A 230686-nucleotide genomic window follows, 5' to 3' on the forward strand; every position below is an offset into this window, starting at 1 on the left:
CGAACATGGAGATGGCGCCCTGGGTGACCGAGTCCGGGGTCACGGTTTTCTCGCCATTCCAGGCGGACACGGATTACTTCGCGGCGGACAAGACATTCATGCTGAATTTCCGCGTGGCCGATTTGGCCGCGATGATCGCGCAACTGAAGTCTGCGGATATCGAGGTCAGCCACGAGAGCGAGATGGCGGGTATCGGTCGCTTCGCCCGTATCCACGACCTCGAAGGAAACGCGATCGAGCTATGGGAACCCGCCTCGTGAGATTCGGGATTACACCGGTTGCGGACCCTGGAAGGGGCGGCCCGTGGGATTGGATCCCTTGACGATCACGCCTTTCTTCTGTCGTTGCCGCGGAAGGGGTATTCCGAGGTTTGGACCAGGGCGACGTATTCCCGAGGCGTCAGCCAGCCCCACGCCATCGCGTGGAATCCAGGCGGCTACTTGAACAACGCCATGAACCGTATTGCCGTTTACGTGGAGTAAGCACTTTCCCTCGCCACGGTTTTTGTTTCCGAATAACGCTTTATAGTATCCTAATAACCCGAAAGGGGTTGGTGAAACGCTAAGTTGTTATTGATAACGTATCATAATTGATACACTTTAGATACGATATCTGCATGTTGCGTGTAGTTTTCTATAGGACTGAAAGTAGACGTGAACCGGTCCGGGATTGGTTGGCGACTTTAACCAGAGAGGATAAGAAGGCTATAGGCGCAGATATCAAGACAGTTCAGTTTGGCTGGCCATTGGGTATGCCACTAGTACGCAGACTGTATCGTGGGGTTTGGGAAGTGAGGTCTGTGCTTCAAGGACGTAAAGCGCGAGTGCTGTTCACAGTTCAAGCCAGCTCTGTCGTTTGTTGCACGGGTCATCAAGTAAGAACGTAAGATACCCTATCAGGACCTGCAACTCGCCAAAACGCGAGCGGCTAAGCTGGGAGATTCGCCAGAATGACTTCTGTTAACAAACACGTCGGAAGCGACTACGATGACTATCTGAAGGAAGAAGGACTGACTCAAGAGGTAGAACGAGTCGCGATAAAGCGAGTGGTTGCTTATCAGGTGGGGCAATACATGTTGAATCAGGGACTGACCAAGACGGAAATGGCCCGGAGAATGCGTACGAGTCGCGCCTCACTGGATCGCCTACTGGATCCGGAAAACAGTTCGGCCACGTTGCAGACCCTCGAACGGGCGGCCCGTGCGCTGGGGAGACGTTTGCATATCGCGCTGGTCTGACCCTGATCCCTACCGACTACACGTTATCCACTGCCGGTCGAGGCAGATTCGCCCAGTGGTCCGTGGGATCAGATCCCTTGACGATCACGCCTTCCTTGTTCCAGTTGAGTTCGGCGCGGACCGAGGCGGCGCAGAATCTAAGCGTCAGGCCGCAGCGACGGCGGTCCGACGAGTTTAAGCCCGAACCATGCAGCAGCAGGTCGCTGTGCAGCGAGATCTCTCCCGCCTTGAGTTCGATGTCCACCTCGGTGCCGTACATCCCGACTTCCTTCACCGTCTGGTTGAGCACGTTGTTCTCGGCTTCTTCGCTCATGTGATAGGTCAGGTGCCCGTAGTGGTGCGATCCGGCTACGAAACGCATGCAGGCGTTGCCCGTGTCCGCGTCGTCGATGGCCAGCCAGGCGGTGACCGTCTTTGACGGCGAGAGGGGCCAGAAGCTGGCGTCCTGGTGCCAGTTTACGATCTTGCCGTCCCCGGGGAGCTTACAGAAGAAGTGGGCGCCCCATCCGACCACGTCATCCCCAAGCAGGTCGCTGATGTAGGCGACGATACGCGGCTCGTTCATGATATCGTGCACCATGCCCGATTTCAGGTGGGCAGAAATGATGGAGTAGTTGTGGTCGCCCCGCGCCATGACCTGCTCGATCATGCCGTCGAATTCGTCCCGGATGGCGCCGATTTCTTCGTTCGAGTATATCCTGAAGGGCTTCAGGTAGCCCTGTTCGTTGAAGGTATCGATCTGTGCGCCCGTCAGCACGGCCGGATGGTCGTTGCGGACCGGATGGTACCGGAGGTCGCGGGACATGCGGAACAGGTCTTCCGGGGTCGGCATCTGCTTGAAACGGGTGTCCTGCAGGGTCGTCTGCGCCATGGGACCGCTCCTTGTGGTGGCCGTCGGCCGGGATGTAAAGGCCTCAGCGCTTGTTTTTCGTTCTTAAAATGACGTTCTCGGTTTCCATTGCCCAGGTTTCGTTGTAGACCAGGGGCCGCGGCCTGCGCGGCGGATAGTCCGGCGGAGGATTCTCAGGGTCGTTCAGTTCCAGGCGGTCACGCCCCCGGGGCGCTTCGTACCAGTGCTTCTCCCGCTCCGCCGCCTCGATCTCCCTGCGGAGGATGAACTCCGCGTGATCGAAACCGGAGACGGCCGCGTCGGCCAGGAACACGCGATGCACCTCGCTGCCGTCCCAGGTGGCCAGGTCCGGAAGGACCACTGGGCCCGTGCAGACCTGGAACTCGGCGTCTTCCTCGTTAATATTGATCAGATCCACGGGAAACTCAAGGGTTACCTTTACATTACGGTCCGGTTCGAGGTAAGTGATCTTTCCATTCATGAGATCCCGGCTGATCGTCGCGTTCACGACGGCGCGCGCACTGGTCAGCGTGTCATCGGAACCGTAGTGCCTGATGTCGATATCGTGGCCCTGGAACTGCTCCTCCAGCGGGGTTCCCCCGGTTTCGGCGGGCTCGGTGCTTGGTCTCCTCGATATGGGGATGCTCAGACTCCGGCTGAAGGCCATGCGCCATTCGTCGCTGGGAATCTGGAAGAGGTTACGCCGTGCGATCGTATATTCCGTGCGGCAGGGCGCACCAAGGTACAGATCGGTCTTGTGTCCCGATTCGAGGTCTTCCACGGTACAGGCCGCCTCCAGATGGAACCGCACCTGGTAGGCCTGTCCCGGTATCCCGACGAACCCACCGGTGTACTTGTAGACCGGATCGGGTTTCCAGGGCCGGGATCTCCAGTGGAAGGAGGAGCGGTGGAAAGCGATCATGGGTGTGGATTCATTGGCGTTGGCGTACCGGGTCAACCAGACCTGAAACGGGTGTCTCGGGCATGTTCCGATCCCATGCGGCATTGTCCCATAATGACGCATTCGACCCACGCAGGCAATACAAAACTGATGCCTCGCCGGATGGTCCGCGACCGTGATTTCTGTTGCGAGCGAAGGGTGGGAACGCTACATTGAATGTACGTTTCAAGTGGTTAAAGACGAAGCGCAGACCCGGTGAATAACGGCGCGCACCCGCGATAAACAACGACGTGCAGGCCCGGTAAAAACGCCGCGCGGTTCCGGCACAAAACGGGCGCAGTCATCGTACACAACGGTCCACGGACTGGATATGACGCAGGATTCCTCACGCTCGGAGTATGAAATTGACCTGGATCGCGTAGAGTCTTTGGAATGGCTCGAATCGCTGGACTACGTACTCCAGCATTCCGGCCCGGGCAGAGTGCGCCAGCTGATCGCCCAGCTCCAGGCGCACGCCCGCGGCAAGGGCGTCCGGTTACCCTTCGCCGAGAACACGCCTTACATCAATACTATCCCTCCCGACCAGCAGCCGCCCTATCCCGGCAGCGACGAACTCGAGCACCGGATCCGCAACATCATCCGGTGGAACGCCATGGCCATGGTGGTCCGCGCCAACACGGCCGACAAGTCCCTCGGCGGCCACATCGCCACGTACGCCTCGGTCTGCAACCTCTACGAGGTGGGCTTCAACCACTTCTTCCGCGGGCCGGGCGAGGGTTATGACGGCGACCAGATCTTCTTCCAGCCGCACTCTTCGCCGGGTGTATACGCCCGGGCCTATATCGAGGGGCGGTTCAATGAGCAGCACCTGGACAACTTCCGCCGCGAGTTGCGTCCGGGCGGCGGGCTATCGTCCTACCCCCATCCCTGGCTCATGCCCGATTTCTGGATCTTCCCCACGGCCTCAATGGGCCTGAGCGCCATCATGTCCATCTACCAGGCCCGGTTCAACCGGTACCTGGAAGACCGCGGTCTCAAGCAGGGCAACGGCTGCAAGGTCTGGGCGTTTCTCGGCGACGGGGAAACCGACGAGCCCGAGGCCCTCGGCGCCATCACCCTGGCGGCGCGCGAGAAGCTCGACAACCTGATATTCGTGGTCAACTGCAACCTGCAGCGGCTGGACGGCCCGGTGCGGGGCAACGGGAAGATCATACAGGAACTCGAAGCCGCCTTCCACGGGGCCGGATGGAACGTCATCAAGGTCATCTGGGGCAGCGGATGGGATCCGTTGCTTGCCCATGACGACGAAGGGCTGCTCGTGAAGCGCATGGGCGAGATCGTCGACGGCCAGTACCAGAAGTACACCGTTTCGGACGGCAAGTACCAGCGGGACCATTTCTTCGGTGTGCATCCCAAACTCATGGAGATGTCCAGGCTGCTCACCGACGAGCACGTGCGGACCATCATCCGTGGCGGCCACGACCAGGAGAAGATCTACGCGGCGTACAAGGCGGCGGTGGAACATCCGGGCGCGCCGACCGTCATCCTGGCCAAGACGATCAAGGGATACGGCCTGGGCGAGTGGGGCGAGGGCAAGAACACGGCCCACCAGCAGAAGATGATCGACGAGGACGGACTGCGTCACCTGCGCACCGAACTGGGCATCCCCCTTTCCGACGACGAGGTCCGCGAAGCACCCTATTTCAGGCCGTCGGCGGACAGCGCCGAAATGGAGTACATCCGGGAGCGGCGGGAGAGTCTCGGTGGCTACATTCCCCGGCGCAACGTCGTGAATCCCGGCCTGCCCGCCGCGCCGCCGGACGAGGTGTTCGACGAATTCAAGGCGGGGACGGACGGACGCGAGGTCTCGACGACCATGGTGTTCACACGGATGCTGTCGCGCCTGCTGCGCGAACCCGAAATCGGCAAGCTGATCGTCCCCATCGTGCCCGACGAGGCCCGGACCTTCGGCATGGAGGCCCTGTTCCGCCAGTGCGGCATCTATTCCCATGCCGGCCAGCTCTACGAACCGGTGGACATCGACACGCTCCTCTACTACAAGGAGGCGCAGGACGGCCAGATCCTCGAGGAAGGCATCACGGAGGCGGGCTCCCTGTCCTCCTTCGTGGCCGCCGGGACGGCCTATTCGACCCACGGCGTCAATACGATCCCCTTCTTCATCTTCTATTCCATGTTCGGACTGCAGCGCGTTGGCGACCTGATCTGGGCCGCCGCGGAAATGCGAACGCGGGGCTTCCTGCTGGGCGGCACGGCGGGACGGACGACGCTGAACGGCGAGGGACTCCAGCACCAGGACGGCCAGAGCCACCTGCTGGCGGACCCGGTCCCCAACCTGCGTACCTACGATCCGGCTTACGCATACGAACTGGCGACCATCATCAAGGACGGCATACGGCGCATGTACGTCGACCAGGAAGACCTGTTCTACTACATTACCGTGCAGAACGAGAACTACGCCATGCCGTCCATGCCGGAAGGGGTGGAAGAAGGCATCCTGAAGGGCATGTACCGCCTCAGTTCGCTGAACGGAGGCTCGGCAAAGGCCCACCTGTTCGGAAGCGGTTCCATCATCAACGAATCGCTGAAGGCCCAGGAGATGCTGGCCGAAGATTTCGGCGTGGAAGCGGACGTCTGGAGCGTGACGAGCTACAAGCAGCTGCGTCGCGACGCCATGGAGACCGAGCGCTGGAACCTGCTGCACCCGTCGGAAGCGCCCAGGGTGCCGTATGTTACCGCATGTCTCGAGGATACCGGAGGCGTATACGTCATGGCCTCCGACTATGTCAGGACGCTGCCGGATACCATCGCACGCTGGGTACCGGGCCCCGTGGTCTCGCTGGGGACGGACGGTTTCGGGCGGAGCGACAGCCGGCCGGCGCTGCGGAACTTCTTCGAAATGGACGCCCGCTTCATCACCCTTGGAACCCTCAACGCCCTCGCCCGGAAAGGCGACCTCTCCCCCGAGGTCCCGGAGCGGGCCATGCGCAAGCTGGAAATCGACCCGGAAAAGGCCAACCCCCTGGACGTGTGATCAGGCGTACAGTGCGTTGCTGAAAGCACGGCGGTATTGCCGCGTGGTGGGGTGATCCTCGCCGAGCATGCCAAAAATGGCGACACAGCTCCTCCTGGCCCCGTCGTCGTCATAGGACCGGTTCTTCTCCAGCACCTCGATGAAGCGCTGCAGGGCAAGGTCGAATTCCTCCCGCCTCAGATGCTCGATCGCCTGGACATAGACGGGCCGGACCGGGGCGTCCTCGAGACGCTCGGGCGTGTCCAGGTGAAGGTAGAGTTCCGCGATGGTCCGCAGTACGACCGCCGAGTCGTGGTATTCCGTGCCCGGTTCGATGGTAAGTAAAAGCTCCAGGCTGCGGCCGGGATCATCATCCAGCCAGGTGCGCGCCAGGCAGACCGCCGCCTGCTCGTTGTCCGGCTCGGCCGCCAGGACGTCCTCCAGCATCTCGCGGGACGCATCCCGGGCGCCGGTTTCGAGCAGCCGGAGCGCCTCTTCCAGCTGCTTCGCGCGTGGACTGGGCAGGGCTTTTCTGAGCCACTGTTCGATCATGGGCTCCGGCAGCGCGCCGGTAAACTCGTCCCGGACTTCGCCGTCGACAAACATCTTCACGTTCGGAATCCCCTGTATCCCGTATTGCCGGGCGATGTCCGTGTGTGTTTCCGTGTTGACCTTCACGAGTTTCCACCGGTCCCGGTGGCGTTCGGCGAGGGATTCAATTACGGGGCCGAGCATCTTGCAGGGCCCGCACCATTCCGCCCAGAAATCGACCAGCACGGGGACCGTGTGGCTCTGTTCGACCACTTCTTTGTTGAAGTCCGAAACTTCGTAACTCATTGCCGTTCCTTACCGGTCTGCGGCGCGCGTGGTAGAGAGCCGCTGGTTGACACGTATGCTGACTGGGGTTATCTTTCTTTGCGGATCATCCGGGTGAATCAGGCTTTCAATCGTCGTCGCCGAAGAGTCTGCGGTGGAAGTCGATCACGATGTCGGCCATGTTCTCCCACGACGTGAGGGACGTGTTGAAAACCGCGTGGTACAGCGTCGGATCCGTCCAGTCGCGATGGTAGTTGTGCTGCAGGTACAGCGACCGCTGCCGGTCCTTTTCCTTGATGAGTTCGGCGGCACGGTCCCGCGCGAGGTTCATCTCGTCCATGATAACGTCGACCCGGTAATCGAATGGCGCGACGAACAGGGTGTGGAAGACGTCCTTGCGGTCCGCCAGGATGCACTGGCACCCGCGCCCAACGATGATGATGTGCTGCCTGTCGGCCAGCGAACGGATGGTATCCCGGAGGATCTGGAGGTATTCGTCCCGGTCCAGGAAGGTGTTCTTCAGGGAGGTAGGATCCTTCGTCCCCTCGTCGTCGCCCGGCACGTAGGGCCAGATGAGGGGCGGGTATTCCGGGGAAAGTGAGTAGACGGTCGATGGCGTGAACAGTTCGCCGAGAAAGCGTCGTATGGGCGATTCGCCCACTTCGTCCAGCTGCTCGACGACATCCTCCGAAACGCCCGCGGCATGGGCGGTTTCGGCGATGAGTTCCTTGTCCACGCAATCATAACCGAGGCGGTCGGCGACGATCCTCGCAACGTCCCTCCCACCGCTGCCGTATTCCCTGGCAACCGTAATGATGCTCATGATGGACTCCTTGTTGCATTCAGCCGTCGAAGGAGACGAGGTAACCGTTTGAAAGTGCCGCGCCATGCCCCGTCATGATCCGTTGGACGCGACTGCGGACTTCCTGAGTTCGAAGGGGTTCGCGGCCGCCCGCTTCGGCATGATTCTGGGTACCGGATTCGGGTCGTGCGTCCGGGCGGTCGAAAAGAAATCCGTTGTTCCCTACGGTTCCATCCCCCATTTTCCAATATCGACCGTTAAAGGCCACGAAGGCAACCTGGTCTTCGGCGCCCTGGGCGATGCATCCGTGATTTTGATGCAGGGACGGATCCACCTGTACGAGGGTTACGACGCGAGGCAGATCGCCTATCCTCTCGAGGTAATGCGCCGGTTCGACGTCGAGGTTCTGCTCGTGACCAATGCCGCCGGCGGACTGAATCCCCGGTACGAGGTGGGAGACCTCATGATCGTTCGGCAACATATCCATCCCATCGGCGGTAAACTGATGGGAGACTTGACGTCGGATACGGACGGCGAACCCTGTTACAGTGCGTCTTTGAGGGATTCGCTTCTACAGATCAGTATACAAAGAAACCAGCACGTCCAACAGGGAATTCTGGCTTGGATGCCCGGACCTTCCTTCGAGACCCGCGCCGAAATCGCCCTGCTGAAAACACTGGGTGCGGACGCGGTGACCATGTCGACCGTCCCGGAAGCACTGGCGGCCCGGCGACTCGGCATGAGGACCGTGGCCGTATCGTGCATATCCAATGTTTGGACGGGTCAAGCAGGTGAAACCGTCGACGCGGACGACGTGGTGACGACGGTTGAATCGGCGGCAGAGCGATGCTCCGAACTGTTCCGTGGCTTTTTACTCCAGATGGCAACCCGCGTTTAGGTTGGTTTTGGTACCTCAGCGTTAAGCGAGCGAACTATGGCCTGGTTTGAGAGACGACAGCGGGGACTGAGCCCGCAGAAGCGCAAGGAAATCCCGAAGGGGTTGTGGGTCAAGTGCGACAAGTGCGACGCCATGCTGTACAAGGCTGAGCTCGAACGGGACTTCAACGTATGCGCACATTGCGGGTACCATTTCAAGATCGGCCACCAGGGGTACATCTCCCTGATCATGGACCCGGACTCCTTCACGGAGACCGACACGGATCTGCGCACCGTCGACCCGCTCGAGTTCAAGGAGAAGGAAAACTACCCGGACTACATGAAGCGGTATCAGAAGCGGACCGGCATGATGGAGGCCGTGGTATCGGGCACGGGACGCATCGAGGAAAGGCTCGTTTCCCTGTCCATACACGACGGGGCCTTCCTGGCCGGGAGCATGGGTTCCGTGGTCGGCGAAAAGGTAACGCGGTCGATCCGGCGGTCCCTCGACCTGGAGATTCCGCTGCTCGTGGTCGCCACGTCGGGCGGCGCGCGCATGCAGGAAGGCATCCTATCTCTCATGCAGATGGCGAAGACTTCCCTCTGGCTGAACCGTTTATCGGAGGAGAAGATCCCCTTTGTCGTCGTGATCACGAATCCGACCATGGCCGGCGTGATGGCGAGTTATGCTTCGCTGGGAGATTTCACCCTGGCCGAGCCGGGCGCCATGATGGGTTTCGCCGGCGGAAGAGTGATCGAACAGACGATAGGTTCGAGCCTGCCGGAGGGATTTCAGACCGCGGAGTTCTTTCTGACCAAGGGGTTTGTCGACCAGGTCGTGCCCAGGACCGGGTTGCGGGAGACCCTGTCCACGATCCTGAGCTATTTCCCCGACCGGGAGAAGAAGGAAGATTCGGAATCGGAAGTGCCGTGATGCGCACGCGCACGTAGGAATGGCACCGTGAAAGGCCTGCCGCCCGGCCGTTACGATTCCAGCATGAGCTTGTTAAGCGAATCTTCCGGGACGACCGGGTAGTCCCCGCTGAAGCAGGCCGTGCAGTAGCCCACCCCGGGCTTTCCATACTCCTTGCCCGTCTTCACCATGCCTTCGATGGACAGGTAGCCCAGGCTGTCCGCCCCGAGATACTGCCGGATCTCCTCCACCCGGGTCTGCGAGGCGATGAGTTCGCCCCGGCTCTGCATGTCGATCCCGTAGTAGCAGGGATGGCGGATGGGAGGACTGCTGATCCGCACGTGCACCTCGGACGCGCCCGCGCCGCGGATCAGCCTGACCAGCTGATTGAGGGTCGTGCCCCTTACGATGGAATCGTCCACGAGGACCACGCGCCGGTTCCGCAGCACGCCCTGGACCGGATTGTACTTCAGTCTCACCGTGAATTCGCGCATCGACTGGTCCGGATCGATGAAGGACCGCCCCACGTAGTGGTTCCGTATCAGGCCGATTTCGAACCGGATTCCCGATTGCTCCGAGTAGCCCAGCGCGGCGGTCGTGGCCGAATCCGGCACGGCGATGACGATATCGGCGTCCACCGGGTGTTCTTCCGCCAGCTGGCGGCCGAACCTTCGGCGGAACTTGTCGCTGTTTTCTCCGAATACCTTGCTGTCGGGCCGGGCGAAATAGATGTACTCGAAGATGCAGGCGGCCGGTTTCGCCTCTTCGAAGGGGAAGAAGGACCGCATGCCCTGTTCGTCGATGACGACCATCTCGCCGGGTTTCACTTCACGGACGTATTCCGCTTTCATGATGTCGAAGGCGCAGGTTTCCGACGCGAGCACGTGGGCATCGCCCAGGCGTCCCAGGCACAGGGGCCTGAAACCGCGGGGATCCCGGACGCCGATCAGCTGCGAATCGGACAGGAACACGATGGAATAGGCGCCTTCGACCTGGCGCAGGGCGTCGGCGATCATGCCGGGCAGGTCGGGTTCGTTCGATCGCGCGATGAGGTGGAGAACGACCTCGCTGTCCGACGAGGTGCGGAAGATGGAACCGGTCTCTTCCATCGACAGGTGCAGCGCGCCCGTGTTGGTGAAATTGCCGTTGTGGGCGGTGGCCAACTGTCCGCGCTTGAAGTTGACCATGAAGGGCTGCGCGTTGTCGACGTTGGACGTGCCGGTGGTGGAATACCGGTTGTGGCCGATGGCCATATGGCCGTCGAGATCGTTCACCCGCTCGCCATGGTCGTAGGCTTCGCTGACCAGGCCCATGGCCCGGTGGGATGCGATGTGATGGCCGTCTGAGACCGCCATACCGGAGCTTTCCTGACCGCGGTGCTGGAGGGCATACAAACCCAGAAAAGTCAGCCGGGCGGCTGCGGGGTCGCCATAAACGCCGAAGACACCGCACTCCTCGCGAATTTCATCGTCTTCCCACATGGCCTTGCCCCGATTGTATGTGGATGAAGCCCACCGACATTATACGCGCCGAAGCTGGAAATGTCCACCGCATTTTTGCACAAATGAAGCACTTCGCAAAGGGGCCATTTCCGTTGACACTCCGGGGGCCGCCGCCTACATTGCACGAGGCTTTAAATCTTTGTTTCGACCCATATTTAAAGGAGAATCGATCCGTGGAACGAACGCTTGTTCTCATCAAGCCGGATGCCGTGCAGCGCGGAATGATCGGCCTCATCGCCGGCCGTTTCGAAAGCAAGGGACTCAAGGTCGCCGGTCTCAAGATGATGCAGCTGACCGACGGGATCCTGGACGAACACTACGCACACCTGTCCGACAAGCCCTTCTTCCCCCGAATCAAGTCCTTCATGCAGGAAACGCCGGTCGTGGCGCTGTGCCTGGAAGGCGTCGACGCCGTGGACGTCGTGCGGGGCCTGTGCGGCGTGACCAACGCCAGGCAGGCCGCCCCCGGGACGATACGCGGCGATCTCGGCATGAGCGTACAGTGCAACCTGGTGCACGCTTCCGATTCCCTGGAAACGGCGCGGGACGAAGTGCCCCGCTTTTTTTCAGACGATGAACTGTTTAACTACGCGAAGGCGGAAGACGCCGTCGTCTACGCCAGCGACGAACGTTAGGCGCCTTTACTCCGGTCAGGCATGGACATACTCACCGGTACCATCGAGCGCATCACCTACCAGAGCGAGGAGACCGGCTACACGGTCGCGCGGCTGCGCGCCGAACCGGACGCCTGCAGAACCACCGAAAACCTGGCGCGCGCGGCCACGCGGGACGGCCTGCTGACCGTAACGGGCGAACTGGCGAAGATCGCGCCGGGCGAGCGCGTCGAAGTCTCCGGATTCTGGGTAACCCACAAGCAGTACGGCAAGCAGTTCAAGATCGTCGAATCTAAATCGATCCAACCGACGACCACGGACGGGATTCGAAAGTACCTGGGATCGGGCCTCATCAAGGGACTGGGCCCGGCCAAGGCCGCCATGATCGTCGATCACTTCGGCGAGGACACCCTCGCGGTGATCGAGAATACGCCCGGCCGGCTGTCCGAGGTGAAGGGCATCGCGAAGAAGACCATCGACGTCATCCGATCCAGCTGGGAGGAACAGAAGCACATCCAGGAGGTCATGCAGTTCCTGCTCGGTCACGACGTGAGCATGGCCTACGCGGTGAAGATCTACAAGGCCTACGGCAACGAGGCCATCCGGCAGGTCACGGAGAATCCGTACCGCCTGTCCACGGACATCTGGGGCATCGGTTTCAAGACCGCCGACAAGATCGCCATGAACCTGGGGGTGGATCCCGGCGCTCCCGCCCGGGTCGAGGCCGGCATCCGGTACGTCCTTGAGGCGCAGGCCGACGACGGTCACGTATTCGTGCCCCTGGAAACCCTAACCGAAGAAAGCGCCGCCGTGCTCGAGGTCGACGCCGAAGCCATTCCGGCCGGTATCGGAGCCCTGGTCCGGGCCGAGGTCGTCCTTCGCAACGAAGACCGTGTCTATCTCCAGCCCCTTTACTACGCCGAGCAGGGCATCGCGCGGCACATCGCACGCCTGGTCGACCATCCCCGCACGCCGCCGCCCCCCGAACGAATCGACGAACACATCCTGCACATCGAGAGGGAACGCGGCATCGTCTTCAACGCGGAACAGCGCGAGGCGATACACACCTCGGCATCCCGGAGCGTCCTGGCGGTTACCGGCGGTCCGGGGACCGGCAAGACCACCTGCGTGCAGGGCATCGTCTACCTGTTCAACCGCGTGGGAGCGAAGGTGCTGCTGGCCGCGCCGACGGGCCGCGCCGCGAAGCGGCTGTCCGAGGTGACCGGCGCCGAGGCGAAGACGATCCACCGGCTGCTCGAGTTCAACCCGGGGCTCATGGAGTTCGGCCGCGACCAGGACAACCGGCTGGAAGCCGACCTGGTCATCCTCGACGAGTCCTCCATGGTGGATACGGTCCTGATGAACGCCGTGCTGCGGGCCGTGAAGACCTCGGCCCGCTTCATCATGGTGGGCGATGTCGACCAGTTGCCTTCCGTGGGAGCGGGCAACGTCCTCCGGGACATGATCGACGCCGGCCGTCTCCCGGTGGTCCGCCTGACCGAGATCTTCCGCCAGGCCCGGGAAAGCAGCATCGTGATGAACGCCCACCGGGTGAACCGGGGCGAAATGCCGGACACGAAGAACAGGAACCAGGGTGATTTCTTCTTCATCAACGAACCCGATCCTTCCGCCGGCGCGGAACAGATCACCGAGCTGTTGACGGACCGCCTACCGCGCAAGTATGGACTCGATCCCTTCAACGACATCCAGGTGCTCACCCCCATGTACCGCGGCGACATCGGCGTGGACCAGCTCAACCAGAAGCTCCAGCAGGTGCTGAACCCGTCGGGCGCCTCGTTGAAGCGGGGCGACCGGGAACTGCGCGTGGGCGACAAGGTGCTGCAGACGCGGAACAATTACGGGAAAATGACCTTCAACGGCGATATCGGACGCATCACGCACATCGATCCGGACGACCAGGCCGTGGACATCTCATTCCAGGAATCCGTCCGATACGACTACGGCGAACTGGACGAACTGGTCCTGGCCTATGCCATCAGCGTACACAAGAGCCAGGGTTCCGAGTACCCCGCCATCATCCTGCCGCTCTACAGCACCCACTACATCATGCTGCAGCGGAACCTGCTGTATACCGCACTGACCCGGGCCAGGGCGCTGGCCGTCCTCGTCGGCACGCCCAAGGCCCTCGCCATCGCGGTGAAGAACAACCGGGTCGTCGAGCGTTATACGGGGCTGCGGGATGCGCTGGGCGAATTGATCGGCGACCGGACGGGAAGCCTACCGGGTTTTCAAGGCCTTTCGCCGTGAGGTTCGGCCACGAAATACAACTTGACAGGTGTAGGAGGCGTCCTATCTTGTCAGACTTGTTATCCGAGCATGCGGTAACTGGTGTATCCCCCACAATCAGCGTCGATGTGAATACATTGTATCTACTTGGCGTACAATATGTTGCGTGATTTAACGGCAGTACCGCTTCAGGAGGCCCGCGTTGTCCGTCCGTGAAGAGGAACAGAGGGAAGACAGTCCGGAGCAGTACCAGAATCCGGATACCGCTTTGTTCGGCGAAGCGGACGAACCCTACCTGCCGGGATTCAACCTGAAGACGATCTGGGCCTGCCTGTTCGTCGGGTTCATCATGCTGCCGGGATCGATCTACCTCAGCCTGGTGACGGGCGGGCAGACCGGCGCGGCGGACTGGGTCACCGTCATCCTGTTCCTCGAGATCGCTAAGCGGTCCCTCGTCAAGATGACCCGGCAGGAAATCATGATCCTGTACTGGGCCGCGGCCGGGCTGGCCGCCGCGGGGAACGCCATGAACACGGGCATCACCGGCGGTCCCTTCGCCCATCTGATCTGGGAGCAGTACTACAAGCAGTCCCCGGAAGCCACGGGCATCGCCACGCTGATCCCCACCTGGGTCGTTCCGACGCTCGATTCCACCGCGATGGCAAGCCGGACCTTCTTCCACATGGACTGGTTCGTCCCCGTCCTCGTCCTCACCGCGGTGACGCTACTCTTTGCCGTCAATTCCTACTCGATGGGGTACATCCTCTTCCGGGTCACCAACGACGTGGAACGGCTGACCTTCCCCCTGGCGCGGGTGCACGCGGGCGGGGCCACGGCGCTGGCCGAGACGTCCCAGAACCGGGAGGGCTGGCGATGGCGGGCGTTCAGCATCGGATCCGTGATCGGCGTATCGTGGGGACTCCTGTACGTGATGATTCCCATCCTGTCCAGCACCTTCCTGGTCACGCCCATCACCATATTGCCCATTCCCTTCATCGATTTCACCACCAGTCTCCGAGAAGTGCTGCCAGCGACTATGGTGGGCATCGGCACCGATCTCGGCACGCTCCTTGCCGGGTTCGTCCTGCCCTACTGGGTCGTGATCGGTACATTCGTGTCGTCGGCTGCAATCGCGCTGGTCGCCAATCCGCTCCTCTACCACAACGGCATCCTGACCACCTGGGAGCCCGGGATGTCGCTCATCCCAACGCAGATATCCAACAACATCGATTTCTGGCTCAGCTTCACCATCGGCGCCTCCCTCGTCATCGGCATCGTGGGTTTCACTGCGACCATCCGGGCCATTCTGAAATCCAACCGGGAGCGGCGGGAAGATCCCAACCGTGAAACGCAGGTGCAGCCGACGCCGAAGGGCCGGGGCGACCTGCCGATCTGGCTAGTATTCATCTTCTGGTTCGTCAGCACGACGGGCTTCGTGGTCATCCTCTACATCCTGATCCCCGATTTTCCGTGGTGGATCAGCGTCATCTTCGGATTCCTCTGGTCGCCGGTGTTTTCCTACATCGGGGCCCGGATGATCGGCATCACGGGTTCACCCTACGGCACCTCCTTCCCCTTCGTCAAGGAAGCTTCGTTCCTGCTGTCCGGTTACCGGGGCGTCGACGTGTGGTTCGCGCCGATACCGATCTTCGAGCACGGGAAGGTGGCCGAGACTTTCAAGCAGCTCGACCTCACCAAGACTACCTTCGGCAGCGTGGTCAAGCTGACCGCGGTGACCACCATCCTGATGTTCGTCTGCAGTTTCATCTTCTACTCGCTCGTATGGAAGCTCAACCCGATCCCCTCCTCGGCCTATCCCTACGTGCAGAAGATGTGGCCCCTGAACGCGGCCATGCGGACCATCTGGGTGAAGTCCACCCTGCCCGGCGGCATCACGTTCATCTTCGATATCATCAAGATCGAGTACATCATCGCCGGCCTGGGCATCACGGGAGGGCTCTTCGGCCTGATCACGCTGGTGGGCGGCTCGCCCCTCTTCTTCTACGGCCTGGTCGGCGGCATGGCCATGCCGCTCTGGCAGACCCTGCCCACCTTCTTCGGCGCGATCCTGGGGCGCTACTACTTCACCAAGCGCTTCGGCGAAGAGAAATGGATGTCCTACGTGCCCATTGTGCTGGCCGGCTACGGGGCCGGCATTGGACTCATAGGCATGATCGCCATCGCCATCGCGCTGATCTCCAAGGCGATTTCGCAGATCGTGTATTGAGGTATCCGGTACAGGTCGAGGCAGGTAACAGCAGATTCCGATGTTCTGGCCGGTTGGCGCCTAGTGGTAGGCCCGCAGCGGCTCCACCGCGTCGGCCACGCGGTCGGCGATGTCCCGCGGCACCCTAGGATTGAAGGGGCCGCCCTCGCCCGCCTCAACGTCCTCCCAGCCCCCGATGATCATCGCTTCCACCACCGCCGAGTAGTTGTACTGCCGGCCGTTCATGAACCGCAGGTGCTCGAGGTCTGCAATGAGGGCTTCTACATCGGCCGAGGCCGCGTAGTCGTCCCGGCGCTGGGCGTTGTTGATCTCGTCGGCCGAGCGGGCGGCGACGATGGCCGTGCCCGAGGTGTGCCCCCGGGCGCCCAGTTCGGCAGCCCGGGTGCTCCGGTCTCCGATCCCCCACATGACGATGCCGTCGTCGCCGATGCCTTCGATGAGCGGGGCGACTTCTTCTTCGCTCGTACCCACCTTGACGCCGACCATGTGCGGAGAGTCCTTGACCAGCCGGATGATCGGGTTCACGTAGTCCGCGGACCGCATGTACAGCAGGAAGCGGGTGCCGCAATCCGTTCCGAGCCGCTCGGCGAAGGCCATGTAGTCGACGTAGACCGCCTCGTGGTCGGCCACGCCGGTGAGCGGCATGATGAGGTAGATGTCCGGCGGACGGGGAAGGGCCGACTGCCTGCGAACGAGCTCCTCGGCCTGGGAAAGGGGATTCGGCACGATGCCGGACATCAGGAACCCGCCTTCTCCCATCTCATCCCCGGTCGCCTCGATGACCCGCATCTGGTCCTCGAAGGAGAAATGATGGATCAGGCTCGTGCCCGCGATCCCGATCACGCGCTTCCGGTTGCCGTCGAGATGGTTGTTCTCCATCAGGTACCGGATGTTTCTTCGGTGACCGCATAAGTCGATAGCGCCGCCGCGGAAGGGTACGATGGGAATCGCGGTGACGGAATCGAGCGTGTCGTACAGGGCTTCGGATTGCATGGATCAGGTTCCTTTCGTTTTGTGGTGGTGGATCCAGCGGCCGAGGATTCAGCGGTCGTGACGCCAGCCGGCCGTGTAATCTGCAGTCGTGGAACTGGTGTGTAGAGATCCTGTGGCCGCGCAACGCGTGGTCGTGGATCAGGCCGCCGCCGGGTCGACGCGGTTATCTTCCACGACGCCGGGTTCAAGGCACAGGCCGAGGCCCGGGCGCCCGGGGACATCGATCCGGCCGTCTACAACCCGCTCCGCGGGCGAAACGAGCCCTTCGCGCCAGGGCACCTGTCCCCAGGCGTATTCGAGGATGAGGAATCCCGGATGGGAGGCCATGATCTGTACGTGGGCCGCAACCGTAACCGGACCGAAGGGGCCGTGCGGCGCAGTCAACTGCCCCCTGCTTTCGGCGATGGAAGCGATTTTCTTGAGTTCGCCGATGCCGCCCGCGATGGTGACGTCGGGCATGAGGACATCCATGGCTTCGGCATCGAAGAGGGGCCAGCATCCCTCGATGAGCATGGCCCGTTCCCCGCCGGCGATACGCCACCCGGTTTCCTTTCTGATCTGCCGGTAGCCTTCCAGGTCCCGTTCTCCCACCGGCTCCTCAAGCCAGTACAGTTCGACCCCGCGCAGTCCATCCACGATCCGCCGGGTTTCCTCCAGCGTGAAACGGCCGTAGCAGTCGAGGAGCAGGTCGATATCCGGCCCGATGGCCTCACGCACGGCGTGCACGCACTCCAGTCCGTGGTCGATCAGCTTGTTGCCTGCGACGAATCGGCCGTCGAAGGGCGCGATTTTCACCGCGGTGTGTCCGTCCGCGACGGCGCCCGTGGCCTGTCGGACGAAGTCTTCCGGCGTGCCCTCCAGCGCGGCACGCGTGACGTTGGCGTAAACGGGGATGCTGTCGCGGCACTTGCCCCCGAGCAGGGTGTGTACCGGGACGTCCAGTGACTTCCCGAGAATATCCCAAAGGCCCTGTTCGAATGCGCACAGGGCGTGCACGGCGGGCCGGTCCTCTGGAGGGGGCTTCAGGCTCGCGGTCAGTTGTTCGATCCGTCGGGGGTCCTTCCCGACGACCTCGCGTTCGATTTCCCGCAGCGCGGCCAGGACCGCTTGCCTCGGCGCCGAGGGATTGAGCTCACCTAATCCGTCCACGCCATCGTCGGTCCGGACGTGTACGAACACCCAGTGGTGCTGTCCGTTCACGTCCACTGCGTCGAGATCGATGCCGGTTATGCGCATAGCGCGTGCCTTACGGTTTTTCCGGGGATTCGAGGCGGTCCGCCGCTAACCGTCGATACCCGCCGCGACCCGCCGCGACCCGCTGCGGCCCGCTGCTACCCCATGAGCACCAGATGATAACCGGTCTCAGGGGCTGTACACGGTGGACTGGTTGTACGGAATGATGAGGGGTTCCGGACCGCCTTCCGGCAGATGGGAAGCCCATTCTTGCGGATCGTAGTCCCGCGCGACGAAACAGGCGTAATGGGCGGGCACGGCGGTCTTCAGACCGAGGGAGACCGCGATGCGGGCTGATCCTGCGAAGAAGGGGAATTCGCCCTCGTCCGGATGATTGGTCAGAAACCCGATCTGCGGCCGCAGGTCCCGTACCGGTGCGAGCAAGGATTCGTGGTCGGCGAAGGTATTAACCGGGTCGCCCGAGACATATACACGGACCGGTCCGATTTCGACGACGTAACCCAGGTGCTGCACGTCGGGCGGCGCGATGTCGTCTTCGGGAAGGCCTTCCGGCGGCTTGGCCCACACCGTGTGCGCCTTTGCACGGCCCATTTCGGCGGTGTCACCGGCCGTGACGACCGTCATGTTCCCGGCGTCAAGGCCCGCTTCCTTCAGCGCGTCTATGCTCTCGACCGGTCCCACGTAGCGGACCTGCGGACAGGCGGCCGCCAGGCGTTCCAGGGATTCGAGGCAGGTGTGATCGCCGTGGTTGTGGGTCAGGAGCACGAAGTCGGTAATCAGGGTCCCTTCGTCCAGGGGCGGCCGGGCATGGACGAAGCGGTCCGCGGGTCGTTCACGGGGGTAATAGGGATCGACCTGGATCACCGTGCCGTCCGGATGCTTCAGTCCGAAAGAGCTTTGTCCGAACCAGTGTATGCCTACGCTTCCGGCGGGTACTTGCAGGTCTTCGAAGGGGTGCATGCGGGAGGTCCTTTCTGCGCACAACCGCTCAAAATGTACTTTCATCATGGGCTTGCAGACACCGGAAAACTTAGTGTTTCGGCATGGTCGTGTCAAGCGGGGCAGGATGGTCCGGGCCGTACCGCACGCGCTCCGCGATACGTTACGATACGTCTGGATTTCGAGTCGCCCGCCCTGCCCTGATTTGCCTTGCTCCGACCTGGTGGGTCCTGTAGACTGAACGGACCATGCTGCTATCCCGATTGTTCAAGAAAATCGAGTCGGTTGTCGTCCCCGTTTCATCACAGGAACGGATGATCGAAGAGCAGATCCGTGGACGCGGTCTCGACGACCCCCGGGTGATCGAGGCCATGCTCGCCGTACCGAGGCACCGGTTCATTCCCGAAGCGTACCGGTCGCACGCCTACGAAGACTGCGCCGTGTCGCTCGACCTGGGACAGACCGTGTCCCAGCCCTACATCGTGGGGCTCATGACCCGACTGCTCGATGTGAGTACATCGGACCGGATCCTCGAAATCGGCACGGGATCGGGCTACCAGACGGCGATCCTGGCCCGGATCGCGCGGTCCGTATTCACGGTGGAACGGTTGTCCGTCCTCGGCCGGCGTGCCCGGGAGACCCTGGAGTCCCTGGGTTACGACAACATCCATTACCGGATCGGTGACGGCTACGAGGGGTGGCCCGAGCATGCGCCCTTCGACGGGATCATGGTGACGGCTGCGCCCGGTGAGCTCCCCGACACGCTGTTTCGACAGTTGAAGGACAGGGGGAAAATGGTCATCCCAATCGGCGAAGAGCTTTATTCCGTGACGCGGTCGGGTGATGAGGCGGTCAAGCTACACCACGGCGGCGTGCGGTTCGTGCCCATGGTGGAGGATGGGGGGTAGTTTTGTTTCAGCAACAGACAGATCGGCTTCAATGTCCACGATTTGTATAGTTGGGCTGACTCCAGCAGGCTACCAGCATACTCCAAAGACACAATCAAACAGGCTCCGGTTCGAACACGAATTCCGGCACTACTACCTCCCATGTGTCGCACTTCATGACTTCACGGAAATTGGGATCAGATGCCTCGCGGCTCCAGGACACGATCGCAAATACAGACGCAGAACAGCACGCTGCCCCGCCTGGGGGCTCGAACGTCCTGGCAAGACGCCCAACCACCATTCCTTCCTGGTCGAGAAGTTCCCAGGTTCCTTGCTCGGTGATCCTCGTTGTAAGTGGATCGCCGTGCGACAGGGCGGAGATTGCACGGTGCACTGAGTGGTTAGGTTGGAATCGTCCTACAAACCCCAGGTTTATTTCACGTAGACTGGGTCGCCGGTATTGACGTGCGAGTTCACGGGTAGGATTCTGTGCACCGTCCTGTGATCGGTAAAGTATCGATCCATTGTTCGGAAAGTAAAAAGGCAGTGAACGCAAATCTTCGGTGTATACTGGGGATTCCGGTTCCTGAACGAGATTTCGTTGCCCGGGATGACCCACTGAGGAAGGTCCTTGAAAACGCACGGTTGCAAGGGTCTGTTTGGCACGGGTCATGGACACATAAAAGAGTCTGCGAGGTGCATCTCGATCTTCATCTCTACCGACTTTGTCCCAACCTCCGTCAAGCACCACTACGTGTTCAAACTCCAGACCTTTTGCACGGTGTGCCGTAAGCAGTAAAAGCCCATGTTGTCGCCGGCGGGCATCACGTCCCCATTCCGCCAGCCACTCCATGAAATGATCCAAAGGCACTTCCCCAACGCCTGATTCCAACTCGAAATCATCCAGCGCTGATTGCATCAAATCCTTCCAAGGTCCCGTGGGCACGGTCTCCAAGCAGTAATAAAGGTCTGTATTATTCACCGCCCGGATTTCTCGGTGACGCAGCTGGTCGGTAAACATTCGTGTCTCGCGCAGGTGCCAGAAACTCGGGATTTCCTCATTTCCTAAATGCACCGGGATTCCTGAGACCTCGCTGAGCGCCCTAACGGGATCCAGGTATTTCCACTCGCGAGCGATTACCGCACATTCGGACCAATTCCAGTCTGGAGAGAGCGATTCAAGACGCTTCAGTTCTTTGATAGCGACTTGGGCTTGTGATATCGGATCGCGTCTGGCATGCAGAATCTGAACCCGGCCTTTAGAGACCGGATCGAGTGAACCCCACTTTCCGCCTTCGGGGTTTTTTGCACGGGCACGGTCAATACGGATAGGATGTTGCGACTTCAGCCTGTTACGGGCTGAATCGATAATGGTATTTGCTGTAGTAATGATATGGCCGGTGGAACGATAGTTTTCGACAAGAAACATCGGTTTGGGACCGTAATCCTCCTCGAATCGACGGATGAATTCCACAGAAGCGCCGTTGAAGGTATAAATGTTCTGATCATCGTCACCGACGGCAAAGAGGGTGAGTTTGCGGTCCTCATCCTCAAGGGTTCGTCCTGCTAATGCCGATATCAACTCGTATTGATCTTCGCCTATGTCTTGATACTCATCTACCAGAATCCATCGGAAACCCGCGAGAAGACGGTCTCGTTGATCGTCCGCTTCTTCCTCTTCAAGACCCTCCCCATGCAGCAAAGCAACCGCCTGGCGCAGAACTTTCCGGAATTCGGCATCGTCGAGCGTCTTCCTTTCTCGCTCCCGAAAGCTGACGCCTACGATTCGCATGGCGAGCGCATGACAGGTTAACACAGTAATCCCGCGAGCGTCGTCACCAATCAGTTCCTTCAAGCGTCGACGTATATCAATGGCAGCGTGTCGATTATACGCCAAAGCAAGAATCCCTCGTGGATTCTCACGTCTCACACGTACGAGGTAGGCGATGCGATGCACAAGTACGCGTGTCTTACCCGATCCGGGACCGGCAAGAACCAGCATATTCATCTGTTCGTGGTCATCTGCGACGATTCTTTGCTGGATCGGGTTTTTCAAGCTTTCGACGATGGCCCGCCACGATTCCGGCGTGGTCTCCCGGGCAGTTTCTTTTTCGCGATCGGGCAACCACCGCTTTATGAAATCCTCTTGTTTCAGACTGAAGTAGTCCATGGCAAGTCGCAGTGCATCGGCAATGTCCTCAAGTCCGCGCTGCGCGAATTCAGCCATCACATGGATCTGACGTACCTGTCCCTTGTAGTGCTGATCGAGCGGTTCAAAGTCTACTTTGGCAAAACCCCTTCTGTCTTCTGCCAGTTTGATTGTCATAGCGGGACGGAATACCGCGAGGCCCTTGTGTAGGCGAATGACTTCCTGCTCATGCATCCAGAGGAGCGCGCGGTCCAGGAGCTTCTCCGGCTTTTTACTTTCAAGAAAAAGGTCGGACGTAATAGCGGCCAATAGCTTGCCCAGCGTAGTTTCGACGAGTAGATCAGTGCCTTGTCTGCCGGGTGGAAGACCAGAAAGCAGACTATCCAGGAGACTCTTTGCCCCATTTCTCCTTCGTGATGCAAGCTCCTCCAAGTCCGACCAGGAGCGTCTTAACGTTACCTGCACGGTATCCATGTTCGTACGTCTTACCCCGAGGCTTCCAGCGTCGCCGCCTTCGCCGCGCCCGTCAAAGGCGATACTGCGTAGTATGCGCCAGATAAGTTCAGGTAGCGGGTTTTCAACATCTTTGGCTCTAAGTAAATCTGATGCAACACGCAAATGTAGCGGCCATCTTTCTCCGACACTGATATCTGGAGCTATTTCACGCATCAGTGAAATCAGATTGGTTTCCAACTCGGCAGCCTCATTGAACCGTTTCTGCGATGATCTGACTACACCTGAGTGAACAAAGGCTGTGAGTGCCGTATCGTTGCTTGCTATGCCTACCCGTTCCAAATCGTACATTGCACCTCGAACGGCTTCGGCACTCAATCCGGAGATACCCATGAGTTCGTCGGTAGATATGCCATCATCCGGATCCGCATCAATCAGTGTTTCGGCGATGCTGAGCAGTCTCTTACGATAGTCTTCGGCTATATTCATTTTCGATAGCCGACTCTGTGCTTCATCCACAGAATCTACCCTCAACGACGAAGGAAAGACCTGCACTCTATTCTCTTCTCGTGTCAGCAAGATCGCCTCTTCAAGCCAAGACACGGCTGTTCGTACACGGGTATCATCCGTAGTAGAGTCTCTTTCGAATACCTTCTCATCATCCTCGCCAAGTATTTCGCCGGGTGTGGCCACGACTTCGCCATTCAATCGCTTCTTACGATCCAGGTTACGAAGTGACCTGAGAACGCCATGGATTTCCTGCCGAGTAAGCCTTGACCGAGCCGACATTCCGAATTGCCGTTCGATGTCTTCAGGTGAATACAATAACACGCAAAGCGCTAACTGACGGTCACGTCCGGCACGTCCCGCTTCTTGCAGGTAATTCTCCAACGACCCTGGAATGTCCGCATGGATTACCAGGCGGACGTCCGACTTGTCAATTCCCATGCCGAATGCATTCGTCGCGGTAACGACACGCAATTCACCATCGATAAAGCGATGCTGCACGTCCTTCTTGGTATCCGGAGGTAACCCGGCATGAAAGAAATCAGCCCTTATTTCCTTGTCCTGAAGAAACTCCGCAATCTCTTCGGTCTGACGTCGCGACGCGCAATAAATAATGGCGCCACCAGGCGTTTCTACAGGCAGGTACGTCGTCAAAATGTGAAGAATGTGTGCGAACTTCTCCCCGCCCGTTGTCGGAATTACCGTGAATTCCAGATTCGTGCGATGAGTGCCGCCGTCAAAAACCTCCAATTCGATACCGAGTTCTTCCTTGAAATGTTGGTTGATGTCCGCCACTACATCGGGTTTGGCTGTTGCGGTCAAGCACATTACTGGGGGTATCGACTGATTTCCGGCTCTTTCGCGAATGAATCGACCCACGTAACGGTAGTCTGGCCGGAAGTCGTGTCCCCACTTTGAGAGGCAGTGGGCTTCATCCAATACCCAGCCACCGATCTCACGCTGATCGATCACGCGTCGGACCGCAGTGCTACGCAGTTGCTCTGGTGAGATGAGCAGGATTCCTGCATCGCCAAGACGAACGCGATCAAGCGCATCTTTCCGTTCCGGCAGGCTCAACAGTCCGTTAACGGCTACACACGAACCGACACCTTGTGCCTCCAGTCCCGACACCTGGTCTTCCATGAGTGCGACTAAGGGTGAGATCACAACCGTTAAGGCGCCGGTTTTGTCATAACGAGACAATGCGGGTAGCTGATAGCAGAGAGATTTGCCCGTTCCGGTGGGTAGAATACCCAACAAGTGCCGGCGTGACATCGCTTCTTCAATGATGACCTGTTGCATGGGACGACCATCATCGTTCTTTGGATCTGGGCGATATTCGTCAAAACCGAACCATCGTTTGAGTTCTTCTCGAGGATCGTGTCTTTCGGCGCACCAGTCACAGTCCGATTTTCCGCAGGGCGTGTCCCTGAGTAACCGTACATATTCACCAGATTGCGGAAACTGGTGTCGAACCCAGGGTGGCATAACCGAATTGCCTCCCGACACGGACAACCAGGCCAATGCATACGCAAGGGACCATCCATCGGAATGTTTCTGGTTCAGAACCCTTTGACCTTGGTTCGCGCATGCGTTTCCGTCTAGTTGGTTTCGGATCGCATCAGTCGCGGTCGCACGGTTTGGCCGTTCCGCTCCGCGTATATCAGTGAATACATGCTCGAAACCCTTACCATTGGGTTCCATTGAAGTCAGATAATGCCAGGCAACAAGCAATTCGGGGGATGCCTTCCGGAACTCGTTGTTTTGGTTACTGAAGACTTCCAAAACAAGCCGGGCGTCCAGTTCGGGGTCATTTATTCGACCTCGTTTGAGTTGGCCGTCTTGATAGTGTTTGACGAGGTGGTGATAGGGATTGCGGGGAAAGGCGAGAGGGTTAAGCCACAAAGTATCTACCGCCGGTAAACTCAATACTGCGAGATCCGGCTTTGCAGCCCGGAGATGAGGAAGATCGAAATCTATCAGATTATGTCCGAGCAGGAAATCTGCAGTTACAGCAAACTCGTCAAGCATCGCCAAAGCCGCACCAAAATCGCCACGGTCGAAGATCAGAGGTTGATCGACACCTGGTCGTACAGCTGCAAATGCACGAATACGGCCGTTTTGCTTGTTTACTTCGAGGTCAAGAGAGAGACAGCGAGGGAGTAAGGTGGAGTCCATATCCGATGCGATGTGCAAGAGTTCAACTCAGGCGGCGCCCAGCACCTCGCGGGCGGCCTGCGTGGTCTCGCGGACCTGGTTGAGAGTCCCCAGTCCGAACATCGAGGCTGCTACGCCCATCTCGTTGAAGACATACTCGAACGCCTTGTGTCCGAGGTAGCGGCCGCCGGCCATCGGCTTGATGGCGATGACGGGCCTGGTGGCCCGCCGGATGGCGTCGATGGCCACGTCTCGGGTGGGGAACATGAAGGTGCCCGGGGCGTTTACCGTGGTCAGGTAGCCGTCGACCGGAATATCCTCGGCCTCGAGCAGCGGCAGGGTGACCCCGGCGTGGTGGACGCTCGTGATTACGGTACTGAACCGTTCACGCAGGAAGCCCAGGTACTCGCGGATCAGGTCGAAGCGCCCGGACATGGCGAGCAGGTCGATTTCAGCCCCCGGATCGGCCACGAGAATGTCGCACCCGGCGAAGAAGCCCAGGTACTGTTCCAGGACGCCGTAGTCGATCTCGAACCGGGCGGCGTCCGCTTCCGTGTACGGCGGCACGGACTCCGGCGTGACGATGCCGTCGAAGGTGTCGCCCAGGTTGTAGCGTATGATGTCGTCGCGGTGGAAATGATCGCGGAAGGCCTGGCCGGCAAGAGCTTCGTTGCGGCCGTAGAATGTCGAGTGGGCTCGATCGGAATAGGAGACGATCTCGCCGTCCAGCGTCACCGGGATCAGGATATAGGCCACCATGCCCAATCTGATGCCGGTCTGTTGCTCGGTTTCCCAGATGGCCTGCAGGTGCAGCCGATCGAGCCTCGGCAGCATGTGGTCCACCTGGACGGCCGTGATGCCGCCTTCCTCGACGGCGTAGCGTAACACGTCGGTCACGGACTGGACGCGGCTGAAGGCGCGGTAATTCTCCGCGTCCCGCGCCTTGTTCTGGTAAGAACAACCGTCGTAGGGATGGATGCCCATGATCAGCCGAGGCACCTCGGCCTGGCCGATCCGTGTCGTGGGTACGCCGCAGCCTTCCAGGTAGGTTTTCATCGCTTCCGAGTCCCGGACTTCGGGTTTGATCCCACAAACATCGGTTGATGCTTCATTACAAGAACATTTCAAGGTCTGGCCAATATACACCTTCAATTACCAGGTATGCAAGCCCCGGCCGTCACACCGCACAAGTTCCCGGAATCCCGCCGCAACTTGTCATGTTTTTAAACCATGTCCCGCCTTGACCTTCGCCGTCTTTTGGTATATATACTTGCAGTCCCGCCGATATGTCCTTCCCCGGCGGCACCGCACGCGTAAATGCAGTGAAGCGGCAAGACACCGTGAAGCGGCAAGACACCGTGAAGCGGCAAGACTTGTGCAGCATTCGAATTTGTTCAACCGGAGCAACGCCATGATGGCGACCATCGAGAAAATCGCGGAAGTCGAGGCAATGGTGGGCGAGGGGCCGGTCTGGGACCCGGACAGCAGAACGCTCATCTGGACCGACATCCGGACCGGCCGGTTCTTCACCTATGACCCGGCCACGAATCAGAACCGACAGGTGCACGACGGTTTCAACGTCGGCGGGTTCGCCTTCAACGAATTCGGAGGTCTTGTAGCCTGCATCTGGGACGGGGTCGTGCTATGGAAGTCGGACGACGAGTGGGTGCGCGTTTTCGACGAGACCCATGAAGGAGAACCGCTGCGCTTCAACGACGTGACGGCCGACCCCGGCGGGCGAATGTTCGCCGGCTCCCTGATCGACGGCGGCCTGGGCAAGCTGTACCGTTTCGACCCGGACGGCAGCGTGGAAGTCATCGAAGAGGGGATCGGGTGCAGCAACGGCATGGGATACTCGCCGGACGAATCGATCATGTACTACACCGATTCCGCCGTGCGGACGATCTATGCTTACGACTACGACCGGGCGACCGGTTCCGTGTCCAACCGGCGCGATTTCGTCAAGCTGCCCGACACCGCGGGGGTTCCGGACGGGATGACGGTGGATGCCGAGGGATTCGTCTGGACGGCCGTCTGGTTCGATGGATGCATCGTCCGGTTCGACCCCGACGGCGTGGAAGAGCGGCGCATCGCGCTGCCGGCGATCCAGACTTCGAGCGTCATTTTCGGCGGTACGGACCTCACGGACATCTACGTGACGACCGCCGGGACCTCGCTGGAACCCGGCTCTCCCCTGGATCCGAAGGACTACGACTGGCAGGCATACGGAAAACATTACCGCGGTGGCGGATTGTTCCGCGTGCGGCAGGACATTCAGGGAAAACCCGAATACAAGGCCCGTTTTCCGTGGCCGGACAGCTCCTGATAGACAGAACCTGACTGGAGGAATGCGTGGCCTTCGATGTCGTCATTCGCGGTGGTGAGGTAATCGATGGTACTGGCAGGACCGACCGCTACCACGCGGACGTGGGAATACAGAACGGACGCGTGGCGGGGATCGGCGACCTGTCGGATGCCGAAACCGCCCGAACGATCGACGCCGTCGGCCATGTCGTCTGCCCCGGATTCATCGACGTCCACGTTCACTCCGAGAATTCCCTGCTGGGTGGCCGGGACCAGATGGGCGGCCTCCGTCAGGGCGTGACGACCCATTTACTGGCGCCGGACGGCTTCGGCTGGGCCGGCCTGTCGTCCGAAGAGGCCCTGCCCCTTTGGCATTACACGCAGTTCGCCTACGGAGAGCCCCTGGAGCCGGTCGACTGGCCCACCATCGAGTCCTACCTGGACCTCTTCCCGGGCCGCTCACCCGCCAACGTGTATCCCCAGGTGCCGCACTGCGCCGTGCGGGTCAAGGCCATGGGCTGGGACCCCGGGGCGCCCACGCCGGACCAGTTGAAGGTCATGGAAGCGGAGACCCGCGCCTGGATGGAAGCCGGCGCCGGCTGTCTCTGCCTGGGACTGGACTACCAACCCAGCGCCAACGCGCCCTTCGAGGAGCTGGTAGCCCTCTGCAAAGTGGCCCTGGAGTACGACGGGATCTACGCCGCCCACCTGAGGTACCAGATCCTGGGGCGGGAACGGGCCTGGCAGGAGATCATCGACCTGCACCGGACCAGCGGCATCCCCGTGCACGTGTCTCACGAGCGTGTCGACGGCATGACGGGTCCGATCCTGGAACAGGCCGTGAAGGACGGGGTGGACATCACCTTCGAATCCTATCTCTACCCGGCCGGCATGACCCACATCACTATGCAACTGCCCATGTGGGTGCAGTCGGGCAGTCCCGATGAAGTGCTCGAGCGAATGCGCCAGCCGGATACCCGCCGGAAGGCCCTGGAGCATCTGAAATCGACGAACCTGGCGGACCGCCAGTATATCGGCTATACGCGTTCCGGCAGATTCGCGGGGATGACCCTCGGTGAGGCCGCGAGGAGCGTGAACAAGTCCAACAAGGAATTCGCCTACGACCTCGTGCTCGATGAAGACGGCATCCAGGCCTTCGTCATGTTCTGGCCGGTGCCGGAGGCGGAAGTCGACGCCGTGCTGAACCGGACGGCGCCCCATCCCCTCATGATGGTCGCCAGCGACGGCGTCTATGACTGTACCCATCCCCATCCCCGGGGAATGGGGTGTTTCGCGCAGATGCTCCGTAAATTCGTTCGGGAGCGCGGCCTGCTGTCCCTGGAAGAGGCCGTCTACAAGATGAGCGGCTTTCCGGCGGAACGTTACCGGCTGAAGGACCGGGGCGTGCTGCGTGAAGGTGCTCCCGCGGACGTGGTCGTCTTCGATCCTCAGACCGTGGTCGACCGGGCTACCTTCGAAGCGCCGATTCAGCCCCCCGACGGCATTCCCCACGTCTTGGTCAACGGTATTCCGGTCATCGAAAACCACGAGCCCACGGCGCACCGCCCGGGCCAGGTCCTGCGCAGAGGATAGGAAGGGACGCATTGTAGACACATGGATTGGGATCTGGCTGCTTACTTTCCCGCTTTCGACGGTCCGGAGATGCGCCGTTTCAAGGTCGGCCTCCGGGACGACCTGGACGTTTTGCTGGCCGATGCCTCGGGCACGGCGGATTTGAACCCTGGTAACCTGGAAGCGTGGGAGCGCATTGTCCTGTCCTTCGAAGACGCCGTCACCCGGTTGCGGCACCTGGGCTCCTACGTTTCCTGCATAACCTCCGCGGACGCGAACAATGAGGATTACGCCGCGGAGGAAGGGGCATTGAGCCTGCTGGACGCCCGGATGTCCAAGATCCTCGTAGAACTTCAGCGGGGGTTCAAGACCCCTTCGGATGAGGTTTTTGAAGAGTTCACCTCCCGCCCCGCCCTCCGGGACGCACGGTACCGCATTACCCGGATCAGGGACCAGTCCAGGCATACCATGTCCACGGAGGAAGAACACCTGGCGTCGGACCTGGGCGTGGACGGGATCGAGGCCTGGGGACGGCTGTACGACAGGATCTCGGGCAAGCTGACTTTCGAGATGGCCTATCCGGACGGCCGGCGGGAGCAGGTGCCCATGTCGCAGCGCCGCGCCCTGATGGAACACCCGGACCGCCGCGTGCGCCGTGCCGCCTTTGAGGGAGGCAACAAGGCCTGGTCGTCGATCGAGACCGTGCCGGCCGCCGCGTTGAATGCCATCGGAGGCACGAGGCTGACCCTGTACCGCCATCGCGGCATGGATCATTACCTGGACAAGGCCCTCTTCCAGGCGGCGATCTCGCGCGAAACGCTGGAGGCCATGTTCGAGGCGGTGTTCGCGAAAATCGACTTAGCCCGCGGCATCCTGGCGTACAAGGCGCGTCTCATGGGCGGCGATACGCTCGGATGGTACGATCTCTCGGCACCCCTGACCGTGGAGCACCAGGACGAACCTTCCTGGGAAGACGCCAGGGCACTGGTGCATCGCGCTTTCGCGGCCGGATATCCCGCCCTGGCGGACTATACGAACGAGACCTTCGAGCAAAAATGGATCGACTGGTCGCCCCGGCCGGGCAAGCGTCCCGGCGCCTTCTGCACGGGTTCTCCCCTGACCAAAGAGTCCCGTGTATACATGACTTATAACGACAACATGGGTGACGTGCTAACCCTAGCCCACGAACTGGGGCACGCCTTTCACGGCCATCTTATGCGGGGGGAACGCACGCTGAATCGCGCCTACCCCATGACCCTGGCCGAATCCGCTTCCACCTTCGGCGAGATGCTGCTCATGCGGGGCCTGCTGGATGAACCGGGCGTAAGCGCCGAAACCAGGGCCTTTCTGCTGAACCTGGAGGCCAGCGACGGCGCGACCTACCTGATGGACATCCCGGTGCGCTTCGAATTCGAAAAGGCCTTCCACGAAGAACGGGCGGAGGGCGAAGTCGGCGTGAGCAGGCTGAAGGAACTGATGGTCGATACCCAGCGCCGCGTGCTTGGCGACGTGCTGGACCCCGAGGGCGGCGATCCCTATTTCTGGGCGTCCAAGCTCCATTTCTACATCACGGACACCACGTTCTACAATTTCCCCTATACCTTCGGCTACCTGCTCAGCCGGGGCCTATTCGCCCAGTACGAGAAGGAAGGTCCGGACTTCCTGCCGAGATACGAGCAGTACCTGAAGCTTACAGGCAGCGATACGGCGGAAAACGTGGTGCGGCAAACCGTCGGCCTCGAACTCACGGACCCCGGTTTCTGGTCGGATGCCATAAGGGGGTTGGAAGGCGTGCTGGAACTGCTCAAAGCAAGCGTGGACGAAAGCCGGGTCGTGCTGAACTAGCCGGCGTAGAGAGGGACTGGTCGAGCTTCCCGTGGACCAGGTCCAGTGGGCCGGCCCCGGCGGCCAGCCACGGCAGCTAGCCACGGCAAGGAGAGGGTCATGACCGTGATCGAGGGGGAGCGCAACCGTTTCCACGGCGTGGAAGTCGACTCGGACGCCCTGCCGGACAAGCCGGACGGATTCAGGGAGCGCCTGGACCTTACAATCAGGGAGTGGAAGGCAGAGGAACTCCAGGTCGCCTGGTTCAAAGTCCCCCTGGACCGCGCCTTTCTCATTCCCGCACTGGTGGACGCGGGAAGTGTGTTCCATCACAGTACCACCGAATATCTCATGCTGACGCTCAGACTGGTGGAGGACGCCTTCGTACCGCTCTACGCGACCCATTACATCGGCGCCGGTGGCGTGGTGATCAACGAGAAGAATGAACTGCTCGTGGTCTGTGAGCGATTTCGCGGGGGCCGTGCGCCGTACTACAAGCTGCCCGGCGGCGCACTGCAGCCGGAGGAGCATCTGGCCGAGGGCGTCGTCCGGGAGGTATTCGAAGAAACGGGCGTGCCGACCCGCTTCGACGGGCTGGTCTGCTTCCGGCATTGGCACGGCTACCGGTACGACAAGTCGGACATCTACTTCGTCTGCCGGCTGAAGCCGCTCCACCAGATCATCGAGATGCAGGCCACGGAGATCGAAGAGTGTTTCTGGATGCCCGTGGAGACCTACATGGGTTCGGAGAACGTCAGCCAGTTCAACAAGCTCATCGTCAAGGCCGCCGTGGAGAGCGAGGGCCTGAAGGAAACCTGGGTCGACGGCTACGGCGATCCGGAACGGTACGAGTTCTTCATGCCGGAGTAAATGGTAGCATAAATTCCGCTATCCCAGGGAGTTAACCTACATCAACGAGGACCAACCTATGGCCAAGACCCGCAGGCGACGCAAGAAGCGTCCCAATATCTTACTGTTGGGCGTGGATTCCCTTCTGGCCGATCACATGAGCTGTTACGGCTATCATCGACGGACCACGCCCCACATCGACCGGTTCGCCGAGGGCGGCGCGCTTTTCGAGAAGACGTACAGCGCCCATATCCCCACGACCAGCGCCTACGCGTCCATGCTGACCGGACTGGACGCCTTCGGCACCCAGGTCGTAGCCCTGCGGCACAAGGGCGGACTGCGGGAGGACGTGCAGACGCTGCCCGAGATCCTGCGGGAGCAGGGATACGCGACTACCAGCGTGGGTTTTGCCGGGAACCCGTCGTCCCGTGGCTTCGACAAGTACCTAGAGTATCCGAGCTGGGGCAGCTGGAACGAGGGGCGCAGTCCAAAGGCGCAGAATCTGAACGACGTAGCGATCCCGGAGCTGGACCGGCTCGCCAAAAGACGCGGACCGTTCTTCCTCTTTCTCCGCCACATGGACCCTCACGCGCCGTACCTGCCGCCGGAGCCCTACGAGCGTATGTTCTATCACGGAAACGAGTGCGACCCGGAGAACCGATCCATGGATCCGGTCATGGCGTTCAAGCCGTTCTGTGATTTCTTCGCATCGTGGATGCCGCCGGGCATCACCGACAAGGATTATGTGATCGCCCAGTACGACGGCGCCGTGGCGTACATGGACGCCTGCATCCAGACGATCTTCAACGCGCTCGAGGCCCATGGCATCATGGACGAGACGATCGTGATCCTCAACGGCGACCACGGCGAGACGCTCTACGACCACGAATGCTGGTTCGATCACCACGGTCTCTACGACGTGACGCTCCACGTCCCGCTCATCATTCGTTATCCGGGCAGAATCCCCGCGGGAAGCCGTATCGCCGGATACAACCAGCACAAGGACCTCGTCCCCACCATTATGGATCTGGCCGAACTAGACACGGAGATCGATTTCGACGGGGACAGCCTGATGTCGCTGGTCGACGGCACGAAATCCTCCTTCGACAGCGAGTTCTACATCACGGAGTGCACGTGGATGCGGAAGCAAGGCTGGCGCACGCCGCAGTGGAAACTGATGGTGGCCCTGGAGCCGGACTTCCACTTCAAGCCCCAGGTCGAGCTGTACAACCTCGTGGAGGATCCGGACGAGAACCACAACGTGGCCGAGGAACTGCCGGAGGTGGTTGACCTGCTCAAGCGGCGGATGAACGGCTGGATCCGGAAGCGCGTGCGGGAGACCGGAACGCCCAATCCCATGCTCACCCAGGGAGACTGGCACGGGCACGAGGGAATCGGCGCATTCAAGACATCGCAGCAGGCCTACGACACGATGCACATCGGCGACCCCGACCAGGCCGCCAGCCTGCAGGCGCGCAGCAGGTGATGGGAGCGGGTTCGAGTGGGTCGGAAGCCTTCCGCTCGTGCGAATGGGTCTGTGGATTGATTGAAACTGGTCCGCGGCCGGTGGATGGGTTATATTTTAAGTGATTGAAATATAATAATTAACACGCAGGATACCTGATACGTAGTTTGCATAAAGGAGCGACTGAAGATGGGGCTGAATATCGCGGTGGTGGGCATGGGCGGCATAGGCAACAACCATGCCCGGAACTACCAGGCACATGAAGCGTGCACGATCGTGGCCGTTTGCGATGCCATCAGGGACAAGGCCGATGAGGCGGCGCAGACCTACGGTTGCCAGGCGTTCTATAGCGTCGGCGACCTGCTGAACAGCGGGCTGAAGGTGGACGCGGCCAGCGTATGTACGGCCGGCGTGGAGAACGGCGGGGATCATTACGCGCCGACGATGGAACTGCTGGGCGGCGGCATCCCCGTACTGGGCGAGAAGCCCATATCCAACGAGATCCCGAAGGCCCGGGAGATGGTCGCGCTGGCGCGGGAACGGGGCATTCGCTACGGGATCAACCTCAACCACCGCTTCACGCCCGCCGCGCTGCGGGCGAAAGAATGGGTCGAGGCCGGCCGGTTGGGCGAGCTGAACATCATCAACATGACGATGTGGATCAACAACCCCAACGAAAGCTCGCCTCATTTCCACATGCGGGCGCTCCATCCCCACTCCATCGACGTGATGCGTTATTTCTGCGGCGACGTGGAGAAGGTGCAGGCCTTCTTCAAGAAGGGTTGGGGCCGGAAGATCTGGTCCAACGTACAGGTCAACATGCTGTTCGAAAACGGCATCGTCGGCCACCTGACCGGGAGCTACGACGCCGGCGGTAGCTATGGCCTGGAGACCTGCGAGGTCGTGGGATCGGACGCCCGGTTTGTCATACGCGAGGCCTGCGAGGGACTGGAGTTCTATCCCCGGCATTCCAGGGAGGTGGAATCCTATCAGTACCCGGGCGGCATGATGGGTTTTTCAGAGACCTTCGGCTCGCGGATTTCCCGCTGGATCGAGCAGAATCTCGATGAGGCGGCGCCGGAGGAAATCGACGCCAAAGCCGAGGACGCCCTGCGTGCCCAGTTGATCATCGAGGCCGCCATCGAATCATGGGACACCGATACCGTCGTGACTGTACAGTACTGAAGGTACAATACTAACGGTACGATACTGACAAGGAGTGGACATGAAACTTGGCGCCAACTCGGTCCTGTTCGGCGGCTACGACATGGAGACGGCCTTCAAGTACCTGGCCATGGCCGGGTACGACGGCATAGAAGTGTCGGCCATCGGCGGAATGAGCGAGCATCTCGTCCTGTCGGACTGGCGGGCCATCGCGCCGGAAATTCAGCGCCTGTCCGACGAATACGGCCTGGAACTGCTGGCCATGGAGCAGCCGTCTCAGGATGAAGAGACCATGGAGTCTGCGTTCCGGGCCGCGGCCGAGACCGGCATTCCCATCATCAACTGCGGGCCCGGTGGCACGTCCGGAGACGAGGAAAGCCTCCAGACGACCATCGATTCCCTGGGCAGGCTGGCGGACCGGGCGGGAACCTACGGGGTTACGCTCTGCGTCAAGGCCCACGTGGGCGCGAGTATATACGACACGCCGACGACGCTGCGGGCCATGGAAGCCATATCGTCTCCGGCCTTCGGGATCGACATGGATCCTTCCCATATCCACCGCGCCGACGAGAACCCCGTGGACGCCATCAAGGCCGTGCTTCCCCGCGTCCGCCACGTGCACATCCGTGACTGCAAGGGCCGCCAGGCCGGGCCCGGCGCGCCGGAGGACCAGGCAAACGGCAGGGGGGATATCGACCTGGTCGGGTATATCCGCGCGCTGCACGAGGGCGGCTACGACGGTCCGGTCAACCTAGAAGTCATCGGGGCAAAAGAGTATTCGCTGGAACAGTGCTGCGTCGTCGCGGCGGAGACGCGGGGTCACATGCAGGCGTGTCTGCAGGCCTGCGGGGCGCGGTAAGGGGATAGGGCGGAGCGCGGTAGGGCGGTAAAACGGTAGAAAAACCGGAGAGGCACACCATGAAAATCACCAAGCTCGAGACCTTCCTGGTCAAACCCCGCTGGCTCTTTCTCAAGATGCATACCGACGAGGGGCTGGTGGGACTCGGCGAGCCCATCCTGGAGGGCCGGGCGAAGACCTGCGCCCAGGCCGTGGCCGAGCTGGAACCGTACCTGGTCGGCAAGGACCCGACCCGGGTGGTCCACCACTGGCAGGCCATGTACCGCCACGCCTTCTACCGGGGCGGCCCCATCCTGACCAGCGCGCTCAGCGGTGTCGAGCAGGCGCTGTGGGACCTGTCGGGCAAGGCGCTGGGCGTGCCGGTGTACAAGCTGCTGGGCGGTCCGACGCGGGACCGGATCCGGCTGTACAAGGGCGGCGGCGACCCGGACACCATCGGGGACTGGATCGCGCAGGGCTTCACCTGTTTCAAGACGGGACCGTATGCGGAGCGCCCGTCCCGGATCATCGAGAACAAGGCCTTCATCGACACGGCCGCCAACCACTTCGCCCGGCTGCGGGAAGCCGCCGGACCGGAAATCGACCTGGCCATCGACTTCCACGGCGCGGTCAGTCCCCAGACGGCCAAGCTGCTCATCAAGGAACTCGAACCCTACCAGCCCTTCTTCGTGGAAGAGCCCGTCCAGTGTCAGAACGTCGACGTGCTCGCCGAGATCGCCCGGAGCACCCACCTGCCCATCGCCACGGGAGAGCGCGTCTTCACCAAATGGGGATTCCGCGAGATCCTGGAGAAGCAGGCCGCGTCCATTCTGCAACCGGACCTGTGCCACGCCGGCGGCATCTTCGAAGTACGGCTCATCGCGGGCATGGCCGAGGCCTACTACGGCGGGATCGCGCCTCACAATCCCCTCGGACCGATTTCACTGGCCGCCTGCCTGCAGCTGGACGCCTCGATCCCCAATTTCGTCGCCCAGGAGCACACCACACTGGGCGAGGGATACCTGAAGAAGCCCTTCGTCTTCAAGGATGGTTTCGTTGATCTGCCCACGGAGCCCGGGCTCGGGATCGAGCTGGACGACGACGCCCTGGAGGACAAGATCGACCACGACTGGCGGAACGGCGAGAGCTACCTGGCCGACGACGGTTCCGTGGTGGACTGGTAGGACCAGGACGGGTAGAGGGCACGGACCAGCCCGCAGCCGTGCTCTAGAGGGCGCGAACCAACCGCAAACCGCTTTCTATGGCCGCTAGCGGGTCGGGGAGCTCGGGGTTCATTTCCAGGCTGACCGGGCCGTCGTATCCGATTTGGCCGAGGGTGGCCAGGGTTCGCTTCAGCACGTCCCGGGTGAGCACCCCGTCGTACAGGGCCCAGTGCAGATCGGACACGCCGTCGTTGTCGTCGAGGTGGAAGTAGCCCAGCCGGTCACCGGCCGCCGCGACGCTGTCGGCAGGATCTTCCTTCGAAATCTGTGCGTGACCGATGTCGAACAGCAGGTACAGGTTGTCGTGTCCCAGCCTCTCGATGTAGTCGAGGGTGTCCCGCACCGTCGCCAGGGCCTTTCCCGGAAAATGCTCGATGCACAGTTTGATGCCGTACCCGGCCGCGATGCCGGCGAGTCCGTTCACGGACGCACCGTACCGGCGCAGCGACTCCGCGTCGCCGGCTTCCCCGGGCAACAGGTAGGCCCTCCGGATGCCGGTCTCGTGGGCGTATTCGAGGGCACGCCGGGTATGTTCCATGGCCGTGTCCCTCGCGCCGCCGTCGGCCGCGTCGAGCGCCGCGCCCTCCGGCATGCCGAAACCCGTCGCCATGCATGTGGGCATGAGCTCCAGGTCCGAGATCAGGCGGCGGGACTCGGCGGACCTGAAGTCGAAGGGGCGGTGATCGATGTGGCGCAGTCCCGCCTGCGCGATCGCGGTCAACACGTCCGCTTCCGGTCCCTCCAAAGCCCAGGTGCAGCAGGAAATCGTCATCTTGCGGTCTCCCCTTGCTCATACATCTCGTGATTGAACCGCTGCCCGAGCCGCAGCATGCCCGTTTCCGGGTCGCGGGGCCCGGTGTCGAAGGGATCGCCGGTCTCCGCCATCCATCGCTGTAGCCGAGCCTCACATTCGTCCTGAATCTCCCGAAAATCTGGATCGCCGGCCAGGTTCTTCAGTTCAAAGGGATCGTTCTTCCGGTCGAAGAGCAGCGTGTCCCGTTGATTGTTGTGCCAACGCGCGTAGACCCATCGGTCCGTCCGGATCCCGCGCCAGAAGCCGACCCATTCGCCCCGGTGCGGCCAGCCGGGTCCCAGGATCTGCAGATAGACCGAATCGCTGCGCGGTCCCGGCGTCCCCGTCAGCACGTGCGCCTGATCCGTGCCCTGCACGCCGTCGGGCACCGGCACGCCGGCCATGCCCAGCAGCGTAGGCATCATATCCACGCTGCTCACCAGGGCGTCGCTCCTCGTCCCGGGCGCGATCCGGCCCGGCTGCCGGGCGATGAAGGGAACATGGATCGATTCCTCGTAGGGCGTCGCCTTCGAGGCCCGGAAGGATGGGTGCATCCAGCGGTCCATGGGCTTTCCGTAGCCGTGGCTGCTGAGGTGGTCACCGTGGTCCGAGGTGAAGACCACCAGGGTGTCGTTTCGGATACCCAGCCGTTCCAGCGCGTCGTCCAGCCGGCCGAACTGGTGGTCCAAGGCGGTCACGTTGCCGTAGTAGTGGGCGATCTCCCGCCGGGCGAAGGCGGCGAACTGTTCCGGGACGTTGGGCGGCAGATCCACCTGCTCCGGGTCGTAGCGGTCGAACTCGGCCGGATACGCGTCGTAGGGCCAGTGGGGCGGTCCCCAGCTCAGCACGAGGGCGAAGGGCCGGCCGGCATGTACCCTTGCATGTTCCTCCATGAACCGTATCGCCAGCGAAGTCTCCGTCTCCGGCGCCCACCCCGCCATGTCGATGGGACCCTGTTCGTTCTCATGGTAGGAAACGTCGTAGTAATCGTGATTGCAGTCGTAGGCGGCCATGTAATCGAAGCCGTAGCGGCCGTCCTCGCCAAAGGGGCCGTAGCCCAGGTGCCACTTGCCGATGTAAGCCGTGCGGTAGCCATGATCTCCGAGCACGGCCGGCAGAAAGTCCTGGTCACGGCGAAGGAGGTACTCGTTGTCCATGACGCCGTTGACGTGTGAATACCGACCGGTCATGAGCTGGCCGCGGTAGGGGGAGCAGATGGGGCAACTCGAAAGCACCTGGTCCAGCACCACGCCTTCGGACGCGAGCCGGTCCAGGTTCGGCGTCCGCACGACGGGGTTGCCGCTGGTACCCATGGCGGAGTACCGGTGCTGATCGTCGAATACGAAGAGGATGTTGGGGCGGGACATTATGGTCTCGGCCGGATCTGCAGGGTCTCGGCCGGATCTACGACCCGTCCAGCGCCTTGCGCATATCGTCGCCTTCGCGCCGCCAGTAGCCGTGCAGCACGTGCACGTCCGTGCCGATGCAGAAGTGGCGCACGCCGAGATCGAGGTAGTACCGGGCCTCGTCCGCGGTGTTGATTTCCGCGCGGGGGTTCCGGCCCGCGGCCAGGGACTTGTCGATGACCACGCGCTCGACGGATTTGACCGCTTCTCGCTGGCCGATCTTGCCCACGTTCACGGAATAGTCGGCCGGTCCCCACTGGATCATGTCGATCCCGTCGATTGCAAGGATCTCGTCGAGGTGGTCCACCGCGGGTCCCTTTTCGATCATGACCGCCACGACGATCTCGTCCAGGGCGTCCACGTAGTCCTGTCCGCCGCCGTATCCCATGTAGGAGAACCGCCGCGTCGCAACGCCGTAGGTACCCCGGGATTCCGGCGTATCCGGGCGTACGATGTCCACGCAGGCGCGGAACTCGTCCGGGGTCCGGCAGTCGGCGAAGAGCACGCTCTGGAATCCGGAACCGATGGCCCGCTGCGCGAGGAAACCCCGCGGTTCCTGGTCGACCTTGATCATCAGTCCGAGGTCGTGCAGTTCGGCGGCGCGGCCCAGGTTGTCCAGATCATGGAGGTCGTAGGGTCCGTATTCACCCACGAATTCGACGTAGTCGTACCGGCCGGTGTGCCCCACGAGTTCGACCACGGAGGGCCAGACTGTATGGATGTGGGTAGCCAGGGAAGGACGGCCCTCGTTCAGGATGCTCCTGAGTTTGTTCGGTCGCATTTTCTCGTTTGCCTTTCCGGGTTCCGGGCCGCATTACGACCCGTTCGGCTTTGCAGATTCGAAAGCCGTCATGGCCTGGTCCGCCCATTCGATATGCATCTGGACCATGGAGATTTCCCGTTGCAGTGAAAGGGCGAAATGGCGAGAGCTTTCGGCCTGCGTCCTGGTCTGTGATTTGAGGATGCTGGCGTAGGTCCTGGCCTTGCGCCTGAAATCCTGGAGGAATCGCAGCGTTTCCTGGTCGCTTGCGATGTCTTCCATGAACCGAAACCTGAGCATCAACTCGGAGAGGTTGTCCCTCAGATCGGATACGGCGAGCCGCTTGTGCAACCACGCGCTTAAGGCCTTTTTGCCCTTCTCGGTCAGGTGGAACACTTCCCTCGGCTTCAGCCGGGAGCGGTGGATGACCTCGCTGTCGATAAAACCGTTCTTCTTCAGCAGCTGGAGCGCCGGGTAGATCGAACCTGGGCTGCTGCTGAAGTGGGCCATGGGCGTCGATTCCATCTCCAGGCGGACGTCGTAGCCCGACCGGGGAAGCTGGTTCAGCAGTCCCAGCAGTACGTATCCGAGCAGGGTGGGGGAATAGGGTCTGGCCATCGGGCAGTTTGCGTAATATGGAAAGAATTAGTACGAACCGTTCTAAACGAGTATACGATCACCGTCCATCGTTGCCAAACACAAAATGTCCGTCAGGCGCAAATGCTGAAAATGCTGCGGATCGTTTGGGGATCTGATGTCCGTGATTCAAGCTTTCCAGCGCAACGTTGCAGGCGTAACGATGGCGCTTCGCAAAGGCTTCGCTACGGAGCGTCCGCGGTCTGCTGTTGCCGCCAGACCTCGAATTCGGCCGTCATTTCGGGGGTCCATTCACGGTCGATCTCGCCGGGCGTGTAGGTGCCTTCGCGAAGCTGCTGGTGGCCCCAGGCGTCCCGCATCCTGGTTTCTTCCGATTCGATGACGACCTGTTCCGCCAGGTGCGGCGGTATGAAGATGACCCCTTCCCGCGTGCCGAGCACGACGTCCCCGGGTACGCAGGTGGCCTCGAGCCCGATCCGGACCGGCACGTTGATGCCGAGGAGGGTTACGTCGGCGATGGCCGTGGGATCGACCCCGCGGATGTAGGAGACCATGGGGATTTCGTAGAGCCTTTGCAGGTCCCGGATTCCTCCGTCGATGACCATGCCCGTTCCGGTCTTGGCATAGATGGAATTTCCGAGATTATCGCCGGCGAAGGTCCCGAACTTGACCTTTCCGAAGAGGTCGATGACGATCACGTCTTTGGGTTCGAGCGTATCGATTACCCAGGAGTTCTGGCCGCCTATGCAGCCATGTTCCGCGCCGTCGGCCTGGACCGCCGTTTCCAGGTCGGGCCGGGTGGGCACGTAGACCCCGGTCACCGCGCGGCCGACGAGGGTACGATCGGGATGGAGGATCTGCCAGTCCCCCGCGAACTGGTAGTTGTATCCCTTTCCTCCGATGACGCCCCATGCTTCCTCGATGGTTACCTTCTCCATCCGTTTCAGAATGCCGTCGGGCACGACGGGGCGCCCGTCCGGACCCCGTTCGCCGTCCCACTGCGAGGTGACGGCTCGCGTGAATTCCGGACTGTTCAAACCGATCATGTAAGGCTCCTGTCTCCTTGTCGCTTGCGGGGTATGTCGACTGCGCCGTTTCCGAACGACGGCACGGGCACCCTACCTGGTCTGGGGACCCAGCGTCTTCAGATCGATGAAGGGCATGGCCTGTCCGATGACCTGGGGAAAATGGCCGTCCCATTTCTCGATCGCACGGAGTTGAAGCAGGGTCGGCGTGATCGTGGCGCGCTGCAACCGTTGGGACTCGGCCTCAGCCTGGGCGGATGCTATTTTCTGCTCGGCTTCAATGCGAATTCGCTCCAGGTCGCGCTGGGCCTTCAGGGCCTGCTGCTCGGCCATCTGCTTGGCTTCGATCGCCGTGTTGAAGTTGTTGGAAAAAGCAAAGTCGACTATGTTGAACTCGTCCACGATCATGTTGAAGTTCAGGAGTCGTTGCGTGAGGGAGGCCTTGATCTCATCCTTGACGTCCGCGCGGCGCGTAATCAATTCCTCCGCGGTGTACTGTGCGGACACCGCCTTGACGGCTTCCTGGACAGCGGGATCGATGACGCGTTCCTTGTAGAATATGCCGATTTCCTGGTAGACCGTGTTCACCCGACCAGGATCTACATGGTAGTTCAACGCGATCGTGGACGAAACCGTCTGCAGGTCCTTGGTAGAAGCCGTGGCGGCGGTCTCCGCCTTCTTGATCTTCACGTCGACGGGAATCACGTCCTCGATAAAGGGCGTCTTGAATCTGATTCCTTCGTCGAGGATCCGGTCCTGTATGCCGCCAACCTTGCTGAATACCACCCCGCGTTCGCCGGCGCCGATCACCGCGTAAGAATTGTACAGCACCAGCAGCACGACGATACCGATGGCGATTTTCAGATACGGGATATTGCTGCCGGGAAGTTGCTCCCGGATATCATACTCAGACATTTCTACTCCTCCTTCTACTTGGTGGACCGGCTCGACTGGCCGGACTGACCGGACTGGCCGGATGGGCCCAACCGGCCGGAATACGCGTTGACGTGATGCTCACGCGTTGATGTGAATCAACACTTTCAGGGAATCCTGTGCGGCGGCGGTGACCTCCATGCCCCGCCGAGTCTCAGATAAAGGAAAGCGGTGTGTAACGACCTGGTCGGAAGTTACCACACCGGCCTCGATAAGGTCCAGCGCCATGCGGGTATCGTGAGGCCCGCAGGAATAACTGCATACGATCGATACGTCATTAAAGTACAGGTCATAGGGCCGGAAGGCAAGCACATCCTCCTCTGGCGAGGACATGAAGAGGAGCACGATCCCGCCCTTGCCCACGCAGGCCAGTCCGGTCTCCATCGCCGCGATGCTGCCGGGACCGACGATCACCGTGTCGGCCATCACGCCACCCGTAAGTTCGCGTACCGCCTCCGCCGTTACGTGCTCCCGCACGTCCACCACGTGGTCCATGCCGAGTTCGAGCGCCTTGTTCAGCCGGTAGGGCACCCGGTCGGTCCCGATAACCGTCCTGGCGCCGTAGTGCCGGGCAACGATACCGTTCAGGACGCCCATGAAGCCCAGTCCGATGACGAGCACGATGTCCCCCGGGCGGACACGGGCGCGTTCCACCGCCTTGACCGAGCAGGCTACGGGCTCGATCAGCGCGCCGTCGTCGAAGGAAACCGATTCGGGCAGGACCAGGGTGTCGTAGCGGAGGTTGATCTCTGGGACCCGCACGTATTCGGCCGCGCCTCCCGGGTCGAGCTGCGTTTTCTTCCAGGTGGCGCACATGGTGAAGTTGCCGCGACGGCAGTGGCGGCACCGGAAACAGGGCGCGTGGTGGTGAATGAATACGCGGTCCCCCACGGAGAGCCCTTCGACCTCGTCGCCCACGGCCTCCACGACTCCGGTCGGCTCGTGCCCGATGACGATGGGCGCCTTTCGCCGGATGTACCAGGGTGTGACGTCCCCACTGCAGATCCCGCAACTGCGCATCTTCACCAGGGCGTCACGCGCCGTGATGGCAGGCGTGTCCATCTCCTCGATCCGGATATCGTCGATATCGTAGACTTTAGCGGCTTTCATGGACGGTACCCCCGCCGGGATCAGGGTATGATCGCGTACTTCAGCGTATCCTTGCCGCGGAAGGTCCTGAAGGTCTCCGGCACTTCCTCCAGCGTGCGGTCTCCCGTAATCAGGGGCGTAACGTCGAGCCGCCCTTCCGCGAGCAGATCGTAGGCGCTCCGGACCGCCTCGGGCGTGAAATGAAAGATACCCTTGAGCGTGATCTGGTCGTAGTGAAGCCGGGCCGTATCGTACGTGACCTTCGTGCCTGCCGGGCATCCACCGAAGAGGATGACGCATCCGCCCCTGCTGACCATGGTTACGGCTTCTTCCCAGACCGCGGGTAATCCCGTGCATTCGAATACGGTGGGCGAACCGTGGCCCCCGGTGGCGTCCAACACGGCTTCCGTGGCGCGCTCGTCGTCGCTGTCGATGACGAGGTCCGCCCCCACCGCCTTCGCCGTTTCAAGCCGGTATGCGTGTCGCCCCGTAACGATGACCTGGCCGACCCCCATTTCCTTCAGCACCATGACATGCAGCAACCCGATAGCACCGGCGCCGATCACGACCGCGGTTTCCGGACACGTCGCCAGCGCCTGGCTGATACCATAGGTCACGCAGGACAGGGGTTCCAGCATGGCGGCCTCGCGATAGTCCAGTTCATCGGGCTTGGGGTACATGTTCACGTCGACCACCGTACCGGGAACCCTAAGGTACTCGGCGTATGCGCCCAGTGCCATCGTCTTCGTCAGGTGCGGGCAAAGGTTCTGAAGCGATCTGCCGCAGTAGACGCACTTTCCACAGGGCGCCGTATGTACCGACATGACGGGCTGCCCGATGGCGTATCGGTCCACCTTATTCCCTTTGTCGAAAACCACCCCCGAGAACTCGTGGCCGAACAGGGTCGGCGGCGGCATGAGGTGATGGCCCCGCCGGTATGCCTTGAGATCGGTCCCGCAGGTCAGGGCGGATTCCACCCGCACGACCACGTCGGTCGGTCCCGCGACCGGCAAATCGACATCGTCGCGGGTTTCGATCCTTCCCGGTTCAACCAGCACACATGCGCGCATTAGGGTAAAGTATCCGTAGCTCTGTGGGTATGTTCGCCCTGAACGTAAACGCCTATCAGGTAAGACGTAATGACTGCGAAACAAGTTTCACGAACGCCTATTATACGTCCTTGACGAAGCAAGCGCAAGGACAGGCGGCTGGCACGAATCAAAACGGAATTCCGGGGTGATTTGTATTGACACTCCACGGACCGCCCGGTATCGTTTTCCCATGCTCATCTTCGACGGCGACTATCCCATGGCATACGGCGGCGTGGAGCTCAACAGGGACCTTACGCTTCCGCTGGACGATGTACGTGCGGCTGATGGAGACTCGGGCAACATAGCCTTCGCGTGCCTGCCCGAGATGCGGCGGGGCCGGGTGGCGGCTGCGCTCATGAAGTTCTGCGTACGTCGGAAACGGGAGAACAGCATACTGTCCGGTCTCCGCGGGAGCGCGGCGGTGTATGGGGCGGCCCGCGGCCAGGTGGCCTACTACCATATGCTGGCGGAACAGGGGGAAGGCGTCGTACTCACGCACGGGGAAGCCCTGGCCGGCCATGTGGAAGTATGGGAGAAGGCGGAGGATACCCGCAGCCTGCCCGTGGGATTCATCCTCGGCATGGAAGGCGCCGATCCCATCCTCCGGCCGGACCAGGTACACGAATGGTTCGAATACGGCGTCCGCGTGGTAAGCCTGACCCACTACGGCCCGAGCACCTACGCCCATGGCACGGGTTCGGTGGGCGGCCTGTTCGCGCCTGCGGGAGACCTGCTGCGGGAGATGTCCGACTGCGGCATGTTGCTCGACCTCACTCACATCTCGGACGAGAGTTTCTTCGAGGCCGTGGATCGGTATGAGGGACCGGTGCTGGCCAGCCATCAGAACTGCCGCGCCCTCGTGCCCGGCCAGCGCCAATTCTCCGACGAGCAACTCCGGATCGTCATCGAACGGGGCGGCGTCATCGGCGCGTCCATGGATACCTGGATGCTCTGTCCGTGGTATACCCTCGACTGGGCGAACACCGGGGGATTCAACCGCCGGGACCACTACCGGCGCGAGGACATAACGCTGAACCACGTGGCCGATCATATCGATCACGTGTGCCAGCTTGCCGGCAATGCCGGCCATGCGGCGATCGGCGGCGATACCGACGGGCAGGGCGGCATAGACGGCGCGCCTTGCGAAGTCGACTCCATCGCGGATTACCAGTTGCTGGCCCCCATGCTTGAAGACCGGGGCTACGCCCGGGAGGATATCGAGAAGATCATGTACCGGAACTGGGTGCGATTCTATACGGACCACCTGCCGAAGACGTGTTGACGTTGAAGAAGTATTGACGTTTAAGACGAGGTTCCCGCAATGGACACACACATCCGAAACACGAGGCGTCACGGACTCATGCTGCCCGTGCAGCGTCGAGAACCCTTGCCGCGGGCGCTTCACGGCTGCATGCTGCTGGCCTTGGCGATCCTGTGCCTGAGCGGCTGCGCCGGCGACGAAAACGGCTCCCGGACCGACAGCCAGACCAGGTTCAATTCCATAGGCCGCCAGCTGCCGGACGACGCGGCCCCGCCGGAACAGCAACGGTTCCGATACATGTTCCGCGAGCCTTCCACGCTGGACATCAGCGTGGCGGCCTACGAAGCCGACGGCACGTACTTCGCCTTCGAGCGGCTGGTGCTGCTGGACGAGAACAACGAGCTGGTGCCTGCCGCGGCGGACCGTTGGGAGTCTTCAGAGGACGGCCGGACATGGACCTTCCATCTACGGGAAGGCGCGCGGTGGAGCGATGGCCGGGACGTAACGGCCCACGACTTCGAATATTCCTTCCGCCGCATGCTGGATCCGGCCAGCGGGAACATCTACGCCTTTCTCTACTACGTGATCAGGAACGGGCGGGCCTTCAACCAGGGTGAACTGACGGACGTGGAGCAGGTGGGCATCCGCGCGGTGGACGAGCTGACCTTCCAGATCGAGACCGAGGGACCCTGCCCCTACCTGCCCTATATCGTTTCCTTCATCACGTCGTCGCCCGTGCCGCGGTGGCAGGTGGAGCGTTTCGGCGCGGAATGGACGGAACCGGAACACTGCGTGTCAAACTTCACCTACCGGCTGGCGGAGTGGAACACGGGTTCCGACATGAAGTTCACGCTGGATCCGAACTACAACGGTCCGCACAAGGCGCTGCTCGAGGAGATCATTGTCAAGTTCATCGGCGCGCAGCGTCCGGGCACCCTGCCCTATGAGAACGGTGAAATAGACGCCTACCGGCTGGACCCCATCGACTACGAACGGGTGCGTCAGGACGAAAGGCTCGCGCAGGAGATTCACCGGATGCCGGAGTTCACCACGTGGTACCTGTTCTTTCAGACCCGGCAGCCGCCCTTCGACGACGCCCGGGTAAGGCAGGCCATCGCCCGTGCGATCGACCGGTCTACGCTCAGCACGACCGTCCTCAACGACCTCGCCATCCCGGCGTACTCCATGCTCCCGCCCGGCTTCCCGGGGTATTCGGCGGAGCAGTTCAAGGCGTTCCAGTCATTCGATCCCGACGAAGCCCGGCGGCTGATGGCGGAAGCCGGCTATCCGGAAGGCCGGGGCTTCCCCCGCACGGAACTATGGCTGCGGGTGGCCGACACGGGCATCAACCGAATCGCGGGCGAAGCGGTGCAGGCAATGCTCCGCGAGACGCTGGGCATCGAACTGGAAATCAGGTACCAGCAGCGCAACGTCTTCAACGAGAACCTGTTCCAGTGGCAGATCCCCATGGGCATGCTGGTCTTCGTCTACGACTACCCCGACCCATCCAACATGCTCGGTCTCCTCTGGCGGTCCCAGCCCAGGGGCTATGCCCGCCACGACTGGCTGCAAGCGGAGTTCGACGACCTGCTCGACCGGGCCAATACTCATATGGATCCCGCGGTCCGTTACGACCTGTATGCCCGGGCCGAGCGCATCATGGCGGAGGAGGCGGGCGCCGTCTTTCTCTTCCATCCGGTGATCACGGAGTTGCGAAAACCCTATCTCCGGGGCGTCAAGCAGGACCGTGAAGGCCGCGTGGTGCCGATCATATCGATACAGACCGTGAACTTTACGGAAATGTACATCGCGCGCGACTGATTCTCCCAGGCCGTCCGCCACCTTGCCCCCGTTTCCCCTATGAACAAGACCGACGTACTGATCATCGGAGGCGGCGCGGTGGGGATATGCGCCGCGTACTACCTGCGTGATGCGGGGTACGAGGTCACCCTGGTGGACCGCGGGGAGATCGGGTCCGGCGCTTCCCACGGCAACATGGGCCTGGTCGTACCCAGCCACAGCGTGCCGCTCGCGGCGCCGGGCGTCGTGTCCCAGGGCCTGAAGTGGATGTTCAAGCCGGACAGCCCCTTTTACATCAAGCCGCGGCTGGATCCGTCGCTGATCCGATGGCTATGGGCCTTCTGGAAGGCAAGCAGTGAAGACCGCATGCGCACGGCCATTCCACTGATCCGGGACATGAGCCTGCGCAGCCTTTCGCTTTTCGATGAGTTAAATGGTCTGGACGGGGTGGATTTCGACTATCATCAGCGGGGCGTGTTGGCCGTGTATCGTACGCGGGAGGGTGTGGAGGAAGGGGAGGAGGAACGGCATCTCCTCGCTTCCTACGGACTGGAGATCGACACGCTTTCCCCGGACGGACTGGCCGAGGCGCTACCGGGGCTGGAGCTGAATGCGTTGGGCGGCCTGCACTTCAGGCAGGACGCCCATTTGACGCCGGTCAAGTTTGTGCGGTCATTGGCGGACCACGTAGAGCGGCTCGGCGTGACGGTGCTTACCCAGGCGGAAGTTAAGGGTTTCACGAATGAAAAAGGACGCATCGCGGTTACCCACACGACCAGGGGTGATATCGCGGCGGGAGAGGTGGTGCTCACGGCGGGTTCCTGGTCCGCCGCACTCGGTCAACTCGCCGGAGTTCCGTTGCCCATCCAGCCGGCAAAGGGTTACAGCGTTACCCTGAGGCGGCCGTCCGGCTGGCCGGAAATGCCCTTCATGCTGTCGGAGTCCCGGGTGGCCGTTACGCCCATGGGCGACACGCTGCGTATCGGAGGCACCCTGGAGCTGGCCGGCATGGATCATTCCATAAACCACCGGCGCGTTTCCGCCATTCTGAACGCCGTACCCAGATATCTGCCGTCTTTCGATATCGACTCCCATGAGATCCTGGAGACCTGGTGCGGGCTGCGTCCCTGCACGCCAGACGGACTGCCCTTTCTGGGCCGGGTCCCGGACGTCCGCAACCTGGTCGTGGCGGCCGGCCACGCCATGATCGGGGTATCCCTCGGTCCGGTGACCGGGAAGGTGGTCCGTCAGATCGTAGCCGGCGGACGGGCCGAAAACGACATCGACCTTGATCTCGATCTACTCGCGGTGGACCGTTTCGCCGCCTGAGTACGCCGCTAAAGTACGCCGATTCAGCACGCCGATTCAGCACGCCGATTCAGCACGCCGCTCAGGTGAATATGCGCGATTCAAAGCCCGCGGGCACCTCGTCCGACCATCCTTTTACGACCAGGCCCCATGCCACGCTTGTACGGCTTTCCTTCCCCGTACTGCTCTCGCTCATCGCGGAACCGCTTACCGGGCTCGTGGACACCGCCTTCATCAAGCGGCTGGGCGCGGAGTCGCTGGCCGCCCTCGGGGTCGGCGCCGTGTCGCTTTCCGGACTCTTCTGGATCTTCAACTTCCTCGGGATCAGCACCCAGACCGAAGTCGCCCAGGCCGAAGGCGACAACGACCGGGCCCGGTCTGTTTCCATGAGCAGCCTGGGCATCATCATGAGCACCGTCTTCGGGCTGCTGATCATCGTCCTCGGCGTTCCACTCACCTCGTACCTCGCCACGCTGCTCGGCGCGTCGGGTGCGATCCACGATGGGGCCGTGGACTACATCTTCTGGCGCTGGCTCGGCGCCCCCGCCATCCTGATCACGCTGACGGCCTGCGGTGCCCTGCGGGGCCTCCAGGATATGCGCTCGCCGCTCTGGATCGCCCTCGGCATCAACGGCATAAACATTGTGCTCGATCCGATCCTCATTTTCGGCGCGGGCCCCGTACCCGCCCTGGGAATCGCCGGCGCGGCGGTAGCCAGCGTCGTCGCGTACTGGATCGGCGCGGTCTGGTCGATCTGGATCGTCAGGCGGAAGCTGGGCTGGTCCTTCCAGGTAAATCTCGGCGCGGTCCGCCGGCTGATGCGCGTCGGCGCCGATCTCTTCATACGCACCGGCGTATTGAACCTGTTTCTCCTCCTGACGACCCGGGAGGCCACGCACGGAGGCGCCGACATCGGGGCCGCCCACCAGGCGATCAGGCAGGTCTGGATGTTCGGCACCTTCGTGCTGGACGCCCTCGCCGTCACGGGACAGAGCCTGGTGGCCTACTTCCTCGGCGGCGACCGGATCCGAAGCGCCCGGAAGGTAGCTCGCATCGTGTGCCACTGGAGCGTGTGGTCGGGTTGCCTGCTGGGCCTCGTCCTGTGGCTGGGGAGCGGGGTCATCATTGATCTGCTCGTACCCGCGACCGCAGTCGCCTATTTCCATTCGGCCTGGATCATCGCCGTCGTCGTACAGCCGGTGAACGCCCTGGCCTTCGCCACCGACGGGCTGCACTGGGGCTCGGGGGACTACCGGTACCTGAGGAACGCCGTGGTCCTCGCCACCGGCACGGGTGCGGCCGGATTGCTCGCCGGTCCGCACGCCCTGGACTGGATCTGGTTGATGACCGGAGTCTGGATCGGCGTCCGGGCGACCCTGGGCGTGGTGAGGATCTGGCCGGGGGTGGGGAACAGCCCGTACAGGGTGATGGAGTGAGGGGGAGGACGGTTACAACTTCAGATCTTCTTCGAATCCAGGATTGAGTTAAACACACTGTCGAAGGTTTTAACATCGCCGATACCTCGACGTTGGCAACTTGCCCAGTGGCATAGATCCCGTGCCTGAAGCATTGGAAACCGTTCGTGCATATGGCCGGCGAGTTTTACGTCTTCCTCCTCTAATGGCCAAACTTCTATTTCCAAATCTGCTATAAGTCTAACCGCTGCCTCGAATGTCGAAAGGCGATTCTCGGTGAGATATACGTGCAGTAATTCCTGCATTACTTCAGCGGAAGTGCATAGTTGATCTCGATTGAGGACGGACGTGCGTAAGAACTCCGTTGCCTGCGCTTGAAGGGAATGCTCCTTTCCAACCGCATACATGAATACGTTGGTGTCGACAAAGATCATGTATTCGTGATCCCGCGTCCTTTCGACTGTTCGATGATTTCACGTTGCTCCTCCCAATCGGGTTCCTTTTCGGGACCAGGAAGATCGCCACAACTGTGAAAGAAATCGTCCAGTTTTGCCAGTTTCTCGACGACCTCATCCTCGGAGAGAATGAAGTTTTTCCGCTGGGTATGGAGTTCCTGAAGCCAGGTATCTAATTGACCGTGGCGTTCCCGCCTTTTTTTGTCGAAGAATCCGTCCGCGCTTCTGATCTTGTTAAACAGCGTGTATGCCATTCCTGCAATGCTCGCGAGATAGTAGTATTCTTGACCTTCAATGTTGGAAATAGGGTACTCAGTTCCCTTTACGGCATACCGCCTGAAGTTTGTGCCGATCGCTATATCGAACCTTCGCTCGTCTTCGCTTGAGGCTTCTCCGAATATCCCTTCCAGCCAGTTGTTTTCCAGCATCGAATCCAATGAACCTTCCTCGTTCTCCGGCTTGTCACCATATGGAATAACGACGCAACGTTCGATTTCAAGATCGTACTCCCAGGCGTTTATGAGTAGTGTCTGAAGGTTATGTCCAAAGTGCTCTTTATCTTTGAGATCTATCGGTAACAATCTCTCGTCCTTGAAGAGCATGTACGCCTTGAGGCCGAGTTCAATGCCATGAAGGAAATTGTAGGCCGTTGATCGATGAGATTCAGGCAACTGAAGGCCGAATGCTCCCTTCCAGTCGCGCGCCAGTTCGTTGCGTCCTATCCTGACGAAATCCTTGCCAAACTCAAAAAACTTCCTATGGCCAATCCACTGTTCGCCAACAGAAACATGGGTGAACGAGTCTTCCCGCTGACGGTCAATGTACACACTTTGTTTCAGGTATTCGCGTGCCTCGTCCCGGACCAACATTTTCCGTTGGCCGGTGCTGTCATATAGGTAGAATCGCCCGTTTGGATCGCGTTCGATTTTCCTGTCTTCTGGTATGTCGAAACGGTGCCGTCTAAGATTCACGAAGTGACTACCTCATTGGTTTTCTTTACAGACGTACAGAACCTGCTGTTTATAAAATATCAACTTAATCTTAGCATTCGTCAATACCAAATCTGATCGAATTCGCGGAAATTCTGACGACACTGAATCACGCTTCGACATGAATTCGACGTAACGTTGGTCCATCCATTCATCCCCACGGAAACGCTAACGTCGGCTGGTTCGCAAATCGTTCCATGGAGATCTCGAGGCGGGCCCCGGAGCCGGGCGCGAGCCGCAGTCTGAGATAGTCGCCGGCCACTTCCACGGTCCGTCCGTCCGCTTCCGCGGCCTTGCTTTCCACCGAAACCGATTTCAATGCGTGTTCCCGGTAGGCGCCGCCCTGGATGATGATATCCGCAGGATCTACCGGGTTGAGGTTGACCAGCGTTACCGCCGACCTCGTATCGGCGACCGTGTCGACCAGCGCCGCAACGTCTTCCGGCAGCCCGGGTCTGCGCCTTCCGGGATCGAAGTACCGGAACATGCAGTGGACCGCCTGGGCCCGCTTCGGGGCTGGACCGCCCATGGTCAGCTGAAACAGTGCGCTCGGCATCGCGGGGTTGAAACCGTTGGTGTTGTCGGACAGGCGCGTGTCCGGCGTCAAGGGGTCGGTGCGGACCGACTCCACCTTCTGCCGGACCGACGCCAGGTCGGCCTGCAATGCCTCTTCCGGATATGCGGGGTTATCACCGGCCACGTACCGCACCCAAGCGTCATCGGCACAGCGCGCCCGCGCTTCCTTGGTCATCGACCAGTACCAGGTCTCCATCGCACCGACGTTATAGGGTCCGGGGGTAAAGTTGTACCAGCCGTCGTCCCCATACTTGTTGGGGTACACCATCCGGCCGTCTTCTTCCCGCCCGTTCTCGTTAATCAGATCGATCATCTCGCTCCATGGCGCCGCATAGGACCGGTCACCGGTCAGCAGCAGCGCGTGACTGAAGCCCGACAGGCCCAGGTGGATCGTGTCGCGGTGCACGGTCCGGCCGTCCTGCGGGGCGACGGTCGTGAATCCCCAACCGTAACACCCGCCGTACCACTTTCCGTCACAGGCGCCGCCGATGGTGCCGTCCAGCCCGATATTGGTGGGGATGATGCCGCCATTGGCCCGTATACGTTCCACCCAGGCGTCCACGTATTCCAGGATCCAGTCCCGGTACTTGCCCTCGCCCGTCAGCGCAAAGGCATTGAAGGCCAGTCCCGTCGCGAGCATGTTGGAGGGATGGTCGCCGATCACGTCGGTGTAATCCTTGAAATGGGCGAGCATCTCCTGGTAGTTGCGTTCGCCGTGGGCCAGGACGAAGCGCCCCTCCTCGATGGGATCGCCCGTCCAGTCCAGGGCCGTGGCCTTGCGTAGCATGGGCCCGCGGCTGCCGTTGAACAGGCTGCGGATGATCCGGTGTTCCGGGTCGTAGTTCCGCGCACCGGGATCCTCATCCATGTAGAACCCGGACCACAGGCGCACCCGGCGTTCGAATTCCTCGGCGTCCGGGTCGCAGAGACCCAGGTCACCGAAGACCGACATGCTCTCGCCGTTGTGCAGCCAGTCGAACATCACCGGGAACTCCTTGTAGTACATCCCGTCCCGGCAGAAGGGTACGTCGACCGTCTTCGCCTCGGTGTACTGCTTGATGTGTCCATCCTGCGCGAGGTTGCTCATGGCCAGCAGTTCCTCCGGTCCGCCCATCATGTAGAGGACCGGCCAGCCGGTCAGGTTCTCGATGGCATCATCGGGCCCGTCGTCGCCGCCCCAGCGCGGCACGCAGCGCATGTAGCCCTGCTCGTCGAAGTAACGACTGTAGAAGTATTCGCAGGCGCGGGCCTGTGCCTTCATGGACTCCTTTTGCAGGAGTGCCCAGGCCGGTGGTGGCATCGGGGTGGTGATGGATAACGAAGTCATTTATCTGGATGGTCTCCGGGTTCCCTGAATGTGTGACTATGAACGTCTCGTAATCCACAGCCGCATCGATTTAAACACTGAATGAGCTACTCCGGTCGTGACAGTCACACAACTTTATGTGGCCTGATGGCTCGCAAAGCTGAAGCTGCCGTACGTTTCGCTTGTGCCAGCTCGTATTGAACCTGCAGGTTCATCCAACTCTGCGCGTCTGTATTGAAGTACTTGGCGAGTCGCAAAGCGGTTTCAGCCGAAATCCCCCGGCGGCCGCGTACAATCTCGTTTATTCTGGCTGGCGTTACGCCGACGGCCTTCGCCAAAGCGTTAGAAGACAATCCAAAGGGTTCCATGAAGTCGTTTTTCAATACTTCACCGGGATGCACGGGATTCAATTGAGCCATGGAAGGTCTTTCCTTTCAGTGGTAATCAACAATCTCCACATCATAAGCGTTACCTTTATCGAATCTGAAACACAGACGCCACTGATCATTGATCCGTATACTATACTGTCCTTGACGGTCACCCGTTAGGGCTTCAAGACGATTACCCGGCGGAACCTTCAGAAAACAAATTGTCGCGGCAGCATCCAACTGGGCAAGTTTACGCTGGGCAACTCGTTCAATTGCGACAAATCTACGCACACGGTATCCCGCCGCAAGTTTCTCCGTGTCCCTGCATCGATACGTCCTGATCATACTCGAAGTTATATCGAATATCGATAAACGGCAAGCAGTTTGTCCTTTAACTCAGTTGATCCCTGGGTCACGCCGCCTTGGCCTGCCGCATCCAAAAGCTGCCGTGCACCAGAGATTCCTCGTACTTCAACGCCCGGCCGATTCGCTTCTTGTCGCGGAGACGTAAATCGGTACCGAGGCCGACACCGGGAGCCTCCTGGGAGTCCATGGATGCAAAGCGACGAATCACCCACAGCGCTATATCGGCCGATGGAGGACCGGTATGGACGGGATGCTCCATCAGGTGGGATTTGATGAGCGCGCTCCAGTGTTCCGCCAGCAGATGCCGTGCGCCGAAGATCTCCACGGCCGTAATCCACCGACCCTGGGATACCGCGATCCCGCACTGCCCCGGCAACGGTCCAAGCTTGCTGAGTTCCCGGGCCGCCGCGGCCCGTTCCTTGTCGCGACGAAAGATCTGCCGATGACTTTCCATCGCGGCCGATGTGCTGGATTGTGCCTGATGGGATTGTAGTTCATCCGCGATCTCGGACCAGACCCTCCCCTGGTCGCTGGCGTGGGTTTGCTCCCGTTGAATCGAGTCGTACACGCCCTCCTGGATCACCCTGCGAATCCGCGGAGAGGCATTCACCTCATCGCGCTCGTACGACTGGGCCTGTCCCCACCGCCCTTGCTCCAGACACGATACGGGCATGGTTCGTTCAGCTCGTGCCGGAACCAGTACGGAGGCGTTTACGGCGCGGTTCTGCTTGCCTCCCAGAAAGTGCTCTCCGTCAATGATCAGAATCGGCGTGTCGGTCGGGTTGACGGCCAGCAGGGATCCTACTGCCGCGTCTTCAAGCTCCCGAACAACGATCCCGGAGGAGGTTCCGGTCGTTATCTCCGGAGGATGGTTCGACGGCAGGTAGACGGGAAAAAACGAAACGCCCAGTCTGGTAATGGGTGCGCCGATTGCCGCGGTCGAAAGGTGCTGAATCATCGAGATGCCTCCTGTAATGTGCCTCCTGTAATGTGCCTTCTGTAACGGGCCTTCTGATGCTCCTTCGAATGCTCCTGCGATCCAGTTTCCCGGATGCTGGTTGGCTGGTCCCAGGTACCCATGCCATCCGATGTGCGAAACTTAGTCCATGATACATAAATGTTCAGTAGTCTACAATATAATCCAATGGAGGCCGACAGGCCGCACCGATGCGCAGTATCGGATGGCGTGTGGGATGATCCCAGAGCCAATAGGCCTTGACACCGCGCCTTGGTGCGTGGATAATCTCCGCACTGATTCACTGCCAGACGGTCGCTTTTCGATCCTGACTCCATTTCCTGATGTTTCCCCCGAAAGGATCCGGCATGCGCAAGAGCAAGGTCCTCTCCAAGCTACGCTCCTCCGGTTTCGTCCGGATGGCCGGTCTCGGCCACTATCTGCCCTTCTACATTCGCTATGCAGCCCACTTCAAATACGACGGCCTCTGGTTCGACCTGGAACACAGGGCGATGGATGCCCGGGAGGTCCAGTCCATTCTGGCCATGTGCAAGCAGCACGACATCGACTGCATGGTGCGCCCGCCGACCCTGGAAAGGACCCGGCTGTACCGGTACCTGGAAGACGGCGCCACGGGCTTCATGATCCCTTTCATGTCGACTGCGGACGTCGCGCGCCACGTCGTCGACTGCACGAAGTTCCCTCCCCTGGGCAACCGGGGCATCGACGGCGCCGGCCTCGATGGTGATTTCGGTATCGAGGTGTGGAAAGAGGGCACGACCTATTTCGAGGACGCCAACCGGGAGACCTTCATCGTCGGTCAGATCGAGACCGTGGAAGGGCTGCGCAACGTGGACGCCATCGCGGCCGTGGAGGGCATAGACGTGGTCTTCATCGGTCCCGCCGACCTGACGCACCGCCTGGAGACCGACCCCAATGTCAACTGGACGCTGGACGATGCCATTTCCCGGGTATCGGACGCGGCCGAACGGAACGGCAAGGCCTGGGGCATCACGGCGGGCAACCCCGAACTGGTCGCCCACTACCGCGGCCTGGGCGCCAGTCTCGTGCCATGGGGCGGCGATTTTAACCTGATGGGCGTGTTGGAGCAGTGCAGCAAGGATTTGGACGGGATACCGGGCGCCTGATTTGGACTATCATTGGACGCAGGTGACTGCCCGTGCCCCCTTCGCACCACGCGACGGGGCCGGCGCATTGGTTTTCGACGACGCCATGTGGTTGATCGGCGGCTGGAATCCGCGCGACAAGCTGCATTACCCCAGGGTCTGCAGCAATGATGTCTGGCGGTCCACCGACGGGCGGGACTGGTCGCAAGTAAAACCCAACACCTACCTCGACGAATCCTTCGATACGAAGCGGGACTGGGCGGGCAGGCACACGGGCGGATACGCCGTGCACGACGGCAGCATGTGGCTGATCGGCGGCGACGCCAACCAGGGGTATCACCAGGGCGATGTCTGGTCGTCGGCCAACGGCCGGGACTGGCACTGCGTGCTCGAAGAAGCCCCCTGGGCGCCCCGCGTGCTGCACGGCGCGGTGGCCTGGATGGGCAGACTCTGGGTATGGGGCGGACAGACCATACCCGGCTTCGCCGGTGGGAAGGACCGTTTCTACGATGACGTGTGGGTTTCGGAGGACGGGAAGGACTGGTCAAGGCTCGAGCCGAACAAGCCCCGGTGGTTACCCCGCGGCATGGTCGGCGGAAGCGTCGTGCATCGAGGTCGTTTCTGGGTCCTCGGCGGCGGTACGTACGAAACCCCGGACACGCCTGATCGGACGTTTCACAATGATGTGTGGAGTACCTCCGACGGCGTTCTCTGGGCGTGCCACAACCGTAACGCGCCCTGGACACCCCGGCAGTATCATGGGACCGCCGTGTTCGACGACCGGATGTGGGTGTTGGCGGGCTGGAACGGCGTTAACCTGAATGACGTCTGGTACTCGTCCGACGGCGCAGTCTGGTTCGAAGTACTGGATACGCCCTGGCCGGCCCGGCACGCGGCCAGTGTCTTCGTGTACCGCGATGCGCTCTGGGTCGTCGCAGGCAGTCACATGGCGTCGGACGTGTGGAGACTGGAACGGCTATGACGACACAGACCCCGGTGCCTTTCCTGACACCGGAAGAGAAGTGGCATTTCGAGCTGCAGGGCTACCTGCTGCTGCCTGGCGTCGTTCCGGACGCCGACCTGTCCGAGATGCGTCCGGTCCTGGACGGCTGGCTGGCCGCGGACGAAAAGGACATTCCCGCTCCACTCAAGCGGGGACGCCAGGAGCCGAACAAGACCCACATCGGCCACATCCACTACGGCCACGAGGTGTTCCAGCGGCTCAACATGAACCCGGAGATCATCCGCGTGGTAGCCGGGTTGACCTGGGGTTGTCCCCGTCTGATGCACTGCGTGTTCACCCACATGGTCAAGGGTCCGGAAGAACTGCGCTTTCATCGGGATGACGACGGAGTCAAGGTCACCCACGGATTCCGCAATCCGAACAACGATTTCCAGGTGGCGGACGGCGAGATCTACTGCAGCCACCTGGCCACATGGGTCGCCCTGGCCGACGTTCCTCCAGGCACGGGATTCTGCCTGGTGCCGGGCAGCCATAAGTCCACGATTCCCGAGCCGGAAGGTCTACCCGTCGAGCACGACCCTCCGACTTCGATCACGATCCCCATGAAGGCGGGAGACGTGATCGTCTTTTCCACCCGCCTGTTGCACAACGCCAGTCCGTGGACCCGGGACTATCCCCGCCTGAACATCTTCCAGCGGTACGTCTTCAGTTGGTTCTTCGATCTGCCCCACCTGTATCCGCTGGAGGAGCACCGCGAGAAACTCTCGGACGATATGTACGAGTTGGAGAAAATGACCCGCGACGAGAAACAGGTCGTCAAGCGGGTACGGGAAATGCTGGCAAGCGCGTAGAAGCGGTTGCGTAGACGCGGGCGCGTGGACGCGGGCGCGATCACTCCTCCTGTCCGCCTACGCCTCGTGCACGATCGTATTCACCCGATGCGCCTCGATGTAGTCCCGATCGATCTCGGCGCCCAGACCCGGACCCTGGGGGACGGGAACGCATCCGTGTTCATCGATGTTCTCGAGCTCATCGGTGAATTCGGGCGCGTAAACGTGCGGCTTGGTCTTCTTAATCCCGGGATGTACGAGCCCCAGTTCGTAGTAGTTGCTGTTCCGGACGGATGCCATGATATGGCGGTGGGCGAGGCCGCCGCCGTGGAGCTCCATGTCCAGCCCGAGTCCCTCGGCCGCGTGGGCGATCTTCATTACGCCGGTGATGCCGCCGTCCTCGTAGACCCCGGACCGCACGAAGTCCGTTCCCCCGTTCACGACGAAATCGACGTGCTGCTCCAGGCCGAAGATATGCTCGGTCTGCAGGATCGGCGTGGTGATGTGTTCCCGCAGCTTCTTGTGGCCGAATATGGACACGCCGCCGTCCTTGTAGGGATCCTCCAACCAGAAGAATCCGGCTTCGTCGCAGGCTCGTCCTACCTTGAGCGCGTCCGCCCAGGTATTGTATTCGCAGGCGGGATCGATCATGAGGTCCATGCCATCTCCCACGCGCTTTCCCGTGACTTTCACGTTGGCGACCTCGCGCTCGATGGGGGCGTTGCCCCAGCCGTGGATCTTGAAGGCGCGGTATCCCAGGTCCCGGCACTGTTCGGCGAAGTCCGCGAAGGCCTCGGGCGTGTGCAGTCCGCCGTTTTCGTCGCCGTGGTACGTGCTCGCGTAAGCCGGAAGGGAAGTCCTGTAACCGCCCAGCAACTGGTAGACGGGCGCGTTGTAGTACTTGCCTGCGAAGTCCCAAAGCGCCACATCCACCGCGCCGATCTGGGTGCGGTCGGTGTGCCGCAGCCCGCGCTTCAGATCATTGTAGGTCTTCTCCCGTTCGAAAGGATTGCTGCCCAGCAGGTACTGGACCGCCGGTCCCGACGGCGAGGGACCGCCCAGGTACTCGCCGACGATTCCCAGGTTGGTGTGTATCCGTAACAGGCCACCGCCGAGTTTGCGCGTGGCGCCTTGCTCGTACACCAGGTTGAATCCATTATAGTCCACGCCCATGTTATCGACGGTGTATTGAAAAACAACGGTTTCGATTTTGGTAATTTCCGGGGTCATAGCCGGTTGCCTCCCTCGAGATGGGTCACTGGGTCGGACAAAGGTTTCGGGAATGGTTTCATCGGGCCGAATTCTGGTTTCATCCTTCTTTTCATTCAGTCTTCTTTCATCCAGTGCGTTTTTTGGTCAGGTCCGGTCCTCCATTATTCTTTAATACGAAACGTACTATCGATTTATCACCGAACGATCCCTGCTTTCACTTTTCCGCGCTTTCGGCTCTTCTATTTCCTTCTTCAGTCCTTTTGCCCTTCTTTCCGTCCTTTCCATCCGGATTTACTTTTTCATCTGTCGCATCCGAGTTCGATCTGATATTGAACGTAACATTATTAATAAATATATAACTAATTATTATAGTACTAATCGTATTAAATCAATACGACGTAATTAAAACTACGGACATCGTTGATGAGATACCCACAGATTTGAAGTTCACCTCACCTTGCTGATGTCCCGGATGGCCCCGTAGGGCACCCCGGTGATATCCACCATTTCCTGGGCCCGGCGCTCCGTCTCCGCGACGTCTTCTTTAACGTCCTCCGGATAATACACCTGGCCGGCCCGCACGGTAAGGTGCGGCGTGATCATGCTGCCGCCGGTTTCCTCCCTTCCGTGGGCGTCGGTAAAGATAAAATGCCCCTCTTCGACGCTAAAAACGGCGATGTCGGCAACGCTTCCCTCCTTCAATGTTCCGATTTCATCCGATCGGTCCAGCACACGTGCGGGATTGATGGTCGTCTGTCGCACGATCTCCTCGAAATCCAGCCCCATGTTCAGCAGTTTCGACGCGGTTTCGGGCAGGCTGTGTACTGGGGACTTCAGGCTGTAGACGTGAAGGTCCGTGCTGATCACGTCGGACAGGAAACCCAGTTCGACCGCCCGTTTCGCGATCCCGTAGTGAAAACTCCCGGCGCCGTGGCCCAGGTCGAAAAACACGCCGCGCTTTCTTGCTTCGTATACTTCCGGAATCACCCGGTCTTCGTCGCCGAGGATATGATCTCCCTTTCCCTGGTAGCAGTGGGTCACTATATCGCCGGGACGAAGCAACTCCAGAATATCCGGCAGAGCGACACCCTTGTCAATATGGACCATGACCCGGGTGTCCACCATTTCGGCCGCTTCGATGGCCCGACGGAGCGGTTCCACGCCGTGGCTTCCCACCTGGAAGGCCCCCTGACGGACCTTGACGCCCACGCAGTGTTCCGGCCACATGGAAATGACCCGGGCCGTGTGTTCGGGATCGGCGTTCTTGATGTCCTCCATCTCGCCGCGCATGGAATTCAGCAGCCCGATGCTGCTGATATGAACGAAGGTGAGCACTTCGGTCCGGGACGGTTCGATGATGTACTCGAGAAAGCCGCGCAGGTTCGTCCATCCCGGGCTCCCGGCATCTACGATGGTCGTTACGCCGGTGGCCAGACATAGGGCGTCGGCCTTGATACCGAAGGTCGTGGCGCCGGCGTAAACATGGGCGTGCAGGTCGATCCAGCCGGGCGTTAGAAACTTGCCCGATACGTCGATGGTCGTACGCGCGCCGTCTTCAATGCGATCGGAAATCGCGGCGATTCTGCCGTTAGTGATCCCTACGTCGCCTCTTCCGTTCTTCTGTTGGGAGGGATCGACAATCGTCGCGCCCGACAGCACCAGGTCGAAAGCCATGGAAAACCTCCGGAATCGGTTCCATTCGGACGTCGCAGTCCTGATTCCCTTCTGCACCCTAGTTGTTGACATTTGAAAAGTATAATCATATCGTTTTCTCGCATCAATGGACTTAACCCCAATGAAATTAACCCAGTCCAGCCACCTGAAGGATTTGCGCCATGGCGAGCGGTCTGACCGACCACCAGAAAAACCGGTATCTCGAAGACGGCTTCCTGCCCATCGAAGGGCTGTTCGACCCCGCTTCGCTCGATCCCTTGATCGCGGAATTGAACGAGGTCGTCGATGCATGGGCGGAGCGGTACCACGCGGAAGGGAGGCTGCCGGAACGGTTTGCGGACGAACCCTTCGAACGGAGACTTTACCGGATCCATGAGGCCATGGACGGCCAGTGCGGGGAATTGCTCGAAGCCGTGCTGGGAAAACGGAAGACCGCGGGCATGTTTCTCGTCATGACCCTGCCCGAGATCCTGGACGTGGTCGAATCCCTCATCGGTTCGGAGATCCTCGTCCACCCCCAGTTCAACTCCCGGGCCAAGCTTCCGGACAGGACTTCCGTCGTGGACTGGCACCAGGACATCGGGTTCCTGGATCCGGACGTGATGCAGACCTTCATGGTCAATTTCTGGCTGCCGCTGGTGGATACGGACGAACATAACGGCTGTCTGGAGGCCATCCGCGGCAGTCACCGCAGCGAACGGCTCCCGTTCGAGGATTCACCCGAGAACATCGTTCCCGGCGCCTTGCCCGCCGGCGAGCGGGTATCCTGTCCCATTCCCAGGGGCGGCGTGCTCCTGCTACAGCACACCACGGTGCACCGTTCCGCGCCGAATTACTCGGATCACATACGATGGAGCCTGGATATCCGGTACAGCGACTGGCGAAAGCCCACGGGAAGGGACGATGTCCCGGGATTTATCGCCCGCAGCCGGTCGCATCCCGAGAAGGTCGCCACCGGGCACGAGGCCTGGCAGCGGCTGTTCGAACTGGACTGATTTATGGTTGAACTGTCTGGCAGGTCTCCCTCACTCTCACTCCCGTTCTCACACGAAGAATCACGCGTGCGCCCCCGGTTGGCACGATGATCGGCTCCCGGTCGCCAGGAAGGATGGTCCTACGCTGGTGCTCGCGGCTTTGCGCACCCGTATTCGCCCTGCCCGTTGACCTCTTCAGGATCCTGGCGGGTCTCCTGAGTTGCGCGTATTTTACAGCCGCCTTATTCGAGACGAACGACATCAGCGGACCCGGCGGACTGGTCGACCACCGGCTATCGCTGGAGCTTTTCCCCTATACGAAATGGAGCCTGCTACAGGGGGAAATACCGACGGGCCTGTTGAAAGCCGTCTTCCTTGGCGCCGTCGCTGTTTCCGCCGCACTCACAGCGGGTTACCGTCCGACCCTCTGTGCCGCGGTGCTGTACTTGGTAGCAGTGTCGACGTATCGGTTGAATTTCCTCGTACTCTACGTCGATGATGCCATATTCCACTGGACCCTGTTGTGGTTGATCCTGCTGCCGACGGGGCGCACGTTGACATGGCGCGCGTGGCGGCGCGACGGCAAGGCGGCCATGGACCGCTGGCGAAGTCGTACCGTGCCGGGACTGGTCGTTCGCTGCTTCCTGGTCAATCTGGCCCTGGTTTACGCCTTTTCAGGGCTCTGGAAACTGACCAGCCCCATGTGGCGGGATGGATCGGCGCTCTATGTCATTCTCAAGCTGCCTATCGCATGGGCGCCACAACTGTGGGACGCGGGGTCCCTGCCCTGGCTGAAGATCGCCGGTTACGTAGCCCTGGTAACGGAACCTATGGTCGTGCTGTTGCTCGTGCTTTCGCCGGGAAGGCCGTTCAAGTGGATAATCGTGGCCTTGGTCACCATCTTTCACGCGGGCATCATCGCCACATTGAAGATCCCTTTCGCCAATCTTGCCTGCCTGGCCGGCGTGGTGTTCTGGTGCCGCCACGAGATCATGACCGCCGCGGGCGTGCGCGCGCCGCCCGGAGACAGGGAGAGTGTCACGTGGCAGGGCAAGGGGAGCGTCACTTGGCGCAGCGGGACGGCCGTGGCGGTCACTTGCATCCTTGGCTTGCAGGCCGTCCTGGACTTCGCCAAACCGCAGTGGCGTTACGACGACTGGGAGGTGGGCAGGCCCGTCCAGGCGCAAGGGGGATGGGTGGACGGTCTTCACCGCGCCGTGTACGGGGCGTTGTGGGTCGGCGGGCTGGCACAGAGCTACCGGTTGCTCGACTGGGTCGACAGCCGCAACTATACGCTTGATTATCGGGTCAGGGAACGTAGGCCTGACGGAAGCTGGAACGAAATAGATCAGGAAACCCTCTTCCCCACTACCATGCGGAGCATTTTGCTTCAATCCTACCTCCATGGCGTCGTATGGCGTAAGTTTCCCCCGGCGAAGGAAGCCGAGCTTCGGACCGGATTGAGACAGAGGTTTGCGGACAGGTATTGTCGTGGGCGGCCCGATGAGGACCTCCTGGTCGAAGTGGACGTGCGGATCGGACGCGTTACCGCCGGTGACCCACCACTGCGACGACAAGGCTACGGCCGGTTGATGTCCTTTACCTGCCGGGCAGGCGTGGCAGTCTTTCAGGAGCCCGAATAATGTGCGGACTCGTCGCCGTTATGGCCCGTGGAGGCGCCTGGACTCGCGATGCCCTCGAGCGTGCCACCGATACACTCGCGCATCGCGGTCCGGACGGCAGGGGTACGTGGGTAAACCCCCACGGGAAGGTGGGACTGGGACATACCCGGTTGAGCGTGATCGGCCTGGAAAACGGCGTACAGCCTATCTGCAGCGAAGACGGCCGTCTGCACCTGTCGGCAAACGGCGAGTTCTATGGTTTCGAGCCGATTCGGCGAGACCTCGAAAACCGGGGCCATGTATTCGCCACGGGTTCCGACAGCGAAATCGCCCTTCACCTCTACGAGGAACGGGGTCGTTCGTGCGTCGAATCCCTCCGCGGAGAATTCGCATTCGTCCTCTGGGATGAAAACCTGCAGACGCTCTGGGCGGTCCGTGACCGATTCGGCATCAAGCCCCTGTATTACGCGGAAGCCGATGGGGTGCTGTACCTGGCCTCCGAAGTCAAGGCGCTGCTGGCCGCGGGAGTGCACGCTGCCTGGGACGAGGAGACAGTCTTCCAGCAGATCTTCGCCTGTTTCGACACGGAGCGGACTCTCTTCCGGGGCGTCCGGCAGGTACCACCCGGGCACGGCCTGGTCGCGCGGGAGGGAGAACTGCGCATCGAGCGCTACTGGGACGTGGAGTATCCCCGCGGCGCGTCGGTATCCGATTGGGATCCCGCCACTTGCGTCGACCAGGTCCGTTATCGCCTGGAGGAGTCGATTCGCCTTCGCATGCGCGCGGACGTGCCGGTGGGGTGTCTCTTGAGCGGTGGGCTGGACTCGTCGGCATTGCTGGGAATGGCCGCGCGGCATTCATCAAGGCCGAAAGCCTTTTCCATCTCCTTCGACCACGCGGCCTACGACGAAGAACCCGTGGCCCGCCGCACGGCACGGCACCTTGGTGTAGAGTTCGAGACCGTACCCGTTTCACAGGGAGACTGCGCCGATCATTTTTCCGATGCGGTGTGGCACGCGGAGGCTATTCAGGCAAACGCCCACGGCGTGGCGCGTTACCTTCTGAGTCGTGCGGTACGCCGGTCCGGTTACAAGACCGTCCTGGCAGGCGAAGGCGCCGATGAACTGTTCGCCGGCTACGAATTCTGCCGGCCCGCATTGGACCTTGGTCCGCGTCGAGGAGTGATCGACTGGTTGCGAATCGGCCTGGCGCTGATCGGGGCTCAGAGCCCCGCCGAACGGAAGGTGGCCGGGACTTCTGCGTGGCTGGTACGTGTAAGCCGCATACTGGGATTATCCAGCGAGGTTCTGGATTCCCTGGCGGGCAAACTGGACATTCTGAATGGTCTGCTGACCAAAGATTTTAGTGAACGCATCGCAAAACGCGACCCCTACTGGATCTTTTTCGATCAATTCGACTATCGTAAACAACTTGCCGGACGCGAACCCGTGAAGCAGGTGCTCTACCTGTGGTTGAAATCCCTGTTTGTCGGTTACAACCTTGCGGCAGAACGCGCGGACATGGCCCACGGGCTCGAAGTGCGCCTGCCGTACCTGGATCACTTGTTTTTCGAATTCGGAAGCCGTATACCTTCCAGGTTGCTGGCTCGGGACGGACAGCCCAAGTTTCCGCTACGCGAAGCGGCAAGACCGATCCTGACCGAGGAGGTGTATCGTGGGGGAAAGAACCCGTTCCTGGCGCCACCATCCACGTTGCAGCCCGAAAACAGGCTCTTCGAGATGTGCCGTGACACGCTTCGGGGGCCCGGTATGCGGGATCTGCCCTTCTTCGATACCGGCCGAGTGACCCGCCTGCTTGACCGTCTTCCGGGGATGGATGACGGAAGAAGAGCCGCGCTGGATCCGCTGATTATGGCGCTGACCTCACTTTGCGTTTTGCAGGAGCGATACGATATGTGATCCTGCGGACCATCATGCGGCCGTGGTGGTTCAGTCGCTGATCGGCTGACTGAGGCCACCCGTCCGGCATTCAAGTAAACCCGTGAGCAATCGGTTGTTTTGTGCTTTAGACTTTCGCGTATTTTACTTCACGTGGTGGATTCACCTGTCTCTCGATAGCGGACCATTCCAATCGCTGAATGAACAAAGACTCCAGTAACCACCAGTCCGGCGTTCGATACGAAGCGGACGAAAGACCTCCGTTTCTCCTGGCCATCGGACTCGGTCTCCAGTTCGCCCTGCTCACCGTTGGCAGCGTGTTTCTGAAAGTCGCCATCGTGAGCCGCGCCGGAGGCGCCGGCGAGGACTATCTGGTATGGGCGGTATTCGCCGCTGCCATCATCACCGGAACGACCACGATCATCCAGGTTTTGCGCGTCGGGCGCGTCGGAGCAGGCTACGTGCTCCTGATGGGCACGTCGGGCAGTTTCATCGCGATCTGCATTTCGGCCCTGCTGGAGGGCGGGCCCGCGCTGATGGCAACCCTCATCATCGTCTCGTCGCTCTTCCAGTTCCTGCTTTCCGCCCGTCTTTCGCTGCTTCGCCGGATCCTGACGCCGGTCGTCACCGGTACGGTCATCATGTTGATCCCAGTCTCGATCACGCCCGTCGTCTTCAGGATGCTGGGCGATGTTCCCGAAGGGTTCCCGGAGTCGTCCGCACCCTTTATGGTGCTCGCTACCCTGTTGGTCACCATAGTCATCGCTTTGAAGGCGAAGTCGTCGCTGAGGCTATGGGCGCCCGTGATCGGCATGGTCACGGGTTCCATCGTCGGCGGATACTATGGCCTGTACGACACGGAGCGCGTGATCGCCGCGCCCTGGCTCGGACTGCCGGACGGCCACTGGCCGGGTATCGATCTCTCCTTCGGCACCGCGTTCTGGGCGCTGGTGCCCGCTTTCCTGTTCGTAACGCTGGTGGATGCCGTGGATACCATCGGCGACTCGGTCGCGATCCAGCGCATATCGTGGCGCCGTCCCCGGGCCGTGGACTACCGGGCGGTGCAGGGCGCCCTGGCCGCGGACGGCACGGGCAACATCCTTTCCGGCCTGCTGGGCACGATTCCCAACACCACCTACTCCTCGAGCATCGCGGTGACGGAATTGACCGGCGTAGCCTCCCGCATGGTCGGGGTGGTCGTGGGGGCAATCTACATCCTCGTCGCGTTTGTGCCGAAGGTCCCGGCGGTGGTCCTCGCCATACCGAACCCGGTCGTCGGCAGTTTCCTGCTCGTGCTGCTGGCCATCCTCTTCCTCATCGGCATGAAGCTGGTCGTGCAGGATGGGATCGACTACCGAAAGGGACTGGTCGTCGGGGTTGGCTTCTGGATTGGCGTGGGTTTTCAGAACGACGCGATCTATCCGGCGCTGGTTGCCGATTTCGCCGGTGGATTCCTGCGGAACGGGATGACTTCGGGCGGACTGGCGGCGATCCTCATGACGCTGTTTCTGGAACTGGCCGCTCCCCGCCGGTACCGGATGGAGGCCGCCTTCGATCTCGCGGCACTGTCGAAGATCCGGGCTTTTCTGGAAGCATTCGCCATCCGGCAGGGCTGGGCCAAGGAGACGACGGACCGGCTCGTGGCGGCCAGCGAGGAAACGCTGTTGACGCTGAATCCACGGGAAAGCGAGACCGGCCAGCGCCGGCGGCTGCTCCTGGTCGTCCGCCAGGAGGACGAAAGAGCGATCCTGGAATTTGTCGCGGCCACCGGCGAAGGCAACCTCCAGGACAGGATCGAGCTGCTCGGCGACGCACGGGCTGTGGAAACGCCGGAGGAAATGGAGGTGTCGCTGCGCCTCCTGAGGCACTTCGCTTCTTCGGTCCGCCATCAGCAGTACCACGACACGGATATCATCACCCTCCAGGTCGAAGTCCGGCAGTCGGATCCCGCCGCATGACGTCAATAACGGACCGGTCGGTACGCCCGGTGTACGCCACCGGTGTACGCCTTCGGTGTACGCCTTCGGTGTACGCGGGATGTATCTACAATGGAATGCCTTGACTCGCTGGTGCGTGCCTTTATTTTCCTAACCCTGTGAGCATTTTCAAGACCCCGTCGACAAACCGTTTCCAGTTCCTGCCGTAACCAGGCTGTAGCACTGGATCTCAACAGGACCCTGCATGAACACGGACGCTTCAGCCCGCCAGTCAAGCGTACGCTATGAAGCGGACGAACGTCCACCGCTTCTTCTGACCATAGGTCTCGGACTCCAGATCGCCCTGCTTACGGTCGGTGGCGTGGTCCTGACCGTGGCCATCGTGAGCCGGGCCGGCGGCGCGAGCGAATCCTTCCTGACCTGGGGGGTGTTCGCCGCGGCGGCGATCAGCGGAACGACCACGATCATTCAGGCCATTCGAGTCGGCCGCATCGGCGCGGGCTACGTACTCATGATGGGTACGTCAGGCAGCTTTATCGCGGTCTGCATCGGGGCGCTCGCGCAAGGCGGTCCCGCGCTGATGGCGACGCTCATCATCATCTCCTCGCTGTTCCAGTTCCTGCTGTCCGCCCGCCTATCCCTGCTGCGCAGGATACTGACGCCGGCGGTCTCCGGGACGGTCATCATGCTGATTTCGGTCACGGTGATGCCCATCGCGTTCAACATGCTGAACAGGGTACCGGAAGGCATGCCGTCCACGTCCGCGGCGGTCACGGCCCTGGCCACCGTGCTGGTCACCCTCGGCATCGCGTTGAAGGCGAAGTCGTCGCTGCGCCTCTGGGCGCCCGTGATCGGCGTCGCCGTGGGGTCCATCGTGGGCGGATACTTCGGTCTGTACGATGCCGGCAGGGTAGCCGCCGCTTCCTGGCTGGGGCTTCCGGACGGGAGTTGGCCGGGCATCGATATCTCTTTCGGTCCCGCCTTCTGGGCGCTGCTTCCCGCCTTCATGTTCGTAACGCTGGTCGGCGCCGTGGAAACGATCGGCGACTCGGTCGCGATCCAGCGCGTTTCGTGGCGCAGGCCCCGCGCGGTGGATTACCGGGCCGTGCAGGGCGCCGTGGCCGCGGACGGCCTGGGCAACCTCCTGTCCGGTCTCATGGGTACGGTGCCCAATACGACCTATTCCTCGAGCATCGCGGTGACCGAGTTGACCGGCGTGGCTTCCCGCATGGTCGGGGTGGTCGTGGGACTGGCTTTTGTCCTGGTCGCGTTTATCCCGAAGTTCCTGGCGGTCGTTCTCGCCATTCCGGATCCCGTTGCCGGCGGCTTTCTGATCGTGCTGCTTGCCATGCTGTTCGTCATCGGCATGAAGTTGGTCTTGCAGGATGGGATAGACTACCGGAAGGGGCTGGTCGTAGGCGTGGGTTTCTGGATCGGCGTCGGTTTTCAGAATGACGCGATCTTTCCCGCGCTGGTCTCCGACTTCGCGGGCGGACTCCTGCGGAACGGCATGACGGCTGGCGGACTGACGGCCATACTCATGACGATTTTTCTGGAAATCACTTCCCCGCGCCGTCACCGGATGGAGTCGGACTTCGATCTTGCGGCGCTGCCGAAGATCCGTGCGTTTCTCGAAGGATTCGCCCGCCGCCAGGGCTGGGACAAGGGGACGGCGGACCGGCTTATGGCTGCGAGTGAAGAAACGCTGTTGGCACTGATTCCTCAGGACGGTGAGCACAGCCAGCCCCGGCGGCTGCTCCTGGTCGCGCACCGGGAGGGCGAAAGCGCGGTCCTCGAACTGGTCGCGGCGACCGGCGAGGGAAACCTGCAGGACAGGATCGAATTGCTCGGTGACGAAAGAGCCGTGGAGACGCCGGAGGAACTGGAAATATCACTCCGTCTCTTGAGACACTACGCTTCGTCGGTGCACCACCAGCAATACCACGATACCGATATCGTCACTCTTCAGGTGGACGTGCGCCCGCCCACGCCACGATAACCTCGGGTTCAGTGGACTTGAACGGACTGTCTTTCGAAGAACGGCAGTGTGTGGAAGCGTAGTGGTACTGGAGCGCCCTTCGGCGGCGATCGGACGTATTCGGCGGCGTGTAGTGGTAGGTCTCGCTGTGGAACACGAGGGCGTCCCCTGACTTCATGACACAGGCCACCGCGTCGTCCGCGGTGGGCGCCGAAGACAGTCCGTAATCGTCCTCCACCCCCCCGTGTTCTCCGATCCCCGCACGATGCGACCTCGGAATGACGTGCATGCATCCGTTCGCCACGTCGGCGTCGTCGAGGGCGATCCAGAATCCGAAAACATCGTTGGGTTCCAGTCGGAAGTATGCGTTGTCCTGGTGCCAGACCTTCTGGCCGCCGAACCGGGGCGGTTTCATCAGCAGCATGCTCTGAAACAGGGAAACGTCCGGTCCGATCAGTTCGAGCGCCATACCCACCATTCTGGGATGGAAGGCCAGGGCGTGGAAAAGCTCGCTGTGGCGGGTCATCCGGAACAGCTTCCTCACGCCCAGCTCCCTGGATTCGGGCGTAACCGCTCCGCGGCGTACGGCCGGCTCGATCTGCACCAGTTCCTCCGGGACGTCCGGATACCGGTCCACGATCGCCGTGATCTCGCGCCGGATGGATTCGACTTCGTCCGGGGACAGGAAGGCTTCGGCGATGAAGTAGCCGTCCCGGTCGAAGGTCGATTTCTGCGCTGCTGACAACAGCGTTTCGGCGGTCATGTCTCAGTCCTTCCAGTTGAAGACGACGCCCATCATGTTCTTTTCACGCCTGAATATCATCTCGTAGGCTTCGTTGATCTGACCGTAGTGCATCCGGTGGGTAATCAGGCGCTTCGGTTCCAGCTTGCCCTCGCGCATCAGGTCCAGCGTGAAGCGGCACATGGCGGACCAGTCCCTTCGGTCGCCCCGTTCGGGGGGGAACAGGTAGCCTGCCCGCCCGTTGACCGCGATCAGCGAAATCCCCTTGGCATAGAACCATTCCATGTCCAGGGGATTGAAATCGAGCGGCGGTTCGCCCCGGCCGGGCAGGGCTACGATGCTGACCCGCCCGTTGTCGCGCACGATCTGGCAGGAAGTCCGCAGCGCGGGCCAGGGATTGGCCGTGAGTATGACCAGGTCGACGCCCTCGCCGTGGGTGAAGTCGTCCAGCTTGGCCGCGAGATCGGGATCGTCGTGCATAAAGGTCGCGTCCGCGCCCATGCGCTCGGCCATTTCCATGCGCACCGGGCTGTTCGCGATACCGATCGTCCGCGCGCCGAGGCAGGGTCCGAGCCCTACGGCGCCGAGTCCGAGGACGCCCAGTCCCACGACCGCCACGTTCTCGCCGGGCTGGAACTGCGACTTGTAGTAGCACAGGGCGCTGAGTGTGTACAGGTGGCCGTATACCGCGTCCTCGTCATGTACGCCGTTGGGAACCTTGACGAGCATTTCATCGTCCTTCGCGATGAACTCGGACTGGTGTGGGTACCGGGAGATGACCCGGTCGCCCACGGCAAAATCCTCGACCGCGTCTCCCACGCCGCGTACCACGCCCAGGTTGCTGTCCCCGACCCAGCGCGGAAAATCCGGTGCTCCGGGCACCTGCTCCGCGCCTTCGTAGTTGCCCCGGTCCGTCCCGATCTTTAGCGCCGATATGACGGTCTCGACCCAGAGGTCGTGAGGGCCCAGGTTTTCCGTATCCAGGACATGATCTTCGATGCGGAGGTCTCTTGGGCCGTAGAGCATGGCGATTTTCATGGAATGTGCTCCAATCAGGCCGACAGGGCGGAAAGGCAGCGGTCGTAGACATCGAATCGCTCGCCTTCCGTCTCCTCGGGGTCCACCAGCTTGAGCCAGAGGGCGCTGCCGGGCTTTGCCGAGCTGTAGGACCGGTGGCTGCCGATCACGGAGGGATCCTCGCCGTGCCAGGCGATTTCCCCCTCCTGCATGTAGATGAACTCTCCGCGATAGCGGTCCACGATGTCCTTCCTGTGATCGCGGTAGAACAGACCCTGTTCACAGGCCGTGCGCCGCAGCGTATGGATCAGTTCGGGCGCTTCATCGGGATCCGAGTCGAAGTGCGCCACCGGGGTCTGGACGTCGCATTCGAAATCTATTTCGTCCAGGTCGACCGTTCCGAAACCCCGCTGGGCGGCCACCAGGAGGTGATTACGGTCCCTCCGGAACGGCGGCTGTGGCCAGTCGGAGGCCGGATCGTGTCCCATCAGGTAGGCGCCGCAGGCATCTGTGGCCGTGATCTGGTCGCCGGCGATCAGCACGTCGCCCACGCGCCCTTCACCGCCCCATTCTCGTCCTTTCTGTCCCACGAGTCCGTCGATGACGTTCAGGCAGGGATTCGTGATCATGGCCAGGTCGGGCAGGACGTAGGACAGGCGAATGGCGTGGTGGAAATACGTTCGGACCCGCCCGCCGGGAGGAACGATGGGCGGTAGCCCGAAGAGATTCTTCATGCACAGCGTGATGCCCATGAACGAGTGATTCTTCATCTTCGCCACGGAAATGACTTCGTCCGCGTCCTCGAAGACGCCGCTCAGGATATACCGGTCGAACATGTTCCCGCCGCCCGGCACCTCGTACACCGACCAGGGCGGCCGGTTCGAGTCGTCGTACCTGACGTCGAACTCTCGTAGATGGTGGACGTAATTGAACTCGTCGGGCGTCAGCTTGTCCGTGGCGTAAGGATTGGTGTCCGTGGCGTAGATCTCCGCATCGGTTTGTTCCCGGAGCAATTGCAGCACGGCCCTGCAGACCGCGTCGTCCACCAGTTCCTGCCGGCGCCCCTTGAACCGGACGACGTTGTCCATGGGTTTCATCATGTTGAACTTGATGACGATCTTCCGGGCTTTCTCGATGCGCGCCCAGGACTCCGCAAGCGGTTCGGTGATGCGCTTGAGGGTTTCGTAGACGCCTTCGTAGGGCGTCCGATGGTCGCAGGACGCCGCGCGAACGGTGTATGGCTTCTCCGGCATATCACGGTCTCCAGACGTTGCGGAATGCGAGGGGATACATTTCAAGGTGCAATATACATCCACCGGAATCGGCGACAAGGGTAAAGCCCGGCGCGGCCCGGCACGCCCGATACAGCCCGGCGAGGCCGGTGGATCCTGCTTACGGCATGGACGAAGGCAGTCAAAATGAAAGGCGCGGGCATTTTGGGTTGTATATTTAAAGTCGATGCGGCATATTGAAGACCCCTTTGTCCTGTGATTCCCTCTCGGGGAAACCGAACCGCCATCGGAAACGCGGTGCGTCCGCGGAAGATGTCCCGGCCTAGCCCGGCCTTGCCCGGCCTTGCCCGGCCATGCTGACCGGGCACCGCGGCCAACAGGAAGGTGAACACGGATTTGAACGCGCTTCGAAAATTCGTACGGTTCGTGGACGGGTTGAACGAACGGGTCGGGTCGGTCGTTTCCTGGTTTACGACGTTGCTCGTCCTGACCGTCTGTATCGACGTGTTTACCCGGTATTTCCTGCGCAGTAGCAGCGTGGCGGTGCAGGAACTGGAGTGGCACTTCTTCGCGGTGATCTTCCTGCTCGCCTCTGCGTGGGCCCTAAAGCACAACAAGCATGTCCGCGTGGACGTGCTCTACATGAACTTCAAGCCCCGAAACCAGGCCCTGGTCAATCTCATCGGCAGCCTGCTGTTTCTGCTTCCCTTCGCGGTGATCGCGATCTGGAGCTCCCAGAATTTCGTCCTGAATTCCTTCCGGATCGGCGAGGTTTCGCCGGATCCCGGCGGGCTGCCCGCCCGTTACATCCTGAAGGCCATGATCCCCCTCGGGTTTTCGCTCATACTCCTCCAGGGACTGGCCCTGGCGGCACGCTCCCTGGACCGGTTCATCCACGGAGGAGAAGATCCCATGGGCGAAGAGGACGAGTCGCCTCCGAGAGGGCTTTCGGCCAGGGAGGAGGACGCGGTTTGACCGAAGCGATGCCCCTCATCCTTTTCCTGGTCCTCTTCCTGCTGCTCCTGATGGGGTACCCGGTCGCCTTCACCCTGGGCGGCGTGTCCGTACTCCTCGGGCTGATGACCTTCGGCGCGGATTTCTTCAACCTGCTGCCCCTGCGCATCTGGGGCGTCATGACGAACTACGTCCTGCTCGCCGTGCCCCTGTTCGTCTACATGGGCGTCATGCTGGAGAAATCGGGTCTGGCCGAGGACATGCTGGAGACCATGGCCCTGCTCTTCGGCCGGCTACGGGGCGGGCTCGCCGTGGCGGTGGTGATCGTGGGGGCCTTGCTGGGCGCTTCCACCGGCATCGTGGGGGCAACGGTCGTGACCATGGGCCTGCTCAGCTTGCCCACCATGCTCAGGAGGGGCTACAGCCCCCAGGTGGCCACGGGCACGATCGCCGCGTCGGGGACGCTCGGGCAGATCATACCGCCCAGCGTGGTGCTCGTGCTGCTCGGGAGCATACTCAACGTGTCGGTCGGCGACATGTTCATCGGCGCGGTCATACCGGGCGCGATTCTCGTGGGCATGTACCTCGTGTGGCTTGCCATCGTGGCCGTGATCAAACCGGACGAGGCGCCGGCCATGCCAGCCGATGAACTGGCCGCCTTCCGGGAAAGCGGCATGTTCAGGAAGATCATCCGGGCCTTCCTGCTTCCCCTGGGCCTGATGACCGTCGTGCTGGGCTCCATCTTCGCGGGCATCACCTCGCCGACGGAAGCGGCGGCCGTGGGTGCGCTGGGCGCGACCCTGCTCACCGTATTCCAGGGCAAGTTTTCCTATGAAACGCTGAAGGAGGTCATGAAGGAGTGCACGCACATCACGTGCATGGTCTTCTTCGTGCTGGTAGGCGCCGAGGCCTTCGGTCTGGTGTTCCGGGGCATGAAGGGCGACGCGTACATGACCAGCCTGATCATGGACGCCAACCTGAGTACCTACGCCTTCCTGGCCCTGGTCCTGGTCATGATCTTCATCGCCGGCTTCTTCATAGATTTCATCCAGATCACCTACATCATCGTACCGGTCGTAACGCCCATCTTCATCGCCTTCGGCGTCGATCTGCTGTGGCTCGGCATCCTGATCGCGGTGAACCTGCAGACCTCCTTCCTCACGCCCCCCTTCGGGTTCTCCCTGTTCTACCTCAAAGGGGTCGCTCCGCCCGAAGTGCAGACCCGGCATATCTACAAGGGTATTCTGCCCTTTATCGTGATCCAGCTCATCTGCCTGGGGTGCCTGGTCTACGCTCCGATGCTTGCGACCTGGCTGCCGGGCCTGCGCTAGACCCCAAACCTTCGCCAGGACCCGGGCCTTCACCAGGACCCGGGCCTTCACTAGCCGTTAATAACCGATCGCGCAACCGTCTTTTCGGGGCTCCGACGCGCCGTGGAGCATGCCGTATTCCGGGTCGATGCGGATCGCCTGGTAGCCGCCGTATCCGTGGGCAGACCGGGATATCCGGTGGCCCATCTCCTCCAGACGCCGGAAGGCATCTTCGCCGATGCCTTCTTCCACGTTGAGCCGGCCTCCTCCGGCCTCCATGGGCGCACCCGTGGGTTCGGCCGAACCGAAGTGCTGGAACCGCGGCGCGTCGCCCGCCTCCTGTACGTCCATGCCGAAATCGATCATGCTGCAAAGCACCTGGACGTGTCCCTGCGGCTGCATCGCACCGCCCATCAGGCCGAATGTGAGCCAGGGATTCCCGTCCCGGGTCACCATGGCGGGGATGATGGTGTGGAAGGGCCGCTTGTGGGGCGCCAGGGCGTTGCGGTGCGAGGGATCCAGCGAGAAGAGCTGCCCCCGGTTCTGGATGGGAAATCCCGTGCCCTCCGGCACGATGCCCGATCCGAAACCCCGGAAGATGCTCTGGATGAACGAAACGACGTTGCGGTCCCGGTCGACGACGGTCATGTAGGCCGTGTCCCCGTGCTGCAGGATGGGATCGCCGGCCGGGACGTCGACTGCCGCCCTGCGGGGATCGATGCGTGCGCGCTGCCGGTCGGCGTAGTCCCTGGACAGTAGCGCTTCCACGGGTACCTCCGCGAAGGCGGGATCGGCGTAGAACACGGCGCGGTCGGCGTAGGCGAGTTTCTTGGCTTCGATCTGCAGGTGCAGCGTTTCCGCCGACAGGCACCCTGTTTCGGCGAGGTCGTAGCCTTCCAGGATGTTCAGCATCTGCAGGGCGGCGATGCCCTGCCCGCTCGGGGGCAGTTCCCAGACCGTGTGGCCCCGGTAGTCGACGCTGACGGGATCGTCCCAGGTCGACCCGTGGTCCCGGAAATCCTCAGGGCTGAACAGCCCGCCGACGTCCCGGGAACAGGCCACGACGGCCTCGGCGATTTCGCCTTCGTAGAACGCGTCGCGACCGCCCTCGGCCAGGATGCGGTAGGATCGGGCCAGGTCCGGGTTCCGGAACACCGCGCCGGGTTCGGGCGCTTTCCCTCCGGGCAGGTAGACGCGGACGGACTCGGGCCACGGCCTCAGCAGCGGTATGGATCCCGCCCAGTCCCTCGCGATGATGTCCGAAACGGGGAACCCATTCTCCGCGTAGTAGATAGCAGGTTCCAGCACCTGCCTCACGGACATGGTGCCGAAGCGGTCGAGGAGGCAGGTCCAGCCGTCCACGCAGCCGGGTACGGACCAGTTCAGCGGACCGATACCGGGCACGTATTCGTGGCCCAGCCCGGTGTAATAGTCGATCGTCGCCGCGTAGGGCGCTCTTCCGCTCGCGTTGAGACCGGTCAGCCCGCCGCTTTCGGCCTCCCGGACGATGGCGAACAGGTCGCCGCCGATACCGCAGGACATGGGTTCCACCACGCCGAGTACCGCGTTGACGGCGATGGCGGCGTCAATGGCGTTACCGCCGGATTTGAGGATCTCGATGCCGGCCTGCGCGGCCAGCGGCTGGCTCGTGGCCACCATGCCCCGGGGCGCCATGACGACCGAGCGCCGCGAGCCTCGATAGGTATGGGGATCGTATCTCATGGTCTTCAATGGCTCCGTTCGTAACTCATCCGCTCGAAATTCCTCCGCGTAAGTGGGTCTCGGCGTTGTGCCGGGGCGCGTATCCAATCTCTTCCTTCGGCGTCTGTATGTCGAAAATGTTGTACGTGTTGTCCGAAATGACGAAATAGTGCCGCGCGGGAGGCAGCGTGCCGGCGAGATGGGCCGTATAAGCGGCATGGACCATGGCCGCCGCATCCTGCTGGTGACACCAGACGGCGAAATACCCGGGCTCCTCCGTGATGGGCGTGTTGACGGGGTTCACGCCGCCCCAGCGCGTGGCCACCGCGCCGCAGCCCCGTACTGCCGCCCGTTCCACCCAGGCCTCGACATAGGCCTTCTCGTGGCCGTAGTCGTTGATCGGGCAGGCGGGCAGGTGCGCGGAGATCGGATCAGGCCATTCCCGGATCGAATCAAACTTTCGTTCCGCGATCAACGCGTACGCGCCCGATTCGAAAAAGTGATAGGCGTCGTCCACCGCGTGCACGGAACTCGAACCCACGATCATCGGCCGGTGGTCCGGAGGGCCCGGTCCGTCCGGTCCGCCCGGTCCGCCCGGACTACCCAGGTCCAGCACCGATTCGAACACCAGGTCCGTCATCGCGTTCATGGCGGCGAGATCGCCCTGACGGGCCAGGTAGACGACGAGATCGAACCCGGGGAGCATGGCCCGGAATCGATCCGGTTCTTCGACGATGTTCAAATCGACGAAGCGTCCCTGGGCGCGACCCTCGGCCCGGTCGGGCGCCCCGGGCAGGTCGATGCAACAGAAGCGGTATCTCCCGTCCATCCCCGGCAGGTACGTCCGGAGTCCGGACCCGATCGTCCCCCTGCCCCCGATGAGCAGCGTGTTAAATGCCATGCGGCTTCCCTTCAGTAGGCTTCCAGATAAAGCGATTTGATTTCGTCTGCCGTGGGCACGCGCGGATTGTTCTGCGGGCTCCCCGAAGCGAGGGCGTCGTCGGCCATCTTGTCCAGCGCCCCGGTCAGGGCCGCTTTCGAGATTCCGCAGTCCCTCAATCCGGGTATTTCGACTGTATCGTTGAGTTTTCGCAAGCCATCGATGAGCAGATCGCAGGCGCGGCACGCATCGTCCCCTTCCCCCGCCCAGCCGAGCTTCCGGGCCAGTACCGCGTATCGTTCAGGCGCCGCCGGCGCGCTGAACCGGGTGACCGCCGGCAGCAACACGGAATTGCTGAGGCCGTGGGGTAGATGGAAGACCGCGCCCAGGGGCCTGCTCATGCCGTGCACGAGGCAGACGGAGCTGTTGGAGAAGGCCATGCCGCCCAGTGAAGCGGCTTCCATCATGCCGCCTCGGGCTTCGTGGTCGCCGGGATGCTTCCAGGCCCGTACCAGGTGCCTGCCGACGAGGTCCACGCAGGAAAGGGCGAGGGCGTCCGTCATCGTGACGTTCTTGCGCGATACATAGGCCTCGATACCGTGGGTCAGCGTGTCCACGCCGACGTTGGCCGTCAGCGGACGGGGCATGGACAGGGTCAGCGTGTAGTCGACGAAGGCCGCCGCGGGCAGCAGATGGGCATCCAGGATCATCATCTTCACGTTGCGCCGCGTATCCGTGATGACCGTCACCCGGGTCATTTCGCTACCCGTTCCGGCCGTCGTGGGAACGGCGAACAGCGGCACGCCGGGCCGGGGAATCCGGTGATAGCCCGCGTATGCGGACAGGGGTCCGTCGTTGGCGGCCATGACCGCGATGGCTTTCCCCGCGTCTATGCTGCTGCCGCCGCCGACCGCAATGACGACTTCGCAGCCGTTTTCGTTGAGCAGGGCGAGCCCTTCCTCGACGTTCACGTCCGTGGGCTCGGGGGTCACGCCGCCGTAGACGCAGGCTTCTATGCCCGCCTGGCGGCATCGGTCCACCATGCGGGCGGGCAGGCCCTGTTCGACGAGGTAGGGATCGGAGACCACCAGCACGTTTTTCAGTCCGGCGCGGACGGCCTGGGGGGCCGCTTCGTCGAATGCGCCCGCACCACTGAAGATGATCGGAGGGATATTGATCTGCACGGGACCGTTCACCGTCAGGTAACTCCCTTGATGACGGCGCTGTACTGCCGGAATGAACCGGACTGCACGACCTCGCGCAGCGCGTGTACGGCCGTGTGCAGTTCTTCGTAGGTCGTGTAAAGCGGAGCGATGCCCAGCCTGATGTTGTCGGGCATGCGGAAATCGGAAATCACCTGTCTTTCCTCCCGGATCGCCTGGTCGATGCGATATCCTTCGGCATGGCCGAAGGAGACGTGCGACCCCCGGCGTGCGCCGTTCCGGGGTGAATTCAGCGTGAATCCGAGGGGCGCCAGTTCAGACGCCCAGAGGGCGACCAGGTATTCGGACTGGCTCAGCGACTTGGCGCGCGCGGGCTCCACGCCGGCTTCGAGCGCGAGATCCACGCCGGGTTCGATCATGGCCAGGGAGAGGACGGACGGCGTGCCCGTCAAATAACGGTCGATGCCGGTCGCCGGTTCGAATTCGGTATCGAAATAGAACTGTTTCCGGTGGCCGAACCAGCCTGAAATCGGATTGTCCAGCCTGGCCTGCAGGTCTTCGCGGACGTAAAGGAACGCCGGAGCCCCGGGCCCGCCGTTCAGGTACTTGTACGTGGAACCCACCGCCAGTTCGATGCCCAGGTCGTGGCAAGCCATGGGTACGACGCCGGCGGAGTGACTCAGGTCCCACAGGATCATCGCGTCCCGGCCGTGGGCGATCCCGGTGATCCGCGCCATGTCGTACAAGTAACTGGACTTGTACATGACGTGGGAGAGGAGCACCAGGGCGGTGTCGCCGTCGATGGCCCGGTCGAGGGCCTCCTCGGACACGGCAAAGCCGTTGTCCACGGGGAGTACGACCAGTTCGTACGCGGGATCGAGCAGATCCGCCACGGCCTTCAGGATATAGATGTCGGACGGGAAGTTCACGCTGTCGGTTACGATGCGGCGCCGCCCGGGCCGCTCCTTCAACGCACCGGCAATCAGCTTGAAGAGGTTGACCGACGTCGAGTCGGCGATGATCACCTCGTCGGGCCGGGCGCCGATCAGGCCGGCCAGCTTGCCGCCGATACGCCTCGAAAGCCCCATCCATTCGTCATTCCAGGCCCGTATGAGCCGGTTCCCCCACTGATGACGGATCAACCGGTCCATCAGGGGGATGGCGTCCCTTGGAACCCGCCCGAGGGAATTGCCGTCCAGGTATATCAGTCCGGGATCGTCGATCAGAAAGCGATCCCGGAACCCGCCCAGGTCATCGCGGCGGTCCAGTTCTCGCGCGTACTCGAGCGACGGGTCGAAATCCAAACACCTACCTCCACGGGCCGTGGTGTCGCGGGAATGCGGCTGAATGGTTGGCGGAAAAGGAAAAACCGGAATGTATACGGAGGGGGAGGCCGGGACAAGTGGAATGTCAACGCCCTGTCGCGCGGCCCGTGCTCATCGGCTGGCCCGCCTGGTCATGCTCATCGGCTGGCCCGCCTGGCCCGTTCGTCCTGCTCCAGGGATCGCGGCTGGGTGTCGAAGATGTTCAGATCGACGAAGGCCATCGCCCGGGCCAGCGTTTCGCGACTGCGCACCAGCAGGGATTGTGTATACGGGGTGTCTTCGGCGCAGAAACCCGTCGCGGCGAGATCGACGGCATCCGCCAGATAAAGCGCTCGTTCGCAGTGAAACTGCTGCGAAACGACGATGACGCGGTCCAGTCCGAACACCTTCTTCGCCCTGAAGACGGAGTCCAGGGTCCGCACGCCGGCATAGTCGAGCATGATGAAGTCTTCCGGCACACCCAGTTCGACCAGGTCCCGCTGCATGGTTGTGGTCTCGTCATAGTATTGTGTGGAAGCGTCCCCGCTGACGAGAATGGCCCTGACCCGTCCGGCGTGAAACAACTCGGCCGCGGCCTCGATGCGCGCGCGGTAGTACTGGTTGACGTGCCCCTCGGCGTACTTGGAAGTGCCCAGTACGAGTCCCACCTGGCATTCGGGCGTTTCCTCGGCCAGGTAGTACAGACGGGCGGATGCGTTGCGGGTAATGGCGAAGTCGTTCAACAGGGCTGCGAAGAGACCGGTCATGGCGAGCGCCGTAAGGACCTTGGTCCATACCGGCAGATGGCGAAATGCAGGTTGGTTTCGCATTGAAACTGGCGATTTCTGGGGAATTGGATCTTTGAGAGAAGAATGACTGGGGTTATACTGTCATACTATCTGGCACGGTCAATGTCGTCAAGCGATAAACCTGGTTTTTGTGTTATTTCGATGTAAAGCGTTGTGTTTTGTCTATTGATGCCGGAGTGATTCCAACATGCTTAAACGAATACCCGTCTTGCTACTCCCCGTGATCCGGCTGCTTCCTGTGATCTGGCTGCTTCCTATGATCTGGCTGCTCCCCGTCGCCGCGGCGGACAGCGGGCAGGACGTGGCGGGCGAAGGGGCGCCGATGACCGTGCTGTTCTATGGCAACAGCCTTACGGCGGGGTTCGGGGTCGATCCCGACAAGGCGTTTCCGCAACTCGTGCAAATGAAGATCGACGGGCTCGGCTGGCCGTTCAAGGTGATCAACGGCGGTGTGGGCGGGGAGACCACGGCGGGCGGCCTGAGCCGTATCGACTGGGTGCTGCAGAACCGTCCGGACGTGTTCATCCTCGAACTCGGCGGGAACGACGGGCTTCGGGGCGTCGACCCCCGCGTCACCCGCCGGAACCTGCGGGCCATCATCCGGCGCGTCCGGGAACGGTATCCAGAGACGAAGATCATTCTCGCCGGCATGCAGGCCCCGCCCAATATGGGCCAGCGCTTTGTGTCCGAGTTCAGGGAGATCTACCTGGAGCTGGCGGAATCGGAGCGTGTCTCGCTGATCCCCTTCATTCTCGAAGGCGTCGGCGGCATACCGGAACTGAATCAGCCGGATGGCATCCATCCGACCGCGGAAGGGCACGCGATCATGGCCGAGCTGGTCTGGAAGGCGCTCGAGCCGGTTCTGAAGAAACTTCTGCCCTGATCCGCCGGATCGTCTAGATTTCCGCCCGAAGCACTTCCAGCGGGGACTGGCGGTAGATGCCGGCGCTGGCGGCCATGCCCACCAGGATGGTGATCGACGCGATCCCACCGACCACGGCCAGCACGGGGATGTAGGCCGGCACGTAGGAGATGTTGAATACGAAGACGGCCAGGATCCACGTAGCGGCAAAGGCCAGCACGACCCCAGTCAATGCGCCGATTGCGCCGAGGAACAGGTACTCGATCGTCATGATCTTCAGAATCTGGTTCCGGGAGCCGCCGAGGGTCTTCAGGAGTACGCTTTCCTGCATCCGCTGGTAACGGCTGTTGGTCACGACGCCTACCAGGACGATGACGCCGGTGAATACGCTGAACAGCGCCATGAAACGGACGATTAGGGAGACCTTGCCGAGGATGTCATTGAGGGTGTTCAGGATGAGGCTCAGGTCGATCAAGGAAACGTTGGGAAACCGGCTCACCGTTTCCCGCTGAAAGCGCGCCGAGACCTGCGGATCGTCGATCCGGGTCACGACCACGTGGAACTGGGGCGCCTCTTCCAGGACGCCCTCCGGGAAGACCATGAAGAAGTTGGGCTGCATCCGCTGCCAGTCGACGGCGCGCACGCTCCCAACGGTGGTCTTCACCGGCACGCCCTGCACGTCGAACACGACCTCGTCGCCGATACTCAGCCCCAGGCGGTCGGCGATGCCTTTTTCCACGGATACGAGGACGGAGTCCCCATCGGCGTCGGCGCGGGGTTGCAGCGACCCTTCCAGGAGCGTTTCCGCGTCCTCCAGGTGGGCCCGGTAGGTCGAACGGTATTCCCGGCGCAACGGCCAGCGCGATACCCTTTCCGTCGTATCCGCCATCACCTCCGCGATCGTCCGCCCTTTCAGGCCCGCCAGCCGCATGCTTACCACCGGCGTCTGCTGCATGACCGGCAGTCCGTTTTGGCGCATCGACGCCAGGATATCCTCCCGCTGGCCGGGTTGTATGTCGAAGAGCACCAGGTTCGACTGCCTGTCTCCACCGACCTGGGTAATGTGTCCCACGAGGGAATACTGCAGGAGGTACAGTGTCGTGATCAGGAAGGCGCCCAGCCCGAGGGCGACGACCATGGTGACGGTCTGGTTGTCCGGGCGGAAGAGATTGGCCAGGCCCTGCCGCCAGACATAGGGCCACGTAGCCGGCACGATGCGCCGGGCCAGCGTGATCAGGCTCCGCGCGACCAGCGTCAGCAGCAGGAAGGCGCAGATCAGTCCCCCCGCGAATCCCACGCCCTGCAGCCAAACCCGGGTCTGGCTGATGCCGAAGAGCACGACGCCGGCCACGAGTACGGCGATCAGTACGATGCGCCGCGGATCCGCGTTGCCGCGCCGTGGTGTTTCGACGGAGGAGCGTAGCGTGAGCAGGGGAGAAATGTCCCTGATCGCAAGGAGCGGCAAGAGGGCGAACAACAACGCCATGAGCAGCCCGAGACCCATGCCCTGTAGCAGCGGAAGCCAGGTAAACCCCACCACCAGTTCGAAGGGAACGAAGTCCTGGATCAGCACGGGCAGTACACCGAGGACGAGATAGCCGACGGCGGCGCCGATGGCGGAACCGATCACGCCAATGGCCATGGCCTGTATGACGTACACCGCGAAGGTGTGCCGCCCTTCCGCGCCCAGGCAGCGCAGCACGGCAATAGTACCCCGTTTTCGCCGTACGTAGGTGTGAATGGCGCTGGCGACCCCCACGCTTCCGAGGATCAGGGCGATGAACCCGCTCAGGTTGAGAAACCGGTAGAGATTGCCCAGGGACCTTTCCAGGCCCGCCTGGCGGTCCCTCACGGTGTCCCAGTCCATCCCCCACCTGGCCGCGGTGTCCGCGCTGTGGGTTGCCGCGAGTTCATCTGCATCCACACCGTCGTCGAACCTGAACAGGGCCCGGTAGGTGACGCGGCTGCCCGGCTGGATCAACCCCGTGGATTCGAGTTCCGACATGGGGATGTAGACCCGGGGACCGATCGTGCTCATGGCCGCGGTTTCGCCCGGTATGCTCACCAGGCGGCCGGAGATCTCGAGCGTGCGCATCCCGACGCGGATCGAGTCGCCCACCTCCACGCCGTGCTGGATCATAAGGTTGTCGTCCACGAGGGCCGTGCCGTCCGTCTTGAACGATTGCGCGGCGGCAGCGGGGACCGTTTCCAGCACGCCGTAATAGGGGAACGCGCCTTCGAGCGCCCGTACGTTCGACAGGCGTGACGAGTCCGTCCGGGGGAAGGAGACCATGGAGACGAAACTGGATTGGCGCGACTGCTCGCCGCCCAGGTTCCGGAGAAAGACTTCGGCCGAATCCGAGAAGGCCGTCCGGGTGTTAATGTCGAGGTCGGCACCGAGCAGGGCCTTGGCCTCCACGTCGATCGCGGCCGCCATGCTGTCGCCCAGGGTACGGATTGAGACCAGGGCGGCGGTGCCCAGGATGATGGACGACATGTACAGGAGCAGGCGGCGCCGGTAGGTCCGGCTGTCCCGCCAGGCCATGCTGAGCAGCCAGCCTGCCCGTACCGGCGTCTTATCAGATGCGGGGGGAACGCTCATGACTGAGGATCTGGGGTAAGGGAAAGGGACGGCGCTTCCGGGATATCGGAATGCACAGGATGGTAGTCTTCGACCATGCGGCCCCCGCTCAACCGGACGATGCGACGGGTCCTCCGCGCCAGGTCGAGGTTGTGGGTCACGGTGACCAGGGTCGTCCCGGATTCCTCGTTCAGTTCAAACAGCAGACTTTCCACGGTTGCGGCCGTATCGGCGTCGAGATTGCCCGTGGGTTCGTCCACGAAGAGCAATGCCGGACGGTTGATGAAGGCCCTGGCCATGGCGACCCGCTGCTGTTCGCCCCCGGACAGTTGCACAGGGTAGTGGGTGGTCCGGTCCGCCAGCCCCACGCGGTCCAGGAGTTCCTCCGCCCGGCGGTAGACTGCCTTTTCGCCGCGCAACTCGGCCGGGACCATGACATTCTCGAGACTGGTGAGCGTTGGAATGAGCTGGAAATTCTGGAAAACAAAGCCCACGTGACGGTTGCGTACGCGGGCCCGTTCATCTTCATCGAGATCGTCCAGCACGATGCCGTTCAGTGAAACGGATCCCGTAGTCGCCCGGTCCAGGCCGGCGCAGAGGCCGAGCAGCGTCGTCTTCCCACTGCCGGAGGGGCCGATGATCGCCAGGGAGTCGCCCGGCATCAGGTCGAATTCGATCTCCCGCAAAACGGTAAGCGTCCCGCCGCCGCTCGGGTAGGTCTTGCTCAGGTCCCGGACCGACAGGATAGGCTGTTCGCTCATAGTGTCGGCGCTTCTCCTTCCCCGTAGTCCGGTTCCCGCAATTCCGGGTACCGGTCCAGTACCTGCAGGAGACGATCCGGATAGTCCGTAATGATGCCGTCCACGCCGTGATCGACATGGCGTTTCATTTCCGCTTCCTCGTTTATCGTCCAGACATACACGTCCATGTTGTGCCGGTGGGCGCCCGATACGAACCGGTTGCTTACCAGGGTCCGATCCTGAAAACTGGGCGGTACCTGCATCGTCTCTCCCCCGGGAACAAAGGCGAACCCGAGTCTCAGGGAATTCAGCACCCAGAAGCCGAGTACCTCACCGGCCGTGGACGATGTCGCGATGCCCGGGTTGTTGTCTCGAATGTATTTGACGCTCTCGGACTGAAAGGAAGCGATGACCTTCCGTTCCGGGTACGAACACTGCGCGATTGCCTCGGAAAAACGGACCCTGGCGGCATCGGACACGTCTTTCAGCTCGATGATCATACGGGTATCGGGGAGTGCGTTCAGTGCCTCTTCCAGCGTCGGAACCCGCAAACCCATGCCCCGGAACGGAAAGCTCGCCCCGTCGTCCGCGGTCCACCTGTAGCCCGCGTCCAGTTCCCGCAGTGCGTCCCAGGTCATCTCGTCGACCCGGCCCGCGCCGTCGGTCGTACGGTCGACCGTGGCGTCGTGAATGACTACCAGTTCACCGTCGCTGGTGGCGTGCACGTCGAATTCCAGTGCATCCGCACCGATTCTGACCGCGTTTTGAAAGGCAAACAGCGTGTTTTCCGGCCACAATCCCGCGCCGCCGCGGTGAGCGATGGCTAGGAGTTGGTCCGTATCCGTGAATGTATGCTCGGGCATGGGGCGGGATATAATCGAAGTGTATGCCAGGACCGCGACAAGTATGACCACGGCTGCAACGGCCAGCCGAAAAAACCATTTCCAGATGAATCTAAGCATTTAGCAGCCGCGGTTGGATTTAAAGGGGCCAGTCACGAAGGATGCGTTCCACTTCTTCGGCGTGACTGCTCTCGTCCCGGATCATGTCTTCCAACTGGACCATGAGGCCGTAATCGCCGTACTCTTCGGCCTCGGACCTCCGCTGGACGTACCGCTCGACGATCGTGCGTTCGTCCTCAAGCATGGTCTCCAGGTTCTCGCGGTTCGAATTGCTTACCTTGACCGGACGGGGAACGGTCGTGGGCTCGCCGCCCAGCACCACGATCTTGTCGGCGAGGTATTGGGCGTGCAGTTGCTCATCGGCAACCTCGTCCTGAAAGAACTTGGCCAGTTCGGGCCGATAGGGACCGCTGGCCTTGGCCGCGTAGATGGTAAACTGGATGATCGCACCGAGTTCGGCGGCCAGGTCTCCGTTCAGGTTGTCGATCAGGGTCTGCTTGTCCATGTTTCCTCTCCTTTTTACTCGCTGTCCTCTTTGACAAACAAGGGCGTCTTATCCTTCGGTTGTTTTCATGATACGTATCGCCGCCGAATTAGACAACGCGTTAGTTTCTACATGCCGCACCTTGACCGGCACTCGTCCTGGTTCTATTCTTGATCAAGCCATTTCGAGTACGGCCTTGACCACACCGCTCTCCGGGTCGAGCCACGTTGGGAAGTCCTCGATCATCTGCTCCGGCCCGGCCCTGTGGGAGATCCAGGGCGAGGTGTCGACCCGGCCGGCCTCGATATGGCCGATGATCCGCTGCAGATCGACCGTACGGGCGTTCCGACTTCCCAGTAGGGTCATCTCCCTCCGGTGGAAGGCCGGTCCGTCGAAGGAAATGCGCGAGCCGGTGATGCCGACGTAGACCAGGCGTCCGCCGTTGGCGACGTATTCGTGGGCTTGCATCATGGACCCGGCGTGGCCGGTGGCGTCGAATACGGCCGTCGGGAGTTCGCCGCCCAGCAATGCGTGCAGCTTCGACGGCACGTCCGCGGTATCGGAAATGATTTCGAAGAGGTCGTAGCGTCGCTTGCAGAATTCGATGCGCCGCGCGCTGATTTCCAGCAGGATCACACGCGCTCCGGCCAGGAGGGCGAAGGTCAGCACGGACAGTCCGATGGGGCCGGCGCCGATGAGCAGGACCGTTTCCCCCTCTTCAACCGCGGCGCGGTCCACGGCGTGGGCGCCGATGCCCAGGGTTTCCACCAGGGCCAGTTGCTCCAGGGACATGACATCGGATCGCAGCAGTTTCTCGGCCGGGAGCACCAGGACGTCCCGCATGCCGCCGTCCACGTGAACGCCCAGGACGTCGAGGTTCGAGCAGCAGTTCGTCTTGCCCATGCGGCAGGGCACGCAGTCACCGCAGTCCATGTAGGGGACGACGGCGCACAGGTCGCCGGGATGGATGTGTTTCACGTCCCGACCGGTCGCGATGACCTCCACCCCCAGTTCGTGCCCGAGAATGCGGGGGTAGTCGAAGAAGGGCTGCGTACCCTCGAAGGCGTGCAGGTCCGTGCCGCAGATCCCGACCCGGCGGATGCGAATCAGCGCTTCTCCGGGACCCGGAGGCGTGGGCTCGGGGGTATCCTCCAGGACGAAACGGCCGGGTTCTTCGAGTACGATAGTGGGCATACGGTCAGGACTCGCTTTTCAAATCTCGCATCTCAGGACAGCAGGGCGGACAGCAGGGGCGGCTTGCGTTTAAACTTCTCCACGTACGATTCGAAGGTCGGCACAAGCCGCAGTTTCACCTTGGTCTCGTGCGCAGTCGCGATGGATTCCAGCTGGTGGTCCAGGAAAGGGTTCCGGAACCGTTCGATGCAGTCCTCCGCGAAGGGCCGGGCGTCATTTACGTCGTCCGGCAGCGCCGGCACGATTTCCTCCAGCATCAGGTCCCGCAGCCACGGCCCCGTTTCCGCATGGTCGACCGCCTCCCGGACGGTCCGGATGCCCAGGGGCATGGCCCGGCAGACCAGCGCCGTGTGGGCGCCGTTGAGCACCCTCACCTTGCGCAACGCGTAGGGACGGACGTCCGGCGTTCGATTAATGGCCGGGTGCTCGATGAACGGCGCGGCGCCCGGCCGGTCCTCCAGGGCCCAGAAGGCGAAGGGTTCGGTCAGCGCCAGCAGCCCGTCGCCGTGGGGGTTGGGAAAGCCCGGCGGCGGTTCGATAGTGATCCGGTCCACGAGCGTATGCAGCCAGGTTACCCCTTCTTCCAGCCAGCCCAGGAAGCCGTCGTCCAGACGCCGCTGCCGCCCCAGTGCCCGGACCAGCCCGCGCAACGCCCCGGCGTTGCCGGCGATCAATTCGCAGGGGATGACGGTCACCGGCGCGCCGCCGTGTTCATATCGCGCAAGGAGCACGGCGAGCAGCTTTCCGGGAAAAGAAACCGGCGGTGCGCCGTCCAGCCGCTCCGACTCCGGTACGTCGTACCCGTTTTCCGAGGTGTTGGAGAGGATGTACTCCGTGGCCGGGTCACGTCCCGCGGCCAGTACGGCTTCCCAGTCGTCCACGGCGCTCAGGGCCCTTGAAACGCTTTCCACCTCGACGGACTCATCGATCCGGCTGCCGTCGCGGATCCCCAGTACGCGTATCCGGTAGCGGCCGCGCTGGTCATTGAACAACCGGACTCGCCCGGTGCCCGTGGACTGGACCACGACGATCCGGCCGATGTCCTGCCCGGCCTGCCTGGCCTCGTGGATGAAGAGGTCGGCGAAGGCACGGAGGAACCGGCCGCTGCCGAACTGGAGCACCGATTCAGCCGGCGTCGCCATCCGGCTCCCTTCGCTTGGCCTCGTCCCACAGGGCGTCCAGTTCCTCGAAGGTGGCCCTTTCCAGGCTTTCTCCCTTGAGCTCGAGGGCGGCCTCGATATACCGGAAACGGCGGATGAACTTGTCGTTGCTCCTTCTCAGGGCATCCTCCGGCGGCACGTTGAGATGACGGGAAAGATTTACCAGGGAGAACAGCAGGTCGCCCACCTCCTCCTCGATCTTCGCCCGGTCCCCGTGCTCCAGGGCCCGCCGCACCTCGCCGAATTCCTCGCCGACCTTCTCGAGCACCGCTTTAATGTCGTCCCAGTCGAAGTTGACCCGCGCGACCTTCTCCTGGATGCGGTAGGCGCGGAGCAGGGCCGGCATGCCCGCCGGGAGGCCGTCGAGCACTGACCTGGGGCCTTTCTCGCCTTTCTCTTCCCGCTTGATCTTCTCCCAATTGGTCAGCACCTCGTCGGCCGTGTCCGCCCGGATGTCCCCGAAAACGTGGGGATGGCGCCGGACGAGCTTGTCGTTGATCGCACGGGCGACGTCATGGATGTCGAACCGCTGCTCCTCGGTGGCGATCTGCGCGTGGAAGACGACCTGGAGGAGCAGGTCCCCCAGTTCGTCCCGGAAGTCGCCGTCCTCGCCGTTGTCCAGCGCGTCCAGGACCTCGTAGGCCTCCTCGATCAGGTACGGCCGCAGGGTCTGGTGGGTCTGTTCCCGGTCCCAGGGACAGCCTCCCTTCGACCGGAGTTTCGCCATGATGTCCACGAGTTCTTCGAAGGGGGTCATAGGGTTTTGGGTCAGGTCGAGCGTTGAGCTTGGAAATACGTTGATTTTATGGGAAGGTCTTACGGATTCTCTTCGTCGATGATGTCTTCCAGTTCTGTGATTAAAGAAGGCAAATCGTTACGAATGATATTCCACAAGATATCGAGGTTTACGGCATCGTATCCGTGGACTAGCCGGTTGCGCACTCCAATGATCTGCGGCCAGGGAATCGTAACGTGCTTCTGCTTTGTTTTTTCGGAAACTCGGTTGGCCGCATCCCCTACGGTTTCCACCAACTTCAACAGGGCGAGTTGCCTTATCCTGTCTTCGAACAGGTCGTTCAGTGATTTGCCATCAGTCAAGTCGACCGCTTCCACGGCGTAGTTGCGCATATCCACGAGGCTTACGCGATCATCACGTCTGCTCATAGCGCACCTCGGCGGTATGGAGTATCTCATCCCGAAGAATCCAATTTCGGCTGTTTTCGACCCCTTTGAAGGTGTACAGGTCTACACGCCGGCCAAGTACTTTCGATAGTTCGTCCTGTATGGTAAAGAATTCCAGGCCCGGTGTCCGGCCCGGCTCGAATTCCACAAGAATGTCCACATCGCTATCAGGCGTGAAATCGTCGCGCAGTACCGACCCGAAAAGGGCAAGACGCCTGATGTGGTGCCGCCGGCAGAATTCAGCGATCTTGTTGTCGGGGAGATCGATACGTACGTTCATGACTGGCGTTTCCTCGGCTTTTCAAACTCGAGATTAACCAGCACCATCACCCTCGATAGAGCCCTCGTAAAGCCAGATGAAATCAGGCTGACCGAATTCACCTGAGAGCCCTATCGCGCTCCGGAGCGGTCTTTGGTCCAGGCCTGCGATGCTGTTTGCGGGATTCCTTTATCCTGAAACCGTATCTTACAATAACCAGAACCAGTCAGGAATCAAGCCGTAATTTGCCGCGTCTCCACAGGATGCCACCGTGCTTGAAACTCCGCTCCACCCGCCCGTATCCGCCAAGAAAACTATTGACGTAAGCCCTTGATAAATCTACATTGTGTAGGTTTAACGGGGATCGTTCCCGTAACCGGTTCAGGATCGTTTCGCAAGGGAGGAACTGGGGTTTCGGAAAGGCGTGCAAGGCATGGTAAGCGAACACGTCCTCGTTCTGAACCAGAACTACGAGCCTTTGAGTGTTTGTACGGCAAGACGGGCGGTCATTCTCGTTTTTCTGCGCAAGGCGGAGATCATTGACAAATATGCGGATCCTGTGCGGGGCGTATACTCGCTGTTCGACCGGCCCAGTATCGTCCGGCTCGTGAACTTCGTTCGCATACCCAGCAAGGGCATCATGCTGTCGCGCAAGAACATCCTCAAGCGCGACGGCCACCAGTGCCAGTACTGCAGCACGACGAGAGGCCCCCTTACCGTGGATCATGTCCTGCCCAGGTACCTGGGCGGTAGGGACAGCTGGGAGAACATGGTCTGCGCCTGCCAGCGGTGCAACAACAAGAAGGGGGACCGGCTGCCTGAAGAGGTGAACATGGCGCTGCGGCGCAAGCCCAAGGCGCCCACCAGGATACACTTTATTCGAGACTTCATTGGCATCCACCATCATTCCTGGCGGCCCTACCTGTTTCTGAAGAACGAACAACCGGAAGAACTGCTATGGCCTACCAGGTAAGGCTCGAACACTTCGAAGGACCGCTGGACCTCCTGCTGTTCCTGATCAGGGAACACGAGGTGGATATCTACGACATTCCCATCTCGCTGGTCACGCAGCAGTACCTTCAGTATCTCGAGCTGCTCAAACTGCTCGATCTCGAAGTCGGCAGCGAGTACCTGCTCATGGCGGCGACGCTCCTGCGCATCAAGTCGAAGATGCTCCTGCCCCGTAGGTCCGAAGAGGAGGAAGAGGAAGGCGCGGACCCGCGGGAAGAACTCGTGCAGCGCCTGCTGGAATACCGGCAGTTCAAGGAAGCGGCCGGCGTGCTGAACGAGCACCAGGATCGCAACGCCGACGTGTTCTACCATCCGCCCGCGGAGCACCCGGACGAGGACCTGAACGGCGTGGAAACGCTCGATACCCGGCTGGCGGGCAACCTGAATCTCTGGGACCTGCTGCAGGCGTTCAGGTTCACGCTGGACCGCGCAAAAGACGATTTCGACCGGACCGTGGAACGGGAGACCCTGTCGATCGAGGACCGGATGGACGATATCCTGGATCACCTGAAGCGACGGAAGACCCTGTTCTTCAGTGCGCTCTTCCAGGAAGATCTCTCCCGGCCCTTCCTGATCATCACCTTCCTGGCCCTGCTGGAACTGATCCGGCAGAACCGGGTGGTTTTCGAGCAGACCGATACGCTGGGCGAGATCTGGCTGACTCTTTCCGGTTCGGTGAGTACCTCGTCATGAGGGAGCACGGAGCATGCAGAAAAAACTGATCATGGACGAGGCCCAGCTGGACGAATACCGCGCGATCACGGAAGCCGTGCTGTTCGCCAGCGACGCGCCGCTCAGCCTGACCGAACTCAGCCGCGTCATGGACGACGTGGGCGAGGATCTGATCGGTGGATGCATCGAAGCCCTGAACGAGAAGTACGCGCAGGGCGGCCACGGCTTCGAAATCCGGCACGTGGCCAACGGATACCAGCTCAGCAGCAAGGTGGATTACGCGAAATGGATTCGCCGGCTCTACCGGGGCAGGATCCCATCTCGGCTTACCCAGGCCGCCCTGGAATGCCTTTCGATCGTCGCGTACAAACAACCGATCAGCCGGTCCGAGGTGGAGGCCATACGCGGGGTGAACGTAGACGGCGTGCTTAGGACGCTGCTGGATCGTAACCTCATACGCATCGCCGGCAGGGGAGAAGGCGTCGGCCGGCCGATTCTCTATGCGACGACGGGTGATTTCCTCAGGTATTTCGGGCTCAACAAGCTGTCGGACCTGCCCAAGCTGGACGAACTGAATGAACTGTTGAAGGACCAGGATATCGAACTGGACGAAGTAGAAGAGCAGCTGGACCCGTCGTTGTTCCCGCGGCCGGGACGGTCGGCCAGTCCGGCGGGCGAGACGGATGGAAAAGTAGTGTCGACCGATGAGACTGAATAGATACATGGCCCAGGCGGGCGTCGCCTCCCGGAGGCACAGCGAGGCGATGATCGAGGCCGGCCGGGTCAAACTGAACGGCGAGACGGTGGTTTCCCTGGCCACGCGGGTCCATCCCGATTCGGATGTCGTGACGGTCGATGACCGGACGCTGGAGGTATCGGCGGACCGGAAATGCTACCTGCTCAACAAGCCGGCCGGATACCTGACCACGTTGAGCGATCCCTTCGGCCGGCCGACGGTGGCCTCGTTGATCCGGGACATCCCGGAACGCGTCTTTCCCGTCGGCAGGCTGGACCGGGACTCGGAGGGCCTGTTGCTCCTGTCGAACGACGGCGCGTTGGGGCACCGGCTGATGCATCCGCGTTTCCGTTTCGAAAAGGAGTATCATGTCCTCGTAAAGGGCGTGCCGCGGAAAGACACGCTGCTAAGGCTGAGAGAAGGCGTTGTGCTGGACGGCAGGACCACGGCGAAGGCCGGCGTGGAGTCGATCAGGCGTTCGGAGAGCGGCGCCTGGCTGTCGATCGTGTTGCACGAGGGTCGCAAGCGCCAGATCCGGAGAATGTGCGACGTGGTAGGGCATCCCGTGATGCGGTTGATCAGGGTGCGGCTGGGCGGACTGGCCGACGGCGGACTTCCCGCCGGGAAATGGCGCGCGCTGACCCATGGAGAAATCGAGGAACTTGAGCCGGTGGGCCCCATGACCGGCTGAAGTACTTTTTTCGTTCGGGCGGACCGGTCCGGATGTGTCGGCGGTCCGTGTTTTTCATCCATCAAGGAGGAGTGACATGTCAGAGGACTCACCGAAGACTACCGAGGTCGAGGAGACCGAGGCGTCTTCTTCACCCGCCGAACTCGCGGAGGCGGCTAAAGAGGTATCCGCGGAACCACCCGCGCCGGATTCGGAGCAAGACGGGCCGGCGGAGCCTTCCACCGAGCCGAAGACGGCCGTGGCGACGGAGACCGCCGTAGCAACGGAACCCTCCGAGGTCGAGGAGACCGCCAAGCCGACCGCCGAAACGGAACCCGCTTCCCCGAAGCGTCCGTACCGGCTGCCCAAGTGGGTGGACGAGCAGGACCTGAATCAACAGGAACTCGAAGAATACGAACAGATGTTCCAGATGTATGACGAGACCCTGAAGGACATCGTGGAAGGCGAGATCGTTCCCGGCCAGGTCATCGCGATCGAGAACGGTGAAGTCATCATCGACGTCGGGTTCAAATCGGAAGGCGCGATCTCTCTGTCCGAGTTCACCGACCCCGACGAGCTCGAGATCGGCCAGGACATCGAGGTCTTCCTGGAGGATATCGAAGCCCAGGAAGGGCAGCTCGTTCTGTCCAAGCAAAAAGCCGATTTCATGAAGGTCTGGGACAAGATCAAGGATGCCCACGAGGAAGGCGCCGTGGTGGAAGGCCAGATCCTGAGGCGCATCAAGGGCGGCCTGGTGGTGGACCTGTTCGGCGTGGATGCCTTCCTGCCCGGTTCGCAGGTGGCGTTGAAGCAGACGCCGAACCTGGACCAGTTCATCGGAGAAAAGCTCCCCTTCAAGATCATCAAGCTGAACAAGAGCCGCAGGAACATCGTGGTGTCCCGTCGCGTGGTGCTCGAGGTTGAGAAGGAGAAGCAGAAGCAGGCCATCATCGCCGAACTCGACCGCGGCCAGGTTCGCAAGGGCGTGGTCAAGAACATCACGGATTTCGGCGCTTTCGTGGATCTGGGCGGCATCGACGGACTGCTGCACATCACGGACATCTCCTGGGGACGCATCGGCCATCCTTCCGAACTGGTGACGATCGGCAGCGAGATTACCGTGGCCATCCTGGAATTCGACCGGGAACGCGAACGGATTTCGCTGGGCCTCAAGCAACTCGAGCCCTACCCCTGGGCGAACGTCGAGGAGAAGTATCCCGTCGGCTCGAGAATCACGGGGCGGGTCGTCAGCATCACCGACTACGGGGCCTTCGTGGAACTCGAACGGGGCGTGGAGGGGCTGATTCACATTTCCGAAATGTCCTGGACGAAGCACGTTACCCACCCCTCGAAGATGGTGACGGTCAATGAGAACGTGGATGTCGTGGTCCTCAAGGTGGATCAGCAGAACGAGAAGATCTCCCTGGGCATGAAGCAGACCCAGCCGGACCCGTGGCTGTCGCTCAACGAGCGGTACAATGTGGGCGCCATGGTTCGTGGACGCGTGCGCAACATCACCGCTTTCGGCGCTTTCGTGGAAATCGAAGAAGGCATAGACGGGCTGGTCCATATCTCCGACATGTCCTGGACGCGACGGATCAAGCACCCCAGCGAAGTCGTCAGGAAGGGTGAAGAGATCGACGTGATGGTCCTCAACATCGATCCCGAAGCCCGGCGCGTATCCCTCGGCATCAAGCAGGTCTCCGAGGATCCGTGGATCTCGCTTGCCGAAGTTTATCCTGTGAATACCGAGACGTCGGGGGTCATCATCCGGCTTCTCGAACGGGGCGTGGTCGTCGAGCTTTCACACGAGGTGGAGGGATTCGTCCCCATCTCACAGCTCAATCATCCGGAGATCAAGCGGCCGGGCGACGCCTTCAAGGAAGGCGAGGAGATCCCGCTGAAGGTCATCGAGTTTGACGGGAAGAACCGCCGGGTCGTGCTCAGCGTGAAGGCCTACTTCCGCGACCGGGAACGGGCTGAAATCGACGACTACCTGAGCAAGCACCCCGTGGCGGGTACCGTGATCGGCGATGTCGTGGCCGTTGAAGACGAGGCCGCCAAGGCGGAGGATTCCGCCAAGGCAGAGAAATCCGCCAAGGCAGAGGACGTTGCCGAGACGGGGGACGCCGCCAGGGTCGAGGACACCACCGAGGCAGAGGACACCACCGAGGCCGAGGTCACCGCCAAGGCCGAGGTCACCGCCAAGGCCGAGGACACCGGCAAAACCGGGGAAGCGGACGGATAAACACCCGTCCGCGACCAGCGGGACAGAGGTCTTTCGTGACTCAACCTGGCTTGGCCCCGGCGCATGATACGCCGACGGTAGCCTTGCATACGCTCGGCTGCCGTCTGAATCAATTCGAGACCGAGGCTATTCGCGAGCAGTTCGTTTTACGGGGCTTTCATGTCGTGCCCTTCAGCGCGCCCGCGGATGTCTACGTCGTCAATACCTGCACGGTGACCAACCAGGCCGATGCGTCAGCCCGGCAGGCACTTCGCCGGGCCGTGCGGACCATGCGGGCTACCGGGCGCCGACCGGCGTCCATCGTCGTCGCCACGGGCTGTTACGCCCAGACGAATCCCGGCCAGCTCCTGGAAATCGAGGGCGTGGACCTCGTCCTCGGCAACGTGGAGAAGGGCGATCTCGTCGACCACGTGCTAACGATGCGCGCGGGTGATCCTCCCACTTCTCGGGTGACCCGCAGGGCGGAGATGGCGCAATTCGACGAGCGGCTCGACGTCTCCGCTTTTGAAAACCGAACGCGGGCCACGCTGAAGATCCAGGACGGCTGCGATCAATTCTGTTCGTTCTGCATCATTCCCTGGGCCCGCGGCCGGCATCGAAGCCTGCCGCCGGACGCCGTGATGCGCCAGGTTCAGACCCTGGTGGACAGAGATTACGCCGAGATCGTGCTCACCGGCGTGCATCTCGGCGAATACGGCAACGACCTGCCCACGCCCGTCACGCTCAACGACGTCGTTCGACAGATCCTGGAACGGACCGCGCTGCCCCGCCTGAGGCTGAGCTCCATCTGGCCCACGGCGGTGGACGGGGAACTGATCGACCTGTTCGGGCACCACGCGCCGAGGCTGTGCCGTTACACGCACCTGGCCGTGCAACACGGCGACGACCACCTGCTGGGGGCCATGCGCCGGACCTACACGGCCGGTCAGGCTAAGGAGGTGGTCGAACGGCTGGTCGACGCGGTACCGGATATCTGTATCGGGGCCGACGTCATGGTCGGATTCCCGGGGGAAACCGACGCCTCCTTTCAACGTATGTACGACTGGCTGGACCGCCAGCCCTACGCCTATTTCCACGTGTTTTCCTATTCCAGACGGGACCATACCCGCGCCGCCCGCATGCCGGACCAGGTGCCGCCTTCGACGGCACGGGAACGGAACCTGCTGCTTCGAACGTTGAGCGATCGGAAATCAGCGGAGTACAATAGCCGATTCAGGGGCAGGAAACTCACTGTGCTGGTGGAGGAAGAATCGGATGGCCCGAATGGTTCGCGCGGTGAGCTAGTCCACCCGCACGGTGAGCAAGGCCCTCATACACGGCGCATGACAGGGCGGACGGACCACGGGCTGAGATGCTGGTTCGAGGGACGGTCGGAGCAGGTGAACGCCTTCGTCGAAGTGGAAGTAGACGCGACCGACGCCCGGGGCGCGACCGGCCGGCTTTCCGTACCCGACGCTCGGGACGCCGGAGCCGGCGACACCGTACCCGCAATTGGGGACGCCGCCGACCGGGTTCCCGTCGCCGACGCCACCCTTGAATTGGATTGACAGATGAAGCAATCGCCCGTTATATTGCGGGCTGGAAAGTCCTGCGCCAGTAGCTCAGCTGGATAGAGCGACGGCCTCCGGAGCCGTAGGTCAGAGGTTCGAATCCTCTCTGGCGTATATCCCCTCGGTACTGCCCTTCCCCCCGGTCCCGATCCACTCGTCCCGGGACCAGTCCTGCTCTCCGGTTCAGTCCTGCTCGTCCCCGTTTCAGCCCTGGTCTCCGGCCGGGCCGTCTTCCTCTTCTTCGGAAAGGTAGAGTTCGTTTTGCAGCAGGTACCGGACCGTGGACGCGTACCAGCGGGTTTCCCGTGAAACCGCCGCGGCGCGCTTGGTGGGGATCCCCATCCCGTTGAGTTCCTCCGCGATGCTGCGCAGGCTCCTGCCTTCGGTCCGCCAGTGCTTCACCTTCCGGATGATCTCCTGCTCCCTGGCGTTGGGCACCAGTTGGTTGCCGGACAGGTCGTAACCGTAGGGGACCGCGCCATAGACGAACCGGTTGTTCTTCTTCAGCCGAATCCGGTTCCTCGTCCGCTCGGCGGGCAGGTCGTGGGCCATCCCGGCGAGCACGTTGAGCGTGCTCATGACCAGCTTGCCCTGCTCCTGGTCGGTGCGGACGGATTGGCCGTCGAGATCCAGCACATGGCACGCGATGTCTTCACCGGACCAGGCCGCGAGGCAGCCCGACATTTCCGCCGCGGATCTGAACAGCCGGTCGAGCCGCCAGATGACGACATGCTGGATGCCCTTCGATTCGACCGTATCGACCAGGTCCCGGCCGCCCAGACGTTCCTCGAGCGGAGTGAACGCTTCGACACGGATATCGCGGATCACCAGCATGACGTCGAGGTCGTTATCCGCGCAGTAGGCGCGTAGCCGTTTCTCCTGGTCTGCCTTTCGAAAGGGATGCTTCCGGGTTTCCATCGAGCCGACCCTGATATAGCAAACCGCCTTGTTCATCCGGTGTCTCCTGGTCGGTCTGGACCGTGCGTTTGACATGTCCCTTCAGGACTAAACATATTTTGTGTCTTTTCGTGATCCAAGGACTTTTTTTGGGCCGCCCGGAACGGGCCGGGAATCGACGTAAAACTTTTTGCTTGCTTGGTTTAATGTGCCCCCATATATTAGAGTGGTGCTGCAGAAGTGGGCGAAGTAGTGCCCGCTTTTTTTTGTGTGTTTTTCGTGCTGGAACTCGAAATTACGCGATGGAAACTGACCGCGATTCGATCGTCCGGATCGTCTCCTCGCTCGCCGGTCCGATCGTCGACGAAGCCGGGTTCGAACTGGTGGATCTGGAACTGGCGGGAAGGCAGGGAAGGTACGTCCTCAGGCTGTTGATCGACAAGCCGGGTGGCGTTACGATCAACGACTGTGCACAGGTAAACCGCGAACTGTCCAGCCTGCTCGATCTGGAAGACCCCATTCCGTCCCGCTATACGCTCGAAGTTTCCTCACCCGGTCTGGACCGGCCGTTCAAGACGGAAAGAGACTTCCGCAGGGCCCTGGGAAAGCGGGTCAAGGTCGTATACGCGGACGGGAACGGCGGATCGGTCACCCGGGTGGGCCTTCTCGAAGGCATCGAGGACAGTACGGTTGAAATCGTCTGCGAGGGGGAGAAGCATCGCATACCCGTCGCAAGCATCCGGAAAGCCCACCGGGAACTGGAACATGGTTGGGACAATGGTTAGGAGAGGGAGCACCAGGTAATGAACTACGAGGTCATTGAGGCGCTGGCGCAGATCATACGAGAGAAAAACGTGGAGCGTGATGTGGTCTGGGACACGGTGAAGACCGGCCTGATCACGGCGGCCAAGAAGCGGTTCGGCACGGGCGACGACAACGTTCAGGTGCGGATCGACGAAAAGCTGGGGACGATCGAGATGGCGGCGGTCTGGGAAGTCGTGGACGAGGTGGAGGATCCCGAGACGCAGGTCAGTCTCGAAACCGCGCAGGGGATCGACCCGCAGGCGGAGCTGGGCGGAAGCGTCGAACAGGCCCTGGCCTTCGAGGAGTTCGGGCGCAACGCGATACAGGCGGTCAAGCAGGTCGTCGTGCAGCGCGTCCGTGAGGCGGAGCGGGAAAACGTCTACGAGTTGTACAAGGACCGGGTCAACGAGATCGTAATCGGCAGCGTGCAGCAGGTGGACCGCGGCAATATCATCGTCAAGATCGAGCGCACCGAGGCGCTGCTGCCGTGGCGCGAGCAGATACGGCGGGAAAGGTATCGCCAGGGCGAGACCATCCGCGCCTTCATCCTCGACGTGCAGAACGCCATTAAGGGCCCGCAGGTCATACTTTCTCGGAGCTGCGAGGCGTTCCTGGAACTGTTGTTCCGTATGGAGGTGCCGGAGATCCACGAGGGTATCGTGGAAATCAAGGCGTCCGCGCGGGAGCCGGGCGACCGGTCCAAGATCGCCGTCCTTTCACACGACGACCGGGTCGACGCCGTCGGCGCGTGCGTGGGCATGAAGGGCACGCGTGTACAGGCCGTCGTCCGTGAACTCAACAACGAGCGGATCGACATCGTGCCGTGGAGCAACGACCCGTCCGCCTTCGTGACCCAGGCGCTGCGCCCCGCCGAAGTAGCCCAGGTCCAGATCCTGGACATCGAGAAGAAGGACATGCGCGTGGTCGTCGAGGATGACCAGCTCTCGCTGGCCATCGGGAAGGCGGGCCAGAACGCCCGGCTTGCCGTCAAGCTTACCGGATGGAACATCGACCTGATCAAGCGCTCTGATCTCGAGAAGCAGCTGATTTCCGAGACCTTCGGCGCTGTCGATACCGATGAGGAAGAAGCGGGGTCGCTCGCCGAAATAGACGGCATTTCCGATAAGCTGCGCCAGAAGCTGGAAGACGCCGGCTACACGACGGTGGAGTCGCTGCAACAGGCTACCGCCGACGACCTGCAGGAAATCTCCGGGATCGGCGGCGTGACGGCCGATAAGATCATGACGGCGGTTCAGTGAAAAGCAGGGGAACTCCAGTGACGCAGCGAATTGATCAACCATCCGTGACCGGACTCCTTGGCCTCGGCGTGCGCGCCGGCCAGGTAAGGGGCGGCGCGGAAGCCGTCAAGAAGTCCATACACGGCGGGAAATCCCGGCTGGTCATCCTGGCCGGGGATGCCTCCGAAGGGACGAAGCGTTCTTTCAGAAGACTGGCCGGTTCCCGGGGCGTACCCGTACTCGAATGTCATACCCGTTTGGAACTGGGCGCGTGCCTGGATCGGGCGCCCATGGCGGTGCTGTCCATTTCGGACCGGCACCTGGCGAGCGGAATGCTGAAGAAAGTGTCTCCGGAAGGAAACGATTAGACCTATGGCGTCAAAGAGAATCTACGAAGTAGCCAAGCAGTACAACATATCGAGCAACGCGCTCGTCCAGATGCTTCGGGACCTGGACCATACGGTCAAGAGCCATATGAGCATCATGGACGAGAAGATGGTCCTCGACGTCAACATGCGGTTCGAGCAGGAGAAACTGGCGGCCCGGCAGGAACAGGATCGCAAGAAGAAGATGGCCGCGTCGGAGACTAAGGCCAAGCCGAAGACCGTGAAGGAGGGTCCGAGCCGGGCCCGGCCGAAGGCGGAAGCGGGAAAGCCGGCCAGGAAGGACGGAGCCCCCGCCACCCAGGCGGTAAAGGGTGATGGGGACGTACGCGGGCGCCGCCGTCGATCCAAGAAGAAAAAGAAGGCGAAGGTCGACCAGAAGGAAGTGGAAGCCAGCGTGCGCCGGACTATCGCCCAGATGGACAGCACCCGCACACGACGCCGCCGGCGCCGGGGCGACCGGGAAGAGGGGGAAGCCGACGACGAGGCTTTGAGCGTCATACGGGTACCCGAGTTCATTTCGGCCGGTGAGCTGGCCGAGCACCTTTCCGTCTCCCCGACGGAAATCGTCTCGAAATGCCTGCAGCTCGGACTCATGATCACGATCAACCAGCGGCTGGACATGGACACCCTGATGACCGTCGCGTCCGAGTTCGGTTTCGACATCGAGGAGCAGTCCGAGTACGGCCTCGAGTATATCGAAGAAGACGAAGAAGAAGAGGACGAGGGCGTCCTCGTGTCCCGTCCCCCGGTGGTCACCATCATGGGACACGTGGACCACGGAAAGACCTCCCTCCTCGACTACATCCGCAAGAGCAACGTGATCGCCGGCGAGGCCGGGGGCATCACGCAGCATATCGGCGCTTACGAAGTCGACCTGGAAAGCGGACAGATCACATTCCTGGATACACCGGGTCACGAGGCCTTTTCCGCCATGCGCGCCCGGGGCACGCAGGTGACCGACATCGTCATCCTCGTGGTGGCGGCGGACGAGGAAGTCATGCCGCAGACTATCGAGGCCATCGACCACGCCAAAGCCGCCGAAGTCCCTATCATCATCGCGCTGAACAAGATGGATCTCGAAACGGCCCGTCCCGACCGCATCAAGGAACAACTGAGCCAGCGCGGTCTTCTCGTCGAAGACTGGGGCGGCGATGTCATCGCCTGCGAAGTGTCGGCCCTGACCGGAGCGGGCGTGGACCACATCCTGGAAATGGTGCTGCTGCAGTCGGAGATGCTGGATTTGAAAGCGAACCCCGACAGGCGGGCGCAGGGCGTGGTCGTGGAGGCGGAGCTGGACCGCGGCCGCGGAACGCTCGCCACCGTTCTCATCCAGCAGGGCACGCTGCGCGTCGGCGACGCTTTCGTGGCGGGCCAGTTCAGCGGCCGGGTCAGGGCGCTGCTCAACGAAAGAGGCGCGCGGATCGTGGACGCGGGACCGTCGGTACCCGTTCAGATCATGGGATTCTCGGGCATGCCCCAGGTCGGCGACTCCTTCGCGGTCGTGGAATCGGAATCGCTGGCGAGGGAGATCGGCAACCGGCGCCGGCAGATGCGCAGGGAGCACGAGTTCCGCCAGGCCAGGCCCATCACCCTGGAAGATATATACGATCAGATCAAGGAAGGCGAGATCCAGGAACTTCCTGTCATCGTCAAGGGCGACGTGGGCGGTTCCGTGGAAGCGTTGAGCGATTCGCTGCTGCGCCTCGAGAACGACGAGGTCAAGATACGGATCATCCACACGGGAATCGGGGCCATCAACGAATCCGACGTCCTGCTCGCCACGGCGTCCAACGCCATCATCATCGGATTTCACGTACGGCCCAACGCCCAGGCGAGGGCGCTGGCCGAGCGGGAGCAAGTCGACATACGCCTGTACGACATCATCTACCGCGTCATCCAGGACGTCACGGACGCCCTGGAAGGCATGCTGAAACCGGATATTGAAGAACAGGTCGTGGGCGTTGTGGAAGTGAGAGAGATTTTCAGGGCGCCGCGCGTGGGAACGATCGCGGGCTGCTACGTCCAGTCCGGCAACGTGACCCGTAACGCCAACATCCGGCTCATTCGCGACGGAATCGTCGTCTACGAGAGCACGGTCGGATCGTTGCGCCGGTTCAAGGAGGACGTCCGCGAGGTTCAGACCGGGTTCGAATGCGGGCTGACCGTCGACGGGTTCCAGGACATCAAGCAGGACGATACCATCGAGGTTTACGAGACCCGGGAAGTCGCCCGGCAACTGCAGACGCGTTGATTGAATCATGATCGTAGGGCTGTGCCGAATCGACCTGTTTCTGCCCGAAAGCCGCTCGCTGAAGGCCAAGAGGCAGGTGATCAAGGGGCTGAAGGACCGGATCCGGAATCGATTCAACGTGTCGGTCGCCGAGGTGGAGCACCAGTCGCTCTGGCAGCGGGCCACCCTCGGACTCGCGATGGTTTCCGAAGAAAAAGGTTACGTCGACCGGACGCTGCGGCAGGTACTGAATCTGGTCCAGGCGGAACCCAGGCTGCTGGTACTGGATCACGCGTTCGAGTGGTACTAGGGGCCCAGGAGCGGTAAATGGCACACCGTCGAACGGCACGGGTGGCTGACCTGGTCAAACAGGAAGTCAGCCAGATCATTCAGCACGAGATGAAGGACCCCCGTATCGGATTCGTGACGGTGACTTCCGTGGACGTATCGGTCGACCTGAGGCACGCGCGGGTCTATTTCAGCGTGCTCGGTACGCAGGAGGATCAGAAAGCGAGTCTGGAGGGACTCGAACGGGCGAAGGGGTATATCCGGACGCAGCTCGGGCGGAGGATCAAGCTGAGGCACATTCCTGAACTGCTCTTTCGGTACGACGAGTCGTTCGACTACGCACAGCGTATTTCGAATGTAATGAGGAGCATAGAAACCACAGACAACGAATCCGGTAGCCAGACGGGCCAAGTAAAGGCGGACCATGTGCCGGCGGACCAGGTGCCGGCGGACCGGGTACAGGCGGACCAGGGAGACGACGAAGGCCGATGAAGGTCCTTCGCTCCGTTGAGGAAGCCGCAACCCGCTATCCCCGGGCCGTGATCGCCGTCGGCAACTTCGACGGGGTCCACCTGGGGCACGGCGCGATCATCGGGCAGGCGATCGACCGGTCGAAAGCCCTGGGCGCCCCCTGCGTGGTCGTGACTTTCGATCCGCATCCGCAACTGGTCGTCGGCAGAAAACCGTCACTGCCGATCCTGACGCCGACGGACCGGAAACTTGAGCTGCTGTCGCCATTCGAAATCGATGCCGTGCTCGTCATCCCCTTCACGGACGCGTTTGCCCGGATCGAGGCGGAATCCTTCGTTAAAGCGACGTATGTAGACACACTGGATATACAGGAGATTGTCGTAGGCTACAGCCACAATTTCGGAAGACACGGACGGGGAGACCGGTTGCTGCTGGACCGGCTGAGCGCGCGATACGGTTTTGCGGTCCACGTGGTGCAGCCGATTCAGGTGGAGGGGAGCCCGGTAAACAGCAGCCAGATCCGAGCTGTCCTGTCAGAAGGAGAAATCCACGAAGCCGAGCGTATGCTCGGCCATCCCTACGCGATCACCGGCACGGTGGTCCGCGGGGACGGAAGAGGGAGCGCGTTGCGGTTTCCCACTGCAAACCTGGAACCGCACGATCCCGACGCCCTGATCCCCAGGCGGGGGGTATACGCGGTTCGCGTCGGCCTGGGCGAGGGGGTGCTCAACGGCGTGATGAACATCGGCGTCCGGCCCACGTTCGGCCAGGAGGTCGAACACTGCGAGGTGCACATCCTGGATTTCGAAGGGGACCTTTACAACCAGTCCATCCGGGTGGAATTCGTCGAGCGTATCCGGGACGAGAAGAGGTTCGAGACCGTCGAAGCGCTCAAAGACCAGATTTCAAAGGACGTATATACGACGTACAACATGTTGAAAGCGTGATCGAAACGGGCGGCGCCCGTGGCGCCCCCGGGCCTCCAGGGAACCGGTCACAGTCAATCCATTCAAGGAGATCGTTAGTGAGCATTGAGAAAGAACAGAAAGAGCAGATCCTTGCCGATCACGGACGTCACGAGAAGGATACGGGATCGCCCGAGGCGCAGATCGCCCTCATGACCGCCCGGATCACCGAACTGACGGAGCATTTCAAAGTCCACAAGAAAGACCACCATTCGCTGCGTGGCCTGCTCAAGATCGTTGGCCGCCGGCGCCGGTTGCTTTCCTACCTGCGCAGGAATGACCTGGATCGGTATCGGAAACTGATCAAGGATCTGGGTATCCGCGGATAGACGGACAGGATCCGATGAAGTAAGATTCACAGATGAAGTAATATCCACAGATGAAGAATGATCCATTGATGATGTACGACCCACTGGTGGCGGCAAAGACCGCCATCTGTCGACGATTTAAGGAGAAGACCAAGTATTATGGCTCATCGTGTAGAACTTGAACTGGCTGGCAGGACGCTGTCCCTCGAAACCGGTAAGGTCGCCAAGCAGGCGGATTCATCCGTATGGGTGCAGTATGGCGAGAGTGTGATTCTGGCCAACGTCGTTTCAGAAAACAAGTACGTGGAAGGCCGCGACTACCTTCCGTTGATGGTGGATTACCGCGAGCGGATGTACGCGGCGGGACGTATTCCCGGCGCCAGGCTTCGCAGAGAAGGACCTCCTTCAGAGAAAGAGATCCTGAGCGGTCGGCAGGTCGATCACGCCATCCGTCCCCTTTTCCCCAAGGACTATTTCTACGAGACGCAGGTTTCCATCGTCGTGCTGTCGACGGACATGGAGAACGACCACGACATCCTGGGCGTTATCGGCGCCGCCGCGGCCCTGCAGATCTCGGATATTCCATTCAAGGCCCCCCTGGCCGCGATCCGGATGGGTCGGGTGGACGGCGAATTCGTCGTCAATCCGACCTACAGCGACCTGGAGGACAGCGACCTGGATTTCGTGGTGACCGGCACGCCGGACCACATCATGTCGCTGGAAGGCAGCGCCCACGAGATCTCGGAAGACGACCTGACCGATGCGATCCTGCTTTGCCACGAAAACATCAAGGCGGTCATCGAGAAGATCGAGGAGCTCCGCCAGATGGTCGGCGCGCCGGAGCGGCGGTCGTACGATTCGCCCAAGACGGATGCCGAACTCGCCGACAAGGTGCGCGAGATCGCCCTTCCCCTCGTCCAGGAAGGCAACCGGACCCGGGAGAAGAAGGCGCGCGGAGACTGTTTCGGCCGCGCGGCCGACCTGGCCGTCGAGCAGCTGGCGGAAACCTATCCGGACAGCGAGAACATCATTCGCGACCTGGTGCGGGACGTGCAGAGCGCCGATATGCATGACATGATAAAGAACGAAGGCGTGCGCGTCGACGGCCGGGGCATGGATGACATTCGTCCGATCTGGTCGGAAGTCGGCGTGCTGCCGAGGACCCACGGATCGGCGCTCTTCACCCGGGGCGAAACGCAGAGCCTGACCGTGACGACCCTGGGATCCAAGCAGGACGAGATGAAGCAGGACGATCTCGAAGGCGATTCGCTGAAGTCCTTCATGCTGCACTACAATTTCCCGCCGTACAGCGTAGGAGAAGTGCGCATGGCCCGGGGACCCAGGCCGCGCGATATCGGCCACGGCTCGCTGGCGGAACACGCCATCGCGCCCGTGATCCCGTCGGAGGACGTGTTCCCCTATACCATCCGCATCGTCTCCGAAATCCTGGAGTCCAACAGTTCGTCGTCCATGGCCACCGTCTGCGGTGCGACACTGTCCCTGATGGACGCGGGCGTGCCCATCAAGAGCCCCGTCGCCGGCGTGAACATCGGTCTGATACCGGACGATCCCAAGCCCCAGTACCTGGTCGACATCCAGGGCGTGGAGGATCACCTGGGCGGCATGGATTTCAAGGTCGCCGGCACGCGGGAAGGGATCACTTCCGTGCAGCTCGACGTCAAAGTCATGGAAGTGAACGAGGAGATTCTCCGCGAGTCCTTCGCCAGGGCGAAGAAGGCACGGCTGTTCATCCTGGACAAGATGGCCGAGACCATCGCCGAGACGCGGCCGCAGCTTTCCGAGCACGCTCCCCGCATCCTGACCGTACAGGTCAAGCAGGACCAGATCGGTTCCGTGATCGGTCCGGGCGGCAAGGTGGTGCGCGGCATCCAGGAGGAGACGGGCGCCCAGATCAATATCGAGAACGACGGGACGATCACGATCGCCGCCGTCGACGCGGCCGCCGGGGAGAAGGCCAAGCAGATCATCGAAAGCATGACGGAGGAGCCCGAGATCGGCAAGGTCTACCAGGGCACCGTGAAGCGGATCGTCGATTTCGGCGCCTTTGTCGAAATCCTTCCGGGCAAGGACGGCCTGGTGCACATTTCCGAATGGGAAAACCACCGGACGAACTCCATGCAGGATGTGACCAACGAAGGCGACGAGGTGACCGTGAAGATCATCAATATCGACAATCAGGGCAAAGTCAAGCTGAGCCGGAAGCAGGTGCTCGCCGCGAACTGACCGTAGCGAACGGCCAGTATGATCCGAACATCGCCGCCATGGCAGACGTCCGATCGGGACGCCATGGCGGCGGTCTTACCTGTACGATCCTCCCTTGCCAGAATCCACCGACCGTACCAGAAAAACCGTACTTCCCAACGGCATCCGGGTGGTTACGGAGCACATGCCGCACGTCCGATCCGTGACGATGGGCGTCTGGGTGTGGTCCGGCACGCGGTTCGAACCCGCCGAGAAGCCCGGAATCGCCCACTTTCTAGAACACGCCGTGTTCAAGGGCACCGAGAAGCGCAACGCGTTCCAGATCGCCCAGAGCATCGAAAGCCTCGGCGGGTACCTCAACGCCTTCACCGGCCGGGAACTCAACTGCTATTTCGCCCGGGTGATGGACAGCCACCTGCCCGTCGCCGTGGACGTGATCGGCGACCTGCTGCAGTCCTCGAAGTTCGACCCCCATGAGATCGAGAAGGAAAAGATGGTGGTCATCGAGGAGATACACAGCCTCGAAGACAACCCGGAAGACCTGGTCAGCGAACTTTACGCCAACCTGATCTGGCAGCCCCACCCCCTGAGCCGTCCGATCCTGGGCAACGTGCCTTCCGTCTCGTCCTTCACGCGGAACCACCTCGTCGCGTACCTTGCGGCCCGTTATCGGAACGACTGTATATACGTCATCGCGGCGGGGAGCGTGGACCACGAGGCCCTGGTCGATCTCGTGCGGGAACAGTACGATTTCCCCGGGAAAAGCGACCATGCGGATACGGATGTCAACGTGGATGCCGACGCGGTCGTAGCCGGGGATGCTGACGCGGATGTCGACACGCATGTCGACGCGGACGTCGACATGGACGTTGACACAGCCGTCCGGCTCGATTCGAAGCGGCCTAAGCAGCGGCACAGGAAGCGTGTGCTGAGCAAGGACATCGCCCAGTTACATCTCTGCCTGGGGGGCGTCGCCCTGCCCTACGGCCATACGTCGAAATACGCCCTGTTCCTGCTGAACGCCCTGCTGGGCGGCGGGATGACCTCGCGGCTGTTTCAGAAGATCCGCGAGGAGGCCGGACTGGCCTACTCGATCTATTCGGACCTGGATTTCTACCGGGATACCGGCCAGGTCTGCATCAGTGCCGGTGTGGACCCGAAGGACGCGCAGCGTGCGATCGACCTGATCCGTCAGGAATGCCGGGTGTTGTGCGAGCAATCCGTGCCGGAGGAAGAGCTCCGGGATACGCGGTCCCAGCTGACTGGAAGCCTGTACCTGTCGCTGGAGGAGTCCGGCAGCGTGATGAACCGGCTTGCGAGGGCGGAGATCTACGAGAACACCTGTACCAGCGTTGACGAGATCGTAAGGAAGCTGGATGAAGTGACCACGTCCGATATCGCCGAACTGGCCGAGTCCATTTTCACGGCGGAAAACACGTACCTCACGGCCGTCGGTCCCGTGTCGGAAGACGATATCGCCCTGTGAGCGGCCCTGGAGCAAGTCATGAGCAACCCCATCGTCATACCCATCGCCTCGACCCGGCCGGACAGGGTGCATCCGGCGCCGCGAAGGATGACCCCAGGATCCGCGGGGCTCGATCTGTACGCCTGTGTCGACGAGCCGGTGGAAATCGCGCCGAAACAGCTCGAACTGATCGGGACGGGATACGCCATAGCGCTGCCCCCGGGATTCGAAGGACAGGTACGTCCCCGAAGCGGCCTGGCGCTCAATCACAAGATTGGCGTGCTGAACAGCCCGGGCACGATCGACTCGGACTACCGCGGAGAGATCAAGGTGATCCTCTTCAATTTCGGCGATCAGCCGTACAGCGTAAGCGACCGGGAGAGAATCGCCCAACTCGTCATCGCCACCGTACCTTTCGTCGTCTTTGAGGAGGTCGACCGTCTCGATGAAACCGGGCGCGGCACCGGCGGATACGGCCACACGGGGATATAACCATGCTGCTGAAAATGATCCTGACGACCCTGGCCATCCTGCTGGTGACCAACGTGTACCCCGGTATCCAGGTCGATTCGGTGACCACCGCAATCATCGCGGCCGTCGTACTGGCCCTCATCAATACGATCGTGCGGCCCGTCGTCGTCGTCCTGACCCTGCCCATCAGCATGCTCACGCTGGGTCTCTTCCTCCTCGTCATCAACGCGGCCATGCTGTACCTGGCCGCCTGGCTTGTCAACGGGTTTGACGTGGGCGGATACTGGGACGCCCTGATCGCATCCTTCATCATCTCGGTCGTCGTGGCCCTGTTGAACGGGCTGATCAAGAGCAAGAGCTGACAATCACGGGCTCTCGACAAAGCCCTGCCGGCTCAGGAAGTCCAGCATTACCGCCGCGCACTCCTCCGGTTTCTCGAGCTGCAGAAAGTGTGTCGTTTCGGGCACGAACTTATAGTCGACGCCTGCGGCGGCTCTGTAGTCGAAATACGGACGGTTCGGATCCAGGGCGGGATCTGACCCGACGATCCGGGTGGGACACCGCAGGGAGGCGAAGTCCACAGACACCGCAGGTTGCGAGGCTTCATACCAGATCTGCGCTTCGTACTCGCGCGGGCATCGGAGCTCGTAACCCTGTCCCGTCCCGGACTCCCTGAGGGTCGTCCGGGCAACGAGATCGAAGACGCCCGGCACAGCATGCTGGAAGTAATGCAGGTTGGTATGTAGTTCGGCGAGCTCTTCCCGAGTCCGGAACCACGGCTCCCTCACTCTGAGCATGTTACCCGTTCGCACCGCCCGCTGCTCGAACTCGCTGTATATCGGGCCCGTGTTGCACAAAGGCGGTGTGAACAGCACCATCGCGGAGTAGTGGTTGCCCCTCGATGGCAGGTGCAGGGCGGCCAGGGCAGAAATGGAGTGGAAGACGCCCACCGTGGGTTTCACGCCGTAGAGCTTCTCGATCGCTACGAAGATGCTGTCGTGGTCGCGGGAAAAAGCATCGAAACGATGGTTCTCCTGGGCACCGACTTCGTTCCATCCGTGGTTCCTGAGATCATGGACCACCAGGTCGAAACCGGCGGTCAGCAGCGACCAGAACGGGTAGTAGAGGTCGATGGCGAGGCCATTTCCGTGACTCAGGACAAGCCGGGGGCCCGCCGGATTCCCGTGACGTCTCAGGACGATGACGGCGTCGTCGTCCACCTTGACGCTGTCAGTGGACAGCGGCTCGGGTATCTCCCAAATTGCTGGAGGTACTGTCAAACCGGCTTCCTTTCTTGCTGGCGCGACCATGCTTCTCGATCTAGCGAAATCGAACCAATAACAGTGGATCTCGGTACGGACCTCCTGGTCCCATTCCCCTGCGCGACAATATATCCCCATTCCGGTAGGGTTACAATATGACACTGATAAACAGGATCTGTCCATTGGTACTCGCGCAGCAGGTCCGAACGATTCGGCGCGACGGCAAGCATTCCATCAGGTACGCTGCCTAAACCTTGACAGCAGATTCATTGGCTTTTATCAATAGGCTTCCAAACTGGCCTGGTCCGATGAGCAGGTCGCCGCACGCGCGGCTCGAGTCAGCGGTGCGAGTTCGACAGAATCAAAGGACGTAGAGAGGAACAGAATGATCCAGATCAAAGAAATTGACCTTCGCGTCCAGAACATGCGCACGCGCATGCCCTTCAAATTCGGCATATCGACCATGACGGCCGTGCCTCACCTGGTACTCGGCATGTTGCTCGAGGCAGATGGTCGCACGGGCTGGGGATATTCGGCTGACCATCTTCCCCCGAAATGGTTCACGAAGAATCCGGAAACCTCCCTGGAGGACGAAGTGGGGGACATGATCTCCGTCATCCGGAACGCCAGCGACGCCGCGCTGACCATCGGACCTGCGCCCAATCCGTACGCCCTCTGGCAGGAGCTGTACGAGGCACAGAAGGCCTGGGGTACCGAGCGCGGCTTTGCGCCCCTCCTGTGGGGCCTCGGCACCAGCATGGTGGAAAGGGCTATGATAGAGGCTTTCTGCCGCCTGCAGGGCACGGATTTCGGCCAGGCAATGCGCGCAAACGCCTTTGGCCTCCGACTGGAAGATTTCAACCCGAATCTGAAGGGCCTGGAACCTGCCGATGTGTTGCCCGACGCCCCGATCGCCTTCACGAACGTGCGCCATACCGTGGGGCTGGGAGACCCGCTGACCCGGCCGGATATCCCGCAGGAGGAGCTGTGCAATGACGGATTGCCCCAGTCGCTTGACGAGGTCATCGATACCTACGGCATTTCGTACTTCAAGATCAAGTTGTTCGGTGACGAAGAGCGGGATTTTGACCGTCTGAAGAAGACGGCAGGGATCATCGACGGGCGCCTGGACCGCTACGCCTTTACCCTGGACGGAAATGAGAATTACGGCGACATGGATTCGTTCCGGACGTTCTGGGAAGCATTGCGGGCAGACCGCGACCTGACTGGGTTTCTGGGGCGACTGATCTGCATTGAACAGCCTCTGCACCGCAACATCGCGCTGGACGAAGCAGTCAGGGGGCACTTCCAGGTCTGGCGGGACCGTCCCCCCTTCATCATCGATGAATCCGACGGCGATATTGGAGACGTGGAACGGGCCGTGGATATAGGGTACGCGGGAACGAGCTACAAGAACTGCAAAGGGGTATTCAAGGGACTTTCCAACAAAGCCCATCTGAAGTACTTGTCAAATAAGCACCCGGACCGTGCGTACGTGTTGACGAGCGAAGACCTTTCCAACATCGCACCGATCGCACTGATGCAGGATCTCGCAGTGTTGGCCACATTAGGGGTTGACCACAGTGAGCGAAACAGCCACCATTATTTCAAAGGGATTTCGGTCTGGCCCGATGACATACAGGAACAGGTAGTGAAATGCCATCCGGATCTGTTCAGTATGCATTCGGATGGATTTCCATGCATGAGTATACACCAGGGCCGGATCAACATAGAGAGCGTCACAACCAGTCCCTTCGGGGTCGGATTCGAATTCGAAGAACAGCTCAGTGCGCAACTCACACCGCTGGACGATTGGAGTTATACTTCACTGAAATTTGAATGATCACATCGGTTACGTTCTGTTACGATCCGCTTCATACAGCGGTCAGCAAGTATGTCGGTTGCAAGTCTCAGTGTCTGTGTAAGTTTCCGTACAGTTGTACAATGCGGAATGGGTTTGTACAAAATCGAGTGAACAATGTACAACCAATATTATGTTTGTACGAACTCAACCTGCGATCTGTACAGAACACATTACTATTGTACAATCGGAATAAACACGTATGAAACGTCAAAATAAGCACGCGAACAGCGCCCAGGACCGAATTAAGACCATTTTCGCCAGGAGTGAAGTGCTGAATTTCGCGCTTTTCAGGTCGAAAATCGGATTTTTGAGGGTAGTTTCGAGCCACCCCCTGACCCTCCGGGAACCGGATTAGAGACGAAATAGATTTACATAATATCTATTATGCGAAGTAGGGTTTTGGAATGGTAAACAATGGAATTTGAGGCCAGGAGCTATAAATCGGGCTAGAATAGAGCAAGATAGCCGATGTACAAAGAAAAAGAGAGTTGTACAAAGTGCGCGAACGTATTGTACAAATAATACGGTATTAGTACAATTGTGAATACACTACATACAAAAGTATATAGAATTGTACAACAACAAGATATACAAACCTATATGTAATTGTACATTATATGGTTTTTCTGTACAAAAAGAAGATAAATTGTACACATCTCTCCAAACGGATCCTCTTGGATTTCAGTTTAATCCTACCGACTTAAGTCTGTAAATCGCTACTCACCTCACCAAGTTAGTACATTGCGCCCAAGTCGACTTACCAACACCGATTTCCGTCAGATAGAATTGACGGAGTATGATCTCCCTCCTGTTCCGAATGACGGAGTACTCGTTCAAAACGAGTATACGGCCGTTAGCGTGGGTACGGAGATATACAACTACATAAATGGCTGCGAGCCTGGAGGACAGCCGAGTTTCCCACGAAGTACAGGTTATTGCAATGCAGGCGTGGTTTTGGATGTTGGCAAGGGTGTAAGTGGTATCGTTCCAGGCGACCGTGTTGCCGGCCAGGGAAATCACGCAAGTCATTCGATAATGTCTGGCTTAATCAACAAGGTGCCGGCGAATGTATCATCAAAGGCCGCGGCGTTCATGGTCATGGGGGCGACTTCGCTACATGGCCACCGCGTTGCCCGTCCGGAACTGGGCGAAGCCGTGGTGGTGACCGGCATGGGCATCGTGGGCCAGTTGGCCGCCACCTTTGCGAAACTGAGCGGCGCCGTACCCGTAATCGGCGTGGATCTGGATGACTTCCGCCTACAGAGGGCCCGTGAGCGCGGGGTCGACGTATGTATCAACCCGGAGAAAGAACCCGAAGTGGCCGAAGCGGTGCGCCGGCACTGCGTAGCAGACGGTGCGGACCTGGTCATCGAAGCAACCGGTGTGCCCGCTGTCTATCCGATGGCACTGAACCTGCCAAGACTCGGCGGCCGTCTGCTCGCCCTCGGTTCCCCGCGCGGTTCGGTGGAAGTGAGCTTTTTCGGCGAGGTCCATCTGCGTGAGGTTACGATTTTGGGTGCTCACCAGCCCAAGACGCCCGAAGAGGCCGACCTGTACTATCCCTGGAGCAAGCGCAGGGACCGCGATCTCGTACTGCGGCTCATGAGTGAAGGAAAACTGCCGATCGAGGATCTGATTACCCACGAAGCCGACCCCTCCGATTGTCAGGCAATCTTTGATATGCTTGCGGATGATCCCAGGGAGGCACTGGGGGTGGTTTTCAGGTGGGACTGATGTCGCGGGTAGGATTGGCGGCCGTCCAGATCGTTATAACTTCGGCCTAATGCGCGTTCGGTATTCGCGTAGGATGGGTCTGCGCGGCTCGGATGATGCGCAGAGTCTCTCTGTCGTGGGGTTGTCACGCTGCGGAGCGGTGCGCACAACACGCTAAGGTAGCGACCAAGTTGGCAAGTCATGCCGAAAGGGCTACTGAAATGAGATCATTCTTCGTAGCATTGCTAAGCGCGATTACCATGATGTTGTTCATTACCGTGGGAATATCCGCCTGTGGTGACTCGCCCACGGAACCGGCCGAACAGGAACCTGAGGACGACCACGAACACGAGCACGAGGAAACAGAGCGGCCACCCGGCGAGTTGATGCCCACGCTATCGAGCATCCAGAGCCTGGTGTTCAATCCATCGTGCGTCTCGCACCACGGATTAGACGCCGCCAGCGCTGGTCTCAATCTCGCTGAAGGCCACTCCTTCAAGAGCTTGGTGAACGTACGCAGCACCCAGGTGATGCTCGACCTGGTTCGACCCGGTGACGCTGAAAGCAGCTACTTGATACATAAGCTGGAAGGTCGCGAAGGCATTGTGGGCAAGCAGATGCCGTTGGGCGCTTCTCCCCTCACAGCCGCGGATATCGCCGTCATCAAGGCGTGGATAAACAGTGGCGCAGAAGAAGGCGACGATCACTGATAAGTGGAGCTGGACATAACGGTCTGACTGGCACACTTCCTGATCTTCAAATCTTCTACCTCAAGTAAACCTTTCGACTCCCGCTATCCATCAGCGATCGCCAAGTCCAGGACGGTTGCCGAGCACTGAGGCGGGGGAACGGGTTCCCCGTGTTCAAGTAGACTCTCGACATGCTGGGCTATCGCTTGACGAATCTCGCCGATCACATCCTGCTTGGTAGGTCCCGTTGCAACGCATCCGGGCAGGTCCGGAACGTAAGCGGCATGGTTGTTCGGCGACTTTTCGACAACAATGGTATTGCGCATCCTGAAGGTCACTCCGATCGGGTTGTCGGGTGAAGTGGATGTCCATTGGTCAGCTCACGGTCCAAACAGCTTCCCAACGACCTCGTCCTTCGACACACCCACACCAACGAAAATTGCCACGTAAGATATAGTCCGGCTCAAAGTTCCAATCCGTACCGGGCGATGTAGCGTTATCGTTACGCTGTGCTCTTTCGTTTTCGTCGTCAGAGTTACTGTAGCATGGCTTCCACGCGTTCTACGTACACGGTAGCCGAAGTTATGGCTTAGCAGTTGGACGACCTGTTCACCGGACAGATCTCTTGGGATCTTCATACGGCGATAACTTCATCACGGACCTGATGCAGTCTGATTACCCGGGGCGTTTCGGCCTCGTCAAAATGACACAGCACGGCCTCTCTCGCCATGTCCTTTAGCTCGTTCCAATCCTCTCCCTGCGTAAAGATGCTGTGCCCGAGTGCGCGTGCCTCATAACCGCCTTCGTTGGACTCGATCACTTCGAATATGATTTCAGTCATCGTGGCGTCTCCCGAAGTTCGCTGGTACCTAATGTCTCAATCAAGAACCAGCACATATCCTTGTCCTGGCACTTTGTGCTATCCATTCGTCTTGTTTCAGTTTTTGAGCGGTCCATCACCAATCACGGCCGCAATACGATTTTCGAGGCGATCCCTTAGTTCTTCAGGACTGCGCCACAAAATATGATTATAATGGCTCGTGTCGAAGTGTACATCATCAATAGAGTCTTTGTTACAGGTGAAAACTACAGGGATATCGAGTCCATGTGCGAATCCCGCTTCGTAGTATACACCCCCTCGGGCACCGTCTTCTCCCTGTGTAAAATCTGCGACGATAAAACGTGATCTTCTTATTTCAGCGATGATCTCATCGTCGATCCTCCCGATGTATTCTTGGTTGTCTATCCGGATTGGGCTGTATCCCGCGTTTTCAATTGCAGGTTTGATGCCATTGGTCCAGGCATCTTGCAATGACTCATCGAACCACATGGCCACGAATGCCTGAGATGAGACGGTGGCTGCTCGCTCCAATTCAGCGAGACGAGAGTAGCCTGCAACTGTTACAATGAGACCGATCGTAGATTCGGTAGACTCTTCTAACCAACCCTTCCCAATCAAGTAGTCTGTCAGGAATTGCAACTCTTCAGAGTCAACACTTTCTGTGTAGGCAAACATGTCCGGTAAGAAGTCACTCGCGAGGAATGCCCTTCCTACATGCGGTGTCTTTTTCTGAATGTACTTCAATAGTTCATCCGCACGTGAGTGAACTGTTAAATCTGGTCGTCGTATACTCGATTCGATTTCGTTCTCGTAGGACCATATTTCCGGTCGCTCGATGCCCGATCTGCGTTGCTTGATCATCCATGTCGTTAAGCGTGCTTTTTCACGATCATCAAGTTGACCAACCATGATTTCGGCCCTTCCATCCACGAAGTACCTACCACCTGCACGGGGCGAATCTACGTTCCTGCCATCACCACTAAATAGTTCTGTGGGCTTAGTCGGTGTACCCCAGATTGGACAGTGTGCGTTTGCGTCCATGTTTACTCTTTTGTCCTTTTTCGATATACTACGATCTCACGCGGACGCGTGGACGCATAACCTCCACTCACAATCGAATTGAGGCCAAATTCTCCCTTCAATATATCTCGCATGTATCCTTGCTACAACCTGTAATCACCAGAAGACCGCTCCGATCTTTCGCCATTTTCCCCTTGACTTGAACCCTGATTTCCCCGTTATGTTAACGGTTGGGATTCACCTTCGCACCGGCGTGTCAGAACACGCATAACCAATTGCAATTCAAGCATTTACTGGTTACTTGACATCGAGAGGATGCCTCATGACCGTTTCCGTCAAGCTCTTTGCCACACTGAGAAAATACCTGCCCGAGAACGCGGTCAACAAAACGGCGACGATAGAACTCGGCGATGGGGCCAAGGCGAGCGACATCATCGCGCAGTTGGACATCCCCGATGGCCATATTCATCTGATCCTGATCGACGGCAAACACTCGGCTGAAGACTCCCCGTTGACGGACGGTGCGGTGGTCAGCTTCTTCCCGCCTATTGCCGGCGGGGCCTAGGGCCGGTGTCCTGCCACACTTATTTCGGATTCAAGCTGGAAGACGCTGTCCGGGGGCTGAAACGGGCGCTGCACGACGAGAACATCCCCGTGGTGTCCGTCCGCGAGGCCGATGATCAGGTCGTATTCGCGATCGATGTCGCATCCGAAACCGGGGAGATCAGCCTGGCCTACCGTACCACGAAGTCCCATCCCCTGGCCAGGCTGGGTGATATCCCCGCGATTGAGGTCACGGTCGACGATCACCTGCCCGATGTAAAACCCGTGCTGACCATGGCTTTCCTGAGAGGCGGAGGTTGACCTCATGCGTGCTGGTATCCTGGTATCCCTTTGCCTTTGTATTTCCTCGTTCCTGTCGGTTCCCCTTCCCATATCGGCGCAAGGCTCCGGCGACAACAGTGCGGCCAGTGCGGCCGGTCGGATCACTGCGGCTACTTCCTCCCTGAATCATCTTTCCGATCTCGACGCCGGGTTCCTGATCCCTGATACTTTCGACAGGGTACAGGAGGCCTACGATCGATATACACGGGATATCCGGGAAGGTAAATCGACCCGGGATATCGATCGGTCCCATACGGAGTTCGACGCCGCTCTGGTCCTGGCGCGGGAACGTCTGGATCGCGTGAACGAATTGCTGATGGTGCCGCTGGAGAAACGGGCGGCGGCCCAACGGGCGAACGCTCCCGCGATGGTTCCGGATGCCTTCGAGGAGGCCGAAAGCCGCCTCGAACGGGCCATTTCCAGGCTGGAGGACGACCGGGTCTCCGATGCTTTCTCCCAGGGACAGGAAGCGGCCGCGCTCTATGATGTGGCAAGGTCGTCGGTGATCGAGATGTCGCTTATCGGTTCGGCGCAGATCGGACTGGCCGAAGCCGAGGATCAGGATTGGGACCGGTTGGCCCCGGCGTCCTTCGCGCAGGCCCGCCGGTTGGTGGACGAAGTAACCGGCGCGCTGGACCGCGGAGAACCCCTGTCCGCCGCGCTCCGAAACAAGGCCCAGACCGCCGATTACGCGGTACGGCGCGCCATTGAGATTGCGGCACAAGTCGATGGGCTTCGCAAGGATCCAGGTAACTGGGAGCGCATGTTGCTGTCACAGGAGGATCTCGCCCGGCAGGCCGCCGACATGGCGGGGGTCGGCGCCGACTTCCTGGCCAATGATCCGCAGGCTATCATGACGGAAAGTCTGCGCACCCTCGCCGCACGACAGGATTCACTTGGCCGCCTTCTCCAGCTGGCAGAGATCGACGCCGCGGCGCTCAGGGCCGAGGTCGATTCCCTGCACCAGGCGATCGAGGAACAGCAGATTCGCCTGTCCTCCATGGTGGAAAGCTACCAGCAGGACCTGCAGCGCAGGAAGGAGGAGCTGGACCGGGAACGCCGGGAACTCAGGGACTACCTGTACGAGAAGACCCAGCTGGATGCAACCGCCCAGGCCCAGGAGCGATTCTCGGATGACGAGGCGATCGTGGTGCGGGATGCCGACCGTCTTACCCTTCGGCTCATCGGGCTGTCCTTCCAGGCGGGAAGAACGGAAATACCCCGGGGCGCGCGGGGGTTGCTCGAGAGACTCGGGGAGTTTCTCGTGTTGTATCCTCAGACCCGCGTCGCTGTGAAGGGGCATACGGACGCCACCGGAGCGGAGGAAAAGAACGTCACCCTCTCGAAGTCCCGCGCCAATGCGGTCATGCAGTTTCTGGCGGACCAGTCCGGTGTCGAAACCGAACGCATGACGTCCTCCGGCCTCGGCAGCGCCCAGCCCATCGACAGCAACAATACGCGCAGGGGCCGGGACCGGAACCGGCGAATCGACGTGGTCCTGACCTTCACTAGAGATCTGTAATAGCACACGCACCGGCGCATATACGCGCGATGCGCCCGATACGCGCGATGCGTCCGTTGTAGGGAGAACGCTAAATTGAGTGATAAAATCAGCAGCGAAGTGTACGAGGAGATGAAGGAGAAGCTGTTCTCGGCGGTCATTGCGGACGCCCTGGACGCCTGTGGACACCGCGACCAGATCCTCCGGCACGACATCAGGCCCCTGTTTCCGGACGCGGTCGTCGTGGGCCGGGCACTGACTGTGCTTTCCGTCGACGTGTACGACATTCCGGATGAGCCCTACAAACTGGAACTTGAAGCCGTGGACGCGCTGAAGCCCGGGGACGTCCTCGTGGCACAGACCAACGGCACGACGCGCAGCAGCCTCTGGGGCGAGCTGCTCTCGACCGCCGCGGAGGCCCGGGGCGCGCGCGGCGCCGTGATCGACGGGTTTACCCGGGATTCGCAGGCCATCGCCGACATGGGCTTTCCGCTCTTTGTCCGCGGTATCGCGCCCTATGACTCGAAGGGCAGGAGCGACGTCATCGCCTACAATACGCCCATCGACTGCGGCGGCGTGAAGGTCTGTCCGGGCGATCTCGTTTTCGGAGACTTCGACGGGGTCGTGGTCGTTCCGCGGGCCGTGGAAGAACAGGTGCTGAAAGCGGCATTTGAAAAGGCGGTCGAAGAGAAAGAGGTCAAGCAGGCTCTGAAGAACGGCATGTCCGCCACCGCCGCCTTCGAGAAATACGGCATTCTCTGATGAAGCCCCTTGTCGAGTGCGTGCCCAATTTCAGCGAAGGGCGCGATTCGGGCATCGTGGAGGCCATTTCCGCCAGCATCGCCGCCGTCGACGGTGTCCACCTGGCCGGCATGGAAATGGACGGAGACCACAACCGCTCCGTGATTACCTTCATGGGTGCCCCCGAAGACGTCGCCAGGGGCGCTTTCGAAGCCTGCCGAACGGCCCGTGATCTCATCGACCTGAGGCACCACCGGGGCGTACATCCCCGGATCGGCGCCACGGACGTCATCCCCTTCATTCCCCTTTCCGACTGCACCATGGACGACTGCGTCTCCCTTGCCCGGGGCTGTGGCGGGGAGATCGGCCGATCTCTCGGGATTCCGGTGTATTTCTACGGGCATGCCGCCCTGGATGCGCGGCGCGGCGCGCTTCCGGATCTACGCCGGGGAGGATTCGAACGCCTGGTCGGGGAGATGGAATCAGACGATGACCTCGCGCCCGACGCGGGCCCGGGCACGGTCCACGCTTCCGCCGGCGCCACGGCGGTCGGCGTCCGCGATATCCTTGTCGCGTACAACGTGAACCTGGACACCGACGACGTACGCGTCGCCCGGGCGGTCGCGAACAACGTCAGGGAGAAGAACGGCGGCCTGCCCGGGGTCCGGGCGCTCGGACTGCTGCTGCCGGAACGGCACCTCGCGCAGGTGTCCATGAACCTGACCGACTACCGGCAGACGAATATGGCCCAGGCTTACGACGCCGTCGTGCGCCTCTCGGAAGCCGAAGGGGTCAAGGTCCTGGAGAGCGAACTGGTCGGCCTCGCCCCCCGTGACGCCCTGGGCGGAGCGGCGCCCGGAGACCTGCGCATGGAACCCCTGGATCCCTCCCGGTTCCTGGAATACCACACCAGCCTGTTTGCCTGATCCCCTTTCCCCGATCCGGTAGCAGCCCCTCGTCAGATTCGTATTTTCTTGACTCCGTACCGCGCTCTTCTTATAATGTTGACTAAATTAGTAAACTAGAACCTGGCGGCCAGGGAGGACGGATGAGGGTTTCAGCCAAGGCGGAGTATGCGTGCAGGGCCGTGCTGGAATTGACAAGGTACCACGACAAGGCGGAAGTCATTCATATCAGCGACATCGCCGTCCGCCAATCCATCCCCGAGAAATACCTCGTTCAGATCCTCCTGCAGCTGCAGCGCGCCGGTCTGGTGCGGAGCAAGCGCGGAGCGACCGGGGGCTACTCGCTGGCACGGGCTCCGGGCGAAATCTCGCTGGGCGACGTGATCCGGGCGATGGACGGCGCCCTGATCTCCGTCGAAAGCCTTTCCGGCGACGCCGAGATAACGGACCAGCTGAGCGGCCAGCACGTATTGAAGGACGTTTGGATGGGGGTGCAGGAAAAACTCGGCGAGATCATGGACGGCATCACGTTTGAAGACATTTCCAGGCAGGCGCAGAAAAGCCTGTCCATGTACTACATCTGAAGGATAGCCCTTGGCTTCCGGGAACGGAATATACGACAGCGCGCTCGACCTGATCGGCAACACCCCCCTGGTTCGTCTGAACCGGATCAACCATGTCGCGGGGGTCGACCTGCTCGGCAAGCTCGAATCGGACAACCCCGGCGGCAGCGTCAAGGATCGCGTCGGCCTGAGCATGATCCTGGATGCCGAGCAGCAGGGCCTGCTCAAGCCGGGCGGCACCATCGTGGAGCCGACGAGCGGCAACACGGGACTCGGCCTGAGCATGGTGGCCGCGGTACGAGGTTACAAGGTCATCCTCGTGATGCCGGACAACATGAGTTCGGAGCGGCGCGTGCTGCTGACCTCCTACGGCGCGGAACTGGTGCTGACACCGGGCATGCTGGGCATGGCCGGCGCCGTGCAGAAGGCGGAGGAGATCCTCGCCGAGCATCCCGACTACTTCATGCCCCAGCAGTTCAAGAACCCCGCCAACGTGGAAATACACCGGAAAACCACGGCCGAGGAGATCTGGGCGGCGACCGGCGGTAAAATCGACGCCTTCGTGGCCGCCGTGGGCACCGGGGGAACGCTGACCGGTGTGGGACAGTACCTGAAAGAGAAGGACGAACGCATCCGCGTGATCGCGGTGGAACCCTCGTTGTCCCCCGTGATATCGGGCAAACCCGTGGAAAGCCTGGTGCACGCCATCCAGGGCATCGGCGCAGGGTTCATTCCCGATATCCTGGACCGATCGATCATCGACGACGTGATGTTGATCGACGACGAGGAGGCCTACCAGACGGCCCGTCGCATGGGGCTGGAAGAAGGACTCCTGGTGGGCATCTCGGCAGGCGCCAACGTATGCGCCGGCCTCAGGTTGGCGGAGGACATGGGAGAAGGCCGAATCGTGACCATTCTGTGCGATACCGGTGAAAGATACCTGAGCATCCGGGAGTATTTCGAAGGACAGAGCGATTAAGCGCGATTAAGCGCGATTAAGCACGACCGAGAGGAGGATCCGTTAGATGGCCGTTACCGTTCGCATTCCAACCCCGCTGCGCAAGTTGACCGACAACCGTTCCGAGATCGAAATCGACGGCGAAACCGTCGAATCGCTGATCGGTAACATGGAGGCATCCTTCCCCGGCATCAAGGATCGCATCTGCGACGAGTCCGGAAAAGTGCGGCGGTTCATCAACATCTACATCAACGAAGAAGACATCCGGTTTCTGGACGGTACGGACACCGCGATCAAGGCCGGAGACCGGATTTCCATCGTGCCCGCCATCGCGGGCGGCCTGGGTGGTCCGGGCGGTGTGGGTGGTCCGGGCGGCCTGATCGGTGTGCCCCGCCAGAGCGGTCCAGGCGACTCGCGGGACCGCGGCTGATGTCCTCCGTGCGGGTGCGCGTTCCCGCGACCACGGGCAACCTGGGTTCCGGCTACGACTGCGCCGGCATGGCCCTCGGCCTCTACAACACCATCGAGTTATCCGAAACGGAATCCGGCCTGGACGTGGTCGTGGAGGGTGAAGGGGCCGAAGCGGTACCCCTCGATGAAGGCAACCTGGCCATCGTCTCGGCCCGGGCCGTTTTTGGCGCCGCGGACTGGCAGCCCGCCGGTCTCAAGGCGCGCATGCACCACGCCATTCCCGTCTCACGGGGACTGGGCAGCAGCGGAGTCGCCATCGTGGCGGGCGCCGTGGCGGCCAATGCGCTCGCTGGGCGGCCGCTGGGCACACCGGAACTCCTCCGCATCTGTTCCGACCTGGAAGGGCATCCCGATAATGTCGTTCCGTCCCTGCTCGGCGGGCTTTCCGTAAGCGGCGAGCGGGCGGGAACGATCGTATACCAGACCTTCTCCGTGCCCGCCGACCTCCAGGCCGTCGTGACCATTCCCGAATTCACCCTCGATACGAAGGTAGCGCGCGGCGTACTGCCGGAATCGGTATCCATGGAGGACGCGGTCTTTAACCTCTGCAGCGTAGGCCTGCTGGTGGGCGGGATGGCGTCGGGGAATTACGCTTTGCTCCGGGAGGGCATGGCCGACCGCTTGCACCAGCCCTACCGGCAGCACCTGGTTCCCGGATTGGCGGAAGTCACCATGGACGCCCTGGACGCCGGCGCCCACGGCGCGGCCCTCAGCGGCGCTGGACCCACGGCCATCGCACTGGCCACAGAAAACCACGAGGGTATTGGCGAAGCCATGGTCGATGCCTTCGCCCGGCACGGCGTTACCGGACAATACCGGATCCTCCCCATAGACAACGAAGGTTGCCAGGTCCTGCCGGACTGAGCCATGGGCGCTCTCAAAGACATTCGCGTCATCGACCTGACCCGGGTACTCGCCGGTCCCTTCACGACCATGACCCTGGGCGACCTGGGCGCCGAGATCATCAAGGTCGAGCCCTTCGGCGGGGACGAGGCACGGGGATTCGGTCCCTTCAAAGAGGGCGTGAGCGGCTACTTCGAGAATGTCAACCGGGGCAAGCGGAGCATCGCGATCGATCTGAAGCATCCTGACGGCCGCGAATTGCTCCTCGAACTGATCGGCAAGTCGGACGTCCTGGTGGAGAACTTCAGGCCGGGCGTGATGAAGAAACTCGGTCTGGATTACGAAACGTTGCAGGAACGATTCTCCGGCCTTATCTACGCGGCCTGTTCCGGGTTCGGACAGACCGGGCCCTACGCCCGGCGCGGTGCTTACGACATGATCATCCAGGGCATGGGCGGCATCGTCAGCATTACCGGCGAACCGGACCGTCCGCCCGTCCGGGTGGGCGTGTCCATCGGGGATATTGCGGCCGCGCTCTACTCGTGCATCGGCATTCTCACGGCGCTCCTTACCCGGACGCAGACGGGGCGGGGGCAGATGGTGGACATTGGCATGATGGACTGCCAGGTCGCCCTGCTCGAAAACGCCATCGCCCGATACGACATGACGGACACCGTGCCGGAGCCCCTCGGGGCCAGGCATCCTTCCATCACGCCCTTCCAGGCCGTCGAGACCCGGGACGGATGGATCATGATCGCGGCGGGCAACAACGTCCTCTGGGGCCGGCTGTGCGCAGTCATGGGGCGGGAGGACCTGGCAGGCGACGATCGGTTCAGGGACAACAACCTGCGCACCGAGAACCACGGCGAGTTGCACGAGATATTGACAGGTTCGTTCAGGCAAAGCACTTCGGAAGACTGGTTGCAGCGTCTCGATTCGGCCGAGATCCCCTGCGGTCCCATACAGAACGTGAAGCAGGTCGTGGAAGATCCCCAGGTGCTGGCCCGGGAAATGATCGTGAAGATCCTACATCCCGTCGCCGGCCCCTTGCGCGTGGCCGGATCGCCCCTCAAGCTGTCGGAAACCCCGCCCGAAGTCACCCGCCACGCCCCCACCCTGGGGGAGCACACCGAACCGATTCTTCAGACGCTGCTCGAGGCGTCGGCGGACGATTTGGCGCGGTGGCGCGATGCCGGCGTGATCAAATAAAAAGCCCTCCGGAGACCGAAGGGCTTGTTCTTGTTGCTTAAACCAATATAACCGGAACCGGGCTTCCCGCTCAGCCCAACGCCCCGGCCACGAGGTCGCCGACTTCGCTGGTGCTGTACCCCATCCGGCCGGCGTCCATGCTCTTCATCTTGGTGCTTACCACTTCGATAATGGCCCGTTCCACGGCGTCGGCGGCATGCGCTTCGCCGAGCTGCGCCAGCATCATCTGGCAGGAGGCGATGGCCGCGATGGGATTGATGACGTTCTGGTCCGTGTATTTCGGCGCCGAACCGCCAATGGGCTCGAACATGGCGGTGCCTTCGGGATTGATGTTGCCCCCCGCGGCGATACCCATGCCGCCCTGGATGATGGCGCCGAGGTCCGTGATGATGTCGCCGAACATGTTGGTCGTGACGATGACGTCGAACCACTCGGGGTTCTTGACCATCCACATGCAGGTCGCGTCCACGTGGGCGTAGTCGGCCGTGATGCCGGGATACTCCTCGGCGACTTCGTAGAACACCCGCTCCCAGAGGTCGTGGGCGAAGGTCAGCACGTTGGTCTTGGCGCAGAGGGTCACCTTGTTCTGCTTGTTGCGGGCTTTGGCCGTCTCAAAGGCGAATCGGACGCACCGCTCCACGCCCTTGCGGGTATTGATGGACTCCTGCACCGCGACCTCGTCGGGCGTGCCCTTCTTGTACACGCCGCCGGCGCCGACGTACAGGTCCTCCGTGTTCTCCCGGACCACGACGAAGTCCACGTCCTCGGGGCCCTTGTCCTTCAGCGGGCAGTCGACGCCCGGGTACAGCTTGACGGGACGCAGGTTGATATAGAGGTCCAGCTCGAACCGGATCGTCAGGAGGATGCCCTTTTCCAGCAGGCCCGGCGGGCAGTCCGGATGCCCGATGGCTCCGAGGTAGATGGCGTCGTAGTGACCCAGTTCCCGCAGGCCCTCCTGGGGCAGGATCTCGCCCGTCCTCAGGTATCTTTCACCGCCGAAATCGTATTCCGTCAGTTCATAGTCGAATGAGAACTTCTCCGAGGCCGCCTTGAGCACCTTCAGCCCCTCGCGCACGACCTCCGGGCCGGTCCCGTCGCCCGGAATGACCGCGATATTATACAATTGTTCCTCCCGCGTATATGGAAATGTAGGGTTGGACTATTCGACGATCAGCCCGCCGTGCCGCGCAACGAGTTGATTGAGGGAATGCAGGTAGGCCTGGATGCTGGCTTTCACGACATCGGTGTCCGAAGCGTGGCTGTTGAAGGACTGGTCGTGGAAACCCACGGAGACCTGGACGTGGTGGGCGCCGTCCCGGCCGTTCGACGAGGTCTGGATGTCCTTCACGTAGGTGGGCAGCTTGGTGATCCGGTCGACGGCGTTCAGCGCGGCGAGTATCTGGTTGTCGCCCACGCCTCCTTCTTCGATCGTCTCGCCGCTGACGTGGAGACGCACGCTCGCGTCGGCCTGGCCGGAGTGCGAGGAGGTCACCCTGAAATCTTCCAGCAGGTACTGTTCGGGTACTTCGACCGGGGAGTCGGATACGATCCGGTGGAGGTCTTCGTCCGCCACCTCCTTCTGCCGGTCCGCCACGTTCAGGAAGCGCACGTGCACCTTTTCGAACTCTTCTTTCCGGGTCTCGTCGTACGTGTAACCCAGCAGCTCGAGCCGGTGCCGCAGGGCGTGCCGTCCGGACCGTGCCGTCAGCACGATGTCGCTCTTTTCGATGCCCACGTCCGACGGGCTCATGATCTCGTAGTTCTCCCGGTGCTTGAGGAAGCCGTCCTGGTGTATGCCCGAAGAATGGGCGAAGGCGTTGCTGCCCACGATGGCCTTGTTGCGCTGCACGGGCATGTGCATGAGATCTCTCACCAGCAGGCTCGTGGTATAGATCTGTGTGGTCTCGATGTCGGTGCGCGCTTCGTAGAAATCGCCGCGCATCTTGACCGCCATGACGATCTCTTCCAGCGAGGCGTTGCCCGCCCGCTCGCCCACGCCGTTCACCGTGCATTCGACCTGGGTCGCGCCCGCTTTGATGGCCGCCAGGGAATTGGCCGTCGCCATGCCCAGGTCGTTGTGGCAGTGCACGCTGACCTTGGCCTTTTCGATGTTCGGCACGGTGGCGATGAGCCGGGAGATCAGGTTGCCCCACTGTTCCGGGACGGCGTAGCCCACCGTATCGGGGATGTTCACCACGGTGGCGCCGGCGTCGATGACCGCCTCGACGGTCTCGCACAGGTAGTCGAAGTCACTCCGGGAGGCGTCCTCCGTCGAATACTCGATGTCCTTGCAGAGTTCCTTCGCGAAGAGGACGGCCTGCACGCCCATGTCCATGATCTGCTGGCGGGATTTGCGGAACTTGTGCTTCAGGTGGGTGTCGGACGTGCCCAGGACGATATGTATCCGGGGCCGTTTGGCGGGTTTCACGGCCTCGGCCACGGCCACGATGTCCGATTCCACGGCCCGTGCGAGGGCCGTGATTACGGGACCTTCGACCTGCTCGGCGATGTTCTTGACGGCGGCGAAGTCACCGGGCGAGGACGCGGCGAATCCGGCTTCGATCACGTCGACGCCGAGTTCGGCAAGCTGGTGCGCGACCTGGATCTTCTCGTCCCGGTTCAGCGAGGCGCCGGGGACCTGCTCCCCGTCACGCAGCGTGGTGTCGAAGATATCCACTTTTCGCATCGCCGCATGCTCCTGTTGGCTTCCGGTTACTTCTTCTCTTCGATCCAGCTCATCATGCTGCGCAGCTGCCGTCCAACCTCCACGATCTTCTTCTCCGAAGCGTTGCGTCTGAGCGCGTTCATGACCGGCGCGTTGGCCTGGTTCTCGAGCATCCACTCGCGGGCGAAGGCGCCGGACTGGATTTCGCCGAGAATGCGCTTCATTTCGGCGCGGGTCTCCTCGTTGACGATCCGGGGGCCGCGGGTCAGGTCGCCGAATTCGGCCGTGTTGCTGACGGAATACCGCATGCCTTCGATGCCGCCTTCGTACATGAGGTCCACGATGAGCTTCAGTTCGTGCAGGCACTCGAAGTAGGCGACCTCGGGCTGGTACCCCGCCTCGACCAGCGTCTCGAAACCGGCCATGACGAGTTCGGAAGTGCCGCCGCACAAGACGGACTGTTCGCCGAAGAGATCGGTCTCGGTTTCTTCGCGGAAGGTCGTCTCGATGACACCGCCCCGGGTGCCGCCGATGCCCTTGGCATAGGCCAGGCCGATATCCCGGGCCCGGCCCGTGTGGTTCTGGTGGACCGCAAGCAGGCAGGGCACGCCGCCGCCTTCCTCGAAGACCCGGCGCACGAGGTGGCCCGGTCCCTTGGGTGCGACCATGAAGACGTCCACGTTTTCGGGCGGGACGACCTGGTTGAAATGGATGTTGAATCCGTGGGCGAAGGCCAGGGCGTTGCCCTCCGCCAGGTTCGGCGCTACGAAGTCATTGAAAAGACGGGACTGAAGCTCGTCGTTGACCAGCATCATGATGATGTCGGCCTCGGCGGCCGCCTGCTCCACGGTACGGGGCTCGAATCCGTCCTCCACGGCCTGGTCCCACGAGCCGCCCTTCCGCAATCCCACGATGACGTCCAGTCCGGAATCGCGCAGGGAAAGGGCGTGGGCGTGTCCCTGGCTGCCGTAACCGACAACCGCGATGGTCTTGAAGTCCAGTATGCCCAGGTCGGCGTCCTGATCGTAATACAGTCGAGCCATTGGTTCTCCTTCATGCCGTACCGGCTATCGGGCCGTTCCGGCGGTGATCCTGTCGCGTGCCGTACCTGCGGCCATGCTTGGTCAGGCCAGGTCGGCGGTGATCTGCTTGCGTTCCCGCTCCCAGACGGGCTGCGGGGCTTCCGGTGACGGGGTGTCCTTGCTGGCCGATTCACGGGCGAGCGCCACCCGGCCGGTCCGGGCGATCTCCCGCACGCCGAAGGGCCGCACCATGCTGATGACGGCGTCGATCTTGTCCTCGTTGCCCGTGGCTTCCAGCATGATCGTCTTCTGGTTGATGTCGACGATCTTCGCCTTGAAGATTTCGGCGATCTGCACGAGTTCCTGCCGCGTGGACTGATTGGCGTTCACCTTGATGAGGGCGAGTTCGCGGTTGATGAAGTTCTCCCCGGTGAGATCCACGACCCGGATCACGTCCACCAGGCGGTTCAACTGCTTGATGATCTGTTCGATGATCATCTCGTCGCCCTGCGTGACGATGGTCATGCGCGCCGTGCCGGGTTCCGCGGCTTCGCCGACGGCGATGCTGTCGATGTTGAAGCCCCGGCCGCTGAACAGCCCGGAAATGCGGGCCAGGACCCCGAACCGGTTCTCGACCACCATGGATATGGTATGGCGTGCCATGGTTCTATCCTCTATTCTTCGATCATTTCGTGGGATGCCGCACCCGCGGGGATCATGGGATACACGTTGCCTTCTTCGGCGATCACCATGTCGAGCATCACGGGGCGGTCCTTGACCTTGCAGGCCTCGAGCCAGGCGCCTTCCACGTCTTCATCCTTGAAGACCCGGATGCCCACGGCGCCGTAGGCCTCCGCCAGCTTCACGAAATCCGGGTTGGAGTCTCGCAGGTCCACCTCCGAATAACGCTGCGCGTAGAACAGCTCCTGCCACTGGCGCACCATGCCGAGATAGCCGTTGTTCAGCAGCACGATCTTGATGGGCAGACCGCAGGCCACGGCCGTGGCCATCTCCTGGATGTTCATCTGGATGCTGCCGTCGCCCGAGAACACGATGACCTCGCGGTCCGGGCAGGCGAACTGGGCGCCGATCGCCGCGGGCAGTCCGAAGCCCATGGTGCCGAGCCCGCCGGAAGTGATCATCGACCGGGGGTTCGAGAAGCCGTACCACTGGGCCGCCCACATCTGGTGCTGGCCGACGTCGGTGACCACGTAGGCCTCGCCCTTCGTGAGCTGGCCGATCCGCTCGATAGCGTACTGGGCGCACAGCGGGAATTGATCCGTATCCTTCTCGACGGTCTCCCGGTCGACGCCCTCCAGGCCTTCCTCGTGGAGCCCGATCGTGTTCGCGTAGGTCAGCGGGTGGTCCCGCTTCCACGTTTCGATCTGCTGGAGCCACTCGGCCGTATCGGCCCGTTCCACCAGGGGAACCAACTGCTGCAGCACCCGCTTCACGTCGCCCACGATGGGGAGGTCCACCCGCACGTTCTTGTTGAGGGACGACGGATCGATGTCGATGTGGATCTTCTTCGAATTGGGCGAAAACTCCTCCAGCTTGCCGGTCACGCGGTCGTCGAACCGGGCGCCGATGCAGACCAGCAGGTCGCACATCATCACGGCCGTGTTCGCGTACCAGGTGCCGTGCATGCCGAGCATCTTGAGCGAAAGGGGATCGTTTTCCGGGTAGGCGCCGAGTCCCATCAGCGTGGTCGTCACCGGCGCGTTGAGCTTGCGGGCCAGCGTGCGGATTTCCTCCGACGCTTCGGAGATGATCGCGCCGCCGCCCACGTAGATCACCGGCTTCCTGGCCGAGGTGAGCATCTCCGCCGCCTTGCGGATCTGCTTCGGATGTCCCTCGGTCCGGGGCTTGTACCCGCGAATGTCCGGCCGTTCCGGGTATGAGAACTCCGCTTCCCCGATCTGGACGTCCTTGGGCACGTCGATCAGGACGGGTCCGGGCCGGCCGGTCGTCGCGATGTGGAACGCCTCGGCGAAAACCTGCGCGATGTCTTCGGTTTCCTTGATCAGGAAATTGTGCTTCGTGATGGGCCGCGTGATGCCCACGGTATCCGATTCCTGAAAGGCGTCGTTCCCGATCAGGTGCACCGGTACCTGGCCCGTGATCACGATCATCGGGATCGAATCCATGTACGCGGTGGCGATGCCGGTTACCGTGTTGGTGGCGCCCGGGCCGGAGGAGACGAGGACCACGCCGGGCTTGCCGGTCGCCCGCGCATAGCCGTCGGCCATGTGGGTCGCGCCCTGCTCGTGGCGTACGAGGATGTGCCTCAGGTCGGTGGTGCGCTGAATGACGTCATAAGTCGGGATCACCACGCCGCCGGGATACCCGAAGACGATATCGACCCCCTCTTTCTTCAGACACTCTATGACTATTTCAGCACCCGACAGTTTCATCGACCGTCTCCTTATAAAAAGAGGATATCCCGCGCAGGACGTGATCTACCGTTCACGAAACCGGCTGGATTTCGTCATGTTCAAAACCCAACTTGTGCCTCGTAAAATACGCCAAGGGCGCCTGTTGTCAAGTTAAAACTCTATAGAAACCCCTTGACGTAAAGCCCCGATTCTCTTATATGTTTTAGGCTTTGCACCAGGGTCGGAATCCCTGTCGTTTCGACGTTTATTCAGTGTGAATTTCGACGGTTTGGCCCGGTGCGGTATACGACATAAGACCGACGCGATTACAGCGGATTTCAACCGGCAGTTTTGGGCAACCATATCCTGGAGGACCGGGACGATGGCAAGAACAAGACGGCGCATCAGCCGTCGTGAGATGAAAGAAGATCGCTTCATTCTCTGGGTGTACGAGATGAGCAGCGAGATCGACAAGCACTGGAAATCCCTCACCGCGGCCGCCGTACTGGTGATCGCCTGCGTGGCCGGCTGGTATTACTGGACCAACAAGCAGACCGATGATCTTGTGCTGGCGGGACAGGTATTCGCGCCGGGTCAGACGGCGATGCAGGACAGCCGCTATGAAGATGCCATTCCCATATTCGAGCGGGTCGTGACCGAATACGGTGGTACTTCAGTAGCCCTCGAGGCGACGATCGAGCTGGCTAATGCCTGTTTTCAGACCGGCGATTTCGAAAAGGCGCGCACCTATTTCCAGACCTACCTGGACGAATACGGCAGTCAGGACGCGCATTTCTGGCTGGCTGCCCGCTCGGGACTGGCCGCGTGCGACGAAGAGGAAGAGAAGTATGAAGAGGCGGCCAACCAGTATCTCGCCCTGGCAGACGAAGATCCGGAGAGTTATCTCGCCCCCGGTTTCCTCCTGGATGCCGCGCGATGTTTCGGGGCCGCCGACCAGAAGGACCAGGCACGGGCCCTGTACGACCGGGTGGTTGAGCACTACGAATCGACGCCTTATGCCCGGGATGCCCGGATCGCGCTGACCGCACTCTAGCCTTACGTGGCCGGAACGCTCATCCGGTCCGGCTTCTGTGCTCGCCTTGCGTTGACCGCGCGCCAACGGAGATCGTGTGAAGGTTACCAACTTTGCCCCCGGACCCACGCCGGTTCCCGACCGGGTCGTCCGGAAGATGTCGGCACCGATCCTCACCCACCGTTCCACCGAATTCAGCGATCTGCTCAGGCAGGTTGCCTCGTGGCTTCAGCACGTTTTCCAGACGGAGAACGATGTGCTCGTGCTCACGGCATCCGGCAGCGGCGCCATGGAGGCCGCGGTCGTCAACCTGCTTTCGCCGGGTGACCGGGTGCTGGCGATCAGCGGCGGCAAATTCGGCGGCAGGTGGGTCGAACTGTGCGCGACCTACGGCATCGACGCCCTGACGCTCGATGTGGAGTGGGGTAAGGCCGCGGATCCCGACGAGGTCGACCGTATCCTGGGGGAACAGGGACCCTTCGAAGCCGTGCTGGCCACCCACAGCGAAACCTCGACGGGCGTGCTCCACGACATCGAGGCCCTGGGCAGGATCGCCCGCGGTCACGGCTGCTACCTGGTCGTGGATGCCATCAGCGGCCTGGGCGCCAATGAACTCAGGACGGACGACTGGCACGTCGACATCGCCCTCACGGGCTCGCAGAAGGCGCTCATGATCCCGCCCGGTCTGGCCTTCATCAGCGTCAGCGAGCGGGCGTGGCAGCGCATCGAAGAAAGCCGCCAGCCTTCCTACTATCTGAGCCTGAAACGGGCACGGGATTCCTTCACGAAGGGGCTGACGCCCTATACGCCGGCCGTGTCGCTGCTCATGGGACTGGCCGAGTCGCTGAGGATGATGAGGGAACTCGGCCTGGAGGAAATCTACCGGATTCACGAGCGCAACGCCCTGGTGACCCGCGCGGGCGTCGCGGCCCTCGGCCTGAATCTCTTCGCGCGCAGGCCGTCCAACGTGCTGACCTCGGTCGTCATGCCGCCCGGTATCGACGGCTCCGATTTGCTGAAGACGATCAAGCAGGAATGCGGGGTGACCATCGCCAACGGGATGGATCACTACAGGGGCAAATACATTCGCATCGCCCATCTGGGCTACAACGTGGCTCCGTCGGATATGATCGTCGCCCTTACGGCCCTCGAGCACGGCCTGAGCCGCCACGGGTATGCGTTCGAGTCCGGTGCGGGCGTCGCCGCGGCGAAGCGGGTGATAGGGGAGACGGGGTGAGCGTCGTAGTAACTCCGCCGAAGTGCCTTCTTACTTGTCCAGCTCGCGGATCTCAATGTTGCTGTCGCTGGTCTCGAGCCAGATCCTGGCGCCGCCGCCGTTGAGTGTGTAAGTAGCGCTGATCTCTCGTTCTTCCGCGTCTTCCTCGTAGCGCTCCGCTTCGAAATCGGATCGGATCTTGTATCGCCAGGTGGCTCTGGCGTTGCTGCGAGCCTCGAACATCTTCTTCTGCGCTTCGACCGACTTCCTCTGTGCTGCCTGCAGTTCCCGCTGGGCTACCTGCAAATCCCGTTGTAACTCTTGCAGAAGCCGTTGCGCCTCTTCGGCCGACAACTGTACCGCCTCGTTCATGCTTTGCGTCAGCTTTTCGATGATCTCCTGCAACTTTTCCTCGTCGATCTCCGTAACCGACTGATCCATGTTGATTGTCGGTATCTCGGGGATTTCGATGATTATCTGGTCGGCCCCACCTCCAGGAGGAGGGTTCATTTGAAACACTCCACCAAATCTCGATCTCTTATCCACGCGAATCCGCGCTTCGATGGTCGCTTTCGCTTCCGGATCCACGTAGAGTACGATGTCGCCACCGGCCGAAATAAGCGAGCTGCCCTTGGAACCCTCCGGTGTGATTTCAGCCAGGATCTCGCCGCCCGCGGTTTTTGCGTCGATCGACCCCGTTACATTCAGGAGCTCCAGTTCGCCCCCGGCGGTTTTCACCTGCAATTCACCCTTCGCGTCACGCAGTTCAATGTCGCCGCCGGACGTGGTGATTCGGGCGTTCTCCAAAAGTTCGCCGATATCGATATCGCCTCCGGATGTCCTTATACGGGATTTTCCGCCTACGTACTCAATGGTGATGTCCCCGCCGGAAGTCTGGGCTTCCAGTTCATTGCCTACGTGCCCGATCCGGATGTCGCCGCCGGAGGTCTGGACGTCCAGGTCGGTGGAGGCCTTCTCGACCCGGATGTCGCCCCCCGACGTCTGCAGATGAACGTCGCCGCCGACCGTGCCCACGCGGATGTCTCCGCCGGACGTGGTCAGCTCCACGTCGCCGCCGATATCCCGGAGCGTTACGTCGCCGCCCGAAGTATGGCTTCTCACGTCTCCGCCCAGGTTGCCCACGACTTCGATATCGCCGCCGCCGGTGCGCAGGTCCAGGTCGAAATCCGATGGCAGATCGATCTTGAAACGCAGGCCTCGTCGTCGATTCATCGACCATCCCCTGTGGTCGTAATCGACGCGCAGTATGCCCCCTTCGTAACGTATTCTCAGATCATCCGCGCCGCTCGCCGGAACGCCTTGAACGTTCACGACCGCTTCGTTTTTGCTCCACGTGGAGATCGTGATATCGCCCGCACGGGTGTTCAGGTCGAGCCGTCCGTCCCTTTCCACCTGGAAAGTCTCCGTCCGGTTCCCCGTAGCCCGGTTCTGATCCTCGTTGAGCGCCAGGGCAGGCTCCGCCAGGGCAGGCTGCGCAAACAACAATACACCGAATGTACAAATCCATAATTTCATGATCGCAACTCCTCGGTCGGCCGCGTCCCGTTACGGCGCGGACAGATTACTCAGCACGGTCCTTGCCTTCGTGCGGATGTAAGCGTTTTCGTCGAGCACCATCCTGGTCCTGAGTACGCTTTCCAGCTGTTCGTCGAATGAGGCCGGCACCTGGTCCTGCAGCCGGTTGATCGCGTTTATTCTGAGGGCCGGGTTTTCGTCAAATACCAGCGTGTGAATCATGGCGTCCCTGATTTGCTCGTCGAAGGGATACCGGGACAGCGCGTTGAACGCCTCGCCGCGGACCCCGGCATTCGAGTCGGTTTTCAAGGCCGTGACCAGGGCGTCTCTGATCTCGAGATCCGAATGAAGGCGTTCGGATGCGCTCACGGCGTTCACCGCCCGAAGCCTGACCCCGGGGTTCTGCTCATTCAGGACGGCAAAGGTGAGTACGCGCTGTATCTCCGGATCGTCGACCGGTCCCATGATCTGTACGGGACGGACGGCTTCGAACCGGATTCCCAGCGTGCCATCGGACATGTCCGAATCCACGAACCGGACATTGGAGATGGCCACGTCGTCGTTGTTCAGCAGGTCCGTCCGGTCCATGCCCGCCGCCGCGAATCCGAACGTCCTGTCGCCCTGGAAGGCCAGGTAGTAACCGGCTGCCAGGCCGATAAACAGCAGCAGCGCGCCTCCGAGCACCGTTCTGTATTGTGGAAAAACACTGATCGTAAGTCCCTGCAGGCCATGCACAAAACGAGTCATCCACCCATCGGAAACGCGATTTTCAGCGTGGCCGAGTGTCAAGTTGGACCACAGGTTGCCGCGGGCATCGAGCAGGTCGGTTTCTCCAGGCTTCGCCGGTGCGGCCTGCTCCATGACCAGCCGGAATTGATCCAGTTGCGCCCGGTATGCCTGGCATCGATCGCACGATTCAATATGGGCATCCAGCTCCCGTTGATCCGTACCGGACAATTCACCGTACTGGGAAAGTTCCAGCCATTCCTCCCATTTCGCGTGTGATCGGTCCGTATCCTTATTCATATTCGTATGTCCTCGAGTTGAATGCGCAGCCGTCGCGTGGCGTCGAAGAGATATTTCTTCACGGTGCCTTCGGCACATTCCATAATGCCTGCGATTTCCCTCAGTTTGAATCCTTCGTGGTGCCGCAGCACGAACACGGTCCGCAGCCGGGGTGAAAGGGTGTTGACGGCGGTACGTATCCGTGAGGCGATTTCGTGGTTGATGACGGCCGCATCCGGCCGGTCGGGGGATAAGAGGGTTACCCCGCGTTTCGTCGATTCCTGGTCTTCTCCCAGCTCGTCTTCAATCGGTACGAAGCTTCTTTTTCCGCTTCGCGCCCGGTGTGAAAGACAGGCGTTGGTGACGATCCGGTACAAGTAGGTCGAAAACCGGCTGCGGAATTCGAATTTCGGCAAGGCTTTATATACCCGCATGAAGACTTCCTGGTAAATGTCCTTGGCATCGTCCATGTCACCCACGAAGGACATTGCCATGGACAGCACTTTCTCGTCGTATCGGTAGACCAGTTCCTCCAATGCCCGTGCGTCACCGCCCCTTGCCTTGAGAATCAACCTGCGATCTTCCAGGTCCGTGCGATCCCTTGCCGAATCGATCTCCATGTTTTCTTCCTGATGGTCCACTGCGATTCGGCCGTCAAGTTTGAGGGCAGTTTCCACGTTGTTTCCTGGCGTAGAGTGCCGTATGTGCTGGCGCCGTCTGTTTATGTGACCGGCCATGATCCGGATTGGTTGTGTGCGAATGTGTTTTTTATTGGGTAATCGCAGTTATGCGCGGTCGAGTGTGCGCAGTCGAGTGTGCGCAGTCGAGTGTGCGCAGTGAGTGGCGTTGAACTCAGCGCACATTCAGCCACTGCGATATACAGCTTATCAGGAATATAACGTACTGGAACGAGGAAAGTCGCGGGAATTACGGTTCAGGCAAACGGAGAGGTCCGCCCGGCGGTACGGGATAATGACTAACGAATCACCTGAAGGCGGAAACAGCGGGGCAATACGAGGGATTACTGACTGGTTGGCGTCTGACGACACGCCGTAATCCGCTGCCAAGACCAACGGCAGGCGTCCCAGCACACAATTGGGCGAACCAGGACACTGGAAGACGACCCAGGACACCTGTAGGCGGACCTATCTGATCCGACCCGCCGAACCGCGCGAAAGGGGGTGCATCGGTATTCATACGGAAAATCCGATGCACGTTGCTACAGGCGTTCAGCTGTCCTTCGTGGCGGACGTGCCGGAGGTACCCTGTTTCTCTTCGGTGGGCTCTTTGTTCTGTGCTTTCTTGAACTCGGTGATCCCCTGGCCCAGACCCTTGGCCAGTTCGGGAAGCTTCTTCGCACCGAACAGGATCATGACGATGACAAGAATGATAATCAGTTCGGTCGTGCCAAAACTACCTAGCATGTAAATCACCTCCTCGCATTGAGAATACCCCTATTGACCCGTCTTGTCAAGCGCGAATGAATAGACCAGGGCCATGCCGGTTCAGGAATGAACCTTGCCATGTCGTATCTCCCATGTTTATATAGATGCTGACGTTTGCAGCCGATCCGGCTGCCGGCCGCACCTACGTTCAAGGGGGACACGGTGATCGTACGTATCGTTTACTGCGCTGACTGAAGCTACGAACAAGACGCCGCCGGGTTGGCGGTGAAACTGCTGGAGTACTACAAACACGATATCGAACAGCTGCTGCTTGTGCCGTCCGGAGGAGGCAGGTTCGAAGTCACTGTGGATGATTCGCTGATCTTCTCCAAGCTGGCGAACGACCGGTTTCCGGAATACGCGGAGGTCAAGGACGCCATCGAGGCATCGATCGCGGGCTGACGCGCATTCATTGGCAACGAGGACTGAGACCGTTCGCTGGTCCGAGATCGTTCGCAGCACCGAGGCTGTTCGCAGGTCCGAGGATTGAGGATGGTATGAACATCTACGTTTCGCTGGAAGACGAAATTGCAGTGCTTCGCATCGAGGGCAGGTTGTGGGAGGAAGAGGACACCGTCGAGCTGGACCGGATGATCGACGACACCCTCGCCCGGGGCTGCACGCGGTTCGTCGCGGATTTGACCGGTGTGCCCATCATGAACAGTTCCGGACTGGGTTCGCTGATCGCGGCCATGAAGAAAATACGATCCAGGGACGGGGAGATGGTACTCACGGGCGTCAACGACCGCCTGGATCACCTGTTCCGGATCACCCGGCTGTATACGGTCTTCAAGACGTATGACAATGTAGACGCCGCCGTGGAAAACATGCTCGCCTGACGATCCAACCGGAACCCGAGGCCGACATGCCGGACTACCAGCCCCTGGACCTCACCCAGATCTGCAACGCGAACCGCGGCGTATACGACTCCATCGCAGACCCTCCGCTGGGATCGCAGACGTTTTACGGCCTGCCCTTCCAAATCGGCGACGGCACCGGAGAAACCGACTGCTTCATCGGCTTCGGCGCCGAGGTGGGCTGTCCGTCCGGGCCCGTCGAGATTCCGGTCGGCCGTGCCGCGGTCAACGTGGTTTTCGCCCACGCGGTGATCCGTTCGGAGATCGAGTCGGGCGGGCCGATCGCCCTTCCCGTGGCCACGTACCGGTTCGCATGGGACGACGGCCGGTCCGAGTCCGTAACGATCCGTGAACGATTCGAGATCGGCTACATGCCCCTTCCCTGGGGGCAGTATCCCTTTCTCTGCGTCCCGGACGAGAAGCCGTCGACCTACAACCGGTCGGGCGGCGACTGGAGCGATGCGGGCCGCCGGCAGACTGAGGCCGAACAGGGATGGCCGCGCGGTTACTATCTCTGGGCCTGGCGCAATCCACGTCCCGGTCGTGTAATCCGTTCGATTGAAATCACGCCGCAGGGCCCGCCCTTCGTCGTGGCCGCCGTTACGCTCGGCCATGTCGACGAAGATCCCATCTGCCGTTGGGCCGCCCGGGACGTCCGGATCGAGTTCAAGCATCCGGAGGACGCGGAAAAGCCCTTCAACCTGGATGTGGAAGTCGACCGGGGCTACGCGACGTACGCTTATCCGCTGCCCGATCAGGTCGACCAGGCCTTCCTGACCGACACGCACCGTGGCTGGGGCCAGGCGGACTCCAATCGCGCCAGTCCCGCCCACGTGGGCGTGGCCGGCACCCCGTCGGCCACCGTAACTGTAAAACAGGATGGGAAGGCGGTCGGATCGGCCAACTGGGGCGAACTGGAAGCCAATGAGGTTGTCGAGACCCCTTCGGTCCGGTTCGAGGTCATCGACACGGGCCGGAACTGGGTGCACACCACGGTGTTGGACGACGAGACGGGCAAGCCCGTACCGTGCCGCGTCCATTTCCGGTCGGCCCGCGGCGTGCCCTACGCGCCGCACGGCCATCATGCCCATGTGAACTCGAACCTGGAGACCTGGCACGTGGACGTGGGCGGCGACGTGCGCCTGGGCCAGATGTCCTACGCCTACATCGACGGCAAATGCCAGGGCTGGCTGCCCCGGGGCGAGGTGCACGTGGACGTGGCCCGCGGATTCGAGTACGAACCGATTCGCGAGCGCGTAAACATCGAACCCGGGCAACGCGAACTAACGCTGCGGCTCAAGCGCTGGACCGATCTGAACGCGGAGCGGTACTTCAGCGGCGACACCCACGTGCATTTCCTCTCCACCCAGGGCGCGCAGCTCGAGGCCAAAGGGGAAGACCTGAACGTCGTCAACCTCCTGCTCTCGCAGTGGGGAGGCCTCTTCACGAACACCGAGGAGTTCACGGGATCGGCGAACGTGGCGCCGGACGGCGATACGATCGTGTACGCCACGCAGGAGAACCGCCAGCACATCCTGGGCCACCTGTCCCTTCTTGGCCTGAAGGAGCCGGTCATGCCCTGGTGCTCGGACGGACCCGGCGAGGCCGAACTGGGGGGCAACCTGGAAACGACCCTGTCGTACTGGGCCGACGCCTGCCACGCCCAGGGCGGGACGGTGGTGATCCCCCACATCCCCAATCCCAACTGCGAACCGGCGGTCCTCATCGCCACGGACCGCGCCGATGCCGTGGAGATGCTGGTGCACAGCGAGTACAACCACCTGGAGTACTACCGTTACCTGAATTGCGGGTACAGGCTGCCGCTGGCCGGCGGAACGGACAAGATGTCCAGCGATGTGCCGGTGGGGATCTACCGGACCTACGCCTACATCCCGCCGGACGAGCCCTTTTCCTACGACAACTGGTGCAAGGCGCTGCGCGGCGGGAACACCTTCCTGAGCGCGGGGCCCATCATCCGGTTCAAGGTGAACGGCCAGGATATCGGAGACACGGTGAATCTGCCCGGAAACGGCGGGACGGTCGAGATCGAGGCGTCGGCGGATTCGACGTTGCCGATCCATACGCTGGAAATTGTGCAGCAGGGCCGAGTGGTCGCCTCTGCGGAAGAACGCAAGGGTACCCGCCGGCTTTCGCTCAAGACCAGTCTGAAAATCGAAGGCCACACCTGGCTGGCGGCGCGGTGCGCCGGACCGAACTACACCAGCATTCCGCACCACGACGGCTGGCGCCGGGGCATCATGGCCCATACGTCGCCGGTTTATGTGGCCTGCGGCGGCCCCTACTGGCTGTTCGACCTGGAGAACGCCCAGTACATGCTGAGCCTGATCGAAGGGGGCCTGTCCTACATCAAGCGCCGCAGCTGGCAACACAAGCCGGGAACGACCACCCATCACCACGGCGCGGACGATCACGAAGCCTTTCTGGAGGCACCCTACCTGCAGGCCCGGGAAGCCATCCACCGGCGCATGCACGAGCTGAACATCCCCCACTGAGCATCCGTGCGGGAAGTTCCGCACCCACCCGATTGAACCGGAGTACACAACATGGACGGACCCCGCGTCGACCGGGTCATATTCTGGGTCGCGTTGCCCCTGATCACAGGGGTATCGATACCCCTGGTCCTGTTCCCCGTCGAGGGAGAAGCCCTGCTCAGCGCGGCCTTCGGCTGGCTGACCCGGTTCCTGGGATGGGCCTACCTCTGGTTCACCATCGCAGCGTTCGCGCTCCTCGTCTACTACGCCCTCGGCAAGTACGGCAACGTACGTTTCGGCGGACCCGACGCCAAACCGGAGTTCTCCCTGATCAGCTGGATCGCCATGATCTTCTGCGCCGGCATCGGCGCCAGCGTCCTGTACTGGGGCACGATCGAGTGGGCGTATTACTACATGAATCCGCCCTTCGGTCTCGAACCCCGGTCCGCCGAGGCCACGGAGTGGGCGGCGACCTACGGACTGTTCCACTGGGGATTCACGGCGTGGGCGATCTACTGCATCCCCACCCTGCCCCTCGCCTACCTCTTCTGGAACCGGCGGCGTCCGGTCCTGCGCATGTCGGCGGCCTGCGAAGGCGTGATCGGCGCGCAGGCGGCCCGGCGGCTTCCGGGCAAGTTCATCGACATGCTGTTCATGTTCGGCCTGCTTGGCGGGGTCGGGACGTCCATCGGGCTCAGCACGCCCATGATCTCGGCGGGACTGTCGGAGATGCTGGGCGTCGCCAGGGGGTACTGGCTGGACGCCTCGGTGGTGATTACGCTGGGGACGATCTTCGGCGTGAGCGTCTACACCGGGTTGCAGCGCGGTATCCGCATGCTGAGCCGATTCAACCTCTGGCTCACCATCGGCCTGCTCGCATTCGTCTTCCTGGCGGGGCCTACGCTGTTCATCATAGACACGATTACCAACAGCATTGGCCTGCTGGTGCAGAACTTCGTCAAGATGAGCCTGTACCTGGATCCGATCGGAAAGTGGGGCTCGCTGATATCGGCAAAGGGGGAAGGGAGTCCGGTTCCACAGGCTACCTTCCCGGAGCAGTGGACCGTCTTCTACTGGGCGTGGTGGATCGCCTTCGCGCCGTTCATGGGGCTGTTCGTCGCCCGCATCTCCCGGGGCCGTACGATCCGCGAACTGATCGGCGCCGAGATCATCGGCGGCGCGATGGGTTGCTGGCTGTTCTTCGCCGTACTCGGCAACACCAGCCTGTTCTTCCAGCTGGAGGGCTCACAGGACCTCACCGGCCTGGTCGCGCGCAACATGACGCCGGAAGCGATCATTGCCACGGTGGTCGCTGTGGGAGACCGGGTGATCCCCTTCGCCATACCGCTTCTGCTGGTGTTCGTGACCCTGGCGATCATCTTCGCCGCAACCACGCTGGACTCCGCGTCCTACATCCTGGCGTCGGTGGCCACCCGGGAACAGGCCGAAGTGCGGGAACCCGCGCGCTGGCACCGCTGCTTCTGGGCGGTCGTGCTCAGTTCCGTGGCGCTTTCGCTGATGTTCGTGGGGGGGACGGAAAGCCTGCGGGCGGTCCAGTCGGCTTCCCTGATCGTCGCGCTTCCGCTCATCGCCGTGCTGGTCCTGATGACCCTGTCCTTCATCCGGTGGCTGAGACAGGATCACGGCTCCTGAACGAGCAATGGGCGAGCCGGTCAAGGCCCGCCCACCAGTCGCGCATCGGTTTTCCTGCTCTTTCTTCCCGCGAAATGCACCAGTCTTTCGCACCCGGCGCTTCACTTCTACCCGATTACCTGAAACTGTACGTCAATCCCAGCTTGATCCGCCGGCCCTTCGGATCATGGGTCAGCGCGTCGAAGGCCAGCTCCTGGTTCACGTAGGGCGGCGCTTCGTCGAGGAGGTTGAACAGGGTCAGCGTGGCGACCACACCGGTATCGGGGATGCGCCACTGGAAGTTCATGTCGAAGGTCAGGAAAGAGCCGATCCGGGTCCAGTCTTCTCCCGAAGGCCCCGTATCGAACCAGTAGTCCCCGTTCTCATACGACGAGATGTAATGTCCCCTGGCAATGGCGCTGTAGTCGCTCCAGTGGTATCCGACGGTCGCGTTCAGCCGCAGCGGAGGCAATGGCGGCGCCAGGGGATTGGTCAGGTTGAGAAAACCGACGGCCTCGTTTTCGGCGACGATCTCCACGCCGTTGTGCATGAGCGGCTCTATGGTATAGTCCAGGGTATAACTGCCGTCCAGATGGGCGTCGATCGCGCCACTGCCCAACACCTGGCGTCCACCGATATGCCAGTCGATCCCCGAGGTCTTGAGTCCGGGCCAGTTGATGTGATTGATCCGGATCCGTTCCATGTCACCCGGGGCGCAGCTCCCGTCGTTCCGGTTGCCGGGGCAGTAGATCCGGTCCTGCACCGCGGCGCGGGTCGACTCGTCCACGTAGGCCGCGGCCAGCGCGGAGTGGGGAATGACGCCGATAGGATTGTTGAAATCGAAATTCCAGTAGTCCACCGTCAATTCGAAACCGGTATCGTTTTCGAGGATGACGCCCAGGTTGTAGGTGAGCGCTTCTTCGGGTTCGAGATCTTCGACGCCGCGGTTCTCGATGGCCTTCCAGGCACCCGTCGGTCCGACGTAATCCGTGTAGATGACGACGTCTGTGTTCAGGTCATCCACCGACGGCGTTCGGAAAGTCGTCTGCACCGTCCCCCTCAGGGCCAGGAAGTCATTGACCTGCGCCCTCAGTGAGATCTTCGGGTCCAGGCTGTTCGCGAAGCCGTAGTCCTCGAAATGCAACGCGGCCTGGCTGTCCAGCCACTCGTTGGGCTTAAGCGCCAGTTCGGCGAAAACGGCGTGGGTCGTCTGGTTGGCTTCATAGGGATGGATCCCGGAGGTAAAGGTGAAGGACCCAGTCTGGATCGCGCAGCTTCTGTCGCCCGGTATGCGGCAGGGATTCTGTGAGAGATCGCCGGGCGCATTGGGTACGGCGGAGACATCTACGCGGCGCAATTGATACCCCGTGGCGTAACTGGCGACGCCCTCCTTGATCACGCCGTTAAGTATGGCTTCCATCGACAGCAGGCTGGCCTCGCTGGTCGTCGCGACCTTTTCGTTGATCCAGTCTATCAGCTCCGCGCTGTGCGCCAGATCGGCCCGGTAGTTCGGATTGGCACTGTCCGTGTACGGAGCGTCGGGCTGTGCCGAAAACTGAATACCGTTACTGAACGGGTTGAAATAGGAGCAGTTCCCGGTTCCTGGAGATACGCCGCCGGGTATGGCCCCGAGGGCGAGTCCTGAAGGCGCATTCCTGTCCGGTACGACCCCGACGCCGCAATTCGGTCCCCCGTACCCGCGGAAAGCGAGGAATTTCCGATATGCGTATTCCGCGGGTTGACGTACCGTGCCCTTCGTATCGGAGTAGGAAATACCCAGGTCGTAGCTCAAACTGGACTCGCCGATCGGACCCGTGAGAGAGCCTGCCAGGCGTCGGGTACGGGACTCCCTGCTCTGAACCCGTCCGGGTCCGGCGTTTCCGACCAGTCGGCCGAAGAAGTACCAGGGCTGGTCGCCGGTCAGGTCCAGCGTGACCCCGGCTGAATTCGTATAGGTGGGGTTTTGCTCCACAAAGGCCACCCGGCCTGGGTGGTCGGCGCGCACCTGCTGCACGCCGTCGTAAAAGGCGATGGGAGGAAAGGACGGCGTGGTCTCCCATTCGGGTACCCGGGCATCGTGGTAGAGCGCTTCCAGGTGATAAGTCGTCTCGCCGATCGAGCCGTTCAACTCGGCGAAACCCCGGGTGTGCTGGAGTTTTTCGATGATGCTGTCCCAGGGCTGATAGCGGAACCGGCACGTACTGGCGCCGACCTGGTATCCGCCCAGGCCCTCGCAGCCCGGATCCACGAATCGCGGCTCCCCGGCCAGTATGCTTTCGTCCGTCTGCAGTCCGTCCGGTATGATGAACGCGCCCGGATTGCCGTACCAGGACCAACCCCATCCGAAGTTTGGAAAGGGGCGCAGCGCCCAGTCCCGCTCTTCGGCGCGCAGGTTGCCTCGACGCTTGTGTTCCAGGGATACGACCAGGTTGGAATCACCGACTTTGCCGCCCCAGATCCCGCCCAGCAGGGCGTCTCCGCCCGAGTCGAAATAGTCATAGGACACATCCAGCTCAAAACCCTCGAAATTGCTTCGCGTGATAAAGTTGGCGACGCCCGCTATCGCATCCGATCCGTACACGGCCCCCGCGCCTTCCTTCAGGATATCCAACCGTTCGATGGAGATGGACGGAAACGCGTTCACGTCGACGAACCGGCCCCCGACGAGCCGGCCGGGTACGTAGGTCTGCCGCCGGCCGTTGAGCAGCACCAGCGTGCGCGAAGCGCCCAGGCCGCGGAGGTTTACGTTCGCCACGGTTTCAGGGATGTCTCCCGACTGCGCGTTGTACCAGCTGTTGGCCTCTCCAATGACCCCGTTACTAGCACTCAGATTCTTGAACAGGTCGACCATGGACGGCGACCCTTGTTCGGCCAGCGCTTCGCGGTCGATTCGGGCGACGGCATAGGGGAGTTCGATCGGGGTTTCCCGTACCGCCGTGCCCGTCACGACGACCGCTTCCGCTTCGATTACGGGCAGCATGAAGAGGGAGTCAATCTCCGCTTCCTCCTGCTGATCTGCGGACACTGTGGAGCATGGCATCCCGGCCAGGCAGAGCCAGCCGAATACCATCAAGGCGAACGAACGCCTGTTCGATGTGGACATGAGAGGCCGCCTGTATCTTTGAGTTTTAGTGATATTTGGAATTTCAAGCGAACGGGAATTGGGCAGTTAGTATATGTTGATAATCCCATTATGTCAAGGTATTTTAAGGACTTATGCATATGTTACGAAATATCACAATACACGGAGTAAATACATATGCCCGTTCAACCTCGCCTTCTCAGATGCAGGCACCAGAACAGGGGCGGAAGGGCGTACACGTCGCCGCGCCCCTCCACGTACCGCTTCTGCTGGTCGGCCGGCGAATCGTTGCGGGCGACGTCCCATTTGCCGCCGGCGTTGAAGTCGGTTTCCACCGCGGTCGGATCGAAAGACGTGATCATGGGTTCGCCCAGCCTGCCTACGTAATTCTTCAAGCGCACGGCCAGGGAACGTTCTTCCTCCGGAATGCTGTTCGTCTCGGCGAGGTAGTCGAAGACGATCTCCGAACCGGGGCAGGTTATCCCGGCCACTTTATTCATCGTGTCCTGTATCGCATCCCGGGACAGGTAGTACGTCACGCCCAGCCAGTTGAAGAAGGAACGTTTCTCCGGGGCGAATCCATGGGCAATCAGCCGGTCCGCGAGGTCGTCTTTTTCGAAATCGATGGGGATCAGCCTCAGACTGTCCGGCAACGCCAGTCCGGCGGCCTCGGCCCGTTCCCGTTTCAGGGCGATCGTGGAAGCGAGATCGATTTCGTAGATGGTCACTTCGAGCCGGGGATGACGCAAGGCGAACGTATCGTAGCCGGAACCGAGTATGACGTACTGCCCCACGCCGTCTTCGATCGCCGCCAGCAGGCAGTCTTCGGTGAAACGGGCCCGGGTCAACGGCTGGGTGGTGATCGGCATGAGCCTTCGCAGTACGATTTTGGAAACGAAGGCGTCGCGCAACCTGGATCCGAGGATCCGTTTCCACCGTTTGCTCAGAAACCGGAACGCGAAGGGATCGTGGAAGATGTAGGGCGGTTTGTGCCGGAGGAGGTGCCGGGCGCGGCTTACCGCCACGAGTTCGGCGGTCCGGCTTCCGTGAGTCTGGACCTGGCCGGTGTGCTGATCAGCCATAAGAGGTATCAGTCCACCCGGTTCAGGTTCCGAAGGCCTCGATGGCGCCTTCCAGCGTATCGTGGACGGCGAAAACGGTCGTCAACTTGGTCATCTGCAGGAGGCTGCTGACGCTGCGCGTCACGCGCGCGAGCTTCAGGTCGCCTCCCACCTTCTGCATGCGGGTATAGGCGCGAATGAGCAGTCCCAGCCCCGAACTGTCGATCCAGTACACTTTGCTCAGATCGAAGATGATCTTCCTGGAACCATGGTCGGCCAGCCGGTTGATGCGTTCGCTCAGGGCGTCGGTGTCCCTTCCCTCGGCCATGCGGCCGCTCAGTTCCAGCACCGTAACGTCCCCGTGTTTGATTTCTCTGACTTTCACAAAATCCTGCCTCTCTCAAGCGGAACCATCTTCACAATACGCTGGCGCTGTCGCACGCGAAACAAACGGCTTCAGGAATGATATACCTAAGTGTGGTGGGGTACTGACACTGATAGGGCGCTCCGCAGGTCAGGACCGGTAAGCCAGCCGACCGCGGATTCGCTTTTTCTGCCGGATGTCATTCCGGGGAATGAATCCGGTCTATGTCTTGCTGAAATTCGACTTAGATAATATACTGGCTTTAATTACCTGTCAAGACGATTTTACGGGTGTTTCCAATAAACCGGATGCCTGAACAGGACGCCAAACGATGTGCTTCCAATGAAGTCCGACAGACGGCCGTACATCCTGCTGAATTACGCCTTGAGCCTGGATGGCAAGCTAACCACGGAGCAACGCGATCCGGTTCGCTTCACGAGCAGAATCGACCGCGGGTTGATGGACGAGATCAGGGCGGACGCCGATGCCGTGCTCATCGGCGCCGGTACGCTCCGCGCGGAAGATCCGCCGGTCAGGATCAAGTCCGCCCGGCGGCGGGAGGAACGCAGGCGCAAGGGCAAATCGCCCCATCCGGTCTCGGTGATCCTGTCCCGGTCCATGCGACTGCCAGGCGCAGGAAGATACTGGGTAGACGGCCAGGTCGAACGGATCATCGCGACGACAGAGCAGGCGAAGGACGAACAGGTCCGTCCGTTTCAGGATCTGGCCGAAGTGATCCGGGTGGGCCGGACCACCGTGGATCTCCACGAGTTATGCCGGATGCTGGTCAACCGCGGCATAGACCGGTTGCTCGTCGAAGGCGGAGGCGAGGTCAACATGGCCTTTTGGGAGGCCGGGCTGGTGGACGAGGTGTACCTGACCCTGTGTCCCGTCGTGATCGGCGGCAGCACCGCTCCGACGGCGGCGGACGGCAAGGGCTTTGCCAGCGATCGATTCCGCAGGCTCAGGCTGATCGAGTCCAGGCGGGTCGGCCAGGAGTTGTTCCTGAGATACCGGGCGGTGCGGTCGAAACCGTAGCCCGCGTGGCATCCGGCTGGTCCAAATCACTCGAGGACGTGCACCTTGATCCGGACGGACCCGTCCTGCACGGTCAGGGTGGATTCGGCCAGGTTCAGCGGGACGTTGACGGGACCTCCCTCCACGCTTTCGGGTTCCAGCGTCACGTCCAGCCTCGAAGGTTTGAGTCCTTCCCAGGTCCCCCAGTAGATGTCGATGAAGAGACCGATGCCGAGGGTGAGAAGGATGTCGGCGACGATGACCGAGGGCAGCTTGACCTTCTGCAGGACGATCCACTTCGTCTCGTAACCCGGCTTGGTGATCTCCACCAGGTGGGACTCGTTCCGGGGAAGTTCGATCGTGAACGGGTTCGTGTCCCGGTCGATGCGGTCCGGGATCTTGATCCGGGCGTCCGCTGGGGTCACGTTGATCTCCACTTTCTGGGTGTCGCCCAAAAACACCCGTCCACATCCGGCGGTGAAGACGAGCAGAAGACATAACATCAAGCGCCGCATCGATTTCCTCCGATTGTACTAAGACCGTATTTCATTTCGTTATATGGGATATGAAGCACATCACGTCCAGCTCGTGTAGGGCGGCAGCGGCCAGTTCGCTTTCCCGCCAATGGCCAGCGCCTGTTTCCGTTCGTCGGCAGTCAACGGGGGGACGCCGTCCGCTCCCGCGTTCTCTTCCAGCTGCGCCCGGTTTTTGGCGCCGGGTATCACCGAGGTCACGCCTGGCGTGTCCAGCACGAACCTGAGCGCCGCCTGCACCATGGTGCGCTTTCCGCCTTTCGCCAGGAAGGAGAGCTCCGAGAGCTTCTGCAGCGCGGACCGTATCCGGGGATTGTCGAAACGCTCGTACCGGCGGTCCTGTGGATCGAGCCCGGATAATGAGTCGAAATACTTACCGGTCAGCGCACCCTGGGCGAGCGGCACGCGGATGAGCGTCCCCAGGTTATATGCTTCCGCGAACTTCAGCCCCGGCTGTCCCACCGGATTTACGATACTGTAGCCGATCTGGGCCATCGAAAGATCGCCCAGCGCCATCAGGGCCCTCATGACATCGGTTTCGTAGGTCGAGATGCCGAAACACCGTATCCTGCCCGATTCAACCAGCCGTGTCAACGCCTCCACGATTGCCGGCATGGCGGCCTCGTCCGGTTCGCCGTGCAACTGGTAGATGTCGATATAGTCGGTCCGCAGTCTTTCCAGGCTTCCTTCGCAGTTCTTCGCGATGTACCGCTGTAACGGCTCCTCCGGGTCGTCGGACCGAGGCGCGACCTTGGTGGCGACCACGTAGCGGTCCCGCCTGTCCCGGAGCGCCCGGCCGATGATCCGTTCGCTGTGGCCGGCGCCGTACCCGTTGGCCGTGTCGAGCAGGTTGATGCCGAGGGATTCCGCGTGTTGTATAGTGGCGATGGACTCCTCGTCGTCGATACCCGACCAGTTCGCCCCGCCGGTCATCCCTGCCATGGGCCAGCAGCCCAGGCCGACGGACGAGACCTCGATCCCGGTTTTTCCCAGTACGCGGTACTCCACTCAGCTAACGTCCCTTCGGCGACAAAGTTTCAATATCGGCCGAGCGTCCTCGCCGCTCAGCGAGGAGACAGCGTGAGCCGGTGCCCCGCGAGTGCTTCCACCGCCTCCCGGCTGAATGCCAGCTGGAGATAGTCGTCGTTCCCCCAGGTCTCCAGCAGGCTGCCGTAGTAGGGGCTCCCGGGCTGGCCCGACTGGCCCGGCGTGATGATGAAGACCGACCGGTCCCAGTCTTCCGTGTCCAGGATGTGCCGGAAGCTCACCGAGGTGGCGGCGATGGTGCCGAACCCGCCCGACCGCTCCACGGCGGGCAGGGAGAAGGCATCGGACAGGAGATGGGTGAAGGGGCTCTTCTGCAGGCGTCCGTACCGCCACTCACCCCAGTCCTCGCCCAGCTCCGACTTCAGCCGGTCCACGGTCTTGCGCAGGCCGGCTTCCACGAGCGGCCGGCGTTCGTCGGCCGGCGTCTCCGGGTCGTAGGCGGCGGCTTCGGCTTCGCCCCGCCACCGGTACCAGACTGCCGCGCCGGCTCTGTCGCGGTCCAGGACACCGTTCCAGTCGGCTACGAGCGCACGGGCCCGTTCGACTTCCGCATCGTCCGACGTCCAGCCCTGAAACGAGGGTATATCCGCCTCGGCCCTCAGCGAATAGGCGTCCAGCTGGATGCGCTTGTGGTCGTCAATGGTGTACTTGCGGTTCGGTTGCAACAGCTGCTTCATGCGCTCGATCCGGGAGTATTCGACGCCTCTCGAGGAGTGGAACATGACCGGGCGTCCCGTGTAGTCCGGCGGATGGGAATCGTTATTGGCCGTCCCGACCCAGCCGCGCTGGGGATTGTACTCCCGGGGCAGGTCTTCCCGGAACCCTCGCCACTCGTACCGCCCGTCGCCGGGGACCGGCAACCGGCCGTTCCAGCCTTCACGGTCCGGCGTGAGGGCCGATACCTGGAAGGCAATGTTGCCCTCCACGTCACCGAATACCAGGTTGTGCGTCGGCACCTTCCAGAACATGGCCCGTTCGAAAAAGTCTTCCGCGCTCTCGGCCTGGGCCATGCGGAAGCATCCCAGGTACGGCGCGGTGCCGGGCTCGTGGGTGATGGAACGCACGGCATAGACCACCCCGTTATCCGGATCTTCGTAGAACACGGGACCGTGGCGGCTGTACTTCAGCACGACTCCCCGCGGCTCTTCGCCCTTCACCGGGATCTCCTCCGTGATGACGCGCAGGGGTTCCCATCCGCCCTGCCACCGGACCATGTCGGGCTGCTCAGGGTGGAGCTCCTCTACGTACACGTCGTTCACGTCGACCCCCGCGAAGGTGTATCCCCACGCGACCCGGTCGTTGTGTCCGGCGGTCACGCCCACGAAGGGCGGCTCGCTGGCCCCGATTACGTTCCAGCCCGGGGCGTTCAGATGGGAATAGTAGCGCAGCGAGGGGTTCTCGAGGCGGCGGTGGGGGTCGTTGACCACCATGACCTGGCCCGTGATGGACAGAGCGCCGCTCACGGCCCAGTTGTTGCTTCCGATCTCGAGCAGCTGCTCTTCGGTGGGCGCCTCTGCCTGGCGGTCCGGGGGTACCAGTCCGGAATACGGTTCCACGAGCTCGAGTTGTGGCAGGCGGCCGGGTACCAGGGGATCGCCCTCCCCTTTCCGCATTGCGGCTACGATGTCCTCGTGGACGAGGTTCACGTCCAGGCCCTCCGGTACCACGAGATCATCCCAGGGCAGGGGCGCCGCGCGGTGATTGGCCTCCTCGACGCCCAGTTCCGCCACGGACCGGGCCAGCCGGATCTCGTCCCCGGCGTCGTTGCCCGCGCTCGGGAAGAAGAGCCCGGTCCAGCGCCGCACCACCGTCTCCTTCGTCCACCGGCCGGGCTGGATGCCCGTCAGCCTGAACTCCACCGGCAGATTGTCGGCGTGCGTGTCGATATAGGCGTTTACGCCGTTCGCATAGGCCGTGAAGATGCGTTCGCCCTCGGCGTGGTAGCTGGTCCACTCCCGTTCGTCGAAGGGACCGCGGTACATCATGAGCCGCGTCCGGGCGTCGTAGTCGAAGGCCTCGGGACCGAAGATCTCCGCGAGACGGCCTTCCCGCCACCGGCGCCAGAGCTCCATCTGCCACAGGCGGTCCTGGGCCATCACGTAACCCTGGGCAAAGAAGAGGTCATCCGTATTCTGCGCGTAGATGTGAGGTATGCCGTGGCGGTCCCGGATCACCTCGACGGGCTCCCGCAGTCCTTCCAGGGTCAGTTCCCCTTCGATCTGGGAGATGGACGTGCGGGCCAGGGACATGAGCTGTTCGTCTGAATCCACGGTGTCCGCCTCCTCGCCGCAGCCCATGGCCAACAGGGGAATCACAACGAGCGCGACAATGAACTGCATGTAATGAGTATACGACATAAAGGGCTCCTCCTGCTTACTCGCCGCCGAGTTGCTCAGTGCGTATCCAGGCCAGTTCTACAAGGTCATGAGGTCGCGAAAAACCGAAAAGTCGCCGGCGACCATTCAATGGCATCCTATCATGCGGTCGCCCGGATGTCAAGAAACTGACTGGAGGGCCAGTCACGCAACTCGGTTCAGTCGCGCAGTTCCGCCCGGATGCGGTCGGCCAGCCTCATCGTCTCGACGGCTTCGTCCAGACCCGCCGCGGGCAGTCCTACCGGCCGATCTTCCTTGATGCACTCGATCAGGAAGCGGGCCTGTTCGGCGGTGCCGGCGGACTCCACTTCGTCGAACACCTCGGTCTTGCCGTCGCGTTGTACCACGGCTTTCCTGACGCCTTCCAGGTAGGCCGAGCAGTCCCGGCCATGGATTTCGTAGCGCTCCAGCCGGGCATCCGTCGTGAAATTGGCCGTGAGCTGGGCCACGCAACCGTTCTCGAAGCGGATGAGCGCGGCGTAAACATCGACGAAAGGCGAATTGGTCCTGCGGGCGACGGCGTGCAGCTCGGCGATGGGGGAACTGCCGGCCAGGGAACGGGTCAGGTCGATGGCATGGATCGGCGTCTCGTAAATGAAGTTGTCCAGAAGGTGGTCCGGGAAGCCCCGATCGCGCAAGCCTGTCATGCTCTTGTGGAACTCCGCCACGATCTGGGTGATGGGCCCCCGCTCCTCAACCAGGCCGCGCGCCTTGCAGATCAGCGAATGGAACCGCCGGTTCCACCCGACCAGCACCTTCGCGCCGGACGCGTTGGCGGCGTCGCGAAGCCCCTCCGTTTCCGCGCCGGACAGCCCGGGCGGTTTTTCGAGCAACGTGTGGACCCCGGCCTGGATCACCGGCAGCGCGCACTGGCCGTTCAGGTGGGCCGGCGTCGCGATGACCGCCAGGTCCAGTTCCTCTTTCGCCAGCATGTCCCCGATGTCTTCGTACCTGCGCGGAACGGCGTTCTCGTCGGCCGCCCGGTCGCGCAGTTCCTCCACCGGATCGCACACGGCCGCGAACCGCAGGTCGTCGAAGGTCTTCAGGGTCTCGAGGTGGCCTCGGCCCCTGCCGCCGCATCCAATCAGGGCGGCATTGAGGACTGTTTCGGGCATTTCTTGTACTCCTGGTAGGCTGCGAGGGGCAGTAGCGAAGTGCAAAGATAACTGACGCCGCGACATTGCGGTGAACTACTTGACGCTTGCAATGTATGGTCATTTCTTTTGCAAGTAAACACACCAATTCGAAGCCAAGTCGTCGCATGCCAGATATCGAGTTTTTCAAGCAGAACGGATACGTCAACCTCGGCCAGGTATTTACCGGAGAGGAACTGAGTCGATTCATCGACCTGTACGACCGCGACAAGTCGGAGTCGGGCTGCTTCTGGCATCCCATTTCCAATCACGGCCACCAGACCCTCAACTGCGATCCGCTGATCTCATCGCCGGAAATCGACGGCCTGATCCGCCATCCCGCCCTGATCGGCCCGATAGAGGCCATCTTCGAAGGGCCCAGTTGGCTCGGAGAAGCGTGCCTGCGGCACATGGTCCCGCGCGACAGCAACCCCGAGGAGATCTGGCACCGGGACCGTCCACATGCGACGGACAAGCCCTATAGGTGCGGCTATTTGCAGATGATGCTCTACCTGACCGATGTCCACGAAGGTACGCATTGCTTTTCCATATCTCCGGAGCCCTGCGACGGTCCCATACTCGATACCAGGGAACAACTCGCCCGGCGCGGCAAGGTCCACCTGCATGGACCGGCAGGCACGGTCATCCTGTTCAACCTGTCCGTGCTCCACGCCGCGACGGTACGGATCACGACGCACGAGCGCAAGACCGTTCAAATTTACTACGGCCATCGCGGCGGACCCGTGCTCAGCGATTGTACCGTGATTCCCACCCGTCTGTGGCGGGACCATCCGGATCCGGAGGTACGGGCATTCTACGGGATGATGACCGGTCGTACGCAGAAGTATGCCGAGGCCTTCGGTTAAAAAGCTGAAAAGAACATAAGGAGATCGAATGTCGAACAACCGCCCGCAAGTACTCATCGCCTGCGACGAGCGGGTGCGCAACGGCTACCTGCCGCCGGCGGAACTGGCCCGCCTCGAGGCGTTTGCCGACTGGGCGTGGTTCCACAGCGAGGGCGGCGGAATCTACGATACCAGCACGGACCCCGAGACGACGGCGCGGTTGGCGAAGGAAATGTCCGGCGTGGATGCCCTCGTCGTGTGCCACGGCGCGCCGCGGATCGATGCCACGATCCTGGATGCCGCGCCCCGGCTACGATTCGTCGGCGAACTGGAAGGCGACCGGTTTGCCGCGCGCCTGGATCTGGAGACGCTATGGGCGCGCGACATCCGTACCGTAGATACGACGAACGGCTCCACCTATCCCGTGGCCGAATGGGCCCTGGCCCTGACGCTGATCTCCATGCGCAATGCCGGTGCGCTTTTCCGCCGCATCGTCGCGGGCAATACGCAGGATCGAGGTCTCATTCAGCCCATGGCGGGCATCCTCACCGGCAAGCGGGTAGGGTTGATCGGCGGCGGACACATGGGACGGCGGCTGATGAAGCTGCTGCGCCCCTTCGAGGTCGAGCTCTGGGTGCACGATCCCTACCTGCCGCAGGAGTTGCCCGAGGCGTTGGACTTCCTGCAGACGTCGCTGGAAAACGTGCTTTCACAGTGTGACGCGATCATCTGCGTGGCGCCCCTCACCCCCCATACCCGGGGCATGATCGGACGGCGCGAACTGGAACTCATACCATCGGGCGCGGTGTTTGTGAACGTTTCGCGCGGGGCCATCGTCGATTCCGACGCCCTGATCGATCGCCTCAAGCGCGGGGACATCGCCGCGGGGCTCGACGTATTCGACCCTGAGCCCATCCCCGAAGACAGCGAGATCATCGGACTGCCGAACGTTTTTCTGACGCCGCACTTCTCCGGCCGCACGGGAGAAGACTATCCGCACTTCTTCCACTACATGGTCGACGAGCTGGAGCGGTTCTTCTCCGGCCATCAGACCTGGTTCAACCTGACGCCGCGCTCGAAGTCCAACCGCGAAGGGAACCGATGAAACGCCCCAACCTGCTCTACATTTTCACGGACCAACAGCGCGCGGATACGCTGGGATGCTACGGAAACCACCAGATCGAAACCCCCGCGCTCAACGCGCTGGCGTCGGACAGCTTCGTGTTCGAAAACGCCTACGTGAGCCAGCCCGTATGCAGCCCGGCCCGGGCCACCATGCTCACGGGCCTCTGGCCGCATACGGCGGGCGTGCCTTCCTGCAACGTGCCCCTGGCCGCCGACATACCGACCATCGCCGAGATGCTGCCCGAGGGATACGACACGGCCTTCATGGGGAAATGGCACCTGGGGGACGAGATCTTCCCGCAGCACGGCTTCGAGACCTGGGTAGGCACGGAGGATCAATATCGCCGCCACTTCTCGGAAGCTGACCGGCTTTCCGAAGTCAGTGACTATCACCACTTCCTGGCGGATAAGGGATACACGCCGGACTTCGAACTTCTGGGACAGAAGGTTTTTTCCCGACATTACGCGGCCTCCCTGCCCGAGGAATGCACCAAGGCCTGGTACCTGGGCGCGCGCGCGTCGGACTACATCCGCCAGCAGGGTGACGACCCCTTTGCCCTCTGCGTCAGCTACCTCGAGCCCCATCCACCCCACACCGGTCCGTTGAACGACTATTACGATCCGGACAGCCTGCCCACCGGACGGGCGTTCATGCGGCAGCCGCCCGACGACGCGCCGCTCCTCGTCCGTCTGATGGCCGCCTTCTACATGCAGTCCGAAAACTACGGGCTGGACCTGCGCACCGATCCGGGCTGGCGGGCGCTCATGGCCCGGTACTGGGGCAACATCACCCTGGTGGACCGGTCGGTGGGGAGGATCCTCGAGGCCCTGGAAGAAAGCGGAAAGGCCGATGACACCATCGTCGTATTCACGTCGGACCACGGCGAGTTGATGGGCGATCACGGCATCCTGGGCAAGACGCTCATGTACGAGGAGTCCATCAAGGTACCGATGGTGTTGCGTGCGCCCATGGTGGATCAGCCTCCTCGCCGCGTCGGCGGCCGGTTCAGCCACATCGATCTGGTCCCCACGCTGATGGAGTTGCTCGGTCTCGAGCGGCCGGACTGGTTGCAGGGCCGGAGCCGGGTACCGGTATTGCAGGGGCACGAGAATCTGGTCGGCGACGACGTGTTCGTCGAGTGGAGCGGCGCCGACGGCCACGCTCCCGCTGGATTCGGCGAAGCGGAACCGAACCGGAGCTTGGTCCACCAGCATCGGACCATCGTGGCCGCGGACGGCTGGAAGCTCAACCTCTATGGGATGGGACAGGGAGAATTGTACGATCTGAACAGCGATCCTCATGAGTTGGAGAATCTGTTTCACCGGAGCGGGCGGGCCGGACGGATTGCGGATCTTACGGAGCGGATCCGGGCCTGGCAGGAAGAGACGGGGGACGTACCATGAAAACCGGAAAAGTCGCTGTATATACCCAGCCGCAGGCACCGATGGAGATTCGTGAGTATCCCGTACCATCGGTTACAGCGGACGATATGCTCGTAAGGATCCGCATGGCGAATATCTGCGGATCCGATCTGCACATCTGGCGTGGACACGGTCCCAGGATTGAGACCGGTATCCCCCAGGTCCTCGGGCATGAGATGATCGGTACCATCGACGCCATGGGACGCAACGTCACCTCGGACAGTGCCGGACAGCCGCTGTCCGAAGGGGACCGCATCGTCTACTCCTACTTCAAGCCGTGCCAGCAGTGCTGGACGTGCCTCAACGGCAAGCCGGGATGCCCCGACCGCTACAGAGATTGGATCGGCGTCTCAAGCGATCAGCCCCCGCACTTCCACGGCGCGTACGGGGAATACTACTATATGAAACGCGGCCACTGGGTCTTCAAGGTGCCCGACGATCTCCCGGACGCGATTGTGTCCCCGATCAATTGTGCCCTGTCGGAAGTCATCTACGGTCTCAATCAGATCGGCGTCACCCTGGGCGACACGGTGGTCATTCAGGGGGCGGGCGGCCTCGGACTCTATGCGACCGCCGTAGCGCGGGAGATGGGAGCGGGCAGGATCATCGTGCTAGACCGGCTCCCGGCGCGCCTCGCGCTCGCCCGGGAATTCGGCGCCGACGACACCCTGAACATCGATGAAATGGACATGAAAGCACGCATTGAGATCGTGCTGGATCACACGGGCGGGGTCGGCGCCGACCTGGTCGCCGAATTCGTGGGATCGCCCCGCGTGCTCGCCGAAGGCATCGACATGCTCAGGTGGGGCGGCCGCTATCTCTGGATCGGCAACATAAACCTCGGCTTCCCGACGGAGATCGATCCGGGCAACATCGTCCGGTGCAGCAAGGCGATTCGCGGGGTAATCGTATATGAACCCTGGGTAATCCCGCGCGCCCTCGAATTCCTGAGTCGCACACGGGACAGGTACCCCTTCCACAAGATCATCTCCGATACCTTCTCATTCACTGATATCAACGAGGCATTCACCTACGCGGGCGCGGGTTCCGCGATCCGCGTCGGTTTGGAATTTGACAATTTGGTCCAGTAGTTCTGGCGCTTAACGACGATCCGTGCAAGGAGTCACCCCATGTCCCTAACCGACGAGGAACGCTTCCGATTCGACCTGACCGGGTTTCTGGTCCGGCCAGCCATACTCACCGCGGATGAGGTCAAGGATATCCGCGAGCAGATCTACCTGATCAAGCATGAACCGGACTCGCTTCCACCGGAGCATCGCGACGTGCCGGGTGGGCCGTCGAGCGTGCTCATCGATCACCCCGCGGTCGTGGACGTGATCGAGGAGATCATCAGCAAGGATTTCCGTTTGGAGAACTGTTCCTGCGTGTGGCGCAACAAGGGGGAAGCGCACGGGGAACTGCACGGGGGTGGCCCAAGACAGATCGATCCCATCTTTGGCTACCGGGTGCAGCGCGATCAGATCTACGCGGGCATGGTCCGGGTGATCTTCGAGTTTACGGATATACGCATGGAAGACCAGAGCACGCACTTCGTGGTGGGGAGCCACAAGGCCAACTTCCCCATGCATCCCGATCACATGTCGCTGGAGGAGGGCAAGCGAAGCCAGTTTCTCATGACCTACGCCTGTCCCGCGGGCAGCGCCGTGTTCTTTACCGAGAACACCTGTCATGCCGGTCCCGTGTGGAACCGGGACGAACCCCGGGTCACCGTCCTCAACGCCTATTCCCACCTGGCCACTCACTGGCACCGGCTCAAAACCCCGCCGGAAGTCATTGCGGGCCTTCCCCGCGAAAAGCAGGTCTACTTCCGCGAGCCGTGGATTGCGGATTTCAGGACGAATCCGGCCACGAGGAACACGACGGAGCGGTTCCTGGGCAATGACGAGCCGCCTGTCAACGCCGATACGAAGCCCTAGTCAAACTTTATTTTGCGAGACCATAGACGGAAGTTTCGTCCATTCTATAAAATGGGCTTTGTGTCTGTGACGGCCCCGTTTGGATATTACCCTTTATCCCAGGCGGTAGATGAACATGCATTCAATCCGTACGACAGATGACCTATCGGGGTTTCTGCGAAATGCACACACCCGAAAAGCGGCGATAGAGTTCGCGGACGACATTGCCTACGAATTGGGGCTCGAAATGGTCCGGGTGTTGCGCGGTGTAGAGATTAGGGCGTTGGCCAGATCGAAGGAAACGAAGGACATACCCGCGAATGACCTGCGCAGTTTCGGCTCCGCCGATCTGATTATCGAGTCCAGGGACGGTAAGGACGAGACCTGCTACGTTGCAGTCGAGGTTTCATTCACCGCCAACGGACGGGATACGCGAAGAGCCATCAGGAACGCGGGTTTCATGTCTCGTTTTACGGGCAAACGGACGTATTCCGTTGTGACGGGTCTCAGGAAGGTCGAAGTAATTCAGAAGGCTATCGCATCCGGGGAAGTGTATTGGTATCATCTGTCCCCTGAAGCGCTTGATGTAGACTGAGGGCGGTCTCTATGGCCGAACGATACTGCCATCCGCCCGGCGGTCCTCCGCGGCGTACCGGGGTGTAGCCGCGTCCTCCGCGTTCAACAGCCTCGCAGCCGCATCCTCGTCGATATCCAACCCCAGTCCGGGATTGGCGTTGGTGTAGAGATGCCCGTCCCTTAGCTCGCAGGCGCCGGGGAACGCCGCGTATTCTTCTTCGCTGAAGGCGTTCTCTTCCTGTATTCCGAAGCTCCAACTGGACATGTCGAGGTGAACGGCCGCGGCCTGGTTGACCGGGTCGTTGTCGCCGCCCTCCTGCCAGGCGGTGTTGATGCCGAAGGATTCGCAGAGGCTCGCGATCTTGCGGCACGGCGTGATGCCGCCCGCCTTGGAGACCCGCACGCGGACGTAGTCGATGAGGCGCTCTGTGATGAGGGGCGTCCATTCGTGGGGATTCACGAAGAGTTCGCCCATGGCCTGGGGCGTCGTGCACTGCTCGCGAATGAGGCGGTACCACTGTACCTGTTCGGGCGAAAGGACGTCCTCGAGGAAGAAGAGCCGGTAGGGTTCGAGGCGCTTGGACAGGGCCACCGCCGACTGCGGGCGCAGATGTTCGTGCACGTCGTGGGTCAGCTTGGGGCCGAATCCGAGTTTCGAACGCAGGTACTCGAACATGTTCGGAATGGCTTCGATGTAAGCCTCGTCGTCGAAGACCTGGTCGGCGGGCCAGGCGTTGGCGGGCCGGGGCGCCTCTTCCGAGGGGATGAATCCGCCGCCGCCGTAACCGCCCAGTTGGCAGCGGACCACGGGGAACCCCTCCTCGAGGTAGCCCTGAATGGCTTCCAGCAGGGCTTCCGGCGTGCCGCCCCCCGCGTGGGCGTAACAGGGCACGGCGCTCCGGCAGGAGCCGCCGAGGAGCTGGTAGACGGGCATGCCGGCTTCCTTGCCCTTGATGTCCCACAGGGCCATGTCGATCCCGGAAAGGGCCGTGTTGGTGATGGCGCCGTTACGCCAGTAGCCGCTCGTGTAGAACGTCTGCCAGATATCCTCGATGCGGCTGACATCCCGTCCGATGAGCTTCGGGGCCAGCATGGACTCGACGGCCTCGATAACGGCGCGCTGGTGGTAGTGATCGCTTGCGGACCCGATGCCGTACAATCCAGGCTGGTTCGTGGTGATCTTGACGATGCCCCAGGTGCCGTTCGAACGCGTCCGGATGCACTTCACGCCGGTGATCGTGGTCAAGGTCTGCTCCTTTGTTTGCGGGGTCTGCTCTGTGGCCGCAGCGCTTATTCGGCCGTTACCCGCACGCCGTCCACAAGAAAGGGCTCCGCGTTGCTCCAGTTCCGCGTGCCGTCTTCGGTCAGGATCGGTTCGGCGGAGTACTGCGTAAGGTACACTCTCCGCCAGCCGTCAGAGGTATTCGGGCTGCTGCGGTGGAAGGACACGCTGGAGAATACGGCGATGCTCCCGGCCGGCGCGACCACGGGCACGCCCGGATCGTCTCCGAAGTAGCCGATCTTGTCGTTGGTCTCGTCCACGATGCGGTGATCCTGGCGGCGTCTCGTGCCGGCGCGAGAGAAGGGCAGGATGTAGACCGTGCCGTTCTCGTCGGAGACGTCGTCGAGGGCGGCCCAGCAGCTCATGTAGGGCCGGTGGTCGAACCCCACGTAGCCCGAGTCCTGATGCCAGCCGAATTTCATGCCGACTTCGGGCCCCTTGACCACGAACTGCTCGTGGAAAAGGTAGGCTGTATCGCCCAGAGTGCTCCTGCAGATCTCGGCCATGATCTCGCTGAAAATGTACGGCCGCAGGCTGGGATTGTCGCGGTGCCGGTTCGAGATGAAGTAACGGCTGCCCTTGTGGGTGATGCCCCGGGATTTCTCCGCTTCCCTGGCCATCTCGGCCTCCATCTCGACCCGCAACCTGTCGCACTCGCCGCGTATGTATTCCAGCTGTTCATCGTCCAGGGCGGACTCGAGAATGAAGTACCCTTCCTCCTGGTACTGCTGCTTCTGCGCGTCGGTGATCTCGACGGGCTTTGCTCCGGTTACCGACATTTATCCCCGTCCTATGTAGGGCATGGTGGTGGCCATGACCGTGATGAATTGTACGTTGGCGTCGAGGGGCAGTCCGGCCATAAAAACCACGGCGTCGGCCACGTTCTTCACGTGCATCCGCGCCTCGGCCTGCAGATCGCCGGTGGGCTGCAGGATGCCTTCCTGCATGCGCTGGGTCATCTCCGTGGCCGCGTTGCCGATGTCGATCTGCCCGCAGGCGATGTTGTACTTCCGCCCATCGAGGGAAGTCGAACGCGTCAAGCCGGTTACGGCGTGCTTGGTGGCCGTGTACGGCGCCGAGTTCGGCCGGGGCACATGGGCGGATACCGACCCGTTGTTGATGATCCGGCCGCCCTGCGGATCCTGGTCCTTCATGATCCTGAAAGCCTCCTTCGTGCAGAGGAAGGAACCTGTCAGGTTGACGTCCACCACCGTCTGCCACTGCTCGGCCGTCAGCTCCTCGAGGAGCACCGCGGGCGCTCCGGTTCCGGCATTGTTGAACAGCAGGTCCAGCCGTCCGTGGGCTGCCTTCGTTTCCGCGAAGAGGCGCTCGACCTGCGATGCGACACCCACATCTGTGGGCACGATCAGCAACCGGTCCGCGGCAGTGCCGGCATCGGCCACGGTCGACTCCAGGGCTTCTTTTCTCCGGCCCGCGAGGACCACACTGTAGCCTGCGTCCAAAAGCGCTAGGGAACAGGCCTTGCCGATACCGGAACCCGCGCCGGTGACGACGGCGACTTTGGTGGATTCACTCATGCTGTGCTCCTATCTCGATTGTAGATACTTTGTATTTACGCCATGCGATCACGCCATTCGATTACAGTCCTACGGAGGTCGATTCGTCTCCTGTCGATACGACACTGCAACTAACCATTCCGGGACGGTATCTGCAATCCTTTTTCACGAATAAGGATCCGCGGCGTCGCGCAACGCGTCTCCCAGGAAGTTGAAGGCGATGACGACGACCAGTACCGGCGCGGCGGGGAAGAGCAGCCAGGGGTGGTTCAGCAGCACCGTCACGCGCTGCGCCTCTTCGAGCAGCACGCCCCAGCTGGTCATGGGCGGCCGGATGCCGAGGCCCAGGAAGCTCAGGGCCGTTTCGCCCAGGATCATCCCCGGGATGGCCAGCGTGGCCACCACGATGATATGGCTGTAGCATCCAGGCATCAGGTGGCGGGAGATGATGTACCAGTGTCCCGCGCCCGCCGACCGCGCCGCCGTGGTGTAGTCCTGTTCCCGGAACACGAGGACCTTGCCCCGGACTTCGCGGGCCAGGCCGCCCCAGCTGATGATGGACAGAATGATCGTGATGCCCAGGTAGGTCTCGATGCTCGTCCATCCGGCCGGGAGCGCCGCTCCCAGGGCCATCCAGAGGGGGATCGGCGGAAAGGAGGCCAGGATCTCGACGACGCGCTGTAGGGCGTGGTCGATCCAGCCGCCGAAGTAGCCGGACAGCGTGCCGAGGACGGAACCGAGGATCAGGCTGAGGAACACGCCGATGATCCCCACGGTAAGCGATACGCGGGCGCCGTGGATCATGCGGGAGAGCAGGTCGCGGCCCATGCGGTCCGTGCCGAGGAGGTACATGGGGCCCTCGGAATGGATCAGCCTGAAGTCTCCGCCGCCGTCCCGTGACAGGAACCGGACCGGGTACCGCAGGGACGGGTCCGTCGCGTACTCCAGTTCCAGCGTCACGGGGTTCTGGGTGGAAGTCAGGCCGTTTACGTAGAATCCGCCGGACCAGTCGAAATGCAGATCCTGGGGCGGCAGGTACCGGACCTGGATCCGGATTTCGTTGTGGTCGTAGGGGGAAAAATGGCCGGCGAACAGGGCCGCGAAGTAGAACAGCGCCAGGACCGCCGCCGCCGCGATGCCCATCCGGTTCTTCCGGAACCTGCGCCAGATCAACGTCCGGTAGCTGAGATAACCCGAATCCTGGTTAGTCATACCGTATCCTCGGATCCGCCCAGGCCAGCGCGATGTCGGCCAGGATGTTGCCGATGATCAGGAGCAGGCTGAACATCATCAGCAGGGTGCCGGCAAGGTAGATATCCTCGGCGACCAGGGCCCGCAGCAGCAGCGGTCCCACGGTCGGCAGGCCCAGGACGATCGCCACGATGGTGGCCCCGGAGAGGATGTTCGGCAGGCTCATGCCCAGGATCGTGATCAGTGGATTGATGGCGATGCGCGCCGCGTGCTTGATGACGACGACGGATTCCTTGAGGCCCTTAGCCCGGGCCGTCTGGACAAATGGCTGGCCGAGGACGTCCAGCAGGTTGCCGCGCATGATGCGCATCAGGCCGGCCGTGCCGTTGATGCCCACCACGATGACCGGGATCCAGAGGTGCTTCAGGAAGTCCACGAGCTTGTCCCAGGTCCAGGGCGCGCCTTCATACTCACTCGAGAAGAGTCCGAACAGGGGAATCCTGTAGATCTCGAACACGAAGACCAGTAGGGCGAGGGCCAGCAGGAATCCCGGCATGGACATGCCGATGAAGCTGATGAAGGACAGCACGTTATCGGACAGGCGGTACTGGTGGGTGGCCGAGTAGATGCCGATGGGGATGGCCACGGCGTAGGTGAACAGCAGGGCGCCCAGGGCGATGAGCACGGTGAATGCGAGCCGGTCCCAGATCAGCTGGTTGACTTCCTGCTCGTATTCGAAGGATTCGCCGAAATCCCCCACGACGAACCCCGAGATCCAGCCCACGTACTGCCGCCACATGGGCCGGTCCAGGCCGTAACGCTCGCGCAACTCGTCGATGCGCGCGATCGAACTGCTGTCTCCGTACATCTCCTCCAGTTCCTGGATCTTGCGGTCCAGGAAGTCGCCCTCCGGCAGCTGGATGATGACGAAGCCGATCATCGAGATGGCCAGGAGGGTCGGGATGGCCAGGAGACAGCGCTTGATAACGTAGTTGATCATTCGATATAGAACTGCTCGGGAAAACTCGTCGCCGGACCGGCGATCGCCCAGGGGCCGAGAATGCCGCTGTCGGGTACGTTATGGAAGTTGTTCTTCACGATGACGGGCTTGGGTGTGCGGGCCACGGTGCCCAGATGGAAGGGCCCGTGCTCGATATGGATCCGCACGGCGTCCTGCACCAGGCGGTGCCGGGTTTCCTCGTCCCGCTCGTGCTTGATCCGGTCGTAGATGTCGAGCAGCTCGACCATGATACCCGTCGGCGCTTCGCCCCTTTCCCCGCCTGATTCGTACCACTTGCCCACCTGGGGATGCCAGTACTTCCCCATCGTCGGGAATACCCAGTCGGGATAAGTGAAAAGGTCCATCTCCGCCTCGCCGTGGAGATGGACGGTGAACTCGCCGAGGTCGCGGCGCAGCTTGAGTTCGGCTCCGGGCGGCGTGTATACGATGACCTCCAGCCCCAGTGCCCGCCAGCCCTCGGCCACGATCAGGGCGACGTCGTTTTCGTGGGCGATGTGGGCCGCGGCCGGCGCGTCCAGCACGAGGCTGAGCCGCCGGCCGTCGGGACGGAGCCGGTATCCCTCGGCGTCGCGGCGGGTGAGTCCCATCTCGTCCAGCAGCTGGTTCGCCTTCGGAATGTCGTAGTCCGCGTCGGTGGCCTTCCACAGGTCGAACAGTCGCGCACCCTCCGGATCCAGGAAATGCCAGCCTTCCTCGCTCACGGTGGCGGCCTGGGGTTGTGCGAGGCCCTTGAAGGCGACGGCGTTGCATTTCTCGCGGTCGATGGCCGCCGCGAGCGCCTTGCGGAAACGCTGGTCGCGGATCAGGCCGCGGAGGACCGGGTCGTTGTCCGACCAGTTCAGGTTGATCGCCGGATCCGCTCCGGAAGCGCTCTCCCATAACTTGACGCGGTATTCCCCTTTATCTCGTCCTTCCATGAAAAGGGAAAAGTCCCGGAGTTCCATATCGCGGAACTGGCAGTCCACCTCGCCGGCCAGCACCCGCAGGACCCGGATCTGGGCTTCGGGGACCAGGGTCGTGACCACCTGGTCGATGTAGGGGAGCTGCCGGCCGTCGTCGTCCACGACGTAGTAGTACGGGTTCCGCTCCAGGATCACCCGGAAGCCGCCCTTTTCGATGCGGGAGATGGTCCACGGCCAGAGGGAAGGCTGGTCCGGGTTGCGCTGGGGCAGCCTGCGCTTCTCGTAGAGGACGAAATCGTCCACCTCGTCGTTGTGGTCCGGGTGGAACTGCTTCATGTAATGTTCCGGCACGTTGTACTCTTCGCTCCACCAGAACCCGGTCGCCAGCCACAGAGGCACCAGCCAGTTGGGTCCCGCGAACTTCATGACGATGGTGTAGTCGTCCGGCGTTTCGACCACCATGGGCTTTCCGTCCACGAGGCACCACACGGGCGGCGGGTACCGGTGGCGGTCGTCGAGGCACAGGTCGTACCACGCGCGGAAGGACGCCGAGGTATAAGGATGGCCGTCGGACCACCGGACACCCTCGCGCAGCTTGAGCGTCAGTTCGGTGCCGTCCTCGTTGAACGCCCACGATTCCGCCAGACCCGGCTCGAGGCCCGTGGTCAGCCGGTTCCACCGGATCAGCGGGGCATATCCGGCGATCATCTTCCAGGAGCCGAGATCGGTGTTGTTGTGGAACTTGCGCCAGGTCCCGCCGTAGACCCCCGGGCCGTCGTACCCCTCATAATCGTTTCTGGCCACGAGCGGGTTGGCCGGGATCCGTTCGTGGAGGGGCGGCAGGGTGCCCGCCGCCACCCGGGCGGCCAGTTCGGGTGCTTCCAGCGACGACCGGGCCTCTGGGGCGGCAACCGCCGGGTCCGGTGTGGTCCCGGCAACCGTCGGGTCCGGTGCGGTCCCTGTAACAGTCGGGTCCGGTGCAGATCCGCCGCCGGTACAGGCCGGCAGCCCGGCGAGGGCCGTCAGCAGCAGGCAGATCAGCAGGTTCATCTCAACTTTTCTCATCCTGGACTCCGAGTTTTTTTTCCACCCTGTTTTTTATCAATCCGCCCGGTCAAATGCCCTGGAGGGACAGCGTGTCACTGTAGTGGCACGCCGCCTTGACGCCTCCGGGATAGGTCTTGAGTTCCGGTTCCACTTCCCGGCACAGGTCCGTGGCATGCCGGCACCTCGGATGAAAGTGACATCCTTTCGGCGGCGACGCGGGATCGGGCACGTCGCCGGTCAGGGCGATGCGCGTCCGTTTCTTCTGTACCACGGGATCGGCCACGGGAACGGCGGAGATCAGCGCCTCCGTGTAGGGGTGCAACGGATGGTGGTAGACCTGTTCTGCCGTACCCGTTTCCACGATCCGGCCGAGGTACATGATCGCCACACGGTCGCTGATGTGCTGCAGCACGCTCAGGTCGTGGGTAATGAAGATGTATGACAAACCCATGCGGTCCTTGAGCGAGGCCAGCAGGTTCAGGATCTGGGACTGCACGGATACGTCCAGGGCCGATACGGGCTCGTCCGCGATGATCAGCTCGGGCTGGAGGGACAGGGCCCGGGCGATGCCGATGCGCTGGCGCTGCCCCCCGCTGAAGGCGTGGGGATAGCGGCGCATGTCTCCGGCGTTCAGCCCCACGTCGGCCAGCAGGCCGGCCACGCGGTCCTCCAGATCGGTCCCGCGGGCCAGCCCGTTCACCCGGAGCGGTTCGCCCACGATGTCGCTCACCGTCATCCGGGGGTTGAGGGACGAGTTCGGATCCTGGAACACCATCTGCATTCGGTGCAGGTAAGGACGCATTTCGCGCCGGTCCAGGGGACTGAGGTTCACCCGTTCCGCGCCGAAGAAGATATCGCCGTCAGTCGGCGGGATCGTCTTCAGCACGCACCGTCCCAGCGTGGTCTTGCCGCAGCCGCTCTCGCCCGCCAGGCCGAGGGTCTCGCCGGCGCCGCACTGGAAATCGACGCCGTCCACCGCCCGGACGTCGCCCCGCCTGCGCCGCCAGAGTCCTTTTCGGATCGGGAAATGCTTCTTCAGGTTCCGGACGTCGAGTATGGTTCCCATATCAGGCTTCCCGCATCAGGAATCCAGCGCGACCCGGTCCGCGTGCCAGCAGCGAACGCTGTGTCCCGGTTCGGTTTCTTCCACGGGGGGCATCGAGGTGCACTGCTCCGTGGCGTAACGGCATCGGGGCGCGAAAGCGCAACCCTCAGGCAGGTTGAGCGGAGACGGTACCGTGCCCGGGATCGTGGACAGCTTCGTCGACTTCTCCCTGTTGATCCGAGGCGCCGATTCGAGCAATCCCCGGGTGTAGGGGTGGGCGGGCTGGTAGAAAATCCGCTCCGGCGATCCGGTTTCGACGACCTGCCCCGCGTACATGATCATGATTTCGTCGGCCATGTCGGCAATGACGCCCAGGTCGTGGGTGATCATCACGATGGCCATGTTCAGGTTGTCTTTCAGTTCCTTGAGCAGATCGAGGATCTGCGCCTGGATGGTCACGTCCAGCGCCGTGGTGGGCTCGTCGGCGATCAGGAGTTCGGGACCGCACGACAGGGCCATGGCGATCATGGCGCGCTGCCGCATGCCGCCGGATAGCTCGTGAGGATACTCGTCCACCCGTTGCTGGGGGCCGGGGATGCCGACTTCGGACAGGGCCTCCACCGCGCGGGCACGGGCGGCCTGGCGGTCCATGCCGTGGTGCAGGCGCAGCGCCTCGCCGATCTGACTGCCCACGGTGTATACAGGGTTGAGGGCGGTCATGGGCTCCTGGAAGATCATGGAGATCCTGCGGCCCCGGATCCGGCGCATGGCGTCGCCCCCCGGTTCGAGTTCGTGTATGTCGACGGTCGCCCCGTTTCCCCTTTCATGATAGGTGATCTTTCCTTCCACGTACCCGGGTTTCGGAACCAGCCGCATGAGGGAGAGGCCCATCATGCTTTTTCCGCACCCGCTCTCACCCACCACGCCAAGGGTTCTGCCCCGCCTGATCCGGAACGAGACGTCACGCACGGCCCGGACGGGACCGTCGTCTGTGGGGATCACGGCTGACAGGTGTGAAACATCAAGGAGAAGGTCTTGCATACAGGGTCATTTTAACGGCCTCTTCGAAGGTCTGTCAAGGTGATACCGCCTACTGCCACAACCGGAATATCGAAGAGAGGTGGCCGCCGGAATATTGAAGAGACGTGGCCGATGGATTGTAAGCAATAAAACTGTGTACACTCATTTAACGCGATCGTATTTACTATAGTCGTACTTAACTATAGCTGTATTTACCCAGGTTAACCGAAGGAGTCGAATATGCACGCGTCAGAGACGGCCATGAAAGCCTGGTCTCGCCGGGGCTTCATGAAAGGCGCTTTGGCGGCCGGAACGGCCGGCATCGCCCTGTCCATGTCGGACCGAATGGCCATGGCCACGCAGTTGATCACGGGCGGAAAGCCCAGCATCGAAGCCATCAGGGGTGTGGGTGTGCAGCCGGGTCTCGTACGCATGAGCCTGAATGAGAACCCGTTGGGACCGTCGCCCCGGGCCATCGAGGCCATGGCGAACCGGATGTTCGGCGTCAACCGCTACGGTACGGACCTGAGCGATCTGATGCAGGCCCTGTCGACCTTCGACGGAGTGGAACTGCCCGAGCCGGACAATTCCATGCGGCGCTCGTTTTTCAGGCCGCCTCCCGGTCCCTTCATGTTGACTCCGGGATCCAGTCTCATCCTGGACCTGCTCTGCCTGGCCTATCTCAGTCGCAACGGCGGCGAAGTCATCGAAGCGGAATATGGATACGGGTCCATTTCCCGTTCCGCCAGTGATTACAACGACATGTTCGGCGTCGACGTCAACATCATCCGGGCGCCGATGACGCCGGAATACAAGCACGACCTCGATGGAATGGCCGCCCTGGCGTCCGACAGGACGTCGCTGGTCGTCATAACCAATCCGAACAACCCCACGGGAACGCTGCTGCAACCCGACGAAATCGAAGCCTTCATCAACAAACTCCCGGCTACCGCCATCGTGGTCATCGACGAGGCTTACCTGCACTTCGTGGAGCAGGATCCGATTCCCTCGGCGGTTCCGCTGGCGGTCAAATACGACAACGTGGCCGTGGTCAGGACCTTCTCGAAGGCATATGCGCTGGCGGCCGTGAGGCTGGGGTACTGCGTCGCCTCGCAGAAGATTCAGGACGAAATGCGGAAATACTACCAGGAGTCGCCGAACGCCCTGGCCACCGTGGCCGGCGCCGCCGCGGTACGCGACCTGGAGCACCTGCAGAAGTCCCGTGAGGCGGTCTGGGATTTCAAGAAGCGGTGTTACGCCACTTTCGACGAGATGGGGATCGAATACCTGCCGTCCCAGGGCACCTTCGTGATGGCCGATTTGAAACGCCCGGCCATGCAGGTGGTCCGGGAAATGCGCGCGAGAAACGTCTGGATCAGTTCCCGGCGGCAGCGGGAGTTCCGTACCTGGATCAGAGTCTCCGCGGGTACGGAAGCGGAAACCGAAGTCTTCCTCCAGACCCTCAAAGACGTGCTGGCCAAGTCCAGCTAAGTCCTTCAGGTTTCTGACCGTTAATTACAAAAGCCCGGCGGGGCGATCTCCGCCGGGCTTTTTTGTTGCCGAAGTGTTCAGGTCAACAGGCTCGTTCTATACCAGGTTTCGGTTCTCCGCCCTCAACCAGTCTATTTCTCGCGACATAACTTCCAGGTCCCCCCGACGAAAACAGGTACTCCAGGGTTCGACGCCTGATCTCCCCAACGTCGATATCCTTGAAATCTCCGTTTCCTGGAGGTCGTGGAGGGCATGAATCACGCCATCCGGGCTGAACTCACCGTAAGCCTCGCACAACACATGCAGTCGTTTCCGTAATTCAGGCGGTTCCTCGAAACCGGCTTTCGGCCAGAAATCGTCGCCACGCAGCGGTACAGCATGCCAGGCGAGCTGTGCGATATCCGTAATCGTCTCGCCAGGTTCAGCAAAATCCCAGTCTATGACGCCCTGCAGTACGTCATCCAACCAGATGGTATTCCAGGGCCCAAGATCACCGTGTCGTACGATCAACCCGGGTTGCCATCGCAGATCCGGAACACACCATCCCGTTTCGTCTGTAGGGATGTAATCCTTTATTGCAAGATGGTAGGATTGCAAAAATCCTGATATCTGTTCAAGACCGCTGTCCGTCCGCAGTACTTCTGGCCACGGCCTGGTTCCGGATTCCCCTTCAATCCAGGAAAGAGTTTCATATTCGTCGTCTACCCCGATCAACCGGGGAACGCCCTGAAAACCTGTATCTTCAAGATACCTCAGCAGGCCGTGTACTGCGGGTGTCCATCGATTGACGGGACGGCGTAGCGTATCACCGATGCGTTCGACGGCGTGAAAGGTCCCGCGATATGGTTTTTTGGATGAAGCCATTTTCGCTCAATAAGAAATCGGGGACGTGAGATGCATCTCTCGCCCCCGAATTGCGATCTTCTTCCTGCCTGTAGTACTTCCGGCTTAACGCCCTTTCGTTAACGCCTCTTCGACGATTCCACGGTTTCATCGAGATCGGGTGCCGTTACCGGCTCCTCGTCCGACGTTTCCGACCCGTCCGAGCCGTCTACCGCTGCGACGCCGTTGCCATCCGTGGACGGCGTTTCAGCTGTCGCTTCTTCCGCCGATGGCTTCTCCGTATCGCCCTCGCCGTCCTCTTGCGCGACATCCTTCGATTCGGCAGCGCCCTCGCCGTCGTCTTGCGCGACATCCTTCTGCGCCTCCTCTGCGGCGCTCTCGCCGTCCTCTTGCGCGACATTCTTCGTTCCGCCGTTGGCATCTTCCTTCGGAGGCAGGGTCTTGCCTTCGATGAGCGCGGCCACCTCGTCCCGGGAGAGTGTATCCCGTTCCAGGAGGGCCTTGGCTACGACGTGTAGCTGGGGTTCGTACTCCTTGAGCAGTTTTTCCACACGTTCTCCCGCCTCGGTCACGAAACGCTGGATCTCCTGGTCGATGCGATGGGCAGTGGTCTCGCTGTAGTTGGGCTGGTGGGCGATGTCCCGGCCGAGGAAGACCTCGTGCTCCTTCTCGCCCAGCGCCGTGGCGCCGAGTTCCTCGCTCATCCCCCAGTCGCAGACCATGTGGCGGCTGATGCGGGTGACCTGCTCGATGTCGCTCTGCGCGCCGGAGGTCACTTCGCCGAAGACGATCTGTTCGGCCGCCCGGCCGCCCAGGGCCGCGGCCATCGTGCCCAGGCAGTAGGAACGGGACTGGAGGTAGCGTTCCTCCGGCAGGGGGATGGTCACGCCAAGGCCCCGGCCCTGCGGCAGGATCGTCACCTTGTGCAGGGGGTCGATTTCGGGGATGAGTTCGAAGGCGAGGGCGTGGCCGGCCTCGTGATAGGCCACGATCTCCCGCTCCTTGTCGCTGATGACGAGCTGGCGCTTCGATCCCATCATGATCTTTTCTTTGGCTTCTTCGAAGTCCTCGCTGGTTACGGAAGCGCGATCGTACCGCGCCGCGATGAGCGCCGCTTCGTTCACCATGTTGGCCAGGTCCGCGCCGACCATGCCGGGCACGCCCTTGGCGAGTACATCCAGCCTGACCGAGTCGTCGAGGGGGATTTTGCGGCTCTTTACGTGGATCTCCAGGATCTTCTCCCGTCCCACCACGTCGGGCCGGTCCACGACGATGTGCCGGTCGAAGCGGCCGGGGCGGAGCAGCGCGGGATCGAGCACGTCCGGACGGTTCGTCGCGCCGATCACGATGATGGAGTCCGTCTTCTCGAAACCGTCCAGCCCCACCAGCAACTGGTTCAGGGTCTGTTCCCGCTCGTCGTGCCCGCCGCCGAGTCCGGCGCCCCGGTGTCGTCCGATGGCGTCGATTTCGTCGATGAAGATGATACACGGTGCGTTCTGACGTGCCTGGTCGAAGAGGTCCCGCACGCGGGAGGCGCCCACGCCGACGAACATCTCCACGAAGTCCGATCCGCTCATGCTGAAGAAGGGCACGCCCGCCTCACCAGCGACAGCCTTGGCGAGCAGGGTCTTCCCCGTGCCCGGCGGCCCCAGCAGCAGGGCGCCTTTCGGTATCCGGCCGCCCAGGGCGTGGAACTTGTCCGGGTTCTTCAGGAACTCCACGATCTCCTGCAGGTCGCGCTTGGCCTCGAGCACGCCGGCCACGTCGGCGAAGGTGATGGAGGGCCGGTCTTCCACGATCATCTTGGCCCGGCTCTTGCCGAAGGAGAACATGCCGCGCTGGCCCGACTGCATCTGGCGCAGGATGAAGATCCAGAACCCGATGAGCAGCAGCCACGGCAGGGCGGCGATGAGGTAGCCCACCCAGTTGGTGGCTTCCGGTTCGGCCGTAACCATGACGTCTTTGGCCATGAGATCGGCCACCAGCTCCGGATCGTCGAATGGGATGTATACCTTGAACTCCCGCAGGCTCTGGTTCGCGCCTTCGACCACGGTCGACGAATTCTGGCGCAGCGTGCCCGTAATCAGCTTCTCGGTGATGGTGACCTGCTCGATGTTGTCAGCTTCGAGAAACTGCTGGAACTGCGTGTAGGACACCGTCACCGCGTTATCGCCCCGCCTGGGCAGGAACTGCGCGGCCATCAGGAAGAACAGGAAGAGCACGAGCCAGATCAGGATCGAGCGGTTCTTCCTCGTCTTTTCGGGCGGTGGCTGCCGGTCGTTTCTGGGGTGGGGCTGTCGTTGGTCCGGGGGCGGGTGCTGATTCCGGTCCTGCGGTGGTTGGGACATGTCTTGTTGAAGACCTCGGTTCGTTCGGGGGTTGGATGGAGTTCTCAGAAACCGGTGCAAATCGGCGCGGCGACGATCAGGTGTCGAAGATCCAGACCGCCTTCTGCAGGCAATTGCGACCAGTCCCTGAACATGCTCCGCAGCTTGCTTCGCGCTTCCGAAAGCCTACGTTTCACGGTGCCCACCGGGACGTTCATCTTCGTGCTGACTTCGTCACAGGAGTAACCGGTGAAATAGTACATGGCGACGGTCCGGCCGAGTGCGTGCGACAGGGTCGCTACGGCTTTCCGCACGCTGCGGCGCTTTGCCCGGTCCAGGTGCTCGTCGCCCGGCCAGGCGCTTCCGGCGCCTTCCTCCGGCTGGATCTCCGACCAGGCCGTTTCCCGGTGCTGCGGGGCACCCACGTGGGCGAGGCACCTGTTGCGCGCAATGGCGCGCAGCCACTGCGGAAACCGCTCCCGATCGCGCAGGGACGACAGCCGCTGGTAAACGGAAAGCCAGATATCCTGTACGATATCCTGCCTGTCCTGGCGGTTCCTGACCATGGCGCCTACGATACGCCTGATCTCTCGGTCATACCGCTTCACCAGCTGTTCGAAATCGTCCGGACTGCCGTTCAGCACGCTTTCGATGATGAGTCCGTCCGCCGCGTGGGCCATTTCGTGTATCCTGCGTCTGGGTCCGACTGCGCGTGAAGTGCGGGAGGCACCGTCTATACCGTCCACTATACTAAGAGGCCCCGGAACGAAAATCGGTTCGGTTTTTTTCGCACCGTTCCAACCCACCGGTAATATACCCGATATACGCTTCATCGTCAAGCGGCCCCGGCGGTCTGTTCGTTGGCGGATACCACGCGTATTTCGCGGGTCAGACCGATCAATCCGACGAGATTGGGAAACATCATGCAGGCGACCATGATATCGCCAAGGTCCCAGATCAACCGGGCTTCATATACGGCCCCGAAGAAGGCGGCCGCGCACCAGGTGATCCGGATGCCCAGCACCACGCCCCGGGAGTCCGTCACGAACCGCAGGCCCTGCTCGGCATAGTAGGACCAGGTGACCATGGTCGTGAACCCGAACATCAGGGAGCAGAGCGCCACGATGGCTCCGCCGAAGGGGATGGTCGTGTTGAGTGCGGAAGCCACGAGGGCGGTGCTGATTTCGCCGTTGTGCCACACGCCGGCGATGACCACGGTTACCGCGGTCATGGAGCAGACGACGATCGTGTCGATGAAGACGCCGATCATGGAGATATACCCCTGCCGCACCGGGTTGTCCGTCTGGGCCGCACTGTGGGCGATCCCCGCGCTGCCGAGGCCGGCCTCGCTGGAGATGACGCCGCGCCGGATGCCGTACTGTATCGTCCGGGCTACCGTGACGCCGGCGAAACCACCGATGGCCGCGACCGGAGTGAAGGCGCTTTCCACGATCAGCCAGAGCGTTGCCGGCAGCAAGCTGAAATGGGTGAATACGACGTAGACCACGCTGGCGGCGTAGACGAGCACCATCGTGGGCACGAGCCTTTCCGCGACCAGGCCGATGCGCTTGATCCCGCCGATGATGACGACGGCCAGGATGCCGGTCAGCAGGGCGCCGGTGATCCACTTGGCCACGTGGAACTGGGAGTCCATGACCAGGGCGATGGAGTTCGCCTGGCTGATGTTCCCGCCGCCCAGGCCGCCCAGCGTGGCGCAGAGGGCGAAGATCACTCCGATGGTGGGCAGGTTCAGCCCCTCCTTCAAATAGGACATGGGGCCGCCGAGCATGAGGCCGTCCCGTGTCTTTCCCCGGTACCGCAGGGCCAGCACGGTCTCTGCGTACTTCGTCGCCATGCCCAGGGGCGCCATGGCCGCCATCCAGAAGGCCGCACCCGGTCCGCCCACCGCGATGGCCGTCGCCACGCCCGCGATGTTGCCGTTGCCGATGGTGGCCGCCATGGCGGTGGTCAGCGCCTGAAAGGGCGAGATGTCACCCGATTCCTGTTCGCCCTTGTCCCGACGCAGGGCGCCGCGCATGACCAGGCCGACGGCCGTGCCGAACTTCCGGAACTGGACCCCCCTGCTGGCCACGGTGAGCATGAGACCGAGGACGGCGAGCACGCCGATCGTCCAGGGTCCCCACATGAAATCGGATATCGCGCGCAGGACGGCATCCATGGCGTACCTCTCTCGCTGAAGACGGGGTGTGGATGTAACGTTATAAGCACTGAAACGGGATGTGGGTTAATCTACTGCGCTTCGCGCGTCAATCAAGACCAAAGACCACCGGCCGATCGCGCTGCTTGAATCCGGCCGCGCCGTTCGAAACCAACCGCGCTGTTCGAGTCCTGTTTTGGTTGTCCCTCGCGATGGCCCGGTTTATCTTGAATGCTCGCATACATCATGGTTGAAATGGAGTCGTCATGGCCGACCGCGTCTACGGCGTGCTGCTGATCAGTTTCAGCAAGCACAGCCACCAGAGCAGTTTCGTCCCCGCCTTCGTGGACCATCCCCGGATCCAAATCGTCGGGGTGGCGGACGACGCGGACATCGATCCCTATCTCAAGCCGTTGAACCGAACTTGGGCAGAACAGCTGGGCGTGCCCTATCTGGAAGGGATCGAGTCGGCCGTTCAGCGCGACGAGGTCGACGTCGTGAGCATCGGCCACGAGATCGAACGCCGCGCCGAAATCGCCAGACGGGCCGCTCGCGTGGGCAAGCACCTGTGGATCGACAAGTACATCGGCGCCAACATGCGAGAATGCCATGACGTGGTCGATTCCGTCGAAGAATCAGGCGTCAAAACTATCCTTCCCAGTTACGTTTACAACGATTTGGTCAACCAGAGCCAAAGGATGTTAAACGAGGGGATACTGGGCGAATTGACGGCGATGCACGTCGACATCCTCTTCGGTAAAGGGATCCCGCGGCCCACATCGGATGCGCAGCGAAAACCCGGTTTCCTGCCGCCGGGCAGGTGGAAATTCCCGGACATCAAACGGGAATTGCTGACGGTCGGCGCCTATGCCGTTGCCCTGGTGCAGCAGTGTTTCGACCCCATCGTCGAGGTATACGGCCAGGGCGGCGCCTACTTCTTCCCGGAACATGCCGCCCATGGCGCGGACGACTTCGGGACGTTGACCCTCGTGGACCGGTCCGGCCGGGTGGCCACCCTGTCCGCCGGGCGCAACGGCATCGCGTCCCATGGCGCCGGTGGACCGAACCTGGCCTACCTGTTCGGATCGAAGGGAACGGGACGGATCGACGGGAAACGCCCCGGCATCGATACCCACCTGAGAAACCGCATCGTGGACGGCGATTACAGCATCGACGAAGACGATCCCATGCAGTGGCACAGCGGCCCTCCCACCTTGCTAACCTCCACGGGAACTGAGTTCACCCGCGCCGCCCTGGATGACCTGGTTCACGCGCTGGACACCGGCGCGCGTCCGCGCTTCACCGTCCGGGATGCAAGGGACCACATGGAAGTGTTGCTCGCGGGCTACGAATCCATCGTACGGAAACGGCCGGTAAGTCTGCCCCTGTGCGGCGGGGAGGCCGCGTGAGAGACATAGATGGACTGGTTATCGGCAGCTGCCAGGCCCTTGCACTATTTCAGGAGTATACCAATGGGCAGAACGGCGTGGTGTTCGCCCGGTCGAACGCGGGGCCCCGAGGAGGCGCCCAGGGCGGAGCGAACGGCATGGTTCAAGGACTTGAGACCGTGCGGGACGCTCTCGACGCGTACCGGCCCCGGCAGGCCCTTTTCCTTTCACCCTACCGGGGCATGGCCGCAGATGCGGCACACCTGGTTGAAAAGGGTATCGACGTGCGAACGGCCGGTCCGCTGCCCGTACGGACGCGCAATCCGGAAATTCCCATTACGGATATCCACCGGTCCGATCCCGGGTTCCGGGCGATGCTTGAAACGAGCCGCCACGCCGACTTCGGGGAACCGGTGTACCTTCGACTGATCTCCTCGCCGGAAGGTGGTAAGTGGCCGAAGTGGTGGTGCGTATTCCAGTCGTGCCGCAAGGCTGCGGCACTGCTGGATTCCCCCATGCGGCGCGTGTACGTAGCCGCGACGGGTTCGGCGCGAAGTCTTCACGTGAGCATCACATTGAAGACGGACCGTCATTCCACCGGTCATCTGCTGGTGTCGCCGAGCGGGTCCCGGCTGCAGGACGACCTGTTGCTGGTGGGTACGGGCGGTACGCTTGCGGACGATCCCCTGCTCAATCAACCCGGCATGTACGGGAAATCGGACTATCGCATGTTGACGAGGCCGCCCCGGCGGTGTCTGGCCGACCTGTGGGGGAGTGAGGCCCTGATCACCTTGACCGCCGATGAACGGCGTTTCTACCATGACCTGCTCCGTGCGATCGGCGACTCGTCGCGGTCACGGAGCGGTATCTGCCTGGAATACCCCGCGGCCTGACTGATTCGTGCCTGTGACTGATTCATGCCTGTGGTTGTGCGAACCGGCGCGTTTCAAGGACAGATTGATACCATGACCGTCATTTCCTCATCCGCCACCGCCGTCGAGTCGGAAGAGACCAGCCCGGCGTCTCTGAACTTCCTGCGCCGCATGCTGAAGCACCGCATGGTCTGCGTTGGCGGCGGACTGGTCCTGTTCCTGGCGGCACTGGCGCTGTCAGCCCCGTTCCTTACCGGAATGGGCTATCTACAGGACCCCATGCAGCAGTTGACTGACGGTCTCGACGCCGACGGATTGCCCCTCCCGCCCGGTGACCGGTTTCTCCTCGGCACGGACCAGCTCGGACGGGACGTGCTGGCCCGCCTGGTGCACGGCACCCGCATCTCCCTGCTCGTCGGCATCGTGGCCATGCTCATCGCGGTTTGCGTCGGGGTGACCGTGGGCATGCTCGCGGGGTTCCACGGCGGCTGGGTGAACACCTTGCTCATGCGCGGCACCGACGTCATGCTGGCCATACCCGGGTTGCTTCTGGCCATCGCCTTCGCCGGACTGATGGACGGACGCGTGATCCGAATCCACATCGAGTCTGTGGACTGGCACGTGTTGGACATCACGCTTAAACGGGGCCTGGTCAGCGTGTTCCTCGTCATCGGGCTCGTAAGCTGGACCTGGATCGCCCGGACCATCCGCAGCCAGATACTGATCCTGAAGACCCGGGAGTTCGTTACGTCATCCCGGGCCATCGGGTGTTCCGACATCCGCATCATGGTGCGGCATCTCCTGCCCAACATCCTTCCCCTGACCATCGTGCTCGGATCCCTGGCGACGGCGAACACCGTGCTGCTCGACGCCGGACTGAGCTATCTGGGGGTCGGCGTGCCGCCACCCGCACCGTCGTGGGGTACCATGATCGCGGAGGGCCAGCCCTATTTTATCGTCACACCCCACCTCACCATGGCGCCCGGTTTTGCCATCATCGCGGCCGTAGTGGGATTCAACCTCCTGGGACAGGGCCTTCAGGAGGTACTGGATCCCTACGTGAAGGAGGGACAGGGACGATGAAAGGCACTCAGGCTCGGAAACCCGCGGTTGACACCGCCCTTGGTCCGCTGTCGTTAGCCTGGGTGTGTCTTGCGGTGCTGGTCCTTGGAGTTTCCTGTACCGGAGACGCCCCTCCCAGGCGGCAGCACCCCGAGGAGAACGTCCTGCGGATCGCCGTACCTTCGGACCCGCGATCGCTCGATCCGGCCATCGCCTACGACGTAGTGACCTGGCCGCTGGTGCGCACCTTGTTCCATGGTCTGGTCGACTATGACGACGACCTGAACCTGGTACCCTGGCACGCGCGCTCGTGGTCGATCTCCGAGGATGGACGGACCATTACCTTCAAGTTGCGCCGGGACATCCGGTTCACGAACGGCCGGTCGATCACCTCCAGGGATTTCGCCTGGTCCCTCGAACGGATTCTGGATCCCGCCACCAAATCCCCGGGACAGGGATTCTACCGGAACATCGCCGGGGCCCGAGCGTTTCAAGACGGTTCGGCGGACCGGGTCACGGGCCTTCGCACGCCCGATCCCGAGACCCTGTTGATTGAGCTGGTCCATCCCGACCTCCCCTTCCTGTACTGCATGGCCATGCCCTTCGCCTACGCCGTTCCACGGGAGGAAGTGGAGCGGCGCGGGGAGACGTTCGGGCGGCATCCCGTCGGCGCGGGCCCCTTTGTGCTTGCGGACTGGCAGCGCGGAACGCGCATGCGGCTCGAGAAGAATCCGGCGTACTATCTCGCGGATGAGATCCGGCTCGAAGCCATCGAACTGATGGTCGGCGGGGACGAGACCCTGCACATGATGATGTTCGAACGGGGTGAGCTGGACATTGCCAGTGTCACGTCGACGGGGATACCGGACGCGGACTTCATCCGTGTAATGAAAGACCCCGTCCTCAGCCAACGCGTCGCCCATCAGCCCCTGAACGCCATCCAGTACCTTTCCATGAACACCGAGATGGCGCCTTTCGACCGGGTAAACGTGCGCAGGGCGGTCAACCACGCCATCGACCGGCAGCGGATCGTGAACCTGATCAGCGACAGGGGGATCCTCGCCCGGGGCGTGCTGCCGCCCGGCATGCCGGGATTCAACGAAGCGCTCGAAGGATACGACCACGACCCGGAGAAGGCCCGCAGGCTGCTTGCGGAGGCCGGCTACCCGGATGGATTCACCACCGAACTCATGATCACGGCCCAGAGCGGCATCGATACCAAGATCGGACAGGCGGTGCAGCAGGACCTCGGGGAGGTCGGCATCACCGTGGAAATCAGGCCGGTCACCGGTTCGACGCGGATCGAAGCGACGGGCCGGCGCGGCGCGGTACCCTTCTCCACCTTCGGATGGTACCAGGACTATCCGGATCCGAGCAATTTCCTCGACGTGCTTTTGAACGGCAACCGGATTACCGAAGTGAACAGCACCAACGTGGCGTTCTATGACAATGCCTCGGTGAACGCGTTGCTGAACGAAGCGTCCACCAGCACGGATCAGGATCTTCGCCTGGCGCTCTACCGCGAGGCGGAGCGCCTGGTGGTGGAGGACGCGCCCTGGGTATTCCTGTACTACCCGCAGATGTACCTGCTCCGGCAACCCTGGCTCAAGGGGCTGAAGCTCAATCCGGTCTGGCCCATACGCTACGAACTGATGTGGATCGAACCATGAAACACGGCCGAAACCATAGAAGGACCGCGCCATGTTGAGCAGGATCCTGCGCCGCCTGGGATGGGCGGCCGTGATACTGTGGGGGACCACGGTGATAACGTTTCTGATCGTGCACGCGGTTCCGGCCGATCCGGTGCGGGTATACGCGGGGGCGAACGCCGATGCGGAGACGATCGAGCGGATCCGCGCGGAAATGGGCTTCGATGATCCGCTCATCGTGCAGTACGGCCGCTACATCGGCAATCTGCTGCGGGGCGACCTCGGAACGTCCCTGGTGACGGGAGAGCGGGTGCTCGACGCCCTCCTGGCTCGGTTCCCCGTGACGCTTTCCCTCGCCCTGACCGCGGTATGCCTGTGGATGCTGATGAGCGTGCCGCTGGGCGTCCTCACGGCGAAGTACCGCGGCCGAGCCATCGACCGGACCGTGCTCATCGTATCCCTGGTCGCCATTTCCCTGCCCGTCTTCTGGCTGGCCCGCATGCTGCAGTACTACCTGTCCTACCGGACCGGCCTGTTTCCGGTGGGCGGATGGGCTGGCTGGACCCACATCATCCTGCCGGCGGCCACCCTCGCCCTGGTGATCACGGGTTATTACGCCCGGCTGGTGCACACGAACATGGTGGAGGTGCTGAACGCCGACTACGTGCGCGTAGCCCGCGCCAAGGGGATCCCCGAGTACGTCGTCCTGTTCAAGCACGGGTTGCGGAACGCCGTCATCCCCGTCATCACCGTGCTGGGCCTCGACATGGCCGCGCTCATGGGCGGCGTGGTGTTTACCGAGAACGTATTCGCCCTGCCCGGCCTGGGTGTCCTGGCCCTGCAGTCGGTCTTCAATCTGGACGTGCCCATGATCATGGGCGTCGTGCTCTTCTCGGCCGCGATGGTGGTCTGCGCCAATATCGTGGTGGATTTCGTCTATATGTGGATCGATCCAAGGGTCGAGGGGATGTAGCGTTCGGCGACCGTCCGACGGCCCGGCGGCGGCAGGCGGTGCCCCGCGTCGCGGGCCTTCACCGGAACGCCGCCCGAGACGTATTCAGGACAGCAGCGACGAAGTCAACAAGTCCACCACCAGGTCTTCTTCTTCGTACCCGTAGGCCAGCCAGAACTGGTTGTCGTCGTGTTCCAGGATCATCGTGGGGAACTTGTCGGCATGAAGGGACCGGCGAAGCGCGAAGTCCTCTTGGAGCAGTTCGTCGGTGCGGGCCGAGACGAGGTCATCGGAAAAGCGCTGCGTGTCCAGGTTCAATTCTCCGGCAAGCTGCACGAGGGTTTCCGCGTCCGACGGATTCCGCGCTTCGAGGTAGTAGGCCCGCTGGATGGCGTGAAACATCGCCCCGATGCCGTCCGGCCGCTGCATCCCGGCGGCGATGACCGCCCGGCAGGCCGGGTAGGTCGATCTCCTGGGCTCGCAGTCCTTCCAGAAATCCCAGTTGAACTCCGCGCCCGTCCTTTCGGCGACCATCCGCCACTGGGACTGCACGTAGGTCCGGGTGTCCTCCGGCATGGGATCTGCCGAATCCCGGGCCAGGCCGCCCATGACGTAGCGGATGGGGATTTCTTCCGGGAGCACACCGGAAACCGCCTCCAGCACCGGACTGAATCCCCAGCACCAGGAACACATGGGATCGGCGATGTAGTAGAGTACGTCGCGTTGCAAATAACACCGTCGCTTTCGTCGGTTATGGACGCCTAAAAAGACCTGTGCGCGTGCCATCGCGGAACGTATTATAGTGAAGCCGAGATCACCTTATCAAGAAAAGTTATAACGAGGAGATGCGCATATGTTCAACGGACTGGGCATGGATATGGGAAACCTGTCTCGCCTGTCGCGCGCCAAGACGCGGTCCATCTCGCCGGAAAACACGGACGGCGGAAAGGGCCGGGGCGGCATGGCCACGGAGGGCACGGGCGCCCACAACGCACGGCACCTGGGGCAGGGCTGGAAGATCTCCCCTTCCTTCGACATCGAAGCGGGAGAAACGCTGACGATGGCCGATATCGAAGGGTCCGGGGCCATACAGCATATCTGGCTGACGCCTACCGGCCACTGGCGCTTCGCCATCCTGCGCATTTACTGGGATGACGAGGAATATCCCTCCGTGGAGTGTCCCATGGGCGATTTCTTCGCCTGCGGGTGGAGTGAATACGCCCACGTGTCCTCGCTGGCCGTGTGCGTGAACCCGGCCAGCGCGTTCAACTGCTACTGGGAGATGCCCTTTCGCAAGCGTTGCCGCATCACGCTGGAGAACATCGCCGACGAGAAGATGCGCGTATACTACCAGATCGACTACACGCTGACCGAGGTTCCCGAGGACATCGGCTATTTCCACGCGAGCTTCCGGCGGACGAACCCCGTTCCCTACAAAGAGGTATTCACCATACTGGACGGCGTACAGGGGCACGGCCATTACGTCGGCACCTACATGGCGTGGGGGTCCAACAGCAACGGATGGTGGGGCGAGGGGGAGATCAAGTTCTACATCGACGGCGACGACAATTTTCCAACGATCTGCGGGACGGGGGTCGAAGACTACTTCTGCGGTTCGTACAACTTCGACATCGACGGCCGGTACGTGGAGTACACCACCCCATACGCGGGCATGCCCCAGGTCATCCGCCCCGACGGCATGTACAAGTCCCAGCAGCGGTTCGGCATGTACCGGTGGCACGTGTCGGATCCGGTGCGGTTCGAGGAGGACCTTAAGGTAACCATCCAGGCGTTGGGCTGGCGGCAACTGCTTGGCTTCACCCAGGGCGGTCCGTACCAGGCGCTCCAGGACGATGTCGCTTCGGTGGCCTTCTGGTACCAGACCCTGCCGAGCGTGCCCTTCCCCGCGCTGCCGGACCGGGATCAGCTGGAAGTCATCTGATCGGGAGAGGAGACACCGGCGGCAGAACGGCATGAGTAACGGGCCGCGGGAGCATAATGGAACCGGAACAGCTTCAGTCGGTCCGCAGCCGGATCACCCACACCCTCTTCGTCACCCAGGCCCTCTTCGGCGCTACCCAGGTCGCGGCCTTCACGGTGGTGCCCATCCTGGCGGCGCAGTTGTCCGACAGCGAGCGCATGACGGGCGTGCCCATGACCATCGCCTTCCTCGCGCGCTCGATCAGCGCCTTCCCCTTCGGCTGGATCATGGACCGCCTGGGCCGCCGGGCCGGGCTTGCGGCCGGATACCTGTCGTCCCTGATCGCCGCCGCGGCCAGTTTCCTCAGCGTGGCCGTCCATTCCTTCGCGGGCTTCTGCGTCGCGTCTTTTTTAGCGGGCATGGCGCGCAGTTCCAGTGAACAGGCGCGGTTCATCGGCGCGGAGATATACCCCGAAGCCGAACGGGCACGCATCATCGGCCGAATCGTGTCCGCAGGCACCATCAGCGCCATCGGCGGCGCCATGATGGTGGCGCCCGCGGGGATCTGGATCGCGCAGTACGGCTATCCGCCCATGTCGGGCCCCTTCGTCGTCGGCGTGGGCCTGAGCCTGGCGGCGGTCCTGCTTACCATTTTTCTGGTCCGCCCCGACCCGCTCGACCTCGCCCGCCGCATCAAACCTTCCGCCGAATCGGAAATCGACGCGTCGACCACGCGTCCCGTACGGGAGATCCTCCGCAACGTGCACGTCCGGTACGGGATCGCGGCCATGGTGATCGGCCAGTTCGTCATGACGCTGCTCATGGTGATCACGCCCCTGCACATGAGCCACCACGATCATGGCACCTGGCTGATCTCGTGGGTCATCATGGCCCACGCCATCGGCATGTTCGGCGTTTCCGGTATCACCGGGCGGCTCATCATACGGTGGGGTCAGCACGCCATCGTGAAGTGGGGCGTGCTCATCCTCGTCGTATCCTGCGTGATCACTCCGGTTTCGCCCCGGTTCATACCCCTGACGATCGCCCTCTTCCTCCTCGGCCTGGGGTGGAACTTCTGTTTTATCGCCGGCTCTTCCCTGCTTTCAAACGCGCTCGCGCCCCTGGAGCGGGGCCGCGTGCAGGGCGTCAACGAGATGTTCATCGCGCTGTCGGCGAGTTCGGCCAGCCTGGTGACGGGATTCCTCTTCGAATCGGGCGGCATGCTGCTGCTGGCGGTGATCGGAACGATATGCTCCGTCGGCCTGGGGTTTTGTAGCCTGGCTTATTCAAGGAAAACGGGGCGGGGGACGCTGGCGGAGGCGGCGGGGTGAGTGCGGCAAGGCGGCGGCGGCCGCCTGAGCGCGGTGAGGCGGCGGCCGGCGGGGTGCGGTGAATTGAGCAGGAAGCGGACGGCTGAACGCGGCTGGCTTGCTACGCGGTTTCGGGGCGGACCGGTGTGGGGATCTCGTCCACCGAGGCACATCCCAGGTTGACCATGTTGACTTCGAGGTCGGCCTTCAGGATTTCGAAGGCGTGATCGCCGCCCGTCTTGCCGAAGGCGCCTACGCCGTACATGAAAGCCCTGCCCAGCAGCACGAAATCAGCGCCCAGAGCGAGCGCCCGGATGATGTCCAGACCGGTGCGCACCCCGCTGTCGAAGATGATGCGGGCCCGTCCGTTGACCTGGCGGACGACGGGCGGCAGCGCGTCGATGGCGGCGAGCGTGCCGTCAAACTGCCGTGCGCCGTGGTTCGAGACCTGAATGCCGTCCACGCCGGCCTCGATCGCCCGTTCCGCGTCATCGGGATGCAAAATGCCCTTCACGACCACCGGTCCGTCCCAGAGATCGCGAACCTCACGGATGTAGTCCCAGTCGAGGGTGCCGCCCAGCTCCTGACCGACGTAACTGGCCACCTCGCCCATCTGCTTCGAATCGGCGTACTTCTCGATGGCCCTGAGCCGGGGCAGCCCGGCGACCAGGGTCTGGATCGTCCAGGTGGGATGGATCAGTGCTTCGTACACGAATCCGGCGGTGATCCGCGGCGGCGTCTCCAGGCCCGCGCGGCTGGTCCGTTCCCTGCGGCTGCCCATGGGCACGTCCGCCGTCACTGCGAGCGTATGGAAGCCGGCATCCATCGCGCGCTTCAACAGATCGTCGCGGATTTCCCGTCGCCGGGGCGGATAGAGCTGGAACCAGCCCATGTCGCCCACGATGGGTCCGACCGTCTCCGGCGCCTGCGTGGCCACCGTGCTCAGGCAGAAGGGGAAACGGTATTTCGCGGCCGAGGCGGCCAGGATGAACTCCGCCCGGGGCCACATGAGCCCGGTGAGCCCCACCGGCGCCATGCCGAAGGGCACGCTGTAGGTCCGCCCGAACAGGGTCGTGGTCAAATCCGGTTTCAGATCGCCCTTCATGAAAACCGGTGCGAGCGTGACCTCCGCCATGCGCTCCAGGTTCCTCGCAACGGCCCGTTCGTCGCCCGTTCCGCAGTCGAGGTACTCCCAGGCGATGTGCGGCAGCCGCTTGCGCGTCAGCCTCCGCAGGTCGCTCACCGCGGGGTACCGTTGCAGCCGCCGTTTGAATCGCTTTTCCGTCATACTTTTCGTTCCGGTCCGGCAGGAAATGATCGGTTGATTTAGACCGTGGTATTTCGTAATTTGCTACGGTTCCCGCACCTCGAATTACTGCGCCAATCGTACCCCAAGATAAACGCACGCAACAAAAAGGCAAGGCCATCAGAATGGAAAACAACCCACTGCTGAACTGGGACGATCTTCCCCCTTTCGACCGGATTGAAACCCAACATATCGAGCCCGGAATCCGCGCCCTGCTCGAGGGCTGCGAAGAGGCCGTGACCCGGCTCGAGGAAACCACGCCGCGCACCTGGCGCGAGTTGATGGACCCGCTCGAGCGGATCGAAGACGACCTCGGCCGTATCTGGGGCATCGTGTCCCATCTGCACGGGGTGAAGAACTCGCCCGAGTTGCGGGAAGTATACGATCCCCTGCTCGCCGAAGTGGTCAAGTTCGGAAATCGGCTCGGCCAGAGCAAGCCCCTGTACCAGGCCTATTGCGCCTTGCGAGACGGCGAGGAAGCGAAAGGATACGCGCCCGCCCAGCAGCGGATCCTGGAGTCGGCCATACGCGAGGCCGAGTTGAACGGCGTGGGTCTGGACGACGCGGATCGGGACCGCTACAACGAGATCAGCCAGCGGCTGGCGGAGCTGAGTACGAAGTTCTCCAACAACGTCCTCGACGCCACCAAGGCTTTCAAGATCAAGCTAACGGAGGCCGGAGAGACCGAAGGCCTTCCCGAGACCCTGCTCGAACTGGCGGCGGATACGGCCCGGCAGGAGGGCCACGAGGAGGCCACGGCGGCAGACGGACCCTGGGTGCTCACGTTGGACTTCCCCAGTTTCATGCCGTTCATGCAGCACAGCAAGCGCCGGGAACTGCGCGAGCGCATGTACCGCGCCTTCATTTCCAAGGCGTCGGACGGGGAGTGGGACAACAAGGACGTGGCCAGGGAGATCATCGCCCTGCGGATCGACAAGTGCCGGCTGCTGGGGTTCGACACCTTCGCGGCGTTGAGCCTTAGCCGGAAAATGGCGCCGGACGCGGTTTCGGTGCGGCGTCTGCTCGACGAATTGCGCGCGGCCGGCCGCGGCGCCGCCGAGCAAGACATGGAAGCGTTGAAGGCACTGGCCGGCGTGGATGGTGACGACAAGGAGAACGAACTCAGGCACTGGGACGTCCCGTACTGGGCAGAACGGCTTCGCGAGGCGCGTTACGACCTGAAGGACGAAGAACTGAGACCCTATTTCCCGCTGCCCCGCGTGCTTAACGGACTGTTCGAACTCACGGAGCGCCTCTTCGGCGTGCGCCTGGAGGAAGCGACCGGCGAGGCGCCGGTCTGGCACGAGGACGTCCAGTTCTTCCGGGTGTTCGACGACCGGGGCGAACCCATGGCGGCCTTCTACCTGGATCCGTACAGCCGTCCCGCGGAGAAGCAGGGCGGCGCGTGGATGGATTCGCTGGTGGGCAGAAGCGCGGTCATGGCTTCCGCGGGACGGGCCGCCCGGCTGCCCGTGGCCTACATGATCTGCAACCAGGGCAAACCCGTCGGCGGCAAGCCCTCGCTCATGACGTTCCGCGAAGTGGAAACGCTGTTCCACGAATTCGGCCACGCGCTTCAGCACATGCTGACCACCATCGATTACAGCATGGCGTCCGGCATATCCAACGTGGAATGGGACGCGGTGGAGATCGCCAGCCAGTTCATGGAAAACTGGTGTTACGACCGGGGGACGCTGAAGGGCCTGGCCCGTCACTACGAGACGGACGAACCGCTTCCCGAAGAGATCATCGACCGCCTGCTCGGCGCCAGGACCTTCCGGGAGGGCAGCAACACGCTGAGGCAGGTCAATTTCGGCCTGCTCGACATGGAACTGCACGAGCATTTCGATCCTACGGGTGCGGAGACGATCCTGGACGTGCAGCGCCGGATCGACGCCGAGACGCTGATCCTGCCGGCGCTTGAGGAAGACCGGTTCTTCTGCTCGTTCTCCCACATTTTCGCGGGAGGATACGCCGCCGGGTACTACAGCTACAAGTGGTCGGAAGTGCTCAGCGCGGACGCCTTCTCGGCCTTCGAGGAGTTGGGGCTGGAAAACGAGGAGGAGATGCGGCGGCTGGGCCGGCGGTTCCGCGATACCATCCTGGCCCTGGGGGGCAGCCGGCATCCCATGGATGTATTCCGGGATTTCCGAGGACGGGAACCGACCACGGACGCGCTGCTCCGTCAAGGCGGATTGCTCCGTGAGTGACACCGTTCGCATCGGCATGATCGGTGCCGGGCACATCGCCCAGTCTCACGCGAAGGCGTGGCAGAAAGAAGCCACGCTGACCGCGGTCGCCAGCCGCCGTATCGAAAGCGCTCGATCCCTGGCGAAACGGCATGGCATTCCCTACGTGTGCCGGGACGCGAACGAGCTTTTTGATCGCAACGACATCGACGCCGTCGGCATCGCCACGCCCCATCACCTGCACTACCCCATCGCCCTTGCCGCCCTGGCAACCGGTAAATCCGTGTTTTGCGAGAAACCCCTTGCACTCAACGGGTTACAGGCTCGGGAGATGTGGTCCGCCGCGAATGCGAGCCGCGTGAAAACGGGCATGCAGTCGGGCATCCGTCTTTTCCCGGCGCTTCGGCTCCTTTCGCGCCTGTTGCGGGAGGGACAGGCCGGCATGATCCATACTTTCGACGCCCACTGGTCCTTCGACTGGGCCAGGGATCCTCGCTTTCCGCTGACCTGGCGGTTCAAGCGGGCCGAGGCGGGGACCGGGGCCTTGGGCGACCTCGGCGTATACATGATCGATGCCGCCCGCTGGCTGGTCGGAGAGATCCGGCAGGTAAACGCGGAGATGACCACCTATGTTCCGCGGCGCCCGGTACTGACATCGGGCGGACATTTCGGCGAACTGCGCCGGCTGCATCGGGAGCAGAAACTGGATTTTCCCCGGGAGACCGGACCGGTGGAAAACGATGATGTCTGCCAGGTACTGCTGCGGTTCGAGAACGGCGCCCGCGGGTCGATCCGGGCCAGCAGGCTCCACCAGGAACATTCCATCCGGGTAGATTGCGAACGGACCTCGTACCTCTGGCAGATGACGGGAGACCGGCGCCTCATGGAACGGTCCACGGAGACGGAATACAGGCCCGTCGAGATGGCGGAACCGTCGGTTGATGAAAGTATCGTGACGACTTTTCTTAACAACATCCGGCGGAATGAGGACGAACCGCCCACGTTCCGGGACGGCCTGGCAGCCCAGCTTGTCATCGACGCGGCGGTCAGGTCCAACGAAACGGGCGGTTGGGTCGATGTCGAATGCTGAATCAGGATAGGCGGAGGGGCGATAGACGGAAAGTTGCGGATCGGGCGCGGGTACGCGCGCAAATGCCATCCGGAACGGAAGCGATCCTGGATGAACGAACGCTTTCTTCCTCGCACCGGCGGCTCGACGAACTGCTCCAACCGGGGATGCGCGTACTGGACGTCGGTTGCGGAACCGGTGCGATCACACGGGGCATTCACGAGAAAAACGATTCCGGCGTCACCGTGGGGCTCGATGTCGACGCAGGCCTGATCCGCCAGGCCGTCAACGCAAGCCCTTGCGGCCCCGGTTTTACCGCAGCCGACATTCACCATCTGCCATTCAACCGCGCGTTTGACCTGGCCAGCGCGGCGCGGGTGATTCAATGGCTTTCCTCTCCGAGACGGGCGATCGCATGCTGCATAAGCGCCATCAAGCCGGGCGGGTGGTTTCTGGCCCTGGACTACAACCACGAGAAGATCGTATGGGATCCGCGACCACCCGCGAGCATGAAGGCGTTTTACGAAGCGTTCCTGGCCTGGCGTTCCGATGCCGGCATGGACAACGCGATCGCCGACCATCTCGCGCCTGCATTGGAGCGGCTGGGACTCGTTGATATCCGGGTAACCGCGCAGCACGAACACGCCGACCGTTTTAACGGAGACGGCAGAACCCGGCTGGGTATCTGGTCGACGGTCGCCGCGACCCGTGGGTTACAACTGGTTCAGGATGGGTACATTACCGAAGCGCAGAGAGCGGCCGCAGAAGCGGACTACCACGAATGGGTGGACTCCACGGCCGTTTCCCAAACCCTCTACCTGCTGGCCGTCGAGGGCCGGGTACCGGGGTGAGCCATGAACCTGGACATTCTACTCATCACCGCGACGGAACTGGAACAGGAACCGGTCCGGGCACGGATGGAAATCTCCGGGACGGACCATCCACTGGTCCGGCCCTGGCACCTCGGCTCGTTGTACGGGAAGTCGGTGCTCCTGATCGAGGGCGGCGTCGGCCAGGTCAATACGGCCGCGACCCTGACCCTCGCGCTGACGCGTCATGACCCCGCCATGATTCTGCAATTCGGGGTGGGCGGCGCGTACGTGCGGTCCGGTCTCGAAGTGGGTGACCTGGCTGTTGCAACGGAGGAATGCTACGGCGATACCGGCGTCCTGACCCCGGAAGGCTGGATGGACCTGGAGGGGATGGGCTTTCCCATGCTTCCCGCCCGGGCGCTCAACAAGCCCCTGTACAACCGGATACCGCTCGACGTCCTCCGCGCAGAGCACATCCGCCGGTGCCTTGAATCCGGGTTGGATGACCGATCGTCGCACCAGGTCGTCTCCGGTCCCTTCATCACCGTGCAGCAGTGCAGCGGCGTGAAGGCGGTCGGCGATACGCTTGCCGCCCGTTTCGGCGGGATATGCGAGAATATGGAAGGAGCGGCGGCCGCCTACGTTGCCGAGGTCAACGAGATCCCTTTCGTGGAGATACGCGGCATCAGCAACCGGGTGGTCGACCGGGACCTGTCGAAGTGGGATCTGCCCCTGGCGATCCGGCACTGTCAGCGAGCGGTCGAACGGATCGTTAAAAGCGAGGTTTGCTGATGCGCCGCAAGGCCCTGGTGCCTCCCTTTTCAGGTAGTTTGTACGACGTTGGTCCGGCACGAAGACGGATATTACCATGACCGCCCTTTCTCTCGGCTACTCGCCCTGTCCCAACGACACCTTCATCTTCTGCGCCATGACCCAGAGGCGAATCCCCGACGCGCCGAAGTGCCGGGAGGTGCTGGAGGATATCGAGACCCTGAATACGCTGGCCCGGGAACGCAGACTGGATCTGACGAAGATCTCCTTTCACGCCTTTGGTCACCTGCGAGATCACTACGTCCTGCTCCGGTCCGGCGGGGCCCTGGGCAGGGGTTGCGGTCCGCTTGTGGTTTCGAGAGAACCGCTGCAGCCGGAACAACTGAAGGACATGAAGATCGCCCTGCCCGGCCGGCTGACCACGGCGGCGCTGCTGCTGAGGCTCTTCGATCCCGGCCTGGAACGCCTAGTCTACCTGCCCTTCGACCAGATCATGCCGGCCTGCCAGCGCGGCGACGTCGACGCCGGAGTGATCATCCATGAAAGCCGGTTCACCTTCGCCGAACACGGTCTGTCCCAGGTAATCGACCTCGGTGCGTGGTGGGAGGAGGAAACGGAGCACCCGATTCCTCTGGGCGGTATCCTTGCGCGGAGAGACCTGGGCGTCGCCATGCACGAACGGCTCGACCGGTCAATACGATCGAGCATCGAATACGCATACGCCCATCCTGAAGATGTGAAGCCCTATATCCGGCGTCATGCCCAAGAGATGGATGAACCGGTCATGCAACAACACATCGACCTCTACGTGAACCAGTATTCACTGCAGTACGGAGACGACGGAGAAGGGGCGATACGCGACCTGTTCGAACGGGCCGAAAGGGCGGGTATCGTCCCGTCGTCGAAGCGATCTCTGTTCGAATAGCGGCCAACCTAAGCACGGAGAGGAATCACCATGCGCATACTGATGATGACGGACATGGAAGGCGTAAGCGGCATCGTGGCCTGGGACCAGGTAAACGGCGGCAAGCCCATGTACGAGGAAGGCCGGCGGCTGTATACTGAGGAGATCAACGCCGCCGTCCGGGGCGCCCGGGCCGCGGGCGCGGAGGAAATCGTGGTGGTGGACTGCCACGGCGCGGGCGGCGACTGGACCTTCAATTCACTGGTGCCGGAGATGCTCGATCCGGGATGCGAGTGGGTGGCCAAGCATCCCTGGTCGCGTTACACGGAGATGTTCGAGACGGGCTGCGACGCCGCGGTGTTCGTCGGCATGCACGCCCGGGCGAATACGCCGGACGGCGTGATGTGCCATACGATCTCTACGACGGGCTGGCGCAGCCTGCGGTTCAATGACGACGAAGTGGGCGAAGTCGGCATCAACGCGGCCCTCTGCGGACACTACGGCTGTCCCGTGCTGCTGGTCACCGGCGACGAGGCCGTTTGTCGCGAGTCCCGGGAGTTGCTCGGAGAAAACCTGCCGGTCGTGGCCGTGAAACGTGGCCTGTCCAGGTACTCGGCCCGGCAGATACCCCCGGTCCGCGCGCGGCAGATGATCGAGGAAGGCACGCGGCAGGCGCTGCACGACTTACCTGACATCAAACCCTATGTTCCGGCGGCTCCCACGAAGATCACCATCGAACTGGACACCGTGGACAACGCGGCACATTACAAGGGCCGGCCGGGGGTCTCGTTTCCCGACGACCTGACCGTCGTCAGCGATGGCCGGGACTGGATGGAGGCCTGGAACCGGATCTGGCACTGGTAGGCCTACTGCTGTTCCATCAGGTTCCGGATGAAGCGCAGGTCCGACCGGGCAAGGTCGACGACCGTGTCCACGGGTTCTCCTCCGTATTCGCTGTGCATGGTGACGGGCCCGTCGAATCCCTGGGCCTTCAGCGTGGACAGCACCGTCTTCCAGTCCCCGAAGCCCGTGCCCAGGCGCACCACGTCGACCTCCCACCGCCGCTCGCCGTCAAGGACCCGCTGCACCCGCGCAAGGTCTTTGAAGGACATGACAGACAGGTATTCCCGGACGATGTTGAGGGCCATGTCGATCGGCTCTCCGCAGATGGACAGGTGTCCCACGTCCGCGAAAACGCCGACGTGGCGCGGGTCGAATCCCTGCACGACGTGCATGACGGCGGACGAGTTCAGGCCCATGGAGTGGCCCGAATGGTTGTGCACCACGGTTTTGACGCCGGTTTTCTCGGATAGGCGCTGAAATCCCTCCAGTTCCTTCCGCGCACGGTCCAGTTCCGTCCAGTAGTCCGATCCCGGCGACCAGTGCCAGTACCCCAGCTTGATGTGCCTAACCCCGTTCTCCCCGCAGGCCTGGTAGTACCTCTCCGCGTAGTCCAGCGTGGCCGAAGTGAAATCCCCCGGTGCGGTTACGAGCGGGATGGTAAGTCCTTCGGCGGAAAGCACCCGCGCGGCTTCCGGCAGGGCCCGGTCGATATTCCCGGGATTTACCGGATATCCGTCGCGCACGCACAGGTCGGCGCCGGAAACGCCCACGCTGTTCAGCTTCTCCGCGATTTCCGCCAGCGTGAGACCCTCGAGGTGCTTGGTGAACATGATGAACTGCATGCGTCAATTCCCCTTTCTCAGTAGGACTCCCAGCGATGAGGCCGGTCCGGGAACCAGGCCAGGTCTACTCCCATGGCGACCAGCTGCCAGAAGAGATAGGCGAGCAATATGCCAATAAACAACCTGCGGACCTTCTGGTAAAGCGTCGGACCACCGATGCGGAACACGATGGCCTGTACCAGCCAGGCAAGGAAGATCGTCAGGAACGCGTTCCGTACCGGGGCGGACATGACGACCACCATGCCGATGGGATGAAGCGGCCACCACGGAAGGAGAACCCGCCCGGCCAGGAGCACGATCATCATCACGACCCCGCTGCCGAAAAACAGGATTTCGAGGTCACTGATCTGCGTTGCGTTGTTGACCCAGGTCACGATCAGGTCGTAGAACCGGATGCCCCGGTCCGTGCCCAGGTCGGTCCGCAGGTTCTGGGCGCCGAAAGTGTTCCCGGCGTAGATCACGTAGCCGATGGAGGCCACGGCACTCAGGCAGAACGCGACGGCCACACCGGCGAAGAGGTGCCTGGAAGAGATTTCGCTCGCGGAGACTTCGCCCGCGGAAACCCGCCCGGGCGGCAGCGGATCGGCCCCGGCTTGCCGGTGCTGGCGCCACCGGGATTTCAGCCAGGCGACGTGAGACGTGCCGATCATGGTGAAGGTGCGCCAGTTTCGCGCGAACCCGTTGGCCATGCCCAGGGCCGTGAGGTCGCCGCGGCCGATCTGCGCGGATCCCACGATGGCGATGGAGAACTGATGGCTGTTGATGGGCAGGTCGAGCGTCACCACGCCCGTTTCCGCCACGACGCGGGCCAGGGCGATGTAGAAGATGAAGAGCAGGCTGATGAACAGCGCCATGATCGGAAGGGACATCCCGGCGGCGTACAGCCAGCAGATGATGAAGAGCAGGCCGAGCAGGAAGCCGAAGACGGCCGTGCGGTAGGAGAACAGCTCTTCCGCGTCGTCCAGTTCGTCTCGCCGTCCCAGGGCGTGGCGCCATACGGCCCGGAGGTGCCGGCGGGCCATCCATAGGCCAAAGAGGACGAAGGTAACCAGGCCGGCAATGGACTGAATACCGGCCAGGCCGCCGTGAATGATGGTGCCGGAGGTGGATCCTACGCCGAGCAGGTTGAGCGATCCCTCCTGGAGCACGTAGAAGACGAGAAAGAGCCACATGCTGAGCAACACGTCCCGGTTGACGAAGATCAGCAGGCAGAAGACGAACACGTTCATCCGGAAGATGAGCCCGGGAAAGGCGGGATCGAGGGAAAGTACCCGGGAGTGTTCGGCCATGATCGGGACCGGAGGCCATACGCCCCAGAAAGAAACGACATTCCAGATCATGACCAGGGACATGGCCGCGGCACCGGCCTGGATCCAGCGGTTGCCGCTCTGCCCTCTGCCGCCGCCCAGGGAAATCAGGTGCAGGCCCACTTCGCCCAGCGGGAACTGGAGCCGTTCGTGTTCGACCCACTGCTTGCGAAGCATGACGACGATGCACGCACCGACGAAAAGCAGGATCAGGATGAAGGAACCCCACCAGAAAAGGGGAGACAGCCACGCGCCCCAGGGAATCGACTGGCCGGACTGGAGTCCCTCGTAGAAAACCCGCGCCGCCGCGCGGTCGCTGAGGACCAGCCATTCGGGCAGATAGGGAAAGAAGATGGTCTCCCAGCTGTTTTCCGGCGAGGCGAAGTAGAACGGCGCGGTGATCACGACGAGCAGGTATTTCGTCATGGCCTGGTCAGGCACCGTGGAAGCGATCCATCCCATGGCGAAAACCATAATCATTTCGAAGAACGAGAGCGCCGACGCGGGACGGATCCAAGCGACCAGGGCATTGGGCAGCAGCACGCAGAAGAGGAAGGGAACGAGGAACACCGGGGGAAGGTGGGTCGCCGCCGGTTCGTAGCCGATCTGGTTGGCGGAGTATTCCCCCGTGAAGCCGATGAATACCGAAAGCGCGGCACCGATGAGGACGGCCCGGAAGGCACGGAAGCGCTGGAGGAAGACCGGTGCGATCAATGTCATCTCACGGTCGGAGGGACGGACTCGGTCCGCGCGGTCGAGCGAGAACGGTCAGGCGCAGGCCGTCACGTGCAGGATGGCAGGTGCGGGCCGTCAGGTCCACACGGTCAGCCCCATGACGAGGTATACGACACCGGTCAGCACGGCGGCGACCAAAGCATAGGGGATCTGGGTCCTGACGTGATCGATATGATCCGATGCCGCGCCGGTCGAAGCGAGAATCGAGGTATCGGAGAGTGGAGAGCAGTGGTCGCCGAAGACCCCGCCGCCGGCCACGGCCGCGATGGTCGCGTATACGATGTCGGTCAATGCGTCCCCGGAATAAACCAGGGCCACGGGCACCGCGATCGGCAGCATGATGGCGAATGTGCCCCAGGAAGTGCCGGTGGAAAAGGCCATCACGGCCGCCAGCAGGTAGGTGGCCAGGGGGAGCATGGACGGGGTGAGGAAATCCCTAGAAATAGAGACCATGTAGTCGGCCGTGCCCATGTCTCTGCTCAACTGGTTGATCGTGTAGGCGAAAACCAGGATCATGATGGCCGGCATGATCCCCTTGATGCCCGTCATCGCCGTGTCCATGATGTCGTTCAGCCGAATGCCCTGGATGCGGATCGATATGCCAAGGAAGATGACGACGGCGAGATAGGCCTCCAGCGTCTTCGCGGATCCCGTGAGCACAAAGGAACCCAGTACGATGACGATGATCAGGATGACGGGCAGGATGAAGTTCAGGAACAGGCGGGGTTTTATGTCCGGGAACATGGGGGTCTCGGTCAGTTCCCGTCCGATGAGCGGGACCGCGCCGTCTCTCAGTACCTTGCCTTCGTCCATGGCCCGGCGTTCCGCTTTCTTCATGGGGCCGAACTCCGGGACCAGTCCGGCGGCGATCAGTCCGACGAGGATGACTGCCGTGATGGCGTAAATATTGTAGGGAATGGAGTGAATGAAGGCGTTCAGCGCATCGCCGGCATCGGCGATGGGTCCCATGCCGATGGTGAGTCCCGAGATGTAGATCGCCCAGCCCGTGAAGGGCAGGAGGACGATGACCGGGGCGGAGGTGGAGTCGGCGATATAGGCCAGTTTCTCCCTGGATATCCGCGCCTTGTCGGCCAGGCTCCGCATCGTGGTCCCGACGAAGAGCGGGCTGAAATAGTCGCTGAAGAATACGAACATGCCCAGCATCCACGTCCAGAGCTGTACGCCTTTGCGCGACAACTTCCGGTACGCCACGAACTGGGTGAAAGCCTCGATGGCGCCGGTCCGCATGAAGAAGGCGATCATGATCCCGATGCAGATCTCAAGCATGAATACCCAGGAGAAACTGGTATTCCCGATCGCGTCGATCATCAACTGCGAAAACCCCAGGGGCCCCTGGCCCGCGATCAGGACGCCCACCAGGCAGGCCACCGCCAGGGAATACACGGCGTTCCGGGTCAGGAAGGCCAGTACGATGGCAAGGGCCGGCGGCACGATGGAGAGGATACCGAGGTCGGTTTCCATGGGGATCTCCGGATTGGGATTGGATCGGATCTCAACTAAGAAACATCTATCAGGCGCTTCGGGCAACTACCTATATTGTGATTCATGAATCATCTCGGTTTTATGCTGATCGATCCGCCGTCCGGATGGGGCGGAAGTGTAGACGAAACCTTCCGTTACATACGTTCCATTGGATATGACGGCGTGGAATTGAACCTTACCCCGGAACTGGCCGGCCTGCTGGATCAGGTCGAGGACGCCGCCCGCGCGAATGAACTGCCGGTCGTATCGCTGCTCACGGGTGCGGCGTACGGGGAGGGACTCTGTCTCAGCGTCCCGGACGCGTCCATCCGCGACCGAACGGTCGAGCGCCTGGTGGATAACATGGAGACCGCAAATCGGTTCGGCGCCATCCTGGTGGTGGGCCTGTTGCAGGGCCTGCGCTCCGACGAACCGGATCCGGCGGTCGCCCAGGCGCGTATCGTTTCCTGTCTGCGACGGGTGGGGCGGGAAGCCGAGGGCAGGGGGGTCGAAATCGTGATCGAACCGGTAAACCACCTCCAGGTGGGATTCAACAACAGCGTCGGGGAAGTGCTGCGCCTGATCCGGGACACCGGATCCACCGCCTTCCATCCCATGGTCGACACCATCCACATGAATATCGAGGAGACCTCCCTCATACAGCCGATCCACGACTGCGGCGCCCGTCTCAGGCACGTTCATCTCTGCGAGAGCCACGGCGGACTGCCGGGTACCGGCCGCATCGACTTCGCGGCCGTCCTCGATGCCCTGGAAGACGTCGGGTATCCCCATTTCGCTTCGGTGAAGGTCTACAGGAAGGTCGGGTTGCGCGATGCGGCGGAGCAAAGCATGGCCTTTTTCAGGGAACTGAAGCCGGGCTAGCGCGCCGCGACGACTTTGGCCGTCGCGGCGACTCGCGGTCGCCGCGATGACTCACGGCCATTCAGGTTTTTGCGGCCGGCCGGTGCGGACGGACTCGAGCCCGGCCTCGCAGACGGCCACGACGCGGGCGCCCATGCGGGCGGGAATCGGGTTTTCGATGCGCCCGTCGAGCGTATCCAGGAAGTCGATGACGGAACGGCCCCAGCCGTGACCGCCCACGGCGGCCTCGTCGGAGACATTGGGCAGCGACACGGGTTCCTCCCCTCTACGATACAGCTTGCCGTTCCAGAGCGTCCCTGCGGTGCCGTATACGGCCAGCATGCCGCCTCCCATGCCGTGTCCCGAGCAGCCGCTGGACACAAAGACTTTGCCCATCACCCCGTTCTCGAACTTCAGCATGAGGATATAGCAGTCGTCCGCGGGAAACTCGGGCACGCTCATCTTGCTACTGTAGGCGAAGACCTCTACGACCGGCGAGTCTACCGTGGACAGGATGTTGTCGATGGGATGGCAGCCGCCTCCCAGCAGGATGTTCTGCGGATTACGGTCGTCAATCCGCCAGGGAGTATGCCTGCGCTCGCCGGGATGGTAGATGGACCACATGTCGTGGATGTAGTCGCCCTGGATGAAGAAGATCTCGCCGATTTCGCCCGATCGGGCGGCGCGGGACATCTCCTGCCAGGGATACATGTACCGGCTGGTATGATCCGTCATCACGGTCAGGCCCTTCCGATCGGCGGCGTCCATGATGCGCCGGGCGTCGGCCATGGTCGTGGCCAGCGGTTTTTCCACCAGGGTATGGGCGCCGTGTTCCAGGGCCTGGACGGTCTGGTCGGCGTGCAGGTGGTCCGGTCCGGCCACGGCGACGATGTCCGGTCGCACATCGGCGATCAGCGATCCGAGGTCGTCGCCCGTCACCGCATCGGGGTAGCGCGTCCTGGCCGCCGCGAGCTGCTCCCCGGACGGATCGAAGAGGGCGGCCACCCGAGTGCGCCCGCTTCGCTCGGCCACCTGGGCCACGTACATTCCCGCGCCGCCGCAACCGCTCAGGAGTATGGAATAGGTCATGTCATGGTGCTGGATTCAGCGACCGGATCTCACTTCACCTGCTCCAGCCGGGTCCTGTATTTATCGTATAGATCGGTATGCTTGCTGCTGATATCGACCGGCCGTCCCTGGATGAAGGCATGTTCCACCTGTGTCATGATTTCGAGCGGGTCTCCACTGGTCACGATCAGCGTGGCGTCCTTGCCCGTCTCCAGGGAGCCGAGCCGGTCCTCCACCCCGAGGATACGCGCGGGGTAAAGGGTGACGGACTTGAGCGCCTCTTCCTTCGGGAGGCCGTAGGCCGCCGCGGTGGCCGCGTGATACGGGAGGTTCCTGACGTTTGAGGCGCCACCGCCCTCGCCGATACAGAAGGCCAGGCCGGCCTCATGCAGCTTCAGGGCGTTGGTAAACGGCGCGTCGTAGGCCTCCCAACGACGGGCGGGCAGGTAATGCACGGAACCGATGATTACGGGGATATCGTTCTCCTTCAAACGGTCCGCCACACGCCAGACGTCGGCGCCGCCGACAAGGACGATCCTGAGGTCCTCGGCAAGGGCCCAGTCGAGGGCGGCGTGGATCTGCTTCTCTTCAGAGGCGTGTATAAAGACGGGCATTTCCTTTTTGAGCACCGGGATCATGGACTCCCAGCCGAGGTCCGAGGGATGAAAAGGCCCGCCACCGCGCTCGGCCGCCTTCGCAATCATGTACGCCCTGGCATCCCGGAAGGCGTCGCGAAGCCGGGTAAGGGCAGCTCTGCGATCCTTGATCTGATCATCCCGGCTGCCCAGGCCGGGAAAGTCGCGAACACGGTAGGATGGCCATCGAACGTGAAGCCCCACTGTCGCGACAAGGGTCATTTCCTCGGTGGTCCAGCCATCCATCGCGATCAGCCCGGAAAGACCGGAGATCAATCCCCCGCCCGGCATGGTCAGGGCGGTCAGGATCCCGTTGGCCCGGGCGACCGGGAAGTATTCACTGTCGGGATTCACGGCGGTCACCGCACGGACGCTAGGGGTCACGTTCCCGGTTTCGATATTGTCATGGGTCGCCCACACCGAGCCGATCTCGGTGAGGCCAAGGGTCGTCGGTGCGGCGATCAAGCCGGGATACACGTGTTTTCCCGTAACATCGATCACCAGGGTGTTGTCGGGCAGGACCAGATCCGTCCCGATGCCGGAAATGACGCCGGACTCGAAAAGCACCGTGGCGCCCTCGATGACGCCGCCACTCACCGTATGGACCGTTCCGCCGGCCAGCGCGATGGGTTGTTCCTGCGGGCCGGCGGGCTTCTGTTTGGAAGCCGCCGCTTCGTGAACCAGGGGACCGTAAGCGAGTTCCGATATAAGCAAAAGAAAAATCAATGAAACCGCGGTTCGCTTCCACCACGTACCGGCGGCGGTTTTCGCCGACGGGTCCGTCCCCAGTGATACACGGGGTAATGCCACCATTTCCAGCCTCCATTCGCCGGGATACCGGCTTGTACGTGCCTACGCCTCCGGCGCCTGTTCTTCGGTCTCGGACTCGTCTGCTTCCGGTGATCTGAGCAGTTTCTGAATCAGCCGGGTCCGTTCTTTTTCGACTTCGATCCGCATCTGCCGGTCCTCTTCGATATCGAAGTACCTCCTTCCGTCGATCCACGTCTGTTCGCACTTCGTATAAGTGGACAGGGGATGGCCGTTCCAGATCACGAAGTCGGCGTCCTTGCCCGGCTCGAGCGATCCGACCCAGGGATCGACGGCCAGTTGGATCGCCGCGTTCAATGTGACGAACTTCAGGGCTTCCACCTCGTCCACCCCGCCGTACTTCACCGCCTTGGCGGCTTCCGTGTTCAAACGCCGGGCGAGTTCGTTGCTGTCGGAGTTGAAGGTGACCAGCACGCCCGCGTCGTGCATCAACGCCCCGTTATGGGGAATGGCGTCGTAGGCTTCCACTTTGAAGGCCCACCAGTCGCTGAAAGCGGATGCGCCTGCGCCGTGGGCGGCTAACTCCGGCGCGACCTTGTATCCCTCCAGCACGTGCTGGAAGGTACCGATCGTGAACCCGAATTCATCGGCCACCCGGAGGAGCATCAGGATCTCGTCCTGCCGATAGGAGTGGCAGTGGACGAGGCGCTCACCGGTGAGGACTTCCTGCAGCGTTTCCAGTTCGAGATCCCGGCGGGGCGGCACGACGTCGGACTTGTCCGCCAGCGCCTCGTATCTGTCCCACGCCTGATGGTATTCCCGGGCTGCCCGGAACCGGTCGCGGATGATCTGCTCGACCCCCATGCGGCTCTGTGGGTAGCGGTCGCTGAGGATGCGCCAGTTGCTGCGCTTGACGTTTTCGCCCAGGGCGAACTTGATCCCCGCCTTGGCCTCTGTGAACTTGAGCGCCTCGGGACCGCCGCCCCACCTCAGCTTGATGATCTGGTTCTTCCCTCCGATGGGGTTGGCCGAACCGTGCAGCACATTGGCCACCGTGAGTCCTCCGGCCAGTTCCCGGTACATGGCGATATCGTGGCTGTCGATGACGTCGCCGATGCCCACCTCGGCGGTCACGGCCTGCGTTCCTTCGTTAATACCCTCCAGGATAGCCGTGTGCGAATGGGCGTCGATGATACCGGGCGTGACGTGCTTGCCGGTCCCGTCGATCACCACGGCGTTTTCCGGTGCGGTGATGCCCGTGCCGACTTCCGCGATCTTTCCTTCGCGGATCAACACATCCGCGTTCTCCAGCCTGCCCCGCTCGTCCAGCGTCCACACCGTGGCGTTCCGGACGACGAGATGTTCCGTTTGTACTGGTACGCTTTCCCTGCCGAAGGCGCCCGGAGGGTACAGCGCCGGAGGTTCAGCCACATCGGCCGGCGCGGGTACGTCCTTCGTTTCCGCTTCCCGCGGTGCGGTGCGTTCGGCCGACCAGACCACACTTTCGCCGCCGGGGCGGATCCCCCGGCCGGTAATCCGGTCTCCCTGGATCGAACCCGAGAAACGCCATACGCCGGTTTCTCCCAGCGTCTCGTCCTCCACGCTGAATGCGAGACGCGCGTCTTCCAACGCCATGCTGACCGCCCTCATGGAGTTCCCGTCCTTGTCCAGGGTCCCTTTCGGCGCCCCCGGTGTGCCTTCGATGGACAGCGACAGGCTGTCGCCCTCCAGCACGACCACCCACGCGCCCCGGGGATCGGTGACCGGCCGTGGGGTGACCACGTGGCGGTTGCCCGCGACCCAGACGTCCTGCACGTTCACGTTCTCCGCGAAGAGGGGGCTGTCGGTAATGGTCATGTTGGCCAGCTTACCGGGATCCAGGGTTCCGAGGCGGCTACTCAGTCCGAGCATGGACGCGGGCGTCGTGGTCAACGCGGCCAGCGCCGCTTCATATTCCAAACCGTGCTCGATCGCCTCACGCACCCTTTCGTGGAATTCGGCGCCCTTGTCCAGCCTCGTACTGCTCAGTGCGATGGGGATTCCGGCCCGTTGCAGCCTTCCGGGGTTCCCGGGCGCCAGTTCCCAGTGCCGCAGTGCTGCCAGGGTGACGTCCAGGGCGTCTTCCGGCGTGGAGACGGAGAGATCGTCCGACCGGGGAAAATCGAGGGGCAGGATGACAGGCGCACCCGCTTCGCGGACTGCGTCCAGCATGCGGTATTCATGGCCGCTGCCCCGCACGAGGAGCCGCAATCCGAATTCATCGGCCAGGCGGACGGCGCGCAGGAAGGCGTGGTCGTCATCGACACTCACTAGCACGGCCTGGTCGCGGGCGGCCACCCTGTCCAGCGCCGCCAGCGCGTCGTTGTCCTCCGGACGGTCCTGGCGGGGATTCGCGGCGTAGGCCGCGTGAGCATCCCGGTACCACTGCGCGTCGAGGATCGTCTGCCGCATGAGGGCCACGACGCCCATCATGGAGGCCGGATAGGTGCGGTTCCGGTTCCGTTCCATGCGCAGGTGCTGAAAGACGTCGCGCTTCAGAATGTTCTCATTGGGGGATCCGGATCCCAGGTTGACGACCGCGCTGCTGCCCGCGAACACGCCGCGGTCGGCCACGACCATGGCCGCCGCGAATCCGGTTTTCCTTAACCGTTCTATCTCAGACTCGCTGACGCGGTACGCTTCGGCGGCGGAACGCTCCGGACGGACGGTGGGGTTCCAGTGGGCGGACCCCGAGGACGGACCCCCTTCCTCTTCCGGCAGTCCGGCCTGCGTGAACATCTCGATCAAACCGGGATAAATCGTCTGGCCGGAGTAGTCCCACCGCTGGGCATCCGGCGGAATGATGACGGAGGCCCCCGCCTCGACGATCAGCCCGTCCCGGATGACCACGACCCCCTCTTCGATCACGAGATCGGGGCGGACGTATATCCGGGCGTTTTCAAGGGCGTGTACCCGCGAAGGGTTTTCCCGCAGACCCGCCTGCGGCGCCGTCTGCTGGGCTTCCGCGGCGAGGTTGACGATTCCGGCCAGCAGCGCGGCCGGGACCAGTTTCCAACCGATTTTAAACATGGTTCACCTCCTGAAGCCACGGAATTTACCGTAATTGAAACCGATTGTTACACCTTTACTTACATGAATTTCCTACATCAACAGTTCAATGACTTCATCCACCGCCTGGCCGATCCGATCGGCGAGTCCGCTTTCGTCGATCCGGCCGATGGGATGATCGATTTCGACGATCGGATAGTCGCCGCGTCCGAGCTGCTCCGCCAGTACCCGGGCGGTGTGCGTGAAATTGGTCGTACACAGCAGTACGGACGGTAGTTCGAGGTGCTCCAGGATGAGGGCATCGTGCATGCTGCACGCGCTGCAGGAGCCTCAGTCGCCGACGCCCACGAGGGCGAAATGGCAGCGCCGCACGATGAGACCGGTCATCTCGTCGGACAGCACGCGGCTGGCGCTTTCCTTGGTGAATTCGAGCGATTCCACGGGATGGTCCAGGCGTTTGCTCAACCGCTCGAAGACGCCGCGCAGGATGACATCGGAATTGGGCTTTCCGTTGCCCACCAGCGCGGCTGCGGTGTGCCCGGGACCGAGCGGACGACGGGCCGGCCGAAGGACCGCTTCTGCGGCTGCGGCCGTGGACGTGGGATCGACGAGAGTTATGGGCATATTCCATGCTCCGTGAGCCTGTGGGGTGACGACGGATCGGCGGCGTGCATTGCGGTCGTTATACGGTCGTTACGATCGGGAGACCAGGCGCGTCACAGGCCTCGACCCGACTCCCCTTCCGGCTCCCAGCCAGGAGGGGATGATGGCGGAATGTCCGCCCGCCGAGCCTCCCGCGAAGACGATCCAAATCCCTTCCCGGTCCGGCGTCAGCGTGATGCGTTCATCGGGTTCCAGGTCGTCGTGCCGGCCCGTTGCGTGGATTTCGCGTCCCGCGGCCGCCGTACGTTCGAACAGCGCGTCCCGGATCGTATCGCGCGTCCACCCGGCCCGGCCGAAGACCGACCGGTGTTCCGGGCAGATGACGAAAACCATGGCGGCGCCGGCGTAGTTGGTCGTGCGGGCGACGCGCGCGAACGAGTCGATCAGGCCGTCAGGCACGTCGTTCACGTGGTCGGCCACGGAATGGGGGGCTTCAGCGGCAAATACCGTTACGGCGCCGCGGTCCGTGGGAACACCCAATTCCTCGCCCAGGGTCGGCCAGCCGGGGCAACGCGCTTCCGGCAGGCAGTACGCGATGCGTCCAGCATGGGATACCGTCGCCCGGTCCAGGTCCCCGGGCACGCTGCCGATACCGTTCCGGATCACCAGGTTCAGGGCCCTGCCCAGCGTCAGATTGGACCGGTTGCCCGCGCCGAGCACCGCCGTCTCCGCATTGAAACCCAGCGCTGTCACGACAGGACCGTGAACGATAACCAGCGGCGCGGCTCCTCCCGTGCTGGCCGAGGGGCCGACGATGTTGAATGCCGGGTCCAGGACGGCTTCCACTGCGGCCAGTACCACGGGGAGTAGCGCGTCTGTGCAACCGGCCATCACCGCGTTGGCCGCGACCCGTTCCGCCGTGACGGTTCGCTTTCGTTCGGGCACCCGCCCGATTACCCGGCCGGGCTCGAGTCCGTTTGCGTCCAGCATCCGGTCGATGCGATCGCGGGTGGGCGGTACGACGGGCAGGCCGTCCGACCAGCCCCGGTCATAGGCGTACCCGATAGCATCGATTTCTGACTCGACCTGGTGGGACATCGGGACCGCTACTTGCCGTAGTAGTTTTCGAGATAGGTCAGGATGGTGTCTTCGGTCTTGCTATCGAATGTCTTCAGGCCCTTCTCATCCTGCATCCACCGGATGGCGTCCAGCCACTCCTCGCGGTTCGCCCGGTACGAGCGGATGATCTGGGTCGGATGGCACTGCGCGCATTCCCTTTCCACGACGGGGTAGCCGTCGCCCATGATCAGCCGGGTCCGGTGATTCAGTTCCAATCCGGTCCGGGGATCGAACATGGCCACGGGCTTGGCCGCCTCGGCCTGTGCATTGGCCAGTGCGACTTTCGATCGCTCCGCTTCGTAGTAGATCACGCCGATCACGAGGGCATCGAGGACGATCACGAAGGCGATCTGGCCAAGGACGCGCATAAACCTATTCATGTGCGGACTCCTGTGTCTTCATTGGGAACGGCTCATCCGGCCCGGCGGGATGTCATCTCGAACCCGCACCGATGGGAAGGCCGAGTCCCACGTACCACGTCCGGTCCGCGGCCGGTTCGAAGAAGCGGTCCCCGAAGGCGTTGGGGACGATGGAACCATTATAACGCGTATTGAACAGGTTGTTGACTCCGGCGAACAGGACGCCGCCGACCATTTCTCCAGTATAGGTGATTCCCGTGCGCACATCAACGAGGCCGTAGCCGTCGTTGACGAAGTCGGATTCGGGCTTTCCGCTCCCCGGAGCGGGCCCGTTGAAGTCGTTGGCAAAGTACTCCGCCGTCCATTGCGCATTCAACTCCACGAACGCGCCATTGTCCGGATGGGTGTAGGTGAATCCGGCGAACAGGTGGTGGGGCGGCACGCCGGGCACTTCGTTGTCCGACAACTGGAAGCGCGAGGCGCTTCCATCGACCTCCCGCTCGACTTCGAAGTCGTCGAACCTGAATTTCATGCCTGTATAGGCCAACGCCAGGTTGACCGCGGGCAGGGGAGACCAGGTCAGCTTAAGTTCGATGCCCCGGTTCCGCGTTTTGCCCGCATTGCGGAAGAAGACCTCGTCCGTCTCCGGATTGTCGATCTGGAAAGGCACGAGCATATTGCGTATGCCGAAGGTGAAGAGGGCCGCGTCATAGGCCAACCCGGCATCGGGCAGGAATCCCTTGATACCTGCCTCGAAGCCGCGGATTCGTTCGGGCTCGAGATCCGGGTTGAAACCGCCGGCCTGCGTGGGCTGGTTGCTCAGTTCCGTGGTGGTCGGCGTCTGGAAGGCGGTGGAGAAATTGCCGTATACCGCCGTGAGCGGAGCAGGCCGGAAGGCCACGCCCAGGTGGGGACTGAACTGCGCCATGTTCCGCGTTCCCGAATCGTCGGTCCGGTCATTCAGGAACCGGTCCGTCGCCTCGTACCGGAACCGGTCGTACCGCCCGCCCAAGGTGACCGAAACATCGGTAACGGGTGACCACTCCAGCTCCACGAAGGGGCCGATTCCATCCACGCCTTCCTCCTGGTCCAGCCGTTTGTCGCCGCGCGAGATTTCGTCGAAGACGCGGGCGTCGTCCAGCGAGCCCACGAGGTCTCCCGGAATGCCGCCATTGCCGTATTCACGCCGTTCGTCGCGCTGCATCTCCAGGTCTACTCCGGCCGTCATCCGGTATCCACCGTTTCCGATCCCGCCCTCGCGGCTGTACACGCCCCGGATTCCCCCGGCCTTGCGGTCCAGGTCGATGATCCGGCCCGGTATGGGGTTGAACAGCGTGCGTCCCATGCCAAAGACCGTGATCTCACCCTCGGTTCCGGGTGTCTCGTAACGAAGGGACAGACCGCCCTGGACCTGTCTGACTTTCTTGGACGCGCCCTGGCGCTGGACGAAGGCCCTCGCGCTGGCGGGGTCCGATTCGGCCGTGGCCTTGTCGAGAGAGCTCGGGTTGTACTGGTACGGGGCGTTATAGTAATTGGCCACGGCCGTGACGGTCCAGGTATCGTCGATCTTCCGTTTCCCGATCGAATTAATGCCAGTCGAACGTGCGAAGGCATGGTCGCGGAACCCGTCGAACCAGAGCGTATTGAAATTCACCAGAAACCGGCTGCTGCCCGCGGTGCCGGCCGCCTTGCCCTGCATGCGCCGCAGGCCGTGGGAACCGGTCATGAAACGGGGGGTGACTTCGAGAGGCCGGTGCGAGGCCTCTTCGGTGCGGATCTGGATGACGCCGCCTGCCGCGTTGCCGTAAAGCGACGAACTCGGACCGCGCAGTACTTCAATCTGACCCGCCGAGGTGAGATCGAGATTGTTGAGCTGGGACTGGCCGTCGGCCATGGTCAGCGGTATGCCGTCCAGCACCAGCTTCACCCCGCGCACGCCGAAGGACGCCCGGCTGCCCAGGCCGCGGATGCTGATCCGGTCGCCCTGGGACACGTTGTTCCGGTTGTTTACGATGATGCCCGGAAGTCCACGGACGCTCTCCTCCAGGGACAGCCCGGGTTCGGCGAGCTGGATCTCGTCCCGGTCCACCCGGTCCACGGCATAGGGTATGTCGAGGATCTCCCGGATGTAGCGGGTAGCGGTGACTTCAATGGGTTGGAGGACGTGATCTACGGCAACTTCGGTGGTGTCCGGAGTCGACTGCGGCCAGGTGTGGGCGGGGAGCGGATGCAGAAACAGATGCAGAAAAAGGGCGCCGCAGGCTGGGAGAATCGTTTTCATCGAGTACCGAGTCGATGTGGCGGGGCGGACAACGGGTCCGCCCCGCGGTGTTCACTAATCCAATGAACGAATCTTGACGTTCTTGAAACGAATTTTGCCCTGGCCGAAGGCCTGCAGCACGACGACGCCGCTGTAATGGGAGGCATTCTGGATATTTACGGCCTCTTCCCCGTTCAGCGTAACCGTGATGTCACGTCCGTCGGCGGTGATGACCATGGTATTCCACTGGCCTTCGGTCTTCGGCGGCGGTTCGTACTTGGCCAGCGCCACGATGCTGCCGGTGGTGTAGCCCGAGCCGTGGGTATCCGCGATATTGATCTCGTAGAAGGAGTACTGGTTCACTCCCGCCCCGGTATCGCGCGGTCCGCGCACGAAGACACCGCTGTTGTGACCGGCGTCCTGGTTGAACTGCACGCTCAACTCGAAATTCGTGAACTCGTCGTAGGTGCCGATGTAACCGGGTCCCCGGCCCGTCACCTCACCGGTGAGCATGCCGTCTTCGACCGCCCACGTGGCGTTGCCGCCGCGGTGGGTCCAGCCCAGGAGGGTCTGGCCGTCGAACAGCAGTTTCCAGCCCGCCTCCTGCTCCGCTTCGGTCAGCACATTGTCCTGCGCGGCCGCCGTGCCCTGCATGCAGGCCGCGATCAGGGCGGCGGCCGCCAGGCTCCAGATGTAGCGTTTCATTGCGAATCTCCTGTTTTAGTCGCCAACTGCGGCGATCCCGGTCCTGCCGGTTATTCGCCTTCTTCGGCTTCGGGTTCCGGACCCAGCTTCAATGCGATCAGTTCGGCGGGATGGCCACCGGCGCCAACCGTCATGATGAGGTACTGCACGTCATTGTGCATGTAGGTCATGGGCATGCCGCTCTGGGCCGCCGGCAGTTCGATCGACGCGACGACTTCGCCCGTCGCCTTGTCGTAGGCGTGAAGATAAGGATCTCCCCCGAAGCCCTCGCCGGCGAAGAGCAGCGTGCTCGTCACCAGGGAACCGATCCGGGTGGCCTTGCCGGTACGGGGCAGATCGACGCCCGCCAGCTCAGGCAAGTCCTTGATGGCCTGCGGCGTATCGCCGTTCGGCGCCATCCAGACGTGATCGCCCGTGTTCATGTCGACCGCGGTGATCCGTCCCCAGGGCGGCCTGACCAGCGGGATCTGGCCGAAGACCCGCGGCGCTCTCAGACCGGCCGAGAAGTAGTCCATGTCGGACTCCTCGGGATCCGGCGCCCGCAACGCCAGCTTCGATATGCTGGTGTTGGAGGGTATGAAATTGACGCCGGTGACCGGGTCGAGGCAGGTCATGTTCCAGTTGACCCCGCCGTTCGCGCCCGGGATCTGGATCGTGCCGATGGTACCGTCCGGCGCCTCCGCGAGCGAAGGCGGCTGGTAAAGCGGTCCGTACCGGTGGTTGGCCATCAGGTTGATTGCCTCCTGGCGCACCGCCGGTGTGAAGTCCACCAGGTCGTCCTGGCTGATGCCCTGGTGTTCCCACGGGGCGGGCTTCACGGGAATCGGCTGCGTGGGCGAAGCCCGGTCGCCCGGAACGTCCGACGCGGGGACGTCCGTCTCGGGCATGTCCCAGATCGGTTCGCCGGTTACCCGGTCGAAGACGTAGGAATAGCCCTGTTTGGTGTTCTGGATCACGATCTTGCGCGGCTCGCCGTCGATCGTCACGTCGGCCAGGATCGGCGCGGCGGGATTGTCATAGTCCCAGATATCGTGATGGACGATCTGGAAATGCCAGATCTTCTCGCCCGTCGTGTAATCCACGGCCACCAGGCTGTTCGCGTACAGGTTGTCACCCAGGCGATGCCCGCCGTAATAGTCGTTCGTCGGCGCCTCTACGGGCAGATAGGCATAGCCCAGTTCGGTGTCGGCGGAGATGGAGGTCCATACGCCGGCGTTACCGGTATAGGATCTCGAATTCTGCTCCCAGGTCTCCGCGCCTTCTTCTCCCTCGTCCGGAATGACCTTGAACTTCCAGAGGATCGCGCCGGAACGGGCGTCGTAGGCCACGACGTCTCCCGGCGAGTTGGTCATCGATCGGGGCCGGAATCCCGCGGCGAGGGCCGGCGGAACGAGGATGATGTCCCCCACAACCGTCGCGGGAGACGTGTTGGCCAGGTTGCCGACGGGCGTGACGTTTTCGGCATTACGCCAGCCTTCCATCATGTCGACCACGCCGTTATTGCCGAATTCGGCCACCGGGATGCCTGTTTGGGCGTCGAGGGCTACCAGGTAGAAGCCCCGGGTGATCAGGATGACCCGGTTGTCGCCCTGCCCATCGGTCCAGAACGAGACGCCGCGGCCCGAATTTCGCCGCGGAGCCGTCGCCCAGCGTTCTTCGTCCTCCACCGGGCGGTAGGTCCACATCGTCTCGCCGGTTTCAGGCTCGATGGCCATGGCGCTGCGCCGCGTACCCGCCGTGGAATAAAGCATGCCCCCCACGTAGATGGGTACCGGCTGGGCATAGTATTCGGGACGTGGGCCGAAGTTGTCCTGCTTCCATCGCCAGGCTACCTCAAGGCGGTCCACGTTATCCGCGTTGATCTGGTCCAGCGGGGAATACCGCGTATAGGCCAGGTCGCGGCCCAGCATGCGCCATTCGCTGTCAGGCTGCTCCACCGGGATAATCTTGCCCGGCGCCCTTTGTGCCGCGGGTTCGCAGGATGCTAATACCGTGATCGCCATGGCCAGCGCGATCACCGGCGGCGTCCATCGAAACAAGGGGGAAAATCTACTCATCACACGCTGCCTCCGTTGATGCAGGTTGATTGGTGCTACGAATCGCATGTACAAAATCGTTTAGACACAGAGAAGTCACGGACCGGCGTAGGGATTCAAGCCCGTATTCCCTGTATACAAGACAGGCGATCTGATATTGAAAAGTTTTGCAAATATTTGGCCAATGTAGTGTCTCGCTTTTTTGATGTAAAGCCCTTTATGGCAGGAGCCGCATTGCCGCGACTTCATGATGGGCGGGATCGCAGGGTCGAGGGTGCAAGCTGGACATTCAAACCGGCAGGCCGTGGAGCTCCAGGGCGCGTTTCAGGCGTCCGATCGTCGTGTAGTGATGTCCACCCATGCCCAATTCGGCCGCGGCGTTTACGTTTTCGGCCCTGTCGTCGATAAAGAACGCCTCGTCCGCCTTGATGCCGAGCAGCTCGAGGGCCGTGTTGAAGATCCCAGGTTGCGGTTTTACCAATCCGATCGACGAGGAATTCACGACGTGGTCGAATGCCGGGCCGATGCCCAGCCGCTTGAGATCGGAGTCAAGTTTGGTCGTGGCATTCGTGATGAGCACCAGGCTCGCACTGTCGCGACATCGCAGCAGCAGATCCAACACATCGGTATCGATCTCGCCCGGCGAACGGGACCACAACCGCACCGCTTCCCGGCCGTCCGCAGTCGGATACCGAAGCCGGAGCCGTTCAGCCACCTCCGACCGCCAGCTTTCATCGTCGATCTGCCCCGTCGTGGCGTGGAGCAACAGATCAGGTTCGAATGCCGTATTGGGTAGGGCACCAGGCGGGAGCCCCGCGGTGGATTCCGCCTGGTGCATGATCCCGGGATCCCACCTGCGGACTACGCCGTCCAGGTCGGTCAGCACCGCCTTGACCATGGTTTAGTTCCTGCGTGGCCAGGGCGTCTCGGTTGGACCGAGATGCGGTTCGCCCAGCACGGGGGAGGACAGGCAGTAGAAGCCGTGATTGGTGAACAGCCAGACCAGGTTGCGGTCGTATTCGACGTATATGCCGTGGGTCAGGTTGCCCAGGGCATATTCCGGGGTGCGGGACGGGTCGAATTTCGGTACGAAGTAAGCGGTAATCTTCGGATCGGTGAGGTCGGAGACATCGAACACCTGCACGCCGGCGTTGTAGAAGGCATAGAGGAGGATGTCCTCCTTCGGCGTGCCGGGTTGGGTATAATAGCCGCTTCTTTTCGGCCCGAAACTTCCGCGCCGCTGGACGAAATCCGTGAACGGCGCATCCGCGGGCGGCGCCGGCCTGGGCAGCGTACCGAGCAGTCCGGGATTATCGGGATCACTCACGTCGATCATGAAGATGTCCTTGTAGGGCTCCCAGCCGTCTTCGTTCAGCGGATAACCGGAGAAGTAGACCACGCCGGTCTTTTCCACCTGGGTCACGTTGATATAGTCCCCTTCCGTGCCCGCTACGCTGGGCGGGAAGTTGAGATGCCCCAGCGCCTTGATTTCGGTCGGGTCCGAGATGTCCAGCACGTAGAACCCCAGGCCGCCCATGGCGGCATAACCGTACCTCCCGCCTTCCTCCACGGGCCTGGCCATGAAGATCGACATGCGCGCGCCGAACCAGGAGGTCCGGTTCCCCGCGCGGGGATTGGCCCGGTAGGCGGCCTCGTCATCGGGATCGCCCAGCTTCTGGCCCGGCACGTTGAACTGGCTGAGAAACACGGGATCGGCCGGGTCGGTCATGTCCCACGCCTGGTAGCCGGCCGAGTACAGGTCGCTCGGGTATTCCGTAAGCGCGTATTCCTCGCTGGGCGCCGCGGCGACGAACATGTACTCTCCGCCGTGCCAGGCCGGGATGTCCCGGACGCCGGAGCCCTGTTGCTGTCCGATCGGCGCGTCGGGGTGCTCGTAGTCTGTGGTTCGTTCAGCGATCAATGTCCAGTCATCCGGCAGGGGCCCGTTCATCTCGTATACCCTGAACCCCTTGAGATGATTGGCGTGGCGTATCGCCATCACCTTGTCCGGTTCCGCGCGCTTGTCGCTCAGTACGCCGAAGCGCCGGATCTCGAAGGCCTGCACCATGATGTACTTGCCCAGATCCTCGTTCCACTGGATGGACGCGGCGCCGAACATGTCGCCTTCGTCATAGGGATTGACCTCCTCGCCGGGCCCTTCACCGGTCCACGTACTGCCCTTCTCGTGGACGACCCGCAAGTCCTTCGGATCGGTGATATCGTAGATTTTCAGGGCGCGCCGCACGTACTGGTACATGTACCTTCGGCCGTCGAAGTCCACGATGTTCTGCCAGGTATGGAAGGGTTCGACCGTAATCGGGTAGTAAGCCTCTACGGTCATGGCCTTCGCGTACTCGTTCGTATCCCAGTAGTCCAGCTGACCTTCGAAGGGTCTAGACTCATGCTGATGGGGCGTGACCGCGGGGTAGACGAACCGCCCGGTTTCCGGGTCCATTCCGTAGCTCGCGGGATCGGGTTCGGGGGGCGTACGATCCTCCGCCAGCGCGTCGGCGCGGAGGACGTATTCGTCCGTTATGGCGGTCTGGGGCGGGGATTCGACTACCGGGGCAGCATCGCCCTCCGCAGCATCGCCCTCCGGTGAAGATCCGCAGCCAGCGGCGATCGCTCCGCTCAAAAGCGCGGCAACAAGGGTCTTCATGGCTTGGCTTCCATGGGTGTGACGAGCCGGCCGATGCCCTCGATCTCCATTTCCACCACGTCGCCCGGTTGGAGGTATTCGGGCGGATTCTGGGCGCGGCCCACGCCGTCCGGCGTGCCCGTGGCGATCACGTCGCCCGGATAGAGGGTCTGGACGGAGGTCAGGTACCGGATCATGTGCGCTACATCGTAGATCATGTAGCTGGTGTTGCTGTCCTGCTTGATGACGCCGTTGACCCAGGTCTTAATTTCGAGATCGTCATGCTGGATGAACTCCTTGGGCACGATGTAGGGCCCGAAGGGGGCGGCGCGGTCGCTGCTCTTGCCATTGAACCAGTTCGGACCGGGGAACATGCGGTTGATCGGCTTCAGTCCTGAGCCGCCCCTGCGGCTGACGTCGAACACGATGCTGTAGCCGAAGACATAGTCGTGGGCATTTTCGAGGGTCAGGTCCAGGGCCGGCCTGCCGATGATGATGGCCAGTTCGACTTCCCAGTCGATGTTCACGTCCTTCGGCACGTAGTAGGGTTCGCCCGGATCGATGATGGTGGATCTTGGCGACTTGGCGAAGAAATAGGGTTCTTCGGCGTCCACGTCCACTTCAACGGCGGTGAAACCCGCGCCTCCGATGGCCGATTCCTCCATCTCGTCCGCGTGGGCCCGGTAGTTTGCCGCGGCCGCCAGCAGGTTGTAGGGATACTTGATCGGCGCCTTGAAGGAGACGTTCATCGGATCGAAAACGAAGGGCAGGTCCGGGTTCGACAGGCGGTTTTCCGCGCCCATGTAGTTCGCGATCGTGTACATGCGGTTGGCAACGGCGTCGTACTGCTCGATCAGTGCGCGCATTTCCTTGGGAACGGATACCACGGGCAATCCAAGCTGCCGGGTGACGTAGGCGTTCGCCTCGTGCAGGTCCATCAGCCTTTCCTGGCCCGCCTGGTCCGTCTGGTCAGCCTGGCTCGCCTGGTCGGTCTGGCCCGACTGAACCGCCATGCCGATGCGGATCGTTCCCGTGGCCTCGAAGGTGGCGAGTTTGAAGGGGGTATCCGGCTGGTCCGAGACCTGGGACCGGACCGTGCCCGGTGTGATCATCCATAGCGCGGCGCCAATGAATAGGACGACGGCCGGCAGAACGCGTATCCGGTACGACATGGCGGTATCCTCCTTGATGACCGGTCGATCAGGGCGCGTTCGTATCATCGGGACGAGACAGCGCGCCAGATCGCGGTACTACGTAATCGGCGACCTGCCGGAGCATCCGGCGGTGAAGTCGCGGGGTAACGGGGTACGGAAGCGAAAAGGTAGGATGGCTGTGCTGAATTTCTATTGTTTGAGAAATCGGATCGGGGCGGGGAGATTTGAACTCCCGACCTCCTGCTCCCGAAGCAGGCGCGCTGACCGGGCTGCGCTACGCCCCGATATATGACCGATCTAGGGGCAAGGGCCCGGTGGGCTGCCTTGCCGGAATCGGGGCGACTGGATTTGAACCAGCGACCACCAGCCCCCCATGCTGGTGCGCTACCTGACTGCGCTACGCCCCGAAAACTTCGGCGTATAATGTATGCCGAGGAGGGGTTTCGGGCAAGGGTTATTTTGGCGACTGACGCGTGGCCCGGCACGATCCCATACGGCTGCGCGCCTGCTCGACGAACCAGTGATGATCGGCGCGAATCAGGGATACGTCCCGTTCGTCCGTGGCGAGAAAGTCGAGTTTGTTCACCACGCGAAACGCCGTGTAGAAATCCCACCAGGGCAGGCATCCGGAATCCACGGGATTCAGGGATTCGTAGTGGCGGGTGAAGGTATCCATGATTTCGGCGCCGAAGAGCATCAGGATCTCGAACCGGGCGTTCGATACGTCGAAGAGCGGGTCCCCTCGCCGGGTGTCCTCCCAATCGATGACCGCCGTGAGATGTCCATCCCGCCAGAGGGTGTTCCCCGGCCAGTAGTCGCCGTGCAGGACGACCGGCGTATTGTTGCGGGGAAGCGGCCAGCACGGCGCGAGCAGCGCGAGGAGTTCGCGTTCGCCCGCGGTAATGCCGGGAGCATCCGGCGGCCTCCCGACTGCCGAAGCGCAGTCATCCTCCACCCGCAGAAGAAAGGAAAGATCCCGGCCGGCCGTATCCATCCTGTGGATCCTGGCCAGTTCACGGGCCATCTGCATCACATACTCCGCCGGATCGCCGGGCTTCAGATCGGTAACGCCTTCCGCATATTCCAGCACCAGGGAGGGCGTGGGGAAAAGAGGATCCCTCGCGTCCAGGTAGACCGGGGCGGGCGTGGCCAGCCCCGCGGCGTGGGTCAGTTGCAGCACGCGGAACTCGTCCGCGGCCACGTTCGGGTTCTGCTGGAGGTCCACCTCGCCGTGCAGCCGGTGAATGAGCTTTCTCGACGTACCTACCCAGGTTTCGAGTTCCAGGACGGTCACATCGGCCGAGTAGCCGCCGGGCAGGCTGCGATGGCGCTTCAGCTTGGCGTGCGGATCGAATCGATGGACGAGCTTCTCGAACCGGTTGTATTCGTCGACGTTTTCCACGGAAGGTTTTCCTATTCCCCGGGATAGTCTATGGCCCATTTGCCCTTGAGGTTCCCGCTGCCGCCCGCCTTGCTCCAGAGAGCGGCCACGTCTTCCGGAGCGTGGTGTTCCGCCAGGTGGGCCAGGAATAGGGCATGCAGGTCATCCAGGACAGCCTCGTTGCCGTCGGCGATGTTCTGCTGGGCCAGACGGTCCTTCTGCAGGTCGTAGAGCTCGGGTCGTCCGTCTGCTCCGACGGGTGCGTAGCCCCAACGATCGGTAACGAGAAAGGGCGTCGTGGCGCGCCTCGCCAGGCCTTCTGACGGGTCCGCCAGGTGGCAGCCGCTTACCGCATACTCGCGGTGGGTGGCCCGGCCTTCCAGCACCGCCCCGGCAAAGGACAAACCATCGAAAGATTTCGGCGGGTCCACTGTGACGCCGGCCAGGTCGCAGAGACTCGGGAACAGGTCGATCGTCTGCGTAATCAGGGGAAGTTGTGCCCCGCGGGGCACGCCGCCACCGGCCAGCATCAGCATGACGTGGCCGATCTCCGGGTAGATGGGCCAGAACCTTCCGTCGTCCTCCTGGATGTTGGACTTGCCGGTCCGATCGTGTTCGCCGATGGACATGCCGTGGTCCGACATGACGGTCACGATGGTATCGTCCCAGAGACCCAGGTCGTCGATCTTCTGCAGGACCTGGCCGATATGGCGGTCCACCAGTTCCGTCTCCGCGGCGTAATGGGCCCACAGGTTATGCAGTTCCTCCGGCGTATAGGCCGAGGACGGTCCGTAGTTCGGATGCAGCATGGGCGGTCCCGTGTAATCGGGGTCGTAGCGCCGCACCATATATTCCGGCGGATCCCAGGGTTCGTGGGGATCGAAGAAATCCACCCACAGGAAGAACGGGCCGGATTCCGCGTTTTCCTCGAGCCATCGAACGGCGGTCTGCGCGGTCTGCGCGGAGAAGACGTCGGATTCATACCGGTAGTAATGGTTGATCCAGCGGTGCTGATTGACGAGTGCATGGCCCCGATAGCGCGGGTGACCGCGGGTTTTGTCGTCCTGGACGACGCGTTCTATGGGGTCGTTGAGGTGGAGCAGCGGTCTGTCGCCCTCCTGGCCCCGGTTCTGGTACGCCGCGTCGAAGCCATCGGTGAAACGGGCCTTGAACAGGTGGGGACAGTCGCAGATCAACTGCGTGGCGTAACCCTGTTCGCCGAGCATCCTGCCCGCGTGGTTGGGCCCGCTCAGGTCGATGGGCTGCCAGCCGTAATGGGGCCATCCGGTGACCCCCGTCGCGAAATCGGTACGATGGGGGATCGTGGGAAAGCTACCCATGTGGGCTTTTGTGATCTCCGTCGCCCGTTCCGCGGCGAAACGGTCCAACTCCGGCGTTCGCACGGACCGCTCCGCCCGGTTTCCCAGGTTGTCGTGGCGGAAGGTATCCGTGATGAGTACGACGATGTTCTTGGGCATCATGGTCCTTTCGTTACAGTGCGATCGTGTGTACGAAGGAATCGTCTTTCGACCCGCCGGCGACCCGCCGATGCCGGCCGGCAGCCAACGCGCTCAGCCGTCGACTAACGCGTTCAACCGTCGATCTTGCAGTCTTCCAGGTAACGGTCCACCGACGCCTTCAGCGGTATCTCACCGCTCATCACCCGGTCTTCGTATTCGCGGTACCAACCCGGAATCAGGGACCGGGCCTCGCGGAACTCGGCGAGGATGAGCCTTGCGAAGTCTCCGCTGTCCTCCAGATAGCCGGATTCGTAAAAGCGCGTGATCGCCCGCTCGCGGTCGTAGTCGAGCCGGATGATCTCCGCCTTCCACGCACCGGCCTCGAACGTCATCTGGGCGTAGGCCGCGCGGGGGTCCTGGTCGAAAGGCGCGCCCACCGCGCCCACGTTGACGACCAGGGCATCGTCCACGGTCCGGATCAGGGGCCGGTGGGTGTGTCCCACCACCAGCACCTTCGGCGCCGGAGCGATTTTCTCGCGCAGCGATGCTTCGGTATCATCGGGGAAGATCCCTTTGCGGTCTCCCAGCATGGATGCGTGCACCATGCGGAGTTCATTCCCTGCCTCATCGGTCATTGACCACTGAAAGGGCAGCGCTTCGAGGCGTGCGACCAGCCTGTCCGGGCTTTCCGGGCGACTCGTGCTGTCGGGGCCGGCCTGTCCAGTCTGACCGGCCAGTTGATCGTACGTCCACTTCGCATGCCGGATGATCTCGAATTCGGGCCCGCGGTCGGGCAGGCTACCCCTTCCGAACTTCAGCACGTACCGCTCGTGGTTCCCGTAAATCATGCCCCAGTCTTCCGCCAGGGCACGGGTCACAACGCGTTCGGTGCACTCACGTGGCTTCGGTCCCCGGTTGATTATGTCGCCCGCGCACAGTACCCGGTCGGGTCGCCAGCGGTCGATATGGTCCAGGACGGTTTCCAGCGCGTCCAGGTTGCTGTGCACATCGGCGAAAACGGCGATCTTCATGATGATCAGGGCCGGCCAGGCCGACCGGACCGACCTTTGGGTTCGGCGGCCAGGAACCGGTGCAGCACGTTGGACACAATCCTGGAAATGTCGTTGTCGGCATCGTTGTACAGCAGGCTGCCGCAGAAGGTGATGGATCCCGTGGAGAAAAGCTGGCTCCCGGAGTCCGATTTCTGGTAAACCATGTCCGCCCGGACCAGTTTCTCAGGTAGCTCCCCGGACCAGGTCGTGATGTGTGTGAGCAGCTCTTCGGGAACGGGTATGAAGGATTCGTGGTGGTTTTCGGAACTCGCGATGACGCGGGTGTTTTCGGGGGTGCCCAGCCGGGAGTCCGCGCGGTCGAGTTCGAACCCGGCGGCGCCGTTTCCGCTGAACCCGTAATCGCCCACGGTCTCGCCCTCCACCCCCTCGAAGATCCACGCGGTCTCCGGGTTGGCACGGGCGTTCGGATCAATGCGATAGTACGATCCATGGAAATTGCCCTGGGCCGAAAACCCCACACCGGCAAGCTGCTGCGGGGGACGGTTGTTCCTGCGCCAGAGTCCGCCGTAACCGCCGTCAAAGGCCTGGAAGTACTCGCCCGGTTCGGCCGCCCAGGCCCGTATGCCGCCTTCGTTCCGGCGTATTTCGAGGGTCCCGTTGCCCTCCGGGTGGACGGCGATGCGCCAGTAGAACCCGTTTCCCCCCAGGTACATGAAGTGGCCGCCCTGTTCCCGGAAATGGCGCAGGGCGTCGAGCGTGCGCGGCGTATGGTACTCTGGATGTGAACCCGTGGTTACGGCGCGGTAGCCTTTAATTGCCTCGACACCGTCGTCGTGCAGTTCCTGGTCGGTGACGATGTCGTAAGGGATACCCTGTTTCTCGAGCCACGCGTACAGGTGAGTGTCCGCCTGAAGGTGCCTCAGCCCGGAGCAGTCGCCTTCCGTGGCACCGAAAGTGATGTAGCCCGGGCGGAGCGAGAACAGCGGGCGCCGGTGGTTGGCGTGGCAGATGCCGCTGCCGTCCCGGTGAAAGTTGTAGGTGGAAAGCCCGTATTCCGGGTGGACGGCGGGATTCCAGGGATAGGCGTTCCATTCGCCGATCCGCTCGAGCCAGGAAGGATGGTAATTCGGACGGGCGTGATTGCCGTATACGGTATAGGTGAAGGTAGACGCGAGGACGCAGAGATCCGCCGTGGGCCCGCCCCGTGGCGCACAGACGTAAAACGGCATCATGTCCTCGTGTTCGCCGCACCGAATGCGGGCCGCGTAGAGTCCCGATCGCATGCCGTCCGGGATTTTGAAGGTGAAATCCGTCTCCCATCCGAAGTCGTAGATGTCGTCGTCGTGGAAGTGGATGGCGCCGTACTGATCCGGTGCGTGCTTCCAGGACATTTCCTCGCCGGTCCACCTGGAACCGGTCATGGCGCGGGCCGGCATGTTGACCAGGCGGCCGTGCAGGCCCTTCGGCCCGACGTCCACGATCCGCGTCGAACCCGTGTCCTGGGCGAAGTCCCATAGGGCCCACGCGCCTCGATGGCCATTGACGTCGTATTCCTGGTGGTCGGTTTCTTCCACAGGGATGTCGACGAGGGATGGCGCTTCGATCTTGCCATTGAAGTGGCCGTGAACGGGATCGCCGTCCTGTCCACCGATGATGATCCGGGCCAGGTCGCCCAGGGGAACGGGGCCGACGGCCTCAACCGTGATATTGGACGGTCCGGGAGGTGCATGGATTGCCCGGAACCCCACACTCACAGTCCAGCTTCCGGCATCGTAGCTCGCCCACACCCGATACCATTGCCGGGTCTTGATCGGCTCGCTTCGACAGACGGTGCGGGTCTCCCCGTTCGTCGATGAACGGACGACCGCGGTCAAGGCGCTGCGGTCCAGGCAGAGGCTGAGGACCGGCTTTCGTCCGCCGGTTCCACAACTGACGATGCCCTGGTCCGCCTTCTCGGGGGTCGTGGGCCATATCGTGGCGGTAAGGGTAAGGCCGCTGACCGGGCGGAAGCGGCCGTCGAGGGGGATGACGGCGTAAGAGCCCGGGTGAAACGGCTGGGACCTGGAGGGGTATTCGCCCTCGAAGGGCAGGCCGGCTTCCTCCAGCTGCAGTCCGGGACCGGCAGGATTGGGGTCGGCGCATATCACGCGAACGAGGCTGGCCCGGAAGGGTTCCGCGGCTGCGCTGCTGACCTTGAAGGCAATTTCGTCGCCGGGCCGTCCGGACAACCGGTCGGTGTAACCCAGCAGGGGAATGTCGGCCATCAGTTACCCGGGAGCAGTTCGTCGCCTTCTCGCCGTTCGCGGTACCCGCAGACCATGAGGCCCGGCCGTCCGAAGCTCTGACCGTACTCCTGCCGGTTGTCCGGGTTCCGGTAGCCCATGCGCACGAGCCTGCGGGGCCGTTTCGTCTGGTTGATGTAGGAGCCGTGCACGGTGTCGATGCAGAAGATGACCACGTCGCCGGCCCGTGCCGGTACCGCCACCGTGTCTTCCAGCTTGTACTCGTCCGTCGGCAGATGAGGCGCGCAGGGACCTTCTTCCGATTCGGTGATGTGCTGCAGATGGCCGGATTTGTGAGATCCCGCCAGGAATCGGATTTCGCCGTTTTCGTGACGGGTGTCGTCCAGGTGGACGAGTACGTCGATGTACCGGCCGTCGTGATGGCCGTAGAAGGGGTTGTCCTGGTGCAGGGGAAAGGGATGTCCGGTCTGGGGCGGCTTGATGTGCAGCGTGGTGTGGTGCAGCTCCACGTTCGGCCCAAGCAACTGGGACAGGGCCTCGACCAGCCGAGGATTGGCGACGGCTCGCGACCAGGCCTGGGAATAGAAGTGCAGGTCGTGCATGGCCGTCAGTTTGGATTTGGCCTCCGTCTCCGGATCCATGTAGGCCAGGCGCCAGGGACCGTTCCATCCCGGGCTCGTGAACGCCCAGTCCTCGACGAGCCGGTCCATCTGATCCGACAGTTCTGCCGTCTCTTCCGGCGTGAATACCTCCGGAATGTGGAGAAATCCATTATCCTGGTAGAACGCGATCTGCTCGTCGCTCAGCACGGCTTGTTCCATGACCACGGTCATGACAGATGCTCCTTGTTCGGTTGTCGCGAGCGGGGAGTTGAGGCCATCACAATGTAGTCATTCTGGTTCCTGCAGGCAATCCAATTTGAAGCGATCTACCTGAATCGCGGCAATCTACCCGTACACATCGGACAAAAGTTCATAGGACCGCAGCCGGGCTTCGAAATCGTGAGTGATCGTCACGGCCATGACCTCTTCGGCTCCGAACTGGCCGGCAAGCCGGTCGATGGTGTCCCGGACCTGGTCCGGACTGCCCACGGCCGCCAGGCGGAACTTGTCGTCCAGAAAGGCTTTCTCGGCTTCGCTGAAACGATGCTTTTCAGCCTCCTCCATGGTGGGTACGACGTTGCTGGGCTTGCCCGAGGCGAAACGGGCGAAGAGCAGGTCGCGGCTGAGTGCGAGGCGTTTGGCCTCCGCCTCGGTGTCGGCGCAGATGACGTTGATCGCGATGCAGGTCTCGGGCTGCGGCGTCTGGGCGGAGGGCTCGAAGTAGTGCCGGTAGAATTCGAGGATGCGCGGGTCGATGTTGCTGTTGATGAAGAGGGCGAAATTGTAGGGCAGTCCCAACCTGGCGGCGAGCATCGCGCTTTCCGGACTGGACCCGAGCATCCATACGGGGGGCGGAGACTGGATGGGCGGCGTGACCCGAGGCTCGAAATCCCTGTTCTGAAGGATCTCCACCAGCTGGGCGACGAGTTCGGGGAACGCTTCGAACCGGGGTCCCGCGCCAGGCGCCAGCATGCGGGCGGTCTTCATGTCGCCGCCGGGCGCCCGTCCGACCCCCAGGTCGACCCGGTCCGGATAGAGATTCGTGAGCACGGCAAAGCTCTCGGCGACTTTGAAGGGGCTGTAGTAGGGCAGCATGACGCCCCCGGAACCGATCCGCATGTCCTCCGTGGCCGCCCCGATGGCGGCGAGCAGCACTTCGGGCGAACTGCCGGCCAGGCAGTGGGCGTTGTGGTGTTCGGACACCCAGAAGCGCCGGTAGCCCAGTCGTTCGGCCTCCCGGGCCATGGTCAGGGTTTCCTGGAAGGCCTGCACGGCCGTTACCCCATCACGTATGGGAGACTGGTCGAGAATGGACAGATTCATGATGGATTGACTGCTCCTTGCGCTTTGAACTATCTGTTGATGAACCGCGCCGCGCCACTACGGGTCGGACCAAACCGTACCGCTACGCCACGGGATACAACACTACCACCCATCCACGACATGGCCGGCACCCGGGAACCAGGCCACGTCCACGAGGAATGAGAGGAATACACCCACGGCGTAGCCGGCGAGAATACCGATAAACAGCGGCTGGCCCTTGCGATAGAGGGACACGCCCCCGAGGCGAAGGACCACGGATTTTGCGATCCAGACGATCAGGATGGACAGGAAGGCCATATCCGACGCGTAGGTGGTGACGATCCCGAATCCCACGGGATGAAGGGGCCAGAAGTGAAGCCGGTGATGGGCCCAGATCAGGAACGCCGAGATCAGGACGCCGCTCATTACCATGGTCAACTGGGATTGCGTCATGGCCTGGGGATTCGTAAGAAAAGTCTCCAATTGCGTCCAGTAACCTTTCGCCCCGGATTCAAAACCGCCGGCCTTGAGCTGGGACGCCCCCATGTCATACCCCAGGTAGAGCGTGTATAACAGGGCCGTCATGAATCCGATGGCCAGCGAAAGCGCGATGGCGCCGAACACCCCCTTTCCCACGCCGCCCACGACGTCGCCCACCTTGGCGGCATGGGCCATGGAACACATGCCGAGCGTCCGCCAGTTCCTGGTGAAGGTCTGGCACAGCCACATCCCCGCGATGGTCCGGGCGTTGATGTGCTCCGATCCGACGAATCTGAGCGTAATCTCGTTTGCGCTGTTGTAGGGCAGGTCCAGGGACGCCAGGCCGGTCTCCGCCACCACGCGGGTTACGCCAATGTAAAGGACCAGCAGCACGAACATCATGAGGGCTACGACCCAGAGCGTCATGCCCGCGCTCCACAGGAGGAAAACCATGTAAATTGTACCGCCGGAAAAAGATAGCACGGCCGTACGGTATGTGAAGAACTCCCGCGAATCGTCGATTTCAGGGGCCCTTCCCAGGGCTTTCCGGATGACGTCGCGGATATGCCTTCGTGCCATCCACAGCCCGAACAGCACGAAGATCAGAAAGCCGGACAGGTGCTGGAAGTGCATCATTTCCTGCGGACCCGGCACGCCGACGCGGGTCATCACGCCCTGCTGCACGATGCGGATTAGGTAGAACAGCCAGACGCTGAGCAGCACTTCCACCCTGGTGAAGTAGGCCACCCCGATCAGCAGGAAGTTAAAGCGGACCTGAATGGGATGAAACCCCTCGTACAGGGTCAGCGGGAAGGCGTGTCCCGCGCCGAGGGGGATGGGGGGCATGAGGCCGAAGAAGTCGAATATGTTCCAGGTCATGATGAACAGCGTGATGCCGAACCCCCACCAGAACAGTTTCACCCGGGCAATTCTGGGTAAAAGGGCCTTTTCCTCCGCGCCGTCTACCAGCGTCAGCGGCACCTGGGCCAGGGGGAAGGCCAGGCGCTCGTGTTCGACCCACTGCTTCCGGAGCATGACCATGATCGAGGCGCCGACCAGGAACAGGGCAATGTAAAACGTCACCCACCAGAACATGGGTACGAACCAGATCTGCCAGCGGATGTTTCTCGTGGAATACACGCCTTCGTAGAACTGGTTCAACCCGCCCAGGTGGTTCGGGACCACCAGCCAGGACGGCAGATAGTCGAGGAACAGTTCCGCCCACCGGTTTTCAGGCGTGGCGTGGTAGAACGGGCCGCTGATGATCGATACGGCGTAATTACTGAAGGCCCAGCCGGGTATGACGGAAGCCGTGAAGACCAGGAAGAAGATCATGATGAGTTCCTGGCTGGTGAATGGACGGCTGAAGCCCGAGATTTTCAGGCAGGGATTGACCAGCAGGACCATCAGGAGGAAGGGCAGCAGTGCCGCCACCGGCAGATGGGTGACCGTGATGAATGACCCGCGCGTAACGAATTCGGAGGAGATCGACCAGATGGTCAACAGAATGGTGAAGACGCATCCGATCACCACGGCCCGGAGGGTGAGTCCGGCGGAAACGGGCCGCGCTACGGGAGTTGCGGAGGACCTTTCCCGATCGGAGTGTGGCAATGTGGCTGTGGACATGGCAGCAGGGGATGTGCGGGGCTGACTGTGGTGCGTGTCGCCCGATTTGTTCGTCGGTTCCGATCCACGCGCATACTGCGTATTTACTTGCATACTGCGCATTTGATTGCTTACTGCGCATTCACACGGCTTCCACGCACGCCCGAAGCTTTGCCAGTCCTTTTCGTGCCGTGGCCACCGGCCCTTCGGCCCAGTAGGCGGGATTGAACAGTTCGAGCGACAGCATGCCCCGGTATTCCTGCCGCACCAGGCTGGCGACGATTTCGTCCCAGGGCGCCTCGCCGTCTCCGGGATAGACCCGGTGCTCGTCTTCGATGTCCGCGCGCGGCGGGTCGGAAGGATAGTCGTTCACGTGGACCAGACCCAGGCGGCCGGGATCGAGGTAGTCCATCCCGCGCTGGTGCCCGCTTCCCTTGTACATGTGAAAGATGTCGGTCAGCAGTCTGGCGTCACGCACCCCGCTTTCGGCAGCCACGAGCAGGGCTTCTCCGACCGTTCCCAGCGTCCGGGACACGCCCCAGAACTCCAGCAGGGGTTTCGGGGAGAAATTGGAAACGGCATCCGTCAGTTCGGCGAATCTCCGTACCACGGAAAAAAGGTCGACTTCCCGGTCGTGGATTCCCTTCGGGGCCGTGGCTACGAAAGGGCAATCCAGGATCTGCGCCATTTCGAAACACCGCCGCGCCTCTTCCAAACCAAGGGCGTGGCGGTCGGCCTCGGGCACTGCCCATTCGAAAAAGGCGATCAGGTTCACGATCCGGATGCCCCGGCCGGCGGCGTGGTCCCGCAGTTGCGGCAGCGTACCGCCCCCTTCGACCCAGGCATCGATTTCCTCCACCCAGGGTTCGATCCCGTCATATCCGGCGTCGGCCGCGATATCCACGTATTCCAGCACGGAAACACCGGGCGACCGGATCGTGCTCGTATTGAGGCAGTAGTCAAAGCGTCCCATCGTAAGCTTCCCTCCGAGATATGCTTCACTTCGAGCGACCGTCATTTCAACCGATAAAGGGTCGGGCACGGACGGTGCAACGGCTATGTCCATTTGCATGGTTCAAGCTTCGAATCAATTTAGTGCATGTTATAAAAAAAAGTACCGTTTTAACCGTCTTCGCCTATATTGTATATCGCTGTAAACAGTAACCTTCCATGGTGACAACCGGTACGACTGTGAGGCACGTTTCGCGCTTCCCGAGGTCTGTTCTTCTCCTTTGCTTCCTGCTGATTTCCAGGGTTGCTGCCGGTCAGATGACCGAGACGGATGCCATCGGATCCACCGTGACCCTCCACGTCACGCCGGAGCGCATCGTATCGCTCATTCCCAGCAATACCGAATTGCTGTTCGCCGTCGGAGCGGGAAGTTCGGTCGTGGGGGTCACGACCTACTGTGATTATCCGCCGGAAGCCCGTGAAATCGAGAAGATCGGCGACGTCACGGCCATGAGCCTCGAGAAAATCGTGGCCCTCGATCCGGACCTCGTACTGGCCTCGAAGGGAAACGCCAGAGAACTGATATACAGCCTGAAGGCGCTGGACGTCCCGGTGTTCGTCCTAGACCCCCAGTCGATCGAGGAGGTGCTCGATGCGATCGGCACGGTGGGCAAGCTTACCGGTCGGGAAGAAGCGGCAAGCGGGCTCCTCGACGGATACCGTCAGCGGCTGGCCAGGGTGGCGGAGCGGATCAGCGGCCTGACCGAAGGTGAACGTCCCACGATTTTCGTCGGCAGCCCCTTCCGGGACGAGAACTGGACCCCCGGTCCGGAAACGTTCACCTCGGCCGTGATTCAACGGGCCGGCGGGCGGAACGTGGCCGACGACCTGGCACCGGGTACCTGGGCGGTGTACAACCTGGAACACATCGTGTCCAGGGATCCGCAGGTCCTTCTTTCCACGCTGGGCGAAGGACAGGACGCGGAGGAAGTCCGTGCGAGATACCTTGAACGGGCGAAGTCGCTGAAAGGCTGGCAGAACCTGGACGCCGTGCGCAATGAACGCGTCGTCCTGATCACCGAAAACTGGCTGCTTCGTCCCGCGCCAAGACTCTTCCTCGCGATCGAGACCCTGGCTGCCGCCTTGCATCCGAACCTGTTCTGAGGTACCTGGCCTATTCCTGACTGTAGATATGGAACGATACTGAACCCAACCGCATCACTTCCATGCCGCTAATCAACAAGATACCATCCGAACTGACCCGTCTGATCCCGTCCGGCGCGCCCGCTGGCGAGGACAGGGCCGACCTTCTCTTTGCCTGCAAGACGGACCTGGGGCCGGACGGCCGGATCGATGAATCGATGCTGGCCGTGACCAGGCGGCACCTGGTGGTTGCAACCCGGTCCGACGGTACGTGGACGCTGACCCATACCCTGTCCCTTGCGGAGATCACCGGTCTGACCGTGGAGCCCCTGGTCGGTGCGAGCGCGCTCGTGGCCGAGGTGGACGGGAAGAGTATCCGGCTGCTTCGGTATACCCATGCCGTGGCGCAGGACATGACCGACGCCGTCGAGTCCCTGTTGCATCTGATCGGCCCGAACGGAAGTACGGATCACACCGAGCCCGTGGCCGAGGAACCGGTTCCGGACTGGTCGAGCCGCGAAGCCCACTTGCGCACGTTCGGGCGCCTGTGGTCTTTCTGCCTGCCTCACTGGAAAACGCTGGTCATCGCCATGGTGGTCACGGTCGCCGCGTCGGCCATCGACTTGCTGCCCCCGTACCTGACCATGATCCTCGTCGACCAGGTCCTGGTGGACCAGAGCATGTTCATCTGGCTTCCAACGATCGTCGCGCTCCTGGCCGTATCCCGGATCGTGCATACCGCGGTGACGATTATAAGCGGGAGAATGCTGGCCGTGCTGGGCGACCGCCTGGCCTATGACGCGCGGTCCGAACTGCTGAACGTCCTGCAGCTCCTGCCTTTGAAATACTACGACATGCAGCAGACGGGCGGTCTCATGGCCCGCATCGCCCGGGACGCAAAGTCGATCCACTACTTCTGGATCGATTTCGCGCCGCAGGTGGTCCAGCAGGGGCTGCTCGTGATCGGCATGACCGCGGTGCTGTTCTACCTCAACTGGGAACTGGCGCTCCTCGTCCTGATCCCCATTCCGGCCATCATCTTCGCCTCGATCCATATCAAGCGGTACCTGATGTGGTTCTACGGCAGGTCGTGGGACAGCTGGGCGACCTTCTTCGAGCGGGTGAACGACGCGCTGGCCGGCATCCGGGTCGTGAAGATCTTCGCCCAGGAAAAGCGGCAGAGCCGCGACATGCAGCTCGAGAACGAGAAGGTGTTCACGGCCGAACGCAACATCCATGTCCGATCGCGCACGGTGCGCCCGCTGCTCGCTTTCCTCGTGTCCGTGGGCGGACTGCTCGTAATGTTGTACGGTGGCCTCCTGGTGCAGTCGAACGCTATGACGGTCGGCATGCTGGTGGCCTTCTTCCTCTACCTGGCAATGTTCTACAGTCCCGTGCAGCAACTCACGGGCATGGCAGACTGGATTCCGGAGATGATGACGGCCATAACCCGGACCTTCGAGGTCATCGACAGCCCCGTCGAGGAATACACGCCGGCCGATATCGTGGACGTACCCCGTTTCGAAGGACGCCTGGAGCTTCAGGACGTCAACTTCGGCTACGTGGCGCACCAGCCGGTGCTCAAGGGGATCAACCTGCACGTCGAACCGGGCGAGATGATCGGGCTCGTGGGGCACTCGGGCGCCGGAAAGTCCACCCTGATCAAGCTGATGTGCCGGTTCTACGACGTGGACTGCGGACGGATCCTGATCGATGGAACCGATGTGCGCCGGATGGACCTGACGCAACTGCGCAGCCAGATCGGTTACGTGGAGCAGGACCCCTTCCTGTTCGCCGGTTCCGTGGCCGACAATATCCGCTTCGGCAACCAGGACGCGTCCCGGGAGGAGATCATCGAGGCCGCCATCAACGCGAACGCCCACGAGTTCATCGTCAAATTGCCGGACGGTTACGATACGCCCGTTGGCGAGCGGGGCGGCAGGCTTTCGGGCGGGGAGCGCCAGCGGGTCGCGATCGCCCGGGCCATCCTGCACGATCCGAGGATCCTGATTCTCGACGAACCCACGTCGGCCCTCGACCTGGAAACGGAGAAGAAGATCCAGGAAGCCCTGGGACGGCTCATGGAGGGCCGCACGACGCTCGCCATCGCCCATCGCCTGTCCACCCTGAGAGACGCCGACCGCCTGCTCGTCCTGAAGAACGGTGAGCCGGTGGAGTTGGGCACACACGAGGAACTGCTGGACCGGCAGGGCGAGTATTACCGCCTGGTCCAGTTGCACACCAACGTCTCGAGCATCGTGGGCGTGGAGGGGTAGGACATGTCCATTCTCGACCCGACCGCCGTTCACCTCGAGCGGCGGGACGACCAGCCGCCCACCCTGTCCATCGCGGGCGATCTGTTCTTCAACGTCAAGATACGACAGGCTTTTCCGCTTTCGCAGGAGAGCCGGTACATCACCTTCTTCGACCAGGAAGACGAGTACCTGGGCATCCTGGCCGACCCGGGAGCATGTGACGAGGAAACCGGTCGCATCATCCGCGATGAGATCGAATGGCGCTATTTCCGCCCGAGGATAACACGCATCGTGGAGATGGAGGGTCGGGGAGGGACGTCGCTGTTCTCCGTGGAGACGGACCGCGGCGAAGTGAAGATCCCGATGCGGGACCTGAGGGAAGGCATGGTGGAGTTGTCGCCCGGCCGTATCCTGATCACGGACGAAAACGGCAACCGGTACGAGATCCCCGACCTCGACCGGCTGGACCGGCGCAGCCGCCGCCTGATTCGCCGTCTGATTTGATGCTTAACCCCGCCTGATCTGACGACGATTTCGTACGGCGCCCGCGCGGGCGTCCGTCGTGATCCCCGCTAATTCAACAGGATCGGCGCGATCTTCGCATAGGCCGTTTTGAATCCCAGCACGGCCAGGTAGATCCCCACGCCCAGCAAGACGATCAGGATCGTGCCGATGGCGACCAGGAGCGATTTGCTCGCGGCGAACCGGACCTTGAGTTGTTCTACTTTGGCGTAGATGTCCGGATACTTCTTCTCCAGGCGGGCCAACATGCGCTGGGCAAAGGCGTAGCGCGTGGACAGGATCGTCAACCCGATGACGATGAACAGCACGCCCTGCAGCAGCGGCAGGAACAGGCCCAGGACCCCGATGACGAGAAAGGTCCATCCGAATACGTCCTGGGCTATGCGTAGAAGTGGTTTGCGTGCTATCTGCTCGTTTCCAATCGTTTAGCGGTAGATCCGCCCGGTAACGGTTCGTCCTGTCGCATCCAGATCAATCCAGAAACGCGAGGGCTTCCCGCATTTCGTCCAGGTCCTTGGCGTCGCCCTGGCGTTCCGCCACGACGATCCCCTGCTCGTAACATCTGCGGGCTTCATCATCGCGGTCCAGCTGTTCGTAAACCCGTCCGGCCTGGTGATAACCCGCCGTGTAGTCCGGCGATGCCGCCATGAGCCTTTCGAGGATAACCGCCGCTTCTTCGAGCCGGTGCGAACTCACGTATTCCAGCGCGATCGCGTACTGAATGAAGGGATCGCCGGGATCCTTACTGGCGAGTTGTTCAAGCTGTTCGAGGCGCGAGTTCATGCCGCGAATCCTCCTCGAATCGGTGTATCTACTTTGTATCTACTGCGTATAGCCTATATCAGCGAACGGGACTGGCAACCGTCCACGTTGATGCAGGCGCCGGTCACCCAGCTTGCCCGGTCGGATGACAGGAAGACTACCACGTCCGCGATCTCTTCGGGCTTGCCGAAGCGTCCGGCCGGAAGTTCCTGTTCTATGAATTTGCCGATGCCCTCCGGGTCCGCGTCCAGCCTCTTCTGCCAGTTGCCGCCCGGGAATATGATTGAACCCGGCGCCACCGTGTTCACGCGGATGCCGGTCCTGGCCACTTCCTTGGCGAGCGTTTTGCCCATGGAGATCTCCGCGGCCTTCGTTGCGTTGTAGGTGGCGGGGCCGCCCGCTTCGCGTCCGAAGATCGAGGAAATCGTGATGATCGACCCGCTTTCCTGCGCGCGCATCGCAGGGAGCACGGCCCGCGTCGCCCGGACCGCCGCGAACATGTTCAGGTTGAATACGTGAAGCCATTCGTCATCGGAGACATCGTCGAAGGGATTCCAGACGCTGCCGCCCACGTTGTTGACCAGGATGTCGATGCGTCCCCACCGCGCCAGCGTCGCCTCCACGACCCGCTCAATACCTTCGGCAGTGGTCAGGTCCCCGGCCGTCGCCAGCGTCTCGACGCCCGTCTGTGCGACTTCCTTCTCGGTTTCGAGCAGTTTCTCTTCGCCTCTGGCACTCAGGCTGACGTGACATCCCTCTTCCGCCAGGCCCAGGGCGATCGATCGTCCAATGCCCCGGCTCGAGCCCGTTATCAGCGCGACTCTGTCCTTTAATCCCAGGTCCATTTCAAGTCCTTTCTTTAGTCAACCGGTTCGAACAGTATCTTCATGCCTTCTCTGTTCAACAGCCGGTGGAATGCGTTTTCCCACTCGGTTAAAGGAACCACGTCCGACACGATGGGTTCCAGTTCGATCCTGCGTTGATCCAGCATCACCATGGTGCGGTCCCAGGCATCCAGGGATCCGGCGAAGGAGGTCCGTATATCGATTTCCTTCAGTTCCGCCGGGAAGAAATCCACCTCGAAGGGTCCGCCGTGCAGGCCGATCTGCATGATGGTGCCCTGCTTCCTGACGAGTTCGATGGCCGAGCGGGTCGCCGCCGCCGATCCGGAACATTCGTACACCACGTCGGCGCCGTAGCCCTGGGTCCGGTCTCGGACGAGATCGAGCAGGTCGACCTCTTCGATGTTGACGGTCTCGTCGGCCCACCGCGCGCCGAGTTCGAGCCGGTCTTCATCCGCCGAAGTGCCGGTCAGGATGACGTAGGCGCCTTCCGCCTTCGCCACCTGCGTGGTAAGCATGCCGATGGGGCCGGGTCCGGTCACCACCGCCACGTCGCCGGCGGTAACGGAAGTACGTATGGAAACGGCCTTCACACAGCAGCATAGAGGTTCGCTCAACGCGCCGATGGTGAGATCCAGGTGTTCCGGTATCCGCCGCAAGGCCCAGGTGGGCATGACCACGTACTTCGTAAATACGCCGTGCACCCCGCTGCCGATGGACAGGCGGCTGTCACACAGGCTGTGCTGGCCGGCCACACAGTACCGGCACACGCCGCAGACGACGGTGGTCGGAATGCCGGTCACCGCGTCGCCCGGCCGGTATTCGTCCGTGCCGGCCACCTCGTCCACGATGCCGGAGAACTCGTGGCCCATGATCACCGGCGGGTTGTAGGGATACTCGTCCTTGTAGATGTGGATGTCCGTACCGCAGATGCCCGCGGCCCGGATTACCACACGGACCTCCCCGGAACCAGGCTCCGGAACCGGCATGTCCCGGACTTCCATGTTGACCGGTCCATAGTCGTATTTAACCAGTCCTTGCATCCTCGAATCCTCGCTAACACCGTACAGGATTTCTACCGCTCGATGCATTGCCGAATTAGAGGTCAGAATATATGCCGGTGTACAGGAGATGACAAGATCATTCACTGCCCGGATGTCCGCATTAAGGCATTGACAATCCGGCAGGCAGGTACATATGTTGAGCACGGACCAAGCCGGACCGGAACTTCACTTCTGCCCCCGTAGCTCAGTGGATAGAGCAACGGTTTCCTAAACCGTTGGTCGGGTGTTCGACTCACCCCGGGGGTATTCCCGGTCTATAGTCTGTCTCTCATGTTTCCCCGCTTCCCCGTGCACATCCGCAGGAGGGTCTTCATGTCCGATCTGTCCCGGTACATTCAGGAAACGCCGCTTATCGACACCCATGAGCATCTCAGGTTCGAAGAAGACTGGGTAGCCAACGGGCCGGACGTGTTGCAGGACCTCTTCGAGAACTACGTCCCTGCGGATCTCGTGGTCGCCGGCGCTTCGCAGGAGGATGTCAACACCCTGCTGGATCCCCGGAAGGGCGAAGTAGCGGCGCGCTTCGAGCCGGTCAAGCCGGCCTGGGAGGCCGTGAAGCATACGGGATACGGTGAAGCGGTGCGCATCCTGGCAGAAGACGTGTACGGCATGGCCGAGATTACCGCCGACGGCCTGGCGGCGGCACAGGCCGAGAACGACAGACTGCGGGGCCCCGGCCAGCGCCTGGCGCTGTTGCGGGACCGCGCGGGCCTGGATCACGTGCAGATCGACAACTTCGTCTGGGCGTGCGAACCGGATGTCTCCGGACCGGATTTCTTTCTCTACGACCTGTCCTGGGTGGGATTCTGCAACGGCGAGGTGCCCGTGCAGAACATCGCGGAGGAAACGGGGATTACGGTGGACAGTCTTGGCAGCCTGCGCGAGGCCATGGCCGCCATCTTCGCGAAGCACGGTCCCCACGCCATCGCGGTTAAGGCGCAGCACGCCTATTCCAGGA

General features: G+C 62.0%; 201 protein-coding genes, 4 tRNA genes and 1 pseudogene (1 of these 206 cut by a window edge). 97 read left to right on the forward strand and 109 right to left on the reverse strand.

Annotated features, from left to right (window positions below; all coding sequences use genetic code 11):
* From F4Y38_13920 to F4Y38_13930, 3 genes and pseudogenes are all read left to right on the forward strand, one after another.
* A partial coding sequence (locus tag F4Y38_13920; protein MXY50378.1) for a VOC family protein occupies positions 1-260 on the forward strand: 260 nt, incomplete at its 5' end.
* Between the two features lie 356 nt (positions 261-616).
* Positions 617-953, forward strand: a pseudogene (locus F4Y38_13925) (type II toxin-antitoxin system RelE/ParE family toxin).
* A complete protein-coding gene (locus F4Y38_13930; protein ID MXY50379.1) occupies positions 950-1237 on the forward strand; it encodes a Fis family transcriptional regulator in 288 nt (95 codons plus the stop codon). The pseudogene F4Y38_13925 and the gene F4Y38_13930 overlap by 4 nt, the downstream one beginning before the upstream one ends.
* A 16-nt stretch (positions 1238-1253) precedes the next feature.
* Here the strand turns inward: F4Y38_13930 and F4Y38_13935 are convergent, their stop codons facing one another.
* Together F4Y38_13935 and F4Y38_13940 are read right to left on the reverse strand one after the other, a co-directional pair.
* The gene (locus F4Y38_13935; protein MXY50380.1) at positions 1254-2108 is read right to left on the reverse strand and encodes a phytanoyl-CoA dioxygenase family protein; all 855 of its coding nucleotides are present in this window, start codon (positions 2106-2108) and stop codon (positions 1254-1256) included.
* Positions 2109-2151: 43 nt separating this feature from the next.
* Complete coding sequence (locus F4Y38_13940) at positions 2152-3009, reverse strand: hypothetical protein (GenBank protein ID MXY50381.1); 858 nt, start codon at positions 3007-3009, stop codon at positions 2152-2154.
* Positions 3010-3358: 349 nt separating this feature from the next.
* On the opposite strand from F4Y38_13940, the gene aceE reads away from it, so the two are divergent.
* The gene (aceE, locus tag F4Y38_13945; protein ID MXY50382.1) at positions 3359-6040 is read left to right on the forward strand and encodes a pyruvate dehydrogenase (acetyl-transferring), homodimeric type; all 2682 of its coding nucleotides are present in this window, start codon (positions 3359-3361) and stop codon (positions 6038-6040) included.
* On the opposite strand, the gene trxA is transcribed toward aceE, so the two are convergent.
* Entirely contained in the window at positions 6041-6856 is an 816-nt protein-coding gene (gene trxA, locus F4Y38_13950; GenBank protein MXY50383.1) for a thioredoxin, read from the reverse strand. It lies immediately after the preceding gene.
* 106 nt (positions 6857-6962) lie between these two features.
* Positions 6963-7724 (reverse strand): cytidylate kinase-like family protein, encoded by a 762-nt coding sequence (locus F4Y38_13955; protein MXY50384.1) that lies wholly within the window; start codon positions 7722-7724, stop codon positions 6963-6965.
* Here F4Y38_13955 and F4Y38_13960 point away from each other — a divergent pair.
* Positions 7723-8535 carry a purine-nucleoside phosphorylase gene (locus tag F4Y38_13960; protein MXY50385.1) on the forward strand — a complete coding sequence of 271 codons (813 nt, stop codon included), beginning with the start codon at positions 7723-7725 and terminating at the stop codon, positions 8533-8535. The two genes, F4Y38_13955 and F4Y38_13960, sit on opposite strands and share 2 nt — an antisense overlap.
* 36 nt (positions 8536-8571) lie before the next feature.
* The gene (locus F4Y38_13965) at positions 8572-9447 is read left to right on the forward strand and encodes an acetyl-CoA carboxylase carboxyltransferase subunit beta (GenBank protein ID MXY50386.1); all 876 of its coding nucleotides are present in this window, start codon (positions 8572-8574) and stop codon (positions 9445-9447) included.
* A gap of 50 nt (positions 9448-9497) precedes the next feature.
* Here the strand turns inward: F4Y38_13965 and F4Y38_13970 are convergent, their stop codons facing one another.
* Positions 9498-10907 (reverse strand): amidophosphoribosyltransferase, encoded by a 1410-nt coding sequence (locus tag F4Y38_13970; GenBank protein ID MXY50387.1) that lies wholly within the window; start codon positions 10905-10907, stop codon positions 9498-9500.
* A gap of 194 nt (positions 10908-11101) precedes the next feature.
* Here F4Y38_13970 and F4Y38_13975 point away from each other — a divergent pair, with 194 nt between their 5' ends.
* The 3 genes from F4Y38_13975 (at position 11102) to F4Y38_13985 (ending at position 16016) form a co-directional block, all read left to right on the forward strand.
* Entirely contained in the window at positions 11102-11563 is a 462-nt protein-coding gene (locus F4Y38_13975; GenBank protein ID MXY50388.1) for a nucleoside-diphosphate kinase, read from the forward strand.
* A 21-nt stretch (positions 11564-11584) separates the two neighbouring features.
* Positions 11585-13810: an ATP-dependent RecD-like DNA helicase gene (locus F4Y38_13980; protein ID MXY50389.1), complete on the forward strand. Its 2226-nt coding sequence runs from the start codon at positions 11585-11587 to the stop codon at positions 13808-13810.
* Positions 13811-13991: 181 nt separating this feature from the next.
* The gene (locus F4Y38_13985; protein ID MXY50390.1) at positions 13992-16016 is read left to right on the forward strand and encodes a peptide transporter; all 2025 of its coding nucleotides are present in this window, start codon (positions 13992-13994) and stop codon (positions 16014-16016) included.
* 60 nt (positions 16017-16076) lie between these two features.
* On the opposite strand, the gene F4Y38_13990 is transcribed toward F4Y38_13985, so the two are convergent.
* The 3 genes from F4Y38_13990 to F4Y38_14000 all read right to left on the reverse strand — a co-directional run bounded on the left by F4Y38_13990 (position 16077) and on the right by F4Y38_14000 (position 19211).
* Positions 16077-17009: a hypothetical protein gene (locus F4Y38_13990; GenBank protein ID MXY50391.1), complete on the reverse strand. Its 933-nt coding sequence runs from the start codon at positions 17007-17009 to the stop codon at positions 16077-16079.
* A gap of 138 nt (positions 17010-17147) precedes the next feature.
* Positions 17148-18245 (reverse strand): mandelate racemase/muconate lactonizing enzyme family protein, encoded by a 1098-nt coding sequence (locus F4Y38_13995; protein ID MXY50392.1) that lies wholly within the window; start codon positions 18243-18245, stop codon positions 17148-17150.
* Positions 18246-18371: 126 nt separating this feature from the next.
* Positions 18372-19211 carry an MBL fold metallo-hydrolase gene (locus F4Y38_14000; protein MXY50393.1) on the reverse strand — a complete coding sequence of 280 codons (840 nt, stop codon included), beginning with the start codon at positions 19209-19211 and terminating at the stop codon, positions 18372-18374.
* Between the two features lie 179 nt (positions 19212-19390).
* On the opposite strand from F4Y38_14000, the gene F4Y38_14005 reads away from it, so the two are divergent.
* Positions 19391-20050, forward strand: coding sequence for a protein-L-isoaspartate(D-aspartate) O-methyltransferase (locus F4Y38_14005; GenBank protein MXY50394.1), 660 nt, complete (start codon positions 19391-19393; stop codon positions 20048-20050).
* A 94-nt stretch (positions 20051-20144) separates the two neighbouring features.
* On the opposite strand, the gene F4Y38_14010 is transcribed toward F4Y38_14005, so the two are convergent.
* Entirely contained in the window at positions 20145-25316 is a 5172-nt protein-coding gene (locus F4Y38_14010) for a RecQ family ATP-dependent DNA helicase (GenBank protein MXY50395.1), read from the reverse strand.
* Between the two features lie 27 nt (positions 25317-25343).
* Positions 25344-26351 (reverse strand): hypothetical protein, encoded by a 1008-nt coding sequence (locus tag F4Y38_14015; GenBank protein MXY50396.1) that lies wholly within the window; start codon positions 26349-26351, stop codon positions 25344-25346.
* Positions 26352-26706: 355 nt separating this feature from the next.
* Between F4Y38_14015 and F4Y38_14020 the strand changes: the two genes are divergently transcribed.
* From F4Y38_14020 to dgoD, 8 genes are all read left to right on the forward strand, one after another.
* Positions 26707-27621, forward strand: a complete 915-nt coding sequence (locus tag F4Y38_14020) for an SMP-30/gluconolactonase/LRE family protein (protein ID MXY50397.1) — start codon at positions 26707-26709, stop codon at positions 27619-27621.
* Positions 27622-27647: 26 nt separating this feature from the next.
* Positions 27648-29192 carry a D-aminoacylase gene (locus tag F4Y38_14025; protein ID MXY50398.1) on the forward strand — a complete coding sequence of 515 codons (1545 nt, stop codon included), beginning with the start codon at positions 27648-27650 and terminating at the stop codon, positions 29190-29192.
* A gap of 21 nt (positions 29193-29213) precedes the next feature.
* Positions 29214-31016, forward strand: coding sequence for a M3 family oligoendopeptidase (locus F4Y38_14030; GenBank protein ID MXY50399.1), 1803 nt, complete (start codon positions 29214-29216; stop codon positions 31014-31016).
* Between the two features lie 99 nt (positions 31017-31115).
* Positions 31116-31865, forward strand: coding sequence for an NUDIX domain-containing protein (locus F4Y38_14035; protein ID MXY50400.1), 750 nt, complete (start codon positions 31116-31118; stop codon positions 31863-31865).
* Between the two features lie 58 nt (positions 31866-31923).
* Positions 31924-33330 carry a sulfatase-like hydrolase/transferase gene (locus F4Y38_14040; protein MXY50401.1) on the forward strand — a complete coding sequence of 469 codons (1407 nt, stop codon included), beginning with the start codon at positions 31924-31926 and terminating at the stop codon, positions 33328-33330.
* Between the two features lie 168 nt (positions 33331-33498).
* Positions 33499-34494 (forward strand): Gfo/Idh/MocA family oxidoreductase, encoded by a 996-nt coding sequence (locus F4Y38_14045; GenBank protein ID MXY50402.1) that lies wholly within the window; start codon positions 33499-33501, stop codon positions 34492-34494.
* Positions 34495-34534: 40 nt separating this feature from the next.
* On the forward strand, positions 34535-35332 hold the full coding sequence (locus F4Y38_14050; GenBank protein ID MXY50403.1) for a sugar phosphate isomerase/epimerase: 798 nt from the start codon (positions 34535-34537) through the stop codon (positions 35330-35332).
* Positions 35333-35391: 59 nt separating this feature from the next.
* Positions 35392-36495, forward strand: coding sequence for a galactonate dehydratase (gene dgoD, locus F4Y38_14055; GenBank protein MXY50404.1), 1104 nt, complete (start codon positions 35392-35394; stop codon positions 36493-36495).
* Positions 36496-36538: 43 nt separating this feature from the next.
* Here the strand turns inward: dgoD and F4Y38_14060 are convergent, their stop codons facing one another.
* The 8 genes from F4Y38_14060 to F4Y38_14095 form a co-directional block, all read right to left on the reverse strand.
* Positions 36539-37306: a sugar phosphate isomerase/epimerase gene (locus F4Y38_14060; GenBank protein ID MXY50405.1), complete on the reverse strand. Its 768-nt coding sequence runs from the start codon at positions 37304-37306 to the stop codon at positions 36539-36541.
* Positions 37303-38694 (reverse strand): sulfatase, encoded by a 1392-nt coding sequence (locus F4Y38_14065; GenBank protein ID MXY50406.1) that lies wholly within the window; start codon positions 38692-38694, stop codon positions 37303-37305. Before F4Y38_14065 ends, F4Y38_14060 begins: the two co-directional genes overlap by 4 nt.
* A gap of 37 nt (positions 38695-38731) precedes the next feature.
* Positions 38732-39514, reverse strand: a complete 783-nt coding sequence (locus F4Y38_14070) for a 2,4-dihydroxyhept-2-ene-1,7-dioic acid aldolase (protein MXY50407.1) — start codon at positions 39512-39514, stop codon at positions 38732-38734.
* A 33-nt stretch (positions 39515-39547) separates the two neighbouring features.
* Positions 39548-40111 (reverse strand): PadR family transcriptional regulator, encoded by a 564-nt coding sequence (locus tag F4Y38_14075; protein ID MXY50408.1) that lies wholly within the window; start codon positions 40109-40111, stop codon positions 39548-39550.
* 203 nt (positions 40112-40314) lie between these two features.
* Complete coding sequence (locus tag F4Y38_14080; GenBank protein ID MXY50409.1) at positions 40315-41136, reverse strand: RraA family protein; 822 nt, start codon at positions 41134-41136, stop codon at positions 40315-40317.
* 72 nt (positions 41137-41208) lie between these two features.
* Positions 41209-42030: a prohibitin family protein gene (locus tag F4Y38_14085; GenBank protein MXY50410.1), complete on the reverse strand. Its 822-nt coding sequence runs from the start codon at positions 42028-42030 to the stop codon at positions 41209-41211.
* A 99-nt stretch (positions 42031-42129) separates the two neighbouring features.
* Entirely contained in the window at positions 42130-43158 is a 1029-nt protein-coding gene (locus tag F4Y38_14090; GenBank protein MXY50411.1) for an alcohol dehydrogenase catalytic domain-containing protein, read from the reverse strand.
* A 20-nt stretch (positions 43159-43178) separates the two neighbouring features.
* Entirely contained in the window at positions 43179-44207 is a 1029-nt protein-coding gene (locus F4Y38_14095; GenBank protein MXY50412.1) for a zinc-binding dehydrogenase, read from the reverse strand.
* Positions 44208-44418: 211 nt separating this feature from the next.
* On the opposite strand from F4Y38_14095, the gene F4Y38_14100 reads away from it, so the two are divergent.
* The 4 genes from F4Y38_14100 (at position 44419) to F4Y38_14115 (ending at position 50033) form a co-directional block, all read left to right on the forward strand.
* Positions 44419-45510 carry a peptidase M19 gene (locus F4Y38_14100; GenBank protein ID MXY50413.1) on the forward strand — a complete coding sequence of 364 codons (1092 nt, stop codon included), beginning with the start codon at positions 44419-44421 and terminating at the stop codon, positions 45508-45510.
* 39 nt (positions 45511-45549) lie between these two features.
* Positions 45550-47310: a peptide ABC transporter substrate-binding protein gene (locus F4Y38_14105; GenBank protein ID MXY50414.1), complete on the forward strand. Its 1761-nt coding sequence runs from the start codon at positions 45550-45552 to the stop codon at positions 47308-47310.
* 39 nt (positions 47311-47349) lie between these two features.
* Positions 47350-48618 (forward strand): FAD-dependent oxidoreductase, encoded by a 1269-nt coding sequence (locus F4Y38_14110; protein ID MXY50415.1) that lies wholly within the window; start codon positions 47350-47352, stop codon positions 48616-48618.
* A 71-nt stretch (positions 48619-48689) separates the two neighbouring features.
* Positions 48690-50033, forward strand: coding sequence for an MATE family efflux transporter (locus tag F4Y38_14115; protein MXY50416.1), 1344 nt, complete (start codon positions 48690-48692; stop codon positions 50031-50033).
* A gap of 20 nt (positions 50034-50053) precedes the next feature.
* On the opposite strand, the gene F4Y38_14120 is transcribed toward F4Y38_14115, so the two are convergent.
* The 6 genes from F4Y38_14120 to F4Y38_14145 all read right to left on the reverse strand — a co-directional run bounded on the left by F4Y38_14120 (position 50054) and on the right by F4Y38_14145 (position 55030).
* Positions 50054-50446, reverse strand: a complete 393-nt coding sequence (locus F4Y38_14120) for a type II toxin-antitoxin system VapC family toxin (GenBank protein ID MXY50417.1) — start codon at positions 50444-50446, stop codon at positions 50054-50056.
* Positions 50443-51438, reverse strand: a complete 996-nt coding sequence (locus F4Y38_14125; GenBank protein ID MXY50418.1) for a hypothetical protein — start codon at positions 51436-51438, stop codon at positions 50443-50445. The genes F4Y38_14120 and F4Y38_14125 overlap by 4 nt, the downstream gene beginning before the upstream one ends.
* 169 nt (positions 51439-51607) lie before the next feature.
* Positions 51608-53359: a hypothetical protein gene (locus F4Y38_14130; GenBank protein ID MXY50419.1), complete on the reverse strand. Its 1752-nt coding sequence runs from the start codon at positions 53357-53359 to the stop codon at positions 51608-51610.
* 104 nt (positions 53360-53463) lie between these two features.
* A complete protein-coding gene (locus tag F4Y38_14135) occupies positions 53464-53757 on the reverse strand; it encodes a HigA family addiction module antidote protein (protein ID MXY50420.1) in 294 nt (97 codons plus the stop codon).
* Between the two features lie 15 nt (positions 53758-53772).
* A complete protein-coding gene (locus F4Y38_14140) occupies positions 53773-54051 on the reverse strand; it encodes an excinuclease ABC subunit A (GenBank protein ID MXY50421.1) in 279 nt (92 codons plus the stop codon).
* 67 nt (positions 54052-54118) lie between these two features.
* Complete coding sequence (locus tag F4Y38_14145) at positions 54119-55030, reverse strand: hypothetical protein (protein ID MXY50422.1); 912 nt, start codon at positions 55028-55030, stop codon at positions 54119-54121.
* A 365-nt stretch (positions 55031-55395) separates the two neighbouring features.
* On the opposite strand from F4Y38_14145, the gene F4Y38_14150 reads away from it, so the two are divergent.
* From F4Y38_14150 to F4Y38_14160, 3 genes are read left to right on the forward strand one after another with little or no spacing between them, the layout of a single operon-like run.
* A complete protein-coding gene (locus F4Y38_14150) occupies positions 55396-56175 on the forward strand; it encodes a 4-hydroxy-2-oxovalerate aldolase (GenBank protein MXY50423.1) in 780 nt (259 codons plus the stop codon).
* Positions 56176-56197: 22 nt separating this feature from the next.
* Positions 56198-57136 carry a hypothetical protein gene (locus F4Y38_14155; GenBank protein MXY50424.1) on the forward strand — a complete coding sequence of 313 codons (939 nt, stop codon included), beginning with the start codon at positions 56198-56200 and terminating at the stop codon, positions 57134-57136.
* Positions 57133-57969: a phytanoyl-CoA dioxygenase family protein gene (locus tag F4Y38_14160; protein ID MXY50425.1), complete on the forward strand. Its 837-nt coding sequence runs from the start codon at positions 57133-57135 to the stop codon at positions 57967-57969. The genes F4Y38_14155 and F4Y38_14160 overlap by 4 nt, the downstream gene beginning before the upstream one ends.
* 57 nt (positions 57970-58026) lie before the next feature.
* Here the strand turns inward: F4Y38_14160 and F4Y38_14165 are convergent, their stop codons facing one another.
* Positions 58027-59178 carry a mandelate racemase gene (locus F4Y38_14165; protein MXY50426.1) on the reverse strand — a complete coding sequence of 384 codons (1152 nt, stop codon included), beginning with the start codon at positions 59176-59178 and terminating at the stop codon, positions 58027-58029.
* A 429-nt stretch (positions 59179-59607) separates the two neighbouring features.
* Positions 59608-61125, reverse strand: a complete 1518-nt coding sequence (locus tag F4Y38_14170) for an amidohydrolase/deacetylase family metallohydrolase (GenBank protein ID MXY50427.1) — start codon at positions 61123-61125, stop codon at positions 59608-59610.
* On the opposite strand from F4Y38_14170, the gene F4Y38_14175 reads away from it, so the two are divergent.
* The 5 genes from F4Y38_14175 to F4Y38_14195 all read left to right on the forward strand — a co-directional run bounded on the left by F4Y38_14175 (position 60996) and on the right by F4Y38_14195 (position 69264).
* Positions 60996-61829 carry a phytanoyl-CoA dioxygenase family protein gene (locus F4Y38_14175; GenBank protein ID MXY50428.1) on the forward strand — a complete coding sequence of 278 codons (834 nt, stop codon included), beginning with the start codon at positions 60996-60998 and terminating at the stop codon, positions 61827-61829. The two genes, F4Y38_14170 and F4Y38_14175, sit on opposite strands and share 130 nt — an antisense overlap.
* Positions 61830-61942: 113 nt before the next feature.
* Positions 61943-63451 carry a hypothetical protein gene (locus tag F4Y38_14180; GenBank protein MXY50429.1) on the forward strand — a complete coding sequence of 503 codons (1509 nt, stop codon included), beginning with the start codon at positions 61943-61945 and terminating at the stop codon, positions 63449-63451.
* Positions 63451-65349: an asparagine synthase (glutamine-hydrolyzing) gene (gene asnB / locus F4Y38_14185; GenBank protein MXY50430.1), complete on the forward strand. Its 1899-nt coding sequence runs from the start codon at positions 63451-63453 to the stop codon at positions 65347-65349. The genes F4Y38_14180 and asnB overlap by 1 nt, the downstream gene beginning before the upstream one ends.
* Positions 65350-65528: 179 nt before the next feature.
* Positions 65529-67286, forward strand: a complete 1758-nt coding sequence (locus tag F4Y38_14190) for a hypothetical protein (GenBank protein ID MXY50431.1) — start codon at positions 65529-65531, stop codon at positions 67284-67286.
* Between the two features lie 223 nt (positions 67287-67509).
* Positions 67510-69264 carry a hypothetical protein gene (locus F4Y38_14195; protein ID MXY50432.1) on the forward strand — a complete coding sequence of 585 codons (1755 nt, stop codon included), beginning with the start codon at positions 67510-67512 and terminating at the stop codon, positions 69262-69264.
* On the opposite strand, the gene F4Y38_14200 is transcribed toward F4Y38_14195, so the two are convergent.
* The 3 genes from F4Y38_14200 to F4Y38_14210 are packed head-to-tail and all read right to left on the reverse strand — an operon-like array spanning position 69224 to position 72255.
* Positions 69224-70006, reverse strand: a complete 783-nt coding sequence (locus F4Y38_14200) for a phytanoyl-CoA dioxygenase family protein (GenBank protein ID MXY50433.1) — start codon at positions 70004-70006, stop codon at positions 69224-69226. The genes F4Y38_14195 and F4Y38_14200 overlap by 41 nt on opposite strands.
* Before the next feature lie 3 nt (positions 70007-70009).
* Positions 70010-71023, reverse strand: coding sequence for a zinc-binding dehydrogenase (locus F4Y38_14205; GenBank protein MXY50434.1), 1014 nt, complete (start codon positions 71021-71023; stop codon positions 70010-70012).
* 14 nt (positions 71024-71037) lie between these two features.
* Positions 71038-72255, reverse strand: a complete 1218-nt coding sequence (locus tag F4Y38_14210; GenBank protein MXY50435.1) for a DUF362 domain-containing protein — start codon at positions 72253-72255, stop codon at positions 71038-71040.
* Positions 72256-72630: 375 nt separating this feature from the next.
* Between F4Y38_14210 and F4Y38_14215 the strand changes: the two genes are divergently transcribed.
* Both F4Y38_14215 and F4Y38_14220 read left to right on the forward strand, forming a co-directional pair.
* The gene (locus F4Y38_14215) at positions 72631-73209 is read left to right on the forward strand and encodes a TRAP transporter small permease subunit (protein MXY50436.1); all 579 of its coding nucleotides are present in this window, start codon (positions 72631-72633) and stop codon (positions 73207-73209) included.
* A complete protein-coding gene (locus F4Y38_14220; protein MXY50437.1) occupies positions 73206-74519 on the forward strand; it encodes a TRAP transporter large permease subunit in 1314 nt (437 codons plus the stop codon). Before F4Y38_14215 ends, F4Y38_14220 begins: the two co-directional genes overlap by 4 nt.
* Positions 74520-74576: 57 nt before the next feature.
* Here the strand turns inward: F4Y38_14220 and ggt are convergent, their stop codons facing one another.
* The 5 genes from ggt to F4Y38_14245 all read right to left on the reverse strand — a co-directional run bounded on the left by ggt (position 74577) and on the right by F4Y38_14245 (position 80376).
* Positions 74577-76220: a gamma-glutamyltransferase gene (gene ggt / locus F4Y38_14225; protein ID MXY50438.1), complete on the reverse strand. Its 1644-nt coding sequence runs from the start codon at positions 76218-76220 to the stop codon at positions 74577-74579.
* Positions 76221-76245: 25 nt separating this feature from the next.
* The gene (locus tag F4Y38_14230; GenBank protein MXY50439.1) at positions 76246-77100 is read right to left on the reverse strand and encodes a hypothetical protein; all 855 of its coding nucleotides are present in this window, start codon (positions 77098-77100) and stop codon (positions 76246-76248) included.
* 11 nt (positions 77101-77111) lie between these two features.
* Positions 77112-78317: an iron-containing alcohol dehydrogenase gene (locus F4Y38_14235; GenBank protein MXY50440.1), complete on the reverse strand. Its 1206-nt coding sequence runs from the start codon at positions 78315-78317 to the stop codon at positions 77112-77114.
* Entirely contained in the window at positions 78278-79546 is a 1269-nt protein-coding gene (gene kynU, locus F4Y38_14240) for a kynureninase (GenBank protein MXY50441.1), read from the reverse strand. Before kynU ends, F4Y38_14235 begins: the two co-directional genes overlap by 40 nt.
* 158 nt (positions 79547-79704) lie before the next feature.
* A complete protein-coding gene (locus F4Y38_14245; protein ID MXY50442.1) occupies positions 79705-80376 on the reverse strand; it encodes a hypothetical protein in 672 nt (223 codons plus the stop codon).
* Between the two features lie 166 nt (positions 80377-80542).
* On the opposite strand from F4Y38_14245, the gene F4Y38_14250 reads away from it, so the two are divergent.
* Entirely contained in the window at positions 80543-81238 is a 696-nt protein-coding gene (locus F4Y38_14250) for an arylesterase (GenBank protein MXY50443.1), read from the forward strand.
* 13 nt (positions 81239-81251) lie between these two features.
* On the opposite strand, the gene F4Y38_14255 is transcribed toward F4Y38_14250, so the two are convergent.
* The 9 genes from F4Y38_14255 to F4Y38_14295 form a co-directional block, all read right to left on the reverse strand.
* Positions 81252-83819 (reverse strand): FtsX-like permease family protein, encoded by a 2568-nt coding sequence (locus F4Y38_14255; protein MXY50444.1) that lies wholly within the window; start codon positions 83817-83819, stop codon positions 81252-81254.
* Positions 83816-84559 carry an ABC transporter ATP-binding protein gene (locus F4Y38_14260; protein MXY50445.1) on the reverse strand — a complete coding sequence of 248 codons (744 nt, stop codon included), beginning with the start codon at positions 84557-84559 and terminating at the stop codon, positions 83816-83818. The genes F4Y38_14255 and F4Y38_14260 overlap by 4 nt, the downstream gene beginning before the upstream one ends.
* Complete coding sequence (locus F4Y38_14265; GenBank protein MXY50446.1) at positions 84556-85500, reverse strand: glycerophosphodiester phosphodiesterase; 945 nt, start codon at positions 85498-85500, stop codon at positions 84556-84558. Before F4Y38_14265 ends, F4Y38_14260 begins: the two co-directional genes overlap by 4 nt.
* Positions 85501-85519: 19 nt before the next feature.
* Positions 85520-85945 (reverse strand): ferritin-like domain-containing protein, encoded by a 426-nt coding sequence (locus tag F4Y38_14270; protein ID MXY50447.1) that lies wholly within the window; start codon positions 85943-85945, stop codon positions 85520-85522.
* A gap of 153 nt (positions 85946-86098) precedes the next feature.
* Complete coding sequence (locus F4Y38_14275) at positions 86099-87118, reverse strand: zinc-binding alcohol dehydrogenase family protein (protein ID MXY50448.1); 1020 nt, start codon at positions 87116-87118, stop codon at positions 86099-86101.
* Between the two features lie 32 nt (positions 87119-87150).
* Entirely contained in the window at positions 87151-88260 is a 1110-nt protein-coding gene (locus F4Y38_14280; GenBank protein MXY50449.1) for an altronate dehydrogenase, read from the reverse strand.
* On the reverse strand, positions 88244-89035 hold the full coding sequence (mazG, locus tag F4Y38_14285) for a nucleoside triphosphate pyrophosphohydrolase (GenBank protein ID MXY50450.1): 792 nt from the start codon (positions 89033-89035) through the stop codon (positions 88244-88246). Before mazG ends, F4Y38_14280 begins: the two co-directional genes overlap by 17 nt.
* A gap of 59 nt (positions 89036-89094) precedes the next feature.
* The gene (locus F4Y38_14290) at positions 89095-89472 is read right to left on the reverse strand and encodes a DUF86 domain-containing protein (GenBank protein ID MXY50451.1); all 378 of its coding nucleotides are present in this window, start codon (positions 89470-89472) and stop codon (positions 89095-89097) included.
* Positions 89429-89740, reverse strand: a complete 312-nt coding sequence (locus tag F4Y38_14295; GenBank protein MXY50452.1) for a nucleotidyltransferase family protein — start codon at positions 89738-89740, stop codon at positions 89429-89431. Before F4Y38_14295 ends, F4Y38_14290 begins: the two co-directional genes overlap by 44 nt.
* 412 nt (positions 89741-90152) lie before the next feature.
* Between F4Y38_14295 and F4Y38_14300 the strand changes: the two genes are divergently transcribed.
* From F4Y38_14300 to F4Y38_14330, 7 genes are all read left to right on the forward strand, one after another.
* Positions 90153-90692 (forward strand): HNH endonuclease, encoded by a 540-nt coding sequence (locus F4Y38_14300; GenBank protein ID MXY50453.1) that lies wholly within the window; start codon positions 90153-90155, stop codon positions 90690-90692.
* Complete coding sequence (locus F4Y38_14305) at positions 90677-91423, forward strand: segregation/condensation protein A (GenBank protein MXY50454.1); 747 nt, start codon at positions 90677-90679, stop codon at positions 91421-91423. Before F4Y38_14300 ends, F4Y38_14305 begins: the two co-directional genes overlap by 16 nt.
* Before the next feature lie 46 nt (positions 91424-91469).
* Complete coding sequence (scpB, locus tag F4Y38_14310; GenBank protein ID MXY50455.1) at positions 91470-92120, forward strand: SMC-Scp complex subunit ScpB; 651 nt, start codon at positions 91470-91472, stop codon at positions 92118-92120.
* Positions 92107-92829, forward strand: coding sequence for an rRNA pseudouridine synthase (locus F4Y38_14315; GenBank protein ID MXY50456.1), 723 nt, complete (start codon positions 92107-92109; stop codon positions 92827-92829). The genes scpB and F4Y38_14315 overlap by 14 nt, the downstream gene beginning before the upstream one ends.
* A 76-nt stretch (positions 92830-92905) precedes the next feature.
* Complete coding sequence (locus F4Y38_14320) at positions 92906-95056, forward strand: 30S ribosomal protein S1 (GenBank protein MXY50457.1); 2151 nt, start codon at positions 92906-92908, stop codon at positions 95054-95056.
* Positions 95053-96603 (forward strand): tRNA (N(6)-L-threonylcarbamoyladenosine(37)-C(2))-methylthiotransferase MtaB, encoded by a 1551-nt coding sequence (mtaB, locus tag F4Y38_14325; protein ID MXY50458.1) that lies wholly within the window; start codon positions 95053-95055, stop codon positions 96601-96603. Before F4Y38_14320 ends, mtaB begins: the two co-directional genes overlap by 4 nt.
* Positions 96604-96646: 43 nt before the next feature.
* Positions 96647-96720, forward strand: a tRNA-Arg gene (locus F4Y38_14330).
* A gap of 90 nt (positions 96721-96810) precedes the next feature.
* Here F4Y38_14330 and F4Y38_14335 read toward each other — a convergent pair.
* On the reverse strand, positions 96811-97599 hold the full coding sequence (locus F4Y38_14335) for a recombinase family protein (GenBank protein MXY50459.1): 789 nt from the start codon (positions 97597-97599) through the stop codon (positions 96811-96813).
* A 206-nt stretch (positions 97600-97805) separates the two neighbouring features.
* On the opposite strand from F4Y38_14335, the gene F4Y38_14340 reads away from it, so the two are divergent.
* From F4Y38_14340 to F4Y38_14395, 12 genes are all read left to right on the forward strand, one after another.
* Positions 97806-98288, forward strand: a complete 483-nt coding sequence (locus tag F4Y38_14340; GenBank protein ID MXY50460.1) for a ribosome maturation factor RimP — start codon at positions 97806-97808, stop codon at positions 98286-98288.
* Between the two features lie 18 nt (positions 98289-98306).
* Positions 98307-99566 (forward strand): transcription termination factor NusA, encoded by a 1260-nt coding sequence (nusA, locus tag F4Y38_14345; protein MXY50461.1) that lies wholly within the window; start codon positions 98307-98309, stop codon positions 99564-99566.
* Positions 99563-99913 (forward strand): 50S ribosomal protein L7, encoded by a 351-nt coding sequence (locus F4Y38_14350; protein ID MXY50462.1) that lies wholly within the window; start codon positions 99563-99565, stop codon positions 99911-99913. Before nusA ends, F4Y38_14350 begins: the two co-directional genes overlap by 4 nt.
* A 4-nt stretch (positions 99914-99917) precedes the next feature.
* Positions 99918-102182: a translation initiation factor IF-2 gene (infB, locus tag F4Y38_14355; GenBank protein ID MXY50463.1), complete on the forward strand. Its 2265-nt coding sequence runs from the start codon at positions 99918-99920 to the stop codon at positions 102180-102182.
* Between the two features lie 7 nt (positions 102183-102189).
* Entirely contained in the window at positions 102190-102471 is a 282-nt protein-coding gene (locus F4Y38_14360) for a DUF503 domain-containing protein (protein ID MXY50464.1), read from the forward strand.
* Positions 102472-102488: 17 nt separating this feature from the next.
* Positions 102489-102941 carry a 30S ribosome-binding factor RbfA gene (gene rbfA, locus F4Y38_14365; protein ID MXY50465.1) on the forward strand — a complete coding sequence of 151 codons (453 nt, stop codon included), beginning with the start codon at positions 102489-102491 and terminating at the stop codon, positions 102939-102941.
* Positions 102938-103867, forward strand: coding sequence for a bifunctional riboflavin kinase/FAD synthetase (locus F4Y38_14370; GenBank protein ID MXY50466.1), 930 nt, complete (start codon positions 102938-102940; stop codon positions 103865-103867). The genes rbfA and F4Y38_14370 overlap by 4 nt, the downstream gene beginning before the upstream one ends.
* A gap of 77 nt (positions 103868-103944) precedes the next feature.
* A complete protein-coding gene (gene rpsO / locus F4Y38_14375; protein MXY50467.1) occupies positions 103945-104214 on the forward strand; it encodes a 30S ribosomal protein S15 in 270 nt (89 codons plus the stop codon).
* Between the two features lie 138 nt (positions 104215-104352).
* Entirely contained in the window at positions 104353-106437 is a 2085-nt protein-coding gene (gene pnp, locus F4Y38_14380) for a polyribonucleotide nucleotidyltransferase (protein ID MXY50468.1), read from the forward strand.
* Between the two features lie 94 nt (positions 106438-106531).
* Complete coding sequence (locus F4Y38_14385; protein MXY50469.1) at positions 106532-107902, forward strand: insulinase family protein; 1371 nt, start codon at positions 106532-106534, stop codon at positions 107900-107902.
* A gap of 18 nt (positions 107903-107920) precedes the next feature.
* Positions 107921-108373 carry a dUTP diphosphatase gene (locus F4Y38_14390; GenBank protein MXY50470.1) on the forward strand — a complete coding sequence of 151 codons (453 nt, stop codon included), beginning with the start codon at positions 107921-107923 and terminating at the stop codon, positions 108371-108373.
* Positions 108370-108714 (forward strand): phage holin family protein, encoded by a 345-nt coding sequence (locus F4Y38_14395; GenBank protein MXY50471.1) that lies wholly within the window; start codon positions 108370-108372, stop codon positions 108712-108714. Before F4Y38_14390 ends, F4Y38_14395 begins: the two co-directional genes overlap by 4 nt.
* Positions 108715-108717: 3 nt before the next feature.
* On the opposite strand, the gene F4Y38_14400 is transcribed toward F4Y38_14395, so the two are convergent.
* A complete protein-coding gene (locus tag F4Y38_14400; protein ID MXY50472.1) occupies positions 108718-109797 on the reverse strand; it encodes an alpha/beta hydrolase in 1080 nt (359 codons plus the stop codon).
* A 202-nt stretch (positions 109798-109999) separates the two neighbouring features.
* Between F4Y38_14400 and F4Y38_14405 the strand changes: the two genes are divergently transcribed.
* From F4Y38_14405 to F4Y38_14415, 3 genes are all read left to right on the forward strand, one after another.
* The gene (locus F4Y38_14405) at positions 110000-111457 is read left to right on the forward strand and encodes a hypothetical protein (GenBank protein ID MXY50473.1); all 1458 of its coding nucleotides are present in this window, start codon (positions 110000-110002) and stop codon (positions 111455-111457) included.
* 1056 nt (positions 111458-112513) lie between these two features.
* On the forward strand, positions 112514-113212 hold the full coding sequence (locus F4Y38_14410; protein MXY50474.1) for a zinc-binding alcohol dehydrogenase: 699 nt from the start codon (positions 112514-112516) through the stop codon (positions 113210-113212).
* Positions 113213-113412: 200 nt separating this feature from the next.
* Entirely contained in the window at positions 113413-113901 is a 489-nt protein-coding gene (locus F4Y38_14415) for a hypothetical protein (protein MXY50475.1), read from the forward strand.
* A gap of 83 nt (positions 113902-113984) precedes the next feature.
* On the opposite strand, the gene F4Y38_14420 is transcribed toward F4Y38_14415, so the two are convergent.
* From F4Y38_14420 to F4Y38_14435, 4 genes are all read right to left on the reverse strand, one after another.
* A complete protein-coding gene (locus F4Y38_14420; protein ID MXY50476.1) occupies positions 113985-114206 on the reverse strand; it encodes a type II toxin-antitoxin system HicB family antitoxin in 222 nt (73 codons plus the stop codon).
* A 54-nt stretch (positions 114207-114260) separates the two neighbouring features.
* The gene (locus F4Y38_14425; protein MXY50477.1) at positions 114261-114518 is read right to left on the reverse strand and encodes an addiction module toxin, HicA family; all 258 of its coding nucleotides are present in this window, start codon (positions 114516-114518) and stop codon (positions 114261-114263) included.
* Entirely contained in the window at positions 114515-114721 is a 207-nt protein-coding gene (locus F4Y38_14430) for a 2-oxoisovalerate dehydrogenase (protein ID MXY50478.1), read from the reverse strand. The genes F4Y38_14425 and F4Y38_14430 overlap by 4 nt, the downstream gene beginning before the upstream one ends.
* 96 nt (positions 114722-114817) lie before the next feature.
* On the reverse strand, positions 114818-115630 hold the full coding sequence (locus tag F4Y38_14435) for a hypothetical protein (protein ID MXY50479.1): 813 nt from the start codon (positions 115628-115630) through the stop codon (positions 114818-114820).
* A gap of 433 nt (positions 115631-116063) precedes the next feature.
* Between F4Y38_14435 and F4Y38_14440 the strand changes: the two genes are divergently transcribed.
* The 10 genes from F4Y38_14440 (at position 116064) to F4Y38_14485 (ending at position 123817) form a co-directional block, all read left to right on the forward strand.
* Positions 116064-116306 carry a MoaD/ThiS family protein gene (locus F4Y38_14440; GenBank protein MXY50480.1) on the forward strand — a complete coding sequence of 81 codons (243 nt, stop codon included), beginning with the start codon at positions 116064-116066 and terminating at the stop codon, positions 116304-116306.
* Positions 116307-116311: 5 nt separating this feature from the next.
* Positions 116312-116605: a hypothetical protein gene (locus tag F4Y38_14445; GenBank protein MXY50481.1), complete on the forward strand. Its 294-nt coding sequence runs from the start codon at positions 116312-116314 to the stop codon at positions 116603-116605.
* Positions 116606-116609: 4 nt separating this feature from the next.
* Positions 116610-118148 carry an OmpA family protein gene (locus tag F4Y38_14450; protein ID MXY50482.1) on the forward strand — a complete coding sequence of 513 codons (1539 nt, stop codon included), beginning with the start codon at positions 116610-116612 and terminating at the stop codon, positions 118146-118148.
* A 75-nt stretch (positions 118149-118223) separates the two neighbouring features.
* A complete protein-coding gene (locus F4Y38_14455; GenBank protein ID MXY50483.1) occupies positions 118224-118889 on the forward strand; it encodes an RraA family protein in 666 nt (221 codons plus the stop codon).
* A complete protein-coding gene (ftcD, locus tag F4Y38_14460; GenBank protein MXY50484.1) occupies positions 118889-119794 on the forward strand; it encodes a glutamate formimidoyltransferase in 906 nt (301 codons plus the stop codon). Before F4Y38_14455 ends, ftcD begins: the two co-directional genes overlap by 1 nt.
* Before the next feature lie 122 nt (positions 119795-119916).
* Positions 119917-120357, forward strand: a complete 441-nt coding sequence (locus tag F4Y38_14465; protein MXY50485.1) for an Rrf2 family transcriptional regulator — start codon at positions 119917-119919, stop codon at positions 120355-120357.
* Positions 120358-120385: 28 nt separating this feature from the next.
* Positions 120386-121315 (forward strand): cysteine synthase A, encoded by a 930-nt coding sequence (gene cysK / locus F4Y38_14470; protein ID MXY50486.1) that lies wholly within the window; start codon positions 120386-120388, stop codon positions 121313-121315.
* A gap of 46 nt (positions 121316-121361) precedes the next feature.
* Entirely contained in the window at positions 121362-121724 is a 363-nt protein-coding gene (locus tag F4Y38_14475; protein ID MXY50487.1) for a MoaD/ThiS family protein, read from the forward strand.
* Positions 121724-122629: a homoserine kinase gene (locus F4Y38_14480; protein ID MXY50488.1), complete on the forward strand. Its 906-nt coding sequence runs from the start codon at positions 121724-121726 to the stop codon at positions 122627-122629. The genes F4Y38_14475 and F4Y38_14480 overlap by 1 nt, the downstream gene beginning before the upstream one ends.
* 3 nt (positions 122630-122632) lie before the next feature.
* Complete coding sequence (locus F4Y38_14485; protein ID MXY50489.1) at positions 122633-123817, forward strand: CoA transferase; 1185 nt, start codon at positions 122633-122635, stop codon at positions 123815-123817.
* Between the two features lie 70 nt (positions 123818-123887).
* Here the strand turns inward: F4Y38_14485 and F4Y38_14490 are convergent, their stop codons facing one another.
* The 5 genes from F4Y38_14490 to ilvB all read right to left on the reverse strand — a co-directional run bounded on the left by F4Y38_14490 (position 123888) and on the right by ilvB (position 129918).
* Positions 123888-124940, reverse strand: coding sequence for a 3-isopropylmalate dehydrogenase (locus F4Y38_14490; GenBank protein ID MXY50490.1), 1053 nt, complete (start codon positions 124938-124940; stop codon positions 123888-123890).
* A 36-nt stretch (positions 124941-124976) separates the two neighbouring features.
* Positions 124977-126503 (reverse strand): 2-isopropylmalate synthase, encoded by a 1527-nt coding sequence (locus F4Y38_14495; GenBank protein ID MXY50491.1) that lies wholly within the window; start codon positions 126501-126503, stop codon positions 124977-124979.
* 26 nt (positions 126504-126529) lie between these two features.
* Positions 126530-127525 carry a ketol-acid reductoisomerase gene (gene ilvC / locus F4Y38_14500; GenBank protein ID MXY50492.1) on the reverse strand — a complete coding sequence of 332 codons (996 nt, stop codon included), beginning with the start codon at positions 127523-127525 and terminating at the stop codon, positions 126530-126532.
* 81 nt (positions 127526-127606) lie between these two features.
* Positions 127607-128167 carry an acetolactate synthase small subunit gene (gene ilvN, locus F4Y38_14505; protein ID MXY50493.1) on the reverse strand — a complete coding sequence of 187 codons (561 nt, stop codon included), beginning with the start codon at positions 128165-128167 and terminating at the stop codon, positions 127607-127609.
* An 11-nt stretch (positions 128168-128178) separates the two neighbouring features.
* On the reverse strand, positions 128179-129918 hold the full coding sequence (ilvB, locus tag F4Y38_14510) for a biosynthetic-type acetolactate synthase large subunit (GenBank protein ID MXY50494.1): 1740 nt from the start codon (positions 129916-129918) through the stop codon (positions 128179-128181).
* 343 nt (positions 129919-130261) lie between these two features.
* Here ilvB and F4Y38_14515 point away from each other — a divergent pair, with 343 nt between their 5' ends.
* Positions 130262-130933: a tetratricopeptide repeat protein gene (locus tag F4Y38_14515; protein ID MXY50495.1), complete on the forward strand. Its 672-nt coding sequence runs from the start codon at positions 130262-130264 to the stop codon at positions 130931-130933.
* Between the two features lie 76 nt (positions 130934-131009).
* On the forward strand, positions 131010-132149 hold the full coding sequence (locus F4Y38_14520; GenBank protein MXY50496.1) for an alanine--glyoxylate aminotransferase family protein: 1140 nt from the start codon (positions 131010-131012) through the stop codon (positions 132147-132149).
* Positions 132150-132179: 30 nt separating this feature from the next.
* On the opposite strand, the gene F4Y38_14525 is transcribed toward F4Y38_14520, so the two are convergent.
* The 4 genes from F4Y38_14525 to F4Y38_14540 form a co-directional block, all read right to left on the reverse strand.
* Positions 132180-133664, reverse strand: coding sequence for a DUF4097 family beta strand repeat protein (locus tag F4Y38_14525; GenBank protein MXY50497.1), 1485 nt, complete (start codon positions 133662-133664; stop codon positions 132180-132182).
* A gap of 30 nt (positions 133665-133694) precedes the next feature.
* Positions 133695-134768, reverse strand: a complete 1074-nt coding sequence (locus tag F4Y38_14530) for a hypothetical protein (protein MXY50498.1) — start codon at positions 134766-134768, stop codon at positions 133695-133697.
* Positions 134687-135406 carry an RNA polymerase sigma factor gene (locus F4Y38_14535; protein MXY50499.1) on the reverse strand — a complete coding sequence of 240 codons (720 nt, stop codon included), beginning with the start codon at positions 135404-135406 and terminating at the stop codon, positions 134687-134689. The genes F4Y38_14530 and F4Y38_14535 overlap by 82 nt, the downstream gene beginning before the upstream one ends.
* Positions 135407-135898: 492 nt before the next feature.
* Positions 135899-136093 (reverse strand): twin-arginine translocase TatA/TatE family subunit, encoded by a 195-nt coding sequence (locus F4Y38_14540; protein ID MXY50500.1) that lies wholly within the window; start codon positions 136091-136093, stop codon positions 135899-135901.
* Positions 136094-136333: 240 nt separating this feature from the next.
* On the opposite strand from F4Y38_14540, the gene F4Y38_14545 reads away from it, so the two are divergent.
* From F4Y38_14545 to F4Y38_14560, 4 genes are all read left to right on the forward strand, one after another.
* Positions 136334-136516 carry a SelT/SelW/SelH family protein gene (locus tag F4Y38_14545; GenBank protein MXY50501.1) on the forward strand — a complete coding sequence of 61 codons (183 nt, stop codon included), beginning with the start codon at positions 136334-136336 and terminating at the stop codon, positions 136514-136516.
* A gap of 95 nt (positions 136517-136611) precedes the next feature.
* Positions 136612-136953, forward strand: coding sequence for an STAS domain-containing protein (locus tag F4Y38_14550; protein ID MXY50502.1), 342 nt, complete (start codon positions 136612-136614; stop codon positions 136951-136953).
* Between the two features lie 26 nt (positions 136954-136979).
* On the forward strand, positions 136980-139484 hold the full coding sequence (locus F4Y38_14555; protein ID MXY50503.1) for a hypothetical protein: 2505 nt from the start codon (positions 136980-136982) through the stop codon (positions 139482-139484).
* Between the two features lie 51 nt (positions 139485-139535).
* The gene (locus F4Y38_14560; protein ID MXY50504.1) at positions 139536-141116 is read left to right on the forward strand and encodes a BCCT family transporter; all 1581 of its coding nucleotides are present in this window, start codon (positions 139536-139538) and stop codon (positions 141114-141116) included.
* Between the two features lie 115 nt (positions 141117-141231).
* Here F4Y38_14560 and F4Y38_14565 read toward each other — a convergent pair whose 3' ends face one another.
* The 3 genes from F4Y38_14565 to F4Y38_14575 form a co-directional block, all read right to left on the reverse strand.
* Positions 141232-144198, reverse strand: coding sequence for a TonB-dependent receptor plug domain-containing protein (locus tag F4Y38_14565; protein MXY50505.1), 2967 nt, complete (start codon positions 144196-144198; stop codon positions 141232-141234).
* A gap of 164 nt (positions 144199-144362) precedes the next feature.
* Positions 144363-145259 (reverse strand): class I SAM-dependent methyltransferase, encoded by an 897-nt coding sequence (locus F4Y38_14570; GenBank protein ID MXY50506.1) that lies wholly within the window; start codon positions 145257-145259, stop codon positions 144363-144365.
* Between the two features lie 22 nt (positions 145260-145281).
* A complete protein-coding gene (locus F4Y38_14575) occupies positions 145282-145623 on the reverse strand; it encodes an STAS domain-containing protein (GenBank protein MXY50507.1) in 342 nt (113 codons plus the stop codon).
* A 321-nt stretch (positions 145624-145944) separates the two neighbouring features.
* Between F4Y38_14575 and F4Y38_14580 the strand changes: the two genes are divergently transcribed.
* Positions 145945-146640, forward strand: coding sequence for a 2,5-diamino-6-(ribosylamino)-4(3H)-pyrimidinone 5'-phosphate reductase (locus F4Y38_14580; protein ID MXY50508.1), 696 nt, complete (start codon positions 145945-145947; stop codon positions 146638-146640).
* Positions 146641-146666: 26 nt separating this feature from the next.
* On the opposite strand, the gene F4Y38_14585 is transcribed toward F4Y38_14580, so the two are convergent.
* The 4 genes from F4Y38_14585 to F4Y38_14600 all read right to left on the reverse strand — a co-directional run bounded on the left by F4Y38_14585 (position 146667) and on the right by F4Y38_14600 (position 151755).
* A complete protein-coding gene (locus F4Y38_14585; GenBank protein MXY50509.1) occupies positions 146667-147134 on the reverse strand; it encodes a hypothetical protein in 468 nt (155 codons plus the stop codon).
* Between the two features lie 60 nt (positions 147135-147194).
* Positions 147195-148160, reverse strand: coding sequence for an aldo/keto reductase (locus F4Y38_14590; protein ID MXY50510.1), 966 nt, complete (start codon positions 148158-148160; stop codon positions 147195-147197).
* A gap of 56 nt (positions 148161-148216) precedes the next feature.
* Positions 148217-150556: a penicillin acylase family protein gene (locus F4Y38_14595; GenBank protein ID MXY50511.1), complete on the reverse strand. Its 2340-nt coding sequence runs from the start codon at positions 150554-150556 to the stop codon at positions 148217-148219.
* Positions 150557-150732: 176 nt separating this feature from the next.
* Positions 150733-151755, reverse strand: coding sequence for a Gfo/Idh/MocA family oxidoreductase (locus F4Y38_14600; GenBank protein ID MXY50512.1), 1023 nt, complete (start codon positions 151753-151755; stop codon positions 150733-150735).
* Positions 151756-151784: 29 nt separating this feature from the next.
* Between F4Y38_14600 and F4Y38_14605 the strand changes: the two genes are divergently transcribed.
* From F4Y38_14605 to F4Y38_14625, 5 genes are read left to right on the forward strand one after another with little or no spacing between them, the layout of a single operon-like run.
* Entirely contained in the window at positions 151785-152573 is a 789-nt protein-coding gene (locus F4Y38_14605; protein MXY50513.1) for a phytanoyl-CoA dioxygenase family protein, read from the forward strand.
* Between the two features lie 28 nt (positions 152574-152601).
* Positions 152602-153657 (forward strand): hydroxyacid dehydrogenase, encoded by a 1056-nt coding sequence (locus F4Y38_14610; GenBank protein MXY50514.1) that lies wholly within the window; start codon positions 152602-152604, stop codon positions 153655-153657.
* Positions 153654-155081: a sulfatase-like hydrolase/transferase gene (locus tag F4Y38_14615; protein MXY50515.1), complete on the forward strand. Its 1428-nt coding sequence runs from the start codon at positions 153654-153656 to the stop codon at positions 155079-155081. The genes F4Y38_14610 and F4Y38_14615 overlap by 4 nt, the downstream gene beginning before the upstream one ends.
* The gene (locus F4Y38_14620; protein ID MXY50516.1) at positions 155078-156190 is read left to right on the forward strand and encodes a zinc-binding dehydrogenase; all 1113 of its coding nucleotides are present in this window, start codon (positions 155078-155080) and stop codon (positions 156188-156190) included. Before F4Y38_14615 ends, F4Y38_14620 begins: the two co-directional genes overlap by 4 nt.
* Positions 156191-156229: 39 nt before the next feature.
* Positions 156230-157036, forward strand: coding sequence for a hypothetical protein (locus F4Y38_14625; protein ID MXY50517.1), 807 nt, complete (start codon positions 156230-156232; stop codon positions 157034-157036).
* 583 nt (positions 157037-157619) lie between these two features.
* Here F4Y38_14625 and F4Y38_14630 read toward each other — a convergent pair.
* From F4Y38_14630 to F4Y38_14665, 8 genes are all read right to left on the reverse strand, one after another.
* Positions 157620-158837: a mandelate racemase gene (locus tag F4Y38_14630; GenBank protein MXY50518.1), complete on the reverse strand. Its 1218-nt coding sequence runs from the start codon at positions 158835-158837 to the stop codon at positions 157620-157622.
* A 44-nt stretch (positions 158838-158881) separates the two neighbouring features.
* Positions 158882-159652, reverse strand: a complete 771-nt coding sequence (locus F4Y38_14635; protein ID MXY50519.1) for a phytanoyl-CoA dioxygenase family protein — start codon at positions 159650-159652, stop codon at positions 158882-158884.
* On the reverse strand, positions 159653-160411 hold the full coding sequence (locus F4Y38_14640; GenBank protein ID MXY50520.1) for an SDR family oxidoreductase: 759 nt from the start codon (positions 160409-160411) through the stop codon (positions 159653-159655). It lies immediately after the preceding gene.
* A gap of 144 nt (positions 160412-160555) precedes the next feature.
* Positions 160556-161602 carry an ABC transporter permease gene (locus F4Y38_14645; protein ID MXY50521.1) on the reverse strand — a complete coding sequence of 349 codons (1047 nt, stop codon included), beginning with the start codon at positions 161600-161602 and terminating at the stop codon, positions 160556-160558.
* Complete coding sequence (locus F4Y38_14650) at positions 161595-162581, reverse strand: ABC transporter permease (GenBank protein ID MXY50522.1); 987 nt, start codon at positions 162579-162581, stop codon at positions 161595-161597. Before F4Y38_14650 ends, F4Y38_14645 begins: the two co-directional genes overlap by 8 nt.
* Positions 162578-164569: an ABC transporter substrate-binding protein gene (locus F4Y38_14655; GenBank protein MXY50523.1), complete on the reverse strand. Its 1992-nt coding sequence runs from the start codon at positions 164567-164569 to the stop codon at positions 162578-162580. Before F4Y38_14655 ends, F4Y38_14650 begins: the two co-directional genes overlap by 4 nt.
* 49 nt (positions 164570-164618) lie before the next feature.
* Positions 164619-165617 carry an ATP-binding cassette domain-containing protein gene (locus F4Y38_14660; GenBank protein ID MXY50524.1) on the reverse strand — a complete coding sequence of 333 codons (999 nt, stop codon included), beginning with the start codon at positions 165615-165617 and terminating at the stop codon, positions 164619-164621.
* 15 nt (positions 165618-165632) lie between these two features.
* Positions 165633-166637 carry an ABC transporter ATP-binding protein gene (locus tag F4Y38_14665; GenBank protein MXY50525.1) on the reverse strand — a complete coding sequence of 335 codons (1005 nt, stop codon included), beginning with the start codon at positions 166635-166637 and terminating at the stop codon, positions 165633-165635.
* 219 nt (positions 166638-166856) lie between these two features.
* Between F4Y38_14665 and F4Y38_14670 the strand changes: the two genes are divergently transcribed.
* Positions 166857-168107, forward strand: coding sequence for an aminotransferase class I/II-fold pyridoxal phosphate-dependent enzyme (locus tag F4Y38_14670; GenBank protein MXY50526.1), 1251 nt, complete (start codon positions 166857-166859; stop codon positions 168105-168107).
* A 96-nt stretch (positions 168108-168203) separates the two neighbouring features.
* Here the strand turns inward: F4Y38_14670 and F4Y38_14675 are convergent, their stop codons facing one another.
* From F4Y38_14675 to F4Y38_14690, 4 genes are all read right to left on the reverse strand, one after another.
* A complete protein-coding gene (locus F4Y38_14675; protein MXY50527.1) occupies positions 168204-168971 on the reverse strand; it encodes a phosphotransferase in 768 nt (255 codons plus the stop codon).
* Positions 168972-169069: 98 nt separating this feature from the next.
* Entirely contained in the window at positions 169070-171298 is a 2229-nt protein-coding gene (gene hflB / locus F4Y38_14680; GenBank protein ID MXY50528.1) for an ATP-dependent zinc metalloprotease FtsH, read from the reverse strand.
* 44 nt (positions 171299-171342) lie between these two features.
* A complete protein-coding gene (locus F4Y38_14685) occupies positions 171343-172110 on the reverse strand; it encodes an RNA polymerase sigma factor (protein MXY50529.1) in 768 nt (255 codons plus the stop codon).
* 2 nt (positions 172111-172112) lie between these two features.
* Positions 172113-173456 (reverse strand): sodium:alanine symporter family protein, encoded by a 1344-nt coding sequence (locus tag F4Y38_14690; protein MXY50530.1) that lies wholly within the window; start codon positions 173454-173456, stop codon positions 172113-172115.
* 245 nt (positions 173457-173701) lie between these two features.
* On the opposite strand from F4Y38_14690, the gene F4Y38_14695 reads away from it, so the two are divergent.
* Genes F4Y38_14695 through F4Y38_14715 form a run of 5 tightly spaced genes read left to right on the forward strand, consistent with a single transcriptional unit; the run spans position 173702 to position 179379 of the window.
* Positions 173702-174844 (forward strand): Gfo/Idh/MocA family oxidoreductase, encoded by a 1143-nt coding sequence (locus F4Y38_14695; GenBank protein ID MXY50531.1) that lies wholly within the window; start codon positions 173702-173704, stop codon positions 174842-174844.
* Positions 174841-175716, forward strand: a complete 876-nt coding sequence (locus F4Y38_14700) for a hypothetical protein (GenBank protein ID MXY50532.1) — start codon at positions 174841-174843, stop codon at positions 175714-175716. Before F4Y38_14695 ends, F4Y38_14700 begins: the two co-directional genes overlap by 4 nt.
* Before the next feature lie 24 nt (positions 175717-175740).
* Positions 175741-176778, forward strand: coding sequence for an ABC transporter permease (locus F4Y38_14705; GenBank protein ID MXY50533.1), 1038 nt, complete (start codon positions 175741-175743; stop codon positions 176776-176778).
* Entirely contained in the window at positions 176775-178427 is a 1653-nt protein-coding gene (locus F4Y38_14710) for an ABC transporter substrate-binding protein (protein MXY50534.1), read from the forward strand. The genes F4Y38_14705 and F4Y38_14710 overlap by 4 nt, the downstream gene beginning before the upstream one ends.
* Positions 178428-178458: 31 nt before the next feature.
* Positions 178459-179379, forward strand: a complete 921-nt coding sequence (locus tag F4Y38_14715; protein MXY50535.1) for an ABC transporter permease — start codon at positions 178459-178461, stop codon at positions 179377-179379.
* An 84-nt stretch (positions 179380-179463) separates the two neighbouring features.
* On the opposite strand, the gene F4Y38_14720 is transcribed toward F4Y38_14715, so the two are convergent.
* Complete coding sequence (locus F4Y38_14720) at positions 179464-180144, reverse strand: DsbA family protein (protein ID MXY50536.1); 681 nt, start codon at positions 180142-180144, stop codon at positions 179464-179466.
* Between the two features lie 85 nt (positions 180145-180229).
* On the opposite strand from F4Y38_14720, the gene F4Y38_14725 reads away from it, so the two are divergent.
* Positions 180230-181300, forward strand: coding sequence for a DUF2961 domain-containing protein (locus tag F4Y38_14725; protein ID MXY50537.1), 1071 nt, complete (start codon positions 180230-180232; stop codon positions 181298-181300).
* Between the two features lie 56 nt (positions 181301-181356).
* The gene (locus tag F4Y38_14730; GenBank protein ID MXY50538.1) at positions 181357-182610 is read left to right on the forward strand and encodes an MFS transporter; all 1254 of its coding nucleotides are present in this window, start codon (positions 181357-181359) and stop codon (positions 182608-182610) included.
* Between the two features lie 100 nt (positions 182611-182710).
* On the opposite strand, the gene F4Y38_14735 is transcribed toward F4Y38_14730, so the two are convergent.
* Positions 182711-183877 carry an alpha-hydroxy-acid oxidizing protein gene (locus tag F4Y38_14735; protein MXY50539.1) on the reverse strand — a complete coding sequence of 389 codons (1167 nt, stop codon included), beginning with the start codon at positions 183875-183877 and terminating at the stop codon, positions 182711-182713.
* 143 nt (positions 183878-184020) lie between these two features.
* Here F4Y38_14735 and F4Y38_14740 point away from each other — a divergent pair, with 143 nt between their 5' ends.
* The 6 genes from F4Y38_14740 to F4Y38_14765 all read left to right on the forward strand — a co-directional run bounded on the left by F4Y38_14740 (position 184021) and on the right by F4Y38_14765 (position 190504).
* A complete protein-coding gene (locus tag F4Y38_14740; GenBank protein ID MXY50540.1) occupies positions 184021-186105 on the forward strand; it encodes a M3 family metallopeptidase in 2085 nt (694 codons plus the stop codon).
* Positions 186029-187174 (forward strand): Gfo/Idh/MocA family oxidoreductase, encoded by a 1146-nt coding sequence (locus F4Y38_14745; protein ID MXY50541.1) that lies wholly within the window; start codon positions 186029-186031, stop codon positions 187172-187174. Before F4Y38_14740 ends, F4Y38_14745 begins: the two co-directional genes overlap by 77 nt.
* Before the next feature lie 62 nt (positions 187175-187236).
* On the forward strand, positions 187237-188004 hold the full coding sequence (locus tag F4Y38_14750) for a methyltransferase domain-containing protein (protein ID MXY50542.1): 768 nt from the start codon (positions 187237-187239) through the stop codon (positions 188002-188004).
* A 3-nt stretch (positions 188005-188007) separates the two neighbouring features.
* Positions 188008-188757: a futalosine hydrolase gene (gene mqnB, locus F4Y38_14755; protein MXY50543.1), complete on the forward strand. Its 750-nt coding sequence runs from the start codon at positions 188008-188010 to the stop codon at positions 188755-188757.
* A gap of 76 nt (positions 188758-188833) precedes the next feature.
* Positions 188834-189661, forward strand: coding sequence for a 1,4-dihydroxy-6-naphthoate synthase (locus F4Y38_14760; GenBank protein ID MXY50544.1), 828 nt, complete (start codon positions 188834-188836; stop codon positions 189659-189661).
* Between the two features lie 30 nt (positions 189662-189691).
* Positions 189692-190504 carry a M55 family metallopeptidase gene (locus F4Y38_14765; protein MXY50545.1) on the forward strand — a complete coding sequence of 271 codons (813 nt, stop codon included), beginning with the start codon at positions 189692-189694 and terminating at the stop codon, positions 190502-190504.
* Positions 190505-190506: 2 nt separating this feature from the next.
* On the opposite strand, the gene F4Y38_14770 is transcribed toward F4Y38_14765, so the two are convergent.
* From F4Y38_14770 to F4Y38_14780, 3 genes are all read right to left on the reverse strand, one after another.
* Positions 190507-191325, reverse strand: coding sequence for a sugar phosphate isomerase/epimerase (locus tag F4Y38_14770; protein ID MXY50546.1), 819 nt, complete (start codon positions 191323-191325; stop codon positions 190507-190509).
* Positions 191326-191342: 17 nt separating this feature from the next.
* Positions 191343-193352: a hypothetical protein gene (locus tag F4Y38_14775; GenBank protein ID MXY50547.1), complete on the reverse strand. Its 2010-nt coding sequence runs from the start codon at positions 193350-193352 to the stop codon at positions 191343-191345.
* A 90-nt stretch (positions 193353-193442) separates the two neighbouring features.
* Complete coding sequence (locus tag F4Y38_14780) at positions 193443-194849, reverse strand: transporter (GenBank protein ID MXY50548.1); 1407 nt, start codon at positions 194847-194849, stop codon at positions 193443-193445.
* 84 nt (positions 194850-194933) lie between these two features.
* Here F4Y38_14780 and F4Y38_14785 point away from each other — a divergent pair, with 84 nt between their 5' ends.
* A complete protein-coding gene (locus tag F4Y38_14785) occupies positions 194934-195731 on the forward strand; it encodes a sugar phosphate isomerase/epimerase (protein ID MXY50549.1) in 798 nt (265 codons plus the stop codon).
* A gap of 51 nt (positions 195732-195782) precedes the next feature.
* Here the strand turns inward: F4Y38_14785 and F4Y38_14790 are convergent, their stop codons facing one another.
* The 23 genes from F4Y38_14790 to F4Y38_14900 all read right to left on the reverse strand — a co-directional run bounded on the left by F4Y38_14790 (position 195783) and on the right by F4Y38_14900 (position 223261).
* Positions 195783-196799, reverse strand: a complete 1017-nt coding sequence (locus F4Y38_14790) for a Gfo/Idh/MocA family oxidoreductase (GenBank protein ID MXY50550.1) — start codon at positions 196797-196799, stop codon at positions 195783-195785.
* 29 nt (positions 196800-196828) lie between these two features.
* Positions 196829-198226 (reverse strand): amidohydrolase family protein, encoded by a 1398-nt coding sequence (locus tag F4Y38_14795; GenBank protein ID MXY50551.1) that lies wholly within the window; start codon positions 198224-198226, stop codon positions 196829-196831.
* Between the two features lie 39 nt (positions 198227-198265).
* On the reverse strand, positions 198266-201250 hold the full coding sequence (locus tag F4Y38_14800; GenBank protein MXY50552.1) for an amidohydrolase family protein: 2985 nt from the start codon (positions 201248-201250) through the stop codon (positions 198266-198268).
* Positions 201251-201322: 72 nt separating this feature from the next.
* Entirely contained in the window at positions 201323-201538 is a 216-nt protein-coding gene (locus F4Y38_14805) for a hypothetical protein (GenBank protein ID MXY50553.1), read from the reverse strand.
* A gap of 21 nt (positions 201539-201559) precedes the next feature.
* Positions 201560-201853: a hypothetical protein gene (locus tag F4Y38_14810; protein ID MXY50554.1), complete on the reverse strand. Its 294-nt coding sequence runs from the start codon at positions 201851-201853 to the stop codon at positions 201560-201562.
* A 69-nt stretch (positions 201854-201922) separates the two neighbouring features.
* A complete protein-coding gene (locus F4Y38_14815) occupies positions 201923-202930 on the reverse strand; it encodes a hypothetical protein (GenBank protein ID MXY50555.1) in 1008 nt (335 codons plus the stop codon).
* 8 nt (positions 202931-202938) lie between these two features.
* Complete coding sequence (locus F4Y38_14820) at positions 202939-203331, reverse strand: hypothetical protein (protein ID MXY50556.1); 393 nt, start codon at positions 203329-203331, stop codon at positions 202939-202941.
* A 52-nt stretch (positions 203332-203383) separates the two neighbouring features.
* Complete coding sequence (locus tag F4Y38_14825; GenBank protein MXY50557.1) at positions 203384-205591, reverse strand: TonB-dependent receptor; 2208 nt, start codon at positions 205589-205591, stop codon at positions 203384-203386.
* A gap of 54 nt (positions 205592-205645) precedes the next feature.
* On the reverse strand, positions 205646-206275 hold the full coding sequence (locus F4Y38_14830) for a DUF1080 domain-containing protein (GenBank protein MXY50558.1): 630 nt from the start codon (positions 206273-206275) through the stop codon (positions 205646-205648).
* 50 nt (positions 206276-206325) lie between these two features.
* The gene (locus F4Y38_14835) at positions 206326-208380 is read right to left on the reverse strand and encodes a PQQ-binding-like beta-propeller repeat protein (protein ID MXY50559.1); all 2055 of its coding nucleotides are present in this window, start codon (positions 208378-208380) and stop codon (positions 206326-206328) included.
* A 220-nt stretch (positions 208381-208600) separates the two neighbouring features.
* Complete coding sequence (locus F4Y38_14840) at positions 208601-209209, reverse strand: HAD family phosphatase (GenBank protein ID MXY50560.1); 609 nt, start codon at positions 209207-209209, stop codon at positions 208601-208603.
* 3 nt (positions 209210-209212) lie between these two features.
* Entirely contained in the window at positions 209213-210970 is a 1758-nt protein-coding gene (locus F4Y38_14845) for a hypothetical protein (GenBank protein ID MXY50561.1), read from the reverse strand.
* Positions 210967-212169 carry a fumarylacetoacetate hydrolase family protein gene (locus F4Y38_14850; GenBank protein MXY50562.1) on the reverse strand — a complete coding sequence of 401 codons (1203 nt, stop codon included), beginning with the start codon at positions 212167-212169 and terminating at the stop codon, positions 210967-210969. The genes F4Y38_14845 and F4Y38_14850 overlap by 4 nt, the downstream gene beginning before the upstream one ends.
* 143 nt (positions 212170-212312) lie before the next feature.
* A tRNA-Pro gene (locus tag F4Y38_14855) sits at positions 212313-212387 on the reverse strand.
* A gap of 49 nt (positions 212388-212436) precedes the next feature.
* Positions 212437-212510: transfer RNA gene (locus tag F4Y38_14860), tRNA-Pro, on the reverse strand.
* A gap of 47 nt (positions 212511-212557) precedes the next feature.
* Positions 212558-213544: a phosphotransferase gene (locus F4Y38_14865; protein MXY50563.1), complete on the reverse strand. Its 987-nt coding sequence runs from the start codon at positions 213542-213544 to the stop codon at positions 212558-212560.
* On the reverse strand, positions 213517-214965 hold the full coding sequence (locus tag F4Y38_14870) for a sulfatase-like hydrolase/transferase (GenBank protein ID MXY50564.1): 1449 nt from the start codon (positions 214963-214965) through the stop codon (positions 213517-213519). Before F4Y38_14870 ends, F4Y38_14865 begins: the two co-directional genes overlap by 28 nt.
* Positions 214966-215075: 110 nt before the next feature.
* Entirely contained in the window at positions 215076-215975 is a 900-nt protein-coding gene (locus F4Y38_14875) for a metallophosphoesterase family protein (protein MXY50565.1), read from the reverse strand.
* Between the two features lie 5 nt (positions 215976-215980).
* Positions 215981-218221, reverse strand: coding sequence for a N,N-dimethylformamidase large subunit (locus F4Y38_14880; protein ID MXY50566.1), 2241 nt, complete (start codon positions 218219-218221; stop codon positions 215981-215983).
* Positions 218221-219033, reverse strand: coding sequence for a phytanoyl-CoA dioxygenase family protein (locus F4Y38_14885; protein MXY50567.1), 813 nt, complete (start codon positions 219031-219033; stop codon positions 218221-218223). Before F4Y38_14885 ends, F4Y38_14880 begins: the two co-directional genes overlap by 1 nt.
* Before the next feature lie 114 nt (positions 219034-219147).
* Positions 219148-220125, reverse strand: a complete 978-nt coding sequence (locus F4Y38_14890) for an LLM class flavin-dependent oxidoreductase (GenBank protein ID MXY50568.1) — start codon at positions 220123-220125, stop codon at positions 219148-219150.
* A gap of 102 nt (positions 220126-220227) precedes the next feature.
* Positions 220228-222117, reverse strand: coding sequence for a hypothetical protein (locus F4Y38_14895; GenBank protein ID MXY50569.1), 1890 nt, complete (start codon positions 222115-222117; stop codon positions 220228-220230).
* Positions 222118-222331: 214 nt separating this feature from the next.
* Entirely contained in the window at positions 222332-223261 is a 930-nt protein-coding gene (locus F4Y38_14900) for a sugar phosphate isomerase/epimerase (GenBank protein MXY50570.1), read from the reverse strand.
* 98 nt (positions 223262-223359) lie between these two features.
* On the opposite strand from F4Y38_14900, the gene F4Y38_14905 reads away from it, so the two are divergent.
* The 3 genes from F4Y38_14905 to F4Y38_14915 all read left to right on the forward strand — a co-directional run bounded on the left by F4Y38_14905 (position 223360) and on the right by F4Y38_14915 (position 227042).
* Positions 223360-224304 carry an ABC transporter substrate-binding protein gene (locus F4Y38_14905; protein ID MXY50571.1) on the forward strand — a complete coding sequence of 315 codons (945 nt, stop codon included), beginning with the start codon at positions 223360-223362 and terminating at the stop codon, positions 224302-224304.
* Between the two features lie 62 nt (positions 224305-224366).
* Complete coding sequence (locus F4Y38_14910; GenBank protein MXY50572.1) at positions 224367-226559, forward strand: ABC transporter ATP-binding protein; 2193 nt, start codon at positions 224367-224369, stop codon at positions 226557-226559.
* A gap of 3 nt (positions 226560-226562) precedes the next feature.
* Positions 226563-227042, forward strand: coding sequence for a DUF1854 domain-containing protein (locus F4Y38_14915; protein MXY50573.1), 480 nt, complete (start codon positions 226563-226565; stop codon positions 227040-227042).
* A gap of 68 nt (positions 227043-227110) precedes the next feature.
* Here F4Y38_14915 and F4Y38_14920 read toward each other — a convergent pair whose 3' ends face one another.
* From F4Y38_14920 to F4Y38_14935, 4 genes are read right to left on the reverse strand one after another with little or no spacing between them, the layout of a single operon-like run.
* Positions 227111-227482 carry a hypothetical protein gene (locus F4Y38_14920; GenBank protein ID MXY50574.1) on the reverse strand — a complete coding sequence of 124 codons (372 nt, stop codon included), beginning with the start codon at positions 227480-227482 and terminating at the stop codon, positions 227111-227113.
* Positions 227483-227531: 49 nt separating this feature from the next.
* Positions 227532-227843 (reverse strand): hypothetical protein, encoded by a 312-nt coding sequence (locus tag F4Y38_14925; protein ID MXY50575.1) that lies wholly within the window; start codon positions 227841-227843, stop codon positions 227532-227534.
* A gap of 53 nt (positions 227844-227896) precedes the next feature.
* Entirely contained in the window at positions 227897-228667 is a 771-nt protein-coding gene (locus tag F4Y38_14930; protein MXY50576.1) for an SDR family oxidoreductase, read from the reverse strand.
* Positions 228668-228681: 14 nt separating this feature from the next.
* Positions 228682-229755 carry an alcohol dehydrogenase catalytic domain-containing protein gene (locus tag F4Y38_14935; GenBank protein MXY50577.1) on the reverse strand — a complete coding sequence of 358 codons (1074 nt, stop codon included), beginning with the start codon at positions 229753-229755 and terminating at the stop codon, positions 228682-228684.
* A 146-nt stretch (positions 229756-229901) separates the two neighbouring features.
* Between F4Y38_14935 and F4Y38_14940 the strand changes: the two genes are divergently transcribed.
* Positions 229902-229974: transfer RNA gene (locus F4Y38_14940), tRNA-Arg, on the forward strand.
* Between the two features lie 66 nt (positions 229975-230040).
* On the forward strand, positions 230041-230686 hold the start of the coding sequence (locus F4Y38_14945) for an amidohydrolase family protein (protein ID MXY50578.1). The gene runs 656 nt beyond the window's last position; only the first 646 of its 1302 coding nucleotides appear in the window; it begins with the start codon at positions 230041-230043; its stop codon lies off the right edge, out of view.

The sequence above is a fragment of the Gemmatimonadota bacterium genome (genome assembly GCA_009838645.1).
GTDB lineage: Bacteria > JAAXHH01 > JAAXHH01 > JAAXHH01 > JAAXHH01 > JAAXHH01.

Bases quoted from the DNA above. Each gene is read 5' to 3' on its own strand.
- F4Y38_13930 (MXY50379.1), top strand. From the start codon at position 950: ATGACTTCTGTTAACAAACACGTCGGAAGCGACTACGATGACTATCTG.
- F4Y38_13935 (MXY50380.1), bottom strand. From the start codon at position 2,108: ATGGCGCAGACGACCCTGCAGGACACCCGTTTCAAGCAGATGCCGACC.
- F4Y38_13940 (MXY50381.1), bottom strand. From the start codon at position 3,009: ATGATCGCTTTCCACCGCTCCTCCTTCCACTGGAGATCCCGGCCCTGG.
- aceE (MXY50382.1), top strand. From the start codon at position 3,359: ATGACGCAGGATTCCTCACGCTCGGAGTATGAAATTGACCTGGATCGC.
- trxA (MXY50383.1), bottom strand. From the start codon at position 6,856: ATGAGTTACGAAGTTTCGGACTTCAACAAAGAAGTGGTCGAACAGAGC.
- F4Y38_13960 (MXY50385.1), top strand. From the start codon at position 7,723: ATGCCCCGTCATGATCCGTTGGACGCGACTGCGGACTTCCTGAGTTCG.
- F4Y38_13955 (MXY50384.1), bottom strand. From the start codon at position 7,724: ATGGCGCGGCACTTTCAAACGGTTACCTCGTCTCCTTCGACGGCTGAA.
- F4Y38_13965 (MXY50386.1), top strand. From the start codon at position 8,572: ATGGCCTGGTTTGAGAGACGACAGCGGGGACTGAGCCCGCAGAAGCGC.
- F4Y38_13970 (MXY50387.1), bottom strand. From the start codon at position 10,907: ATGTGGGAAGACGATGAAATTCGCGAGGAGTGCGGTGTCTTCGGCGTT.
- F4Y38_13980 (MXY50389.1), top strand. From the start codon at position 11,585: ATGGACATACTCACCGGTACCATCGAGCGCATCACCTACCAGAGCGAG.
- F4Y38_13990 (MXY50391.1), bottom strand. From the start codon at position 17,009: ATGCAATCCGAAGCCCTGTACGACACGCTCGATTCCGTCACCGCGATT.
- F4Y38_13995 (MXY50392.1), bottom strand. From the start codon at position 18,245: ATGCGCATAACCGGCATCGATCTCGACGCAGTGGACGTGAACGGACAG.
- F4Y38_14000 (MXY50393.1), bottom strand. From the start codon at position 19,211: ATGATGAAAGTACATTTTGAGCGGTTGTGCGCAGAAAGGACCTCCCGC.
- F4Y38_14005 (MXY50394.1), top strand. From the start codon at position 19,391: ATGCTGCTATCCCGATTGTTCAAGAAAATCGAGTCGGTTGTCGTCCCC.
- F4Y38_14010 (MXY50395.1), bottom strand. From the start codon at position 25,316: ATGGACTCCACCTTACTCCCTCGCTGTCTCTCTCTTGACCTCGAAGTA.
- F4Y38_14015 (MXY50396.1), bottom strand. From the start codon at position 26,351: ATGAAAACCTACCTGGAAGGCTGCGGCGTACCCACGACACGGATCGGC.
- F4Y38_14020 (MXY50397.1), top strand. From the start codon at position 26,707: ATGATGGCGACCATCGAGAAAATCGCGGAAGTCGAGGCAATGGTGGGC.
- F4Y38_14030 (MXY50399.1), top strand. From the start codon at position 29,214: ATGGATTGGGATCTGGCTGCTTACTTTCCCGCTTTCGACGGTCCGGAG.
- F4Y38_14035 (MXY50400.1), top strand. From the start codon at position 31,116: ATGACCGTGATCGAGGGGGAGCGCAACCGTTTCCACGGCGTGGAAGTC.
- F4Y38_14040 (MXY50401.1), top strand. From the start codon at position 31,924: ATGGCCAAGACCCGCAGGCGACGCAAGAAGCGTCCCAATATCTTACTG.
- F4Y38_14045 (MXY50402.1), top strand. From the start codon at position 33,499: ATGGGGCTGAATATCGCGGTGGTGGGCATGGGCGGCATAGGCAACAAC.
- F4Y38_14050 (MXY50403.1), top strand. From the start codon at position 34,535: ATGAAACTTGGCGCCAACTCGGTCCTGTTCGGCGGCTACGACATGGAG.
- dgoD (MXY50404.1), top strand. From the start codon at position 35,392: ATGAAAATCACCAAGCTCGAGACCTTCCTGGTCAAACCCCGCTGGCTC.
- F4Y38_14060 (MXY50405.1), bottom strand. From the start codon at position 37,306: ATGACGATTTCCTGCTGCACCTGGGCTTTGGAGGGACCGGAAGCGGAC.
- F4Y38_14065 (MXY50406.1), bottom strand. From the start codon at position 38,694: ATGTCCCGCCCCAACATCCTCTTCGTATTCGACGATCAGCACCGGTAC.
- F4Y38_14070 (MXY50407.1), bottom strand. From the start codon at position 39,514: ATGCGACCGAACAAACTCAGGAGCATCCTGAACGAGGGCCGTCCTTCC.
- F4Y38_14075 (MXY50408.1), bottom strand. From the start codon at position 40,111: ATGGCCAGACCCTATTCCCCCACCCTGCTCGGATACGTACTGCTGGGA.
- F4Y38_14080 (MXY50409.1), bottom strand. From the start codon at position 41,136: ATGATCGGTTTGAACAGTCCGGAATTCACGCGAGCCGTCACCTCGCAG.
- F4Y38_14085 (MXY50410.1), bottom strand. From the start codon at position 42,030: ATGTCTGAGTATGATATCCGGGAGCAACTTCCCGGCAGCAATATCCCG.
- F4Y38_14090 (MXY50411.1), bottom strand. From the start codon at position 43,158: ATGAAAGCCGCTAAAGTCTACGATATCGACGATATCCGGATCGAGGAG.
- F4Y38_14095 (MXY50412.1), bottom strand. From the start codon at position 44,207: ATGCGCGCATGTGTGCTGGTTGAACCGGGAAGGATCGAAACCCGCGAC.
- F4Y38_14100 (MXY50413.1), top strand. From the start codon at position 44,419: ATGCTCATCTTCGACGGCGACTATCCCATGGCATACGGCGGCGTGGAG.
- F4Y38_14105 (MXY50414.1), top strand. From the start codon at position 45,550: ATGGACACACACATCCGAAACACGAGGCGTCACGGACTCATGCTGCCC.
- F4Y38_14110 (MXY50415.1), top strand. From the start codon at position 47,350: ATGAACAAGACCGACGTACTGATCATCGGAGGCGGCGCGGTGGGGATA.
- F4Y38_14115 (MXY50416.1), top strand. From the start codon at position 48,690: ATGCGCGATTCAAAGCCCGCGGGCACCTCGTCCGACCATCCTTTTACG.
- F4Y38_14120 (MXY50417.1), bottom strand. From the start codon at position 50,446: ATGATCTTTGTCGACACCAACGTATTCATGTATGCGGTTGGAAAGGAG.
- F4Y38_14130 (MXY50419.1), bottom strand. From the start codon at position 53,359: ATGACTTCGTTATCCATCACCACCCCGATGCCACCACCGGCCTGGGCA.
- F4Y38_14135 (MXY50420.1), bottom strand. From the start codon at position 53,757: ATGGCTCAATTGAATCCCGTGCATCCCGGTGAAGTATTGAAAAACGAC.
- F4Y38_14140 (MXY50421.1), bottom strand. From the start codon at position 54,051: ATGATCAGGACGTATCGATGCAGGGACACGGAGAAACTTGCGGCGGGA.
- F4Y38_14145 (MXY50422.1), bottom strand. From the start codon at position 55,030: ATGATTCAGCACCTTTCGACCGCGGCAATCGGCGCACCCATTACCAGA.
- F4Y38_14150 (MXY50423.1), top strand. From the start codon at position 55,396: ATGCGCAAGAGCAAGGTCCTCTCCAAGCTACGCTCCTCCGGTTTCGTC.
- F4Y38_14160 (MXY50425.1), top strand. From the start codon at position 57,133: ATGACGACACAGACCCCGGTGCCTTTCCTGACACCGGAAGAGAAGTGG.
- F4Y38_14165 (MXY50426.1), bottom strand. From the start codon at position 59,178: ATGACCCCGGAAATTACCAAAATCGAAACCGTTGTTTTTCAATACACC.
- F4Y38_14175 (MXY50428.1), top strand. From the start codon at position 60,996: ATGGCGAGCGGTCTGACCGACCACCAGAAAAACCGGTATCTCGAAGAC.
- F4Y38_14170 (MXY50427.1), bottom strand. From the start codon at position 61,125: ATGCATCGACGACCTCGTTCAATTCCGCGATCAAGGGATCGAGCGAAG.
- F4Y38_14180 (MXY50429.1), top strand. From the start codon at position 61,943: ATGGTCCTACGCTGGTGCTCGCGGCTTTGCGCACCCGTATTCGCCCTG.
- asnB (MXY50430.1), top strand. From the start codon at position 63,451: ATGTGCGGACTCGTCGCCGTTATGGCCCGTGGAGGCGCCTGGACTCGC.
- F4Y38_14190 (MXY50431.1), top strand. From the start codon at position 65,529: ATGAACAAAGACTCCAGTAACCACCAGTCCGGCGTTCGATACGAAGCG.
- F4Y38_14195 (MXY50432.1), top strand. From the start codon at position 67,510: ATGAACACGGACGCTTCAGCCCGCCAGTCAAGCGTACGCTATGAAGCG.
- F4Y38_14200 (MXY50433.1), bottom strand. From the start codon at position 70,006: ATGACCGCCGAAACGCTGTTGTCAGCAGCGCAGAAATCGACCTTCGAC.
- F4Y38_14205 (MXY50434.1), bottom strand. From the start codon at position 71,023: ATGAAAATCGCCATGCTCTACGGCCCAAGAGACCTCCGCATCGAAGAT.
- F4Y38_14210 (MXY50435.1), bottom strand. From the start codon at position 72,255: ATGCCGGAGAAGCCATACACCGTTCGCGCGGCGTCCTGCGACCATCGG.
- ggt (MXY50438.1), bottom strand. From the start codon at position 76,220: ATGAGATACGATCCCCATACCTATCGAGGCTCGCGGCGCTCGGTCGTC.
- F4Y38_14230 (MXY50439.1), bottom strand. From the start codon at position 77,100: ATGGCATTTAACACGCTGCTCATCGGGGGCAGGGGGACGATCGGGTCC.
- F4Y38_14245 (MXY50442.1), bottom strand. From the start codon at position 80,376: ATGCGAAACCAACCTGCATTTCGCCATCTGCCGGTATGGACCAAGGTC.
- F4Y38_14250 (MXY50443.1), top strand. From the start codon at position 80,543: ATGCTTAAACGAATACCCGTCTTGCTACTCCCCGTGATCCGGCTGCTT.
- F4Y38_14255 (MXY50444.1), bottom strand. From the start codon at position 83,819: ATGAGCGTTCCCCCCGCATCTGATAAGACGCCGGTACGGGCAGGCTGG.
- F4Y38_14260 (MXY50445.1), bottom strand. From the start codon at position 84,559: ATGAGCGAACAGCCTATCCTGTCGGTCCGGGACCTGAGCAAGACCTAC.
- F4Y38_14265 (MXY50446.1), bottom strand. From the start codon at position 85,500: ATGCTTAGATTCATCTGGAAATGGTTTTTTCGGCTGGCCGTTGCAGCC.
- F4Y38_14270 (MXY50447.1), bottom strand. From the start codon at position 85,945: ATGGACAAGCAGACCCTGATCGACAACCTGAACGGAGACCTGGCCGCC.
- F4Y38_14275 (MXY50448.1), bottom strand. From the start codon at position 87,118: ATGCCCACTATCGTACTCGAAGAACCCGGCCGTTTCGTCCTGGAGGAT.
- F4Y38_14280 (MXY50449.1), bottom strand. From the start codon at position 88,260: ATGGCGACGCCGGCTGAATCGGTGCTCCAGTTCGGCAGCGGCCGGTTC.
- mazG (MXY50450.1), bottom strand. From the start codon at position 89,035: ATGACCCCCTTCGAAGAACTCGTGGACATCATGGCGAAACTCCGGTCG.
- F4Y38_14290 (MXY50451.1), bottom strand. From the start codon at position 89,472: ATGAGATACTCCATACCGCCGAGGTGCGCTATGAGCAGACGTGATGAT.
- F4Y38_14295 (MXY50452.1), bottom strand. From the start codon at position 89,740: ATGAACGTACGTATCGATCTCCCCGACAACAAGATCGCTGAATTCTGC.
- F4Y38_14300 (MXY50453.1), top strand. From the start codon at position 90,153: ATGGTAAGCGAACACGTCCTCGTTCTGAACCAGAACTACGAGCCTTTG.
- F4Y38_14305 (MXY50454.1), top strand. From the start codon at position 90,677: ATGGCCTACCAGGTAAGGCTCGAACACTTCGAAGGACCGCTGGACCTC.
- F4Y38_14315 (MXY50456.1), top strand. From the start codon at position 92,107: ATGAGACTGAATAGATACATGGCCCAGGCGGGCGTCGCCTCCCGGAGG.
- F4Y38_14320 (MXY50457.1), top strand. From the start codon at position 92,906: ATGTCAGAGGACTCACCGAAGACTACCGAGGTCGAGGAGACCGAGGCG.
- F4Y38_14335 (MXY50459.1), bottom strand. From the start codon at position 97,599: ATGTCAAACGCACGGTCCAGACCGACCAGGAGACACCGGATGAACAAG.
- F4Y38_14340 (MXY50460.1), top strand. From the start codon at position 97,806: ATGGAAACTGACCGCGATTCGATCGTCCGGATCGTCTCCTCGCTCGCC.
- nusA (MXY50461.1), top strand. From the start codon at position 98,307: ATGAACTACGAGGTCATTGAGGCGCTGGCGCAGATCATACGAGAGAAA.
- infB (MXY50463.1), top strand. From the start codon at position 99,918: ATGGCGTCAAAGAGAATCTACGAAGTAGCCAAGCAGTACAACATATCG.
- F4Y38_14360 (MXY50464.1), top strand. From the start codon at position 102,190: ATGATCGTAGGGCTGTGCCGAATCGACCTGTTTCTGCCCGAAAGCCGC.
- rbfA (MXY50465.1), top strand. From the start codon at position 102,489: ATGGCACACCGTCGAACGGCACGGGTGGCTGACCTGGTCAAACAGGAA.
- F4Y38_14370 (MXY50466.1), top strand. From the start codon at position 102,938: ATGAAGGTCCTTCGCTCCGTTGAGGAAGCCGCAACCCGCTATCCCCGG.
- pnp (MXY50468.1), top strand. From the start codon at position 104,353: ATGGCTCATCGTGTAGAACTTGAACTGGCTGGCAGGACGCTGTCCCTC.
- F4Y38_14390 (MXY50470.1), top strand. From the start codon at position 107,921: ATGAGCAACCCCATCGTCATACCCATCGCCTCGACCCGGCCGGACAGG.
- F4Y38_14400 (MXY50472.1), bottom strand. From the start codon at position 109,797: ATGGACAGATCCTGTTTATCAGTGTCATATTGTAACCCTACCGGAATG.
- F4Y38_14405 (MXY50473.1), top strand. From the start codon at position 110,000: ATGATCCAGATCAAAGAAATTGACCTTCGCGTCCAGAACATGCGCACG.
- F4Y38_14410 (MXY50474.1), top strand. From the start codon at position 112,514: ATGTCTGGCTTAATCAACAAGGTGCCGGCGAATGTATCATCAAAGGCC.
- F4Y38_14415 (MXY50475.1), top strand. From the start codon at position 113,413: ATGAGATCATTCTTCGTAGCATTGCTAAGCGCGATTACCATGATGTTG.
- F4Y38_14420 (MXY50476.1), bottom strand. From the start codon at position 114,206: ATGCGCAATACCATTGTTGTCGAAAAGTCGCCGAACAACCATGCCGCT.
- F4Y38_14425 (MXY50477.1), bottom strand. From the start codon at position 114,518: ATGAAGATCCCAAGAGATCTGTCCGGTGAACAGGTCGTCCAACTGCTA.
- F4Y38_14430 (MXY50478.1), bottom strand. From the start codon at position 114,721: ATGACTGAAATCATATTCGAAGTGATCGAGTCCAACGAAGGCGGTTAT.
- F4Y38_14435 (MXY50479.1), bottom strand. From the start codon at position 115,630: ATGGTTGGTCAACTTGATGATCGTGAAAAAGCACGCTTAACGACATGG.
- F4Y38_14440 (MXY50480.1), top strand. From the start codon at position 116,064: ATGACCGTTTCCGTCAAGCTCTTTGCCACACTGAGAAAATACCTGCCC.
- F4Y38_14450 (MXY50482.1), top strand. From the start codon at position 116,610: ATGCGTGCTGGTATCCTGGTATCCCTTTGCCTTTGTATTTCCTCGTTC.
- ftcD (MXY50484.1), top strand. From the start codon at position 118,889: ATGAAGCCCCTTGTCGAGTGCGTGCCCAATTTCAGCGAAGGGCGCGAT.
- F4Y38_14465 (MXY50485.1), top strand. From the start codon at position 119,917: ATGAGGGTTTCAGCCAAGGCGGAGTATGCGTGCAGGGCCGTGCTGGAA.
- F4Y38_14475 (MXY50487.1), top strand. From the start codon at position 121,362: ATGGCCGTTACCGTTCGCATTCCAACCCCGCTGCGCAAGTTGACCGAC.
- F4Y38_14480 (MXY50488.1), top strand. From the start codon at position 121,724: ATGTCCTCCGTGCGGGTGCGCGTTCCCGCGACCACGGGCAACCTGGGT.
- F4Y38_14485 (MXY50489.1), top strand. From the start codon at position 122,633: ATGGGCGCTCTCAAAGACATTCGCGTCATCGACCTGACCCGGGTACTC.
- F4Y38_14495 (MXY50491.1), bottom strand. From the start codon at position 126,503: ATGCGAAAAGTGGATATCTTCGACACCACGCTGCGTGACGGGGAGCAG.
- ilvC (MXY50492.1), bottom strand. From the start codon at position 127,525: ATGGCTCGACTGTATTACGATCAGGACGCCGACCTGGGCATACTGGAC.
- ilvN (MXY50493.1), bottom strand. From the start codon at position 128,167: ATGGCACGCCATACCATATCCATGGTGGTCGAGAACCGGTTCGGGGTC.
- ilvB (MXY50494.1), bottom strand. From the start codon at position 129,918: ATGAAACTGTCGGGTGCTGAAATAGTCATAGAGTGTCTGAAGAAAGAG.
- F4Y38_14515 (MXY50495.1), top strand. From the start codon at position 130,262: ATGGCAAGAACAAGACGGCGCATCAGCCGTCGTGAGATGAAAGAAGAT.
- F4Y38_14525 (MXY50497.1), bottom strand. From the start codon at position 133,664: ATGAAATTATGGATTTGTACATTCGGTGTATTGTTGTTTGCGCAGCCT.
- F4Y38_14530 (MXY50498.1), bottom strand. From the start codon at position 134,768: ATGTGCCGAAGGCACCGTGAAGAAATATCTCTTCGACGCCACGCGACG.
- F4Y38_14535 (MXY50499.1), bottom strand. From the start codon at position 135,406: ATGGCCGGTCACATAAACAGACGGCGCCAGCACATACGGCACTCTACG.
- F4Y38_14540 (MXY50500.1), bottom strand. From the start codon at position 136,093: ATGCTAGGTAGTTTTGGCACGACCGAACTGATTATCATTCTTGTCATC.
- F4Y38_14550 (MXY50502.1), top strand. From the start codon at position 136,612: ATGAACATCTACGTTTCGCTGGAAGACGAAATTGCAGTGCTTCGCATC.
- F4Y38_14555 (MXY50503.1), top strand. From the start codon at position 136,980: ATGCCGGACTACCAGCCCCTGGACCTCACCCAGATCTGCAACGCGAAC.
- F4Y38_14560 (MXY50504.1), top strand. From the start codon at position 139,536: ATGGACGGACCCCGCGTCGACCGGGTCATATTCTGGGTCGCGTTGCCC.
- F4Y38_14565 (MXY50505.1), bottom strand. From the start codon at position 144,198: ATGTCCACATCGAACAGGCGTTCGTTCGCCTTGATGGTATTCGGCTGG.
- F4Y38_14570 (MXY50506.1), bottom strand. From the start codon at position 145,259: ATGGCTGATCAGCACACCGGCCAGGTCCAGACTCACGGAAGCCGGACC.
- F4Y38_14580 (MXY50508.1), top strand. From the start codon at position 145,945: ATGAAGTCCGACAGACGGCCGTACATCCTGCTGAATTACGCCTTGAGC.
- F4Y38_14585 (MXY50509.1), bottom strand. From the start codon at position 147,134: ATGCGGCGCTTGATGTTATGTCTTCTGCTCGTCTTCACCGCCGGATGT.
- F4Y38_14595 (MXY50511.1), bottom strand. From the start codon at position 150,556: ATGTCGTATACTCATTACATGCAGTTCATTGTCGCGCTCGTTGTGATT.
- F4Y38_14600 (MXY50512.1), bottom strand. From the start codon at position 151,755: ATGTCGCGGCGTCAGTTATCTTTGCACTTCGCTACTGCCCCTCGCAGC.
- F4Y38_14605 (MXY50513.1), top strand. From the start codon at position 151,785: ATGGTCATTTCTTTTGCAAGTAAACACACCAATTCGAAGCCAAGTCGT.
- F4Y38_14610 (MXY50514.1), top strand. From the start codon at position 152,602: ATGTCGAACAACCGCCCGCAAGTACTCATCGCCTGCGACGAGCGGGTG.
- F4Y38_14615 (MXY50515.1), top strand. From the start codon at position 153,654: ATGAAACGCCCCAACCTGCTCTACATTTTCACGGACCAACAGCGCGCG.
- F4Y38_14620 (MXY50516.1), top strand. From the start codon at position 155,078: ATGAAAACCGGAAAAGTCGCTGTATATACCCAGCCGCAGGCACCGATG.
- F4Y38_14625 (MXY50517.1), top strand. From the start codon at position 156,230: ATGTCCCTAACCGACGAGGAACGCTTCCGATTCGACCTGACCGGGTTT.
- F4Y38_14635 (MXY50519.1), bottom strand. From the start codon at position 159,652: ATGTCGGTAACCGGAGCAAAGCCCGTCGAGATCACCGACGCGCAGAAG.
- F4Y38_14640 (MXY50520.1), bottom strand. From the start codon at position 160,411: ATGAGTGAATCCACCAAAGTCGCCGTCGTCACCGGCGCGGGTTCCGGT.
- F4Y38_14645 (MXY50521.1), bottom strand. From the start codon at position 161,602: ATGACTAACCAGGATTCGGGTTATCTCAGCTACCGGACGTTGATCTGG.
- F4Y38_14650 (MXY50522.1), bottom strand. From the start codon at position 162,581: ATGATCAACTACGTTATCAAGCGCTGTCTCCTGGCCATCCCGACCCTC.
- F4Y38_14655 (MXY50523.1), bottom strand. From the start codon at position 164,569: ATGAGAAAAGTTGAGATGAACCTGCTGATCTGCCTGCTGCTGACGGCC.
- F4Y38_14660 (MXY50524.1), bottom strand. From the start codon at position 165,617: ATGGGAACCATACTCGACGTCCGGAACCTGAAGAAGCATTTCCCGATC.
- F4Y38_14665 (MXY50525.1), bottom strand. From the start codon at position 166,637: ATGCAAGACCTTCTCCTTGATGTTTCACACCTGTCAGCCGTGATCCCC.
- F4Y38_14670 (MXY50526.1), top strand. From the start codon at position 166,857: ATGCACGCGTCAGAGACGGCCATGAAAGCCTGGTCTCGCCGGGGCTTC.
- F4Y38_14675 (MXY50527.1), bottom strand. From the start codon at position 168,971: ATGGCTTCATCCAAAAAACCATATCGCGGGACCTTTCACGCCGTCGAA.
- hflB (MXY50528.1), bottom strand. From the start codon at position 171,298: ATGTCCCAACCACCGCAGGACCGGAATCAGCACCCGCCCCCGGACCAA.
- F4Y38_14685 (MXY50529.1), bottom strand. From the start codon at position 172,110: ATGAAGCGTATATCGGGTATATTACCGGTGGGTTGGAACGGTGCGAAA.
- F4Y38_14690 (MXY50530.1), bottom strand. From the start codon at position 173,456: ATGGATGCCGTCCTGCGCGCGATATCCGATTTCATGTGGGGACCCTGG.
- F4Y38_14695 (MXY50531.1), top strand. From the start codon at position 173,702: ATGGCCGACCGCGTCTACGGCGTGCTGCTGATCAGTTTCAGCAAGCAC.
- F4Y38_14705 (MXY50533.1), top strand. From the start codon at position 175,741: ATGCCTGTGGTTGTGCGAACCGGCGCGTTTCAAGGACAGATTGATACC.
- F4Y38_14710 (MXY50534.1), top strand. From the start codon at position 176,775: ATGAAAGGCACTCAGGCTCGGAAACCCGCGGTTGACACCGCCCTTGGT.
- F4Y38_14715 (MXY50535.1), top strand. From the start codon at position 178,459: ATGTTGAGCAGGATCCTGCGCCGCCTGGGATGGGCGGCCGTGATACTG.
- F4Y38_14720 (MXY50536.1), bottom strand. From the start codon at position 180,144: ATGGCACGCGCACAGGTCTTTTTAGGCGTCCATAACCGACGAAAGCGA.
- F4Y38_14725 (MXY50537.1), top strand. From the start codon at position 180,230: ATGGATATGGGAAACCTGTCTCGCCTGTCGCGCGCCAAGACGCGGTCC.
- F4Y38_14730 (MXY50538.1), top strand. From the start codon at position 181,357: ATGGAACCGGAACAGCTTCAGTCGGTCCGCAGCCGGATCACCCACACC.
- F4Y38_14735 (MXY50539.1), bottom strand. From the start codon at position 183,877: ATGACGGAAAAGCGATTCAAACGGCGGCTGCAACGGTACCCCGCGGTG.
- F4Y38_14740 (MXY50540.1), top strand. From the start codon at position 184,021: ATGGAAAACAACCCACTGCTGAACTGGGACGATCTTCCCCCTTTCGAC.
- F4Y38_14745 (MXY50541.1), top strand. From the start codon at position 186,029: ATGTATTCCGGGATTTCCGAGGACGGGAACCGACCACGGACGCGCTGC.
- F4Y38_14750 (MXY50542.1), top strand. From the start codon at position 187,237: ATGCCATCCGGAACGGAAGCGATCCTGGATGAACGAACGCTTTCTTCC.
- mqnB (MXY50543.1), top strand. From the start codon at position 188,008: ATGAACCTGGACATTCTACTCATCACCGCGACGGAACTGGAACAGGAA.
- F4Y38_14760 (MXY50544.1), top strand. From the start codon at position 188,834: ATGACCGCCCTTTCTCTCGGCTACTCGCCCTGTCCCAACGACACCTTC.
- F4Y38_14765 (MXY50545.1), top strand. From the start codon at position 189,692: ATGCGCATACTGATGATGACGGACATGGAAGGCGTAAGCGGCATCGTG.
- F4Y38_14770 (MXY50546.1), bottom strand. From the start codon at position 191,325: ATGCAGTTCATCATGTTCACCAAGCACCTCGAGGGTCTCACGCTGGCG.
- F4Y38_14775 (MXY50547.1), bottom strand. From the start codon at position 193,352: ATGACATTGATCGCACCGGTCTTCCTCCAGCGCTTCCGTGCCTTCCGG.
- F4Y38_14780 (MXY50548.1), bottom strand. From the start codon at position 194,849: ATGGAAACCGACCTCGGTATCCTCTCCATCGTGCCGCCGGCCCTTGCC.
- F4Y38_14785 (MXY50549.1), top strand. From the start codon at position 194,934: ATGAATCATCTCGGTTTTATGCTGATCGATCCGCCGTCCGGATGGGGC.
- F4Y38_14790 (MXY50550.1), bottom strand. From the start codon at position 196,799: ATGACCTATTCCATACTCCTGAGCGGTTGCGGCGGCGCGGGAATGTAC.
- F4Y38_14795 (MXY50551.1), bottom strand. From the start codon at position 198,226: ATGGTGGCATTACCCCGTGTATCACTGGGGACGGACCCGTCGGCGAAA.
- F4Y38_14800 (MXY50552.1), bottom strand. From the start codon at position 201,250: ATGTTTAAAATCGGTTGGAAACTGGTCCCGGCCGCGCTGCTGGCCGGA.
- F4Y38_14805 (MXY50553.1), bottom strand. From the start codon at position 201,538: ATGCACGATGCCCTCATCCTGGAGCACCTCGAACTACCGTCCGTACTG.
- F4Y38_14810 (MXY50554.1), bottom strand. From the start codon at position 201,853: ATGCCCATAACTCTCGTCGATCCCACGTCCACGGCCGCAGCCGCAGAA.
- F4Y38_14815 (MXY50555.1), bottom strand. From the start codon at position 202,930: ATGTCCCACCAGGTCGAGTCAGAAATCGATGCTATCGGGTACGCCTAT.
- F4Y38_14820 (MXY50556.1), bottom strand. From the start codon at position 203,331: ATGAATAGGTTTATGCGCGTCCTTGGCCAGATCGCCTTCGTGATCGTC.
- F4Y38_14825 (MXY50557.1), bottom strand. From the start codon at position 205,591: ATGAAAACGATTCTCCCAGCCTGCGGCGCCCTTTTTCTGCATCTGTTT.
- F4Y38_14830 (MXY50558.1), bottom strand. From the start codon at position 206,275: ATGAAACGCTACATCTGGAGCCTGGCGGCCGCCGCCCTGATCGCGGCC.
- F4Y38_14835 (MXY50559.1), bottom strand. From the start codon at position 208,380: ATGCGATTCGTAGCACCAATCAACCTGCATCAACGGAGGCAGCGTGTG.
- F4Y38_14840 (MXY50560.1), bottom strand. From the start codon at position 209,209: ATGGTCAAGGCGGTGCTGACCGACCTGGACGGCGTAGTCCGCAGGTGG.
- F4Y38_14845 (MXY50561.1), bottom strand. From the start codon at position 210,970: ATGAAGACCCTTGTTGCCGCGCTTTTGAGCGGAGCGATCGCCGCTGGC.
- F4Y38_14850 (MXY50562.1), bottom strand. From the start codon at position 212,169: ATGATACGAACGCGCCCTGATCGACCGGTCATCAAGGAGGATACCGCC.
- F4Y38_14865 (MXY50563.1), bottom strand. From the start codon at position 213,544: ATGGGCCATAGACTATCCCGGGGAATAGGAAAACCTTCCGTGGAAAAC.
- F4Y38_14870 (MXY50564.1), bottom strand. From the start codon at position 214,965: ATGATGCCCAAGAACATCGTCGTACTCATCACGGATACCTTCCGCCAC.
- F4Y38_14875 (MXY50565.1), bottom strand. From the start codon at position 215,975: ATGAAGATCGCCGTTTTCGCCGATGTGCACAGCAACCTGGACGCGCTG.
- F4Y38_14880 (MXY50566.1), bottom strand. From the start codon at position 218,221: ATGGCCGACATTCCCCTGCTGGGTTACACCGACCGGTTGTCCGGACGG.
- F4Y38_14885 (MXY50567.1), bottom strand. From the start codon at position 219,033: ATGACCGTGGTCATGGAACAAGCCGTGCTGAGCGACGAGCAGATCGCG.
- F4Y38_14890 (MXY50568.1), bottom strand. From the start codon at position 220,125: ATGAATCTGTCCATTCTCGACCAGTCTCCCATACGTGATGGGGTAACG.
- F4Y38_14900 (MXY50570.1), bottom strand. From the start codon at position 223,261: ATGCAAATGGACATAGCCGTTGCACCGTCCGTGCCCGACCCTTTATCG.
- F4Y38_14905 (MXY50571.1), top strand. From the start codon at position 223,360: ATGGTGACAACCGGTACGACTGTGAGGCACGTTTCGCGCTTCCCGAGG.
- F4Y38_14910 (MXY50572.1), top strand. From the start codon at position 224,367: ATGCCGCTAATCAACAAGATACCATCCGAACTGACCCGTCTGATCCCG.
- F4Y38_14915 (MXY50573.1), top strand. From the start codon at position 226,563: ATGTCCATTCTCGACCCGACCGCCGTTCACCTCGAGCGGCGGGACGAC.
- F4Y38_14925 (MXY50575.1), bottom strand. From the start codon at position 227,843: ATGAACTCGCGCCTCGAACAGCTTGAACAACTCGCCAGTAAGGATCCC.
- F4Y38_14930 (MXY50576.1), bottom strand. From the start codon at position 228,667: ATGGACCTGGGATTAAAGGACAGAGTCGCGCTGATAACGGGCTCGAGC.
- F4Y38_14935 (MXY50577.1), bottom strand. From the start codon at position 229,755: ATGCATCGAGCGGTAGAAATCCTGTACGGTGTTAGCGAGGATTCGAGG.